At 62.9% G+C, this 226,539-nt stretch carries 204 protein-coding genes, 22 pseudogenes and 1 riboswitch (1 of these 227 cut by a window edge); of the genes and pseudogenes, 119 read left to right on the forward strand and 107 right to left on the reverse strand.

Annotated features, from left to right (window positions below; genetic code table 11):
- Window positions 1-377: 377 nt before the first annotated feature.
- From SS05631_RS20280 to SS05631_RS20290, 4 genes and pseudogenes are all read right to left on the reverse strand, one after another.
- A complete protein-coding gene (locus SS05631_RS20280) occupies window positions 378-1,574 on the reverse strand; it encodes a PHB depolymerase family esterase (protein ID WP_244412301.1) in 1,197 nt (398 codons plus the stop codon).
- 327 nt (window positions 1,575-1,901) lie between these two features.
- Window positions 1,902-2,021, reverse strand: a pseudogene (locus tag SS05631_RS32000) (DNA polymerase IV); the annotation flags it as partial.
- Between the two features lie 136 nt (window positions 2,022-2,157).
- Window positions 2,158-2,364: pseudogene (locus SS05631_RS20285) on the reverse strand (hypothetical protein); the annotation flags it as partial.
- A 189-nt stretch (window positions 2,365-2,553) separates the two neighbouring features.
- Window positions 2,554-2,937: pseudogene (locus tag SS05631_RS20290) on the reverse strand (MucR family transcriptional regulator); the annotation flags it as partial.
- Between the two features lie 235 nt (window positions 2,938-3,172).
- Between SS05631_RS20290 and SS05631_RS20295 the strand changes: the two are divergent.
- The 4 genes from SS05631_RS20295 to SS05631_RS20310 all read left to right on the forward strand — a co-directional run bounded on the left by SS05631_RS20295 (window position 3,173) and on the right by SS05631_RS20310 (window position 6,531).
- Entirely contained in the window at window positions 3,173-4,150 is a 978-nt protein-coding gene (locus tag SS05631_RS20295; protein ID WP_037424541.1) for a 3'-5' exonuclease, read from the forward strand.
- A gap of 108 nt (window positions 4,151-4,258) precedes the next feature.
- On the forward strand, window positions 4,259-4,861 hold the full coding sequence (locus SS05631_RS20300; protein ID WP_083854269.1) for a hypothetical protein: 603 nt from the start codon (window positions 4,259-4,261) through the stop codon (window positions 4,859-4,861).
- 352 nt (window positions 4,862-5,213) lie between these two features.
- A complete protein-coding gene (locus SS05631_RS20305) occupies window positions 5,214-5,675 on the forward strand; it encodes a transposase (protein ID WP_037424545.1) in 462 nt (153 codons plus the stop codon).
- A 244-nt stretch (window positions 5,676-5,919) separates the two neighbouring features.
- On the forward strand, window positions 5,920-6,531 hold the full coding sequence (locus SS05631_RS20310; RefSeq protein WP_037424609.1) for a hypothetical protein: 612 nt from the start codon (window positions 5,920-5,922) through the stop codon (window positions 6,529-6,531).
- Between the two features lie 83 nt (window positions 6,532-6,614).
- Here the strand turns inward: SS05631_RS20310 and SS05631_RS32005 are convergent, their stop codons facing one another.
- The gene (locus SS05631_RS32005; protein WP_244412303.1) at window positions 6,615-6,914 is read right to left on the reverse strand and encodes a substrate-binding domain-containing protein; all 300 of its coding nucleotides are present in this window, start codon (window positions 6,912-6,914) and stop codon (window positions 6,615-6,617) included.
- Between the two features lie 534 nt (window positions 6,915-7,448).
- On the opposite strand from SS05631_RS32005, the gene SS05631_RS20320 reads away from it, so the two are divergent.
- The 4 genes from SS05631_RS20320 (at window position 7,449) to SS05631_RS20335 (ending at window position 9,770) form a co-directional block, all read left to right on the forward strand.
- On the forward strand, window positions 7,449-7,652 hold the full coding sequence (locus tag SS05631_RS20320; RefSeq protein ID WP_037424611.1) for a DUF3606 domain-containing protein: 204 nt from the start codon (window positions 7,449-7,451) through the stop codon (window positions 7,650-7,652).
- 427 nt (window positions 7,653-8,079) lie between these two features.
- The gene (locus tag SS05631_RS32550; protein ID WP_083854275.1) at window positions 8,080-8,196 is read left to right on the forward strand and encodes a DUF3606 domain-containing protein; all 117 of its coding nucleotides are present in this window, start codon (window positions 8,080-8,082) and stop codon (window positions 8,194-8,196) included.
- Window positions 8,197-8,771: 575 nt separating this feature from the next.
- Window positions 8,772-9,302 carry a cytochrome c gene (locus tag SS05631_RS20330; protein ID WP_037424549.1) on the forward strand — a complete coding sequence of 177 codons (531 nt, stop codon included), beginning with the start codon at window positions 8,772-8,774 and terminating at the stop codon, window positions 9,300-9,302.
- 270 nt (window positions 9,303-9,572) lie between these two features.
- A complete protein-coding gene (locus SS05631_RS20335; protein ID WP_037424551.1) occupies window positions 9,573-9,770 on the forward strand; it encodes a hypothetical protein in 198 nt (65 codons plus the stop codon).
- 279 nt (window positions 9,771-10,049) lie between these two features.
- Here the strand turns inward: SS05631_RS20335 and SS05631_RS20340 are convergent, their stop codons facing one another.
- The 3 genes and pseudogenes from SS05631_RS20340 to SS05631_RS32555 all read right to left on the reverse strand — a co-directional run bounded on the left by SS05631_RS20340 (window position 10,050) and on the right by SS05631_RS32555 (window position 12,475).
- Window positions 10,050-10,367, reverse strand: a complete 318-nt coding sequence (locus SS05631_RS20340) for a DUF1476 domain-containing protein (RefSeq protein ID WP_037424553.1) — start codon at window positions 10,365-10,367, stop codon at window positions 10,050-10,052.
- A 165-nt stretch (window positions 10,368-10,532) separates the two neighbouring features.
- The gene (locus SS05631_RS20345; protein ID WP_202947951.1) at window positions 10,533-11,171 is read right to left on the reverse strand and encodes a hypothetical protein; all 639 of its coding nucleotides are present in this window, start codon (window positions 11,169-11,171) and stop codon (window positions 10,533-10,535) included.
- Between the two features lie 479 nt (window positions 11,172-11,650).
- A pseudogene (locus tag SS05631_RS32555) lies at window positions 11,651-12,475 on the reverse strand (ATP-binding protein).
- Window positions 12,476-13,128: 653 nt separating this feature from the next.
- Here SS05631_RS32555 and SS05631_RS20360 point away from each other — a divergent pair.
- Both SS05631_RS20360 and SS05631_RS20365 read left to right on the forward strand, forming a co-directional pair.
- Window positions 13,129-14,226 carry a putative zinc-binding metallopeptidase gene (locus tag SS05631_RS20360; RefSeq protein WP_037424555.1) on the forward strand — a complete coding sequence of 366 codons (1,098 nt, stop codon included), beginning with the start codon at window positions 13,129-13,131 and terminating at the stop codon, window positions 14,224-14,226.
- Window positions 14,219-14,639: pseudogene (locus SS05631_RS20365) on the forward strand (NAD(P)/FAD-dependent oxidoreductase); the annotation flags it as partial. The gene SS05631_RS20360 and the pseudogene SS05631_RS20365, both read left to right, overlap by 8 nt.
- On the opposite strand, the gene SS05631_RS32025 reads toward SS05631_RS20365, so the two are convergent.
- Window positions 14,609-15,091, reverse strand: a complete 483-nt coding sequence (locus SS05631_RS32025; RefSeq protein ID WP_037424558.1) for a hypothetical protein — start codon at window positions 15,089-15,091, stop codon at window positions 14,609-14,611. The pseudogene SS05631_RS20365 and the gene SS05631_RS32025 overlap by 31 nt on opposite strands.
- Here SS05631_RS32025 and SS05631_RS20370 point away from each other — a divergent pair.
- A pseudogene (locus SS05631_RS20370) lies at window positions 15,090-16,033 on the forward strand (nucleotidyltransferase and HEPN domain-containing protein). The gene SS05631_RS32025 and the pseudogene SS05631_RS20370 overlap by 2 nt on opposite strands.
- Before the next feature lie 319 nt (window positions 16,034-16,352).
- Here the strand turns inward: SS05631_RS20370 and SS05631_RS20375 are convergent.
- Window positions 16,353-17,336 carry a L,D-transpeptidase gene (locus tag SS05631_RS20375; RefSeq protein ID WP_037424561.1) on the reverse strand — a complete coding sequence of 328 codons (984 nt, stop codon included), beginning with the start codon at window positions 17,334-17,336 and terminating at the stop codon, window positions 16,353-16,355.
- Between the two features lie 356 nt (window positions 17,337-17,692).
- Here SS05631_RS20375 and SS05631_RS20380 point away from each other — a divergent pair, with 356 nt between their 5' ends.
- Window positions 17,693-18,487, forward strand: coding sequence for a TIM barrel protein (locus tag SS05631_RS20380; RefSeq protein ID WP_037424563.1), 795 nt, complete (start codon window positions 17,693-17,695; stop codon window positions 18,485-18,487).
- A 112-nt stretch (window positions 18,488-18,599) separates the two neighbouring features.
- Here SS05631_RS20380 and SS05631_RS20385 read toward each other — a convergent pair whose 3' ends face one another.
- On the reverse strand, window positions 18,600-19,637 hold the full coding sequence (locus SS05631_RS20385; RefSeq protein WP_037424565.1) for a LacI family DNA-binding transcriptional regulator: 1,038 nt from the start codon (window positions 19,635-19,637) through the stop codon (window positions 18,600-18,602).
- Window positions 19,638-19,803: 166 nt separating this feature from the next.
- Between SS05631_RS20385 and SS05631_RS20390 the strand changes: the two genes are divergently transcribed.
- The 8 genes from SS05631_RS20390 to SS05631_RS20425 all read left to right on the forward strand — a co-directional run bounded on the left by SS05631_RS20390 (window position 19,804) and on the right by SS05631_RS20425 (window position 28,034).
- The gene (locus SS05631_RS20390) at window positions 19,804-20,778 is read left to right on the forward strand and encodes a sugar ABC transporter substrate-binding protein (protein WP_172900194.1); all 975 of its coding nucleotides are present in this window, start codon (window positions 19,804-19,806) and stop codon (window positions 20,776-20,778) included.
- 103 nt (window positions 20,779-20,881) lie between these two features.
- Window positions 20,882-21,931, forward strand: a complete 1,050-nt coding sequence (locus SS05631_RS20395; RefSeq protein ID WP_083854272.1) for an ABC transporter permease — start codon at window positions 20,882-20,884, stop codon at window positions 21,929-21,931.
- A 10-nt stretch (window positions 21,932-21,941) separates the two neighbouring features.
- Complete coding sequence (locus SS05631_RS20400; protein ID WP_037424569.1) at window positions 21,942-22,940, forward strand: ABC transporter permease; 999 nt, start codon at window positions 21,942-21,944, stop codon at window positions 22,938-22,940.
- A gap of 10 nt (window positions 22,941-22,950) precedes the next feature.
- The gene (locus SS05631_RS20405; RefSeq protein ID WP_037424571.1) at window positions 22,951-23,775 is read left to right on the forward strand and encodes an ATP-binding cassette domain-containing protein; all 825 of its coding nucleotides are present in this window, start codon (window positions 22,951-22,953) and stop codon (window positions 23,773-23,775) included.
- 108 nt (window positions 23,776-23,883) lie between these two features.
- Complete coding sequence (locus SS05631_RS20410) at window positions 23,884-24,789, forward strand: sugar phosphate isomerase/epimerase (protein ID WP_037424573.1); 906 nt, start codon at window positions 23,884-23,886, stop codon at window positions 24,787-24,789.
- Window positions 24,786-25,808 (forward strand): Gfo/Idh/MocA family oxidoreductase, encoded by a 1,023-nt coding sequence (locus SS05631_RS20415; RefSeq protein ID WP_037424575.1) that lies wholly within the window; start codon window positions 24,786-24,788, stop codon window positions 25,806-25,808. Before SS05631_RS20410 ends, SS05631_RS20415 begins: the two co-directional genes overlap by 4 nt.
- Before the next feature lie 57 nt (window positions 25,809-25,865).
- Window positions 25,866-27,038: a Gfo/Idh/MocA family oxidoreductase gene (locus tag SS05631_RS20420; protein WP_037424577.1), complete on the forward strand. Its 1,173-nt coding sequence runs from the start codon at window positions 25,866-25,868 to the stop codon at window positions 27,036-27,038.
- Between the two features lie 54 nt (window positions 27,039-27,092).
- The gene (locus SS05631_RS20425; protein ID WP_037424579.1) at window positions 27,093-28,034 is read left to right on the forward strand and encodes a sugar phosphate isomerase/epimerase; all 942 of its coding nucleotides are present in this window, start codon (window positions 27,093-27,095) and stop codon (window positions 28,032-28,034) included.
- 6 nt (window positions 28,035-28,040) lie between these two features.
- On the opposite strand, the gene SS05631_RS20430 is transcribed toward SS05631_RS20425, so the two are convergent.
- From SS05631_RS20430 to SS05631_RS20450, 5 genes are all read right to left on the reverse strand, one after another.
- Window positions 28,041-29,330: a HAMP domain-containing sensor histidine kinase gene (locus tag SS05631_RS20430; protein ID WP_037424581.1), complete on the reverse strand. Its 1,290-nt coding sequence runs from the start codon at window positions 29,328-29,330 to the stop codon at window positions 28,041-28,043.
- Between the two features lie 67 nt (window positions 29,331-29,397).
- On the reverse strand, window positions 29,398-30,096 hold the full coding sequence (locus tag SS05631_RS20435) for a response regulator transcription factor (protein WP_037424583.1): 699 nt from the start codon (window positions 30,094-30,096) through the stop codon (window positions 29,398-29,400).
- A gap of 31 nt (window positions 30,097-30,127) precedes the next feature.
- Window positions 30,128-30,676: a Spy/CpxP family protein refolding chaperone gene (locus SS05631_RS20440; RefSeq protein ID WP_037424585.1), complete on the reverse strand. Its 549-nt coding sequence runs from the start codon at window positions 30,674-30,676 to the stop codon at window positions 30,128-30,130.
- A gap of 152 nt (window positions 30,677-30,828) precedes the next feature.
- Window positions 30,829-31,596 (reverse strand): pyrroline-5-carboxylate reductase, encoded by a 768-nt coding sequence (locus SS05631_RS20445; RefSeq protein WP_037424587.1) that lies wholly within the window; start codon window positions 31,594-31,596, stop codon window positions 30,829-30,831.
- Complete coding sequence (locus tag SS05631_RS20450) at window positions 31,597-32,316, reverse strand: GntR family transcriptional regulator (RefSeq protein WP_037424589.1); 720 nt, start codon at window positions 32,314-32,316, stop codon at window positions 31,597-31,599.
- Window positions 32,317-32,513: 197 nt separating this feature from the next.
- On the opposite strand from SS05631_RS20450, the gene SS05631_RS20455 reads away from it, so the two are divergent.
- The 11 genes and pseudogenes from SS05631_RS20455 to SS05631_RS20505 all read left to right on the forward strand — a co-directional run bounded on the left by SS05631_RS20455 (window position 32,514) and on the right by SS05631_RS20505 (window position 42,916).
- Window positions 32,514-33,347 carry a transporter substrate-binding domain-containing protein gene (locus SS05631_RS20455; RefSeq protein WP_037424591.1) on the forward strand — a complete coding sequence of 278 codons (834 nt, stop codon included), beginning with the start codon at window positions 32,514-32,516 and terminating at the stop codon, window positions 33,345-33,347.
- Between the two features lie 78 nt (window positions 33,348-33,425).
- Window positions 33,426-34,205 (forward strand): amino acid ABC transporter ATP-binding protein, encoded by a 780-nt coding sequence (locus SS05631_RS20460; protein ID WP_037424593.1) that lies wholly within the window; start codon window positions 33,426-33,428, stop codon window positions 34,203-34,205.
- Between the two features lie 9 nt (window positions 34,206-34,214).
- The gene (locus tag SS05631_RS20465) at window positions 34,215-34,877 is read left to right on the forward strand and encodes an amino acid ABC transporter permease (protein WP_037424595.1); all 663 of its coding nucleotides are present in this window, start codon (window positions 34,215-34,217) and stop codon (window positions 34,875-34,877) included.
- Between the two features lie 11 nt (window positions 34,878-34,888).
- On the forward strand, window positions 34,889-35,554 hold the full coding sequence (locus tag SS05631_RS20470; protein WP_037424596.1) for an amino acid ABC transporter permease: 666 nt from the start codon (window positions 34,889-34,891) through the stop codon (window positions 35,552-35,554).
- A 28-nt stretch (window positions 35,555-35,582) separates the two neighbouring features.
- Window positions 35,583-36,461 (forward strand): 4-hydroxy-tetrahydrodipicolinate synthase, encoded by an 879-nt coding sequence (gene dapA / locus SS05631_RS20475; RefSeq protein WP_037424598.1) that lies wholly within the window; start codon window positions 35,583-35,585, stop codon window positions 36,459-36,461.
- A gap of 79 nt (window positions 36,462-36,540) precedes the next feature.
- Window positions 36,541-37,575, forward strand: coding sequence for a proline racemase family protein (locus SS05631_RS20480; protein WP_037424599.1), 1,035 nt, complete (start codon window positions 36,541-36,543; stop codon window positions 37,573-37,575).
- Between the two features lie 31 nt (window positions 37,576-37,606).
- Window positions 37,607-38,830: an FAD-binding oxidoreductase gene (locus SS05631_RS20485; RefSeq protein ID WP_037424601.1), complete on the forward strand. Its 1,224-nt coding sequence runs from the start codon at window positions 37,607-37,609 to the stop codon at window positions 38,828-38,830.
- Window positions 38,831-38,860: 30 nt separating this feature from the next.
- Complete coding sequence (locus tag SS05631_RS20490; RefSeq protein WP_037424602.1) at window positions 38,861-40,336, forward strand: aldehyde dehydrogenase family protein; 1,476 nt, start codon at window positions 38,861-38,863, stop codon at window positions 40,334-40,336.
- On the forward strand, window positions 40,336-41,370 hold the full coding sequence (locus SS05631_RS20495; RefSeq protein WP_037424613.1) for a proline racemase family protein: 1,035 nt from the start codon (window positions 40,336-40,338) through the stop codon (window positions 41,368-41,370). The genes SS05631_RS20490 and SS05631_RS20495 overlap by 1 nt, the downstream gene beginning before the upstream one ends.
- A gap of 10 nt (window positions 41,371-41,380) precedes the next feature.
- Window positions 41,381-42,142 (forward strand): annotated as a pseudogene (locus SS05631_RS20500) (SDR family oxidoreductase).
- Window positions 42,143-42,159: 17 nt separating this feature from the next.
- Window positions 42,160-42,916: pseudogene (locus SS05631_RS20505) on the forward strand (SDR family NAD(P)-dependent oxidoreductase).
- Between the two features lie 120 nt (window positions 42,917-43,036).
- On the opposite strand, the gene SS05631_RS20510 reads toward SS05631_RS20505, so the two are convergent.
- From SS05631_RS20510 to SS05631_RS20530, 5 genes are all read right to left on the reverse strand, one after another.
- A complete protein-coding gene (locus SS05631_RS20510; RefSeq protein WP_037424603.1) occupies window positions 43,037-43,822 on the reverse strand; it encodes an SDR family oxidoreductase in 786 nt (261 codons plus the stop codon).
- Between the two features lie 50 nt (window positions 43,823-43,872).
- Window positions 43,873-44,823, reverse strand: a complete 951-nt coding sequence (locus SS05631_RS20515; protein ID WP_095678056.1) for a sugar-binding transcriptional regulator — start codon at window positions 44,821-44,823, stop codon at window positions 43,873-43,875.
- A 22-nt stretch (window positions 44,824-44,845) separates the two neighbouring features.
- Window positions 44,846-46,315, reverse strand: coding sequence for an FGGY-family carbohydrate kinase (locus SS05631_RS20520; RefSeq protein ID WP_037424698.1), 1,470 nt, complete (start codon window positions 46,313-46,315; stop codon window positions 44,846-44,848).
- A gap of 81 nt (window positions 46,316-46,396) precedes the next feature.
- Window positions 46,397-47,365: a transketolase family protein gene (locus tag SS05631_RS20525; RefSeq protein WP_037424616.1), complete on the reverse strand. Its 969-nt coding sequence runs from the start codon at window positions 47,363-47,365 to the stop codon at window positions 46,397-46,399.
- On the reverse strand, window positions 47,365-48,174 hold the full coding sequence (locus tag SS05631_RS20530; RefSeq protein WP_037424618.1) for a transketolase: 810 nt from the start codon (window positions 48,172-48,174) through the stop codon (window positions 47,365-47,367). Before SS05631_RS20530 ends, SS05631_RS20525 begins: the two co-directional genes overlap by 1 nt.
- A 197-nt stretch (window positions 48,175-48,371) precedes the next feature.
- Here SS05631_RS20530 and SS05631_RS20535 point away from each other — a divergent pair, with 197 nt between their 5' ends.
- The 5 genes from SS05631_RS20535 (at window position 48,372) to ribB (ending at window position 53,683) form a co-directional block, all read left to right on the forward strand.
- The gene (locus SS05631_RS20535) at window positions 48,372-49,346 is read left to right on the forward strand and encodes an ABC transporter permease (RefSeq protein ID WP_037424620.1); all 975 of its coding nucleotides are present in this window, start codon (window positions 48,372-48,374) and stop codon (window positions 49,344-49,346) included.
- 130 nt (window positions 49,347-49,476) lie between these two features.
- Window positions 49,477-50,415: a substrate-binding domain-containing protein gene (locus SS05631_RS20540; RefSeq protein ID WP_037424622.1), complete on the forward strand. Its 939-nt coding sequence runs from the start codon at window positions 49,477-49,479 to the stop codon at window positions 50,413-50,415.
- 28 nt (window positions 50,416-50,443) lie between these two features.
- Window positions 50,444-51,931, forward strand: coding sequence for a sugar ABC transporter ATP-binding protein (locus SS05631_RS20545; protein WP_037424624.1), 1,488 nt, complete (start codon window positions 50,444-50,446; stop codon window positions 51,929-51,931).
- 15 nt (window positions 51,932-51,946) lie between these two features.
- A complete protein-coding gene (locus SS05631_RS20550; RefSeq protein WP_037424626.1) occupies window positions 51,947-52,735 on the forward strand; it encodes an SDR family oxidoreductase in 789 nt (262 codons plus the stop codon).
- 60 nt (window positions 52,736-52,795) lie between these two features.
- A riboswitch (FMN riboswitch) is annotated at window positions 52,796-52,942 on the forward strand.
- Window positions 52,943-53,053: 111 nt separating this feature from the next.
- Window positions 53,054-53,683 (forward strand): 3,4-dihydroxy-2-butanone-4-phosphate synthase, encoded by a 630-nt coding sequence (ribB, locus tag SS05631_RS20555; protein WP_037424632.1) that lies wholly within the window; start codon window positions 53,054-53,056, stop codon window positions 53,681-53,683.
- A 43-nt stretch (window positions 53,684-53,726) separates the two neighbouring features.
- Here the strand turns inward: ribB and SS05631_RS20560 are convergent, their stop codons facing one another.
- Window positions 53,727-55,322 (reverse strand): winged helix-turn-helix domain-containing tetratricopeptide repeat protein, encoded by a 1,596-nt coding sequence (locus tag SS05631_RS20560; protein ID WP_037424701.1) that lies wholly within the window; start codon window positions 55,320-55,322, stop codon window positions 53,727-53,729.
- A gap of 250 nt (window positions 55,323-55,572) precedes the next feature.
- Here SS05631_RS20560 and SS05631_RS20565 point away from each other — a divergent pair, with 250 nt between their 5' ends.
- The 7 genes from SS05631_RS20565 (at window position 55,573) to SS05631_RS20595 (ending at window position 62,580) form a co-directional block, all read left to right on the forward strand.
- Complete coding sequence (locus SS05631_RS20565) at window positions 55,573-56,325, forward strand: SDR family oxidoreductase (protein WP_037424642.1); 753 nt, start codon at window positions 55,573-55,575, stop codon at window positions 56,323-56,325.
- A 73-nt stretch (window positions 56,326-56,398) separates the two neighbouring features.
- The gene (locus tag SS05631_RS20570; RefSeq protein WP_037424650.1) at window positions 56,399-56,812 is read left to right on the forward strand and encodes a cupin domain-containing protein; all 414 of its coding nucleotides are present in this window, start codon (window positions 56,399-56,401) and stop codon (window positions 56,810-56,812) included.
- 89 nt (window positions 56,813-56,901) lie between these two features.
- The gene (locus tag SS05631_RS20575; RefSeq protein ID WP_037424651.1) at window positions 56,902-57,999 is read left to right on the forward strand and encodes an HlyD family secretion protein; all 1,098 of its coding nucleotides are present in this window, start codon (window positions 56,902-56,904) and stop codon (window positions 57,997-57,999) included.
- A complete protein-coding gene (locus tag SS05631_RS20580) occupies window positions 57,996-59,603 on the forward strand; it encodes a DHA2 family efflux MFS transporter permease subunit (RefSeq protein ID WP_037424652.1) in 1,608 nt (535 codons plus the stop codon). The genes SS05631_RS20575 and SS05631_RS20580 overlap by 4 nt, the downstream gene beginning before the upstream one ends.
- Before the next feature lie 168 nt (window positions 59,604-59,771).
- Window positions 59,772-60,797 (forward strand): helix-turn-helix domain-containing protein, encoded by a 1,026-nt coding sequence (locus SS05631_RS20585; protein WP_037424653.1) that lies wholly within the window; start codon window positions 59,772-59,774, stop codon window positions 60,795-60,797.
- A gap of 192 nt (window positions 60,798-60,989) precedes the next feature.
- Entirely contained in the window at window positions 60,990-61,964 is a 975-nt protein-coding gene (locus SS05631_RS20590) for an AraC family transcriptional regulator (protein WP_050988350.1), read from the forward strand.
- 112 nt (window positions 61,965-62,076) lie between these two features.
- The gene (locus SS05631_RS20595) at window positions 62,077-62,580 is read left to right on the forward strand and encodes a cupin (RefSeq protein WP_037424654.1); all 504 of its coding nucleotides are present in this window, start codon (window positions 62,077-62,079) and stop codon (window positions 62,578-62,580) included.
- A gap of 108 nt (window positions 62,581-62,688) precedes the next feature.
- Here SS05631_RS20595 and SS05631_RS20600 read toward each other — a convergent pair whose 3' ends face one another.
- Complete coding sequence (locus tag SS05631_RS20600) at window positions 62,689-63,747, reverse strand: adenylate/guanylate cyclase domain-containing protein (RefSeq protein ID WP_095678105.1); 1,059 nt, start codon at window positions 63,745-63,747, stop codon at window positions 62,689-62,691.
- 237 nt (window positions 63,748-63,984) lie between these two features.
- Between SS05631_RS20600 and SS05631_RS20605 the strand changes: the two genes are divergently transcribed.
- The gene (locus SS05631_RS20605; protein WP_037424655.1) at window positions 63,985-64,440 is read left to right on the forward strand and encodes an SRPBCC family protein; all 456 of its coding nucleotides are present in this window, start codon (window positions 63,985-63,987) and stop codon (window positions 64,438-64,440) included.
- Window positions 64,441-64,476: 36 nt separating this feature from the next.
- Here the strand turns inward: SS05631_RS20605 and SS05631_RS20610 are convergent, their stop codons facing one another.
- Window positions 64,477-65,568, reverse strand: a complete 1,092-nt coding sequence (locus tag SS05631_RS20610; protein WP_037424656.1) for a PHB depolymerase family esterase — start codon at window positions 65,566-65,568, stop codon at window positions 64,477-64,479.
- A gap of 977 nt (window positions 65,569-66,545) precedes the next feature.
- On the opposite strand from SS05631_RS20610, the gene SS05631_RS20620 reads away from it, so the two are divergent.
- The gene (locus SS05631_RS20620) at window positions 66,546-67,019 is read left to right on the forward strand and encodes a hypothetical protein (RefSeq protein WP_037424658.1); all 474 of its coding nucleotides are present in this window, start codon (window positions 66,546-66,548) and stop codon (window positions 67,017-67,019) included.
- Here the strand turns inward: SS05631_RS20620 and SS05631_RS20625 are convergent.
- Together SS05631_RS20625 and SS05631_RS20630 are read right to left on the reverse strand one after the other, a co-directional pair.
- Window positions 67,009-67,662 carry a response regulator transcription factor gene (locus tag SS05631_RS20625; RefSeq protein ID WP_037424659.1) on the reverse strand — a complete coding sequence of 218 codons (654 nt, stop codon included), beginning with the start codon at window positions 67,660-67,662 and terminating at the stop codon, window positions 67,009-67,011. The two genes, SS05631_RS20620 and SS05631_RS20625, sit on opposite strands and share 11 nt — an antisense overlap.
- A complete protein-coding gene (locus tag SS05631_RS20630; protein WP_037424660.1) occupies window positions 67,659-69,101 on the reverse strand; it encodes a sensor histidine kinase in 1,443 nt (480 codons plus the stop codon). Before SS05631_RS20630 ends, SS05631_RS20625 begins: the two co-directional genes overlap by 4 nt.
- 1,013 nt (window positions 69,102-70,114) lie before the next feature.
- On the opposite strand from SS05631_RS20630, the pseudogene SS05631_RS32680 reads away from it, so the two are divergent.
- Both SS05631_RS32680 and SS05631_RS20640 read left to right on the forward strand, forming a co-directional pair.
- A pseudogene (locus SS05631_RS32680) lies at window positions 70,115-70,426 on the forward strand (hypothetical protein); the annotation flags it as partial.
- A 67-nt stretch (window positions 70,427-70,493) separates the two neighbouring features.
- The gene (locus SS05631_RS20640) at window positions 70,494-71,285 is read left to right on the forward strand and encodes an EAL domain-containing protein (RefSeq protein ID WP_037424663.1); all 792 of its coding nucleotides are present in this window, start codon (window positions 70,494-70,496) and stop codon (window positions 71,283-71,285) included.
- Window positions 71,286-71,312: 27 nt separating this feature from the next.
- Here SS05631_RS20640 and SS05631_RS20645 read toward each other — a convergent pair.
- A pseudogene (locus SS05631_RS20645) lies at window positions 71,313-72,259 on the reverse strand (LysR family transcriptional regulator).
- A gap of 45 nt (window positions 72,260-72,304) precedes the next feature.
- Here SS05631_RS20645 and SS05631_RS20650 point away from each other — a divergent pair.
- Window positions 72,305-73,748 (forward strand): annotated as a pseudogene (locus SS05631_RS20650) (MFS transporter).
- Between the two features lie 119 nt (window positions 73,749-73,867).
- Here the strand turns inward: SS05631_RS20650 and SS05631_RS20655 are convergent.
- From SS05631_RS20655 to SS05631_RS20680, 6 genes are all read right to left on the reverse strand, one after another.
- Window positions 73,868-74,776, reverse strand: coding sequence for a homocysteine S-methyltransferase family protein (locus SS05631_RS20655; RefSeq protein ID WP_037424666.1), 909 nt, complete (start codon window positions 74,774-74,776; stop codon window positions 73,868-73,870).
- 103 nt (window positions 74,777-74,879) lie between these two features.
- On the reverse strand, window positions 74,880-76,154 hold the full coding sequence (locus SS05631_RS20660; RefSeq protein WP_037424667.1) for an aminotransferase class V-fold PLP-dependent enzyme: 1,275 nt from the start codon (window positions 76,152-76,154) through the stop codon (window positions 74,880-74,882).
- 139 nt (window positions 76,155-76,293) lie between these two features.
- Entirely contained in the window at window positions 76,294-76,983 is a 690-nt protein-coding gene (locus SS05631_RS20665; protein WP_037424669.1) for an ABC transporter permease, read from the reverse strand.
- Window positions 76,984-76,992: 9 nt separating this feature from the next.
- On the reverse strand, window positions 76,993-77,715 hold the full coding sequence (locus SS05631_RS20670; RefSeq protein ID WP_037424671.1) for an ABC transporter permease: 723 nt from the start codon (window positions 77,713-77,715) through the stop codon (window positions 76,993-76,995).
- Window positions 77,716-77,785: 70 nt separating this feature from the next.
- A complete protein-coding gene (locus SS05631_RS20675) occupies window positions 77,786-78,553 on the reverse strand; it encodes a transporter substrate-binding domain-containing protein (RefSeq protein ID WP_037424673.1) in 768 nt (255 codons plus the stop codon).
- A 38-nt stretch (window positions 78,554-78,591) separates the two neighbouring features.
- Window positions 78,592-79,368, reverse strand: a complete 777-nt coding sequence (locus tag SS05631_RS20680) for an ABC transporter ATP-binding protein (protein WP_037424674.1) — start codon at window positions 79,366-79,368, stop codon at window positions 78,592-78,594.
- Window positions 79,369-79,646: 278 nt separating this feature from the next.
- Here SS05631_RS20680 and SS05631_RS20685 point away from each other — a divergent pair, with 278 nt between their 5' ends.
- From SS05631_RS20685 to SS05631_RS20735, 8 genes and pseudogenes are all read left to right on the forward strand, one after another.
- Entirely contained in the window at window positions 79,647-80,120 is a 474-nt protein-coding gene (locus SS05631_RS20685) for an Lrp/AsnC family transcriptional regulator (RefSeq protein ID WP_018236994.1), read from the forward strand.
- Between the two features lie 282 nt (window positions 80,121-80,402).
- Window positions 80,403-80,906, forward strand: a complete 504-nt coding sequence (locus SS05631_RS20695; RefSeq protein ID WP_037424678.1) for a metallophosphoesterase family protein — start codon at window positions 80,403-80,405, stop codon at window positions 80,904-80,906.
- Between the two features lie 325 nt (window positions 80,907-81,231).
- Complete coding sequence (locus tag SS05631_RS32030; protein ID WP_244412307.1) at window positions 81,232-82,323, forward strand: tripartite tricarboxylate transporter permease; 1,092 nt, start codon at window positions 81,232-81,234, stop codon at window positions 82,321-82,323.
- The gene (locus SS05631_RS20710) at window positions 82,269-83,153 is read left to right on the forward strand and encodes a GntR family transcriptional regulator (RefSeq protein ID WP_037424680.1); all 885 of its coding nucleotides are present in this window, start codon (window positions 82,269-82,271) and stop codon (window positions 83,151-83,153) included. The genes SS05631_RS32030 and SS05631_RS20710 overlap by 55 nt, the downstream gene beginning before the upstream one ends.
- Window positions 83,154-83,642: 489 nt before the next feature.
- Window positions 83,643-84,774: pseudogene (locus SS05631_RS20715) on the forward strand (aconitase family protein); the annotation flags it as partial.
- Between the two features lie 77 nt (window positions 84,775-84,851).
- Complete coding sequence (locus tag SS05631_RS20720) at window positions 84,852-85,112, forward strand: hypothetical protein (protein ID WP_037424681.1); 261 nt, start codon at window positions 84,852-84,854, stop codon at window positions 85,110-85,112.
- Between the two features lie 447 nt (window positions 85,113-85,559).
- Window positions 85,560-85,758: pseudogene (locus tag SS05631_RS32035) on the forward strand (DUF4334 domain-containing protein); the annotation flags it as partial.
- Window positions 85,759-85,763: 5 nt separating this feature from the next.
- Window positions 85,764-86,003: pseudogene (locus SS05631_RS20735) on the forward strand (cysteine hydrolase); the annotation flags it as partial.
- Between the two features lie 350 nt (window positions 86,004-86,353).
- Here the strand turns inward: SS05631_RS20735 and SS05631_RS20745 are convergent.
- The 5 genes from SS05631_RS20745 to SS05631_RS20765 form a co-directional block, all read right to left on the reverse strand.
- Complete coding sequence (locus tag SS05631_RS20745) at window positions 86,354-87,265, reverse strand: SMP-30/gluconolactonase/LRE family protein (RefSeq protein ID WP_037424685.1); 912 nt, start codon at window positions 87,263-87,265, stop codon at window positions 86,354-86,356.
- Between the two features lie 16 nt (window positions 87,266-87,281).
- Complete coding sequence (locus SS05631_RS20750; protein ID WP_037424687.1) at window positions 87,282-88,232, reverse strand: ABC transporter permease; 951 nt, start codon at window positions 88,230-88,232, stop codon at window positions 87,282-87,284.
- The gene (locus SS05631_RS20755) at window positions 88,229-89,176 is read right to left on the reverse strand and encodes an ABC transporter permease (protein WP_037424689.1); all 948 of its coding nucleotides are present in this window, start codon (window positions 89,174-89,176) and stop codon (window positions 88,229-88,231) included. Before SS05631_RS20755 ends, SS05631_RS20750 begins: the two co-directional genes overlap by 4 nt.
- Window positions 89,173-90,615, reverse strand: coding sequence for a sugar ABC transporter ATP-binding protein (locus tag SS05631_RS20760; protein WP_244412309.1), 1,443 nt, complete (start codon window positions 90,613-90,615; stop codon window positions 89,173-89,175). The genes SS05631_RS20755 and SS05631_RS20760 overlap by 4 nt, the downstream gene beginning before the upstream one ends.
- Window positions 90,616-90,712: 97 nt before the next feature.
- Entirely contained in the window at window positions 90,713-91,729 is a 1,017-nt protein-coding gene (locus tag SS05631_RS20765) for an ABC transporter substrate-binding protein (protein WP_037424693.1), read from the reverse strand.
- 281 nt (window positions 91,730-92,010) lie between these two features.
- Here SS05631_RS20765 and SS05631_RS20770 point away from each other — a divergent pair, with 281 nt between their 5' ends.
- From SS05631_RS20770 to SS05631_RS20780, 3 genes and pseudogenes are all read left to right on the forward strand, one after another.
- Window positions 92,011-93,279, forward strand: coding sequence for a sensor histidine kinase (locus SS05631_RS20770; RefSeq protein WP_037424709.1), 1,269 nt, complete (start codon window positions 92,011-92,013; stop codon window positions 93,277-93,279).
- Window positions 93,276-94,001, forward strand: coding sequence for a response regulator transcription factor (locus SS05631_RS20775; protein ID WP_037424695.1), 726 nt, complete (start codon window positions 93,276-93,278; stop codon window positions 93,999-94,001). The genes SS05631_RS20770 and SS05631_RS20775 overlap by 4 nt, the downstream gene beginning before the upstream one ends.
- 156 nt (window positions 94,002-94,157) lie before the next feature.
- Window positions 94,158-94,308, forward strand: a pseudogene (locus tag SS05631_RS20780) (hydrolase); the annotation flags it as partial.
- A 710-nt stretch (window positions 94,309-95,018) separates the two neighbouring features.
- Here SS05631_RS20780 and SS05631_RS20785 read toward each other — a convergent pair.
- The 3 genes from SS05631_RS20785 to SS05631_RS20795 form a co-directional block, all read right to left on the reverse strand.
- Window positions 95,019-95,624, reverse strand: a complete 606-nt coding sequence (locus SS05631_RS20785) for a general stress protein (RefSeq protein WP_095678057.1) — start codon at window positions 95,622-95,624, stop codon at window positions 95,019-95,021.
- Window positions 95,625-95,660: 36 nt separating this feature from the next.
- Complete coding sequence (locus SS05631_RS20790; RefSeq protein ID WP_095678058.1) at window positions 95,661-95,975, reverse strand: PepSY domain-containing protein; 315 nt, start codon at window positions 95,973-95,975, stop codon at window positions 95,661-95,663.
- A gap of 413 nt (window positions 95,976-96,388) precedes the next feature.
- Window positions 96,389-96,661 carry a hypothetical protein gene (locus tag SS05631_RS20795; protein WP_037418625.1) on the reverse strand — a complete coding sequence of 91 codons (273 nt, stop codon included), beginning with the start codon at window positions 96,659-96,661 and terminating at the stop codon, window positions 96,389-96,391.
- A gap of 842 nt (window positions 96,662-97,503) precedes the next feature.
- On the opposite strand from SS05631_RS20795, the pseudogene SS05631_RS32040 reads away from it, so the two are divergent.
- Together SS05631_RS32040 and SS05631_RS20810 are read left to right on the forward strand one after the other, a co-directional pair.
- Window positions 97,504-97,626 (forward strand): annotated as a pseudogene (locus SS05631_RS32040) (short-chain dehydrogenase/reductase); the annotation flags it as partial.
- A 325-nt stretch (window positions 97,627-97,951) separates the two neighbouring features.
- Window positions 97,952-98,155: pseudogene (locus SS05631_RS20810) on the forward strand (AraC family transcriptional regulator); the annotation flags it as partial.
- A gap of 383 nt (window positions 98,156-98,538) precedes the next feature.
- Here the strand turns inward: SS05631_RS20810 and SS05631_RS20815 are convergent.
- Complete coding sequence (locus tag SS05631_RS20815) at window positions 98,539-99,429, reverse strand: transglutaminase domain-containing protein (RefSeq protein WP_037418634.1); 891 nt, start codon at window positions 99,427-99,429, stop codon at window positions 98,539-98,541.
- A 537-nt stretch (window positions 99,430-99,966) separates the two neighbouring features.
- Here SS05631_RS20815 and SS05631_RS20820 point away from each other — a divergent pair.
- Window positions 99,967-100,945, forward strand: a pseudogene (locus SS05631_RS20820) (IS91 family transposase); the annotation flags it as partial.
- Between the two features lie 408 nt (window positions 100,946-101,353).
- Here the strand turns inward: SS05631_RS20820 and SS05631_RS20825 are convergent.
- The gene (locus SS05631_RS20825; RefSeq protein WP_037418637.1) at window positions 101,354-102,205 is read right to left on the reverse strand and encodes a sugar phosphate isomerase/epimerase; all 852 of its coding nucleotides are present in this window, start codon (window positions 102,203-102,205) and stop codon (window positions 101,354-101,356) included.
- 299 nt (window positions 102,206-102,504) lie between these two features.
- Between SS05631_RS20825 and SS05631_RS20830 the strand changes: the two genes are divergently transcribed.
- From SS05631_RS20830 to SS05631_RS20845, 4 genes are read left to right on the forward strand one after another with little or no spacing between them, the layout of a single operon-like run.
- On the forward strand, window positions 102,505-103,392 hold the full coding sequence (locus SS05631_RS20830; RefSeq protein WP_037418639.1) for a sugar phosphate isomerase/epimerase: 888 nt from the start codon (window positions 102,505-102,507) through the stop codon (window positions 103,390-103,392).
- A gap of 55 nt (window positions 103,393-103,447) precedes the next feature.
- A complete protein-coding gene (locus SS05631_RS20835; protein ID WP_037418642.1) occupies window positions 103,448-104,617 on the forward strand; it encodes a mandelate racemase/muconate lactonizing enzyme family protein in 1,170 nt (389 codons plus the stop codon).
- A gap of 2 nt (window positions 104,618-104,619) precedes the next feature.
- Window positions 104,620-105,312 (forward strand): FadR/GntR family transcriptional regulator, encoded by a 693-nt coding sequence (locus SS05631_RS20840; protein WP_037418645.1) that lies wholly within the window; start codon window positions 104,620-104,622, stop codon window positions 105,310-105,312.
- 25 nt (window positions 105,313-105,337) lie between these two features.
- Entirely contained in the window at window positions 105,338-106,312 is a 975-nt protein-coding gene (locus tag SS05631_RS20845; RefSeq protein ID WP_037418648.1) for an NAD(P)-dependent oxidoreductase, read from the forward strand.
- Between the two features lie 118 nt (window positions 106,313-106,430).
- Here SS05631_RS20845 and SS05631_RS20850 read toward each other — a convergent pair whose 3' ends face one another.
- The 7 genes from SS05631_RS20850 to SS05631_RS20880 form a co-directional block, all read right to left on the reverse strand.
- A complete protein-coding gene (locus SS05631_RS20850) occupies window positions 106,431-107,507 on the reverse strand; it encodes an ABC transporter ATP-binding protein (protein WP_037418651.1) in 1,077 nt (358 codons plus the stop codon).
- A complete protein-coding gene (locus tag SS05631_RS20855) occupies window positions 107,507-108,616 on the reverse strand; it encodes an ABC transporter ATP-binding protein (RefSeq protein WP_037418654.1) in 1,110 nt (369 codons plus the stop codon). Before SS05631_RS20855 ends, SS05631_RS20850 begins: the two co-directional genes overlap by 1 nt.
- Window positions 108,613-108,816, reverse strand: coding sequence for a hypothetical protein (locus tag SS05631_RS20860; RefSeq protein WP_037418656.1), 204 nt, complete (start codon window positions 108,814-108,816; stop codon window positions 108,613-108,615). Before SS05631_RS20860 ends, SS05631_RS20855 begins: the two co-directional genes overlap by 4 nt.
- Window positions 108,813-109,772, reverse strand: coding sequence for a carbohydrate ABC transporter permease (locus SS05631_RS20865; RefSeq protein WP_037418660.1), 960 nt, complete (start codon window positions 109,770-109,772; stop codon window positions 108,813-108,815). The genes SS05631_RS20860 and SS05631_RS20865 overlap by 4 nt, the downstream gene beginning before the upstream one ends.
- A gap of 1 nt (window position 109,773) precedes the next feature.
- Entirely contained in the window at window positions 109,774-110,679 is a 906-nt protein-coding gene (locus SS05631_RS20870; protein ID WP_037418663.1) for a sugar ABC transporter permease, read from the reverse strand.
- Between the two features lie 149 nt (window positions 110,680-110,828).
- Window positions 110,829-112,136 carry an extracellular solute-binding protein gene (locus SS05631_RS20875; RefSeq protein WP_037418665.1) on the reverse strand — a complete coding sequence of 436 codons (1,308 nt, stop codon included), beginning with the start codon at window positions 112,134-112,136 and terminating at the stop codon, window positions 110,829-110,831.
- 326 nt (window positions 112,137-112,462) lie between these two features.
- Window positions 112,463-113,104 carry a TetR/AcrR family transcriptional regulator gene (locus SS05631_RS20880; RefSeq protein ID WP_037418667.1) on the reverse strand — a complete coding sequence of 214 codons (642 nt, stop codon included), beginning with the start codon at window positions 113,102-113,104 and terminating at the stop codon, window positions 112,463-112,465.
- A gap of 101 nt (window positions 113,105-113,205) precedes the next feature.
- Between SS05631_RS20880 and SS05631_RS20885 the strand changes: the two genes are divergently transcribed.
- From SS05631_RS20885 to SS05631_RS20900, 4 genes are read left to right on the forward strand one after another with little or no spacing between them, the layout of a single operon-like run.
- Window positions 113,206-114,402 carry a Tm-1-like ATP-binding domain-containing protein gene (locus tag SS05631_RS20885; protein WP_037418670.1) on the forward strand — a complete coding sequence of 399 codons (1,197 nt, stop codon included), beginning with the start codon at window positions 113,206-113,208 and terminating at the stop codon, window positions 114,400-114,402.
- 11 nt (window positions 114,403-114,413) lie between these two features.
- Entirely contained in the window at window positions 114,414-115,256 is an 843-nt protein-coding gene (locus SS05631_RS20890) for a phosphoenolpyruvate hydrolase family protein (protein ID WP_037418672.1), read from the forward strand.
- A 30-nt stretch (window positions 115,257-115,286) separates the two neighbouring features.
- Complete coding sequence (locus tag SS05631_RS20895) at window positions 115,287-115,700, forward strand: cupin domain-containing protein (RefSeq protein ID WP_037418676.1); 414 nt, start codon at window positions 115,287-115,289, stop codon at window positions 115,698-115,700.
- Window positions 115,701-115,731: 31 nt separating this feature from the next.
- A complete protein-coding gene (locus tag SS05631_RS20900) occupies window positions 115,732-116,919 on the forward strand; it encodes a Xaa-Pro peptidase family protein (RefSeq protein ID WP_037418679.1) in 1,188 nt (395 codons plus the stop codon).
- A gap of 62 nt (window positions 116,920-116,981) precedes the next feature.
- On the opposite strand, the gene SS05631_RS20905 is transcribed toward SS05631_RS20900, so the two are convergent.
- A complete protein-coding gene (locus tag SS05631_RS20905) occupies window positions 116,982-117,578 on the reverse strand; it encodes a DJ-1/PfpI family protein (protein WP_037418681.1) in 597 nt (198 codons plus the stop codon).
- A gap of 268 nt (window positions 117,579-117,846) precedes the next feature.
- On the opposite strand from SS05631_RS20905, the pseudogene SS05631_RS20910 reads away from it, so the two are divergent.
- A pseudogene (locus SS05631_RS20910) lies at window positions 117,847-118,807 on the forward strand (3'-5' exonuclease); the annotation flags it as partial.
- Between the two features lie 290 nt (window positions 118,808-119,097).
- Here SS05631_RS20910 and dinB read toward each other — a convergent pair.
- Window positions 119,098-120,195 (reverse strand): DNA polymerase IV, encoded by a 1,098-nt coding sequence (gene dinB, locus SS05631_RS20915; RefSeq protein WP_037418684.1) that lies wholly within the window; start codon window positions 120,193-120,195, stop codon window positions 119,098-119,100.
- 228 nt (window positions 120,196-120,423) lie between these two features.
- Here dinB and ligD (SS05631_RS20920) point away from each other — a divergent pair, with 228 nt between their 5' ends.
- The 4 genes from ligD (SS05631_RS20920) (at window position 120,424) to SS05631_RS20935 (ending at window position 124,909) form a co-directional block, all read left to right on the forward strand.
- Entirely contained in the window at window positions 120,424-123,060 is a 2,637-nt protein-coding gene (gene ligD, locus SS05631_RS20920; RefSeq protein WP_037418686.1) for a DNA ligase D, read from the forward strand.
- Between the two features lie 28 nt (window positions 123,061-123,088).
- Window positions 123,089-123,982 carry a hypothetical protein gene (locus SS05631_RS20925; protein ID WP_037418689.1) on the forward strand — a complete coding sequence of 298 codons (894 nt, stop codon included), beginning with the start codon at window positions 123,089-123,091 and terminating at the stop codon, window positions 123,980-123,982.
- The gene (locus tag SS05631_RS20930) at window positions 123,970-124,488 is read left to right on the forward strand and encodes a DUF4334 domain-containing protein (protein WP_037418693.1); all 519 of its coding nucleotides are present in this window, start codon (window positions 123,970-123,972) and stop codon (window positions 124,486-124,488) included. Before SS05631_RS20925 ends, SS05631_RS20930 begins: the two co-directional genes overlap by 13 nt.
- Window positions 124,489-124,696: 208 nt before the next feature.
- On the forward strand, window positions 124,697-124,909 hold the full coding sequence (locus tag SS05631_RS20935) for a DUF768 domain-containing protein (RefSeq protein WP_037418696.1): 213 nt from the start codon (window positions 124,697-124,699) through the stop codon (window positions 124,907-124,909).
- A gap of 33 nt (window positions 124,910-124,942) precedes the next feature.
- On the opposite strand, the gene ligD (SS05631_RS20940) is transcribed toward SS05631_RS20935, so the two are convergent.
- Together ligD (SS05631_RS20940) and SS05631_RS32045 are read right to left on the reverse strand one after the other, a co-directional pair.
- Entirely contained in the window at window positions 124,943-125,980 is a 1,038-nt protein-coding gene (ligD, locus tag SS05631_RS20940) for a non-homologous end-joining DNA ligase (RefSeq protein ID WP_037418699.1), read from the reverse strand.
- A pseudogene (locus tag SS05631_RS32045) lies at window positions 125,977-126,129 on the reverse strand (Ku protein); the annotation flags it as partial. The gene ligD (SS05631_RS20940) and the pseudogene SS05631_RS32045, both read right to left, overlap by 4 nt.
- Before the next feature lie 269 nt (window positions 126,130-126,398).
- Here SS05631_RS32045 and SS05631_RS20950 point away from each other — a divergent pair.
- Complete coding sequence (locus tag SS05631_RS20950) at window positions 126,399-126,575, forward strand: hypothetical protein (RefSeq protein WP_086022751.1); 177 nt, start codon at window positions 126,399-126,401, stop codon at window positions 126,573-126,575.
- 519 nt (window positions 126,576-127,094) lie between these two features.
- Here SS05631_RS20950 and SS05631_RS32050 read toward each other — a convergent pair.
- The 3 genes from SS05631_RS32050 to otsB all read right to left on the reverse strand — a co-directional run bounded on the left by SS05631_RS32050 (window position 127,095) and on the right by otsB (window position 129,952).
- Entirely contained in the window at window positions 127,095-127,556 is a 462-nt protein-coding gene (locus SS05631_RS32050) for a DUF2267 domain-containing protein (protein ID WP_244412160.1), read from the reverse strand.
- Window positions 127,557-127,734: 178 nt separating this feature from the next.
- Complete coding sequence (gene otsA, locus SS05631_RS20970) at window positions 127,735-129,123, reverse strand: alpha,alpha-trehalose-phosphate synthase (UDP-forming) (RefSeq protein ID WP_037418705.1); 1,389 nt, start codon at window positions 129,121-129,123, stop codon at window positions 127,735-127,737.
- A 46-nt stretch (window positions 129,124-129,169) separates the two neighbouring features.
- The gene (gene otsB, locus SS05631_RS20975) at window positions 129,170-129,952 is read right to left on the reverse strand and encodes a trehalose-phosphatase (protein ID WP_037418708.1); all 783 of its coding nucleotides are present in this window, start codon (window positions 129,950-129,952) and stop codon (window positions 129,170-129,172) included.
- 68 nt (window positions 129,953-130,020) lie between these two features.
- Between otsB and SS05631_RS32055 the strand changes: the two are divergent.
- The 3 genes and pseudogenes from SS05631_RS32055 to SS05631_RS32060 form a co-directional block, all read left to right on the forward strand.
- Window positions 130,021-130,161, forward strand: a pseudogene (locus tag SS05631_RS32055) (recombinase family protein); the annotation flags it as partial.
- 53 nt (window positions 130,162-130,214) lie between these two features.
- Complete coding sequence (locus SS05631_RS20985; protein ID WP_050988250.1) at window positions 130,215-130,517, forward strand: LysE family transporter; 303 nt, start codon at window positions 130,215-130,217, stop codon at window positions 130,515-130,517.
- A 298-nt stretch (window positions 130,518-130,815) separates the two neighbouring features.
- Entirely contained in the window at window positions 130,816-131,109 is a 294-nt protein-coding gene (locus SS05631_RS32060; protein WP_037418711.1) for a hypothetical protein, read from the forward strand.
- A 75-nt stretch (window positions 131,110-131,184) separates the two neighbouring features.
- Here the strand turns inward: SS05631_RS32060 and kdgD are convergent, their stop codons facing one another.
- A complete protein-coding gene (gene kdgD / locus SS05631_RS20995) occupies window positions 131,185-132,090 on the reverse strand; it encodes a 5-dehydro-4-deoxyglucarate dehydratase (protein WP_037418714.1) in 906 nt (301 codons plus the stop codon).
- A 324-nt stretch (window positions 132,091-132,414) separates the two neighbouring features.
- On the opposite strand from kdgD, the gene SS05631_RS21000 reads away from it, so the two are divergent.
- The gene (locus SS05631_RS21000) at window positions 132,415-134,535 is read left to right on the forward strand and encodes a hypothetical protein (RefSeq protein ID WP_037418716.1); all 2,121 of its coding nucleotides are present in this window, start codon (window positions 132,415-132,417) and stop codon (window positions 134,533-134,535) included.
- 232 nt (window positions 134,536-134,767) lie between these two features.
- Window positions 134,768-135,124, forward strand: a complete 357-nt coding sequence (locus tag SS05631_RS21005) for a hypothetical protein (protein WP_083854014.1) — start codon at window positions 134,768-134,770, stop codon at window positions 135,122-135,124.
- A gap of 99 nt (window positions 135,125-135,223) precedes the next feature.
- On the opposite strand, the gene SS05631_RS31450 is transcribed toward SS05631_RS21005, so the two are convergent.
- On the reverse strand, window positions 135,224-135,511 hold the full coding sequence (locus tag SS05631_RS31450) for a hypothetical protein (RefSeq protein WP_162109105.1): 288 nt from the start codon (window positions 135,509-135,511) through the stop codon (window positions 135,224-135,226).
- Window positions 135,512-135,740: 229 nt separating this feature from the next.
- Between SS05631_RS31450 and SS05631_RS21015 the strand changes: the two genes are divergently transcribed.
- Window positions 135,741-136,817 (forward strand): diguanylate cyclase, encoded by a 1,077-nt coding sequence (locus tag SS05631_RS21015; RefSeq protein ID WP_037418720.1) that lies wholly within the window; start codon window positions 135,741-135,743, stop codon window positions 136,815-136,817.
- A gap of 232 nt (window positions 136,818-137,049) precedes the next feature.
- The gene (locus SS05631_RS21020; protein ID WP_037418722.1) at window positions 137,050-137,358 is read left to right on the forward strand and encodes a PilZ domain-containing protein; all 309 of its coding nucleotides are present in this window, start codon (window positions 137,050-137,052) and stop codon (window positions 137,356-137,358) included.
- Between the two features lie 63 nt (window positions 137,359-137,421).
- Here SS05631_RS21020 and SS05631_RS21025 read toward each other — a convergent pair whose 3' ends face one another.
- Window positions 137,422-138,015 carry a TetR/AcrR family transcriptional regulator gene (locus SS05631_RS21025; RefSeq protein ID WP_095678059.1) on the reverse strand — a complete coding sequence of 198 codons (594 nt, stop codon included), beginning with the start codon at window positions 138,013-138,015 and terminating at the stop codon, window positions 137,422-137,424.
- A gap of 117 nt (window positions 138,016-138,132) precedes the next feature.
- Between SS05631_RS21025 and SS05631_RS21030 the strand changes: the two genes are divergently transcribed.
- The 3 genes from SS05631_RS21030 to SS05631_RS21040 all read left to right on the forward strand — a co-directional run bounded on the left by SS05631_RS21030 (window position 138,133) and on the right by SS05631_RS21040 (window position 141,758).
- A complete protein-coding gene (locus tag SS05631_RS21030) occupies window positions 138,133-139,356 on the forward strand; it encodes an MFS transporter (RefSeq protein ID WP_037418740.1) in 1,224 nt (407 codons plus the stop codon).
- A gap of 152 nt (window positions 139,357-139,508) precedes the next feature.
- Window positions 139,509-139,943: an OsmC family protein gene (locus tag SS05631_RS21035; protein WP_037418854.1), complete on the forward strand. Its 435-nt coding sequence runs from the start codon at window positions 139,509-139,511 to the stop codon at window positions 139,941-139,943.
- A gap of 333 nt (window positions 139,944-140,276) precedes the next feature.
- Window positions 140,277-141,758: a trypsin-like peptidase domain-containing protein gene (locus SS05631_RS21040; protein ID WP_037418744.1), complete on the forward strand. Its 1,482-nt coding sequence runs from the start codon at window positions 140,277-140,279 to the stop codon at window positions 141,756-141,758.
- Window positions 141,759-141,840: 82 nt separating this feature from the next.
- Here SS05631_RS21040 and SS05631_RS21045 read toward each other — a convergent pair whose 3' ends face one another.
- The 10 genes and pseudogenes from SS05631_RS21045 to SS05631_RS21090 all read right to left on the reverse strand — a co-directional run bounded on the left by SS05631_RS21045 (window position 141,841) and on the right by SS05631_RS21090 (window position 150,902).
- Entirely contained in the window at window positions 141,841-142,101 is a 261-nt protein-coding gene (locus SS05631_RS21045) for a hypothetical protein (RefSeq protein WP_037418747.1), read from the reverse strand.
- Window positions 142,102-142,160: 59 nt separating this feature from the next.
- Entirely contained in the window at window positions 142,161-142,343 is a 183-nt protein-coding gene (locus SS05631_RS21050; protein ID WP_037418750.1) for a hypothetical protein, read from the reverse strand.
- A gap of 100 nt (window positions 142,344-142,443) precedes the next feature.
- Window positions 142,444-142,700 (reverse strand): annotated as a pseudogene (locus SS05631_RS21055) (type II toxin-antitoxin system ParD family antitoxin).
- A 79-nt stretch (window positions 142,701-142,779) separates the two neighbouring features.
- Window positions 142,780-143,571, reverse strand: a complete 792-nt coding sequence (locus SS05631_RS21060; protein ID WP_037418755.1) for an ATP-dependent Clp protease proteolytic subunit — start codon at window positions 143,569-143,571, stop codon at window positions 142,780-142,782.
- The gene (locus tag SS05631_RS21065) at window positions 143,558-144,865 is read right to left on the reverse strand and encodes a hypothetical protein (RefSeq protein ID WP_037418758.1); all 1,308 of its coding nucleotides are present in this window, start codon (window positions 144,863-144,865) and stop codon (window positions 143,558-143,560) included. The genes SS05631_RS21060 and SS05631_RS21065 overlap by 14 nt, the downstream gene beginning before the upstream one ends.
- Window positions 144,866-144,967: 102 nt before the next feature.
- Window positions 144,968-145,231, reverse strand: a complete 264-nt coding sequence (locus tag SS05631_RS21070; protein WP_037418762.1) for a hypothetical protein — start codon at window positions 145,229-145,231, stop codon at window positions 144,968-144,970.
- Window positions 145,228-146,787 carry a S8 family serine peptidase gene (locus SS05631_RS21075; protein ID WP_037418857.1) on the reverse strand — a complete coding sequence of 520 codons (1,560 nt, stop codon included), beginning with the start codon at window positions 146,785-146,787 and terminating at the stop codon, window positions 145,228-145,230. Before SS05631_RS21075 ends, SS05631_RS21070 begins: the two co-directional genes overlap by 4 nt.
- A gap of 132 nt (window positions 146,788-146,919) precedes the next feature.
- Entirely contained in the window at window positions 146,920-147,993 is a 1,074-nt protein-coding gene (locus tag SS05631_RS21080; RefSeq protein ID WP_037418766.1) for an alcohol dehydrogenase family protein, read from the reverse strand.
- Window positions 147,994-148,005: 12 nt separating this feature from the next.
- Window positions 148,006-149,382 carry an aspartate aminotransferase family protein gene (locus SS05631_RS21085; RefSeq protein ID WP_037418769.1) on the reverse strand — a complete coding sequence of 459 codons (1,377 nt, stop codon included), beginning with the start codon at window positions 149,380-149,382 and terminating at the stop codon, window positions 148,006-148,008.
- A 23-nt stretch (window positions 149,383-149,405) separates the two neighbouring features.
- Complete coding sequence (locus SS05631_RS21090; protein WP_037418772.1) at window positions 149,406-150,902, reverse strand: NAD-dependent succinate-semialdehyde dehydrogenase; 1,497 nt, start codon at window positions 150,900-150,902, stop codon at window positions 149,406-149,408.
- 510 nt (window positions 150,903-151,412) lie between these two features.
- On the opposite strand from SS05631_RS21090, the gene SS05631_RS21095 reads away from it, so the two are divergent.
- The 5 genes from SS05631_RS21095 to SS05631_RS21115 all read left to right on the forward strand — a co-directional run bounded on the left by SS05631_RS21095 (window position 151,413) and on the right by SS05631_RS21115 (window position 155,053).
- Window positions 151,413-152,168, forward strand: a complete 756-nt coding sequence (locus SS05631_RS21095; protein WP_037418773.1) for a GntR family transcriptional regulator — start codon at window positions 151,413-151,415, stop codon at window positions 152,166-152,168.
- A gap of 4 nt (window positions 152,169-152,172) precedes the next feature.
- Window positions 152,173-152,958: a transporter substrate-binding domain-containing protein gene (locus SS05631_RS21100; RefSeq protein ID WP_037418777.1), complete on the forward strand. Its 786-nt coding sequence runs from the start codon at window positions 152,173-152,175 to the stop codon at window positions 152,956-152,958.
- A gap of 64 nt (window positions 152,959-153,022) precedes the next feature.
- Window positions 153,023-153,694 (forward strand): amino acid ABC transporter permease, encoded by a 672-nt coding sequence (locus tag SS05631_RS21105; protein WP_037418780.1) that lies wholly within the window; start codon window positions 153,023-153,025, stop codon window positions 153,692-153,694.
- A complete protein-coding gene (locus SS05631_RS21110) occupies window positions 153,691-154,350 on the forward strand; it encodes an amino acid ABC transporter permease (RefSeq protein WP_037418782.1) in 660 nt (219 codons plus the stop codon). The genes SS05631_RS21105 and SS05631_RS21110 overlap by 4 nt, the downstream gene beginning before the upstream one ends.
- Window positions 154,328-155,053: an amino acid ABC transporter ATP-binding protein gene (locus SS05631_RS21115; RefSeq protein WP_037418785.1), complete on the forward strand. Its 726-nt coding sequence runs from the start codon at window positions 154,328-154,330 to the stop codon at window positions 155,051-155,053. Before SS05631_RS21110 ends, SS05631_RS21115 begins: the two co-directional genes overlap by 23 nt.
- Before the next feature lie 14 nt (window positions 155,054-155,067).
- Here SS05631_RS21115 and SS05631_RS21120 read toward each other — a convergent pair whose 3' ends face one another.
- The 3 genes from SS05631_RS21120 to SS05631_RS21130 all read right to left on the reverse strand — a co-directional run bounded on the left by SS05631_RS21120 (window position 155,068) and on the right by SS05631_RS21130 (window position 156,666).
- Complete coding sequence (locus SS05631_RS21120; protein WP_037418789.1) at window positions 155,068-155,385, reverse strand: cupredoxin family copper-binding protein; 318 nt, start codon at window positions 155,383-155,385, stop codon at window positions 155,068-155,070.
- Window positions 155,382-155,906: a DUF4142 domain-containing protein gene (locus tag SS05631_RS21125; protein ID WP_037418792.1), complete on the reverse strand. Its 525-nt coding sequence runs from the start codon at window positions 155,904-155,906 to the stop codon at window positions 155,382-155,384. The genes SS05631_RS21120 and SS05631_RS21125 overlap by 4 nt, the downstream gene beginning before the upstream one ends.
- A gap of 79 nt (window positions 155,907-155,985) precedes the next feature.
- Window positions 155,986-156,666 carry an RNA polymerase sigma factor gene (locus SS05631_RS21130; protein WP_037418860.1) on the reverse strand — a complete coding sequence of 227 codons (681 nt, stop codon included), beginning with the start codon at window positions 156,664-156,666 and terminating at the stop codon, window positions 155,986-155,988.
- 460 nt (window positions 156,667-157,126) lie between these two features.
- Here SS05631_RS21130 and SS05631_RS21140 point away from each other — a divergent pair, with 460 nt between their 5' ends.
- Complete coding sequence (locus tag SS05631_RS21140; protein ID WP_037418795.1) at window positions 157,127-157,411, forward strand: acylphosphatase; 285 nt, start codon at window positions 157,127-157,129, stop codon at window positions 157,409-157,411.
- A gap of 236 nt (window positions 157,412-157,647) precedes the next feature.
- Here SS05631_RS21140 and pcaF read toward each other — a convergent pair whose 3' ends face one another.
- From pcaF to SS05631_RS21155, 3 genes are read right to left on the reverse strand one after another with little or no spacing between them, the layout of a single operon-like run.
- Entirely contained in the window at window positions 157,648-158,850 is a 1,203-nt protein-coding gene (gene pcaF, locus SS05631_RS21145; protein ID WP_037418798.1) for a 3-oxoadipyl-CoA thiolase, read from the reverse strand.
- Entirely contained in the window at window positions 158,850-159,641 is a 792-nt protein-coding gene (locus SS05631_RS21150) for a CoA-transferase subunit beta (protein WP_037418801.1), read from the reverse strand. Before SS05631_RS21150 ends, pcaF begins: the two co-directional genes overlap by 1 nt.
- Before the next feature lie 10 nt (window positions 159,642-159,651).
- Complete coding sequence (locus SS05631_RS21155) at window positions 159,652-160,512, reverse strand: CoA transferase subunit A (RefSeq protein WP_037418804.1); 861 nt, start codon at window positions 160,510-160,512, stop codon at window positions 159,652-159,654.
- A 181-nt stretch (window positions 160,513-160,693) separates the two neighbouring features.
- Between SS05631_RS21155 and SS05631_RS21160 the strand changes: the two genes are divergently transcribed.
- Entirely contained in the window at window positions 160,694-161,449 is a 756-nt protein-coding gene (locus SS05631_RS21160) for an IclR family transcriptional regulator (protein WP_037418807.1), read from the forward strand.
- A 95-nt stretch (window positions 161,450-161,544) separates the two neighbouring features.
- On the opposite strand, the gene SS05631_RS21165 is transcribed toward SS05631_RS21160, so the two are convergent.
- Entirely contained in the window at window positions 161,545-161,778 is a 234-nt protein-coding gene (locus tag SS05631_RS21165) for a hypothetical protein (protein ID WP_157213172.1), read from the reverse strand.
- A 346-nt stretch (window positions 161,779-162,124) separates the two neighbouring features.
- Here SS05631_RS21165 and SS05631_RS21170 point away from each other — a divergent pair, with 346 nt between their 5' ends.
- Window positions 162,125-163,468 (forward strand): polysaccharide pyruvyl transferase family protein, encoded by a 1,344-nt coding sequence (locus SS05631_RS21170; RefSeq protein WP_037418810.1) that lies wholly within the window; start codon window positions 162,125-162,127, stop codon window positions 163,466-163,468.
- Here the strand turns inward: SS05631_RS21170 and SS05631_RS21175 are convergent.
- From SS05631_RS21175 to SS05631_RS21185, 3 genes are read right to left on the reverse strand one after another with little or no spacing between them, the layout of a single operon-like run.
- A complete protein-coding gene (locus tag SS05631_RS21175; protein ID WP_037418814.1) occupies window positions 163,403-164,866 on the reverse strand; it encodes a lipopolysaccharide biosynthesis protein in 1,464 nt (487 codons plus the stop codon). The genes SS05631_RS21170 and SS05631_RS21175 overlap by 66 nt on opposite strands.
- Window positions 164,863-166,044 (reverse strand): glycosyltransferase, encoded by a 1,182-nt coding sequence (locus SS05631_RS21180; RefSeq protein WP_037418816.1) that lies wholly within the window; start codon window positions 166,042-166,044, stop codon window positions 164,863-164,865. Before SS05631_RS21180 ends, SS05631_RS21175 begins: the two co-directional genes overlap by 4 nt.
- Before the next feature lie 11 nt (window positions 166,045-166,055).
- Window positions 166,056-167,141: a glycosyltransferase gene (locus tag SS05631_RS21185; protein WP_037418819.1), complete on the reverse strand. Its 1,086-nt coding sequence runs from the start codon at window positions 167,139-167,141 to the stop codon at window positions 166,056-166,058.
- Between the two features lie 432 nt (window positions 167,142-167,573).
- On the opposite strand from SS05631_RS21185, the gene SS05631_RS21190 reads away from it, so the two are divergent.
- Window positions 167,574-168,236, forward strand: a complete 663-nt coding sequence (locus tag SS05631_RS21190; protein ID WP_037418822.1) for a sulfite oxidase-like oxidoreductase — start codon at window positions 167,574-167,576, stop codon at window positions 168,234-168,236.
- Window positions 168,237-168,318: 82 nt separating this feature from the next.
- Complete coding sequence (gene ggt / locus SS05631_RS21195) at window positions 168,319-170,061, forward strand: gamma-glutamyltransferase (RefSeq protein ID WP_037418826.1); 1,743 nt, start codon at window positions 168,319-168,321, stop codon at window positions 170,059-170,061.
- A gap of 442 nt (window positions 170,062-170,503) precedes the next feature.
- Here ggt and pcaQ read toward each other — a convergent pair whose 3' ends face one another.
- Window positions 170,504-171,430: a pca operon transcription factor PcaQ gene (gene pcaQ / locus SS05631_RS21200; protein WP_037418829.1), complete on the reverse strand. Its 927-nt coding sequence runs from the start codon at window positions 171,428-171,430 to the stop codon at window positions 170,504-170,506.
- A 91-nt stretch (window positions 171,431-171,521) separates the two neighbouring features.
- Here pcaQ and pcaD point away from each other — a divergent pair, with 91 nt between their 5' ends.
- From pcaD to SS05631_RS21225, 5 genes are all read left to right on the forward strand, one after another.
- Window positions 171,522-172,340: a 3-oxoadipate enol-lactonase gene (gene pcaD, locus SS05631_RS21205; RefSeq protein ID WP_037418832.1), complete on the forward strand. Its 819-nt coding sequence runs from the start codon at window positions 171,522-171,524 to the stop codon at window positions 172,338-172,340.
- Window positions 172,337-172,744 (forward strand): 4-carboxymuconolactone decarboxylase, encoded by a 408-nt coding sequence (pcaC, locus tag SS05631_RS21210; protein WP_037418835.1) that lies wholly within the window; start codon window positions 172,337-172,339, stop codon window positions 172,742-172,744. The genes pcaD and pcaC overlap by 4 nt, the downstream gene beginning before the upstream one ends.
- A gap of 2 nt (window positions 172,745-172,746) precedes the next feature.
- Entirely contained in the window at window positions 172,747-173,496 is a 750-nt protein-coding gene (gene pcaH, locus SS05631_RS21215) for a protocatechuate 3,4-dioxygenase subunit beta (RefSeq protein ID WP_037418837.1), read from the forward strand.
- Window positions 173,497-173,507: 11 nt separating this feature from the next.
- Window positions 173,508-174,122: a protocatechuate 3,4-dioxygenase subunit alpha gene (gene pcaG, locus SS05631_RS21220; protein ID WP_037418840.1), complete on the forward strand. Its 615-nt coding sequence runs from the start codon at window positions 173,508-173,510 to the stop codon at window positions 174,120-174,122.
- Between the two features lie 79 nt (window positions 174,123-174,201).
- Window positions 174,202-175,257 carry a 3-carboxy-cis,cis-muconate cycloisomerase gene (locus SS05631_RS21225; RefSeq protein WP_037418843.1) on the forward strand — a complete coding sequence of 352 codons (1,056 nt, stop codon included), beginning with the start codon at window positions 174,202-174,204 and terminating at the stop codon, window positions 175,255-175,257.
- 74 nt (window positions 175,258-175,331) lie between these two features.
- On the opposite strand, the gene SS05631_RS21230 is transcribed toward SS05631_RS21225, so the two are convergent.
- The 3 genes from SS05631_RS21230 to SS05631_RS21240 form a co-directional block, all read right to left on the reverse strand.
- On the reverse strand, window positions 175,332-175,778 hold the full coding sequence (locus SS05631_RS21230) for a hypothetical protein (protein ID WP_037418846.1): 447 nt from the start codon (window positions 175,776-175,778) through the stop codon (window positions 175,332-175,334).
- A 726-nt stretch (window positions 175,779-176,504) separates the two neighbouring features.
- The gene (locus tag SS05631_RS21235; RefSeq protein ID WP_050988253.1) at window positions 176,505-178,496 is read right to left on the reverse strand and encodes a CHASE2 domain-containing protein; all 1,992 of its coding nucleotides are present in this window, start codon (window positions 178,494-178,496) and stop codon (window positions 176,505-176,507) included.
- Complete coding sequence (locus tag SS05631_RS21240; protein WP_095678060.1) at window positions 178,496-182,125, reverse strand: FecR domain-containing protein; 3,630 nt, start codon at window positions 182,123-182,125, stop codon at window positions 178,496-178,498. Before SS05631_RS21240 ends, SS05631_RS21235 begins: the two co-directional genes overlap by 1 nt.
- 130 nt (window positions 182,126-182,255) lie before the next feature.
- Between SS05631_RS21240 and SS05631_RS21245 the strand changes: the two genes are divergently transcribed.
- On the forward strand, window positions 182,256-182,801 hold the full coding sequence (locus SS05631_RS21245; RefSeq protein WP_095678061.1) for a Pycsar system effector family protein: 546 nt from the start codon (window positions 182,256-182,258) through the stop codon (window positions 182,799-182,801).
- A 62-nt stretch (window positions 182,802-182,863) separates the two neighbouring features.
- Here SS05631_RS21245 and SS05631_RS21250 read toward each other — a convergent pair whose 3' ends face one another.
- The gene (locus tag SS05631_RS21250; RefSeq protein WP_037418890.1) at window positions 182,864-183,550 is read right to left on the reverse strand and encodes a GntR family transcriptional regulator; all 687 of its coding nucleotides are present in this window, start codon (window positions 183,548-183,550) and stop codon (window positions 182,864-182,866) included.
- A 196-nt stretch (window positions 183,551-183,746) separates the two neighbouring features.
- On the opposite strand from SS05631_RS21250, the gene SS05631_RS21255 reads away from it, so the two are divergent.
- The 6 genes from SS05631_RS21255 (at window position 183,747) to SS05631_RS21280 (ending at window position 190,720) form a co-directional block, all read left to right on the forward strand.
- Window positions 183,747-184,793 (forward strand): 4-hydroxythreonine-4-phosphate dehydrogenase PdxA, encoded by a 1,047-nt coding sequence (locus SS05631_RS21255; RefSeq protein WP_037418892.1) that lies wholly within the window; start codon window positions 183,747-183,749, stop codon window positions 184,791-184,793.
- Window positions 184,794-184,866: 73 nt separating this feature from the next.
- On the forward strand, window positions 184,867-185,853 hold the full coding sequence (locus tag SS05631_RS21260; RefSeq protein WP_037418894.1) for a tripartite tricarboxylate transporter substrate binding protein: 987 nt from the start codon (window positions 184,867-184,869) through the stop codon (window positions 185,851-185,853).
- Between the two features lie 77 nt (window positions 185,854-185,930).
- The gene (locus tag SS05631_RS21265; protein ID WP_037418912.1) at window positions 185,931-186,431 is read left to right on the forward strand and encodes a tripartite tricarboxylate transporter TctB family protein; all 501 of its coding nucleotides are present in this window, start codon (window positions 185,931-185,933) and stop codon (window positions 186,429-186,431) included.
- A 34-nt stretch (window positions 186,432-186,465) separates the two neighbouring features.
- Entirely contained in the window at window positions 186,466-188,001 is a 1,536-nt protein-coding gene (locus SS05631_RS21270) for a tripartite tricarboxylate transporter permease (RefSeq protein ID WP_037418897.1), read from the forward strand.
- Between the two features lie 54 nt (window positions 188,002-188,055).
- Window positions 188,056-188,997, forward strand: a complete 942-nt coding sequence (locus SS05631_RS21275) for a sugar phosphate isomerase/epimerase family protein (RefSeq protein ID WP_037418899.1) — start codon at window positions 188,056-188,058, stop codon at window positions 188,995-188,997.
- Window positions 188,998-189,001: 4 nt separating this feature from the next.
- The gene (locus SS05631_RS21280) at window positions 189,002-190,720 is read left to right on the forward strand and encodes a dihydroxyacetone kinase family protein (protein ID WP_095678062.1); all 1,719 of its coding nucleotides are present in this window, start codon (window positions 189,002-189,004) and stop codon (window positions 190,718-190,720) included.
- Window positions 190,721-190,876: 156 nt separating this feature from the next.
- Here SS05631_RS21280 and SS05631_RS21285 read toward each other — a convergent pair whose 3' ends face one another.
- The 7 genes from SS05631_RS21285 to phnG are packed head-to-tail and all read right to left on the reverse strand — an operon-like array spanning window position 190,877 to window position 196,047.
- Window positions 190,877-191,491 (reverse strand): DapH/DapD/GlmU-related protein, encoded by a 615-nt coding sequence (locus tag SS05631_RS21285; RefSeq protein WP_037418903.1) that lies wholly within the window; start codon window positions 191,489-191,491, stop codon window positions 190,877-190,879.
- A complete protein-coding gene (phnL, locus tag SS05631_RS21290; protein ID WP_037418906.1) occupies window positions 191,488-192,195 on the reverse strand; it encodes a phosphonate C-P lyase system protein PhnL in 708 nt (235 codons plus the stop codon). Before phnL ends, SS05631_RS21285 begins: the two co-directional genes overlap by 4 nt.
- A gap of 3 nt (window positions 192,196-192,198) precedes the next feature.
- The gene (gene phnK, locus SS05631_RS21295) at window positions 192,199-192,975 is read right to left on the reverse strand and encodes a phosphonate C-P lyase system protein PhnK (RefSeq protein ID WP_095678063.1); all 777 of its coding nucleotides are present in this window, start codon (window positions 192,973-192,975) and stop codon (window positions 192,199-192,201) included.
- Window positions 192,972-193,865 (reverse strand): alpha-D-ribose 1-methylphosphonate 5-phosphate C-P-lyase PhnJ, encoded by an 894-nt coding sequence (locus tag SS05631_RS21300; protein ID WP_037418919.1) that lies wholly within the window; start codon window positions 193,863-193,865, stop codon window positions 192,972-192,974. The genes phnK and SS05631_RS21300 overlap by 4 nt, the downstream gene beginning before the upstream one ends.
- Window positions 193,862-194,968, reverse strand: a complete 1,107-nt coding sequence (locus tag SS05631_RS21305; RefSeq protein ID WP_037418922.1) for a carbon-phosphorus lyase complex subunit PhnI — start codon at window positions 194,966-194,968, stop codon at window positions 193,862-193,864. Before SS05631_RS21305 ends, SS05631_RS21300 begins: the two co-directional genes overlap by 4 nt.
- A gap of 3 nt (window positions 194,969-194,971) precedes the next feature.
- Window positions 194,972-195,580, reverse strand: coding sequence for a phosphonate C-P lyase system protein PhnH (phnH, locus tag SS05631_RS21310; RefSeq protein ID WP_037418925.1), 609 nt, complete (start codon window positions 195,578-195,580; stop codon window positions 194,972-194,974).
- Window positions 195,580-196,047: a phosphonate C-P lyase system protein PhnG gene (phnG, locus tag SS05631_RS21315; protein ID WP_037418928.1), complete on the reverse strand. Its 468-nt coding sequence runs from the start codon at window positions 196,045-196,047 to the stop codon at window positions 195,580-195,582. The genes phnH and phnG overlap by 1 nt, the downstream gene beginning before the upstream one ends.
- Window positions 196,048-196,132: 85 nt before the next feature.
- Here phnG and phnF point away from each other — a divergent pair, with 85 nt between their 5' ends.
- Window positions 196,133-196,879, forward strand: coding sequence for a phosphonate metabolism transcriptional regulator PhnF (gene phnF / locus SS05631_RS21320; RefSeq protein ID WP_083854026.1), 747 nt, complete (start codon window positions 196,133-196,135; stop codon window positions 196,877-196,879).
- Here phnF and SS05631_RS21325 read toward each other — a convergent pair.
- Window positions 196,863-197,174 carry a DUF1905 domain-containing protein gene (locus tag SS05631_RS21325; RefSeq protein ID WP_037418931.1) on the reverse strand — a complete coding sequence of 104 codons (312 nt, stop codon included), beginning with the start codon at window positions 197,172-197,174 and terminating at the stop codon, window positions 196,863-196,865. The genes phnF and SS05631_RS21325 overlap by 17 nt on opposite strands.
- A 132-nt stretch (window positions 197,175-197,306) precedes the next feature.
- Here SS05631_RS21325 and SS05631_RS21330 point away from each other — a divergent pair, with 132 nt between their 5' ends.
- Window positions 197,307-198,701, forward strand: a complete 1,395-nt coding sequence (locus SS05631_RS21330) for a selenium-binding family protein (protein ID WP_037418934.1) — start codon at window positions 197,307-197,309, stop codon at window positions 198,699-198,701.
- A gap of 29 nt (window positions 198,702-198,730) precedes the next feature.
- Window positions 198,731-199,357: a hypothetical protein gene (locus SS05631_RS21335; protein ID WP_083854019.1), complete on the forward strand. Its 627-nt coding sequence runs from the start codon at window positions 198,731-198,733 to the stop codon at window positions 199,355-199,357.
- A 12-nt stretch (window positions 199,358-199,369) separates the two neighbouring features.
- Here the strand turns inward: SS05631_RS21335 and SS05631_RS21340 are convergent, their stop codons facing one another.
- The 8 genes from SS05631_RS21340 to SS05631_RS21380 form a co-directional block, all read right to left on the reverse strand.
- The gene (locus tag SS05631_RS21340) at window positions 199,370-200,056 is read right to left on the reverse strand and encodes a glutathione S-transferase family protein (RefSeq protein ID WP_037418940.1); all 687 of its coding nucleotides are present in this window, start codon (window positions 200,054-200,056) and stop codon (window positions 199,370-199,372) included.
- 22 nt (window positions 200,057-200,078) lie between these two features.
- On the reverse strand, window positions 200,079-200,669 hold the full coding sequence (locus SS05631_RS21345; RefSeq protein ID WP_037418943.1) for a VOC family protein: 591 nt from the start codon (window positions 200,667-200,669) through the stop codon (window positions 200,079-200,081).
- Between the two features lie 51 nt (window positions 200,670-200,720).
- Window positions 200,721-202,028: an AMP-binding protein gene (locus SS05631_RS21350; RefSeq protein WP_037418946.1), complete on the reverse strand. Its 1,308-nt coding sequence runs from the start codon at window positions 202,026-202,028 to the stop codon at window positions 200,721-200,723.
- Between the two features lie 2 nt (window positions 202,029-202,030).
- Complete coding sequence (locus SS05631_RS21355) at window positions 202,031-202,822, reverse strand: citryl-CoA lyase (protein WP_037418949.1); 792 nt, start codon at window positions 202,820-202,822, stop codon at window positions 202,031-202,033.
- A gap of 171 nt (window positions 202,823-202,993) precedes the next feature.
- Entirely contained in the window at window positions 202,994-205,132 is a 2,139-nt protein-coding gene (gene scpA / locus SS05631_RS21360; protein WP_037418981.1) for a methylmalonyl-CoA mutase, read from the reverse strand.
- 248 nt (window positions 205,133-205,380) lie between these two features.
- Window positions 205,381-207,384 (reverse strand): acetyl/propionyl/methylcrotonyl-CoA carboxylase subunit alpha, encoded by a 2,004-nt coding sequence (locus SS05631_RS21370; protein WP_037418951.1) that lies wholly within the window; start codon window positions 207,382-207,384, stop codon window positions 205,381-205,383.
- 29 nt (window positions 207,385-207,413) lie between these two features.
- Window positions 207,414-207,698, reverse strand: a complete 285-nt coding sequence (locus SS05631_RS21375) for a hypothetical protein (RefSeq protein WP_037418984.1) — start codon at window positions 207,696-207,698, stop codon at window positions 207,414-207,416.
- An 8-nt stretch (window positions 207,699-207,706) separates the two neighbouring features.
- A complete protein-coding gene (locus tag SS05631_RS21380) occupies window positions 207,707-209,239 on the reverse strand; it encodes an acyl-CoA carboxylase subunit beta (RefSeq protein ID WP_037418954.1) in 1,533 nt (510 codons plus the stop codon).
- A 240-nt stretch (window positions 209,240-209,479) separates the two neighbouring features.
- Here SS05631_RS21380 and SS05631_RS21385 point away from each other — a divergent pair, with 240 nt between their 5' ends.
- The 4 genes from SS05631_RS21385 to mmsB all read left to right on the forward strand — a co-directional run bounded on the left by SS05631_RS21385 (window position 209,480) and on the right by mmsB (window position 214,201).
- Window positions 209,480-210,898 (forward strand): XRE family transcriptional regulator, encoded by a 1,419-nt coding sequence (locus SS05631_RS21385; RefSeq protein WP_037418957.1) that lies wholly within the window; start codon window positions 209,480-209,482, stop codon window positions 210,896-210,898.
- 127 nt (window positions 210,899-211,025) lie between these two features.
- A complete protein-coding gene (locus SS05631_RS21390; RefSeq protein WP_037418959.1) occupies window positions 211,026-212,168 on the forward strand; it encodes an isobutyryl-CoA dehydrogenase in 1,143 nt (380 codons plus the stop codon).
- A 12-nt stretch (window positions 212,169-212,180) separates the two neighbouring features.
- A complete protein-coding gene (locus SS05631_RS21395) occupies window positions 212,181-213,248 on the forward strand; it encodes an enoyl-CoA hydratase/isomerase family protein (protein WP_037418962.1) in 1,068 nt (355 codons plus the stop codon).
- A gap of 56 nt (window positions 213,249-213,304) precedes the next feature.
- Window positions 213,305-214,201, forward strand: a complete 897-nt coding sequence (gene mmsB / locus SS05631_RS21400; protein ID WP_037418965.1) for a 3-hydroxyisobutyrate dehydrogenase — start codon at window positions 213,305-213,307, stop codon at window positions 214,199-214,201.
- Window positions 214,202-214,462: 261 nt separating this feature from the next.
- Here mmsB and SS05631_RS21405 read toward each other — a convergent pair whose 3' ends face one another.
- Together SS05631_RS21405 and SS05631_RS21410 are read right to left on the reverse strand one after the other, a co-directional pair.
- A complete protein-coding gene (locus SS05631_RS21405; RefSeq protein ID WP_037418968.1) occupies window positions 214,463-215,212 on the reverse strand; it encodes an SDR family oxidoreductase in 750 nt (249 codons plus the stop codon).
- Window positions 215,213-215,398: 186 nt separating this feature from the next.
- On the reverse strand, window positions 215,399-216,148 hold the full coding sequence (locus SS05631_RS21410; protein ID WP_037418971.1) for a carbonic anhydrase: 750 nt from the start codon (window positions 216,146-216,148) through the stop codon (window positions 215,399-215,401).
- 432 nt (window positions 216,149-216,580) lie between these two features.
- Between SS05631_RS21410 and SS05631_RS21415 the strand changes: the two genes are divergently transcribed.
- From SS05631_RS21415 to SS05631_RS21425, 3 genes are all read left to right on the forward strand, one after another.
- Complete coding sequence (locus tag SS05631_RS21415; RefSeq protein WP_095678064.1) at window positions 216,581-217,663, forward strand: substrate-binding domain-containing protein; 1,083 nt, start codon at window positions 216,581-216,583, stop codon at window positions 217,661-217,663.
- Between the two features lie 243 nt (window positions 217,664-217,906).
- Complete coding sequence (locus tag SS05631_RS21420) at window positions 217,907-220,162, forward strand: sugar ABC transporter permease (RefSeq protein WP_037418999.1); 2,256 nt, start codon at window positions 217,907-217,909, stop codon at window positions 220,160-220,162.
- Window positions 220,155-220,943 (forward strand): ATP-binding cassette domain-containing protein, encoded by a 789-nt coding sequence (locus SS05631_RS21425; protein ID WP_037419001.1) that lies wholly within the window; start codon window positions 220,155-220,157, stop codon window positions 220,941-220,943. Before SS05631_RS21420 ends, SS05631_RS21425 begins: the two co-directional genes overlap by 8 nt.
- A 30-nt stretch (window positions 220,944-220,973) precedes the next feature.
- Here SS05631_RS21425 and SS05631_RS21430 read toward each other — a convergent pair whose 3' ends face one another.
- The 4 genes from SS05631_RS21430 to SS05631_RS21445 all read right to left on the reverse strand — a co-directional run bounded on the left by SS05631_RS21430 (window position 220,974) and on the right by SS05631_RS21445 (window position 225,792).
- A complete protein-coding gene (locus tag SS05631_RS21430; protein WP_037419005.1) occupies window positions 220,974-222,368 on the reverse strand; it encodes a sulfite oxidase in 1,395 nt (464 codons plus the stop codon).
- Window positions 222,369-222,709: 341 nt separating this feature from the next.
- Entirely contained in the window at window positions 222,710-223,264 is a 555-nt protein-coding gene (locus SS05631_RS21435) for an OmpA family protein (RefSeq protein ID WP_083854028.1), read from the reverse strand.
- Window positions 223,261-223,938 (reverse strand): L,D-transpeptidase, encoded by a 678-nt coding sequence (locus SS05631_RS21440; protein ID WP_037419011.1) that lies wholly within the window; start codon window positions 223,936-223,938, stop codon window positions 223,261-223,263. Before SS05631_RS21440 ends, SS05631_RS21435 begins: the two co-directional genes overlap by 4 nt.
- A 393-nt stretch (window positions 223,939-224,331) precedes the next feature.
- Window positions 224,332-225,792 carry a mannitol dehydrogenase family protein gene (locus SS05631_RS21445; RefSeq protein WP_037419015.1) on the reverse strand — a complete coding sequence of 487 codons (1,461 nt, stop codon included), beginning with the start codon at window positions 225,790-225,792 and terminating at the stop codon, window positions 224,332-224,334.
- Window positions 225,793-225,860: 68 nt separating this feature from the next.
- On the opposite strand from SS05631_RS21445, the gene SS05631_RS21450 reads away from it, so the two are divergent.
- Window positions 225,861-226,539 carry the 5' portion of a GntR family transcriptional regulator gene (locus SS05631_RS21450; RefSeq protein WP_037419018.1) on the forward strand. It continues 35 nt past the right edge of the window, so only the first 679 of its 714 coding nucleotides appear in the window; the start codon lies at window positions 225,861-225,863; the stop codon falls past the right edge of the window.

Raw genomic sequence — 226,539 nt, forward strand, 5'->3', positions numbered from 1 at the left:
CATCCGAGGATAGCCGCGCGCAACAGGACCGTTGCGTGGCGTTTTCGAGACTTGGGGCGGATAAACACTCTCGCGGTCCGCTTTTCACGGGTTCGCAGCGGATCTTGTCCATTCGGCCGAGCAGGACTGTCCGAAATGGTATCTCCCGTCTTGCAGCAGAACGGCAGCAACAAAAAAGGCCGGGCAAACCCGACCTTCCTCACATCGCTTCGATTCCAGTGCCAGTACATCCGTGGTCAAAAGTCTCTAGCGACTTGCGGCCACGCGAACATCCTCAGACGCTCACCAGCAAGGCCGATGGGCAGACATATAGAGGTAGATTGTGTTCGCAACAAGTTCATCATGCTCCTTGTGGTGATAATCGCCTAGCTACCGCATCAGACCCGCCGCTCGAGCGCGTCGTTTATGACCTTGGCGATCTTGCCGTCCGAAGCGGTGTCAGCGGCATTCGATCGCGACCGAGCGAAGCGCAATGCCCTTTCTATCGGGGATGACGCCACATCGGTTTCTTGCCCGCGGACATGATTGCCGGCTGACTCAGCCTCCTCGACGTCTGCCGCGGTGGCAAGACCCCATGAACGTGCGATACGCACGGTTGAGGAAATCCCAGCCTCAAGCATATGCGGACCGGCTCTCCCGATCGGAACATCGCTGTTGGTCGCCAGAGGTACGCCGTGGCCCATGCCTTTGACAAAGTAGGTCTCGACGACCTGCCTGCCTTCCGCGTCTAGCCAAACTTTGCGGGTATGGCCGTGCACCAACTCGCTCCGAGTCGCCTCGGTAGCGAGGGCGTGAACACCACTCCATTGCTTCGCGATCTGGTCGGCATTCCTGGGTCGGACCGTCTGGTCATGCGTGCCGTGCCAGATCGAAACCGAAGGCCAGGGCCCGCGGTGGCTTGATGCGCTCTCGAGAATGGATTGGAGCCTGGAGACAGTTGGCGGATTGCGGCCTTGCATACGCTCGAACGCCTCCGCGACCGTGCCGGCCACCCCATAGGGTAGCCCGCTGATGATTGCGCCGCCCGCAAATATCTCAGGATAGGTCGACAGCATAACATTCGCCATCGCACCGCCTGCTGAAAGGCCTGTGACAAAGGTGCGCCTGGGATCGATGCCCTGCGACTGGACGAGATGGCCGATCATCTGCCGGATGGACAATGCCTCTCCCGCATCCCGCCTGATGTCGCCGCGCCCGAACCAGTTGAAGCAGAGATTGCCATTGTTCGATCGCTGTTGCTCGGGATAGAGCACCGCAAATCCGCGCCGCTCCGCGAGCTGTGACCAGCCGGAACCCGCTGCGTAGCCCGCTGCCGTCTGTGTGCAGCCATGCAGCGCAACGACAAGCGGGGTGCCGGGGGCCATGATGGAAGGCAGATACAGCCACGCCTTCAATGATCCGGGATTGGAGCCAAACCCGGCGATTTCGACCAGCCGGTGATTTTGGGGAGGTTTCTCGAGCAATACCGTTTCCTTGGCCGCCGATCGGGCCTGAACTGTTGATGTGGGGACGATTGCTGCGCCGCACAATGGGATTCTCAGATTAATTCGCACGTGCATATTTTTCTTTGGCATTCCAGGCGCTGCAAATTGGAGCGGCGGAGCCGCCAATAAACCCAGGGGCAGGAATGCCCACGTGTTCTACGGATTGTTGCGACGCGTGCATAGCTGCACTGCAACATAGACGCTGGCGGACGGCGCTTGTCGCAGTATGATCATTTTCATCGAAGCGATGCTCCTCCTCCCGCAACGCTTCGAATTTCAGACGGCCCACTCCTCCTCCTAGTAGGACGTCTGTTGGAACAGCGGCACTCCTCCTCCCAAGTCGCTGTTCGGTTCTTTTGGGAAGGCCTGCCGCACCTCCTCCCGCGGCAGGCTTTTTTATTTCGGGGCGATGGCCCGTCAGAGTCGGAGATTAAGTTGGAACCGTACTTGTGCATCGCCGATTTCGGAGGCCGTCAGTGTTGAAAGCGTGACGCCGAGCAGCCGCACCGGCCGCTTGAATGGATAGACGGTCGCCAAGAAGCTCCAACCCTTATAATTGCGTCAGCCGCCTAGCTCGCCAGCCTATGGTCTGAACGAATGGGCAGCCAAGGGCTATCGGCTCGATCAGGTGGTCCGGAGATGACCTACATTGGTTTGATGATCTTCGTCTTGCTTAATTGGTCGGCTTCACACGCGAGATTACCCGCGGCTTTGACGGCGCGTCCAGCCATTCGATCCAAGTGTCTCGTTCCTCGATCGTGTCGAAGAACCGCCAGAGCTTGTACTCTTCTTCGGTAGTATCCAGCATCTCGCCAACGGTCACGAGCTCCTGGGGTAACGTCACCTCGTTGCCGTCGAACCGAACGAAATAGAGTCCTTCTTGATCCGATACTGCATTTCGCTGAGCGAGAGGCTGCTTTTCCCGAGCGCGGCGGCCATCGAGTCGCGAGCAATGTAGGAGAAGCCGGCGATCTCTCATCGCGATCCAGGATGTCGGGACATCAGTTCGATTTTCTGACGAGCCGCAGGTGCTCGCTCTCGCTCTGGTGCCGAAGTTGCCTGCGTACACGCGTGCAAGCTCGGAGCATTGTCGAGCATAGATTGGAGCAATCATGGGGTAGTCGGCCGGGAGCCCCCACTTCTCACGATATTGCTCCGGAGTGAGGCCGTACCTTGCCATCAGGTGGCGTGTCAGAGATTTGTACTTTTCGCCATCCTCAAGGCAGATGATGAAATCGGCTGTCACCGACTTCTTGATCGCCACGGCAGGGCGCTGCTCAACGGCCGGCTCTGTCTGACGTCGCGGAGACGTGCCGCTCAGCGAGGAATACGTCTGCTGGATAAGATAGGTAAGATCGCCGGCAGGAACGACATTGCGACTGAGATAGGCCGCGACGATCCGGCTTGTCAGCTCCAGCTTCCGCTCCTCGTTGCTCGGACGTGATTCGCTCAACATCGCCTCCTTTGTTTTCCTGCCGCTCAGACCGGTTCGATCAACGTGCAGGTATTTCGGCCGGAACGAAGGGGGTGCCGGAGGGTGGGGGTGCTTTTCGGCAGATTTCGGGGCATTTTGGCTTGCGTGTCCCGTTCAGTGACCTCCTTAGCATTGCCAGACTCCAACTCGGTTTCTATCCTGACGCATGATCTGCACTTTACTGGTGCGCCTAAGCCCGAGGACACTGGAGCCGATGGCATCTCAGCTAGATATGTTTCCCTCGCCGCTTGAGCCAGGCGACGATGTCGTTGTGAAGCTGCGGCCGCGCTTGAAGCTGCGCGAGCCGAGGCACCTCGATGCCGAGAGCATGGCCCGGCACCTTGAGAAGAGCGGCAGCTATCGCGTGCTGCGTAAACTTGTTGCCCGCCAGATCGCCGATAAGCCGCGACCGGGATTTCCTCGCCATGGAGTAATCATTGACACCGAGACAACGGGTCTTGACCACAGCAAGGACGAGATCATCGAAATAGGCGCAGTTGCCTTCACCTTTAACGACGAGGGCCATATCGGCGACGTCACCGGTGTCTACGGCGGCCTGCGGCAGCCGAGTGTCCCGATCCCCCCTGAAATCACCCGCCTCACAGGGATTTCCGACAAGATGGTTGCAGGGCAGATGATCGATGTCGGGCTGCTTGGAGCCCTGGTCGACCCGGCCGATCTCGTGATCGCCCACAATGCCGGATTCGATCGGCCGTTCTGCGAGGCATTCTCCAGCATGTTCGCCGGCAAGGCATGGGCCTGTTCCGTCAAGGAAGTCGATTGGGCGACGCGCGGTTTTGAGGGTACCAAGCTCGGCTATCTGATTGGGCAGAGCGGATACTTCCACGACGGTCATCGGGCCGTCGACGATTGTTTTGCTCTGTTCGAGGTGCTCGCCGGCGCCGGCGGGGTAACGGAGCCAAGCGCTTTTGCGGAACTGCTCGAGACAAGCCAACGCTCGCGCGTGCGCATCTTCGCCGAGCACAGCCCCTTCGACATGAAAAATCATCTGAAGGCTCGGGGATACCGCTGGTCGGATGGCAGTGACGGCCGTCCGAAATCCTGGTGGACCGAAATCAATGAGGAGGAGCTCGCCGCGGAGCTCGCTTTCCTGAGGTCGGAGATCTACCGGTGGGAAGAGGCCGACCCACCGATCAAAAGACTGACGGCGTTTGATCGATATAAGGCTTGATGGGGATGGCTTTGCCGCGCAGGCTCGGACGCCGGTTGTTGTTGAAGCCGAACTTCATCATGACGCCAGCGGCGTACCCCAGTCCGGCTTGCTCGAGGTTGGAACACTATGAAAGCACCGTGGAAATTTTTTGCCCAATTGACGTCGCGGCGACCCTCGGCGAAAGCGCAACAGAGTCCGATTGGGAATGACACCGATCCCAAAGCGATTGAGAGCGAAGTGGATCATACGTCTGCAATTCCGCTCAATTCGACGGTTTCTGCCAGCCCACCTGCTCACGGTGAGGAGGTCTCTATTGATCAAGGGCCGGTCGCATCGGATCAGGCGAAAGGCGATGACGATGTCGCGCCGGCACTAACCTCGCCGATCGATGCTGAAGAGGCTCAAACACCTGCGCGCCTTGAAGCTCACAATTCGGGTGCAGAAGCGAGATCGTTGCTGCCGAAAAGCAGGAATACAAAGTCGCTAAGAAAACCGCGAAACAAGCGTGGAGAGCGCGGGAAGAGAGCCAAAGCTCACGTGGCTGTGCAGAGCGCTGCCGCCGAAACGGACCGTCGAAGGGTGCAACCACCGTCTTCACGGGATTTGTTCTTCCGTGACGTGGCAATACTCGACGAAGAAATCAAAACGCTGAGAATCCAACTCGCCCGAAGGCTTCATCTGCAAAACGCTCAGCTTAAAAAGATGCTCGAGCGATTTGAAAGTTCGTGAGCTTGGCGACGCTGCCGACAGGTACGCACTTGCGGCATCCTTGCTCGACGGCAAAACGCTCCCCGCCATCCGATTGAATGAGTTCGAGAGCCTGCTAAGCACGCGACCTCGTCGCAAAGCTGATCATGGCTTATCAAGCAAGGCTTCGCGACGATCTGGGCTGAAGTATTGTCGCTGGGCTGTCCTGAGGCGCAGCGACAATACTCTTGGCGCCTTCGCTTTCACGCGCCAGCCATCTTCACGCTTCAGGCAAGCTCGACATCAACTATCCGTAAAGCAGGATGCTAATGGTCGTGTTGACTCTGTCGTGCACTCAGCAGAAAACAGGCAATGACTAAAGGAGGAATTGTTGATGGCTGACGAGAGCAACACAGGACAAGTTGCTGCGACTATAGCGACGGACGGAGAAGGGAAAGCACCAACGGCTAAGAAGCAGAGGACGGCACGAGGCCCGAGAGCGGCTGCCGAACCGGTGCAAGCTACATCAAAGGCGTCGGCTGCTAAACGCAGGAGGTATAGCGAAGAAGAGCGAAACGACAAGCTCAAGCTGATCGAGACCCAAGTCGTCGGGGGCAGCACGCTTAAGGACGCTATCAAGAGCGCCGGCATATCGGAGCAGACCTACTATCAGTGGAAAGGTGCTGCCAAGCCCGCGGAGCAAAAGCTCACGAAGAGCACCAAGCCCGGTCCGGCCGGCGATGAGTTGGCAGATCTTGTCCAGCTCGAAGAGGAAAACCAGAGGCTCCGCAAACGACTGGCGGAAAAGTTGCGAGCGGAAAATGCCGAGCTGCGCAAGAGGCTCGGTCTGAAGTAACCGGGACCGGGAAGCAGGGCGACGTGCGCCGCCGTGTTACGCCGGATGCTTGAGTTTGCCCACAGTTGAGATTGAGGCGGCAACTAAAGTCCCTGCTGTCCGCCCGCTCGTTCCAGGTGAATGCACGCCAGCTTCGCGTTGGCGATGAGTTGAAGCGCGCGGGGAAGGGCTGTATTGGTGCGCCAGCAAAAATGCAATGGCGCCGATCGGCGTTGCTCTCACAATTTGCTTGGATTGAAAGTAGATGAAGACGCCGCCACGAAGCTTCGTTGTTGAATTTAAATCGGGGCGACGACAGCCAGCGGCGCGGACGAACTCGATCTGGGGAGATACAGATTTAAAGGCTTTGGCCCGCGAAGTTCAACAGAAAGCCCCACATTTGTTCACTGCCCATGAAGCACCCGGAACATCTGACTCGGGTGAAGCACTGCGCTCTGATCCGATCAATGGGTCTGCGGGAGAAACCGCAGACCCTGTCGAAATTGCTCGAGCAGCGACACCATCGACCGGCAGTGCAGGGCTTGAAACGCCGAAGCGGTCTGAGGCCGACCGTCTGGCCGCCAAGGCTGTCGCGTATGTTCAGAAAAGTGATACCGTCTTGAAGACTCGGCCGGCGCCACCGAGCACCGCGCGTGAACACGTCAAGCGTGCCCCCGCTCAGACGATCGCACGCAATTCGACGGGTGAGCACCAGGATCTGAAGGCGCGGACCGAGGCTGCTGACAATCCGATCTCTCTCGACGAGCTTGCCGCCCTTGACGCAGACAACAAACGGCTCAAGAGGTTGCTGGCTGATCAGCTTCGTGCACAGAACCTTCGGCTCATGAAGATGCTTGAGCGATTCGATGCCGAATAGCGCGGTCGAACCATAGCGTCTTTGCGAGGAAATCCGCTGAGGCGCGACTTTCGCCGATAACGGTTCCGAGCGATCGTCCGAGATCACGCGCTCCTCGATCTTGAGATAGGGAAAGTCGGAACGGAGCTGCGGAAACCCATTTCACGCTCTTGTTGGCAGCGGAAGGGCACGCTCATGACGATCAACATATTGTTTCGCTCCTTCGGCAAGGCGTTGCCGATCAGCAGCGCTGCGACGCTGCCGGCGGCATATTGATCGTTGCCGATATAGACACTGCGGCGGGAACTGGGCAGATCCGTCGTCAGGCAAACGACAGGGATATCGATCGACCGAAGCTTTCGTATCGCTCGATTGATCGCCGGGTGCTCGCGCGCGATGATCACTGCGCCGTCTGCGCTGCCGTCCTGCTCAATCTGGCGGGCGAGAGCGATGGGATCGACCTCGCTGGTGGTCACGTAGTGCCCTCGACCTCAACCCCAGCGACGCTTCGATTGACCCCCGGGGCAGCAGCAGCCATCGCGGCATTGAACGTTTCTCCAGAAACGCAAAACAGCCGGATACATCGCCATCGAATGGTGGCGGCGCCGCTTGGGAGGCGACGAGGCGCCGCCACATTCTTGGCGAAGAAGTCGCTGCGTGTAAGCGACCGCGGATAACGGCTTGTCTCTCGCATGGTTCCAAAAACAGAAGTAAGCCTTGATCGCGCTTCCGCACAATATTATTTTAGAAGGCGTAGCGACGTTCGAAGCGGTTCCCTTGGATGGAACGGGCGAGAGCCAGGTAAAGTTGGAAGCGTCGCGATTGGAGCTGCAGGTGGTCGCCCCTCTGCAGCTCTGTCTCTGTTAGGACTTGTCCCCGAGCGCTCTTGACCATTTGCAGCCAATGAGCCTAGCCAGCGATTGATCAGGTTCGGCGCTATAACGGCAGACGATCTAGAGAAGAGGGGGCGAGACAGCGAGTTTGTCTCAACGCAAGAGCACGAAATTGCCTATCTCATGAAGGCCACGAACAAGGCCCGGGAAGAAGTGCTCACGGCCATCCGTGAAGTGGGACCCTTCCGCCAGATGGTGATGGGCTATCTCTCTAAAGGCCCATTTGTGACTCGCTCAAGCGGCAAATGAGAGATAAGCTGGCCATGCTTTCCTTCATGAATAGTCGGTGCTCAGTCGCCCGCCGAACAAGCGGGCGCTTTTCTTTGGTCACCGCGTGGCGTTTGCGCCAGCGTTGCAAGCGCGTTTCGTCCGATGATGAATCGGCGTTCTGGGACCAGCGCTCGGACGACGTCACCTTTGCGGATCTGATCGAGCCGTCCCAACCCCCTTGCAGGTGATAGGGGCGGCTCCTCGAAACTACCGGGCTAATACTTTTGGGCTATCGACCGAGCTAGAAATGGTCCTAGATCGTGCGTTTGCGTTCGAACACCTAATCGTTTCAGAATCGATTTAGAGCGAGGCTCTTGCGAAAAGCTTGGGCCTCGCTTGTTCTGCCACCGCCTCCGGAAGGCAGATAAGTGCCGGCGTCACGTCGATCAGCTGAGCGGCTGATGCTCTGCCGCGCACCGTCCACGCGGGCTCTTTTTTCTCGACGCGACAAAGGGCGCGGGAGGCGATCCGCGCCGTCGGGCCTAGGCGGGAAAAGGTGATGGAATACCTCGGCAAAAAATAGACCCGCAACAAGCGAGTGCCCGCACCGGGGGACAGGACGGGCACTCTTAACAGGTTGGGGACCTGTGCCGCTGAGGGGTGCGGCACCATTATAAATCATCAGGCTGCCTCTTTGTTCCGCCACGTTGTGGTTGCGCCGGAGAGAGCAGGTCATGACGGATCTTTGGGCTGGGTGCCTTTGCTCGGAGCGGAAGAAGAAGAGGCGAGCTGGTCTACCGCGGTCTGCAACTCCTCGGCCTGGTGGATAATTCCGATGAGCTTCCACACGCCTATGACGATGCTCGTCAGCCACATCGAGTGAACTTAGAGCGTGAATGACCGCCTCGTTTGCTTTCTCGATCGGCGTGAGGACCGCAATCCCGGAGAGCAAACCTCCGATGGCTGAGAGCAGCAACACCTGCAGCCCATTGCCGGTTCATCCGTGGTCAACGGCGAGATCGGTATCTCTTAGCGGCCGATCATGACGGAAACTGACGCGAATCGATCAGTTTCCGATAATTCAAAGTGGCTAATATATACAGCAACTCCGTTATGGTATTCAGTTTACTTCAGCAGCGAGCCTCAGGGGAGGTAAGCATGTTTCAGTTAAGCATTGGATTCGCATTTTTCGCCACCTGTGCTTTGGGGCTACAGCCGTTCACGGCAGTTGCTGCCGACGGCACCGAGATTGCGCGGGGGGAATATCTCGTGACAATTGGCGGCTGCAACGACTGCCACACACCGGGCTATTTCTTCGGAAAACCGGACAGCTCACGTTTTCTCGGCGGTTCCGACGTAGGTTTTGAAATCCCCGGCGAGGGCGTCTTCATCGGTCGCAACATCACGCCTGATAAGGAGACCGGCATCGGCAGTTGGACTAGGGAGCAGATAGTGACTGCGATCCAAACCGGTCAACGGCCCGATGGCCGCGTTCTAGCGCCAATTATGCCGTGGCACGCATTTGCGCATTTAACCGAAGAGGATGCCACTGCAATTGCAGCGTTCCTTCAAAGCTTAAAGCCGGTGAGCCATCAGGTGCCAGGACCGTTTAAGCCAGGGGAAAAGGTGTCTACCTTTATGTTCAGGATCTTGCCACCTGGCGAAACTGCAGCCGCAGCGCCAAAATAGCTTCGCTCTTGATCCATTCGCGAGGCGGTATGCCTCTTTTTGTCAGGCATCGGCAGGTAAACGCCTTTAGTCCTTCCCATCAAGCGCAACCCTCAACGTTCTGATGACGTCGGCCGCGTCGATAGGGCCCATATTTCCTCCGGTGGAAGGTCGCCGGCGCGACCCGCCGCCACCTGCAGATCGATCACAACATCGTTCGCGCGGTTACCATTCAGAATTTCAACTGCTGTCGTTGGACGCAACCTCGCCTACTTTAAGAAACTGCGGTATATGGTGGCCGAACTGTCGGCCCCGGCTCTAGCAAGCGAAGAAGTGACCGAATACTCGGATCTCAAACTCGAAGACTTCGTCCCGCTGCCTGTTTCCATGTCGGGAGAGACACTGACTTTACGACTTTACGAGCGCTGTCACAAATTGAACTTGGATGCAGCCATGGCTGCCCGACGGGAAATGGTCGAGTTCATTTAGTCCGCAAAGGCGATCGGGAACGCGGCGTCAAAAGACCGACATGGGCGTTGTGGTTACGAGCTCTATGCCTGGCATGAGGGCAAAGCGGCCAACCACGACTCCGCCTTTTGAGGCTTTGCGTTGTCGAGAGCGGCGCTACCGCCCCAAGGCTTGCGGCGGCAGTAACGTAAACGTTCCCGTTCTGTGCTCGAATCATCGCGAAAGCATAAAGAATCGATCGGAACTGCGCTGCTGCTTTGGCCAGGGGCATTTCTGTCGGGTTAAGCGGTTAAGCGGTGCTCAGTTGTTTTTGATCTGCTCGACTGCAGCCGCTAGCAGCTCATCCATGATGCTGCGAATTTGAGTATCTGAGAGGATTACGCCGGCCGCATCGAAATCGGTTCTCACCTTTCGGAACACATCATCGTCCCCGGCCTCTTCGAAGTCTGCCTGAACCACGTCCTGCGCATAGGCGCCAGCATCCGTACCGGTCTTGCCAAGCTTTTCGGCGGCCCAGAGGCCGAGCAGCTTATTGCGACGGGCCATGGCCTTGAACTTGGTTTCCTCGTCCATCGCGAACTTCTTTTCGAAACCTTCCTGACGATCTCTTATGCTCACGGCTTAGCCTCCAGTTCCTGTATGGTTTCCAACGTGCCCGATATCCGCCAGATCACGGGTTCCTCCAAACCGAGCATGGCGCGGTTGGACGATGCTCGCAAGTCCTGATTATGTCAGCCGGTGGACGCAAGCTCACGGCAATCCGGGTGGGGCGACAGCGAAGTCCTAGCGCCAGTCGTCGAGCACGAAGGCGCCGGCGCGACTGTAACCCGGCTCATTGGGCCTGTGCATTGTGACCCCTTGGATTTCAGTTCGAAAGCCACTCCCGACCAAGTGCCGGTACGCCTCATGGCGGGCCATGTTCACCCCGGCCAGCAGCTTGGGCATCCCCTCTGCTACGGAAAGCGCCTCGCAGGCATGCAGCAAGCTGTCGAAGGTCTCCCCAGCCGCCGATCCTGGGCGCACAGCGCCGAACTCGATGAAGCAAACACCGTCGCCTGCTTCGCTGCGTGGCCCATGGTGGCACACGACAAAACCGTCCAAGCCCGTACCCGCCATATCGCCGACCAGGACCGTCTCCCCAAGCTCCTGCGCCTCTACGGCCTGGATCTCCGCGCCCAGGTCGAGCCCGTCGTAAAGGGCGCCGGTCAGGTCACGGCAAGACTTCAGGCATTCCAGTCTCTGCTCCTCTGTCAGATCGGAATACCGCGACCAGAGCACCGGCTCGGTCTGGTTGTGACGGACCGGCGCCGACATGATGGCCGTGAGGAAACGCGCCCAGTAGCCGTACTTTTGGTACAGTCCCACGTGCTTGGCGCTCTCGGCGAAGGTGAACAGGCCTGCATGCCGGCGTGCCCGATGCATCGAAGCTCGCCGTGACGGCCTCGATGAGCCGCGGGCCGATGCCTCGGTCCCAAAGGTTGGGGCAGATCGTCAACGGTCCGAAGAAGCCGACGTTGCCCCAGCAGGTTGCGAAGTTGGAGCCCACCAGTTCACCTCCACCTCAGCGGCGAAGGCAGTGACATGGGGCGCCTGCCAGCGGCCACGTACGTAGTCGCGGTCGGACCAGAACGACGCAGGTTCAGGTGCTCCCAAGAAGGTGCCAAACGCCAGCAGGAAAATTCTTTCGGCTTCCGGCAGATCGGTTTCGGCCAGCGCGCGATGGCTATGCTCGGTGCAGTCGTTCCCATATCGCGCCTCCTTGGTTCGTTAGGTATGCAGCGCCGATGCGCTGCCCAAGGGCGATGCGGTCGGGCTGTATTCTACTCTTCCCAGAGGAATAGTCACTTCGTGTCAACGCCGCCGCAGATTTCCCCAAAAAGTGCGGAAGTAAAATTCGCCATTTATACCGACGGGGTCGTCATGGAGAGATGGCCATTTTTCGGCGGATGCCCTTGGTTTCGGCGGCGGATTGAAGGCTGGCGGCGTGACCAGCGCCTTCGAGCGGAAATGCTCCGGCATGAGCTCGGCGTGCTGACGCAATCGATAGCTTGAACCCTCGATTTGCACGACGACGGCATGGTGCAGAAGCCTGTCGAGCAGCGCAGTGGTGACGACGGGGTCACCGAAGACATCGCCGCATTCGGCAAAGCCGTGATATGAGGTGAGGATCATTGCGCCGCGGCGATGACTGGCAGATAGCCGATTTCGTCGACGATCAGCAGGCTTGGCCTGCAGGGGAAGCGGATGCGCTCCTGCAGTCTATCTTTTCGTTCGGCTAGTGAGACGTGGCGACCAGATCGGCAAGCGTCGTGAAGTAGACGCTCTTTCTGGCCTTGACCGCCTCGCCGTCGAGAGCGGTAGCCAAGTGGCTTTTGCCCGTTCCCGGTGGGCCGAGGAAATGGACAGCCTCACACCGCTCGATGAAGCCGAGCTGTGCGAGGGTGAAGATCCGATCCTTGTCGAGCGAGGGCTAGAAGGAGAAGTCGAAGCCGGCCAGCGTCTTAATCGTCGCAAGCCGTCCCATCCGCAGCGCGGTCTTGATAACGGCTATTCTCGCGCAAGGTTAGCTCCTCGGAGAGCAGGATGTCGATCGCTTCAGATGCGGAGAGTTCGAGGCGGTGAACAACATGATCGAGAGCCTCGAGCGCGCGGGGCATCTTGAGGCCGACGAGATCGTGGAGAATGCGATCGATCATTGAGGATGCGGTATCGAGGGCGGCACTCATGAGCGATTCTCCCGTGCCATGGCTTTGCCGACGGCGTCATAGAAGGCCAGCGATCGATGAGAGACTCTGTCGCCAGCGCCCTGAAGAACGACGCTGCTGTCAGTGGACGGCGGCCGTGAACGCTGGGAGGCTATGCTTCGACGGTGATCACCGCATCGGGCATTCGAAAGCCGCACTCCTCCGATGGCACCGGGAAAACTGCTTCAAACATTAAGGCTGCAGTGATTTCAGAGCGAGCATCATGGGGTCCGCGGTTCGATTCTCCTCAAGGCGAGGGATAGGAGTCGACCTCCCGGACTGGACGGCTTGTTGCCGCCTCCCAATCGTCTCAGTTGGGTAACCGGCGCGAGGTTCGGAAGGGCGGCTGCGGCGAGGGCCTCCACTCATGGCCCAGCGGGCCAAGGTCGGCCTTGGGGTTGACAGCGGCGGTACTTTTATGAGCTTTTGTATTGGGAATTCTCATTCTGTGCTCAGAAGATCGCATAATGTATCCACTGGAGCGACTTCGCCAGTAGGCTGGCAGGCTACCCCCGCTCTTACGACCTCGACGCAGGCCGGCCACATTCTTTGAATGCCAGAAATGCGTTCATGGCAAAGCAGCCGAAGCATCTTTTCCCTGCCTCGCGCGTTTCGCTGCACCAACGGGGGTTTGCATGCGTCTTTATCAATGCGATGTGAGCGGATTGCCGCTTTATTTCGACAACCATTTCAGCGTCGGCGCGAACAACGCACCGGTTGGATTCGTAGCGGACACCCTGACGCTGCATACCCTCACCAACGCTGGCGAAGGTCTTTGGCGGATCCCGTCGCGCCCAGACCGGCTTTGGAAGTTTTGCGCCAACGCGCCGATTGACGGTAGCAACTGGCTTGTAAATGCTGATGATCCAAACCCGCTGGCTATCCCCGCCCGCTACAACCGCATCATCCCCAGCACGGGCACGGCGCAAGGCCGCGAGCGATTCCACAAGATCGGAGCCGCCCAACGTCATCTCTTTTACTCCATCCTGCGTTTTGACATTCCCTGTCCCGATCGGGGCAGCGACCCCCACGGGGGTCTTGTCTTCGACTTCCTGGAAGACGCGATCGACGATCTTGGTCATTCGGTCCCGGCCATGACCGGACACGAGGATGGCCTCATCAGCATTCGCGCCGCTGAGGCGGACGATGCGGTGCGGGAGACGGTTCGCGTGTCGATGGGAGAGCCTTACCGCACACTGCTCGGCCACTTCAGGCATGAGATCGGTCACTTCTTCTTTCAGCAGCTTGTCGCAGGCACCGACATGCTTGCCGAAGCGCGGCAGCTGTTTGGCGACGAACGGGAAGACTACGACTCCGCCCTTCAGAAGCACCACGGCGAAGGAAGCTTTGTCGATTGGCGGCAGCGCTTCATCTCGGCTTACGCGAGCTGCCATCCGGCCGAGGATTTTGCGGAATGCTGGGCGCACTTCTTCCATATCGTCGATACGCTGGAATCGGCACGCGCTTTCGGTCTTTCGGTCGAGCCCTTCCGGCATCGCGATCTCGACGCCGAGGTAAAGTTCGACCCATACCGCGCCGAGAGCGCCCAGCAGTTGGTCGAAGCCTGGGTTCCGATCAGCTTGGCGTTGAACACGTTTCAGCGCTCGATGGGACAACGCGACATCTATCCCTTTGTCCTGGCGCCGCCCGTGATTGAGAAGCTGGATTTCATAAACAGGCTGATCAAAGCGGCACGGCAAGGCAGTCTTCGTCGGACGCCGCTAGCTGGATGAAAATGGGGCCGACGCCTCCAGCCTGTTCATGAAATATCTGCGTCGCGGCTACCGGGCCTGCGATATCGTAGTCGACGGTGGGCATCAAACTGAAATCCGGATCCGATGTCAGCCACCTCACCGAAGATGCGGTCGTGCTGAAGGACGGCATGGTGCTTCCAGCCGATCTCGTCGCTTATGCGACCGACTATGGATCGATGAACGGCTGGGCCGCCGACCTCATCTCCAAGGACGTCGCCGCCTCGGTCGGCAAGGTCTGGGGTCTCGGTTCCGACAGGCCGAAGGACCCCGGCGCCTGGGACGGCGAGCAACGAAACATGTAGAAACCGACGCAGCAGGAGGCGCTCTGGTTCCATGGCGGCAACCTGCACCAGTTGCGTCACTATTCGCAGTATCTCTCGCTGCAACTAAGGCCCGCGCCGAGGGCGGTTTGCAGGAGCGTCACCGTGATCACCGGCAGGCCTGGCAGGAATGCAAGCAGCGCGCCCCCGGAGAGCAGCGCCACCGAAGGCGGCAGTCCAAGCCTGTGGGCGGCATAATGCAGCGCGATGACGAACATCACGATCACCAGCTGAACAAGTGTGTTGGGTCCATCGGCCTCTGTCCTCATGGCTCGCACTACGGCGAAACCGGACCCCATCGTCACTACGATGAAAGCTTGGCCCCCTCCAGCGTCGGCGAACACCACCTCGACGATCGCCTTCCTCTGGAGCTTGGGCAAATCAGTTGCAATCTTCTCTGCGATTTCATGGTCGCTGCATTTGAAGATAAGGAACACGAGCTCAGCGGCACTGATCGCAGGCGGGCCTTCCTCATAAAATCCCGCGGTAGACGGCGAGTCATGTTTGCCGTATCGGTTGTGCATGAAATCGTCCCTCGAACATCTGCCGGAGAAGAAGCAACGCGAGCTTGCCCGTGTCGTCGAGATCATCCGTGAGGAGTTCTCTGACGCGCTCGAGGGGAGTTCGGCTGCCTTCAAAAAGCGCGGAAGGATTCTGAAGATCATCCTGTTCGGCTCTTATGCCCGAGGCACCTTCGTCGATGAGCCGCACACGATGAAGGGCTACCGTTCCGACTACGACATTCTCGTCATCGTCAACTCAAAGAAGCTTGCCGAACCGGCGTACTGGGACAAGGCGACCGACCCGCTGATGTGGGACAAGGGGATCTCGACGCCGGTCAGCCCGATCGTCCATGGCGCCCGCGAGAATAACTTCCTCGCCGACGGGCACTATTTCTTCGTCGACATCCTTCGTGAGGGAATTATCCTCTACGAACTCGACGACCGGTCGCTGGCGGAGCCGAAGCGCCTGGCTTCCGCCGATGCTTGGAGATTGGCGAGTGAGCATTGCGAGAGGCATATTGCAATGCGAAGGATTTCATCGAAGGCAGCCGCTTTTACGTCGCTAGAGCCAATCTGCCTCTTGCCGCGTTTCTGCTCCATCAAGCGGTCGAGACTACCTATTCCTGCCTACTCTTGACGCTAACGAACTACAGCCCGCCGTCGCACAACCTCAAATTCCTCCGTGGCATTGCTGAAGATAGAGATCGTCGGCTTGTCGATGCATGGCCGCGCGACCAGCACCGCTTTACCGCCTGGTACAACATTCTTAACGAGGCTTACGTCAAGGCGCGCTACTCAAAGCACTTCGAGATCAGCGAGGAGGCGCTCGGCTGGCTTCTCGAGCGGACGGAATATCTCCATGGCCTCGTGGAGATCATCTGCCAAGAGCGGCTGACCGAGTTGGCTGAGGCAGCCCGCGCCGGCTGCGCCGTCGCGGTCCGAAACTCACGTGCCTCAGGGTAGCCAAAAGCAGAAGTCCGCTTCGAGGACGGCTGTTCGGCTGCACGAGGCGCACCTCATGTTTGAGCATCGCGATCTCGCGTGCCCAGCAGTGGGCGCCGCCGCTTGCCTCCATGCCAGATAGACATGGACGCCGCTGCTGGTCATTGTAGCGCAGCAACTTGCTACGCAATTTCCGATAGCACTTGTCTTTGTCAGAGCGGGCCGTTCCACCCCGGCACATCCAAATGTCAGACATAGGTGCATTTTCCATTTGCAAGACCTAGTCGCTGGCGAAGGGATCGAAATGCATGTCAGAGACTGTCTGGAAGCATTTGAGAGTTCAGTCGGTGAACTCGACGATGACCCCCGGCTTGACCATCTCCGCCAATTCCTCGGCGTCCCAGTTCGTCAGGCGGATGCATCCGTGCGACCCCGCCTTGTCGATCAGCGATGGTTCCGGCGTGCCGTGGATCCCGTAGGTCGGCTCCGTCAGGTCGATCCAGACGCTTCCGACGGGGCCATTCGGGCCTTTGGGCAGCGTCAGAGCCTTATTGTTGTTGCCCTGCTGGAAATTGATCTTGGGGTTGTATTCGTAGGGGGGCATGCGAGCGACCCCCTTGACCTTGTGGGTGCCGGAGGGCGAAGGCGATTCTTCGCTGCCGATGGTGGCGGGGTATACGGCCAGCAGCGAGCCGTCCTCGGCGAATGCCAGGACTTGCCCCGCTTGCCGGCGCGCCTCGATGCGTTTGACCTTGCCTTCCATCGCGGCACCGGGAATGGCCACCGACACCGTTTCGCCTGCGGCAAACGCTGTGCCCGGATTGAGCGCCTTCAGGAGGTCGATATCCATGTGAAAGCGTTCGGACAGCCTTTCCGCGACGCTCGTATAGCCGAGGTGCTCCATCCTGGCCTGCTCGGCATAGTCTTCGGGAATGCTCTCAACGAGGTCCTTGGCATCGTCATCGGAGATGACATAGGGCTCGATGACCGGCTTATCGGTCGGAAGCTTTTCGATGACCCTAGGGTCCAGCTTTCCGTCGACGGGAAGACCTTGCAGGGCCTCGAATCCGGCAATCGCTTTGGCGACGTTCTCGCCGTAATAGCCGTCGACCACTCCAGGCGACGAACCGGCGCGATCCAGAAGGACCTGGAGACGAATGATGGCCGGTTGCGGTCGAGGCGGGGCTTCGGGCGGTCGCTCCGGCGGAATGGAGTCGATCGACGCCTTGTTGATGGCGTCGGGCTGGAGTTCCTGGGCGCTGGCGGAGGCGCAGAGCGCCAACGTGAGGGATGCTGCGAACAAGGCGATTTTTTTCATGACCATCAAATGTACGACTACCGAACTTGTTCCGGCGGCTGCTTCCGCAGATTTGGTGAAAGAGGCAGAGCGAGGTGACCGCACCCCCACTCGAACTCCGCGCCATGCCCTTCGGCCCGGCTCCTCTTGCTTCCCGGCCTACGGCAGCGTGCCTCCAGGATGAGCCGCGGGTGCTTGAGCGGCGGGGCACATAGGATATGGAACGAGCGTTCCATTTCAAATTTGACGGAATAAATATTTGCTTTGACCGCGGTCGCGGATAACATCGCCTGAGAGGCTTTCTCGGACCGTTCTGCTGGCTTGCACAAGTCGGCGTCATAGCCACTCTTCCGGACTGCCATCATCGTCAACGGATACGACCAATGAGTGCATCCAAGACCTCTCCCTTCCCGCTGGCGGCCTGCGCGGAAATGCTCTGGCGCGACAAGCCGATCGAGTGGCGCGCCTCGCGCCTGAAAGAAATGGGTTTCGGCGTTGGCCTCTGGAACTGGCCGGAGCACGATCTCAAAAAGCTGGAAGCGACCGGCGCGACCTTCACGATCATGAACGGCTATCTGACGGGCCGTCTGACGGACGACGACGGTGCAGCAGAACTCCTCAGAACGGCGCGCGAGACCGCGCAGGTTGGAAAGCGGCTTGGCGTTCAGCGGCTCAACCTGCATGGTACAGGTTTGGGAGACGGAGGCCTGCCTGTCCAGCCGATCGAAGTCGTCACCGGCGCGATGTGGCTGAGGGCCCGTGACACGCTCTGCCATATCGTGGATATGGCGGAAGAAGAGGGGGCCATCTTCACGCTCGAGAACCTCAACCTGCCGGTCGACCATCCGGGCGTGCCCTTCGGGCGCGCCGAAGAGACGCTGGCGCTGGTCTCAAGCGTCAATCATCCGCGGCTCCGCCTCAATCTCGATCTCTACCATGCCCAGATTGGCGAAGGGAACCTAGTCGAACTCTGCCGCAAGTGTCTGCCTTGGATCGGCGAGATCCAGGTGGCTGATGTCCCCGGCCGCTGCGAACCCGGCACCGGTGAGGTCAACTGGAACGGTATCGCCAAGGCGCTGAATGCCATGGGCTATTCCGGCCCGATTGGCATGGAAGCCTGGGCCGCTGGCGATCCGGAAGCCGCGCTCGAAGCGTTCCGCGCCGCCTTTACCATCTGACTGTTTATTACCCTGTCGGCGCGTCGGTTCTTGCTGCCGTGAGAAACGAGCGCACGCCGCCGTCACGTCCGTCGAGGATGCACAGCAGCGGCCGTATCTGGTCTATTTTCGGCTACACGCTTTCCGGCGTGATAATCTCGAACGGAACGACGCGCTGTAGGATCGTCGTGCTGTTGCGATGTTCCAACGAGTCGACCATAGTTGCGATCAATTCGTCCGACGTCCGCTCAAGGGGATGGCAGAGAGCGGCGGTGATGAGACCCTCGGTCAATCCCTTGCGGGTTTCGGGGCCGATGTCGCGGCAGACGATCCTGACCTTGCTTCGCTTTTCATCCGGGGCTTCGCGCAGCGCGCGGAGAACCCCCGAGATGCCGCCTCCAGCAATATAGATGCCTCTGAGGTCATCGAGCCCCGAGAGCAATTCGGTCACGATCCGGTAGGCTTCCAGCGGCTCCTCGTGCGTGGGGCGGCTGTCGTCCACCCTCAGATGCGGCGCGTGCTCCCGCATATAGGACCGGAAGCTTGCATCTGAAATGTCCTGACACTGATAGCGGTGGTTGCCGATAAACACCGCGACGCGACCGGGGGTAAAGGTCGTCTGTGCAAGAAACCAGGCTGCAGTCCGGCCAAGCTTCCAATTGTCGGTTCCTACATAGCCTGCCCTGTCCGGCGCGGATTGGTCCGTGATATAGGCAATCACGGGTTTGCCTCGGGCTTTGAGCGACTGGATCGTCTGGCTGATCAGGGGGTGGTCGCCGGCGATGATCGCGACCGCATTGCAGCGCCTGCCGAGCACTTCCAGGCGATCGGCGATGTTCTGGGGCTCGAGAAGATCGACGAAATCGACCAGGGGCTCGATCTTCTCATGCTGTCGCCTCGCTGCCGCCTCGACGATCTTGGCGCCGAACAGCCGATAGAGTTCACGGCTCGATTGCTGCAGGAGGAAACCGAAGCGGTAGCTCGGAAGCGCCCGCCTCTTGCGGTCCTCGATGACGCCTATCCCGTAAAATCCGATCTCTTCCGCGGCGTTCTGCACTCTTTCGATCGTATCCGCGCGCACCGAGCCGGAGCCGCCAAGGATCCGGTTGATTGTCGACACGCTGACGCCGGATGCCCCGGCAAGATCGGCAATGGTGGGGCGCTTTTTCATGATATATTTCACACCAAATCGGAATGAGACTAAATGATACAAAAATCTCCACAAGTTGCAACGACTATTCCACAACGGTGAGCCGTTTGGTACAAACATTCCAGCGACAACGGGGGGCGTCTTGGGAGGCGTCGTCGCGATCGCAAGCTCTAGGGAGGAGAATCAGATGAGTAGATTTCGCCGTCTCGCGGCAACCGTGTCGGCTGCAGCGATCATTACTTGCACTGCAACGGCCGTTATGGCTGCCAACATCTTTGTCGTCGGCGGCAAGCCGGATGATCCGTTCTGGTCGATCGTGAAGAAGGGCGCCGAGGATGCAGGCAAGGTCGTGGAGGCGCAGGGCGGGTCGGTAACCTGGCTCGGGCCGCAGAACTATGACAACCTTGGTGTCGACGCGGCGGAACTTATTCGCCAGGCCATCGACCAGGGCGCCGATGCGATCGTCGGCCCGGACTGGGTGCCGGAGGCGATGGATCCCGCATTCAAGGCGGTCACCGATGCCGGCATTCCGCTGGTCATCTATAACGCCGGCGGCGTCGAGGCTGCCGACCGCCTCGGCGCGATGAACTATGTCGGTTCCAACGATTACCTGTCGGGCAAGGCTGCGGGCACCTATTTCGCCACGCATGACCTGAAGAACGCGGTCTGCCTCAACACGCTACCGGGTGCGGCGAACATCGAAGCCTTCTGCAAGGGCATGATCGATGGGGTTACCGAGGGTGGCGGCGTCGGCTCGGCACTGCCGCTACCCGCGACCTCCTTCGGTTCGGCGACGGCCGTGGCGCAGGCCCTCAAGGCGCATCTGCTGCAAAACCCGGACATCAATGCGGTGTTCGCCATCGGCAATGTCGACACCAACTCGGCGGTCAACGGCGTGGCGCAGGCCGGCAAGCAGGGCCAGGTGCAGGTCTGTGGCATGAACATGGACGAAACGATCCTGAACAACATCAAGAGCGGTACGCAGCTTTGCGCGATCGACCAGCAGGGTTACCTGCAGGGCTACCTGGCGGTCTCGATCCTGAACGGCAAGGTCAATTATGGCCTCACGGTTCCGACCCGGGAAATCCTGACCGGTCCCGGCGTCATCGACAAGGCGAATGTCGACGCCACCCTTGCGGGTGTGAAGGCCGGCGCCCGATAAGCCTCGGGCCGCACGTCGCGAAGCCGCCCGCTTGAGAGAGGCGGCTTCCAGTCTTCCAATAGCGTCGATCCTTACCGGTCTTCGGATTCATTGGTGGTGTCAAATGAACACGACAAATAGTCTCCCTGTCTCCTCCGTTCCTTCCGGTGGCGAAAACATCAGGGCGACCATCGGCCAGCTTTCCCGTCGGCCCGAAGCGGGGTCGCTCCTGGGCTTGATCGCGGTGTTCGTCTTCTTCGCCATGATCGGCGGCAGCGTCTTCCTGTCCTCTGCGGGCTATGCAAGCTGGCTCAACATCGCCGCCGAGATAGGTCTCGTCGCGCTGTCGGTAGGCCTGTTGATGATCGCGGGGGAAATGGACCTCTCGATCGGCGCGATTATTCCGGCGGCATCTCTGACGGTCGCCATCATTTCCGGCCACTACGGCCTTCCGGAGAGTGTCGGGATTTCTGCCGGTCTGGGCGTCGGGGTCATCGTCGGGTTTTTCAACGGCTTCATCGTCAATCGCACCGGGGTGCCATCCTTGATTGTCACCATCGGCTCCATGTTCGGCGTCATGGGCCTGACGCTGGGCTTCACCGTGCTCATCGCCGGCAGCACCGGCGTGTCGCTCGTGCCGAGCCCGACCGCCAAGGCGGTCCTCGGCGAGTTCATCGGCGGCATGTTTCAGGTGACGATCTTCTGGTGGATCCTGTTCGTGGCGGGGTTTTTCTACCTTCTGCACATCTCGCCCGTCGGCAACTGGATCTTCGCCTTGGGTGGCGACAAGGTCTCGGCCCGCAATGCCGGCATTCCGACGGCCAGACTGACGATCGCGCTCTACATGCTGTCGGGCTTCTGTGCCGCCTTCGTCGGCGTCAGCCAGGTGTTCGTCTATCAAAGTGCGCAGGTGCTCGCGGGGCAGTCGTTCATCTTCAATTCGATCATGTGCGTGGTCATTGGCGGCGTGCTTCTGACCGGAGGCGCCGGGTCGGTGGTGGGCATTGTCTTCGGTACGCTCACCTTCGCGATCGTGAACCAGGGCGTCTATTTCACCGGGATCGACCCGAACCTCGGCAGCGTCATCATCGGCGCGCTGCTGCTGCTCGCTGTGATGATGAACGACAGGTTCCGGCTGATGGCGATGTCCTACGCAGCGAAGAAGAAGAAATGAGGGCCGGGAGATGAACGCCTTTTCCATAGGACAATTCGTACGCCGCCCGGAGTTCGGGGCCGTGTTGAGCTTCGTCGCGGTGATCGCCTTCTATGTGGCTTTCGGTGGCGTCAGCCTGGGATCGCTCTTCGGCGCTGCAAGCTGGGTCAATTTCGCGGCCAATCTCGGCATCGTCGCCTTGCCGGTCGGCCTTCTGATGATCGCTGGGGAGCTTGACATCTCGATCGGCGCGATGATCCCGGCGGGGTCGATGTCGATCGCCATTCTGTCGGGCTATTACGACCTGCCGATCGTAATCGGCATGCTCGGTGCGCTCGCCTTCGGCGTGCTGGTCGGACTGGCGAACGGTTTCCTGGCGGTGCGCACGAGCGTGCCCTCGCTGATCATCACGCTGGGCACGCTGGTCGCGGTGCAGGGTCTCGTCCTGGCGGGATCGGTCATCCTGACCGGGGCCGCCTCGGTTCCGCTCGATGCGCCGGCCTGGGCCAAGATGGTCTTCGGCCAGCTCATCCTCGGCAAGTTCCAGGTCATCATCCTGTGGTGGCTTGTCGTCACGGTGATCTTCGGCTTCGTGGTGCACGCGACGCGCTACGGCAACTGGATCTTCGCGATGGGAGGAGACGAAGTCAGCGCCCGCAACGCCGGGATCCCGACCAAGCGGCTGAAGATTGCTCTCTTTGTTCTGTCGAGCACGGCGGCTTCCTTCGTCGGCATGTGCGGGGCGATCCTGTTCAACTCCGCGCAGGTCTCGGGCGGCATGAACTATATCTTCAACACGATTGTCTCGATCGTGGTGGGTGGCGTGCTGCTCACCGGCGGCTTCGGTTCGGTCGCCGGCATCTTCCTCGGCGCGCTGACCTTCGCTGTCGTCAACCAGGGCATCTATTTCACCGACATCGACCGCAACTGGTCAAACCTCATCATCGGCGTGATGCTGATGGCCGCGGTTCTGATGAACAACACGTTCCGGCGAATGGCACTCAGCTTCGTGCCGAAGAAAAAGAAGTGAGCGTCCAACCATGTCAGACAATACTCCGATCCTTGAACTTCAAAATGTCGACAAGAGCTTTGGTCCTATCGACGTGCTTCACAACATCTCGCTCAGGGTCCGTGCGGGCGAGGTGCTCTGCCTGCTCGGCGACAATGGCGCCGGCAAGTCGACGCTCATCAAGACGCTTGCGGGGGTGCACAAACCGACGCGCGGCACGATCCTGATGGACGGCAACCCGGTCGAGTTCAGCGGGCCGCGCGATGCGCAGGAAAAGGGCATCTCGACCGTACATCAATTCGGCGGCACCTTTCCGCTGATGTCGATCGGCCGTTCCTTCTTCGTCGGTGTCGAACCGACCAAGGGCTGGGGGCCGTTCAAGGTCTATGACCGCAAGACGGCGAACGAGATTGCCGTCAAGGCCGTGCAGGACTTCGGGATCACCCGCATCGACGATGGCGATCGTCTTGTCGGGGGGCTTTCAGGCGGCGAACGCCAGTCGCTTGCAATTGCCCGTGCCGTGCATTTCGGCGCCCGCGTGCTGATCCTCGACGAACCGACAGCCGCTCTCGGCGTGAAACAGGCGGCTCATGTGCTCAGGATCGTCAACGAGGCGAAGCGGCGGGGCCTGGCAGTGGTTTTTATCACCCACCAAGTCATGCATGCGATGGCGGTGGGCGATCATTTCGCCGTGCTCATCCGCGGGGCAATCGCCGCCGATTTCCGCAGGGGCGAGAAGACCCGTGAGGAGATTACCGACCTGATGGCAGGCGGGGAAACGATGGCGGACCTCGAGGCTCAAATCGAAACCTACATGGCAAGTCATGAGGGACATCAACCGCCGCCAGCCCAGTAATCGCTGACGGCACCACAAACAAACTTGCGCAATACCCGCAGCTTCGACAGCGCCTGAACGGACCGCAGTCGAAGGAGGGAGACTTGCGTCCGAAATCTGGAGGTCAAAATGAAGATAGCAATCGACCCCTTTATGCATCGCCATCTCTCGCTTGAGGAGTTGCCCAGCAAGGTCAAGGAACTCGGTTACGATTGGATCGAGCTTTCGCCTCGCGGCGATTTCCTCGAATGGTTCAAGACGCCGCGCGTCTTCCCTGACCGTTTGAAGTCGTTCAAGAAGGCGCTCTCCGACGCCGAGGTCGGCATTGCCTCGCTGCTGCCCATGTATCGCTGGGCCTCCAATGACGAGACCGAGCGTCAGGCGGCGGTGAAGCATTGGAAGCGGGCCATCGAGATCGCCGTCGAACTCGGCGTGGACACGATGAACTCGGAATTCGGCCGAGGCCCGCATCCCGACAAGGGCTCGTGCTACTGCTGCCACACCGGCTCGATGATCGAAGCCTGCGAAGACGCCTGGTGGCGATCGATGGAAGAGCTCGTCCCGGTCTTCGAGCGCGAGGGCATCATGCTTCACGTCGAGCCCCATCCGGAAGACTGGTGCGAGACGCTGCAGCCCGCTCTCGACATCATTCGCACGGTCAATTCGAAGAACGTCAAATTTCTCTACTGCGCACCGCACACCTTTTACTTCGGCGACGACACCAAGACGATGCTGCGCGAGGCTAGAGACGTGCTCGCGCACGTCCACGTCGGCGACACGTTCAACCACAAGGCCTCTTCGGGCCTGCGCTACATTCTCAACCCTCCGGGCACGCAGGCCCGCGTCCATCAGCACTTGAACATCGGCCAGGGCGAGGTTCCCTGGGACGATTTCTTCGCCACCCTCGCCGAAGTGGGCTTCGACGGCATCATGACCGCCTGCGTCTTTGCCTGGGAAGACAAGGCGGATCATTCCGGCACATTCATGCGCGCCGAAATGCAGCGCTACATCGATAAGTACTGGGGGGCGAAATGACCCTCAAAGTCGGTGTCATCGGCACGGGCATGATCGGTCAGGACCACATCCGCCGCCTGACCCGGGTCCTCTCGGCCGTCGAAGTCGTCGCGGTGAGCGATATCGACGGGGCTCGCGCTGCCGCTGTCGCGCCGGAGGGGGCGGCGGTCTTTGCCATGGCGGGCGACCTCATCCGCTCCGAGACGGTCGAGGCGGTGGTCATCTGCTCCTGGGGCCCCGCCCACGAGGAGCAGCTTCTCGACTGCATCGCCGCCGGCAAGCCCGTCTTCTGCGAAAAGCCGCTGGTCACGACCGTGGCCGCAGCGCTGAGGGTCATGGAGGCCGAGGTGGCGTTCGGCCGACGCCTGGTGCAGGTGGGATTCATGCGCCGCTTCGACGCCGACTATCGCCGCCTCAAGGCGACGCTGGATTCCGGCATTCTCGGCGCGCCGCTGATGTTCCATTCGACCCACCGCAATGCCGCGGTTCCCGAGGGGCTCTATACCTCGGACATGCCGCTTAACGACACGCTCGTCCATGACGCCGACATTTCGCGCTGGCTTCTGAACGACGAGGTGACGGGGGTCGAGGTTCGCGTGCCGCGCCGCTCGCGCCGTGGCAGGGACCTGCGCGATCCGGTGGTGGTGCTTCTGCACATGGGCTCCGGTGTGCTGGTCGATGTCGAGATCTCGGTCAACATCGCCTACGGCTATGACATCCGCGGCGAGGTTAGCTGCGAGGAGGGCACCGCAAGCCTGCCGCTCCGTCCGGCGACCGTCATCCGCGACATCCATGGCGTGCGCCAGTTGGTATCCGCCGATTGGCGCGAGCGGTTCATCGAAGCCTATGACCAGGAGTTCCGCGAGTGGGTTGCCGCTGCGGCGCGGGGGACGGCGACCGGGCCCTCCACCTGGGACGGCTATGCCGCGACGGTGGTCGCCGATGCGGCGCTGAAGGCAGTGGAGAGCGGCGCACTCGAGCCGGTCCGCATGCGCGACCGCCATTCCCTCTATCGCACGACATTGGAGGCGCCCCGGTAACCGACGTTCCGGTCACGCCCGACGGTCAAGAAGACAACATTCCTGAAAGGTTCGAAAATGCTGAATGGCGAAAGACTTATCGAACGGCCGCTCCGCTGGGGTATGGTCGGTGGCGGCCGCACCGGCCAGGTGGGCTACAAGCATCGCACCGGGGCGCTGCGTGACGGCACCTATCGGCTGGTCGCCGGCGCCTTCGATCTCGACGCCGAACGCGGCCGTGATTTCGGCGTGAGACTCGGCGTCGAGGCGGACCGCTGCTATGCCGACTACAAGGAATTGATCGTCAGGGAGACGGCACGCGAAGACGGCGTCGAGGTCGTCTCGATCGCCACGCCGAATTTCACCCATTACGAGATCACCAAGGCCTGCCTCGAGGCCGGCCTTCACGTCATCTGCGAAAAGCCGTTGTTCTTCACCGTGGCCGAATGCGAGGAGGTCGAAAGGCTTGCCGCGGAAAAGGGCCTGATCGTCGGTGTGACCTACGGCTTCACCGGCCACCCGCTGGTTCACCAGATGGCCGCCATGGTCAAGAAGGGCATGCTCGGCGATATCCGCATCGTCGATATGCAATATACCCACGGCTTCAACTCGGGCGACGACGTCGGCGCCGGCGAGGCCGTGAAGTGGCGCACGAACCCGAAGACCGCCGGCCCCACCTTCGTTCTCGGTGACATCGGCACGCATCTCTATTACCTCTCCGAGATCGTCCTGCCGCATCTGAAGATCGACAAGCTGCTCTGCGACCGCAAGGCGTTCATCCCGACCCGTGCGCCGCTCGAAGACCACGCGACCGTTCTCATGCACTATGACAATGGCGCTCGCGGCCATCTCTGGGTTTCGTCGGTCAACGCCGGCAACATGGGGTCGCAGCGCTACCGTTTCGTCGGCTCCAAGGCCTCCGTCGAATGGAGCGACAGCCACCCCGATCAGCTGATCTACGAAGTCCAGGGCGAGCCGAACCGCACGCTCCATCACGGCATGCCTTATCTCGAGGAAGAAAGCCTTGCGGTCGACCGCATGGGGGCGCTGCATACCGAAGGCCTCGGCGACAGCTGGTCGAACATCTACCTGTGGATCGCGCAAGCGATCGACGCGAAGAAGCGCGGCGACGAAGCCTTCCTGAAGACGCACCACTATCCGGGCATCAAGGCCGGCACCGAAGGTGTCCGCTGGCTGGAGAACTGCGTCCGTTCGGCGGATGCAGGTTCGGCCTGGATTGACTTTCACTGATCTCCACCACCTGGGGCGCTTTCCGGCGCCCCCCTTTTTTTGGATAGAGACAAAATGAAACTTTCGATCTGCACCGATGTGATGGGAGAGCTCTCCTTCACCGATATGCTCGACAAATGCGTCAAACTCGGTGTCGAAGGCATCGAGATGACCGGCGGCGGTTGGTCCCGCGCGCCGCATTTCCGGGCCGACGAACTCCTGGCCGACAAGGCGCTCTTGAGGACGAAGCTCAAGGAGATCGAGGCGCGCGGCCTCAAAATCGCGGCCCTCAACTGCTCGGCCAACCCGCTCGATCCGGGTGCCATGGGCAAGCGCCACCGCAAGGAGATGGAGCAGACGATCCGCCTCGCAGGCGAGATCGGCGTCGAGACCGTCGTGACCATGTCCGGCCTGCCGGAAGCGGCGCCCGGCGACGTGGTGCCGAACTGGCTCGTCTACACCAAGAGCTGGCCCGACGAGATGCCGGAGCGCGATCGCTACCAGTGGGAAGAGCGCGCTTTCCCGCTCTGGCACGATCTGGTGAAGCTCGCCAAGGAGACCGGCGTCGAGAAATACGCCCTCGAAAACTTCTCGGCCATGCTGGTCTGGAATCCCGAGACTCTCTTCCGCCTGCGCAACGAGGTCGGCCCGACGGTCGGCATGAACCTCGACCCGTCGCATCTGATGTGGATGGGCGCCGATCCGATCGCATCGGCCCGCGCACTCGGCAACGCCATTCACCATTGCCACGGCAAGGACACCCGTATCGAGCGGGGGCTTGCCGATGTGAACGGCCTTCTGGAATTGAAGGAGGTCACCGACGTCGCCAACCGCAGCTGGAACTACGTCGCCGTCGGCGCCGGCCGTGATCTGCAATGGTGGAAGGAGTTCTTCTCGGTCGTCCGCATGTGCGGCTACAACGGCTGGGTAAGCCTCGAGATGGAGGATTTCACCATGTCCACGGAGGCAGGCATCCGGTCCTCCATCGACGCGCTCCAGGCAACGATCAGCCGCTGAGAGCCTCTACGGCGCGGCGCGTCCGGCGCGCGAAGCACTTCGGGCCCGGGCGTCCCGATGCGCGGGAAGCGTTACGATGAAGCAGGCGCCGCCGCCCGCCGGGGAATCATAGCGGACGGCGCCGCCGTGGCGCTCGGCGATCTGGCGCACAAGCGCCAGCCCCAGGCCCCAGCCGCCCGCGGCCTCACTGCGTCCCGAGGGGCGGTAGAACGGCTCGAAAACGCGGGCGCCCTCGCTATCCGGTATGCCCGGGCCGTGGTCGCGGACCCTGAGCTCCACCTTTCTGTCGGCTTGCGCGACGGTGGCCGAGACTGGCGGGCCGCCGTGGCGGAGCGCGTTCTGCATGAGATTGCGCACCAACCTGCCGAGCAGGCGCGCATCGCCTGTGACGGTCGCGGGCGTGCCGGAGACATCGACGCCGTTGCGCGCCCCTTCTTCCGAGACCAGGGCCAGGAGGTCGACGGGCTCGGGCGCATCGAGTCGCTCGACATGGTCGAGCCTGCTCGCCAGCAGGATCTCCTCGACCAGCGTGTCCAGCTCGGCAAGGTTGCGGACGATCTCCTCCTTGCGGTTGTCGTCCGGTGCCTGCTCGTAGAGGTCGATCGCCACGCGCAGCCGGGCAAGCGGCGACCGCAATTCGTGGCTGGCATTGGCGAGAAGAGCGCGGTGCGACTTGATCAGCCGTTCGACGTGATCGGCGGCTTTATTGAAGCTCTTCGCCACCGCCGCCACTTCGTCGCGGCCATTCGCCGGCACGCGGGCGACAAAATCGCCCCGCCCCCAGGCATCGACGCCTTCGCGCAGCCGCTCAAGCCGTCGCGTCAGGTGACGCACCACCGGATAGGCGGCAAGGCCGATGACGCCAGCGATCAGCGCCAGATAGGCGAGCGGATTGCGGCCGGCCGGCCGGAAAGGCCGTGCCATGCGCGCGGCCACGGTGCGACCGTCGGGCAACTCGGTCACCATGGTGTGAACGTCGCCTCTGTCGTGGCGCCAGCGCCGCTCGAGAATGTCGCGCGGGAGCGGCCGGCCGGCGCCGGCGATCAGCCTGCCGTTTCGATCATAGACCGCAAGGTCGGCGTCGAAAGCCCGGGAAAACCGCTTCAACGTCGCCTCAACCGACTGCCGGTCCATGTCCGACGGGATGAGTGCTGCAACGAAGCGCGCGCGCTGGCTCTGCCAGCTCACATCCTCTTCGCCCTGTCCGAGCCACACGAAGGCGGCGCTGGCGACGGCGACCGCCGCAAGGCTCGCCAGCAACGTCAGGTAAATTTTCAGGAACAGCCGGCTGCGCATCGCTCTAGGTCTCTGTCTGGACGCATGTCGTTATCCCGAACCGCGGCACATTTTTGGGCGACATGCTTTATCTCTCGTCGTCCTGGAAGCGGGCGAAGACATAGCCGGCGCCGCGCACGGTGACGATGCGTCGCGGATGCTTGGGATCGCTCTCGATGGCCGCCCTGATGCGTGAGACATGGACGTCGATGGAACGGTCGAAGGCTTCCAGCTCCTCGCCTTTCACGGCGTCCATCAGTTGCTCGCGCGACAGCGTGCGGCCGGCATTTTCGGCAAGCGCCACAAGCAGGTCGAACTGGTAGCTGGTGAGGCCGCATTCGCGGCCGTCGATCCGGACCGAGCGGGAGCCCGGATCGATCTCCAGCCGCCCGAAGCGCAAGGTCCGCGAAACCGGCGCGCTGCCGTTGCGGCGGCGCAGGATGGCCTTCAACCGGGCGAGCAGCTCGCGGGGGTTGAAGGGCTTGGGCAGATAGTCGTCGGCTCCGAGCTCCAGGCCGACGATACGATCCGTCTCTTCGCCCTTGGCCGTCAGCATGAGGATGGGGACGTCGGAAACCGCGCGCATGCGCCGGCAGGTTTCGAAGCCGTCAAAGTCCGGCAGCATGACGTCGAGGATTACTGCGTCCGGCGCACGGCGGCCAAGGTCGGTCAGTCCCACCGTGGCCGTCGCAGCGGTGTGGACGGTGTAGCCGTTTCCGGAGAGATAGTCGGCAAGCATGGCGGAGAGGCGCGTGTCGTCGTCAACAATCAAGACCCGTTCCGCCATCGCTTCCGTTCCGTTCAATCGCTCGTTGGTCTTACCACGGGCCGCGGCCCCTGCGCTCCTTCAAATGCGCAGCAAGCTTGGCGCGCTGCTCCGGCGTCAGCACTTCGGCGGCTTCGAGGAGCGCAGTCGTCATTTTGCGCGAAGCCGCGTCGATCGCGGCAATGCGCTCGCTGCGCAGTTTCTCGGCGGCGGCGCGGTCGACGGTCGCCGCACCGATGAGTTCGATAACCTGCTCGCGCGTCTCCCGGAAGTCCCGGAAAGTCGGCCTGATCTCGGTCCGGGCATTGTCGATGATGTCCCAGAGCTTGTCTTCCTGCTGGGGTGTCGTGTCGAGTTCGTCGAGCGTGGAGCCGATCCGCTGTTCCATAAAGCCGCCTCCCATATGCGCGTGCATGATGTGGCCGCCCATTCCGAACCGGCCCATGCCGAAACCGAAATCATCGCTGCGTGCGGCAGCAAATCCGACCGCGCCGACAACGCCGAAGGCGGCGAGGCCGCCGATCGCGGCGCGGCGACCCCAGCCTTTCGAAGCGGACGCTCCGGCGGTCGGGCTCGACAGGTTCTTGTCCTCGTTTTCCATAGTCAGTCTCCCTTCACTCCGCAGCACCTGCTGCAATGGAGGAAAGCTAACAGGGCAACGTTTCGAGCCTTCCGGGCGAATGTAAAGAAATGTAAAGCAGAAGCATCGACCGCGGCCTGGCGTCGCGGATCAGGCGGGGACCGACTGACTCGCTATCGTCTTATCCGGCGCAGCACCGCTTCAAGGGCCTCGGTCAAGGCGCGGCTTCCGCCGCCGCGTTCGAAATCGTCGAACACCTGCTCGTTCAAGCCGCCGGGCGTCGAGAACTCGCGCCTCAGCGTGTCGAGGGGCGTCGCCTCGGCCCTGACCGCCGTCTGCGCCAGGCTGGCGAAGAGCGGGGTCAGATAGGCGCGGGCCTTCTCGCGCTCCATGCCTTTCTCGGCAAGCCAGCCGGTCGTTCGATCGAGAATGCCGAAATAGGTGCCCATCAGGGCGCTGGCGGCGGCGAGGAGGTCGTAATCCTCCTTCGTCTCGCATTCGACTGCAGTGCCAAGGGCGGCGAATAGAGCGGCAACGCCCGGGTTCGGCGGATAGATCGCGGTGACGCCGTCGCGTTCGGCGACAAAGGGCAGTGGAACCGCCTGGGTGAGGTCCACCTCTCCGGTGATCCAGCTCAGGAGCCTCGGGCGGTCCGTCGCCGCGATGACGCTGACGACCGCCTGGCCCTTCCGGAAGGTGAGTTCGGCAATCACTTCCTCTGCGATCTGCGGCCGGATTGCCAGGAACAGGATGTCGGCCACATCGACCACCGCCTGGTTATCCTTGGCGATCCGCACGCTGGGAAACCGGCCCGCGAGCCGGGCGGCGATCTCCCGGTTGCGTGGCGAAACGATGATCTCCGCCACGTCGAGTGGGGAGGCGACGATCCCCGTCACCATCGCCTCGGTAATGATGCCTGTGCCGACGAAGCCGATCCGCATCTATTCCGCAGCCTTGCGCCGTCCAAGCGACACGTCCGTCGTGTAGTTCTCGCGCATGAAATTGATGAAGTTCTGCTGGAACTGGCGCGTATGGGCGTGCGCCAGCTCGTCGGCGAGATCGACATTCTTCTCCCGGATCGCCTCGAGCATCTGGTTGTGCTCGTCGGTCAGCAGATAGCCTTCGTGCGTGCGCTCCAGATACTCGAAGTGGAGGTGCAGCATGCGCTGGCCCTGGTTGAGCAGCCGCTCGTAGAAGGAGGCCAGATAGGGATTCCGCCCGGCGTAGGCAATCGACATGTGGAACTGCTTGTTGGCCTCGGACATCTCGAGGTGATTGCCGGTCTTGACCGCCGCTTCGAATTCCTTCTGCCGCCTGGCGATCGTCTTGAGGTCCATCTCCGTCCGCAGTTCCGCGGCAAGCCGCGTGTTCATGCGCTGGGCGATATCCAGCGCCTCGACATATTTCGGGAAGGTCGCGACCTCGATCGGCGCCACAATGGTGCTGCGGTTCGCAAGCGTGACGACCAGATCCTCGCCGGCGAGGCGGATCAGCGCCTCGCGGACCGGCGAGCGGGACATGTCGAACCGTTCGGCAAGCGTGCTCTCGTCGAGAAGTTGGCCGGGAGCGAGCGTCAGCGCCAGGATCTCGTTTCGGAGCGTCTCGTAGACATTTTTCCAGCCGGTGCCCCTGGCGCGCTTGGTTTCAGTTTCGTCAGTCACTGACGTCCCTTTCCGTCGTTCGGACGCATAAGGCCAGAAGAGCCCCGCCGAGACAATGTAAATTCTCCGCTTGACAGTGTCGACACGTTGCCGACATAAATATCGTGTCGACACGTAGACGACAGACGAAGAACAAGATCGGCAATAGCCGACGGGTGGAACCGCGCACCGCGCACATCAAACAGAGGAAATTGAAGATGCTTTCGAAGATGCTTGCGTTCGCAATGCGGGCGATGCCTGCGCTTGCCCTGATCGCTGGACTTTCAACCACCGCCGCATCCGCTGAGACCGCCGAAGGCTATTGGCAGGACGTGCAGAAGGCGGGCGTCCTTCGTTGCGGCGCGGCCGTTGCTCCGCCCTATGTCATGCGCGATCCGGCGAGCGGAGAATATTCCGGCTTCTTCGCCGATCTCTGCCGCGAATTCGCCGAGACGCTGAAGGTCAAGCCGGAATTCGTCGACACCACCTGGGACAATATCGTCGCTGGCCTGCAGGCGGGGAAATGGGACCTTTCGCTGGCGCTGAACAGGACGCCGGCGCGTGCCATGGCCGTGCAGTTCTCCGTTCCCGCGATGGAGTACCAGATCTCGCTCGCCTACAACAAGGAGAACCCGAAGATCCCCGCCGGCGCGGCCTCGGTTGCCGATATCGACAATAAGGACGTGACGCTCGCGGTCATGTCGGGCACCGCCCAGGACAAGGCGATCACCGCCGCGGTCAAGAACGCGACGATCCTGCGCCTGCCGGGTAACGATGAAACGCGCCTCGCCGTCGTCTCGCGCCGCGCCGACATCCTCGTCGATGCCTCGGACACCAACCAGCTCTTCACCCAGTCGAACCCCGGTTGGGCGGTCGCGCTGAATCCGACGCCGGCGCTGGCGAAACAGGGCGTCGCCTTCGGCCTGCCGCATCAGCTGTCGGCTGCCGACGTCGAGGTGGTGAACATCTTCCTCGAGGAAAAAGTCGCGACCGGTCACGTGGACGAACTGATCCGCAAGGCCGTCGATGAGGTGCTGAAGAGCGCGCAGTAACGAAACTGTAGGGGGCGGGGCGCGGCCATGCGCCAGCCCGGCCACTCTCATCCCTTCTTTTGACCATCGAGGTCGGCGATGACCATGTCCTTCAGTGCTCCCCTTGTCAAAATCCAGTCCCTCCACAAGAGTTATGGCCCGCATATCCAGGTGCTCAAGGGCCTCGACATCGAGATGAAGCCCGGCGAACGGGTCGTCGTCATCGGCCCGAGCGGCGGCGGCAAGAGCACGCTGCTGCGCGTCATGATGGGGCTCGAGAAGATCGACAGCGGCTCGATCAGCTTCGGCGGCAAGCCTTATATCTCCTCCGAGAGCGCCGAGAAGAAAACTGAGATCGACACCGAGGTGCGGCGCTCGATAGGCATGGTGTTCCAGCACTACACGCTGTTCCCGCATCTCTCCGTCATCCAGAATCTGACCCTCGCGCCCTGCAAGGTCCGGGGTGAAGCCAAGGCGAGCGCCATCAAGCGGGCCCAGGCGCTGCTCGAGCGCTTCGGCCTCGGCGCCAAGGCCAATGCCTATCCGGCGCAGCTTTCCGGCGGACAGAAGCAGCGCGTCGCAATCGCCCGCGCCCTGATGCTCGATCCGAAGCTGATGCTGTTCGACGAGGTGACCTCGGCGCTCGATCCCGAGCTCGTCGCCGAAGTCGAGCAGGTCATCCTGCAGCTTGCCGCCCAGGACATGCCGATGATGATCGTCACTCACGACATGTGGTTTGCGAAGAACATCGCCTCGCGCGTCATCTTCTGCGCCGGCGGCGTGGTCGTCGAGGACGGCCCGCCGGAGCAGGTGCTCGGCGCGCCCAAGGAAGAGCGCACACGCGACTTCATCGATCGCGTCTTCCATATCCGGCACTAGGAGGGCGAGATGGGTTACTCCTTCGACTTCCAGTCCGTCTCCTTCGGGCCGCTCTGGGAAGGGCTGATCGTCACGCTTGAGCTGACGGTCGCCGCCAATATCATCGGCGTCGTGCTGGGCTTTCCGCTGGCGCTCCTCATCATGAGCCGTTTCGCGCCGGTGCGGCTGCCGGCGATGCTCTTCGTCGAATTCTTCCGCTGCACCCCGGCGATCGTCCAGACCGTCTGGTTCTTCTACTGCGTGCCGATGCTGTTCAACGTCTTCCTCGGTTCGATGACGATGGGCATCCTGGCGCTCGGGCTCAATCTGATGGCCTTCAATGCCGAGGCCTATCGCGCCGCGATCCAGGCGGTTCCGCGCGAGCAGCTCGACGCCGGCATCGCGCTTGGCCTCAACCCGCTGCAGCGCACGATTTACATCTTGCTGCCGACCGCGGTCCGTGCGTCGATCCCGGTCCTGCTCACCAACGGCATCGGTATCTTTCAGCAGACGGCGCTGGTTGCCATCGTCGCCGTGCAGGACCTCATGTACCAGGCGAAGACGCTGGCGACGGAGACGTACAGGCCGATCGAGACCTTCACCATCGTCGCTCTGGTATACTTCGCCGTCTCGTTCCCCGTCTCGCAGATCGTCGGCTATCTCGAACGCCGCCGCCAACTGATGATGAGCTGAGGAGAAGACCCATGGCTCTCGATTTCTCCATCATCCTTCGTTTCCAGGAAGCGCTGCTTCTCGGTCTCTGGATGACCATCAAGCTGACGCTGATCTGCATCGTGCTCGGCTGTAGCCTTGGCTTCTTCATCGGCCTAGCCCGCACATCGCGCAGCGCTCTGCTGCGGGCTGTCTCCAGCGTCTATGTCGAGTTCTTCCGCGGCACGCCGGTGCTCGTCCAGCTCTTCTGGATCTTCTTTTGCCTGCCGCTGATCCTCGGCGTCGAGCTCTCCAACCTCACTTCGGGCGTGATCGCGCTCACGCTCTACATGGGCGCGATCACCAGCGAGACCTTCCGCGCATCGTTGAAATCCATCGGTCCGGAACAGCTCGACGCCTGCGTCGCACTCGGCCTGCCGCGCCGGGTCCAGGTGACGAACGTCATCCTGCCGCAGGCGGTGCTGCGCGCCCTCCCGACACTGCTTTCGAACTGCGTCAGCCTGTTCAAGGAAAGCGCGCTCGTTTCGGCCGTCGGCATGGCCGACCTGATGTTCGTCGGCCAGAACATTTCCAACAATACGGCGCGGCCGATCGAGGTGCTGACGGTGGTCGCGCTCATCTACTTCCTCATCGCCTTCCCGCTTACCCGGGCCGTCACGCTGGTCGAGCGGCGCGTGCTCACCAAGCTCGCGATTTGAACCGAATTCTTTCGAAAGGAGAACCTCCATGAAACTCTCTGGCGTCATGCCCGCCCTCGTCACCCCGTTCGACGCGAACAACAGGGTCGACTTCAAGGCCTTTGAAAAGCTGCTGGCCCATCTGCGCGAGGCCGGCGTCACCGGCTGGGTTCCGAACGGCTCGACCGGTGAGTATTTCAGCCAGTCCACGGAAGAGCGCCGCGACGTGCTGCAATTCGTCAAGGACTTCGCCAAGCCGGGCGAAATTCTGATCGCCGGCACCAATGCCCCCGCCACCCGCGAAGTCATCGAGCAGACGGCGATCGCCAAGGAAATCGGCTATGACACTGTGCTGCTCGCACCGCCCTTCTACACCCGTCCGACGCAAGCCGAACTGATCCGGCACTATGAGACCGTGCTTAATGCCGTGGACGTGAACCTCGTCCTCTATTCCTATCCGGCCAAGGATGGTTCGGACATCAGCTTCGAGCTGATGGACCATTTCGCCGACAATCCGCGCGTCATCGGGATCAAGGAAAGCTCGGGCGTTCTGCAGCGCGCGGTCGACATCGCCAGCCGCTACGAAGGCCGCATCCAGCTGGTGTCCGGCTCGGATGACATCGCGCTCGACTTCATGTTCTGGGGCGCCGATTCCTGGATCTGCGGGCCGTCGAACTGCATGGCCAAGGCCTGCTGCGACCTGGACCGCACCTTCCGTTCCGGCGATCTCGACAAGGCTCGGGCGCAGATGAAGACGCTCTACCGGGCGATGAACATCCTCGAAAGCGGCAAGTTCGTGCAGAAGATCAAGTATGGCTGCGAGCTTCAGGGCTTGCCCGTCGGTGAGTGCCGCGCGCCGCTCGGACCGCTGACCGACGATGAGAAGGCCGAGTTCCGCGCCGCCATGGAGCCGATCCTGAACTGGTAATCGCCAGTCGAAGCGCCGCTTCCCGGCCGTTCGACAATCAGGGAAGCGGCTCCTCGACAACTTTTTTGGAGCTAGAGAGATGCGCTTCAGCAAGGTCCTTTCGGTCGTCGATTGCCATGCCGAAGGCGAAAGCGGCAAGGTGATCGTCGGCGGCGTTGGCCAGGTTCCCGGCGAGACCATGTTCGACAAGCGGGTTCATCTCGAAACCCACATGGACGGCATCCGCAAGATGGTGCTGTTCGAGCCGCGCGGGGCGGTCTGGCACAATGCCAATATCGTGCTCCCCTCCAATCACCCCGAAGCCGACATGGGCTATGTGATCCTGGAGACGACCGAGTATCCGGCGATGTCCGGTTCGAACACGATGTGCGTGGCGACGGTGCTGCTCGAGACCGGAATCCTGCCGATGCAGGAGCCGGTCACTCAATTGACGCTCGAGTCTCCAGCAGGCCTGATCAGGGTGCGCTGCGAATGCAGGGACGGCAAGGTGACGAGCGTCCGGCTCGTGAACCAGCCAGCCTTCTGCTACCATGTCGACGCCAAGATCGAAGTCGCAGGCCTCGGGACCGTTCGGGTCGACATCGTCTATGGCGGCATGACCTACACCATGGTCGACGCCGCCGACCTCGGCATCTCGATCGATCCCTCGGAAGCCCGCGAGCTCTGCGAAATCGGCCAGAAGCTCAAATTCGCGGCCGCCGAGCAGCTCACCGTCGAGCATCCCGAGAACCCGGGCATACCGGGGATCACCAACACCGAGTTCATGGGACCGCTTCGCCGGGAGAATGGCCGGCTTATCGCGAGGAACTGCGTCGTCGTCTCGCCGGGGCGCTGCGACCGCTCGCCCTGCGGCACCGGCTCGTCGGCGCGGCTGGCGCTGTTGCATAAGAAAGGGCTTATCCAACCCGGCGAAACGCTCATTCACGAGTCGATCACCGGCAGCCGCTTCACCTGCACAATCGACGGACTGACGAAAGTCGGGACGTACGACGCGGTGATACCGGCGATTGCCGGTCAGGCCTGGATCACCGGTCTCTACCAGATGGGCATGGACCCGACCGATCCCTATCCGGAGGGCTTCACGGTGGCCGACACCTGGATGACCGCGGTTTGAATGCAGCACCACAATCGAGAAAAGATAAAAGATGAGCAATAACGAAGGTCCTGTCGTTGTCGTCGGCGCCGGCATTATCGGCACCACCATCGCCTACGAGCTGCAACGCCGCGGGAAGGGCGCCGTGCTCGTCGAGCGGGATCCGGACGGCAAGGGCGCCTCCTACGGCAACATGGCATCGATCGCCGTCACCGAATTCATGCCGGCCTCGCGGCCTTCGGTCTGGGCGCAAACGCCGAAATGGCTGGTCGATCCTGAAGGGCCGGTCCGTATCCGCCCCTCCTATCTGCCGAAGCTCACGCCGTGGTTCCTCCGGTTTCTCGAAGCAAGCCGCCCGTCGCGGGTGAAAGAGCTGGAGGCGGCAGGCGCCGTGCTTTGCCGTCGTGTCTACGAAGATCTGATGCCGCTGCTGCAGGCGGCGGAACTGACGGACATGCTGACCGAGGAGGGCTGCCTGAGCCTCTATGCGGACGAGGCCGAGTTCAGGGCTGACCGCGAGCATATCGCGGTTCTCGAGCGCTTCGGCTTCCGCCACGAAGTCCTGGGCGGTAATGCCATCCGTGACCTCGAACCAGCATTAACGACGAAGATTGGGAAGGCGGTGCTGTTTCCCGACAACCGCTCGATCCGCGACCCCTACAAGCTGCTCCTGAAACTGCGCGAAAAGTTTCTCGCTCTCGGAGGCAGGATCGAGCAGGGCGAGGTCGCGGGTTTTGATAGTGGCGATCGCGTCAAAGCCGTCCGCCTGAAGGATGGCCGTTCGGTTGCTGCCTCTCGAGTCGTGCTCGCAGCCGGCGCCTATACTGGCAAGCTGGCGCGGCTTCTCGGCGAGCCGGTCCCGCTCGAGACCGAGCGTGGCTACCACACCCAGATCATGGCGCCGGGAATCTCGATGCGCCACTCGATCATCTGGCCGGCGCGCGCCTTCATGGTGACGCCGACGGCCGGCGGCATTCGCGTCGGCGGCACGGTTGAGATGGCCGGTCTCGAGGCGGCGCCTGACTACCGGCGGGCGAAAGTGCTGGTCAAGCGGGCGCGCGAGAAGGCGACGGAGTGGATGGGCCACCGGCCGGCGCTTCCCGATACGGTGCCGATCATCGGCCCTTCCGCGAAACACCGCGGCATCTTCTACGCCACCGGCCATGGGCATCTGGGCCTTACCTATGCGGCGACGACCGGACGGCTGATCGCCGATCTCGTGACGGGCGCTGAGCCGCCGGTCGATCTCAAACCATACCGCGTCGACCGGTTCTGACGGCGAGCGCGGGAAACAATGGAGCGAACAATGCGCAGCGAACTCTATATCGATGGAAAATGGACGCCGGCCGCCAACGGCAGGACGTTCGACGTCGTCAATCCGGCGACGGAAGAAGTGATTCACCAGATCGCGGCTGCAACGGCGGAAGACGTCGATCTCGCCGTGAAGGCGGCACGCCGCGCCTTCGACAAGGACGGCTGGCCGAAGCTTTCGGGCGCACAGAGAGCAAAATACCTGCGCGCCATCGCCGAGGGCATCCGCGCCCGGCAGGCGGAGATCGCCCGTCTCGAGGTGATCGACAACGGCAAGCCGTTTCCCGAAGCCGATTGGGATGTCGCCGACGCGGCCGGCTGCTTCGACTTCTATGCGGGCCTTGCCGAGCAGCTCGACAACAATCCCGGGGAGCCGATCGCGCTTCCCGACGCCCGGTTCACCTCCAAGGCGGTCAAGGAGCCGATCGGCGTCACCGGCGCGATCATTCCCTGGAATTATCCGCTGCTGATGGCCGCCTGGAAGGTCGCGCCAGCGCTTGCCGCCGGCTGCACGGTGGTGCTGAAGCCGGCGGAGGTCACCTCACTGACGGCGCTCGAACTGGCCGCGCTCGCCGATGACGCGGGCCTGCCGCCGGGCGTCCTCAACATCGTCACCGGCTCCGGATCGGTCGCCGGCCAGGCGATCATCGACCACAGGCAAGTCGACAAGCTTGCCTTTACCGGCTCCGGGCCGGTCGGTTCGAAAATCATGGCGGCGGCGGCCCGCGACATCAAGCGCGTCAGCCTCGAACTCGGCGGCAAGTCGCCCTTCGTCGTCTTCGACGATGCCGATATCGACGAGGCGGTCGAATGGATCATGTTCGGCATCTTCTGGAACCAGGGCCAGGTCTGCTCGGCGACGTCGCGAGTCCTCGTGCAGGAGGGCATCTACGACAAGCTGCTGGCGCGGCTTGTCGAGGAAACGAAGAAGATCAGGATCGGTGACGGTCTCGAAGACGGAGTCCTGCTCGGACCGCTGGTCTCCAAGCGCCAGCACGAACAGGTCGTTGCGGCGATCGAGGCGGCGAAAGCCGCCGGTGCGACCGTCGCCTGCGGTGGCAAGCGGCCGGAAGGCTTCGACACGGGCTACTATCTCGAACCGACGGTGCTGACCGACGTGCCGTTGGAGAGCGATGCCTGGCGCGAGGAGATTTTTGGGCCGGTCGTCTGCATCAAACCGTTCTCGACCGAAGAGGAAGCGATCGAGCTTGCCAATGATTCCCGCTTCGGTCTCGCCGCAGCGGTGATGTCGAAGGACGATGTCCGCGCCGAGCGGGTCGCGAGCGCCTTCCGCGCCGGCATCGTCTGGATCAACTGCTCGCAGCCGACCTTCACCGAGGCGCCCTGGGGCGGCTACAAGGAGTCGGGCATCGGCCGCGAACTCGGTCGCTGGGGCCTCGAAAACTACCTCGAGACGAAGCAGATCACCCGCTTTGCCGCCGGCGAGAAGTGGGGCTGGTACATCAAATGATGAACTGGGATCGTTCGCTTGATCTCCTCGAGGTCCATTGCCAGGGCGAGATCGGCAAGGTGATCGTCGGGGGTGCGCCGGAAATCCCCGGCGCCACCATGCTCGACAAGATGAACCACATCAACCAGGTCGATGACAGCCTCCGCCGCTTCGTCACCTTCGAGCCGCGCGCCAGCGTCGCCATGTCGGTCAACCTGCTCGTCTCACCGACGCGGCCCGATGCGGATGCGGGCTTCATCGTGCTGCAGGCGGACCGCGCCCATCCGATGTCCGGCAGCAATTGCATCTGCGTCGTCACCGCCCTGCTTGAAAGCGGCCGCGTCGCAATGCAGGAGCCGGAGACGATCGTCCGCCTCGACACACCCGCCGGGCTGATCGTCGCCCGCGCCACCTGCCGGGAAGGCCGCTGCCTGTCGGTCAGCCTCGACAATGTGCCGAGTTTCGCCGAGGCGCTGGACCGGGAGATCGAGACGCCGCGTTGGGGCCGTATCAAGGTCGATATCGCTTTCGGCGGCGTCTATTACGCGATCGTCGATGTCGATCAGGTCGGAAGCGCGATTGCGCCGGCCAATGCGCGCTATCTCGCCGAAGCGGGGATCGAGCTGAAATCGCTGATCTCCGAGCAGGTGGCGGTGAAGCATCCGACGCTCACCGGCGTCGACGAGATCGCCTATGTGATGTTTCGCGGGCGCGAGCCGGACGGCGCGGTGCGCACGTGCACGACGCTGAAGCCCGGCCGCGTCGATCGCTCCCCCTGCGGCACCGGCAGTTCGGCGAACCTTGCGACGCTCTGCGCGCGCGGCCAGATCGCGGTGGGGGATCGGCGGACTTCACGGTCCATCATCGGCGGCGAGTTCGTGGCGGAGGCGATCGGTGTCACCGAGGTCGGCGGACGTCCCGCCGTGCTGCCGCGGATCACCGGACGCGGCTGGATCTACGGTCGCGAACAGCTCCGCATTTCGGACGAGGATCCGTTCAGGAGCGGCTTTGCGCTCTCCGACAGCTGGGGTCCGCAGGTCGATCAGCTCGGTTGAGGAGGCTACAATGTCCATCCAGTCCCTATCGGGCCAGGCCGTCCTCGTCACCGGCGCTTCCGGCGGCATCGGCGCGGCCATCGTCGAGCGCCTGGCGGAAAAGGGCGCCCGTCCGATCATCCACTACGGCCGCGACAGAGCGGGAGCGGAAGCGCTGCTGGCGCGTATTTCCGGCGAGGGGTGGATCGTTCAGGCGGACCTTTCGGCGGCCGAGGGGGCATTCGACCTCTGGCGCCGGGCAGAAGAAGCGGCGGGCCGTATCCATGCGCTCGTCAACAATGCCGGGATCCGCACCGAGATTACGATCGACGCCGAGCCCGACGCGTGGCGGCAAGCCTGGCAGAAGGAGTTTCAGGTGAACTTCTTCGCCGCCGCCGATCTCTGCAAGCAGGCGCTTACGCATTTCAAGGCGCAGGGCGGCGGCCGGATCGTCAACATGGCGAGCCGCGCCGGCCAGCGCGGCTATGCGGCCGATGCCATGCCCTAGGGCGCAACGAAGGCGGCGCTCGTCAATCTCACGAAATCGATCGCCCGCAGCTTCGGTGCCGACGGCGTCGTGGCGCTGGCGATCGCGCCCGGCTGGGTGCGGACGGAGATGGCCGAGGACTTCATCGCGAAGTTTGGCAAGCAGGCCGCCGTCGCCGACATACCGATCGGCGAGATGGCTGAGGCCGCCGAAATCGCCGAACTCGTCGCCTTCGCGCTCAGGCCGTCGCAGCGGTCGCTGAACGGCGCGACGCTCGACGTCAATGGCGGCAGTTACATTCGATAGGACTTGAGGAGCGAGAGATGCAAAGATTCGAAGGCCAGGTTGCGGTCGTTACCGGCGGAGGCGGCGGCATCGGTTCGGGCATAGCGCGGCGGCTCGCGGAGGAGGGGGCGCTGGTCGTCATCTCAGACGTGAACGGCGACGCGGCAGGCGCCGTTGCGGCCGAGATCGTGACAGCCGGGGGTTCTGCCATTGCGATCGCCGCCGACATTTCTCAGCGGGAACCGTGCTGCGCTCTGATTGCCGAAGCATTTGACCAGAAGAAGCGCATCGACATTCTCGTCAACAATGCAGGAATCAACCGGCGGGGCAACCTCCTGTCGCTGAGCGACGACGAATGGCACGCGAGCTTCGCGGTCAATCTCGATTCAATGTTCTATCTTTGCCGCGCTGCGATCCCGCACATGATCGAGGCGGGCGGCGGCGTCATCGTCAACACCGCCTCGCAATGGGGTCTCCATCCGGCGCCGAACCACATCGCCTATAACACCTCCAAGGCTGCGGTCGCCGCCTTCACCCAGAACCTCGCCCGCGACTACGCGCCGCACAAGATACGCGTCAACGCCGTCTGCCCCGGCGAAATCCATACGCCGATGCTGGAGGCGGGGGGTGAAGCGGTCGGGACGGACGATCGCCGATCTCGACAAGCTTGTTCCCTTCGGCCGGATCGGAAAGCCGAAGGAGGTCGCCGCCCTGGTCGCCTTCCTTGCCTCCGACGAAGCCGCCTTCATGTGCGGTTCGCTCGTCGAGATCACCGGTGCACAGGCGGTCGCTTAGCATTGTGCATTTAGGTGGAGTCACCCGACACAACATTCGGTAAAACGGACAGGTAGAGGGGTCGCCGAGCGAGATCACGCGGCGGCCGCTGATGCCAAATGGGCTTCTCCAAGCCAACCATCACGACATGATCAATCCGCCGTCGACGTTGATCGTCTGTCCGGTGATGTAAGCCGCATCCTCAGAAGCCAGGAAGGCAACGAGGGCGCCGACTTCGGCAGGCGTTCCCGCCCGGCCCATGGGAATGCCCTCGACCCATTCGGCCATGAGTTCGCCCGGGCCGTATTCGCCGAGCATCTGGCCCCAGACCCTGTCATTGTAGTCCCACATCTCCGTGTGGATGATGCCGGGGCAGATGGCGTTCACGGTAATGCCTTCGCGGGCGAGTTCCTTGGCAAGGCTCTGCGTCAGGCCGACGACGCCGAATTTCGAGGCGGCGTAATGAGGGGTGTAGATGAAGCCCTGCCGCGCCTGGCCGGAGGCTGTGTTGATCAGGCGACCCTTGGTGCCGCTGGCGCGGAAGCGGCGGATCGCCTCCTGGCAGCACAGGAAGACGCCCTTGGTGTTTACGTCGAGGTTCAGGTCCCATTCGCGTTCGGTCAGGTCCTCGACCTTGGCGATGGTGATGACGCCAGCATTCTGCACCGATACGGAAATGGCGCCGAGCTTCGCTTCGGCCGCCGCGTAGGCGTCCTGGACGGCGCGGGCGTCGGTCACGTCCAGTACGATGGCGATCACCTCTGCGCCGGTTTCCTCGGCGAGCGCCTCGGCGGCCACGGCCATGTCCTTCTCGATCGCGGCGATGGCGATCTTGGCCCCCTCATCGGCAAAGCGCTTGGCGATGCCGCGGCCGATCCCCTTGTTGCCTCCGGTGACGAAAACCGTCTGGCCCGCAAAACGTCTCATGGTCTTTCCTCCATAATGCGCGAGCTGCCAAAGGCTGATCTCGGATAGGATCAGGCCGTGAGCCGAGCCGCAGTGAACTTGTCGGTTACAAGCACATCGATGACGCCGAGTTTCAGGGCGCCGGCGATGGCCTGCGTTTTCGATTCTCCGCCTGCCAGCGCCATGACGCGGTCGGCTTTCCTGAGGTCTTCAAGCGAAATGCCGATGACGCGGTCATTGAGCGGCGTTTCGACCGGCTTTCCCTCCCTGTCGTAGAACCGGTAGGAGATCTCGCCGACGGCGCCGGCCTCGTGCAGCATCGCCATTTCCTGGCGGGAGAAGGTGTTACCGGAGCGGGCGAGGAGCTCGGACGGCTCCACCGCACCGATGCCGACGATCGCCAGGCTGAGGCGGCCGAAGAGGTCCATCGTCTCGCGCACGACCGGATCGGCGAGCATGACGAGCTTTGCCTCGCGCGACGAGGTGATGCCCTGGACGAGAAGCAGCCGCGGCTCGCCGCCGGTGAGCCGCGCGAGGCGCGCCGTCAGCTGCGTGGCGTGGGTTTGGACCGACGCGTCCCCCATGCCACCAAGGATCTGCACGATGTATTTGGCTTTGGCGGTCTTGAGCGGGTGGATGTTGTCCACCATGCGCAGGATCGTCTGGCTCCAGCTCGAGACGCCGATGATCTCGTCCTGCTGCAGGGTGACCTCGAAGAAATGGGCGGCCGCCTCGCCGATGCGCGCCATGATCGCGCCGTCCCTGTCCTCGGAACAGTCGATGACGATCGCCTCCGTCAGGCCGTAGCGGTCGCGCAGCGCGGTTTCGAGATCGGCGAAGGTGCCCGGCGGCGGAATAACCGTGGTCCGGACGATGTCTTCCTGCTCGGCCCGCTTCAGCATACGCGACACGGTCGCCTGCGACATGCGCATGACCTCGGCGATCTCTGCCTGCCGCTTGCCTTCGATATGATACATCTGAGCAACTCGGGCGATCAGTCGCAGCTCGTTGAGCCGTCCCATGGAATCCTCCAGGCGTGAATTTTTATTCACTCATAGTGGAAGGGCCCGGAACGGTCGAGCGGTAGATTGCGTCCTGCCAAACCCGGAGGCGATCTGTGGCGTCGGAAACACGCGGCGAGATGGGATCACCGCCACGTGGCAGGGCGGTAATGGCGGCAAGATCGGGCCAGACGCCCAGCGAAAGCCCCGCCAGATAGGCGGCGCCGAGGGCGGAGGCCTCCGGCGCGTCGCATTGGGTGACGGCGTGGTTCAGCGTGTCGGCGACGCACTGCATCAAAAAGGTGTTCTTGCTCGGCCCACCATCCGCATAGAGGCGGCCGAGCGGTGTCGGCGACTGCGCTGACATGGCCTTGAAGACGTCATGGACCTGAAAGGCCATCGAATCGGTCACTGCGCGGGCCATCTGGGCGCGTGTGGTGTTGAAGGTAATGCCGGAAAACAGCGCCCGCGCATCGGACTGCCAGTAGGGCGCGCCGAGGCCTACAAAGGCCGGCACGAAGCCGGGTCCGCGTGGCTCGGCGGTTGCGGCAAGGTCGGTCAGGGCCTGAACGTCGGGCAGGCCGAGCATCTCGACCATCCACGGCAGCGCTGCGGCTGAGACGAGAATATTGCCCTCGAAGGCATAGGTCGGCTGGCCGTCGATCGACCAGGCGATCGTCGTCGTGATGCCCTGCTCGGGCGCGATGAAGCGGGGCAGCGTCGTCATCACGGACGAGCCGGTTCCGAAGGTCACCTTGCCGTCGCCGGGATTGAAGGCGCCGTGTCCGAAGAGCGCCGCATGGCTGTCGCCGATCGCCGCGGCGATCGGGATGCCGTCCCTGAGGCCCGGCACGTTTCGGGTCACGCCGAAGCGCGACGCGCTGTCTCGCACTTCGGGCAAGGCGGATTTCGGCACGCCGAACAGTTCGCAGAGCTCGTCGCTCCAGGCCTGCCGGTTGAGGTCGTAAAGCTGACTGCGGGCGGCATTCGAAGCGTCGCAGGCATGGACCGCGCCATCGGTGAAGCAATGGATCAGCCAGGCGTCGATCGTCCCGAGCCGCACTTCGTGTCCTGCAGACACGCGGTCCAGCAGCCACTTCATCTTCGGGCCGGGGAACATCGGGTCGATGGGCAGGCCGGTGAGCGCCTGCACGCGGGGCGCGTGGCCGGCTGCGACCAATTCGGCGCAGGCCGGTGCGCTGCGGCGGCACTGCCAGCTCACCACCGGCCCGAGCGGCCTGCCCGTTGCTGCATCCCAGATGGTGACGGACTCGCGCTGGTTGGAAATCGCGATACCGAGGATGTCGACGTCAGGACCGGTCTGCAGGCAGGCGGCAATCGCCTCCTTGACCGATTCCCAGATGCGCATTGGGCTCTGCTCCACCCAGCCGGGCTGCGGATGTTCGATGCCGACCAGAGACGAGCCGCGAGACAGGATTTCGCCGGCCGTGGAGACAAGAACGGCCTTTGAATTCGTGGTGCCCTGGTCGATGGCGAGAATGGCGTTCGTCATGGCAACTCCGGCAGGCATGAATTGGGGGCGCGGCTATAGGGAGGGTTTGCCGCGCCCGGCACGGACTCTAGACGCGCAGTATCAAGCGCGGGGAGACTTCCGTGCAATCAAAGCGATGGCCGCCTCAGTGATGGCGACAGGCGACATGCCGAATTCGTCGAGCAGGAACTCGGCCGAGCCGGTCGGGGCGAAGATGCCCGGAACGCCAAGGATCTTCATCGGCACGGGAGCTTCTGCCACGACGACTTCGGCGATGGCCGAGCCGAGGCCGCCGAAGGTGGAATGCTCTTCCGCGGTCAGGATCGCCCCGGTTTGGCGGGCGGCGGCCACCACGGCCTCGACGTCGATCGGGCGGACCGTCGCCATGTTCAGTACGCGGGCCTCGATCCCTCGCTCGGCGAGGAGCTCGGCCGCCTTCAAGATGCGGTGGGTCAGCGTGCCGTTGGCAATCAGCGTTATGGCGTCGCCGTCACGCAGCAGGTTGGCCTTGCCGAGCTCGAACCTGTGTCCGGCCGGCAGCAGGTCCGGAACCCCGACGCGCGACAGGCGCAGGAACACCGGCCCCTGGTAATGGACCGCCCATTCCACCGCCGCGGCGGTCTCGATCGCATCGCAGGGGGCGATGACCGGCAGATTCGGCAGCACCCGCGTCCAGGCGAAGTCCTCGATCGAATGGTGCGTGGGCCCAAGCTCGCCATAGGCCATGCCGGAGGAAATGCCGATGAGCTTCACATTGGCGTTGGAATAGGCGATGTCGGCCTTGATTTGCTCCAGCGACCGGCCGGTCAGGAAGCAGGAGGCGCCGCAGACGAAGGGCAGCAGACCGCCATTGGCAAGACCGGCGCCCACGCCCACCATGTTCTGCTCGGCAATGCCGACATTGACCAGCCGTTCCGGCCATTTGGACTTGAACCCGTTGAGCTTCGACGAGCCGACGGAGTCGTTGCAGACCGCCACGAGCTTGGGGTTGTCCGCGCCGAGGCGCTCCAGCACCGCAACGAAGGCGTCACGGCAATCGTGCAGTTTGGGAGAGGTGATCACGTCTTTCATCACAGGGTCTCCGAAAGCTCGGCCAGGGCGACCCGATATTGCTCGGCATTCGGCACCTTATGGTGCCAGTCGACCTTGTCCTGCATGAAGGAAATGCCGTGGCCCTTGTTGGTATGGGCGACGATTGCGTGCGGCCGGTTGCCGCGGCGCTCCAGTGCCGGAACGATTTCGTCCATGGCGTTGCCGTTGATCTCGGTGACGTCCCAGCCGAAGGCTTCGAGCTTGGCGGGGAAGGGGGCGAGATTGTTGGTCTCCTTCAGCGTGGCGCCCTGCTGGAAGCGGTTGTGGTCGATGATCAGCGTCAGATTGTCGAGGCCGAACTGCGCCGCGGCGGCGATCGCCTCCCAGTTCGATCCCTCCTGCATCTCGCCATCGCCGGTCAGGACATAGGTGTGATACTCGGCGCCGGTCAGCTTGGCGGCCTTGGCCATGCCGACGGCGACCGGCAGGCCGTGGCCGAGCGGTCCGGTATTGGTCTCGACGCCCGGGACCTTGGTGCAGTTCGGGTGCCCGTTCAGCCGTGAATGCGACTTCAGGAAGGTGCCGATCTCTTCTTCGGGCAGGAAGCCGCGCTTGGCGAGCGTCACATAGAGGGCGAGCGCCACATGGCCTTTGGACAGCACGAAACGGTCGCGGCCCGGATGCTTCGGCTGGTCGGGCCAGACGCGCAGCACGCGGAAATAGAGCGCCGTCAGAATGTCGATAGCGGACATTTCCCCGCCGATATGGCCGGCGCCGGCTTCGAAAACCGCCTGCAGATCGCGAAGTCGGATCTGTCGAGCGATGCGGTCGAGATCGTTCGGCTGCATGTATTCCTCGCTCTGAATAAATATACAATCATATATATAATTGCACGCTACCCCCGCATGTCAAGAGCCAGACGCAGGAAAAGCTATGCAGAACGAGGTTGACAGGACGCAGACCGATAATGTACGAATTTGCACACAGCAATGAATAATTATGCCTAGTTACACGTGAGGAAGCCGGGTAGCGAGAGGAGGGCGCCATGCTTGCGACAGCGACGGAGCGGCAAGGGTTCGCGGGCGGGATGTTTGCGTCGATGCGAGGGGCCACAGGTCCGCTGATCGGCCTCATCGTCCTGTGCCTGTTTCTCACCTTCGCCAGCGACAAGTTCCTTTCGATCAGGAACTTCCTGAACGTGCTCGATCAGATCACGGTGCTCGGCATCATGGCCGTCGGCATGACGATGGTCATCCTGATCGGCGGCATCGACCTCGCCGTCGGTTCTGTCATGGCGCTGGCGATGATGGTGCTTGGCTATCTGAACGTCGTTGCCGGCGTGCCGATGTGGATCGCCATTCCGCTCGCCCTGCTGGTCGCCTCGCTGAACGGCCTGATCGCCGGGCTTCTCATAACGCGCTTCAACGTGCCGGCATTCATCGCGACGCTTGCCATGATGTCGATCGCCCGCGGCCTGGCCAACATGATCACCGACGGCCAGCAGATCATCGGTTTTCCGGCTTGGTTCAACATCATGGCCATCGTGCGCTTCGGCGGCTTCCTGACATTGACGGTCGCGGTCATGCTGGTGGTCTTCGTCGTCGGCCTCCTTTACCAGCGCTATCGCCATGGCGGGCGCGTCCTCTACGCCATCGGCGGCAACGCAGAGGTGGCGCGGCTTGCCGGCATCAACGTCCAGCGGGCGACCGTGCTTGTCTATGTGGTCTGCAGCTTCCTGGCGGGATTGTCGGGCATGGTGCTGGCGGCGCGGCTCGACTCGGTCCAGCCCTCGTCCGGTGTCTCCTACGAGCTCGACGCCATTGCGGCAGTCGTCATCGGCGGCACGTCGCTCTCCGGCGGAACGGGCGGCATCGGCGGCACCATAATCGGCGTGCTGATCATCGGAATCCTGCGCAACGGCCTCAACCTGCTGAGCGTATCGCCGTTCATGCAGCAGGTGATCATCGGCGGCGTCATCGTGCTGGCCGTCACCGCCGAGACTTATCGCAAGCGGAAATAGCCACTGTTCACCCCGCTTGCGGAAACGCCTGCGGGGAAGCGAAAACGGTCAGCAATGGTGCGGGCCGGCAAAAGGGAGGTGGAATCCTGTGAAGTCAGGAAATCCACAGAGCAACTCGGAGGAGAACCCCATGAAACTGTCCAACCTGCTGCTGGCGGCAACCACCGCTGCGGTCCTGATGTCCCCGCTCGGTGCATCGGCCGCGGAAGTCAAGAAGATCGGCCTCGCCGTGCCGAACCTTCAGGCGGACTTCTTCAACCAGATCAAGCTCGGCGTCGAAAAATACGCGAAGGAAAAGGGTATCGACGTCGTGGTGGTCGACGCGAAGAACGATACGGCCACCCAGGTCAACCAGGTCCAGGACCTTATGACGCAGGACATCAACGCGTTCATCTATATTCCGGCCGGTGCAGCCGCGGCCGCCGTGCCGACCCGCCTTGCCCGTGAAGCCGGCATTCCGGTGATCAACGTCGACCGTGTTCCGGATGGCGCGCCGGGCGATACCTTCATCGCCGGCGAAAGCGTCGAATCCGCCTATGCCGTCTGCAAGCACATCATCGAAAAGGCCGGCGGCTCGGGCAAGATGGCGATCATCCATGGCCAGAAGGGCACGACGCCGGAAGTCGATCGCTTCACGGGCTGCAAGCGCGCCATCGACGAGGCTCCGGGCGTGGAACTCGTCGCCCAGCAATGGAGCAACATGTGGTCCGCGGACGAAGGCTTCTCGATCGCCCAGAACATGCTGCAGGCAAACCCTGACCTCAAGATCATCTTCGGCCAGGCGGACGGTCTGGCGATGGGTGCGGCGAAAGCCGTGGACGTTGCCAACCTCTCTGACAAGGTGATCATCGGCGGCTATGACGGCGACGTTTCGGCGCTCGAATATCTCGCCAAGTGCAAGGGGCCGTTCGTCGCCACGGCGACGCAGAGCACCCAGAAGATGGGCGTCCTCGCGGTTGAATCGGCACTTGCCGTGGCCGCCGGCCAGAAGGTCGAAGAGCGCCAGACGCCGAATGCCGTGCTGACGACCTGCGAGAATGCTCCGGAGTTCGTGAAGAGCCATCCATAAATTGTCTCGATGCCCGAAAGGCAGCGCCATGACCACCCAGTCTCCCATCCTCTCGCTCCGTGGGATCCAGAAGTCCTTCGGACCGATCAGGGTCCTGCACGGTGTCGACCTCGACATCTATCCGGGTGAGGTCGTGGCGCTGCTTGGCGAAAACGGTGCCGGGAAATCGACCCTGTCGAACATCATTTCCGGCACCGTGCAGCCGTCCGCCGGGGAAATGACCTGGCTTGGGGCAGTCTATGCGCCCGCCAATCCCCGTGCCGCGATGGACGAGGGGGTCGGCATGATCCATCAGGAGCTGAAACTGCTCCCGAAGCTCTCGATCGCCGAGAATGTTTTCGTCGGCCGCTATCCGATGAAGGCGGGTCGCGTCGACCGCTGGGCGATGGAGGAACGGGCGCGCAGCGGCCTCAAGCGGCTGGGTCTCGACATTTCGCCCGACCGCCTCGTCGAAGGGCTCTCGACCGGCAAGCAGCAGCTCATCGAAATTGCCAAGGCGCTGACGCTCAATGCCCGCCTGCTGATCCTGGACGAGCCGACCGCGGCGCTCGGCGGCGAGGAAACCCAACGCCTCTTCCAGCAGATCGAACGGCTGAAGGCGGACGGGGTGGGCATCATCTACATCTCGCACCGTCTCGAGGAAATCCGCCAGATCGCCGACCGCGTCGTCGTCATGCGCGATGGCGCCAAGGTCAAGGAATTCGACAGCGGCGACGTGCCGATCCGCACCATCGTCGAGGCCATGGTCGGGCGCTCGCTCGAGCGCATGTTCCCGGCCCTGCCAGCGCCTCGGGAAGAGGTGACGCTTGAGGTCCGCGATCTCACCTCGCCGACGAATGCATTCCGCAATATCAGCTTTTCAGTCCGAAAGGGCGAGGTGTTCGGCATCGCCGGCCTGATGGGCGCCGGCCGAACCGAACTCGTGCGCGCCATCACCGGCGCCGATCCGATTTCGGGTGGCGAGATTCTCTTGAATGGCAAAGCCGTCACGCCCCGCTCGCCAATCGAGGCGATTCGCAGCGGGATGGTTCTCGTGCCGGAGGACCGCAAGCTCCAGGGCGTCGTGCTCGATCATTCGATCGCGGAGAACATCGGCTATGCCAATCTCGGCGCAATTGCCCGCAACGGCTGGGTTTCCTCCCGCCGTCTGCAACAGTTTACCGACGAGTGCATCAGGAAATTCGGCGTGAAGGGCCGCGGGCACCAGAACGCCGGCGAGCTTTCCGGCGGCAACCAGCAGAAGGTGGTGCTCGCCAAATGGCTGGCGCGCAAGCCGCAGGTCGTCGTGCTCGACGAACCGACGCGCGGCATCGATGTCGGCGCCCGCTCGTCGATCTACGACCTCATCATGGATCTCGCCCACCAGGGGGTCGCGGTCATCGTGGTCAGTTCCGATCTCGAAGAAGTGCTTGGCGTCTCCAACCGGATCATGGTCATGGCCCAGGGCAGACAGACCGGCATTCTTGACCGCGAGGACGCAAACGACGTGTCGGTCATGGAACTCGCGACGATTTGAACAAGGAAGAAATTCATGTCTGAAATCACGCTCAATGCGCCGAGATTGTTCGATCTCTCCGGCAACGTCGCCTTCGTCACGGGGGCGGGCAGCGGCATCGGGCAACGCATCGCCATGGGGCTGGCGCAGTGCGGCGCCGACGTTGCGCTGCTCGATCGCCGCACGGACGACGGACTGGCGAAGACCGCGGAATTCATCGCCGGCACGGGGCGCCGCAGCATCCGGATCGCCGCCGACGTGACCAATGGCGGGGCGCTCAACGAGGCGGTCGCCCGCACCGAAGCGGAACTCGGCCCGCTTGCCCTTGCCGTGAACGCGGCCGGCATCGCCAATGCCAATCCGGCCGAGGAGATGGAGGAAAGCCAATTCCAGACGATGATGGACATCAACCTGAAGGGCGTTTTCCTGTCCTGCCAGGCGGAAGCCCGCGCCATGCTGAAGAACGGCCGCGGCTCGATCGTCAACATCGCCTCGATGTCCGGCGTGATCGTCAACCGCGGCCTCAGCCAGTGCCACTACAATGCCTCGAAGGCCGGCGTCATTCATATGACGAAGTCGATGGCGATGGAATGGGTGGGCCGCGGCGTCCGCGTCAACACGATCAGTCCCGGCTACACGGCCACACCGATGAACACCCGGCCGGAAATGGTGCATCAGACCAAGCTGTTCGAGGAGCAGACCCCGATGCAGCGCATGGCGACGGTGGACGAGATGGTCGGGCCTGCCGTCTTCCTTCTTTCGAATGCGGCAAGCTTCGTGACCGGCGTCGACCTCCTGGTCGATGGCGGCTTCTGCTGCTGGTAAATATCACGGGGCCAGCCTGAGCTGGCCTCTTGCTTTTTGCCGGTGAAATTCCTTATCTACGCTTGTTCTCAGGGCGGGGTGAAAATCCCCACCGGCGGTATTCGGAGCGATCCGGGAGCCCGCGAGCGCTTCCGCCGATGCGGAAGGTCAGCAGACCCGGTGAGAGGCCGGGGCCGACGGTTACAGTCCGGATGGAAGAGGACAATGTCAGCAAACCGCTCGTTGTCGGGCGGCGCGGACTTGTTCGCCCAAGGGATGAATAGCGGCCGAAACGCCGCGGTTTGACGCCAATGCTGGCTACCCTTGAAAGGCAATGGAATGGCAATCTCGAAAATTGAAGACGCAATCGCGGCCCTGGCGCTGGGCGGCATGGTCGTGGTCGTCGACGACGAGGACCGGGAGAATGAAGGCGACATCATCGTCGCCTCGGACGCGGTGACGCCCGAAACGATCGCGTTCATGATGAAGCACGCCCGCGGGCTGATCTGCGTCGCGATGGAAGGAGAGCGTCTCGATGCCCTCGACATCCCGCTCATGGTCCCGCAGAACACCGAGCTCCACAAAACCGCATTCACGGTCTCCGTCGATTACCTACCCGCAACCACCACCGGCATTTCCGCAGCCGACCGGGCCGCGACCATCCAGGCGCTGATGGATCCCGGCGTGCGTCCGGCGGACTTCGCCCGGCCGGGGCATATCTTTCCGCTGCGGGCGCATCCGAACGGCGTACGCGGCCGGCCGGGGCACACCGAGGCGGCGGTTGAGCTGGCACGCCTCGCCGGCAAGTCCCCATCGGGCGTCATCTGCGAAGTTGCCAACGACGACGGAACGATGGCCCGGCTTCCGGAGCTCGTGGTGTTCGCAGAAACGCACCGGCTTCCGCTGATCACCATCAGAGATCTGATCGCATTCGTCGAGCAGCCGGCCGACGCGACACAGGCTGCCTAACTGCCGAGTGAGGCACGCCGCCACGCGCTGCCTCTCGTCGGGCTCACTCGGGCAAGCCCGCCAGCCGCAATCCATCGGCGAACCGCGCCAGGTCTTCCGGGCGGTGGATCGGCAGCCAGGCCTTAAGATTGGAGACGCGTAAGGACGGATCAAGCGCACGCAGGCGCTGCATTGCGTGGCCCGCCTCGTCAAGGCGCCCGGCAAGCGCATGGCTTGCCGCCAGCAAAGCGACCGCGACCAGCAGGCTGGGCAGGTTCCCCAATGCCTTTTCCGCCCAGGCCGAGGCGGGATCAAAGCGCCCGGCGAAGAAATTTGCCAGCGCCATCCCGACCTGCATGCGGAACATTTCCGGATCCAGCGGGCTCAGCCGAACGGCATGGGCGAGGTGCTCCATTGCGGCGTCTGTCTCACCGCGAAGCGCGCGGAGCGCACCGCCGAGGAACCAGGCGGTGGCGAGATTGGGGTTGAGCAGCACGGCCCTGTCGAGCAAGGCGATGCCGCCGTCGAGGTCGCCGGCGAGATGGGCGAACGCATGCCCGCCTCTCGTCAGGGCGACCGCGTCGTCCCGGCCGTGTTCCACTGCCAGCCGCGCCAACCGCACGCCTTCGGCGATCTCGCGGTCCCGCTCGGTCATCCAGCCGTTTAACTTGCGCCAGAAATGGCACCAGGCCGCCGCGGCATAGGCCGAGGCAAATTCGGGGTCGAGCTCGATCGCCCTGTAAAACAAGCGCAGCGCCGCCTCGATTGCTTCGCGGGTTCCGTTGTGCAGCTTCGCCATACCGCGAAGATAGTAGTCGTAGGCGTCCAGGCTCTCCGTCGGCTTGCGCTTGGCGCGCTCGATCTCGGCGCGTTCGAGCTGAGGTGAGATCGCGCCGACGACGGTTTCGGCCATCTGGTCTTGCAGCTCGAAGATGTCGTCGAGCGTGCCTTCGAAGCGCTCCGCCCAGAGATGCGTCCCGCTCGTGGCATCGATGAGCTGCCCGGTGATGCGCACCTTGTTTGCCGCCTTGCGCACGCTGCCCTCCAGCACGTAGCGCACGCCGAGCTCTTGGCCGACGTCCTTCACATCCACCGTCCGGCCCTTGTAGGCAAAACTCGAATTGCGGGCGATGACGAACAGCCATCGGATGCGCGACAGTGCGGCTATGATGTCCTCCACCACGCCGTCGGCGAAATAGTCCTGCTCCGGGTCGCCGCTGAGATTCTGGAAGGGCAGGACGGTGATCGAGGGCTTGTCCGGAAGGACGAGCTTGGAAGGAGGCTCCCGCGCTTCGCCGGCGGAGTGACCGACGATGCTTTGCCCGTCGGGCTCGCTCGGCTTCGCGGCCTCGCCGGTCTCGATCGCGCCTATGAAGCGGAAGCCCTTGCGGGCGACCGTCCGGACCAGGCGCTGCTCCTCGCCGTTGTCGCCGATCGCCTTGCGAACCGCGTTGATGTGGCTGGTGATCGTCGATTCCGAGACGATCCGGCCGCTCCATACCGCCTGCAACAAATCGTCCTTGCTGACGACGCGGTCGCGGTTCGTGACGAGATGCAGCAGCAGGTCGAAGACCTGCGGTCCGACGGTCACCACTTCCGAGCGCAGGGTCAGCTCTCGACGCTCGGGGTCGAGCACATAGTCTCCAAACACGAATTGCACGTCGGCATCCCTCGACCGAGCGGCTCGGCTTGCCAGCCGGAGCAGCGGCGACACTTCTGTCCATTGATAGCACGGCTCGCCGTAACGCGCGCGCACCTCGGCCGCAAGGATGATCGGCAGCCGCCTTGGACGAATAACCAAGCTTCCCTCAAGGTCAATTCAAGCCCGCGGCAAGGACTTCCGGCAAGCTTGCAGGCACTCTCCACCCGGGTCGACGGCAATGGTGCGGTCGGCAGAAACGGAGAGAGCCATGAAGATCGTCGTCATTGGAGGCACCGGCCTCATCGGATCGAAAGTCGTGAAGAACCTCAGGGAGCGCGGCCATGAGGCCCTCGCCGCTGCCCCGAACACCGGCGTCAACACCATCACCCGCGAGGGCCTGGCCGAAGCGCTGGACGGGGCGGAGATCGTCGTCGACGTCGCCAACGCGCCGGTTTGGGAAGACAAGGCAGTCCTCGAATTTTTCGAAACGTCGGGCCGCAACCTGTTGGCCGCGGAAGCTGCCGCCGGCGTCCGCCACCACGTGGCCCTCTCGATCGTCGGCAGCGAACGGCTTCCCGACAACGGCTACTTCCGGGCGAAGGTCGCGCAGGAAAACCTTATCAAGGCGTCCGGCATTCCCTATACCATCCTGCGCGCCACGCAGTTCTTCGAGTTCGTCGGCGGCATTGCCCAGGCGGGGACGGTCGGCGAGGAAATTCGCCTGTCGCCGGCGCTTTTCCAGCCCATGGCCTCCGACGACGTTGCGGCGGCGCTCACCGATGTCGCGCTCGCGCCGCCTGCAAACGGCACGGTCGAAGTCGCCGGTCCGGAGGCGATGCCGCTCGACGAGTTGGTCAGGCGCTTCCTCAAGGCAACCAAGGACACGCGCAAGGTCGTACCGGACGTTCACGCCCGCTACTTCGGCTCCGTCCTCGACGATCAATCGCTGACCCCAGGCAGCAATGCACGCATCGGTGCAATCCGGTTCGAGGATTGGCTCGCCCGGCAAGTCGCCCACTGAGTCTCCGGCGAGCCGCCAAGATGAACGCGGCCCCGCACATCTTTACGACAGCTACCCTCGAAGGAGAAATGCCATGCTTGCACGATTTCTCTCGGCTGCTGCCCTGGCAGCGCTTTCGATCACTGCAGCTTCCGCCGATGACAGGCCGGCGGGCAAGGTGACCGTCGTCTTCGACCACGCGCTTCCCAACGTCCCTGGCAAGAGCATGAAGGGAGTGCTCGTCGAGTACGGGCCGGGCGGCGGGTCGCCGGCCCACACTCATCCGAAGTCCGCCTTTATCTATGCGACGGTGCTCGAGGGCGCGATCCGCAGCAGCGTCAACGGTTCGCCGGAAAAGATCTACAGGGCCGGCGAGAACTTCTACGAGGAGCCGGGCTCCCATCATCAGGTGAGCGCGAATGCCAGCGACACGGAACCTGCCCGACTGCTGGCGGTGTTTGTCGTCGACACCGACGAAACGGAACTGACCACGCCCATCGGACAATAACCACGTCGTTCGAGTGCCCGCAGCCCTGGGAGGCAACCGCCGCAAGGGCTGCTTACCGGGCCATCGGCATTTCAACAGGAACTGAGAAAATGGATACGCTCGAGGACAAGATCGCCATCGTCACCGGCAGGAGCCCCGCGAAAGGTGTCGTCGCGGCGAAGTCCAAAAAGAAAAAGATCGCCGGCTTGGCTCTGTGCGTCGGCGCCGTCGCCGTCATGGCCGGCGGCTGGGCCTGGGCCCGTTCGGGCGGCGGGGCGTCGACCGACAATGCCTATGTCCGCGGCGACGTGACTTCGCTCGCGCCGAAGGTTGCGGGCTATGTCACGGCCGTTGCGGTTCAGGACAACCAGACGGTCCGAGCGGGTGACGTCCTGTTCCGCATCGACGATCGCGACTACCGTGCACGGCTTCAACAGGCCGCCGCCAACGTCGAAGCCGCCCAGGCTCGGCTCATCAACGTCGATGCGGAGACCGAGCTTCAGCATGCCCTCATCCGCCAGGCCGAAGCCCAGAGCCGGTCGGCCGTGGCGGAGCTCAATTTTGCGACCAAGGCCTATGATCGCCGCCGCGAACTGATCCGCAGCAACACGATCAGCCAGGCCCATGTCGACGAAAGCGATGCGGCACGCACGAGAGCCGAGGCGAACGTGTCAGCCGCCGCCGCAGCGGTAGAGGCGCAGCAGCACCGCATCGCCGTCCTTGCCGCTCAGCGCGAAGCGGCCGTTGCTGCCGTGGCGCAGGCGGAGGCGGCGCGCGACCTCGCCCAAATCGATCTCGACAGCACCATCGTACGCGCGCCGGTCGCGGGCGTCATCGGCAACCGCCAGGTCCGCGTCGGTCGGCTTGTCGCGCCCGGCGCCTCCTTGCTCGACATCGTTCCGGTCAATTACGTGTGGGTTGTGGCCAATTTCAAGGAAACCCAGCTCGAACATATCCGGCCCGGCCAGCGCGCCCGCATCACCATCGACGGCTACCCGAACGGGGTGCTTGACGGCGTGGTTGACAGCTTTGCGCCCGGCAGCGGGTCCGCCTTCAGCCTGCTCCCCGCTGACAATGCGACAGGCAACTTCGTTCGCGTCGTCCAACGCGTTCCGGTGAAGATCCGGCTTGCCAAAAATCCGTCCCCCGGCCGCATCGTGCCCGGCCTCTCCGCGCGCGTCGAAATCGCGCAGGGAGGCGGCTCATGACCACAGTTTTCACGGCCACAGAGAGCCGCGACAGATCCGCGGCCGGAACCCTTCTAATTGCCGGCATCGTGCTTGCCACCCTCACCGAGGCGGTCGCCAGCACCGTGCTGTCGCTCGGACGCGGCGACATCATCGGCGACACCTACGCGACGCCGGACGAGTTCGCCTGGCTGGACATCGGATATACGACGTTCAAGCTCATCGGGTTCCTGGCTGCCCCCTGGCTCATGAACCGTGTTCGGCCGCTGAACCTCGTCATCGGCGCCACCCTCGTCATGGGCATCGCCTGCGGCACTGCCGCCATAACCGATCGCCTCGACCTGCTGGTCGCGCTCCGCATCGTTCAGGGCCTTTCCGGCGGCATCCTGCTTGTCGGCGGCCAGGCCATCATCTTCTTCACCTATCCGCGATCCCGCCAGCCTATCCTTCAGGCGCTGTTCGCGATGGGAGCCGTCGTCGCCCCCGCGACGATCGCGCCTGCCCTCCAGGGGTGGTTGCTCGACAGTCAATCCTGGACATGGATTTTCTTTAGCGTCGTTCCGGTCGCGCTCGCCGCTGTCGGGCTGCTGTTGATCGCCGACCCGCCGGAAACCCCCGAGACCGTGCGCCGTCCGTTCGATTGGATCGGCTTCGCGCTGATCTCGCTCTCGCATTTCTGCTTCACCTATGTCTTCAGCCAGGGCAGCCGATGGGATTGGTTCGAGGAACCGCGCATCCTGTGGCTGACTGTGATCGGTCTCGCCGCTCTGCTGGCATTTCTCGGCCAGCAGGTGCTGGCCAAGGGACGGGGCCTCCTCGACTTCACCCTGTTCGGATCGGAAGATTTCACCTTCGCCTTCATCGTCAGCTTCGTCGCCGGCGCCGCCTTGTTCGGAAGCGCGTTCCTGATCCCGTCCTTTGCCGTCTCCATCCTCGCCTTCAGGCCGACGGACGCCGGCCTGCTTCTGTTGCCAAGCGGCGGGCTTTTCATCGCCGCTCTGCTCGTCGCCGCCGTTCTCTTCCAGGTGCGCCGCGTTCCGCCCTTCGCCACGGTGCCATTCGGCATCCTGCTGATCATGATCGCGATGTGGATGCTGTCCGGGTCGACCATCGAGAGCGGCGCCGACGACATGATGGCAGCGATCCTGTTGCGCGGCCTCGGCCTTGGCTTCCTGTTCCTGTCGATCACCCTGATCGCTTTCAGCAACCTCGGCAGCCGAAACCTCGCCTCCGGAATCGGGCTCTTCAATACGGGCCGCCAGCTTGGCGGGCTCGCGGGAGTCGCCGCGCTCCAGACGCTGATCGACCATAACGTCGTCGCCAATCTCGCCGTCCTCGGCGCAAATGTCACCGCCGGCAAGCCCGCGGTCATCGAACGACTGACGGCGACGGCGGCCATGCTGACAGCGAAGGGGATGGACGCGCCCGAAGCCGGCCTGGCGGCGACCAGCCTTCTCGGCCGGGCCGTGACAGGTCAGTCCAGCGTGATCGCCTTCGACACGGCATTCAATGCGGTGGCGCTGCTTTTCGTCGTCGCCGCCCCGCTGTTGGTCGGCATGAAGATCGGGCTGGGCCGATACGCGAAAGCGCGCTCTGCCCGGTTGCTGAAGGCGAAGGCGTCGTAGCGCGGGCAACTGTTGCGCATCGATGTTGCCCCCCCTATGCTTTCGGGCAATTTCGCGCCACGGCTTTCGACGGCATGGGGAAGCATGCGACGCTAGGCGGGAACCTTGCTTTACGCAGAGGGACCGCCTGGTCTGTCGTGCGGGCGTTGCAGATGCAATCGGGGTCGCATGTCGGATAACAACGCTGCACAGGCATCGTTTCAATTTCGCGGTTCGTCATTCGACAGCATGATCGAAACGCTCGGCGGCGCTTTCGGCACATTCGCTGCCGAGCCGATCAGCGAGGCGCAGAATTTCCGTTGGGGGATCGACCTTTCGGCCTGCGACAGTGCCGTGTTGATCACGGGCTATCATCAAAGCGATTTCGAGTTCCACATCGAGCCGACCGCCGATACTGCGGAGTATCTGTCGATCGTCGTGCCTCGAAACGGCGGCATGGGCGTGACCTACGGGCCGCGGATGGCCGAAGCGGGGCCAGGGGGATTGCTCCTCTACAACAATTTCGAACCCAATAGCGTCATCATGCACGGGGAAGACAACCTCGTGGACGAGCTCCTGATCAATTGGTCTGTCGTCCTTCAGACATTGGGTCAGACCTTCGAGGCGCCCTTCGACGGATCCCTGAACCTGCTGCCGCAGGTGAGCTTGTCCACGCCGGCCGGCCAGTTGATCGGCAATCTTGCAGAAACGATCATGGGCGGCATACGCAACGGCGGTCCCTTGCTGCAGTCGCCAATCGCTATGGCGCACTTGACGCAGGCGCTTGCCGACGTGGTGGTGCGCCTGGTCCCCCACCGGCTATCGCACTTGCTGGACAAGAAGCCGTGCCTGATCGCCCCGCGCCATGTCCGCCGGGCGATCGAGTTCATGCAAGCCAATATCAATCAGCCGATCACCATGCCTATGGTTGCCGAAGCTGCCGGCGTTTCCGTCCGAGCTCTGGAAACCGGCTTCCGCGCCTTCCGGGATACGACGCCCGCCGCCTATCTCCTCAGGCTTCGCCTGCGCTCGGCACGCCAGGACCTCCTCGATCCCGAGAACAATCAGACCCTGAGAGCGATCTGCCTGAAATGGGGCTTCTTTCATTTCGGGCGGTTTTCCGCGGTCTACAGGGCGACCTATGGCGAAAACCCCTCCGATACAAGGCGGCGCGTCGGCGGTTCTGTTTTCACGGGCGCGGACGTCCTGCGGTGAATGCGGCGTTCGGCGTGAAAGTATCTGCCGCGGGACACCTGCAACTCGGTGCATCGAATGCAGCCTGTTGCATTACAAGGTCCATTGTATGATGCTGTGCCGCCGCTGCGATGTATTATGGCATACCTTTCAGCGTGACGGCGCCACCCGCGGAATTCTGCTCATAGAATGTAAGCAAGGAGAAGAGTATCGATGGCATTGGGGGATTCGGCGACGCGTCCGGACTGGGTGTCGTTCGAAGGGCGCGACCCGGACCGCCTTGCAGCAACGCTGACGAGTTGGGTCTCCAGTGTCGTTGTCCGGCCACTTGGCAGGGAGAGCATCTATTACAAATGCGCCTGGGCGAACGCCGGCATCGTATCGATCGGCTGCACGCACATTGAGGGACGAGTCCTCTTCGAGAGCGAGGCCGACGGCCAGCTGGTGCTGCTCGTGCCGCTTCGTGGGGGTGTAGACCTTCGCATGGGACGGGAGGCATTTCGCACGTCGCCCGGCCGCGGCGCAGTCATAGAAGGCGATCGCCGCATTGTCGCCCAGTCCTCGAGCGCTCGCGAGCACATGTTCGTCGCTATCGATCGAGCGGCACTTTTGCGCCAGCTCTGCGACATTGTCGAGATGCCGGTCTCCGGTGCCTTAGAGTTCTCGCCGGAACTCGATCTGTTGTCGGGACCCGGAACGGCGATTGCCAGCATGGCCGAGACGCTGAGAGCGGGCCTTACTGGCGATGCACCGTTGCGCAGGTCGCCCCTCGCGCTGACAAACTTAAGTGAGGCCTTGATCCAGCTGCTCCTCGACACGGTGCCTCACCGCTTCTCGGAAAAAATGCGCCGCGCGGTTTCGCCGGTCCCGCGGCATGTGAAGAAGGCGGTCGATTTCATGAGGGCCAACCTGTCGAGGCCGATTACCCTGGTAGAGGTCGCCGCCGCCTGCGGGGTCAGTTCGCGTACCCTCCAGCAGGGGTTTCGCCAATTCAAAATGACCACCCCGATGAGCTACCTCCAGGATCTGCGGTTGAAGGCGCTTCGCGAAGAGCTGACCCAGGCCTGGCCGGGGCAAAGCGTCGCCGACATAGCGCTCAAATGGGGCTTTACGCATATGGGGCGTCTGGCGACCGATTACCGCAACCGTTTCGGAGAGCTTCCATCCCAGACACTCCGCTCCTGTTGAGCGGCCGGCCGGGACGGCTGCACCCCTCGCGCCCAATTGCCGGCGATCGCTCGAATTCGTCGAATCAGGTCCTATAAATAATGGGAACGACATCTAATGGGCGGAGCCGGAGATGCGCGAACCCGAATGCATGAAATTCCAGCCGAGCGAATGGGTGCCGAACCACCCCAGGCTGCCGGTGCTTCTTTATCGTCAGGCTCTGTCCGCCGCGGAGAGCGATGCGGCGGCGTTCGAGCGGCGCTTTGCCGCGGCCGGTTGGCAGGGGCTGTGGCGCAACGGCGTCTTTTCCTATCAGCATTATCATATCGGCGCACATGAAGTCCTCGGCATCGCCGGAGGCAATGCGAAGCTGTTGATCGGCGGTCCGGACGGCGTGGTGCTGAAGGTGGGTGCAGGCGACTGTCTCGTCCTACCGGCGGGGACGGGTCACAGGAACCTCGGGTCGAGCGACGCTTTCCTCGTCGTCGGCGGCTATCCGCCCGGGCAGACGGCCGATATCCAGACGCAGGCCGCCAGCACGAGCGCCCTGCAAACGATCGCCAACCTGCCGCTCCCCGCAACCGACCCGCTCCATGGCGCCGACGGGCCCCTGACGCGTCTTTGGAAAGAGGCCTAGGCTGCGGATTGGGGCGACGTCTTCGCTACGAACTGCGCGTTCGACGCTCGCGCTGCCGTGCCTCGGTGCGCCATCGGTGGCGGGGAGGGCGACGGACGACGTCCCTGATCACCCCTCCGCCAGCGTAAACACGGCGCAGGGCGCGGCGATGCCGCGGAGCTCGTGGTCGCCGAGTGGCAGCAGCGGGCTTGAGGTTTCCTCGGCGACGGCGCCGGAGATCAGGACCGAGCGGCCGAGCGGGCGGCAGAGGCCCTCGAGGCGGCTGACGAGGTTGACGGCGGGGCCGATAGCGGTGAAATCCAGCCGGTCGACGGCGCCGATATTGCCCCAGAGGACGTCGCCGAAATGCAGTGCCGTACCGAAGAGGAGCGGCGGCAGCCCCTGGGCCTGGCGCGCGGCGTCAAGATGCGCCATGCCGGCGCGGGCGGCGACGACGGCGCGAAGGGCCGCCTCGCAGGCCTCGGCTGCCGAACCGGTCACAGGGAAGATCGCCAGCAGGCCATCGCCGATGAACTTCAACACCTCGCCACCGAAGGCGTGGATCGCCCCGGCGACGCGGTCGAACCAGGCGTCGAGCGACGCGATCATCTCGGCGGGCGGGGTTGCCTCGGAGAGCGCGGTGAAATTGCGCAGATCCGCATAGAGCAGTACGGCGCGGATGGTCTCGCCGGTGCCGCGGGTCAGTGCGCCGGCCCGGACCCGTGCGGCACTGCGGCGGCCGAGATAGGCCTCGAGCAGCGCCGACAGCGCAGCCCGCTCGGCAAGCGCCGCCAGTGGCGCCGCGGCAAAGCGGGCCGCCTGCCGCAGCCGGCTCGCTTCGGCCGGGTCGAAGCCGCGTATCCCGGCCCAGGCGAGCACCGGTTTGTCGGGCGCCGCTCCGACCGTGTCCTCCAGAACCGGACCGAGTCCGGCCAGCCAGTCGCGCTCGGCATGGCTCGGCGGGCCGCCGGCGAAGCCTAAAGATTCGATCACCGCCCCCGTCTCCGCGCGCCACAGCCAGGTGCGGCGGGCGATGATCGGATGCGGCACCGCGAGCGTCAGGGCGCCGCCGGCCAAGGGAAGACGTTCGGCCAGGAGCCGGCTGCCGAGCTCTGCGAGGAAACGGTCGGGGCCGGGCGAGGCGCCGGCCTCGTCCAGCAGCCAGCCGAGGGGTGCGGGCAGGTCCATGCGGGAAGCATAGCGCCAGGAGAGGCGGCCTGTCATCCGCGTCTGCGCGTGACCTCTCGAAGCGAAATTGGTGGAAAGAAATCACTTGCAGATCGATACTTACACTCGTCTCGGGCGGGTCTGCTCGCGCGGGGCGTATTGGTGGTTTCGCATCCGGCGCCGAGGGGCTATCATTGGAACGGTCCCGATCCCGCCTGCCGATCCGTCGCCGCAAGGGGGCAACCATGGGGGAGACCGATGCAAGAGTCCCTCGTCGTCCGCCGTGAGACGCATATTGCCGCGCCGCCCGCGGCGGTCTTCGCGCTGCTGACCGACCCCGAGAAGATCCTGCGCTGGATGGGCACCGAGGCGGAGATCGAGCCGCAGCCGGAGGGGCTTTATCTGGTCAACGTCACCGGGGCCCGCTTCGCCCGCGGATCCTTCCGCGAGGTCGTGCCGGTGCACCGGCTCGCCTACAGCTTCGGCTGGGAGGGCAGCGAGGTCGTGCCGCCGGGATCGAGCCTGGTGGAAATCGACCTGATCGAACAGCCGGACGGAACGCTGCTGCGCCTGACCCATTCGGGCCTGCCCAGTGCCGAGCAATGCGCCGGCCATGCGGAAGGCTGGGCCCACTATCTCGACCGGCTGGCCGCGGCCGCAGCCGGGCGCAATCCAGGCCCTGATCCTTGGCACGGCCGCACGGGCAGCGACTGATTTTAGAGTTTTGCCGCCGCGTGCGGTGGATGCCGGCTATCGCTTCAAGCCGGCCGCGCGAAGCGCATAATCGATGACTTTCCGGATCTTGTCGTCCGGTGACGACGAGCGATCCTCAGGCACGAGGCGGTCGGGAGGCGCCTTGGCCACCGATTTGCGCCGCCGGACCGTCGCGGGTTTTCGCGTCAGCCGCCAGGATTGGGCGATGTGTGCGGTGGAAGAGATGCCGACGTCGAGCATATAGGGACCGCTCTTCCCGTAGCCGCTCGCCACGTCGAGCGGCAGCCCATGTCCCATGTCGCGGATGGTGTAGAGCGCGATGCGGTCGCGTCCGTCGGCGTCCCTCCAGACCTTCCGCGTCTGGCCGTCTACGGCTTCGGTGACAGCCAGCGCCGAAGCGACGTCGTGAACGCCGCGCCATTGTTCGACGATCGCCCGCGCATTCGCTTCGGCAACGGTGCTGTCCCCGGTTCCGTGCCACACGGAAAGCGTCGGCCAGGGTCCGCTGTGGGGGGAGGCGGCGCGAAGGCCGGCGCGCAGTTCCCGGATCATCGGGATGCCGTGGCCGTGCATCCGCTCGAATGCCTCCGATACGGTCGACGCGGTTGCATAGGGAAGCCCGGCAATGATCGCGCCGCCGGCAAAGACGTCCGGATAGGTCGCGAGCAGAACATTCGCCATTGCGCCGCCGGCGGAAAGGCCGGTGACGTATATTCGCTCGCTGGCAAGCTTGTGCCTTGAGACCATCGTTTCGATCATTTGCCGGATGGAGAGAGCCTCGCCCTTGTCGCGGCCGATGTCGTCGGGCAGGAACCAGTTGAAGCAGAGATTGCCGTTATTGTCGCGCACCTGCTGCGGGTAGAGAAGCGCGAAACCCTGCTCGTCGGCCATTTGCGACCAGCCGGAGCCTGCATCATAATCGGCCGGAATCTGCGTGCAGCCGTGCAGGACGACGACGAGCGCCGGCTTCCTGGCGAGGCTTTTCGGCAGGTAGTATTTTGCTTTCAGCGCACCGGGGTTCGAACCGAAATTCGTGAGTGTCAAAAGCCTGTTGCGGGAATGAACAGGCTCGGCTTTGTCTGACCTGAGCCGCGTAATCCTTGCAAGCCTATCGGATACTGTTCTCATGAATGGGTATCTCCTTGCCGGGCGCCACCAAGCCATAACGTAGCTGAGCGGAATTTGTTGCTGCACTGCACAATGAATTATCCGTGATAGGTCCTTCAGTACCCGCCCGGAGCGACAAGGGTGACGATCAGACCTTGGTCGGATGCGCTCCCGTCTTTCGAACCAGTCTCGAAACCGCAAAGGTCTGATGACCGCGTCTCGGTGGAACGAAAGGCCGTGGAACCGCATAGCTGCCGATGAGACACCGGCGGACTGACACGTAGTGCGCGGCGTCGGGCAGGTCTGACGCGGGCAGGGTTTACCCCGCGACCAAATGGATGGAGATGCGCGATGCGATACAGAATATCGGCCTATCCGGAACGCGAAGCCCGCAGCGGAATACCCGTCGCATTGATGCTTGTGCTGATCGCCCTCTTAAGCGCCTATCTGTTTGTAGGGGATTTGCTCACGGAGCCCCGACAGCAAACCCGTGTCTATGCACCCGATACCGTTACAATGGTCGAAAGCGCGCACGACGCGCCGTAACGAGCGGGTGCCTGTGGCGATTCGGGACCCCTGGCGCAGCGTGCATCGGCCTTTGGTCTGATCCGCACGCGCAGAGGTCTGAGTGCTGAGGAGAAAAGGAACTTATAGGCGAAAGTGCTGTTCTTGCAGCAATCTTCGCGCAGCGCCGTCCCTTCCTGCGCGGGGGTCGAGCTCGCCGGTCCCATCCGGCGGGCTCTCTTTGTCGCTGCGGCCCGATGGCTAAACCGATCTCTTCAGACCTTGGTCCGAAGTGGGCTGGGCGAATGTCCAGACGCGACGTGAGAAAGGTCCAAGAACACTCGATATGGCAAGCCGCGGGTTGACGATTGATTTGCGCCGTGGGCAAGGTATTCCGAGAAAGGCGAGCACGAAGATCGCCGGATCGGCTCGACTCCAATAAGCCGGCCTTTGCTCGTCATGCTGATAGCCACTGCCAGGCGAATGGTGCGCCAATGATTTTTCTTAGCAGCAATGCCAAGACCAGCGGACGAAAGTTCGTGGCGGTCCTGTGCACCGTGACGATCGGCTTTGTCTTCGCAGGCCTGCCTTATAAGGCAACCCTGTCCGACTCTGCGCTCGAACTCTCGCTTCAATCCGCCCTCGCCAAGAATGGTGGCAATGGCGGTGGTAATGGCGGCGGCAATGGCAATGGTGGCGGCAATGGTGGCGGCAATGGTGGCGGCAATGGCAATGGCGGCGGCAACGGCAATGGAAAGGACTCGAACAGCAGCAGTTCCAGCGGAGCGAGGGCAAAAGGTGCGGCCGTCGGAACCTTCGGCTCGATCTTGAAAATTCGCCACGTCGAAGGAATAAGCGAAGAAATCAAAAACGGCCGCTACATCATGAAAGACGGCCGCGGGCGCACCATCGTGAACCGGCGCGCGACGTCGGCTGACCAGAAGCGGCTGCTATCCCTTATTGACTGAGCGGGCGATCTAAGGCGTCGCGCAGCACCATTGCCGCCTCGGTCCGGTTGGCGACGTCGAGCTTTGCCATGATCTGCGTCATGTGGTGCTTGATCGTCTTCTCGTGCAGATTGAGCTTGCGAGCGACCTGCTTGTTGCTCATTCCTGATGCGACGAGATTGAGAACCTCTCGCTCTCGAGTGGTCAGGTCGTGGATCAGGTCGAACTTGCTTGCCGAGGGGGGTGCGCTGTTGGACAGGAGTTTGGCCGACAGTGTCGGAGCCACGTAGCTTTCGCCGGAGGCGACGGCGCGGATGACATCCGCCAGCGCTCTCGATCCGATCCCCTTGAGGATATAGCCCTTGGCGCCGCCCTGCAGGGCGGCCTTGACGTCGTCGCCTGCCTCCGAAACGGTGAGCATGACGATCTTCTGCGCCGGAGCGATCTGAAGAATAAGCGGCACCGCCTCGAGTCCGCTCCCGGGCATCGAGATATCGAGCAGCATCACGTCGGGCGCCAGGTTCTCGGCAATTCTCAGCGCATCGTCGCGCGAGCCGCCTTCGGCTACAATTTCGAAGCCTTCGAGCTCCGATAGACTCCTCGTCACCCCCTCTCTGAACAGAGGGTGATCGTCGATCACCGCAACGCGAATCGCAGTCGTCATAGCTGCCCCACCTCCTCGATGCCGAGCGACATCCGGACAACCGTGCCCGGAGCGGCGCCGTTCAGTTCAAATGTTCCGCCGAGACTTTCTATCCGCTCTCTCAGACCGGCAAGCCCGAGGCTCGTCGACCTCACTTTGTCGGGATCGAAACCGGGCCCGCCATCGGCTACCTCGATCCGCACCCTGTTGCCGTCCATGCTCTGCACGACACGCTGCCCAACGCCTCCGCCGTGTCGGTAGGCATTGTTCAACGCCTCCTGCACAAAACGGTATATGCATATCTTCGCCGAGGGGGAAAGGTGATCCGGCGGACGGGACAGCGACAAATCCACAGCCGAGCCGGTTCGCTGCCGGTGGGCGTGGACACAGCGCTCGAGTATCTCTCGCAGGCTCGCCGTTTCGATCTGCGGCAGGACCAGCCCGTTGCATATGGTTCGGATCTCACGCATCGCCTCGTCGAGACTTGCCTTGATGGCGGCGACCTCGCGTTCGCGCTTGTCTGTCGGGGTCGCCGTGCTCATCAACGCCTCGCTATCTACCCTCAGCGAGGCATAGGCCAGCAGTTGAGCGGGGCCATCATGCAGGTCCGCACCGATCCGGCGCAGCATCTGTTCGTTGAGAGCCGTGGCCCGCTGCGACGCCTGCTGCAAGCGCCCGCGCAGCATCTCATTCTGCTCAAGCAGCGCGGAAAGTTCCTCGACGCGCTGCTTGAGGGCGAGGCGCTGCTTGTCGATCGTCCTGCTGCCGCGCATCACGATTGCCGAAAGCATGATGAAGAATGCAAGCGTAAAGCCCGCAACGGCCAGCCACGTCTGGATTCTGGCCCGGCCCAGGCTGAGCTCGAAATCATTGGCAATCTCATGAAACTCGGAGACGGCGACCACCTGTCCCGACCAGGGCTGCAGCACGGGATTGTAGATTTCGAGAAGCGGCTTGTTTGCTGCGCGCTCGGTCTCGCCATCGAGATCGTCTACCGGCGTGAACTGAGCCACGACGTCGCCGTCGAATGCCGCCTTCAGTTCAGGACTTAGCTCGAACCGTTTTCCGACCATGCTCTCTTCATTCGCGTAGAGGATGGTGCCGTCCGCCCGCCAAAGTCGAAACGCCAGCAAACGGCCACCGAGCGCGCCCTGGCCAAGTGTCTCGTCGAGCGCACGCGAAACGGTATCGTCGAGAACTTCTGTCGTCTGCATGTCCGGCAGCAGAGGCGCAATCACGCTGTCGACGTAGAGCGCTGTCGTCGCCGCCGAGTTTCGGGTGACGGCGTCCTCGATAAGGCTCGTGACGAACGCGCCCACCACGATCATTGCCGTGGCGGCGACGATCCCGCCGGCCATCAGGAACTGCTTCGCCAGGGGCTGGGCGTTCCATCTTGTGATCAGGTCTTTGGCGCGCACGACAAATCTCGGGCCTGTCCGCTCGATTCGTTGGCGGCACATCGTTCGATTGATGCCGATATAACTACCGTCTCCTATAGGCGGGTCAATGGCACGCCACGTTTGCGCTGGTGGCTCGGACCTTTTGTGGCCCGTTCTGTCAGACCTAGGTCCGAGAAGCCAGCGCAATAGTCCGACAGCCATGGTGGCGCGACCCCGCTCAAGCTACCGTCGCCTTGGTAAGAAATCCGACGCCTCCAAGCATGAGGCAAGTGAAACCAAGGAGGCCGGCTATGGCTATTTCCAAGACAATCGGAAGGAGCGTCCTTGCCCTGGCGATCGCGGTCGCTCCTCTTGCAACCGTGACCTTCGGCGCCTCGGGTGTTGCTTTTGCCAAGGGCGGCAATGGCGGCGGAAACGGCGGTGGCAATGGCGGCGGCAACGGAGGCGGCAACGGAGGCGGTCATGGCGGCGGCCAGAGCAAGTCGCATTCCGGCAGTGGCAAGCAGGACAAGGCGCGGTCTGGCAAGAGCCATGGCGACAAGACCCTGAAGTCGCTCTTTTCGCGCGGGACCAAGTCGAAGAAGACGATCAAGGCAGCCAAGCCAGTGAAGTCTGGACACGTCGCGGCGGGCAAGCCGAAGACGGTTGAACCTGAAAAGGTAAAGCTGGGCTCGGGGTTCAGTTCTCTGAACCGGAACTATCACGCCTATCTCAGCTCCAACGATCCACGCATGGCAGCGATCTCGGCTTATGCGATTGCCTATGCCGAGTTCGAAGCTGAGAACGGCATCGACGCCATCCCCACCGATCCTGCCCTGAGCGACGAGGCGCTCCGCGAAGCACTCGAAAGCTTCGATAAGGACGGCGTCGTGACCGACGACGACCTTCTCGAGGTCAAGGAGATACTCGGCGTCGGGCCAGCAACCGGCAAGATCGACCAGATACGCGAAACGCTGCCTGACACGTCGGATACATTGGACACGTCGGACGCCTCGGATAGTTCAGACCGTTCGGACACGGATCCGTTGGACCCGGATGAGGAACTTGAGAGCGCCGTGCGCGGTTCGGGGTTCAGTTCGCTGAACCGGAATTATCACGCCTATCTCAACTCCAACGACCCGCGGATGGCCGCGATCTCCGACTATGCGATTGCCTATGCGGAGTTCGAGGCTGAGAACGGTTCCGACGCCATCGCGACCGATCCGGCCTTGAGCGACGAAGCGCTTCGCGAGGCACTCGAGAGCTTCAGCAAGGATGGCGTCGTAACCGGCGACGATCTCGCCGAGGCTAAAGAGATACTCGGCGTCGGACCGGAGTTCGGCAAGATCGACGAGATACGTGAAACGCTGCCGGAAACCGCTGACGACCTGGGTGTTGCGGAGTAAACCTGAGTTCGGACGGTGCCGGCAGCAGCCGGCATCCGTCCGCAATCCGTTTGGGGCGGCTTGATCCATGAATTTGCAGACACGCGACGACGCAACTTGCGGTGCTGTGCGGGCGATGCAGCACGGACGGATCGGGTTCTCCCTGCAACAGATAAACGCCGTCGCTGATCCAGGCGAGGTCCTCTATTCGAAATGCCTCGCGAGATTCGTGGAGCCGGACGGTACGGTCAGAACCCGCGGAGAGTTCTCCGCTTTCCCCGGAGCGTCGCAGATCGCTCTGGCTTTCGGGCTCGATCTCCTCGACCTGGCGTTTGAATGGCTCGCTTGCCATCCGTCGGACGTGCTCGGCTGCGACCTCTCGGCCGAGATCATAGCCGATGAGCGAAGCTGCATGGTGTTGCACGACCTCCTCTCGCGGCACAGCGCCTTGGCGACCCGCATGGTTCTTGAGGTAACGCAGCCTCTGAAAACGCCCTTCGCCGCGAACTTGCTCGGCAGCGCCCGCGCGATGGACTATAGAATTGCGATAGACAGGTTCGGGACCGGCAATGCGCTGTCGACCATCCCGGTCGATCTCGTGAAAATCGACGCATGTTTCGCGCAGCACCGCCTGGGTGATGCCGCGCCGATCCTGCGTGACCTGGTCGCTCTGGCCTCCTTTGCGGCATCGATTGTGGTTGTCGAAGGCATCGAAACATACGATCAGCTTGAGGCCGCCAGGTGCGCCGGAGCGACACATGTGCAGGGGTTTCTCCTTTCGGAGCCGACTCTGCCGCCCGTCTATTCGCGCAGCGCACGAGCATTCAAGCGAAGATTTCGCCCAGCCTCGCTCCAGCCGCATCTGCCGCAGTGCTCGTAGCACCGTAGCGATCGAGAGCACATTCGATCAGCAGGCGGTACCTGCGACATTTGCGATCTTCTTTTCCGACCGCGAGTCCGTCGGCCGCTTCGCGCAAATTGCCCGGACGCACGCCCGCAACCAACGATGCCCCGGGTCTGCCTCGAGGCGTGGATGCCAAAGCATCGACACGGTGATCTCCGGAATGGGGATCGGAATGGGAAAACTGAACAGATCGTCACGAAGGTTGCCGGTGTGGCGCTCGGGGACGGTGGCAATCATGTCGGAGTTTTTCGCCAGCGCCAGCGCGGGAGAAAAACCGCCAACGGTTGCGGTAATCTCCCGTTCGAGACCGAGCGCCTCCAGAGCGGCATCGATCGGCCCGTTATCTCTACGGTGGCGGGCGACGAGCACGTGCTGCCCGGCGGCATAGCGGGCGGGCGTGATCTCGCCCTGGCAGAGCGCGTGTCCGACACGCACAATGCCGACGAAGCGATCCTGGAACAAGGCCTGCGTTGCGGATCTCCGGGCTCTGGCTCCCGCCTACGACGCCGGTCTCCAGGTCGACGCTGCCATCCCGTAGCGGCGTGCTGTCCTTGTCGAGCTTCGGGACGAAGCGCAGCGGCACGCCCGGTGCCTCGGCGCCGGCCTTGGCGATCAGGGCCGGCCCGAAATTCTCGACGAAGCCGTCGCTCGTGCGAAGCGTGAAGGTCCGCACGAGCCGGCCGAGATCCAAACGGTCGGCAGGCCTCAGCGCCGCCTCCGCCTCCTCGACCAGGTGGCCGACGCGCTCACGCAATTCGAGCGCGCGGGGTGTCAGGACGAGGCCGCGGCCGGCCCGCACTAACAGGATCGCCGGTCGCAGCGCGCAAGCGCGCAAGCTGCCGGCTCATGGCGGAGGGGCTCAGCCGCAACCTTCGGGCAGCGCCGGCGACGCTTCCTTCGGCAAGCAGCACATCGAGGGTGACGAGAAGATTGAGGTCCGGATGCGACATGCGGGTGACGTTACCTCTCGAGCGACGCCGATGAGAGGAACGACGATGACAAAATACCCGTATGACACGGTTGCTGCTGGCATGGAGCAGCCGATCTCGGCCCGCTGGACACTGACCAGCCTTTCCCTTTCCATGCTGCTGGCCTCCTTGGGCGTGAGCATCGCCAATGTTGGCTTGCCCACCCTGATCCAGGCCTTCTCCGCCTCGTTTCAAGAGGTGCAGTGGGTCGTCCTCGCCTATCTGTTGGTCATCACCACGCTGATCATCAGCGTCGGTCGGTTCGGCGACATCGTCGGCCGCCGCAAACTGCTGCTCGCCGGTATCGCCCTGTTCACGATCGCATCCGGCCTGAGCGGCGCCGCGCCGCGTCTTTCCTGGCTCGTCGCGGCGAGAGCCCTGCAGGGGTTGGGCGCCGCAGCCATGATGGCGCTTGCCCTGGCCCTGGTCGGCGAGGTCGTCCCGAAGGAAAGGACCGGCAGCGCCATGGGGCTGCTCGGCACGATGTCGGCGATCGGGACGGCGCTCGGCCCCTCCCTGGGCGGCGCGTTGATCGCCGGCTTCGGCTGGCGGGCGATCTTCCTGGTCACGGTGCCGATCGGCCTGTTGGCTTTGCTTCTTGCCTGCCACGCACTGCCGACGGATCGTCCGGCATCAAGGGCGTGCCGGCCCGGCTTCGACCTCGTCGGTACGCTGATCCTCGTCTTCACCCTCGGCGCCTACGCGCTCGCCATGACCATCGGGCGCGGCAGCTTCGGGGCGACCAACCTGGCTCTGCTGCTGGCGGCCGTCTTCGGCATGTGTGTCTTTCTATTGGTGGAATTTCGGACGGGGTCACCCTTGGTCGATTTCGCGATGCTGCATCAGCCGTCGTTTCGCTCGGGGCTTGCCACGAGCATGTTGGTCGCTACGGTGATGATGGCGACGCTGGTGGTGGGGCCGTTTTTACCTGTCGCGCGGTCTGGGGCTTGATGCGGCGCTCGTCGGCCTGGTGATGTCGGTCGGACCGGTCGTCTCGGCGCTGACGGGCATTCCGGCGGGGCGGCTCGTCGATCGCTTCGGCGTGTGGCGCATGGCCGCCGCCGGTCTTGGCGCCATGACGGCCGGTTGCCTCGCACTCTCGCTCGTTCCGGAAGCGCTCGGCGTCGCCGGCTATGTCATGCCGCTCGTCATTCTCACCGGCGGCTACGCGCTGTTCCAGGCGGCAAACAATACCGCTGTGATGAAGGACGCGCGGCCCGAGCAGCGGGGCACCGTCTCGGGGCTCTTGAACCTCTCGCGCAATTTCGGGCTGATCACCGGCGCATCGATGATGGGAGCGGTCTTCTCCTTCGCCGCGGCGAGGGAGACTGCGGCCGCCACCGCCACCGGCATGCGCGCCACTTTCGCCGTCGCCACGGTGCTGGTCATTATTGCGATGGCCGTCGCGGCGGCAAGCCGCGCCGGGATGAGGTCAACACCTCAAGAGGCCCGGTCAGCCGGGGCCGGGTAACCCTCTGGTTCAATTGTTGCCGCAATCGGCGGCACCCCCCTTGTGGGGCCTTGTGGGGGAGTTGCCCGGCAGGGCAGAGGGGTATCACCCGCTCTCCCGATTTTCGCCGTTCAATCCCCTTAGCCCTTCAGGCTGCGTGCCAGGTTGTGAATGTGGCGTGCGCCGATGCCGCAGCAGCCGCCGACGATGGAGGCGCCCGCTTCGACCCAGTCGCAGGCAAAGCACGAATAACGGTCGGCGGTGAGGTCGGCGCGGGTGTGATGGAGCGTCTCGTTGGCGGCGCCTTCCGCCTCTTCCGCCTCAAAGGCATTGGCATAGACGCCGATGCCGATATCCGCCTGCCTTTCCCTAAACGTCCGAGCCGCAACGGCGATGGCGCGCGCCATGACTTCCGGACGGCTGCAGTTGAAGAGGAGCGCCTCGGCACCGGAGCTGGCGGCCCAGGCGGCGGCCGCGGCCACGGCCTCTCCCGATCGAAGCTTTGGCTCGTCGCCTGCCAGGGCCTCTGCGTCGTCGGCCAAGGTGAAGGAGACCCAGAACGGCTTGCCGCTCGCGGCAACGGCGGTGCGGACCGCATCCGCTTCGGCAATCAGGCTCAGCGTTTCGCCGAGCCAGACATCGACATGGGGCGCCAATCCTTCGACGAGGACCTTGAGATAGTTCTGCACGCGCGAGGGGTCGAAGCGCTCGGGCTCGTAGGAGCCGAAGATCGGCGGCAATGAGCCGGCAACTGTGACTTTCCGATCGGTCGTGTCATCGGCGGCTTCTCTCGCGAGCTTTCCGGCGAGTGCGATCAGCGAGCGTCCTTCGGAGCGGAAGCGCTCCTCGCCGATGTGGAACGGCACCAGCGCGTAGCTGTTGGTGGTGATCACGTCGGCACCGGCATCGATAAATTCCCTATGGACTCTCCCGACGATCTCCGGCGTCTCCATCAGGGCCAGCGCGGACCATTCCGGCTGCCTGAGTTCGGCGCCGAGACGGATCAGCTCCCGGCTCATGCCGCCGTCGAGAATGCGTATTTGGCTCATTGATGATCGACTCCCATTTGCTGGTTCAGCGCCGGATGACCGCCGACGACCCAATTGCCGTCAGCCGCTCCCGGGTGTTCGGACAAGATCTTGTTGCGCGTCTTCATCGGAGCGCCCGGTCGAGGTCGTCGATGATGTCCTCGACGAACTCCAGGCCGACCGAAAGGCGGAAGACGCCGTCGCCGGCGAAGGCGCGGTAATCGTCGAGCTGCGCCCCTTGCAGGCCGTAGGTCGACTTCATCATTTCATTCGTGTCGAGAAGGACGGCGATGCTGCGCTGGTGGCCGAGCGAGAAGGCGTAGTGCACGACGCGCAGCCGCTCGGCGAACTGGACGGCGATTTTCTGCGGGTCGTCCGTCTGGAATGTGAGGATGCCGCCAAAAACATTCATCTGGCGCTTCGCCAGCGCGTGCTGCGGATGGGCCGCCAACCCGGGATAGATGACCGCTTTGATGGCCGGATGACCGTCAAGGAAACGGGCAAGCCGCAGCGCCGAATCCGAGACCGCCCGCACCCTCGGAAAGAGCGTGTCGATGCCGCGCATGATCAGCCAGGCGCTCTGGGCCGAAAGCGAGGCGCCGAGATAGACGCCGGCGCGCGAGCGGATTTTCTCGACGAGCGCCTTGCGGCCGCAGACGATTCCGCCGAGCGCGTCGCCATGGCCATTGATGAACTTCGTCAGGGAGTGGATGACGAGATCGACGCCCAAGGCGAGCGGCCTTGTCGCGACCGGCGTGGCAAGGGTGGAATCGACCGAAACGAGTGCATCGCGCTGGTGCGCGAGTGCCGCCACGGCGGAAAGATCGGTCAATCGCAGGATCGGATTGCAGGGGCTTTCGCAGTGGACGAGCCGGGTGTTGGGCCGGAAGGCCGCCGCGACTGCGTCGAGGCGCGACATGTTCACGGGGGTCACCTCGATCCCATAGTCGGGCAAAATCCGGCGCGCCAGCTCGCTGGCGCCAGCGTAGCAGACATCGCTGATGATCAGGTGGTCGCCCGCCTTGAGACAGGTCAGGAAGGTGGCGGCAATCGCCGCGAGACCGGTCGCGGTGGCGAGCGCGCCGTCAGCGCCTTCGAGTGCCGCCATGCGCTGCTCGAGCTGCCGCACCGTCGGATTGGTCCAGCGCGCGTAGAGATATGGCAGCGCCGTCAGATCCTCGACGCCGTCGGCCGAAAAGGCGCCGTCGCCCGGGGCAAGCAGATTGTTGACCGACATCGAGATATTGGGGGCGATCGCCTTCGTCGTCGGATCGATGACCAAGCCGCCGTCGAGCGCCAGGGTTTCCCAATGCAGCGGGCGATTGTCGGAATGCGGCCGGGCTCTCGCTTGGCTTCGGCGATCCGTTACGGCCTTGGTGCTCGATCGATTCAGGGACATGGAGGACCTTTCGAGATGCGTTCGACGGCGACTCTAGTGTTCTCCGAGTGTTTTTGGCCGCTCAGCGGCTGCCGATCCGCCGAGAAAAGGCGCGATGAGGACCTCGGGCGCCGCCAAATCGATCAAGCAGCTCATCATGCTAGCGCCGTACCGGCACTTGCGCTTCGACGACCTTGAAGGCGCGGGTGATGATAAGCGTCAGGCAGACATAGAAGACGGTCACGACCATCAGCGGCTCGTAGACCAGCAGCGTGTCCTGCCTCACCTTGTAGGCCACCGCATAGAGGTCCATTACCGTCACGGTGAAAGCGAGAGGCGTTGCCTTCAATTGCAGCACGACTTCGCCGGCGATTGTCGGCAAGGCGATGCGGATGGCGCGCGGCAGCCAGATCCGCCTGAGCAGGGTCGAGAACGACATGCCGAAGGATCGGCCGGCCTCGAGTTCACCCTTGGGAACGGCAAGCAGCGCGCCGCGCAGCACCTCGGCCTCATAGGCCGCATAATTGAGGGTGAAGCTCACCGCCGCAAAGAAGAAACCTTCGCGCAGGATCGGCCAGAGAAGGCTGGCACGCAGGCCGGGGATCATCGGCAGCAGCGAGCCGACGCCGTAATAGAGCAGCCACAGCTGAATCAGCAGCGGCGTGCCGCGCAGGCAGGTGCAGTAGCCGCGAGCGAAGAGCTTGAGCCAGCGCGGGCCGATCACCTGCGCGAGCGCGAGACCGATCGCCAGAATGAAGCCGAAGCCGACCGAAATCACGAGCAGGAGGACGGTCTGGACCGCGCCTGCGGCAAGCAGCGGCCAATAGGAAAAGATCCACGAGAAATCCACGTGCCCCTCCTATGCGGTCGTCGGCTGGCCGCGCCGGAGGCGGCTCTCGAGCGCCGCGAACGCGACGTTAGAGATGAGCGTTATCGCGAGGTAGAGGGCGGCGGAGGCGAGGAAGAACAGGAAGTAGTGCTTGGTGTTGCCGGCGGCGATACGGGTCGCGAGCGCCAGTTCCTGATAGCCGACGACGGCAATCAACGCGCTGTCCTTGGTGACCGACATCCAGAGATTGGCTAGACCCGGCAGCGCATTCGGCATCAGGGCCGGCAGCACGATGCGGCGGAAGCGCAGCCGCGGCCGCATGCCGAAGGCGGCCGCCGCTTCGATCTGCCCGACCGGAATGGCGAGGATCGCCCCGCGAAACACTTCGGTCATATAGGCGCCCTGGACAATGCCCAGCACCGCGACGGCGGCAACGAAGCCGTTGATCTCCACCGCCGGAAGCCCGAGTGCGGAGAGGATGCGGTTCAGCCCGTCGGTTCCCACATAATAGAGGCCGATGATCAGGATCAGTTCCGGGATGGCGCGGACGGCCGTCGTATAGAGATCGAGGACGAAGCGAACCGGGCGATTGCCCTTCAGCTTGCCGATGGCACCGACGAGGCCGATGGCGATGCCGACGAGATAGGCGCCAAGCGAAATCAGCACGGTGGAGAGCGCGCCGGCAAGCAGCACGCCTCCCCAGCCGGGCGGATAAGGGGAGAGCAATTCCAGGAGCGATTGGCTGGACGACATCCGGGGCCTATCTGATCGAGTTCATAGGCAAAGGGCGATTGGCGCCTTCAGGCGCCGATCGCCCTTCCGGTCATTCGCCATAGGGATCGAAGTCGAAGTACTTCTTGGAGATTTCGGCATATTTGCCGCTCGCCCTGACGGCGGCGATCGCCGCGTTAAGCTTGTCGCGCAGTGCCGTGTCGTCCTTGCGCAGCCCGCCGCCGATACCCGTTCCGAGGATAGCCGGGTCGTCCTTGACGTTGCCCTTGTCCTCGCAGCAGTCCTTGCCGAAGTCCGACTTCAGGAACTCTGCCAGCGGAATGGCATCGCCGAAGACATAGTCGATCCGCCCGGCAGCCAGGTCCTGGAAGGCTTCGTCGAGCGTCGCATAGGTCTGTTCCGCTGCCTTGTCGGCGAAATACTTCTTGTAATATTCGGACTGGATCGTCGAGACCTGGATGCCGATCGTCTTGTCGGCGACGTCGTCAGGCGCTGCTCCTAACTTGCCGTCCTTGGCGCCGATCAGCTTGCTCGGGGTGTTGTAATATTTGTCGGTGAAGTCGATCGTCTTCTTGCGCTCGTTGGTGATCGACATCGACGACCAGATGACGTCGAACTTCTTCGCCTCGAGACCCGGGATCAGGCCGTCCCAGGACATGTCGACGATGGAGCAGGTCTCCTTCATCTCGGCGCAGACCGCGTCCATCAGCTCGATTTCCCAACCGATCCATTTGCCGGACGGGTCCTTCGTGAAGAAGGGTGGGTAGGCTTCGTTCATGATGCCGAAGCGCACTTCCGCATTGGCCGCACCTGCAAGTGCGAAGGCCACGCCGGCCATCAGGATGGACATCAACTTCATTCGACTACCCCTTCTGTTTTCGTCGGAATGGAAACGGATCAATGGCCGAGACTGCCGGTGAATTCGCGGCAGCGGGCGCTGAGCGGCGCACCGAAGACCTGGGCGGGCGGCCCCTGTTCCTCGACGCGCCCCCCATCGAGGAACATCACGTGGCTGGAGACGTCGCGGGCGAATTTCATCTCGTGCGTGACGAGAAGCATGGTCCGCCCTTCTTCCGCCAAGTCGCGGATGACCTTCAGCACCTCGCCGACAAGCTCGGGATCGAGTGCCGAGGTGGGCTCGTCGAACAGCATCACCGCCGGGTCGACGCAGAGCGCGCGGGCGATCGCGGCGCGCTGCTGCTGGCCGCCCGACAGGAACGCCGGATAGGCGTGCCGTTTGTCGTAAAGCCCCACCTTGGACAGAAGAGCCTCGGCCCGTTCGGTCGATTCCCTGCGGTTCTGCCGCAGCACATGAATTGGGGCCTCGATGACATTTTCGAGCACGGTCCTATGGGCCCAAAGGTTGAAGCTCTGGAACACCATGCCGAGGCCGGTGCGGATCCTTTCGATCTGCCGCCAATTGGCGGGATGGGCGCGCCCTTCGCGGCCCGGCTTCATCAGGACCTCTTCTCCGCCGAAGACGAAACGGCCGCGGTCGGGGATCTCGAGAAAGTTGATGCAGCGCAGGAAGGTGCTCTTTCCGGAGCCCGAGGATCCGATCAGCGATATGACGTCGCCTTTTTTTGCCGATACCGACACGCCCTTCAGCACCTGGTGCTGCCCATAGCTCTTATGGACGTCTTCCACCAGCAAGGCGGCGGCGCTTCGCATCATTCCTGTTGTTCCCGGCGACTTTGTGATTATTTGGTCCGCGATAATATTGCCTCGCTCGGCGGCTTTGCCGCACACTTGCCGGAGGAATGCGGATTTGCGGCATAAAACACAGAAAAATGCGGACTTGCCGCAGCCGCTGTGTTTGATTTTTGCTTTGGGACAGTGCGTCCGTTTGTACATGAGAGTTTTGGAAGCGGAAAGCCTGCTCACTACAAAGCGACGCGACGCCCCTGCGAATGAGATATAAAGCTGCGGCAAATCACCAACTCGGGGAAGCCATGACGGAGCCAGTGGATCAATTCGATCGGAAGATCCTCGAGATCGTGCAGCGCGACTGTCAGCTCAAGGCGGAGGCGATCGGCGACATCATCGGCCTGTCGGCGTCTGCCGTTCAACGCCGCCTCAAAAGGATGCGCGAGGACGGCATCATTTCCGCCGAGATCGCCCTCGTCGACCGCAAGGTCGCCGGAAATCCGATGACCTTCATCGCCGGCATGGAGATCGAGCGTGAGAACTACGATGCGCTCGCGAAATTCCGCACCTGGGTCGACAAGCAGGATCACATCCAGCAGGTCTATTACGTGACCGGGTCGGTGGATCTCGTGGCGATCATCACCGCCCAGGACGTCACCCAATATGACGAGATCACCGCGCAGATCATGTCGCAGAATCCTCAGATTAAGCGAATTCACACGAATGTCGTGCTGAAGGATGTGAAGCTCGGGATGTTCGTTCCCGTGACTTCCGACTAGGGCCGATCAGAGTGGAGCGCCGAAAATCGGGAGAACGGGTGTGTACCCCCTCTGCCCTGCCAGGCATCTCCCCCACACGGGGGGAGATCGGCAAGAGGCAATGTCCCGCCCATCGAATATCGATGCATGGACTTTGCAGGTGCGTTGACTTCGGCATACGCACGCTGGGGTTGGGGCAGATCGGCGTTTCCAGCCAACCTCCCTCCTTGTGGGGGAGATGCCCGGCAGGGCAGAGGGGGGTGCCTCCGATCGCAGCAACGCTTTAACCGGAAAGCTGCCTAGATGATCTATTTCACGAGTGACACGCATTTCGGCGAGCCGCGGGTGCTCAACATCGATCGCCGGCCCTTCTCCAGCCTGGCGGACCACGACGCTGCGCTGATTGCCAACTGGAACGACACCGTCTCGCCGGAGGACGAGATCTGGCACCTCGGCGACTTCGCATCGAAGAAAAAGGGCTTTGCTGAAGATTTGCTTACGCGGCTGAACGGCAGGAAGCACCTGATCGTCGGCAACAACGATTCGCTGGCGACGGTCGAAGCCAGCGGCTGGCAGAGCATCCAGCATTATGCGGAACTCACCGTCGAGGGGCACTTGCTCATTCTCTGCCACTATCCGTTTCGGACCTGGAATCAGATGGGAAAGCGATCGGTCAACCTGCACGGCCATTCCCACGGCCGTTTGAAACCGCTGCTGCCGCGGCAGTTCGATGTGGGCGTCGATGCCAGAGACCTGCGCCCGGTCAGCCTGCCCGATCTTCTCCCGCGGCTGCGCGTGAAGGCATAGCGCTTGTGAATGTCAGGCGAGCGCGCCGTGGGCGACGTCGCCCTGCGAGGGCGATAGGCGCGCATCGTTACTCGTAGACACCTTCGACGAGCGTGACGCCGCGCTCGACGCGCAGCATCCGGAAATAGGCGGAGATCCGCCCCGCCACTTATCCGGCTAGGTTTTGCCAAAGCTTGCCCGAGGCAATTTCCTCCCTGACTCGTTTTTCCACTATTTCATTTTATAATTATTTAATGCATGTTGTCTCGCAACGGCCAGTAGGCTCGCCGTTCGTTTTTCCATCCAGGAGGAGCAATCGCATGCGTCATCTTCTGAAAACTGTCCTTTGCCTGGCTGCCTTGGCGGCACTGCCTTCTATCCGGCCATTTCGGCTGCCAGCGACCTCGAACTGACCATCACGGCGCCGGCCGGCGCGGGCGGCGGCTGGGATTCGGCGGCGCGCTCGCTGCAAGAGGCGATGATGGCGACGGGTGAGGCCAAGAGCGTCCAGGTCGTCAACGTACCCGGTGCCGACGGCACAGTGGGTCTCGCCCAGTTCGTCGGCAGCGCCAAGGGTGCGGCCGATCAATTGCTCGTCGCCGGCATCACCCTCGTCGGAGCGAGCATCTCCAACAATGCGCCGGTCGACCTTACCCAGGTGACGCCTCTGGCGCGCCTGACGGGTGATCCGCTCGTCTTCGTGGTGCCGAAGGACTCGCCGAACAAGACCATCGACGATCTGCTTGCGACGATCAAGAAGGACGTGGCGACCACTATTTGGGTGGGCGGATCGGCCGGCGGGGCCGACCATATCCTGGCGGCGCTGATCACCAAGTCGGCGGGGGTGCCGATCCGAGCAAGGTCATGTCGCCTATTCCGGCGGCGGGCCGTCGGCGTGCTGCCGGGCATCGGTCCGGCGCTCACCGTCGCGCTCCTGCTGCCGGTGACCTTCAAACTCGATCCGGGCGGCTCGATCATAATGTTCGCCGGCATCTGTATGTATGGCGGCTCGACCACCGCCATCCTGTTGAACATGCCGGGCGAAAGTGCTGCCGTCGTCACAGCGCTTGAAGGCAACAAGATGGCCCGTTCGGGCCGTGTCGCCGTGGTCGGATTGATCCTCGGGCCCCTGGCGTACAACGCGCTGAGGCGCTCGCTGCAGATGAGCCTCGGCGACCCGATGGTCTTCCTTGAGCATCCGAGCTCGGCCATCATGATCGCGGTTGCCACTATCGCGCTGATCGCCCCTTCGTGTTCAAAGGATTGTCGCGGTTCCAGCAGGACGACGATTGAGGCCTGGACAGAAAAACGCCTTTTGCAAACGCGTTGGCGAGTGCATAAATCGACGTTGAACGCGCTAGCGACCGAACCCTACGACGACCCATGGCAAGACAAAGCGTATCCCCGCAGATCACGGCAAGCATCCTCGAATTCGTGAAGACGAACGAGATGCGCGCCGGCGAGCATCTGCCCTGTCAAATGCTCGCCGATGCGTTTCGCGTCTCCCGCGCGCCGGTCAATGCCGCCTTGAAGAAGCTCGAGACGATGGGAATCGTGCGGGCGGAACCGAACCGCGGCTATTTCCTGACGATCGACGCGGCCAAGGTCGAGACAGGGAAACCCGTGGGCGAGCCTCGGCGCGAGGAGGAGGATCCGCTCTATTTCCGCATCGCCGAGGACCGCCTTGCCGGCAAGCTCGAGGAGCGCGTCAGCGAGAAAGAGCTGATGCGCCTCTACGACGTCGCCCGCAGCCGGCTGTTGAAGTCGCTCCACCGGATCGCCGAAGAGGGCTGGATCGAACGCCTGCCGGGCAACGGCTGGGCCTTCCGCGAGACCCTGACATCGCGCAAGAGCTACGAGGAGGGCTACGTCTTCCGCGCGGTCATCGAGCAGCAGGCGATGCTCTTGCCCACGTTCCGCTCGAACGAGGAAGAATTCAGGAAGGCGCGCTCCGTGCAGACCGCCTTGGGAGAAGGCGGCTACGAGACCTGGTCGCGCGCCGAGATCGTCAAGGCGAACAACGAGTTTCACGAAATGCTCGTCGCCTGCTCACAGAACGATTTCTTCCTCGACGCAATCAAGCGCGTCAACCGGCTGCGCCGCCTAATCGAGTACCAGATTAACATCGACCGGAGCCGGCTGCCCCGGCAGACGAGCGAGCACCTGCACATTCTCGACCTCGTCGAGACCGGTCGCCGGACAGAGGCGGCGGCCTTTCTCTACACGCACATCATGGGTGCGATCCGGATCAAGACGCCGCAGGTCTAAGAACGTGTGGCGGAACTGTTCTACAGCGGTGCGCGAGTGAAGACGCGCAAAGCCGTAGCGCACTTCAAAAGCGGCTGCATGCTTCCTTAAATCGGCCATGAATTGAGGAAGCAGGCAGAAGGCTTATGTTCCTCGAAGGCTATTCTGGCTTCCATGATCGGCGGACTGCGCCCGGTGCCGGCAATCGGTTGGCCGATCGGGTGTGAGCCTGCTTATTAGCCCAAGCCAAAGAACGCCAAGATGGCGAGTACGACCACAACCAGTCCGACTAGGTAGATTATCTGATTCATGATTCACTCCTTTCATGAGCAATGAACGGAATTCTTCGCGGGTATGTTCCGAACCGCCTGCCAACATGTCGGCGCCGCTGCAAGAGGTGGACGTTCGTGCTTCTTTCGATGCGCGTGCATATTGCATTTTATAATCGCAATATGTAATTCCGGGCCAAGACCTTAAGAGGCCCCACGTTCTCGAAGCGGTAGACAATCAATGTCCGAGACAAAGCTGGCACATCTCGGCGTTGACCGGGTTGACTATGCGATCGTGGACCTCCCTGCGGAGGCAGGCGAGGCGTTGCAGCGCCTGCCCTATACACATCGAATTCTTCTGGAGAACGTGCTGCGCACCGGAGGTGACAACGCCGCGAGGGCGAAGGAGGCGATCCTGGCCTAGCTCCATACCGGAACGAGCGAGCAGGAAATCCCGCTTCTCCCCAATCGAGTCCTCATGCACGACACCACCTGTGGTCCGGCGCTGGTCGACATTGCCGGCATGCGCTCGGCGCTGGCGGAAGCCGGCGGCGATCCCGCTCTTCTCAATCCCGTCGTACCGGTGGACGTCTCGACGGATCATTCGGTGGGCGTCGATTTCTTCGCACAGGCAGGCTCGCTCGAAAGGAACATGGCGCGCGAGTTCGAGCGCAACGCCGAGCGCTATCGCTTCATGATATGGGCGACAAACACGCTGAGCGGCTTTAGCGTGCACCCGCCCGGTACCGGGATCATGCACACGCTCAATCTCGAGAGGCTCGCCAGCGCCGCGACCGGCAAGCGCATCGAAGGCGCGCTCTTGGCGATGCCCGACACGCTGATCGGCACCGACAGCCATAGCCGATGATCAACGACATCGGCGTGCTTGCCTGGGGCGTCTGCGGGCTCGAGGCGGAGAGCGTGTTCTTCGGCATACCGGTGACGCTCCGCGTCCCGGAGGTCGTCGGGGTGAAACTCACCGGAGCATTCAGAGCGGCGTGATGGCGACCGATCTGGCGCTCACCGTCACCGAAATGCTGCGCAAGCTCGACCTGCAGGACCGCTATGTCGAATTCTTCGGTCCCGGTGTGTCGACGCTGACCGTCGGAGACCGTGCCGTCGTTGCCAATATGACGCCGGAGTTCGGCGGCAACAGCGGTTACTTCCCGATCGACGCCGAGACGCTCAAATACCTCGAAATGACGGGACGCTCGCGCGACCACGTCGCCTTCGTCCAGGCCCACGCGAAGCGCACCGGCCTGTGGTTCGATCCGCATATCGACCCGCGCTACACCGCCACCGTCGAACTCGAACTCTCCACGGTCGAGGTCAGCCTTGCCGGACCGGCGCGGCCGCAGGGCCGTATCCCCGCCGGCGCGACGCTCCGGGCGATGAAGTTGATTTCTCTGCCGTGCGAAGGCCGCAGAATGCCCACGAGGTCCGATTCGCGATGAAGGCAGGGGTGCGCCAGGTCTACATTTCTTCCCTCGATGAGCTGCGCCGGCGATTGGATCTCCATGAAAGGCGAGTTGCTGGCGTGAGCGAGGATGATTTGCAGCAGATCGCGCGTGTTGCGCCTTCTCCAATCGATGAGGATGAACAGCTGTTTGCCGGCCGTGAAGACGCAGGCGCCGCTGTCGACGATGACGATCTGGAAGTCGACCAAGAGAAGCTGGATAGGAACAAATATGCCGGCATTCTCAAGCGCTAAGATCCTGTGCGCGAGAGAATGATTGCGCGCGAGGACGCCCCTCACACGCAAGTCATTCGATCACCGATACTTCGGAGGCAGGAGGTCCGCGAGACGTTTGGCAGTGACATTTCCGCGTTGAATAAGGTGATTTTCGACAGTGTGAATGCGGAGAATGAGATCAACGCGCCCGATCTAAACCAAGATATTGAATTCATGGTTCGAGCGACTTCAGGGAAGATGGCCGACGAGATTTCACGCGTTTGCCTAAGAGAATGGGTGGATCCCTTATCCGAAGACGGGCGGCGGCTGAATGGTAGATGGGAAATGCCTGGGGAAGGGCTGCCAGTGGCAATCAAAAGAAGGACGCCGACCCACTTCTCAGTGCAAATCAACACCCACGACGGTCCGATTCGGCATGAAGGCCGGCGTTCGCCAGATCTACATTACTTCGCTGGATAAGCTAGCGGCATCGAGAGCACGGCCATAGTCTATAACCACCAGCCGATCGTCGACCATTTTCCGGCGGATCAATGCGGAAAGAATCATTGGAGCGATGACCATCAGGAATGTCGACCGGATCTACTTCTTCGAATTCCAGCGCGTCGACGGACCTCGAAATGCGGGCAGCCGGTCATCATTTATCGCTCACCACCCGTATCGATGATCGCCTTGCCGAGCAGCTTGCGCACCGAGCAGTGCTGCTAGACCACCACGCGAGATGCCTCCGATCTCGGCTGGGATGTCGATTTTGTCTCTGAAGCGACGCTGACATTCCCGATGACGCATGCCTCGGGTGAGACCTTCGATGCCGCGGCAATTCGTAAACGCACGGAACTGGTGCTCGCCGGCCGCTTCGCCCGTATCGCGACCGTTGAGGAAGCGCTGGGAAGCAGGGCGCTAGCTGCATGAGCAGGTCTGGCCCGGCAGAGGAACCGCAGGTCATTCCGGTATTCACGCTGGTGCCGCTGGAGGCGCTGCTGATCGATAACGCCGGGCCGCTCGAAGTGCTGCGCTACACCAATCTCGAACAGCAAAGCTCCGGTTCGACCGTCACTACATCGCCTCGACAGCCAGGCAGACGACCTCGATCGGGCTCAGATCAAAATAGGTTGTTGGTCACGTCGCCGGCAGCATCCGAATTGCTGGCGAGGAACGGGAGGACTTGCGCGGCTTATCAACCCGCCATGGCCAGCCCCTCTGTGCCGGCGTCGTTGCCGCCGTTCTGGTTGAAATCATCCGCTACCATGAACTTCCCCTTCTCACGGTACCTGCGCGCCCGTCGCGGTCACATAGATTGCGTAGAGCGACGTCGTCGCAGCGATGAAGAGGCGGTTCCGGCGGGGACCGCCGAAGGTGAGGTTGGCAACAGTTTGCGGCACGAGAATCTTGCCGATGCGCACGCCGTCCGGTGCGAAGCAATGCACACCGTCGCCGGCGCTCGACCAGAGATTTCCTCCCGTGTCCGTGCGGATGCCGTCGGGGATGCCCTTGTCGATCGTTGCGAAGACTCGGCCGTTGGCGAGCTGTCCGTCCAAAACATCGAAGGCGCGAATATGCCGCGGCAGGGCGTCGTCATGGCTTGCGCCGGAGTCGGCGACATAGAGGATGCTCTCGTCGGGCGAGAAGGCGAGGCCGTTCGGCTGGTTGAAGTCGGTGGCGACCGCGGCGAGCTCGCCGTTTTCCGGGTCCAGCCGGTAGACATTGCGGCTCTCCTGTTCCGGCTCCGCCCGATAGCCCTCATAGTCGGAAAGGATGCCGTAGGTCGGGTCGGTGAACCAGATTGTGCCGTCCGATCGCACCACCACGTCGTTCGGCGAATTGAGCCGCCGACCGCCAAAGCTTTCGGCGAGCGTCGTGATCGAGCCGTCGATCTCGGTCCGGGTGACGCGGCGCGTTCCGTGCTCGCAGGAAATCAGGCGTCCCTGCCGGTCTCGGGTGTGGCCATTTGCGAAATTCGACGGCTGCCGGAAGACAGAGACTCCGCCTTCCGGCGTCCAGCGCAGCATCCGCTGGTTCGGGATGTCGCTCCAGACGAGCTGGTTGGCATCGCTGAACCAGACCGGCCCCTCCGACCAGCGGCAGCCGGAATAAAGGTCATCGAGACGGGCGCTGCCGACGATCAGATGGGCGAAGCGCGGATCGTCGATCTCGTAGATTTGTTCCCTTCCCATGTGGTCCGTCCCCGAACTAACGCATGCCCGGCTGTCGGCCGCCTGCGAGCATGATGACGCTGATGATGATAAGCCCGGTCATGATCAGGCGGATGCCGGCGCCGAGGCCGTAGGTGTTGAGCATGGAGACCACCAGAAACATGAAGAGCGAGGCACCCCAGATTCCCGGCACGTTGGAATCGCCGCCGGCGACCGCGGTGCCGCCGAGAACGACGACGGCGATCGACATCAGAAGATATTCCGTGCCCATGTTGAGAGCCGCGCCGCCCGAGAAGCAGGCGAGGAGGTAGCCCGCGAGCGAGGCAAGAACGGCCGAGAGCACGTAGGTGACGAAGCGTGTGCCGTCGACCGGAACGCCCGCCATGCGTGCCGCCGGCATGCTCTGGCCGATCGCGGAGATCCAGCGCCCGTAAACGGTCTTTTCGAGCAGGAACCACGCGGCGAGGGAAATCACCAGCGCCACGAGGGAAACGTTGGGCACGCCGAGCGTGGCCGATGTCGTGAATTCGGCCAGGAAGCTCGGCGGTTTGATGCGCAGGCCGCGATTGGTCCAGATGGCCGCCGACTGGATGATGAAGCTCATCGACAGCGTCGCGATGATCGGCGGGATGCGCAACGCCTTGATGAGCGCGTAGTTCGCGAGGCCGACACCGATGCCGATCAGGGTTGCGGTTATCAGCCCCGGCAGGATCATGGCGTTGTCCACTTCCATAAGCTTCAGCGCCACGGTGCCCGCGAGCGTCATGGTGGCGGGAATCGACAGGTCGATGTTGCCGGGACCGAGCGTGATGACGAACATCTGGCCGATGCCGACGATGATCGAGAAGGCGGCGAAGGTCAGCGCCGCCTGGGAGAGGTCGAGCATGCTTGCGCCGCCCGTCACCATGATCGTCGCGAACCAGACCAGGAAGGCGGCGAACCACGACCAGATCCAAGGCGCGCGCGAAAGACGGTCGACGACCCTCATCGCCGCTTCTCCTGATATTCGAGACGGTTGAGCAGCAGGCGCAAGGCGAGAACGATGATCAGGATCGCGCCCTGCGCGCCGATCTGCCAGTCGGGCGAGATGCGCAGAAAAGACAGGAACGAACCGGCAAGCGTCAGCGTCAGAGCGCCGATCACCGCGCCGATGGGCGAGACGCGCCCGCCAATGAATTCGCCGCCGCCGAGGATCACGCCGGCGATCGAGAGCAGCGTGTATCTGAGCGCTATGTTTGCGTCGGCCGATGTGGTGAGCCCGACGAGCGCGATGCCGGCGAGCACCGCGAACATGCCGGCAAGCCCGTAGGCCGCAGCGCGGGCGGCCAGAACTGACCAGCCCGCCCGCTCCACCGAGCGCTGGTTGCCGCCGATGCCGCGGATGAGCACGCCGAGCGAGGAGCGCGTCACGATCAGATGCGCGACGACGGCAATGACGATGCTGGCGACGATCGCCATCGGAGCGATCGGCGGCTTCATCGTCATCAGGCTTCGGACCCATTCCGGCGCTTGTCCGCCGGGCGCCGGCAGGAGAAGCACGGCAAGCCCCGCCCAGACGAAGCTCATGCCGAGCGAAACCACGATCGACGGCAGGCCACGGAGGTGAATGACGACGCCGAGCATGGCATAGACGGCAACGCCGCCGGCAAGGATCAGAATCCCGACAAGCGGCTCGTCACGCAGGAAGGTCGCCGTCACGCAGCCGACAAAGCTGACGAAGGTGCCCATCGCGAGGTCGAGGTCGTTCACCGACATGATGATCATCTGGGCGATCGTCGCGAGCGCGATCGGAACCGCGAGATTGAAGAGCAGGTTGAGGCCGATATAGCTCATCGCCCGCGGCTGCAGCCAGAAGACGGCTGCAAGAAGCACGGTGAGCGAAAGGGCGGGAATGGCGAGCCGGATCGCATCGGTCGAAAGCCTCAGCCTCATGCTGCCTCCCGCTTGAAGGACGTGGCAAGGATGTTCTCCTCGCTCACGGCGTCGCCGGCGAGTTCCGCAACGATCTCTCCTTCGCGGAAGACATAGACACGATCGCAGAGGCAGACCTCCTCCATCTCGGTCGAATACCAGACGAAGGTGCGGCCGCGCTGAGCCTCCTGCCGGATGATCTCGTATACCTCCTGCTTCGTGCCGACGTCGACGCCGCGCATTGGATCATCCATCAGCACCACCGGCGCCCTGGTCGCGAGCGACCTGGCGAATAGCACCTTCTGCTGGTTACCGCCCGAAAGCGACAGCATGGGGTTGGCCAAGTCCGGCGTGCGGATATCGATGCGGCGCTTCCACTCTCCGGCACGCTCGGCCTCCGCCTCGGCGCTGACGACGCCGCGCAGGGCCAGATCGTGAAGCGTGGCGATGGAGAAGTTTTTCAGGATGCTCCAGAGTTCGAAGACGCCATTCAGGCGGCGATCCCCCGCGACGAAGGTCACCGCAGGCTCGCGGCGCGGCAGCCAGTCGGCGGTGCTCGCTGCATGAAGTTTCATCAGCATTCCCGTCTGGCCGTGTCCGGCGAGACCGGCGAGCCCGACGATCTCGCCGCGTCTGGCCTCAAGGCGCAGGCCGCGACCGGTCCGCGCGAGTACCACGGGCTCATGGGCAAGGTCTCGCAGCGTGCGGCGATGCGCTTCGCCCTTGACGACGCTTCCCATGGCCTCGACGAGGCCGTGCTCGGTCCAGGCATCGGCAGGCCGTTCGGCGACGATGCGCCCGTCCTTCATGACCGCGATCCGGTTCGCCGTGGCGAGGATCTCGTGGAGGATATGGGAAATCAGAATGACCGAACCGCCGCTCGCGACGAACCGCCGGACATGGGCGAGCATCTGCTCCGCGAGGCTCGCGTCGAGCGAGGACGTCGGCTCGTCCAGGATGATGAGCCGGGGCGCAATGCCGGTATCGGAGAAAGCCATGGCGATCTCGACCATCTGCCGTTCGGCGATGGAGAGATCCCCGACCATCCTGTCGCGTTCGATGCCGTGTCCGGGAAATATGGCATCGAGGCTTCGCTCAATCACGAGCCTTGCCCGCCTGCGCCAGCCGAGGCCTCCAAGATGGCGGTGCAGGACGCGGGTATTTTCGACGACGGTGAGGTTCGGGCAGAGCGAAAGCTCCTGGAAGACGCAGCGTATGCCGCGCGCTCTGGCCGCGTTGATGCCGTAGCGCTGAAGAAGCTCGCCGTCGCCTGAAATGTTGCCCTGCTGCGGCGTCAGACCGCCATTGATGACGCTGACGATCGTCGATTTGCCGGCGCCGTTATGGCCGACGAGACCCACGCATTCCCCCGGCCGGATGGCGAGCGTCACGCCGTCGAGCGCCCTGACCGCTCCGAAACTCACCTTGGCGTCGGCAACCTCGATTATCGCCTTCGACATTCTGCCCGTCATTTGCCGCTATCTGTTGTAGTGGGGATCGTTTGGCACGGGGTCTGCCGCGCGGTCCCGAGAGAACCGCGCGACATATGGAAGACCATCATTCCGCGGATTCGATCACCTTGATCGCATCAGCCTGCGAATATTCGACATTGGCAACACCGCCTGCCTGGGTATTGGCGAGGTTCTCTTCCAGATTGTCCTGGTCGATGCGCAGGAAGGGCACGACGAGGTCCTTCTTGACTTCCTTGCCGTCGAGGATCTGCTGGGCGACCCAGAATGCGAGCGTCGAGACGCCGGGCGCGATCGAGACAGACATGGTCTCATAGCCGCTGGCATCCTTCTGTTCCTTCCACCACTTCAGCTCGTCCTCGCGGTTTCCCATGATGATGATCGGCGTCGGCCGGTTGGCAGCCGCGAACGCCTGGGCAGCGCCGTAGCCGTCGCCGCCCTGGGTCACGACGCCGGCGATCTCGGGAAGGCTCGGCAGGATACCCGCGACGGCCTTCTGGGCGACATCCTGCGCCCAGTCGCCATGGACGGACCCGACGATCTTGAACTGCGGGAACTGCTTGACGCCCTCGTGAATGCCCGCCGAGATCTCATCGTCGACGAAGACGCCGGCAAGGCCGCGGATCTCCAGGAGGTTCCCGCCCTCGGGCAGCTTCTTCGACAGATATTCGACCTCACTGCGACCCATTTCCTTGAAATTGACGGCGATCCGCCAGGCGCAAGGCTCGCTCACCACGCCGTCGAACGAGACGACGATGATGCCTGCATCGCATGCTTCCTTGACCGCGCCGTTGAGCGCCGTCGGCGAGGCGGCGTTGAGGACGATCGCGTCATAGCCCTGCAGGATCATGTTCTGAATCTGCGCGGCCTGCTCAGTCGCCTGGTTTTCCGCCGTTGTGAAGGCATCGGCAGCAGCAACCACGCCGGCCTTGACGGCCTCTCCCGTCACCTTGTCCCAGCTCGTGAGCATCGCCTGCCGCCAGGAGTTGCCGGCATAATTGTTGGAAAGCGCAATCTTCTTGCCGGAAGTGTCGGCCAACGCGGAATTCGGCATTGCGGCGCACAGGACGACCGCTGATGCCAGAAGCATCTTGCGAAATGTCATGTTTTCCTCCCTCTGGACCCGGCTTCGACCGGATCGCCTAATCGGCCGCTCTCTACGCGGTCCTTTGCAAATAGGACTTGCACTGAGCTTCCTCCTCTCAGTAATGGCAGGATGAGGGAGAATTTGCCGCCTGTATAGATCGTATACGGCAATGCGTTTGCGGACTTTTGCATTACAGGCTGCGTGTTCGTGCAAGACGAGGACGGCCTGTCGAGCGCTTAATGGAACTGGCGGTCGCAGCGCCCGAAGGGACGGGCGCGATCGCGGGAGGAACTGCGGACATGCCGCTTCTGGCGCCGGCCGCATTGGTCGATCACTATCTTGGCATATCCCGGCTGCTTGCCGGCCAGCTCGACTTCCGCTCGGCGATCCGCGCCGTCGCGGCGGAAGTGGCGCATATCATCCCCCATGATCATCTCGACGTCTGCATCTTGATGGTCGACGGTAACTATCACACCGCCTACGAGACCGGCATGGACACCGCCTGGGGTGATGCCGCCTCGGCGCCGGTCGTCAACAGCCCGATCCGTTCCCTTCTCTGGGGCGAGGTCGACTACCTGCTGACGGATGATGCTATCAATGATGCTCGTTTCCACTTCGAGGGCGCCTTCAAGCGGCCGATCATCGAACAATCGCTGCGCAGCCGTCTGCACGTACCGATGAAGGTGCAGGGCAAGATCATAGCCGCGCTCAGCTGCTCCTCTCAGAACCCCGGCCTATACACGATGGAGGACGTCGGCCGGGCGAGGATCATCGCCGACCTGCTGGCACCCTATTTCTTCGCGCTGAGGGCCGCCGAACAGGCCCAGCAATCCGCCATCGTCGAGGCGGAGGCGCGTGCGCGCGAGGAGGGTTTGCGGCAGGGCGCGTTGAAGCTGACCGAGGCGCTCGAACAGGAGCGCCAGCGCATCGGCATGGACCTTCACGACCAGACGCTTGCCGACCTTACGCGGCTGTCGCGCCGCATCGACCGCCTGGCCCGCGGCTCGGAGCTGAGCAGCGAGGCACTGGAACCCGTTTCCCGCAGTCTCCATCATTGCATGCAGGATCTGCGGCAGATCATCGAGCAGGCAAAGCCGTCCGTTTTGCAGCTCTTCGGTCTTGCCCAGGCGATCGAAAACCACCTCGACCAGTCAGTACGCGACAGTGGGATGCCGATCGAGTGGGCTCTCGTCGACGAGAGCGGGGGCGCTCTAGACGGCCTCGAGCAGACGGTCAGCGTCGCGCTTTTCAGAATTGCGCAGGAGGCGATCAACAATGCCGTCCGCCACGCCCAGCCCACGGCAATCACCGTCGGGCTTCGGCTCGAGGCCGGCGAGCTCGCCATTGAGATTTCGGACGACGGGCGTGGTTTGGCCAGAGCCCGCGGACGCATCGGTGGCGGTATCGACAATATGAAGACGCGGGCACGGCTCATTTCCGCGAAATTCGCGATTGGACTGGGAGACAAGAACCGCGGCACGACGGTCACAGTCCTGCTGCCGCGCGGAGAGCGCCGTGCGGACCTCGAGCCCCAGCCGCAAATAGCCATCAAGGAGGATCAGCGATGAAGGTACTGATCGTGGAGGACGATCCGCTTCACCGTTCGTACCTGCATGAGGCGGTCTGTGCCGCCCTGCCCGAATGCGACACCGTCATCGAGGCGGAGAACGGCGTCGCCGGCGAGCAGCTCGCGCGCGATCACAAGTCGGCGCACATCGTCATGGACCTGCAGATGCAGACCCGCAACGGTATCGAGGCGGCACGCACCATCTGGAAAGAGCGCCCGGAGACGCGCATCCTCTTCTGGTCGAACTACTCCGACGAGGCCTATGTCCGTGGCGTGTCGCGTATCGTTCCGGACGGGGCGGCCTATGGCTATGTGCTGAAATCGGCCTCCGACGAGCGGCTGAAGCTGGCGCTTCGCTCAATTTTCGTGGAGAGCCAGTGCGTGATCGACCGCGAGGTGCGCGGTTTGCAGCAAAGAAGCATCGGCCACGCGAACAGCTTCAGCGATTCGGAATACGAGATCCTCGTCGACATCGCACTCGGTCTGACGGACCGGACGATTGCCAAGCGCCGCAACCTGTCTCTGCGCAGCGTCCAGAACCGTTTGCAGCAGCTCTACGACAAGCTCGACGTCTACCAGGCCGTTGCCGAGGAACATTCTGACAGCCAATTTAACCTGCGCGCCCGCGCCGTGACAGTCGCTTTCCTTCGGAAACTGCTGAACTACAGCGCCCTGGAAAAAGCCGAAGCCGAGCTTCAGGAATGGCTGCAGGAACAGAAGTGAACCGAAGACGAGAAGGGATCCAACTCACCGCCAATTCCGAATCTGGGCGAGACCATCGAAGCAAGACGTAGTGCAGTGCCGCTAGACGTTATGACCGTGGTGTGAGCGGCGGCCGTCTGAAAGCAAACGGGGATTGGCGTACCGAGCCGAGCCCCAAGCATCGCTGGCGAATGGACGCGATTGTGCGCGCACCGAGCATGTCGAGGAGCTGACCGAGATTCTCATCCAGCACTTTGGCGGCAGCGGCATCGCTTTCCTGTGGGAACAGCAACTGCTCAACACGCGCGTGCCGAGCAACGCAGGCTGATCTGAGAGGGGATGACGAGACCTTGACGAGGCGATGCGAACTGTGCATCGCCTCTCCATACTCGTCACCCCCATTCGCTGGTTGCGAGGCTCGATGTCTCGTTTGGGCCGAACCGAGCCATTCCTGTGCCGGATGTCGATGTCCGGATCGGGTGGAGAGCCGAAGTTCAATGCGATGGCGACGAACGATGAGCGCGGCGGATAGGAGGCAGACCCACACGATCCCTGGCAATTACCGACCTCGATCTAAACAGCACTAAGCTCACCCGGATGGATGCTGGTCCAACTACAATAGCAAACAGTTTAGTGGGGTGCGAGTTTGCCAACCGACATCGCATGCACGAGCGCTCCGCTCGATCACCTCAGCTGCTGACTCACAGTCCGAATGAAAGGCAGGTCATTTGTGGGCCTGAATTCGACGTGCAGACCGTTGGGCCGTTGGGAGTGGTGGGTTCCACCGCCTACGGCGTCTAGTCAGCAGAGTACTCCTCTCCTCCAGGCGGCTGCTGTCGGTCGATTTCCCGTTCCCCATAGTCGCAGGAGGGTCGAGGGGAGCCGTTCGTCATGAGCCCTGTGCACGGCTTGATTGCGAGGATGTACACTGTGGACGCAGCGCTACCTCCGTGAAAGTTCGACGCCGTTGTTGAATCACAATCGCCCCTGCGTGATGAGCAGGGGCTTTGCGAGGCGAGTGCCTGCTGAGGCAGGTGCCTATGGCATCATACTGCGATAGCGTTCGCGCTCGCGCCGAACCTGCTCCAAAGTATATGGGTCGGCACTGTCGTCAAACCGCGTCCATCCTTCCCCCGCGTAAACGCTCCTGCGGGCGGCAGGGTCGACGCGATTGCGTTGCTGCAGGATGGCCTCTGCTTTGAGGGCAAGACTGTCATCGACCCTTGCGGTCACCAAGGTGCCGCCGCGGCGAACGCCCTCGGCATAGACATGGGCGTCTTCCTCATCGACGCCGGAATCCGTCAATGCACCGATCAATCCTCCGGCGGCGCCTCCAGCAACAGCCCCGGCTGCCGCCCCGGCCGCGGTAGCCGCCAGCCATCCTGCCGCGACGACAGGGCCAACGCCGGGAATGGCCATCAAGCCAAGTCCCGTAAGCAGACCGACCACCCCGCCTCCTACGGCGCCGAGGCCGGCACCAGTTCCCGCGCCTTCGGCTGCGTCCGAGCCTTCGGTCGAGTAGCGGTCATCAGCATTGTTTGCAACGATGCTGATATCATCTGACGGCACGCCGGCGGCTTCGAGGTCGCTGACGGCGTCGCGGGCATCTTCGTAGTCGTCAAATAGCCCTGTTACGGTTCGCATTATCGTTCTCCTTTTGGTAAAGCCCGTTTCGGGCGATTACTGCGCTGTGACGTTGCCCTGATAATCGAGGGCGACGGCCACGGATTTGCCGTCCTTCATGGCAGTTGCCTGCCACACACCTTTGTCGTCGAGCTTCAAGCCATTGACGTCGGTGTACCCGGCTTCTTCGATCCGCTCCTTCGCCTGAGCTTCGGTAAAGCTGTTGGCGCCTTCAACCGGCGCCGCCGGGTTCTGCGTGTCGGGAGCCGCGATTGCCGGCGTATTGCCCTCCGAAGACGGAGTCGTTTGCGCAAACGCTGCCGTGGCCACAGCGCTCAGCAGCGCTGCCGCAGCAAAAGTCAGATTTTTCATGTGTTTACCTCTTCCGAAGACCTGAATTGATCCCCGCGCAAAGAACTCGTGGACCGGAAATTGGTTCCGGATTGCTCGTTCACAATCAGAGCACGGCCGTGAGCAGGTGCGGTTTTCAGGTGGGGTTGAGCGCCGTTCACGCGCCGTCGATCGTCAGTGTGAGGGTAGGCACGGGGGTGGTTTGGCAGTTGGGTAAAGGCGGGCGTCACGTCTCCCAGCGACCCGTAAGGATCAGCTCGCGAGCTGCTTCCCGGGTCTGGGAGCTTGAAGGGTCGCATAAATCAGATTGCAGGCAAAAATTAGTGACGCCGGCCCCTGGGGTGTGACCGCTACTGACGTCGCCAAAATAGAGCAGCATCTCTCCGAGGGGGCAGAGGATACCGCTCTCTTTTCCAAGTACTCTGCGGCACGGCTTAATAGTGGTAATAACCGTAGATCGGCCGCGCGCGGCCTTTGCACTTGATTTCTTCCTTGTACCCGTCGTCGTCCCACTTGCGCTCGATCTTGCAGCGGCCGCGACGATACTCTTCCTTGTAGGCTCTCCGCTCGTATCGGGGTTCGTCATAATAGCCGCGCCAACGCCAGCGGCCATGACCGCTCTCATCTTTCCAAGGATCGGCCAGTGCGGTCCCCGCACAGGCGGTCAATGCTATGCCGGCGGCGGCTAACATGGTCGCGATTTTCATGTTCAGTCTCCTTGCGCCAGGTGCCGGGTCAACGCTCATGTGTTGAGTTGGTTTCTAAATCAGTCTGCCAACTCACATCCATAGGACCTTAGTCCGACTCCCAGGGGCAAAGGTCCTGCGCCCATTGCGAGTGTTGCTGCTTGTTCCAGATACTGTCAGGAGCAAGGCCGCGAACGACGGCTGTCGATCAACTCGGGTCTATCGGGTCTTCCGCTATGGCATCAAACACCGGATGGAAACAACGCGTTTTAGAAACCGCTTGGCGCGCAATTTCGAGCCCCTTCACAATCGGCGTGTATATGGCGGTTGCGATCTGGATTGCTTTTCTTGCGAGCGCCAAAACGGGTATTCCGGCGTACATATTCATGGCCGCGGCGTTTTTGCTGGTAATATTCCTCGACCCGCCCGAGCGGCTAGCGAGATTTAGAGAACGTCGACGTCGATCAAGCCCGCTGTCTTCAGCAGCCCAGCGGCGGTCTGACGCTGTAACGGTTCGCGGGGGCGAGCACCGGTAGCCGTCGCTACCGCGATGACCCCTTTGAGAGTCCGAGAGCAGCGCCTTTAAGTCCCTTCTGGGGAACTCTGGGACCTCAAGTTCTTGTCCGACTCGCCTTGTAAAAGGATGTCGTGATGTCCGGCAGAGACGATTATCATTATCGGCGTCCAGAGCGAAGTCCCTCCACTGGCTTCCGATATGCACTACCCTCCTCTCTATGGCGTTCATTGCCGTTACTCGTCGCAGGCGCGTCCTTGGGCGACAAAGGCCGTGATCTCGCGGTTCACGATCCCGGCCAGCCGAAGCAATTCCAACTGGCGACTGACGAAAAACAGGCCGCCAATGCCAAAAGCCGAAGCTGCGCTATTCGGCGGGCAAGCAGTCGAGCCAGGTGCGCTCGCTGCGGCGTTTTATGTCGGAGAGGCTGCTCGACAGAATTCTGCGCACGTTCAATGGCCTGCCTGCATAAGCGTGGTCGAACTCTGGAAGTCCGGATAGTCGCGACAAACTCTTTTGCAAAGTCCGCTTCGCTCCCCAATTGCGGTCATTCTATACACCTGCACATTCTGCCGACTTGGCCGGTCTCCGGACAGGCGGCTTCGGCAGCGCCACGAGGATAGCTCTCGGCGGTAGTGATCTTGTCGACTGCCGACGTCGCAGGCCGGCTTTCATCTTGAAACTGAGGTTGCCCGCAAGCGTCCGTTCGTGATCCTCCTTTTCGTGCCAAACCGCAAGATCGGTCGAGCGCAGCATAGCGCGGTCGTCTAATTGGTATGGCCATGGAGGACAGGACGATGAAGATAGCGCTAGGCAACTACCATGCCCGGATGGAGCGGGTGCTAGACCATATAGACCAGCATCTGAACGACGAACTCGACCTGGAAACCATGAGTTATGTCGCGGCCTTCTCGAAATATCATTTCCACCGGCAGTTCATGGCGACCTTCGGACTGTCTGTGCATCGCTATGTCCAACTCGCTCGGATGAAGCGCGCTTCATCGCTGAAGTGCACAACGCAAGCCTGCCAAATGTTGGCCGCTAGTGATGCCTAGCTATGATGACCGCGAAGGCCGGTGATGAGGAAATGGTTAGCGTTGGACCATTACGATGATTGAGGCTGGTGCAGAGGTCATGGGATTCATAGCAATCAAGTCGAAGGCCCCGATCCTTGCTGAATTGTTTCTGCCCCCGAAGCATCTTGGCGTGGGCGTTAGCAAAGCGCTTTATCAAGAAAGGCCGCGATGCATAACGGCCTTACGTCAGTTAGGATGTCACAGAATACGCGCGCGAGACACTTCCACGAACGTTAAGGCTAGTTGCCTTGGGTGACGAACCGCATACCTGCTGCGGACATCCGGCTACCTGCTACGACTGGCATAGCCTAAAGGGCCAAAAAGTTACTGTCGCGAATTTGGGAGTTATGCAACCTAACAGTCATAGGTTCGCCGCGAGGGAAGCTGATAACCTCGTCTGGCAAAGGCCAGTCGGCGATAGTTTCCGGCTCGTCATCCCCATCAACAGCAGCGGTCCTGAGCCGTGAAGCGAGATGGTCTAATGTTGCTCTCGCCTGGGAAGACAACTCGGTTGAATTGGGGGAGAGGTCCTTCGAGAGACCCCAGTAGTCCCATGGTTTCAGCTCTAGCTTACGCAGGGCTGCCACTTCTCGCAGCAGGCTTCCCGCGACGAACCACTCCCCCGCAAGGTTGAGGCTCGATACGCCAAATCGCGAGGCCAACTCCGGATCGCCCATGATCCGAAACCATGCCTCGCTTGCTGTAATGAACCGCTCGCTCGGCACATCCAGGGTGTCGAAAGAAACTCCCCCGATAGCCTCAAACTCCACATCAAGCCGTTTCCAACGCCTGCCGTCGTGCCATTCGCAAAGCCAATGATCTTCCCAATGGTCAGGCACCAGATAGTCCGCAAACCCGACACGAAGGCGAGCCGGGGTGCCGCGCTCCCGAAAACTACTCACCACCATCATGGCAAAATCCCGGCATACGCCGCCCACCTTAGGCTGCGCGGCATCGCTTTCAAGCAGCTTGCGTTCCACGGCGACCGACAGAATTTCGGCCACGGAGCGAAGCTCCAGATCGGCTATTTGTTGAGGTTTGAAGCCTCGTATTTTGGATTCAAACCCGCGAGGATGCTGCATGAATGAGCTAATCCACCCGGCGATCAGGTTCGGTTCGCCACCACCGCCCATCAACGTTTCGCGATACGGGCCGGGTTCCGAATAGATGCTTTGAGAAGCATAAAAGGTTCTGCGCATTGTCGTCCCTTTCCAGTTGAGGATTGAGACACGACAAGAAGGGCAAATTTTCAAAAATTGTCAATCGGTGGGCTCAGGTCGCATTCGCGGGTCGGCGCGGCTGGCCATTGGCCGTCTCGATCGGCGTCAGCGATGTGAGGCTTGCCGGATTGCTGTGTATCGATCTCAAGGATGCATTACGCGCGCCGTAATGGCCCTCGGGGGCCAGAGTGAGTGACGTCTGCTTTCGGAAAGAAGCCACTGCGGCCCCGATGACCGATATAGGGCGCGAAGCGGTCATTCAATCTTGAAGACAGCAAGGTCTCCTCAGGGCCGATTGTGGCCGCTGATCGGGGTCTGGCCGTACGACTGCTGTTGGTCGACTCTTCGCGTTCAACACCGTCGAAGACGGGTGGATTGTCGCCATAGGAGCTTCGGTGCCAGAATGACCAGCATGCCGATGGAACGGACCTTCGCCCTGTCTCCAAATAACGACCGGGTGGCGACTTATGGGGGATCTGACCCTGAGGCGTCGGCTGGAATGAAGCGCGCGGCGGGGTGTCCCGGCAAAAGCTGGAGGTCGCTGACATCTTCCGAGCCTATGGTCCTGCGTGGCGGCGAGCCAATGCCGGGCATGTCAGCCTGACCCAGCTCAAGGTCATGGCGGCGATCGAAGCCTGCCGAACCGAGGCGCTCGGCGGGCATGTGGCTGCTTGCACCAAGTGCGGGCATAACCACATCGCCTATAATTCCTGCAAGAACCGGCACTGCCCGAAGTGCCAAGCACCCGCGGCGCGGGACTGGTTGGCCCGTGCCGAAGACCTGCTGCCGATCGAGTATTTCCACGTGGTTTTCGCCCTGCGGGCCGAGCGCCCAGATCGCTTACTGGAACAAGAAGGCTGTCTATGACCTGCTGCTTCGGGTATCGGCCGAGACGCTGAGCACCATCGCCGCCGATACCCGGCACCTTGGCGCGCGCATCGGCACAACCAGCGTGCTGCACACCTGGGGATCGGCGCTGACCCATCACCCGCATGTGCACATCATCGTGCCCGGCGGCGGGCTGTCGCCGGATGGCAGGCGCTGGATCTCATGCCGCCCCCGGGTTCTTCCTGCCCGTGCGGGTTCTGTCGGCTGCTGCGATCTGATGTTCTACGGTGATCTGGCCGGGCTTGCAGAGATTGACGCCTTCGCCGCCTGGCTGGCCCCCGTCCGCAAATCCGAATGGGTCGTCTACGGCAAGCCCCCTTTCGGCGGTCCCGAGGCCGTACTGGCCTATCTCAGCCGCTATACCCACCGGGTGGCGATCTCCAACAGCCGCTTGATCAGCGCCGATGCCGAGGCGGTCACTTTCCGCTGGAAGGACTACCGGGTCAAGACCGCCGACCGACAAAAGGTCATGCGGCTGGCCACCGACGAGTTCATCCGTCGCTTCCTGCTCCATGTGCTGCCCGACGGTTCCCGCCGCATCCGTCACTACGGCCTGCTGGCTAGTGGGGGGCGCAAGACCAATGTCGCAAAGATCCGCGCTCTGCTTGGAGCGGAAACGGGCAAACAAGATGATCCGCCAGGCGCTGAGGCGATCCCGCTCACTCTGAGAGAGCCATGCCCCGCCCTTTTGCTTCTGACGTCAGCGCCGAAGTCCACAACACACGCCGCGGCCCCTTGCTTTCCCCCTAGGTCCCACCCAGCCTCCGCGGCTTCTCCTTCCAAGGTTTGTCAACGTGGGCCGCCAACGCCAGCGGCAGACGTCAAACTCCGGCCCGCATCGAAAAACCTTCAGGGATGCGAAGCGACCGGACAGCGGCTTTGCTGTGGTAAGTGGCGGCTCAGCTGAATTCGCCCGAATGTCTCCTTTCGCCGTTCCTGATCTCATGCGGGGAGATGCCGCGCAGGGCCATTCCGACTAGAGCCTCTATGATCTCTTCCATCGGCAGGGCGCCCGTCATGCCGCTGCCCGCCATCCGTTGCGAATGTGACGATATCCATCGCGATAGACCGCTTCGGGCGTCTCGGAGAAATCGCGCCAGACCTTCGTTGCGGCCGCAAGGTCCTTTAATGCACGACCGAAAGCCTCGATCGTCAGCCAGCCGTCATAGCCGCTCGCGCGTATCGCCTCGAAAGTCTCGGACCACGGGATGTTCCCGCGGCCCGGCACGCCACGGTCGTTCTCCGAAATATGGACGTGTACGATATGGTCCTTGTTGCGGGTAAAGGCTCCGATGGGATCAGCTTCCTCGATATTGCTGTGAAAAGTGTCGTACATGGCACGAATGTTGGGGTGCCCAATTGCATCGATATGGTCGGCCAGGTCGTCCATCGTATTGACGAGATAGCATTCGAAGCGGTTCAGCGCCTCGAGCGCTACGGTGATGCCGCGTTTGGCAGCATGGTCCCCGACCGTGCGCTGCGAGGAAACCGACCGCTTTAGCTCCGCGGCGGTCGGCCCTGTGCCGGAGAACTGGCCGAGCGTGGAATGTAGCGGGCCGCTTAACGTGTCAGCGCCGAGGGCGGCCGCGCAGTCGATGACCCATTGCATGTAGGTGATGCCGCGCCTGCGCGTCGCCGGATCAGGCGAGATCAGGTTCATGGAAGGGTTGCTCATGGCGGAGACGGCCGTGCGCTCCAGCCCTATCCTATCCAGCAGGGCGCCGAGCCGACGGTAGTCGTCGGGCGTGCCGTCGAAGATTGGAATCTCGACGCCGTCGAATCCCGTCGCCTTGATGTCGCGGAGTAGCGCCTCATGTTTCCGCCCGACGCTCGTCGTCCAGAGAAACATGCACATGCCGACCTTCATCGTCCCCTCCAGATTTTCGCCAGTGTTCGTGCGTCTCCCGTAGCAGTCTGGTCATACCAAAAGTGCAGACTTGGTCAAGCCGACAGTTAATATCCAGGAGGCGCCCATCGACAAAGACACCCGGAATCCGAAGAAACAAGGAGAAACGGCGCGAGGCGGGGCTTTGTGGATCGCTTGCGGGTGACGTTAAATTGCGATAGAGCTTCTTACGGGGAGAAATTGGCCAAACCAGATAGGGCGTACCGCAAGGAAAAGGTCCCCCGTCGGTGCGGGGGCAACGACAATTTGGGAGGACGTTTATGCACCTTTCGACGCACAACTGGATGCGGGCGGAGCCTCTCGCCGTCACGCTGAAACGCATCAAGAAATACGGCTACGAGAGCATCGAGATTTCAGGCGAGCCGGCCCAGTACGACGTCAACGACACTCGCGCGCTGCTCAAGGAACACGGCATTCGCTGCTGGGGTGCGGTGACGCTGACGCTCGGCGAGCGCAACCTCGCAGCCAAGGACGAGGGCCAGCGCGCAAAGTCGGTGGACTACGTGAAGAGCGTCATAACGATGGTGAGCGAACTCGAGGGCCAAATTGTCACCCTCGTACCGGCGACCGTCGGCAAGGTCGTTCCAGATGGCACCCAGGAGGACGAATGGAAGTGGGTCGTGGATGCGACGAAGGAATGCTTCGCCCATGCCCAAAAGAAGGGCGTCCGCTTGGCAATCGAGCCGCTCAACCGGTTCGAGACTTATCTCTTCAACCGTGCAGCCCAAGCGCTTGCGCTGGCCGAGGCGGTCGATCCCGATTGCGGCGTTTGCCTCGATGCCTTTCACCTCAACATCGAAGAAGAGGACATGTATGAGGCGATCAGGCTCGCCGGGAACCGGCTTTTCGATTTCCATGTGGCTGATAACAACCGCTTTGCGGCAGGTCTTGGCCATCTCGACTGGCCGAAGATCGTCGCAACTCTGAAGGAGATCGGTTACGACGGCGCGCTCACCAATGAGTTCGTGGCGCCGGTCGACCGCACACCGGCGGCGAAATATCCCGACATGGTCGAACGCAATCCGGTCGATATCCCGCCGGAGCAGCTGAAGTTCATCCAGGACCACGGATCGAGCCTGCTGACAGAGAGGTTCTACGATGACCAGATGCGGATCACCGCCGAGACCATCCTGCCGCTGATCAAGTGAGGCCCGGTCCGAGCATGCCCTGCGGCCGGCGCGCCGCGAGGTTGGGGAGTTTGAAATGCGTATCAAGACGGTCCAAGCCTGGTGGGTTCGCATACCGATCGAAGCGAGCCGGCAGCACCGCAGCGATTTCGGACGCCTGACAACCTTCGACGCGGCGATCCTGCGCATAGAAACAGATGACGGAATCGTAGGGTGGGGTGAAGGCAAGAATGCTGCAGGCAGCGCCGGTACTTACGGCACGCTGGTGCACATGCTCAACCATGAGGTGGGCCCGCGGCTCGTCGGCCGCGACGCCGCCGACATCTCCGCTACCTGGGAGATGCTTTATAACGGGGTGCGTCACGAAACAGCGGCGATGTCGGGGCATGCGATGCCGGAACTCTCGCGCCGGGGCCTCTCCATTGCCGCGATCAGTGCCGTCGACATCGCATTGTGGGACATTCTCGGCAAGTCGCTGGGCGTGCCGGTGTGGAAGCTTCTCGGCGGGCGCAAGGCGAGCCGGTTGCGTGCCTATGCATCCGGCGGCTGGGAGAACGCCGAAAAGATCGGCGGCCAGCTGCAGTCCTACATCGCCAATGGCGGTTTCAAGGCGGTCAAGATGAGGGTCGGCGCAATGGACCGCGCGCCGCATGTCTCGGCCGCCCGTGTGCGTGCTGCCCGCAAGGCGCTGGGCCCCTCCGTGGATATCATGGTCGATGCGCATGGCACCTATACGGTTGCCGACGCGAAACGCTTCATCCAACTCGTCCAGGATTGCGACCTCGCTTGGTTCGAGGAGCCGGTGATCGCGGATGACAAGGCCGGAATGGCGGAAGTGCGCGCTGCTTCAAGGGTGCCGATCGCGGCGGGCGAGAGCGAGGCCACCCGTTTCGCCTTCCGCGATCTGGCGATGCTGCGCGCGGCTGATATCTTCCAGCCCGACCCGGCATTCTGCGGCGGCATCACGGAGGCAATGCGCATTGGTGTGATCGCCAGTGCCTTCAATCTCCGTTTTGCCCCCCATTTGTGGGCCGGTGCCCCTTGCTTCTTCTCGGGCCTGCACATCTGCGCTGCCTCTCCGGCAAGCTTTGTCATCGAATATTCCGTTGGCGCGAACCCGATGATCCACGATCTCGTCGAGGAGACTGTGGTTGTGAGGGACGGTATGATAGAGATTCCTGATAAACCCGGTTTGGGATTTACGATCAACGAGCGCGTCCTGGAGACTTACGCGCTAAGACTGTAACCATGAAAGAAAACAATCTGCTATCCGATCTAGCTGCCCATCTATTCACGAGTTCGAGCAGCAACGGGCGAACGCCATCGGAGCGAGAGCTCGCCGAGCACTTCGCCGTCAGCCGCGGGCAGCTTCGGGAGGCTTTGGCAATCCTGGAAGCCATGCGCATCGTGGAGCGCCGGGCGAAGTCGGGCATCTACCTGACGACAACGGAGGCGAGCGTCGAGGCGATCGCACTCTTTGCGCGTGCCGGCGTGCCACTGGACCCGATCGTGATCTACGAGACGGTGGAGCTCCGCAAGATCCACGAGATCAAGGCGGCGGAACTCGCCTGCGCGCGAGCGACGGAGGAGAACTACATACGCCTGCGCGAGATTCTCGCCGCCTCCGAGGCGAAGATCGCTGCAGGCGAGGGCCTCGCGCGCGAGGACCGGGATTTTCACCTGGAGATCGTTCGGGCGACGAAGAACAGCGTGTTTCACCGTGTCTGCAGCGTTTACTACACAATGGGCGAACAGCGACTTCCCATCTACTTCGCAGATATCGCCCGCAGCCGCCGCTCGCATCAAGAACATATCCGTATCTACGAGGCGCTGCTCGCACGCGACGGCAATCTCGCCCAGGCTTTGATGAATGCGCATCTACAGGGCGCGGAAAGCTACTGGAAGGGCCTCATCGGCGGACCAGCGACAGCCGCGGAATAGTCCCCGATCGGTAATGAGGAGGCCGATGAGTTTCATTTTCTCGACCCATCCCCTGCACCGCGACGCCGAGGCCATGCTGAAGGCGGCGGCCGATCTTCGCGTCGCGTCCGCTCCCGATCCCGAGACGCTGCTGCGTGAAGGCGAGGGTGCGGCGATCGTCATCGTGCGCGCGCCGATTCCGCCCGCCTTCTTCGAAGAAACAGCGGCCCTGCGCGCGGCAGTCCGGCACGGCGCGGGGCTTGACATGATACCCTATGACGCGGCCACGGCGGCCGGTGTGCTTATCGCCAACGTGCCGGCCGTCAATGCGCCGACTGTGGCGGAGCATGTCTTCATGGTGACGCTGGCGTTGCTGCGCCGGTTCCGTCCCCTGGACCGAGATCTCAGAAGCAGGGGGTGGGGTGCCGGGCGAGTCCACGCGGAGAGAGCACTCGACCTCGCCGGCCGTACCATGGGCATCATCGGCATGGGCAACGTGGGAAAGGCGGTCTTCCGGGTCGCGAAACACGGGTTTGGCCTGGAGATCGTCGCCAACAGCCGCTCGCCCGAAAGCCTGCCTGGCGGTGTGCGGTTTCTTTCGGTCGACGATCTGGTTTCGACGTCGGACATCGTCGTTCTCTGTTGCCCGCTCACGCCCGAGACGACGGGGCTTTTGAGCCGCGAGCGGATTGCGGGCATGAAGCCGGGTGCGATCCTCGTCAACGTGGCGCGCGGTCCGGTCGTGGATGACGCAGCATTGATTGAGGCGCTGGAGTTGGGCCGCATCGGCGGCGCTGCCCTTGACGTGTTCTCTGCTCAGCCCCTGCCGCTCGAGCATCCTTACTTCCGGCTGGACAATGTGATCGTGACGCCTCACCTCGCCGGCATCACTGACGAAAGCATGATGCGCATGGGAACAGGCGCTGCGGCCGAAGCGATCCGCATTTTGAAAGGCGAGTTGCCTGTCAGCCTCCGCAACCCTGAGGTCGTCGAACACTATAGGCGACGGTTTCCGGCGTAAGGCAATGGGATTACGCCCGTTCCAGATGGGACACGCATTCCATGGTCGCGTGAATGACGGGCAAATGGGCGGGAGCCACGAGCAGGATGGAGCCGATCCCGGTGTCGCCGATGACGGGTCAACGGGCGTGGCGCAGGCTCATCCCGCTTCCCCCGTCGAAGAGCACGACCTTTTCCGGATCCCAGGAGAAGCGAACAGGCTCCTCGATCTCGAGGTCGGTCTGAGCAGGCACCGTCGCATGCAAGAAGTGGTTGCCTGTGCGAAGAGTGACGATCTTCTCGACCCCATGATTTTCGACGTCATGCACGCGGGCCTCGCCGGGGGCGCCGCTTTCGAGGAAGAGATCCTCGGGGCGGATGCCGAAGGTGAGGGGCCGTCCGTCAACCGCCGTGTCGAGCGCCGCGTCAAAAGGCAATCGGTAGCCTTGGTCCGCGATGGCCTCATTGCCCGCAAGCCTGCCGGAGATCAGGTTCATCGGCGGCGAGCCAACGGCGCGTGCAACGAAAGTGTTGACCGGATTGCGATAGATCTCCTGCGGCGTGCCGGTCTGAACGAGATGGCCGTTGTTGAGTACGCCGATCTTGTCGCCCATCGACATGGCTTCGATCTGATCGTGGGTCACGAAGAGAAAGGTTGCCCCGAGATTCATCTGGAGGTTCTTGAGCTCGGTGCGGAGCGCCTCGCGAAGTTTGGCATCGAGGGCGGAGAGGGGCTCGTCCATCAGAAAGACGCGCGGCTTGCGCACGATCGCCCGCCCGATGGAAACGCGCTGCATCTCGCCACCCGACAGGCGATCCGTCTTGCGGTCGAGCAGATGCTCAATGCGGAGAGTCTTTGCGACGCGGGCGACACGCTCCTTGATTTCGGCCGGTTCGACACACCGGATGCGAGACTTGAGCGGGAATTCGAGGTTCTCGCGGACCGTGTAGCGGGGGTAAAGCGAATACTGCTGCAGCACAAGCGCCACGTCGCGTTCGGCGGCGCCCCAGTCGGCGACATCCTCGCCGTCGATGAAGATCTGTCCGCCCGTCGGCTTTTCAAGCCCGGCAATCAGCCTGAGGGTCGTCGTCTTGCCGGCGCCCGTCTCGCCGAGCAGCACGAAAAACTCTCCGTCGGCAATTTCGAAACTGAGATCCTTCAGGGCGGTATGGCCTCCGAACGTCTTGGTGATGCCTTTGAGTTCAATGTGCGCCATCAGAGCCTGATCCCAAAAGATGTGCCGGTCGTGCTGTCAAAGAAATGCGCCTGGGTGGGATTAATTCGGGCCCAGACGGCCTCGCCTGGCCTGGCTACGAAGCCGCTTTTCGTCCTTGCCCGCAGCATCTGGGGACCAACCTGCAGGTCTACGATGTCATGCGAGCCGAGCGGTTCGATGATATGGGCCTCCACGGGCACGAAGCCCTCGCGTGCTTCCCGTGAGACGAGAACCCCTTCAGGTCGCACGCCGAGGGTGATATTGCCGTTTTTGACCCCGGCGGCAGCGAGTTGGGCCGTGAGACTGGAGGGAAGATCGAAGGCGGTTGAAGCACCTCCGACCTGGACGCGTGCATGCCCCGCATCCGCGGAAATCGTCACCTCAGCCATGTTCATGACCGGACTCCCGACGAATTGCGCGACAAACATGTTGGCCGGACGAGCGTAAACCTCATGGGGGGTGCCGACTTGCTGCAGGACTCCTTCGTGCATGACAACAATACGATCGGCGAGTGACATGGCTTCGACCTGGTCATGCGTGACGTAGATCGTGGTCGAGCCCTGTTTGATATGGAGCCGCTTGATTTCGGCGCGCATCTCTTCGCGGAGCTTTGCGTCAAGCGCGCCGATCGGCTCATCCATGAGCATCGCCTTGGGACGCCGAACGAGTGCTCGGCCGATCGCCACGCGCTGCATGTCGCCGCCTGAAAGAGCGGAGGGCCTTTTTGCGAGCAGGTGGGTGATCTGCAGTGTTTTTGCAACCGCCCGGACCTCGCGCTCGATATCCGCAGGGTTGCCGCGCGTGGCGCGGAGCGGGAACGCGATATTCTCGAACACCGTCATGTGTGGGTAGAGCGAGAAGGACTGGAATACAAAGGCGATGTCCCGGTGCGATGCCTTCAAGTGCTGCACCGGCCGACCGTCGATGAGGATGTCGCCTTCATCGACCGTTTCGAGCCCGGCGATCGCGCGCAGTGTCGTCGTCTTGCCGCAGCCGGACTGGCCGAGTAGAACGATGAATTCGTTATCGGCTATGGCGAGATTGAGGTTCTTGATGACCTGAACGGCACCAAAGTGCTTTTCGATGCCGCGCAATTCAATCTGCGTCATGGATTCCTGCTCTCGTCAGTTTTCTGTTCCGGCGGGATCTTGGACGTGATCATGAAGGCAATCAGCCCGACTAACGTCATTGTCAGCCCGTAGCGATGGAGGAACAGGTTCCATGGCTGGCACAGCGCGATAATGCCTAATATCATCAGGAACTGTGAGCCTGGCTCAAGATACTTCCGGTTTATGGCACGAAAGGTCATTTGCGGATCGCTCCGAAACTCATGCCGCGCAGGAGATGGTTCCTGAGCAGGAAAGTGAAGATGGCGACCGGTAGCAGAAACAAGAAGGTACCTGCGGCAATGACGGTCCAATCCGGAAGGCCAGAGCCGACCTGGCTCGGGATGAAGGGCGGTGCCGTTTGCGCGCGCCGGTTCGTCATGATCAGCGCGAAAGCATACTCGTTCCACGCTGTGATGAAGCAAAAGACGGCGGTCGCGGCGATGCCTGTGGCAGCCTCAGGCAGCACGATCTTAAAAAACGCTTGCAGACGCGTGTAGCCGTCGACGAGCGCCGCTTCCTCATACTCCTTCGGAATCTCGTCGATGAAGCCTTTCATCAGCCAGACCGAGAAGGAGAGATTGAAAGCGGTGTAGAGGATGATGAGACCCCAATGGGTGTCGTTCAGCCCGACAGCCCGGTACATCAGGAACATTGGGATTGCCACGACCACGGGCGGCAGCATGCGTGTCGATAAGATGAAGAACAACAGGTCCGCTTCGCCCTTCATCTTGAACCGCGAGAAACCGTAAGCTGTGAAGGTACCCATGCTGACGGCGAGCACCGTTGAGGTGATCGCGACGATCAGCGAATTCATGAAGCGGTTGGGGTAACCGGATAGCTGCACCTCTCCGCGCCCCGAGCGCACCACCTTTTCACCCCCGTCGAAGACCAGCCGTTCCCACCATGGTGCGACGGCATAGTCTTCTGGCTCCGGTGCTGCACGCAGTTGAGAGCGCTTGGTGAAGAGCTTGACGAAGGGCGAGATCTCCGGCTCGAAAATGACCGTCGGCGGGATCGTCGTCGCGAGGTTGCGCGGTTTGAAGGCAGTAGACGTGATCCAGTAGATCGGGGCGAGGAAGAGCAGCGTGATGACAAGTACGGCGCCAATCGCCAGCCGATTTAGCGCGCGCTCGGAGCGAGTTTGGACGGCCGCCATCTCAGCGCTCCTTCACCCTATTGAGATACTTGACATAAATGTTGGTGATCGCGAGCACCATGATCAGCACTATGTAGGCGAGCGCGCAGGACCGGCCGGTCTGCCATTCCTGAAACGCCATCTTGTAGAGGCGAATCGAGATCACTTCCGTGGTCGGCTGGCTCGTGAGGATATAGGCGAGGTCGAAAGTCTTGAACGCCTCCATCGTGCGGAAGATGACCGCGATCATGAGGATCGGTGCCACGAGCGGCAGGGTAATGTGGAAGAAGGTGTAGAACGGTCCCGCCCGATCAATCGCCGCCGCCTCGTAAAGGTGCCTCGGCACGGCCGAGAGACCGGCGAGCGAGAGCAGCATCACGAAGGGGGACCACATCCAGATGTCGGTGATGGCGACGGCGTAGAGTGCCATGTCGGGATTCGCCAGCCATTCGAAAGAGCCGAGGCCGAGCGCGTAGTTGATGATGCCGAAGGATGGATCATAGAGCAGCTTCCAGAAGAGCCCGACCACCGCCATTGACAGCATCATCGGCAGCAGAAGCAGTGTTGTGATCAGACCCTTGCACGGAATCTCGCGGTTGAGCAGCATCGCCGTGCCGAAACCGACGACAACCTGACCGGTAACCGACACGATCACGTATTTCGCCGTAATGGCGAAATTCGCCCAGATGAATGGGTCGTTCAGCAGTTCCCGGTAGTTCTGCAGGCCGACGAAGGCGGCCGGAGCGTTCGTCGAAGCACGAAAGTCGGTGAAAGAGTAGCCGAGAGAGTAGATCAACGGGAAGATGTTGAAGACGATCAGGAACAGGATCGTCGGAATGATGAAGAGATTGCGAATCTTGATGTCGCTCAAGCCCCGCGAAGCCGCGCGCGACTTCGAATCCAGCGATGTCATAACCACGGTGGCCAATGTGCTCCTCCTCCGAGAGCCCAGCGCCGGGCGCACTTGCGCCATTCTGTTGCGCATTTCAGGAGCGCGACGCCGCGTCCGCGCGAGTATCGTTCGGTGCCGTTGAAGAAGGGGGAGGGAGCCAGGCCCCTCCCGCGATGTCTTACCCGTTAGTGGCGGCCGTACTTTTTGAAGGTCGCGTTCCAGTCCTTGGCGAGAGCGTCGAGCGCCTCCTTTGCCGTGCCCTGGCCCGCCGTCACATAAGGATAGATGCGTTGATTCATCTGGATCAGCAGCTCGGCATATTCGGGCGTTGCCCAGAAGTCCTTCACCTTGAACATGGTCTCATAGAAGGCCTTGTTATAGGGCGTCGCGTTTTGGAACTCTTCCGACTCCAGCACCTTGGCGCTTGCCGTGTAACCACCGAGTTCGGCCCAGCGCTTCTGCGTCTCGTCCTTGATGAACCACTCGAGGAATTTCATCGCCTCTTCCTTGTTTTCGGAATAGGAGACGATGGAAATGCCCTGGCCGCCGAGCGCGGCATACTGGTCGCCATTCGGGCCGGCCGGGTTGGCGAAGAAGCCGGTGACCTTCGCGTTCGGGTTCGATGCTTCATTGACCAGCGCCGGGAAGAAGGCGAAGTAGTTCATGCTCATCGCTGCCAGGTTTTCGGTGATCGCCTGGTTGTTCTCGACGAAGAAGGACTTGGCCCAGCCAGGAGGGGTGAAGCCGTAAAGCTCGCGGTAGGTTTCCAGAGCCTTGACGTTCTTTTCCGAGTTGATGATCCCGTCGACCTTGTAGGTGCTGTAGTCGCCGAGTTCTCCGCCGAAAGAGAAGATGGCGTTCTCTACGCCCATTACGAGACCGTCATAGGAGTTGTCGGTATAGATCGCGATGCCGTAGCGCTTCTGGTCCGGACGATGGAAGAACTCGGCGATGTCGCGCAACTGCTTCCAATCCTTCGGCGGGGCGAGGTCATAGCCATACTTCGCCTTGAAGGCTTCCATCTCCTTCGGGTCTTCGAACCAGTCCTTGCGATAGGACCAACCGACCGCGTCGCCCTCAGCCGGAATCGACCAGTACTTGCCGGAGTTCGCAGGATACTCCGAGTAGTACTTCACCGTGGCAGGAGCCATCACCTCGTTCAGCTTGTGCTTATTGAAGAACTCGGTGAGGTCGACGTAGTGGCCGGCCTCCGATGCGGCGCCGATCCACTGCGAGTCGCCGACGACCATGTCATAGGCCGAGCCCTTGGCGTTGAATTCGGTGAACGCCTTCGTCTGGAAATCCGCCCAAGGGGTCGTTTCGACCGTGACCTTCACGCCCGTCTCGGCCTCGTATTCGTTGACGAGCTCCTGGAGATAATTGGCCGGATCCCATTCGGCCCAGAAAATCGTCAGTTCTTGCGATTGCGCGGATGTCCCGCTGGCAAACATTAAACTGATACTGGCCAACAAGCCGGCCACTGTCTTGCGCATGATACTTCCTCCCCTTTTGTACACGCCGCCGCCTTCCCGCGGCGGTCCGTCTGTCAAATCCTCCTGATTGGCGCTTCTGCGGGCGGGGTCCTCCTCGACCCAACGTGCGTCGTGCCAGATTTCACGCCTAACGGGCCGCAGCACCAATCTGGTATTACCAAAGCTAGCGAGCGTCAAGGTCCCTGTCTCGTTGTCTAGATCTCAATTCGACGGTGCGCAGCCTGCCATGCCTGCCAAGCAGTTCAATTTACCCATCTTCTCCATCAGCAGCCATACATGTGTATAAGCTAAATTGGTTAAACCAGTTGCGAGGAGAGTGCGCGGTGTCATGCCGCGGTTTGCGCCTCCTGAATCGCCGCCTCGACCAAGGCCGCCGCCGCCCATTCGGCAACGGCTTGCGCGCGTTCGGCTGAGAGCCCCCAGATGTCCTTCAGCACGACCAGCACCTCGACACCGAACACCAGCGAGAGCGCCTGAGCGAGGTGCTCGCGGGCTTCGGAGGACACCTTGCCCTCGAGAGGGGCGGTGACCTGTCGCAGGAGTTCGACGCGGTGGCCGCGCGTCAGCTGCGGTTCGTTACCAAGCGTGCCGGCCTGGCGCTGCGCCCATTGGTCAAGCGTAAGCTTCAGTGCCGCCTTGAAGGTTGCCTCGAACTCGTCGATGCGCGGCATGGCGGTCGCGAGAAGATCGGCAATGCGAGTCCGCGCATCGGGCGCTTCGGAGCGCCAGTCGAGGATCGGGCCGAGCGCCTCGTCCACCACCGCATGAACCAGCGCCGCCTGGCTCGGAAAATAACGATACGCGGTGGCGCGCGAAACTTCGGCGGCTTCCGCGACCTCGCTCACCGAGGGCGTGATGCCGGACTGCATCAGCCGCGTCGCGGTCTCCAGCATGAGTTTGCGTGTGCGGGCCCGGGGACCGCGCTCGCTGCGCAAGGGGGATTCACTCTGTTGACGTGAGATATCCATGTCTTTATGATACGCGCATCTCATAAATTTGCAAGCGCCGGCGAACCGGCCGGCATGAGGCGGCAAGTGCTAGGGAGGGCCAGGGCCGCCGGGGAGGAGAGATGAAGCAAATCTACGTCGTCGGCACGGCCGATACGAAGGGGGAGGAGCTCGGTTATCTTGCTTCCTGCATCGAGGCGGCGGGCGGGCGGCCTGTTCTGGTCGATGTCGGCACGCGTCGTCCCACGATTGCGGTCGATATCTCCGCCGAAACCGTGGCGTCCGTGCATCCGGACGGTCCCGCTGCGGTGCTTTCGGGCGACGACCGCGGGACCGCGGTCGCCGCGATGAGCGAGGCGTTCGCGCGTTTTCTTCCCACGCGGGGCGACGTCGCCGGCGTGGTGGGGATCGGTGGCGGCGGCGGGACGTCGATCATTGCTGCCGGCATGCGCAGGTTGCCGCTCGGGCTGCCGAAGGTCATGGTTTCGACGCTCGCTTCCGGCAACGTGGCACCTTATGTCGACGTCTCTGACATCATCATGATGCCGTCGATTACCGATATGGCTGGGCTCAACCGTGTGAGCCGCACGATCCTGCACAACGCGGCCGAAGCGATTACCGCCATGGCTAACCGGCCAGCGAAGGAAACGGCCTCGAAGCCAGCTCTCGGCCTTACCATGTTCGGTGTGACGACGCCCTGTGTGACTGCCATGGTCGAACGACTGAAGGCCGACCATGACTGTGTTGTCTTTCACGCCACTGGCACCGGCGGACGCGCGATGGAGAAGCTTGCAGACAGCGGTCTTCTTTCGGGTGTGCTCGACATCACCACCACGGAGGTCTCCGATCTTCTCTTCGGTGGCGTGCTGCCGGCGACGGAGGATCGTTTCGGCGCAATTGCGCGCACCGAATTGCCCTATGTCGGTTCGGTCGGAGCATTGGATATGGTGAATTTCTGGGCACCCGACACGGTGCCGAAGCGTTATGCCGGCCGGATCTTCTACCGCCACAACCCCAACGTCACGCTCATGCGCACAACGGCGGAGGAGTGCGCCGCGATCGGAAGGTGGATTGGCGCAAAGCTGAACCTCTGCAAGGGCCCACTCCGGTTCCTGATCCCGGAGAGAGGCGTGTCGGCGCTCGATATTGAGGGCGGCGCCTTCTTCGATCCTGCGGCGGATGCGGCGCTTTTCGAGGCACTGGAAGCCACCGTCGAAACAACCGACGCGCGCCGCATCGAATGGCTTCCGCTCCACATCAACGATCCGCAGTTCGCCGAGGCCGCAGTCGCCGCCTACCGAGACATCGCCAACCCCTGAAAGAGACGCCGATGCCAGTAATCCCCCGCAAGACCATTCTTGAAAAGTTCCACGGCATGATCGCCGCCGGCAAGCCGATCATCGGCGGCGGGGCCGGCACAGGGATTTCGGCCAAGGCCGAGGAGGCGGGCGGCATCGACCTCATCATCATCTATAACTCCGGCCGTTACCGCATGGCGGGCCGCGGTTCGGCGGCCGGTCTGCTCGCCTATGGAAACGCCAATGAGATCGTCAAGGATATGGCCCTGGAGGTGCTGCCGGTCGTGAAGGCGACACCGGTACTCGCCGGCGTAAATGGCACCGACCCATTCGTGTTCATGCCGCAGTTTCTCGCGAACCTAAAAGCTATGGGCTTTTCCGGCGTACAGAATTTCCCGACCATTGGCCTCTTCGACGGGCGGATCCGGCAGAGCTTCGAGGAGACCGGCATGGGCTACGGTCTCGAGGTGGACATGATCGCCGAAGCCCACCGGCTCGACCTGCTGACGACGCCCTATGTCTTCAACGAGGAAGAAGCGATTGCGATGACCAAGGCCGGTGCAGACATCATCGTCGCTCATATGGGCGTTACTACGGGAGGCGCGATCGGCGCCACGTCCGCGGTGTCGCTCGACGACTGCGTGAGCGAAATCGACGCGATAGCGGCGGCCGCACGTTCGGTACGGAAGGACGTCATCGTGCTTTGCCACGGGGGACCGATTTCGATGCCGGAGGATGCACGCTACATCCTGGATCGTTGCCCAGCCTGCAATGGCTTTTATGGCGCAAGTTCCATGGAACGCCTGCCAGCCGAGGTGGCGATCCGCAAGCAGACGGAAGACTTCAAGGCGCTTGCCATCAGTACGGTGGTCTGAAGCGAGCAAGATGCGGGAGGAGGCCGCGGCATGGCGAAGGACAAATATTTTCTCTATCCGAAGGATGTCGACAGCTTCGGCTTCGACTGGGGCCGCCTCGCACTGACGGTCGCGCCGGAGGTGAACGGGGCCGAGCGCTTCTCGGGTGGTGTGGTGGACTTGCCGAGCGGTGAGGGGCATGCGCGTCACAATCATCCCGGCTCTGAGGAGATCATCTTCGTCATCTCGGGCGAGGGCGAACAAATGGTGGAGGACGAGAACGGCAATCCGGTGACGCAGAAGGTCGGGCCGGGTTGCACGGTCTATGTACCGGAAAGCCGGTTCCACTCGACGAAGAACACGGGACCCGGGCCGATGCAACTGTTTGTCGTCTATTCGCCGGCCGGCCCCGAGCGTGCGCTTCGCGGCCTGCCGGATTTCCGATTAATCCCGGCAGGTGCCTGAGGCGCGCGGCAACGGCTTTTAGGAGAAAACCGTGAACATCAGTCCAAGCGAAGCGCGGGCGGTGGAACCGCCTTTCGATGCGGCTAAACTCGACAGGCTTATGGAGGAGGCGGGCATCGACGTGCTGCTCGCCACCTCCAAGCACAATACGCAGTACCTGCTCGGTGGCTACAAGTTCATCTTCTTCGCCGCAATGGATGCGATCGGCCACAGCCGTTATCTGCCGATCGTCGTTTATGAGAAGGGCTCACCCGACCACTCAGCCTATGTTGGCAACCGCATGGAAGGGGGAGAACACCAGAACAAGCCCTTCTGGACACCCAACGTGCTTACGGCGACCTGGGGCACGCTCGATGCGGCAGAACTTGCCGTCGAGCACCTGGAGAAGATCGGCAAGGCGGGTGCTCGCATCGGCATCGAGCCGCCGTTCCTGCCTTCCGATGCGCGGGACCTGTTGGCTTCTCGCCTAGAAGAAGCGCGCTTCGTGGATGCGACGTATACGCTGGAGCGACTACGCGCAATCAAGACACCGCAGGAGCTTCAAAAACTCAAGCTTGCCTCCGAACTGATAACCGATTCCATGCTCGCTACCATCGCGGCGGCACGGGAGGGATCCACGAAGGGCGAGATCATCGAACGCCTCAGGCGGGAGGAGACCAATCGCGGGCTCCACTTCGAATATTGCCTGCTGACCCTCGGCGCCAGTCACAACCGCGCCGCCTCGCCGCAGGCGTGGGCGAAGGGCGAGGTGCTTTCAATCGATTCCGGTGGCAACTATCACGGCTATATCGGTGACCTTTGCCGCATGGGCGTTCTCGGCGAGCCCGATTTAGAGCTTGAGGACCTGCTGGCTGAAGTGGAGGCGATCCAGCAGGCGGCCTTCGCCAGGATCAGGGCCGGCGCTTTCGGCCGCGAGATGATCGCTGCGGCCGAAGCGGTTTTGAAAAGCTTGCCTTCGGCCTCTTTTACCGACTTCTTCTGCCACGGCATGGGTCTCATCAGCCACGAAGCACCCTTCCTGATGACCAACCACCCGGTCGCCTATGAAGGCGTGGACGCGGATCGGCCTCTGGAGGCAGGCATGGTCATTTCCGTCGAGACGACGATGCTTCACCCGAAGCGCGGTTTCATCAAGCTCGAGGATACGCTCGCCGTCACGAGTGACGGATACGAGATGTTCGGCAACAGAGGGCGCGCCTGGAATCGCGGGGCGGCATAGCGGGCGGGCAACCTCCCGCGCCAAGACGAAGCCCGGCACGATCGTGTGCCGGGCTCGCAGTCTTATTTATTGTGGTAGATTTCGGTGCCGAGAACCTTAAGGCACTCCCGCATGAAGGCAGCAAGGGCCGTCCAGCCGTTTGCCGATACCATCGTGCCGTCGACATAGGCTTCGGTGGGGGAGAGGTCGATATAGGTGCCGCCGGCCAGCGTAACTTCCGGCTCGCAGGCGCCGAGAGCGCCGACCTTCCTGCCGCGCACGACACCGTCGACGGCAATCAGAATTTGCACGCCGTGGCAGATCGTAAAGATCGGCTTCTGCTTTTCGTGGAAGTGCCGCACGATCGCCTGCACGCGTTTGTCTGTGCGGATGTATTCCGGACCACGGCCGCCGGCGCAGTAAACGGCGTGATACTCGTCGAGTTGAGTTTCTGCTTCCGCGAATGTTTTGTTAATGACGACATTATGGCCGAGTTTCTCGGTGTAGGTCTGGTCGCCTTCGAAGTCGTGCAGGGACGTGCGCAGGATGTCGCCGGCCTTCTTGTCCGGGCAGACGATATGGACGGTATGACCGACGGCCTCCATGGCCTGCTGGAAGACGAAGATTTCGTATTCTTCGGTGAAATCACCGGTAAGCATGAGAATTTTCTTGCCTGGCATGTTTTCTCCTCCTCTGCCGCGGACGAACTTCTCATTCGACTGGATGGGTTGGTCTCTTGTTTCAGAGCGGCGTTAACCGCTTCTCTCCAGCTATCGGGGACCCCTCCCTCTGGGCTTCTTTGCCCTCTGCGTATATCATGGAGACATCAGAAGAGTCCTATGCGTTTCCGATCTAGAGTGCTGGATTGGATTCGGCGCTGTCGAGCTGAACATGACTTGAGTGCGCGTGCGTGATACGTCCGTACCTTTCGGCGCTCAAGACTGCAGGATGACTGCACAAATCGATATGTTTTCCGACGATGTTGTCGCTCGACCCGAGAAGGCTGCGCGGGCGCTGCATCATAAGCGATCCACACCGCCGGCAGCGGTTGAAGAGGCAATGGCAGCCCATTTGATCTCTACAGGGCGGTATCGCATTCTGAGGAACTCGAACCCCGCCCGGTCATCACAAGCGTTCGGCCTGAATTTCCGCTGAAGGGCGTCATCCTCGACACCGAAACAACCCGGCTCAACCATCGCAAGGATGAGATCATCGAAATAGGGGCAATTGCCTTCACGTTTGACGAGCGTGGCAACATCGGCGACGTCACTGGCCTCTATGGTGGTTTGCGGCAGCCGAGCATTTCCATTCCTGGCGAAATCACCAAGCTGACAGGCATCACCGATGAGATGGTGGCCGGACAGCTCATCGACATGAGGGCATTGGGAACGCTAATCGACCCCGCCGACCTGGTCATCGCTCATAACGCGGGTTTGACCGCCCGTTTTGCGATGCTTTTTCGTTGACTTTTTCAGGCAAGGCATAGGCCTGTTCCAACTCCGAGATCGACTGGTCCTCACGTGGATTCGAGGGAACGAAACTCGGCTAACTGCTTGGCCAGGCTCGCTTCTTTCATGATGGCCATGGAGCGGTCGACGACTGCTTTGCTCCGCTGGAAGCACTCGCTCGGGAAACAGCTTCCCACTCCACGACAGCATTTGCGGAGCTCTACAGCACAAGTCAGCGCTCACGGGTGCGCATTTTTGCCGAGAACAGCCCCTTCGACATGAAGGATCACCTCAAGACCCGCGGTTACCGGTGGTCGGACGGGAGCGACGTGCGCCCGAAATCCTGGTGGATCGAGGTCAATGAACCGGAACTGGAAGGCGAACTGCGGTATCTCAGGTCCGAAATCTATCGATACCCTGAGGCAGACCCACCAACCAAGTACCTCACTGCTTTCGATCGGTTAGGGCCTGATGGCTGTAACGCATGTGTCCCAAAGACTGTTGCGGCTGATGCATACCTGCAGTGCAGCATAAACTCTGGCGGACGGCGCTTGTCGCACTATGATCATTTTCACCGAAGCGATGCTCCTCCTCCCGCAACGCTTCGAATTTCAGACGGCCCACTCCTCCTCCCAGTAGGACGTCTGTTGGAACAGCGGCACTCCTCCTCCCAAGTCGCTGTTCGGTTCTTTTAGGAAAGCCTGCCGCACCTCCTCCCGCGGCAGGCTTTTTTATTTCGGGGCGATGCCCGTCAGAGTCCGAGGTCAAGTTGGGACTGTGATTGCGCATCACTGATTTCGGAGGCCGTCAGCGTTGAAAGCGCGACACCGAGCAGCCTCACAGGTCGCTTGAATGGATAGACGGTTGCCAAGAGGTCCGACGCCGCAGCAAGGATTTCAGGAATGCCCGCAAACGCTGCTGACCCGGTCCGGCTCCGCGTCGCCAAGGTGAAGTCCGAGTATTTGATTTTCACGGTGACCGTCTTGCCGCTGATGCCTTGCGCCTCGCAATAGCGCCAGACCTTCTCTGCGAGCGGTTTCAGTTCCGCGGTCGCCAGATCGAGATCATTGATGTCCTCGACGAAGGTATCCTCCGCGCCCACGGACTTGCGGATCCGGTTGGGCTTCACCTGGCGCTCATCGATGCCGCGGGCGATGCCATAGAAATACGGACCCGACTTCCCGAAATGCTCCACCAGGAATTCAAGCGTCTTCTCCTTGAGATCGAGTCCGGTCTCGATGCCATATTTCCGCATGCGCTCCGCAGTCGCCGGCCCGACCCCATGGAATTTCTTGACGGGGAGGGCCTCGACGAAGGCCGGTCCGTTCTTCGGCGTGATCACTGCCTGGCCGTTGGGTTTGTTGAGGTCGCTTGCCATCTTGGCGAGGAACTTGTTGTAGGAGATGCCGGCCGACGCGTTGAGGCCGGTGACGGCCTTGATCTTGGCACGGATCTCCAGCGCGATCTCGGTGGCGATGTCCATGCCTTTCAGGTTCTCGGTAACATCAAGATAAGCCTCGTCAAGCGATAGCGGCTCGATCATCGGCGTGTATTCCGCAAAGATCTCCCGTATCTGCTGGGACACCGCCTTGTAGACGTCGAAGCGCGGCGGCACGAAAATCAGGTCCGGGCACTTTCGCTTGGCGGTGACCGACGGCATTGCCGAATGAACGCCATAGGCGCGCGCCTCGTAGCTCGCCGCAGCGACCACGCCACGCGCGGCGGAGCCTCCGACGGCTATAGGCTTTCCGCGTAAATCGGGGTTATCGCGCTGCTCGACCGACGCATAAAAAGCATCCATGTCCACATGGACGATTTTGCGAATGGGGGTGGGGCTTATGTCGTTCATGACGGCTTCAGCGATGGCGAGGGGATCGGCGCATTACCGGAGGATCTGCGCCGAAACAAATAGGGAACATACCAGCCTTTACCGCGATATCAACTGTTCGACCGACCTGACCCACGCGCGCCCCGCGAAACTACGGACCGCCGGCCGCGTTGTCATCTGTGAACATCGACGATCGGGAGGCAGACGCCGGCGCCGCTCCTCGTACGACTGGAAGGGTCCGCGAAACTAATGGCTGACAATCTTTCGAAATACCGCGCCAAACGCGATTTCAAGAAGACCAGCGAACCGAGCGGTAAGGCGCAGGTCAAGCCATCGAACCGCCGCCGCTTCGTGATCCAGAAGCACGACGCCACGCGGCTTCACTATGACCTCAGGCTCGAGCTCGACGGCGTGTTCAAATCCTGGGCAGTGACCAGGGGGCCATCGCTCGATCCTAGTGACAAGCGGCTCGCTGTCGAGGTCGAGGATCACCCGCTCGACTACGGCGACTTCGAAGGCACGATCCCCAAGGGTCAATATGGCGGCGGCACGGTCATGCTATGGGATCGCGGCTACTGGGAGCCGGAGGGTAGGAAGTCACCTGAAGAGGCCCTGAGGAAGGGCGACTTCAAGTTCACGCTTCTTGGCAAGCGGCTGCATGGCAGCTTCGTCCTAGTTCGGATGCGCAACGATCGCGATGGCGGCAAACGGACCAACTGGCTGCTGATCAAGCATCGTGACGAACATTCGGTTGAGGAGAACGGCGCGGCGATCCTCGAGGAGAACGCGACTTCCGTCGCCTCCGGCCGCGGCATGGAGCAGATCGCGGAAGGCAAGGGCCGCAAGCCACGACCGTTCATGATGGCGAATGCGGATGTAGAAGCGGATGCCGTCTGGGACAGCAAGCACGGTCTGGCGGCTGACGAGCGCAAGAAGAGATCGCGCAAGAATATCGCGACTTCCACGACAGTCGACCTGCCGGGCTTCGTCGCGCCGCAGCTCTGCGAGACGCTTGCGCGGCCGCCGGCCGGCGACGACTGGCTGCATGAGATCAAGTTCGACGGTTATCGGATCCAGATGCGCGTCGCCCAGGGCAAGGTGACGCTGAAGACGCGCAAGGGTCTCGACTGGACCGCGAAATATCCAGAGATCGCCGATGCTGCATCCGAATTGCCCGATTGCATCATCGATGGCGAAATCTGCGCCCTGGACGACAATGGTGCACCCGATTTCGCAGCACTCCAGGCCGCGCTCTCGGAAGGCAAGACCGCTAACCTTGTCTACTTCGCCTTCGACCTGCTCTTCGGTGGCGGCGAGGACTTGAGGTCGATGCGATTGATCGAGCGGAAGAAGCGGCTCGAAGACTTCCTCGCTGCCGGGAGCGATGATCCGCATATCCGCTACGTCGAACACTTCGAATCCGGCGGTGACGCGGTGCTGCGCTCCGCCTGCAAGCTGTCGCTCGAAGGTATCGTCTCCAAGCAGATGGATGCGCCCTATCAGTCGGGCCGCACCGATACCTGGGCAAAGTCGAAATGCCGGGCTGGTCATGAGGTGGTGATCGGTGGCTATGCCAGGACCAACGGCAAGTTTCGATCTCTTCTGGTCGGCGTTCACCGCGGCGATCACTTCGTCTACGTCGGCCGGGTCGGCACGGGCTTCGGCGCCGAGAAGGTCGAGCGGTTCGTCCCCAAGCTGAAGGCGTTGGAAACATCGAAGTCACCCTTCACCGGGATCGGTGCGCCGAAAAAGGAGAAGGAAGTCACCTGGCTGAAACCGGAGCTCGTTGCCGAGATCGAGTTCGCCGACTGGACGGCCGACGGCCTAGTTCGTCAGGCAGCCTTCAAGGGTCTGCGCGAAGACAAGCCAGCCGCGGAGGTCGAGACTGAACGGCCGGCAACACCCACCAAGACAGACACACCCGAGCCGGCGCCGAGCGCAAAGACGAGGGCTGTCCGCCGCAAAGGCGCGAAGGCAGAGGTGATGGGCGTCCTCATCTCCAGTCCCGACAAGGCGCTCTGGCCGGACGCCGGCGATGGCGAACCGGTCACAAAGGAGGACCTTGCCCGCTATCATGAAGCTGTCGGCACCTGGCTCATCGAGCATGTCAGGGGCAGGCCCTGCTCGATCATTCGGGCGCCGGACGGCATTGGCGGCGAGCAATTTTTTCAGCGACATGCGATGCCCGGCACGTCCAACCTGCTCGAGCTGGTGAAAGTCTTCGGCGACAAGAAGCCCTACCTTCAGATCGACCGGATCGAGGGGCTCGCGGCGATCGCCCAGATCGGCGGTATCGAATTGCATCCGTGGAACTGCGAGCCCGGCAAGCCGGAAGTGCCTGGTCGTCTGGTGTTCGATCTCGATCCTGGTCCTGACGTGCCGTTTGCTGCTGTGACCGCGGCCGCGCGCGAGATGCGGGATCGCCTCGACGCGCTCGGCCTCGTCAGCTTCTGCAAAACCACAGGCGGCAAGGGATTGCATGTCGTCACGCCATTCACTGTGAATAAGCGCAAGCCTCTGTCGTGGACGGAGGCCAAGGGTTTCGCGCATGACGTTTGCGAGCAAATGGCGCGCGATAATCCCGATCTTTATCTCATCAAGATGAGCAAGAGCCTCAGGAGTGGGAGGATCTTTCTCGACTATCTCCGCAACGATCGCATGGCGACCGCCGTGGCGCCGCTGTCGCCGCGCGCGCGGCCCGGCGCCACTGTCTCGATGCCGCTCAACTGGACACAGGTGAAGTCCGATCTCGACCCGAAGCGCTTTACCCTTCGCACCGTGCCTGCGCTGCTTGCGAAAACCACTGCCTGGCAGGACTATTGTGATGGCGAGCGGCCGCTCGAACAGGCGATCAAGCGCCTTGGAAAATCCGGACGGGCCGCGTGAGCACTAGGTGCCGCCCGGGTCATGACCGATGGATGAAGAAACGAAAGACCAGGCTTCCAGGCCCGCCCGTGTGGGTGCGACGACCGACCTGCCGCATGACCGAATAACGGTGGCACGGTTTCGGGAGGCGTTCCCGCGGGCGCGCTGGAGCGACAGGCTGAATGCCTGGTTCGTTCCGGGCCGCACCGCCGAAAAGCGCATCAGCCGCTGGCTGGCCGAGATGGAGGCGGAGGCCGATAGATTCGCTGATGAGAAGGGCAGGGACGCGTTCGCCTTCGATCCGATCGAAAGCCGCTATCTCGAGGCGACGACCGCCACGTTACAGATCCAGACGCCCTATTCACGGACGGTCGTCAACGAGATCCGGGAAATTCCGTATGCACGCTGGGACGCCGATCGCCGGCTATGGACCGTCCCTTACCGCTCGTTCAATGAACTCCGGAAGCGATGGCCCACGATCGAGGCGGCGGCGGAGCGCAGTGAGCCGGAAGCACGGCAGGCACGGCGCGAAGCGATCAAGGGAACGCAAGAAGACGAGGCATCCAAGGCGAGGATGAAGGAGCGCCGTCGGAAACGCTATCCCGTTCCTGCCGATTATGCTCCGCCCTTTGACCGCGCCGTCGGCACGCATGTCGGCGTCGTTTTCTTCATCGGCACTGACGGCGAGCTGGCCGACCCGGCGACGATCAGCACATTCTACTTCCCCGCCGAAGATGGCGAGGAATATGTGTGGACGTCGTGGCGATCGGGCTCGCTCGAAGAACTGGTGACGACCTGGCCCGCACGAACGCCGCCGAACGAGCGCGAGCTCGAACGGGGTTGGTGGATGCCTGATCTGGAGGAACTGCGCGTGGCGCGGCGCAACGCCAAATCAAGGCGACGGGCCAGAGAGCGCAACGACAAGAAGGAATGCTCCCGGTGAAAAATCAGCAAACCGCGCTTGAGGTCTTCCGGAGCCTGCCTCCCGTCGAGACGCGCGAACTGGCCGGGCTTTGGAAAGGACACGGCATCCCGACGGGGCATCCATTCGACGGTGTGCTCGAAAATCTCGGCTGGTTCGGCAAACGGTTCACGCCGGACATGCGCGCCGATGCCTTGCTGTTTCGATCGGGAGACCGGCGACTGGTCGCGATTGATCCGAAATGGATCCCGCTTCGGCTGGCGTTACGTTTTCACGAGGTCGGCAGAATGCGCGTGGCAAGCAGCCTGTTTTCCTATCTCCAGCGCCGGCTGCGGGCGAGGGCCCCGGTCGCCTCCTTGAAGACGATGGTGTTTGGCGGCGTCGAGAGCGCGGCAATGGTCTATGACCATCAACCCATTGTCGATCATTTCCGACGGATAGATGCGGACAGGATCATTGGCGCGATGACGATCAATGGTGACGATCGGATCTACTTCTTCGAACTCCAGCGCGTCAACGGACCTTGAAATGCGGGCAGCCGGTCGCTCACCACCCGAATCGATGACCGCTTTTGCGAGCAACTGTTCTACCGCGCGGTCGTCCGGGTCCGACAGGGCGCTCCCCGAAAGGGTCGAGCGCCCTGTTCTTTCATCGGTCCGCTTTTCAAATCTCGATGACGTCATACGTAGAACCATTTTCCTCCGTAAGGGTTCGCTTCGTCAGGAGGTCCAAGCTATGAAGCCTGAACAATTCCTTGAACGCTGGAAATCGGAGCATATCGACAGCGGCACGCAGCAGAGCGACGCGTCGAGGCTGGTCGAGGATCTTCTCGCTGATGCGGAGAAGGAGGGCATCAGTCGCGACATGCTGGTGGAAGCGGCCGGCGGCGGGCTCGTCAATTATATCGTCGGCGCTATCAAAGAGGCGGTCGAGGAGGAGCTCTGGTAGCGGTCATCCGCGGTCGGCTCGCCACCCTGCCTTTCAGACTCGCTCGCTCATGTCAAACACCGCGGCATTGTCCTGAACCTCGCGAAGGCCCTTGTAGGATGCGTGGCGCAGGCTCCCGCCATGGGTCCAGCCGCGAAACTCGATCTCCGCGATCAAGGTCGGCTGCGCGAAGATCAGGTTCTTGCCCTTGAGCGGCACCGCCGGCCGTTTGGTCTTGAGCCTGTCGAGAGTGGCGCGCAGGTATGCTGCGTTCTTCGTATTAAACCCGGTTGCGACCGAGCCGACATAAACCCAGTCATGACCTTTGCGGCCGGCGAGAAGAAGGCTGCCAAGCCCGCCGCGGGCAGTCAGCGACTGCTCGTAGCCGACGATCATGAAGCTTTCGCTCTGGACGCATTTGATCTTCAACCAGTCGCCGGTGCGACCGGAGCGATAGGGCCGATCCCGATGCTTGGCGATGATGCCCTCGAGGCCCATGGAGCAAGCCTTCTCGAGAAGTGCGGCGCCATCCCCGAACACTTCCTCGGACAACTGGATCGCGCCGGCGGAGCCGTCAAGAAAGTCTTCGAGCAGATGCCGGCGCACGGAGAGTTCTGTTCCTGTCAGGTCGTGGCCATCGAAATAGAGAAGGTCGAAAGCAAAACACACCGACACCGTCGATGAACGCTTGCCGCCGCGTCCGCCGAGCGAGCGCTGCAGCGCCCCGAAATCGGACCGTCCTTCCTCATCGAGCACGACGGCCTCGCCATCGAGGATGGCGGTCCCGACACCGAGCTTGCTGGCGGCCCCGGCGATTGCCGGGAAACGATGCGTCCAGTCGTGGCCGCCGCGAGTGATGATCCTGACACCTTTCGGCTCGATATGGATTGCCAGGCGATAGCCGTCCCACTTCACCTCGAACACCCAATCCGGGCCTTTCGGCGGCGCCGGCTTCAGGAGCGCCAGGCAGGGCTCGATGCGCTCGGGCATCGGGTCGAACGGAAGATCGGGCTGTGCCGGATTGCGCGGCCGGGCCGGTTTGGACTTAGCGACGGAATCGTCCTGCAGCAAAGGTTTGGCACCACGGCTCATTTGGTCACCCGTTTCTCAGTCGCGACTGACTTCCGCAAAGCGTCCATGATGTTGACGACATTGCTCGGCGACGACGAAGGTGCCACCTTGCTCTTGCCCTTCTGCGGCTTCGACGCCTTCTTCTCGGCCGCGATTATCTCCAGCAGGCGCGCATGCGGCCGTATAAAGCGCCACCGGACAGGTCACTTCTCCGAACTTGATATAGCCTTTCCAATTCGCTCTTGGACCAACCATGACCCTGATAATCCCGACGCAACTCAAGCGATTCAAGCGAATCAGCGGCGAATCGTTCCGAGTCGAAACGAACTTGGCTGCGATCGCGTGCTCGTTTTGCGAGTCCCACTAGAGTCCTGATTCGGTGCATCTTTTCGGGGCCACGCGCGTTTTCTTGGAGGAACAACCGCAAGGGAGTCTCGTCGTGAGCAAGCGCGAACTGATCGATACCGGAACCGACAAACGCTATGTCCGTCGCGACAAGGAGGGCAAGTTCAAGGAGAGCGACGACGTCTCGCGGTCGATGTCGGCCGACGCCCGGCACGATGCCAAACATGAAACCAAACCGGGCCAGGGTGACAAAGGCGATCGCAAGCATTGAGCCCAGGTGAAGCCTCTCGGCTGGCCATCGGCTACTTTGTCGTGCCGTGCTTGTTCGCGCGCTCCTGAATGAGCGCGCATCGCTCGATCAGTTGCTCAATCTATTCAGAATCTCCCAGCAGAAGGCCGTCATCGACCATTTTTGCGGAGTCCTCACTGAGCGCGCGGAGACCATCTTCGGACGGTGTCAGAACCAGATTGCCATTGACGGCGGCCGCATAGTCGATCGGTGACCGGTCGGCCGCCAGGGCCGATCGAAACCAGCATAATCGATGCAGCGATGGTGATGGCGTTCGTGCGAGCAGCGGATGTCGGGCTCAGCGGCACGAAACTCAAGCCGGAAATCGATGGCAATGCCGCCGTCCTTGCTCGACTGGAGGCGGTCCGCGGCGCGGTCGCGGTCAAACTCGGACTCTGTGTAGATCCGGCAGAGGCGGCTTCACGTACGCCGGCCTTACCGAAAATCGCTTTCGTCAGTACGCCTCGAAATCATCGTGTGGCGGATGGGCAAAAAATCGCTTCAACACAGATTGATCTGATCGCGCGAGGTGTGTCGATGGGTCGTCTCCACCATGCCTGCATAGTTGAAACGCTCCGAGGCCCTGCCCTGTTCTCCTCGCAGGTGACCTACATGCCCAAACCGAGGCCCTTCTTCAGCCCACGTGTGACTTCGAATTTGCAGCTGAGCTCTGCCCGCCCACAACAAGGCCATCGCCGCCACATTCTCGACCCAACGCTGGTGCGTCGGCCGTTTGGAAGGCTCGCATTGATCGTAATAGGCACCCCGTACCAGTGACGGCAACTGTGCCGAAAGACGGGCTGCAAGGTCGGCGGGCAGGCGATCGCGCACCCTGTGAAGAACGGCACTCAAGATATGCCATGCACGCTGACGGTCCGGCCCCTGATGTTCCATGATTTCATAGAGCCGGACATTGTTGATCTGAAGCGTCTTATCGAAGACGGCAACGCCGGAAGCGCTCATGGTCCCCTCCTGCTTTCATGTGATGATCGCCGAACCACAAGAATAGCATCGACGTTCCGGCCGCTATCTTCCGCCGCTTCAGGTGGACTGCCGCGGTATGCACGGGCGAGATCACATAGCCGGTCGCCGGATCCACCTGACACCATGGGGCGCATCGATGGTGTTTGGCAAAGGAGCCTCAACCGGACTGATCCAGGGTGGTCAGATCATTGAGAAAATCCCGGCACCAGCGCGAGACGTCGTGCTCCAGCAGGTGATCCATCATCGTCTTCCAGCGCTCCTTCCGCTCTTCTAGCGGCATGCTGAGCGCGCGCGCGATGGCGTTGGCGGTGCCCTCTATGTCGTATGGGTTGACGAGCAACGCTCCCCTTAGCTCGCGGGCAGCTCCGGCGAAACGCGAAAGTACAAGGACGCCAGGATCGTCGAGATCCTGCGCGGCCACATATTCCTTGGCAACGAGGTTCATCCCGTCCCGAAGGGGCGTCACCAGCCCGACTTTGCCAAGCCGGTAAAGTCCGGCCAGAATATGCCGGCCCACCGAGCGGTTGATATAGCGTATGGGCACCCAATCAACGGCGCCGAGAGCACCGTTCACCCTGCCGGCCTGTTCGGCAACAGTACGCTGCATGGCTTCATACTCGGGAACTTCGGAGCGGGACTTCGGCGTGATCTGTAGATAGGTGACACGACCCTGCTGTGCCGGATTGGCCAGGATGAACCGCTCAAACGCGTCGATGCGCTGCGTGATCCCCTTGGAATAATCGAGGCGATCGACACCGATGATCAGGCTGCGGTGTTCGATGCTTTCACGCGCTTTCCTGACGGTCTTGTTGGTCGATGCCTTTTCGGCCAACTCGGCAAAGGCCGCGGTCTCGATGCCGATTGCATAAGTGCCGCCCTTGAATAAGCGGCCATAGGCAGTGAAGCGGCCTCCGCCAAGTTCGTCGCCACTGCCTTCCCGCCTAAGACAGCCGGCGAAGTTCTCAAGGTCATGATCGGTCTGAAAGCCGACGACATCATAGTGCGACAGGCCACGCATGATCTCCTCGTGAACAGGCATGGTGAAGAGCACGTCCGCGGGCGGCCAAGGGATGTGAAGGAAGAAACCGATGCGGTTCTTCAGGCCCATCTGCCGCAGTTCCGCTGCCAGAGGGATCAAGTGATAGTCGTGCACCCAGATGACGTCATCGGGTTTGACAAGGGGCGCCAACCGCCGTGCGAAGAAGCGGTTGACGCGGAAATATCCGGCCATTTCCTTGCGGCCATATTCGGCAAGATCAAGCCGGTAGTGGCAGATCGGCCAAAGAACCCGGTTGGCGAAGCCGTGGTAGTATTCCTCGACATCGGTGTCGGTCAGATCCGTCAGAGCATAGTTGATATTGCCCTCCTGCAGTTGCGCAAGCGGCTCCGGCTCTTGCTCGCCGCCCGATTTTCCCGACCAGCCCATCCATATGCCGCCTTGCTCTTCGAGGGCGGCTTTCAGCGCGACCGCCAGCCCGCCCGCCGGGGCAATGCCGCCTTTGTCCGGAACGGGCACGCGATTGGACACAATGACGAGACGGCTCATGCCGGATTCCTTTCATGCATGAAAATATGTCAGGTGCTTAAATATTTTAGGAGGCCAATTCGGCGATGATGTCGCGCAGGGTATTGGCAGAGCGAATGGAGCCAAGGGCTTCGCTTGCGGGCAAATGCGATCCGATGCGGATCGAATAGCCGCCGAGCCGATTGGCCGTTCGAAACATCGCTTCGTCTGTCACATCATCCCCGATCGCCAGCGCGCGTCTGCCGGCGAAGGCTCGCTGCGCGAGAAACGCCGCGACCGCGCGGCCCTTATCGGCGCGGGCCGGGCGGATCTCCATCTTGCCATGCTGGATCGTCCAGTTTGGCCCTGCCCGGATCAACGCCCGCTCCATCAGCAGTTCAACTTCGAGTTTTCTGGCCGGCGCCAGCCGGTAATGGGCCGCGACTGCCGCTCCCTTGTCCTCGATTAGAACTCCCGCCCAGTTGGCAGTCCCGGCGACAAGATCGGCCTTCAGCCGCTCGAACTCCGCCGTCGCTGCGGCCTTATGTACGAAGCCGTCCGGATCGCGGCGCTCGGCACCGTGAAGCCCGGCGACGGGAAAATGGGACAGTGAGAAAAGCTGGTCGACATAATCAAGAGCGCGACCGGTCACGAGCGCCAAGGCACCGCCGAGTTTTCTTGACAAGGCATCCAGATTCGTTGGCAGCGAAGGCGGAACGATCACGGCATCCGGCGTTGCGGCGAGGTCCAGCAAAGTGCCATCGATATCGAGGAACAGAGCCCAGTTGTCCAGATCCGTCGAGAGAGCGGAGAGAAAGTCCTCCCCTAAGGCGGCCTCCGAGGCGCTGAGAAGCTGCGTCTGGCATGACATGACGCTATGTCTACCTCAGATCGCTATTGCCGGCCAACCCCAACTTTCATCAATGACCGGCGATACTTGCGACTGCCGGCGAGCTCGTTTTCCTTGTCTTTGGCGCAATCGCCCGATTTGACCGACGACTGACCTCGAAGGACGGCATTGTCGCTGCAAGCGCACAAGGGCTCTGCCGACAGCCTCTAGACCTGAAGAAGGTCGAGGCTGTTAGCAGTCATTGCGCTCCGGATATCGCCTGGCCGGCTGGATGACGGCCCGCATGGTGATAGGCGACATCATCTATCTGGCAGCGGCGCTCGCTGGCCTTGCTTGCATCGCTGAAACGTTTACGACCCTATTAATCGTTATCAAGTGGGCCGGGGTTGCCTACCTAAGCTGGCTTGCCGTGCAGTTCTGGCGCGCCAATCCCACGACAAAGCGGCCGGAGCGCGTTCATGTCCGGCATTCTCATCACGCTGGGCAATCCAAAGTCCGTCCTATTTATGTGTCCATTTTGCCCACGGTGATCGATGTTTCGACGGTGAACATGGCGGACGCCTTGCTGCTTTTAGCTGTCACCTGAATAATCTTGTCGGTGCGCAATACCCCTTCGCGATGGCCGGTGCGCGGGCCCGGCACGCGCTGAGCTCTCCGCGCGGTGAAGTTGATGAACCGCGTATTCGATATAGCCGCTCTTGCCTCTCCGCCGCTGGTCGTCGCCTTCGCGCGCGCCGGTACGGTGAAGCTCGATATTCTGACCGATCCGATCGGAACGACCGCCGACGGCCGGAAGATCACCCTCTCCATGCTTTGGCCGACCGGCGCCGAGATCGACGAGCCCTGGCGCAGGCTTCAAGTCCGCGCGACTCAACCTGATCGGCATGGGCATCCTGCCGTTGCGATTGCCCGCGGAGTTCTGTCCCGACCGGCTGAAGCTCCAGCTGGGAGACGTTGTCGAAGTTGCGGCGGATCCGGCGACGATTTCTCCGCGCTGCCCGGTGCCGGTGACGATCTTGAGGAAAGACGGCAGCAGTTTCTCGTTCGGGGCAGACGCGGCGGTAGAAACCAATGTCGAACTCCGGACGCTCAAGGCCGGCGGTCTCCTGCCTTTCATCCTCGATGAAGTGCTGAGATCGCCCGGTAACGCAAAGTCTGCGAAAACTTCGCTTCAGTGACGGTTGCCCACCCGAACGGAGTCGGGCGGGACACGCCGGCGGTGCATGTCGCCGGCTGCGGAGGACCCGTGGCTTCTACGCTGCAGCCCTTTCGATCAGCGTCCAGAGCAGTTCCTTTTCCTTCGGCTTCAGATCGGTCAGCGGCGGACGCACCGGGCCCGGTGTCCGGCCGATAAGTTCGACGCCCGCCTTGATGATCGATACCGGATAGCCCTGCTCGCGGTCGCGCAAGGCCGCGAAGGGGAAGAAGAAGCTGTGCAGGATCTCTTCCATCGTCGCGCGATCGCCGGCACGCATGGCCTTGTAGAAGCGCTGTGCCAGTTTGGGCACGAAGTTGAAAACGGCCGAGGAATAGGTCGTCACCCCGACGCCGTTGAAGCCTTCGGCAAAGAGCTCGTGCGTCGGCATGCCGCCGATATAGCAGAGCCTATTGCCGAGCTTGGCGGTAACGTGGCGGACGAGATCGACCTTGCCGGTGCCGTCCTTAAAGCCGATGAGATTGGGGCATGCCTCGGCGAGACGGGCGACGGTTTCGGCATTGGCCACCGAGTTCGCCCGGTTGTAGATGATCACCCCCAGCCCGGTCGATTCGCAGACCGCCTTCACATGCCGGTAGATACCCTCCTGCGGCGCTTCCATGAGATAGTGGGGCAGCAGCAGAAGGCCGTCGGCTCCCGCCGCTTCGGCACGGCGGGCCGTCTCCCTGGCAAGCGCCGTGCCGTAGCCGCAGCCGGTAATGATCGGCACGTTTCCCGAGGCCTCCTTCGCCGCGTGTGTGACATCGCCGACCTCTTCCGGCGAGAGGGAAAAGAACTCGCCGGTGCCGCCGGCGGCGAAGAGGGCCGCCGCGCCGAAGCCAGCAAGCCACTCGACGTGGCCGCGATAGCTTTCGAGATTGAGGCTGAAGTCTTCTCGGAAGTGGGTGACTGGAAACGACAATAGCCCCGAAGCGATGCGAGACTTGATCTCATCTGGCGACAAAGGACCTTCTCCATGAATTGATATTATGTCATTGGCAGTCATATGATGACAGCGAGAGGGAGTCAACCGCCCAACCCTAACCGTCGATCGGCGCCAGCCCCGCCCGTACCCGACGGTGCAGGATAGCGTCGAATCCAGAGCGGCGGTCTTTCACATCGGTCGCTGAAGGGACTTTTTGCGAAGGTCATAATATGTATTTCCGGGGCGCGAAATGCTGCCGATAGAAGAAACTGGTGAATATAACTACCGTAAAACTTGCGAAGCCATCGCCGGCTGTCTACTCAGCGGAGTCGATCAGATTGCGTCGGGAAAGGACGAAGAACCGTGGAGCAGGCAGGGAAGGAAACCGGCCGCCGGAGGGCGCTTTGGGCGGCGGTTGCGATTGTCGCAGTCGTTGCGGCGGGTGCAATCGGCGGCAAGATCGCGCTTGAGAGGAAGGTCAACGAACTGGTCGCAGCGCGCGGCGGCACGGCGGCCTCCGTCGATGTGGATCTCCTGGGACGCATTCATCTGCGCGACGTGACGCTGCCGCTCACCAACGGCGTGAATGTCCGTGTCACGGCGATCGACGGACGACCCAAGATCCTCTTCCTGAACGGGATGCTCGAGGTAAGCGACCTCAGCGTCCAGTCGTCAACGGGCAAGATCTCCGTGCCGCATGCAAGCCTCGAGGACGCCAATCTCGATCCTGGATTGCTGGCCGAACTCGTCAGCGGGAAAAGCACTGCCCCGCTGTCGAGGCGCATCGAAGGCCTTGCGGTGAGACGCGTTTCGGCGCCCGAGGTCACCGTCAGCCAGGCGATTGCCGGCAGCGAGCAGAAGACGGTCTACAGGAACGTGGCCCTCGCCGACATCGCAAATGGCCGGGTCGCGCGCTACTTAGCCGACGGCGCCAGCTTTGAATTTGCCATGGAGATCCCCGACGGGCTTGGAGGTACGAAGCAGGAGCGCATGACCGGTTCGATCGGTGCAATGGCGGGACAGGACTTCGACGCGGCCTATATGGCGCGCCTCTATACGGAAAAGGCGGGGCCAGAGGACAAGGAGGCAAAGCCGCTCTACGGTCCCCTTTCGGTCAAGGCCATCGCCTTCTCGAACAGCCAGACGCGTTTCGCCTATGACGAAATGCGCAGCAACGGATTCAGCATGCGCATGCCGGCCGAGCCGCTTCTTGAATTGCTGGAGAAGTTGTCATCGGTCTCAAAGCCCGATGAGGTTGCTCCGGAGGAGCGGCGAGCCTTCTTTGCCCGGCTCCTGTCGCTGGCCGACGTGGTCGGCAAGGGCGACATGGAGATGCTTGGACTCAAGATCGACGCGCCGGAAGAGAACGCCGAAACCAAGGGCGAGAGAATCAAGCTTGCAATCGATCGCCTGGCAGTCCGGCTCGACGGCCGGACGTTCGATGCGGCGCTTAACGGCCTGTCGATGGGCGAGGGCGGCGACTACGTCAAGTTCTCCGAAGCGAGCATTACCGGCTTTTCGTGGGATTCGACGCTCAAAGCGCTGCAGAAGATGGCTGCGCTGGACGAGCAACAGCTCGATACCTTCCCCTTCACCACGCTCTTGCCGGAGTTCGGCACGTTCCGCGTCGCAGGAATTGACGTCGACCTGCCCAACCCCGAGACGAGCACGGACAACGCCGATGCGGAAGGCCACGCCGAAACCGATGACCCGGACGCGCTTGCCGAAGAGGGGCTCGTGCCTGATACGGAGCAGGCCGACGGGGCGGATCAGCAGACGAATAAGCCTGCCGCCGCCGTTCTCGAACGCATCCGCTTCACGCTGAAGAATTATGAGCTAGCGCTCACCAAGCCCTATAACGGCATTCCGACCAATGTCCGCGTCAGCTACGAGGATCTGAGCGTGCCGCTCTCGGAGGACGCGAAGGACGAGACCTTAGCGGAACTCCGCAAATTGGGTTTCGAAGAACTGGTCCTCTCCTCGAACATACAAGCGGCCTGGGATGAGCCCAATCAGGCGCTGGTGATCGAAGACATTTCGGTCAGCGGCAAGGATGTGGGCAGCCTCTCCCTTTCCGGCCTGATGGGGGGCTTCACCAAGGACTTCTTCTCTGGCAATCCGGCCATGGCCCAGGTGGCGCTCTTCGGCCTCACGGCGCGGGAAGTGAAGCTCAAGCTCGAGGACAAGGGCGGCATGGCCAAAGGCATCAAATTTTATGCCGGGCAAAACGGCATGACAGAGGACCAGGCGCGCGGCATGTTCACGATGATGGCAGCGGCGGTGTTGCAGCAGTTCGCTGCCGACCAGCCGAAGCTCAAGGGCACCGTCGACGCGCTGTCGCGCTTCATCGCCAAGCCCGGGATCTTCAGCCTGACGGTCAGGTCCAAGGCCGAAAACGGCGTTGGCGCGTTCGATCTCGTCGCGGCTTCCGAGAACCCGCTGCTTCTTCTCGACAAGGTCGAGCTCGAGGCGGCCGCGCAATAGGCCGCCTCTCCGGGCCCCGCCGCCGCGCAGGGCCCGCAGGTCAAGGCGCATAGTTCCCGATAAGAAGCGCCGCTCCTCGGGCTGCAGTGCCCTGGAGCCCCACTTGGAGAGCGTGCTCGGAAATGCATGGCTGCCTAAAGGCTGAAAGAGTGGTAAATTAGGCATTGCTTATGGAATTCCTGCCCATGCTCGCCGCTGTAGGCCGAGCAGCTTCGTGGAAGGGGCGGCGTCGATGCCTTTCACGTCAGTATCAGTGCCGGTCATCGCCATTGCTCTTTTATCGGTGGTTCTTGTCTTGCCGAGCGACGCCCATCAGGCGGGCGGCGGCTGGGCCTATCCTCCGGCCTGTTGCAAGGCCAACGATCTCGGAGGAGACTGCGCCGCCATACCGGCTTCCGATGTAAGCAAGGGCAGACGCGGATTCTCCGTCACGCTCCGTCCTGGAGACCACCCCCTCGCCACCAGAAGCCACTGGTTCTTCATCCCCTATGGAGATGAAATCCCGTCAGGAGACGGCGACTATCACATCTGTCTTCATCCGACCGAAGACGACTTAAACTGCTTCTTCGCGCCACCGGACACCGTTTGACGAGGTACTGCATCAGCTGCACCAGAGCCAAGAACTGGACTGGCTGAAATTAAATCAGCGTTCAACTTTCGGAGTTATTCGTGCGGGTATTGTCGATTTCTACCCGAGTTGATTTTGATGAGCGAATTTCAAAACAAAGCTGTTCGGCTGATGGCTGCCTTTGGAGAAGACTCGCTGAGTGATCTCGAAGAGCGCCAGAGAATACTCCTGCTTACGTCCCTGGAACTCTACCGCGCCCTCGGCGGGTCCTTTGATCAGCTCGAGGCGCTCATCATGGGCGATGAGCAGGAAACGCCTCGGCGCGTCGATTTGGTCATAGGCGATCTGATGGGCGAACTCGCGGCCATCGGTCACCTGTATGACCTGGACATCATGCAAGCCGCCCATAACACGCTCGACAGGAGACTCCGAGAGGGCCTGTCTTTCACGGATTCTTAATCGGCTAATATTACTCTGAGTTGTCCGACCGGGTGCACTGGCGCCAAATACAACCGCATGCATGCGAGGTCGGACACGACAATTCTGCCGCCGAAATTTCTAAGGTCCTGACCTCACGCCTCACTATTCGACGTCGTCACGGGCGCATCGCCTGCGACGTTTCTTTGAAAGGCGCTGCATGATGGCAATTGTGAGTTCGTCCAAACAGCTTGCACTACAAAATCGCAAGGAACTTTTCTACAATGTATTTGCGACCCTGAACCGCCTGGAGATCGACGCATCTCCGGTGAACTACGAGCTCATGTACGAGATCGTCAGCGGCAACAACCCGGAACTTCGCGAAAAATTTGCGCGGCTTGCAAAGCCGATCTCAGAAGAGGAGCTCGATGCGCTGGCACGGACCTACCTGCCGCATCACTTCGGCACGTCGATCCATGACCAGTCCGCAAATCGCCTGCAGGGCGAATTGACGACGCTGAAGGAGTCGCTGCTGTCTGGTCAGAACTCGCTGTCCAACTACACCAGCATGCTTGGCCAGGCGACCGGCAAGATATCCTCGGCCGATCCGCGCGACATGAACACGATCCGGTCGCAGCAGCTTCGGGCGATCCGCCAGATGACGGAAGTGCAGCACTCGGCGAGCACGCAGATTCTCGAGCGCGTATCGGACCAGTTATCGTCCGTCGCGGCGATTACCGGCGACGTGGAGGCGTTCGAGCGGACAAAGTTCACGCACCTCGTCACCAATCTCGCCAACCGGCGCGGCTTCAACAAGAGGCTGGCTGAACTCTATGGCGGCGAAACCTGTCCTGATGGCGTGTCGCTTCTTCTCTGTAACCTGCTGGTCCTCGACCCGTTCGAAGCCAAGGAACTCATCAAGATCAAGGAAGCCATTCTGGAGCGCCTCGGCCTTGCCGTAACGCGGGCCGTCCAGGCGACCGACTTTGCCGCCTGGCTGGAGCGGCCGCAGATCGGCATGCTCGTTTGGACGACGGCGGAGGCGGAGATCCAGAAGATGGCTGACCAGCTTCGAAAGAGCTGCCTTGCGGCCTTCGACAGCCGCCAGGCGAAGATGCCTGCCGTCGTCGCCCGGTTCGGCTGCAGCACCACCTATGATGCAAGCACGGCCGCGGAACTTGTGGGGCAGGCGGAAAAAGCGCTGCAGGCTGCCACAGACACGACAGGCGAGAAGGTCGTTTTCTTTTCAACGGGCGGCACCAGCGCCCGCAAGGATTGGATGCTCTATCGCCGCTGACCAGCAGGCTATGTTGCCGCTATATTGCAAAAGCGCCGAGGGCGAGAGGATTGGCGAGGGTAGAGGGACGTCTCCGAGCCAGGAGTGGACGTAGACGGAAGTATATACTGACAAATTCCTGGTGTTGTATAGGATGATGCTATCCAACGTATACAGTACCTTGCTGTAATTATAAGTTGATTCATGTTTTTCAGGTACAGATAAACAGTCAAGACAACGTCGCGAGGAAGCTATGCCGTACAAGGACAGTGTTCAGCGTGTTTCTGCGAGAACGCAGACCCAGATAACTGGAAACGTCAGCTGCAAGACAGGATCGAGCAACGGGGTCGTCAAGGATCTTTCCGAAGAGGGGATATGCTTTCAGCTCTTTTTCGACATCGGCGCGCGCACCGGACAGGAGGTTACGATCCGCAGCCAAGAGCTTGGTCTCCTGACCGGCATTGTCCGGTGGAGCCGGGGAGACCGCATCGGCATCAAGCTCAAGCTCTCATCCAACACGGCCGCCCAGATCGCCTCATACTACAAGTTCTTCCAGGGCTGAGCGCCTGCCAGTGCCGCATCTTAGCAGACGCGCAGAGGTCGCGTGGCACTGCCGCCGGTCCGCTCACGGCCTGGTCACCCGTAGCCCCTCGAGCAGCGCCCGGAAGCCGTCCACAGCTCTTTGAGATGTTTCCTCGGGCGCATCGGAATTCGCGATCCACAGGGCCGCATGGCTGCTGGCGCCATTGATCAGGCGTGCCGCCACCTCCTCGTCGATGTTGATGATGGCGCCCTCTGCCTTGAGTTGGCGCAGGCTTTCGCTGAGAGCGGCGATGCAGCCGTTGTTGCTTGGCCATTGCGAGATGTCTCCGAGGACCGCCGGTCCGTCGCGGAACATGATGCGTTGGATTTCCGGCTCGAGCGCCATCTGGATATACGCGACACACTCGTCCATGAACCCCTGCCAGCGGCTCGCCGCGGCAGCCGAGATGCTATTCAGCCGGGCGGTCATCTCGGCGTCGATTTCCTCGATGACGGCTTGCAGCAGCCCCTTCTTGTCGCCGAAATGGTGATAGAGGGCGCCTCGCGTCAGCCCCGCCCCGGCGGTGAAATCGTCCATGGAGGCCTCGGCATATCCGACCGTCCCAAAGGCCTGTCGGGCGGCCGCAATCAGCTTCGCCCGGGTTTCGGCAATCATGTCGTGGCGCGGTCTGCGCATGCGCTCTCCTATTTACATACGTCTCGTATTTTATTTGACATACGATGCGTATGCAACTAATTAAGGACGTACGCCACGTATGTAAGTGGTGAACCGGGTCCTTACAAGGAACGTCTCATGTCCAATCCTTATGCAGAGATATTCAGAGCGCCGGGAGCCAAAGGCTTTTCAGCCGCCGGCTTCCTCGCCCGCCTGCCGATCGCCATGGCGCCGATCGGCATCGTCGCGATGCTGTCGCAGACGCACGGAGAATACTGGTTGGCGGGCGCGGTGTCGGCCACTTTCGCGCTGACCAACGCGCTGATCTCTCCCCATATTTCCCGGATGGTGGATCGCTACGGCCAGACAGCCGTCGTCATCCCGACCGCGACGATTTCGGTCTTTGCCTTCCTCGCCCTCATTGCGGCGTCCAATCAGAATTGGCCCGATTGGGCGCTCTTCGTCTCGGCCTTCCTGGCTGCCGCCATGCCCAGCATGCCGGCATTGCTGCGCGCACGTTGGACCGAGATCTTCCGTAACCGGCCCGAGCTGAACACTGCTTTTGCCTTTGAATCATCGGCGGACGAACTCGTCTATATCGCCGGAGCGTCGCTCTCGGTTGGCTTGGGCGTGGCTCTCTTCCCGGAGGCGGGAATGCTGGCGAGCACGATTTTCCTTGCTCTCGGAACGCTGGCATTCATCATGCAGCGCTCGACCGAACCGAGGCTGCGCCGTACGGATGTCGAAGCATCGCAAGGTTCGGCGATCCGCCTGCGTGCCGTTCAGATCATCACGCTCGCCCTCGTATTCGTGGGCTCCACCTTCGCGACGGCGGAAGTGAGCGCCGTTGCAATCACCGAGGAACTCGGCCAGCCGAATGCGGCAACGGTCGTCATCGGCGTCTATGCAATCGGGTCCTTCGTGCTCGGCCTGATCCTCGGCGCCCTCAACCCGACGATGCCGTTGCACCGACAGCTCCTGATCGCCGTTAGCGCGCTGGCCGTCACCTCCTGGCCTCTGCTGATGGCCGGCACTGTCCCCCTCCTGGCGCTCGCCGTCTTTGTCAGCGGCATCGCTATCTCGCCGACCTTCATCACGGCCTTCGGCCTGATCGAGCGCCGCGTGCCCGCCTCGATGCTGACGGAAGGGGTGACGTGGGTGACGACCGGCATCGGTATCGGCATGGCGCTCGGTGCCTTCGTCGCAGGCTGGGTGGTCGACAGTTTCGGGGCTGAGAACGGCTTCTGGGTGTCCGTTGTCGCAAGCGCGGCGACCGTGGCGATCATCGGTCTGGGCCAGCGGAGCCTCGCCGGACCCGCGGCGGAATGCCCCCTGGGCCCGCTTGCCCAACCGGCCGAATAGCCAAGTCGGAGCTTGCACGCACGCCCTTTTCGAATCGAATTGGCGAATTTAGTGGGAACATGCCGCGCTCATCTCGGGGCGGCATGTTCTTGTGCGATCATTCACGTTATCAACATCGTAGGAAGAGCGACATATTGCGACAGGAGGCGATCATGAAGGCGCGCATCAAATGGGTCGAAGGGCGGACCTTCGTCGGGCAGTCCGGCAGCGGCCACAGTGTCGTGCTCGGTACGGCTTTGGGGCCGGAGGGGAGCACGCCCGGGCCGAGCCCGATGGAACTGGTGCTGATCGGCACCGGCGGATGCTCGGCCTTCGACGTCGTCCATATTCTCGAAAAGGGCCGCCAGCCGGTCGAGGATTGTATCGTCGAGCTCAGCGCCGAGCGGGCGGACCAGGATCCGCGCGTGTTTACCCGCATCCACATGCATTTCGTGGTCAAGGGGCGCGGGCTTGCGGAAAACAAGGTCGAACGCGCCATTGCGCTGTCGATCGAGAAATACTGCTCCGCATCGGCAATGCTTGCCAAGACGGCCACGATCACCCACGACTTCGAGATCGTCGATACTGCTGCCGCCTCGCCGGAGTGATGTGCAGGGCCTGGCCGGTCGGATCCGAGCGCTGCAGCCCGGACCGGAGTCCCCAGGACCATTTCCTAAAATCTCCAGAGATATTCTTCGGGAACAACTGTTTATCTCAGCTACGACTTGGCATTTGCCATTCGCGTGCAGATGAACATAATTTCATGAATGAAATTTAATCTGAAGAATGAGGCGAATATCACATTTTGACTGTTGTCGTGGCGTTATCTGGTGGCGACGGCGCGGTGGATCGGCCGGAAGACCAGTATTTGTTCTGGGAAAGCTGATGTAAATCCACCGTCGCCGCGTATCAAACCTCCGGATTTTAGAAGGAGACACGCCATGGCCAACTCTTCAGAACAAAAGGGCTCGCGCGCGGGCCGCTTGACCGCCGTGCTGGCGGCTCTGTCCTCCGTTTCCGCGCTCAGCCTCGCCGCTCTCGTCGCGGAACCTGTTGCCATGCACGCAACGCACAACCAGAGCTCGACCGTGCGGGCGGCTCCGAATGCCGTGCAGCGGCCATCGGCGGCGGAGCCCGGCGACTTTGCCGACATCGTCGCCCAGGTGAAGCCGGCGGTCATCTCGGTGCGCGTCGAGATCGACGCGGCGCAGCAACAGGCCGCAGCGCAGGATGACGATGGCACTGCCGATCCCGATGACGGGCAGGGTCCCCTCATGGGCGAGGGCTCGGGCTTCTTCATCTCCGCCGACGGCTATGCAGTGACCAACAATCACGTCGTCGACCATGCCCATTCCCTCGAGGTGATGACCAGCGACGGCCGCAGCTACGAGGCGAAAGTCGTCGGCACCGATCCGAAGACCGACCTTGCCTTGATCAAGGTCGACGGCCGCGATCTCCCGCATGTGCGCTTTGCCGATCAGCGGCCGCGTGTCGGCAACTGGGTGATCGCGATCGGCAATCCCTATGGCCTCGGCGGCACGGTTACCGCCGGGATCGTTTCGGCCGAAGGCCGCGACATCGGCGCCGGTCCCTATGACGACTTCATCCAGATCGATGCGCCGATCAATCGGGGCAATTCCGGCGGGCCGGCCTTCGACGTCAACGGCGATGTGATCGGCGTCAACACGGCGATCTTCTCGCCCTCCGGCGGCTCAGTCGGCATCGGCTTCGACATCCCGGCCGACACGGCAAAAGCCGTCATCGCCGAGTTGAAGGACAAGGGCCATGTGACGCGCGGCTGGCTCGGCATCAAGGAGCAGCAGGTCACTCCCGATATCGCCGAAGGCCTCGGCCTGAAGGAGGCTAAGGGCGCGCTCGTCGACGAGGCGGATCCGGCCGGTCCGGCCGGCAGGGCTGGTATCCGGTCCGGCGATCTCATCATGGCGGTCGGCGGGGCGACGATCAATGACCCGCGTGAACTGGCTCAGAAAGTGGGCGCGATGGCTCCGGGCACCTCCGTCACGGTGAGCATCCTTCGCGATGGCGCGGCAAAGGACGTCACCTTGACACTCGCCACAATGCCGGAGGACCGGCCGGCGCCGGTGGAGGCGGCAAGCGGCGGCGGTGCTGCCCCTAGCAGCGAGCAGGACTTCGGGCTGCTGCTTGCGCCGGCAAGCAAGGTGGTCAGTGCCTCGGAAACAGGCATGGTCGTCGTCGCCATCGATCCGAAGGGAGCGGCGGCGCAACATGGGCTTGAGGCGGGCGACGTCATTCTCGACGTCGGCGGCAAGGCGGTTTCGAACGCAAGCGACTTCCGCCGCGATCTCGTGTCGCTCCGCAAGGAAGGCAAAGTTGCCGCGCTGCTCCGCATCCAGTCGGGCGGCGTGACGCGCTTCGTCGCCTTGCCGCTCGGCCACGCATGACGAAGCAGGTGGCGAAGGCTTTGCCGGATAGGATCGGGAGTGGGGAGACGAGCATACTCGTCTCTCACGTCAACGGGTCAGGTTAGCTTATCAATGTGCCCCAGCTGGGATCCCATTGAACGTCCTCGACAAGCTCCACATAGATCGGCGCCTCACCCTCGCTATGGGTCCTTGCAAGCCGGAAGGCGGCTTCCGGCTCCATTTCCTCGCCTGGGAAGATGACGTCGTCCTCCGACGGGTCGACGGCCTGACGTACATAACCCCTGATCTCGTCGCGGTAGCGGTAGAGCTTGACGATGATTGCGCCCGGCACCGGCTTTTCAGGCAACCGTCGGATCAGCATGCGGATCTCTCCTCTCAAGGAGGCATCTATATCTCCCGCAACCGGATCGGCGGCATCAGCTAGGCCATTCCGGCCGGGTCGCCGATCGGCAGAAGCGCCGGGTCGGTCGGGTCTTTGGTGTCCTCCGGCTTCTTGACCGGCGGATCGGGGGACTTCTCAAGGCCGCGATCCGGCCGGCCGGGGATTCCTTGCGGCTCTCTCGGCGTTTCGGCGGGTGCGGGTATAGGATCTTGCTTCGGCATGGCGGTCTCCTTTCGAAGAGACAACGACCATGGGAGACGATGGTTCCTGACCTTGCTTTCCTCGAATGACACGGGAAACACTGGTCGGCGACCAAGCGAATTACTTAGGGTCGCGCGGAATTTCAGCCCGCGCTAGCGCCGCCGAGAAAAGCTCGTCCTGTGTGAGCAATTTCCTGCGCCGCTTTTCAGCCCGTCATCGACTAAGCGCTGCATGGCGGCCATCTTGTCATTCCGCTCTTGATCCCTACGGATGAGATCGCGCACATCGTCACTGGCGTTCGCATAGCGGCCAGTCCGCGTTTGTACTTCCACCCAGTCCTCCATGGCGTCGGGCAAAGATACGTTCATCGTGGCCATGTCAGTCTCCATACTACGGCCAGGATGACGCTCTTTGGCAAAACTTTGTCAAATCCGTATTCCCTCGGGAAAAGGCAGGTTATCCTGCCCCGTCCTTCTTCCTGGCGGTGGCGAGCGGCTGCGATGTCAGCTTGAACTTGGCCATTTCCGCGGATGTCAGATAGTAGAGCCGGTCCGGCGGGGTTTCGAGCGCGGTGATCCAAAGGCCGGCGCCGATCCCCATCGTGTCGAGATGGCGGCTCACCCGGGCCGTGGTGGATTGTGCCGCAGACATCGCTTCATCCGCCGTTTGCCGGCCGCTGCCGCCATTGAAGACCTGGTGCACGCCGACGATGGCATCCTTGTCGGCGATGCGGCTGACGCCGCCAGCAAAGATGATGGGACAGGAGGAGGCGCAGAGCGCTCTCGACGCCACCCTGGTCCCAAGCTTCCTTTCGCGGATCAGGCTCGAAATCGCCAAGGCGTCGTCCACCGAACCGCCGGGAGAATTGAGCGCTACCGTCTTTACATATTCGCAGCGCACCGCAATCTCCTCGGCGAAACGTCCGCTTGCGCCGGGATCAATCGTGCCCTCGGCGAGCAGGACGCCGCCGGATGCGAGTTCGAATGTCATCGGTCGTCGCAGCACGTCCTCCGGGCTTGCGGGCTGTACGTGCGGAGTCGGCCCGCCTTCGGTCAGCGCCGGCGGCAGGATGGGCCGGTTCTCATGGAACGGATCGAAGGCCGGCAGCTCGGCATTCATCGCCGTAAGGTCACGCACGTCGATCAGCAGAAAGATTGCCGCAGCCGAGAGCAGTGCGTAGAAAGCGCCGCGCATCAGCACGCCGTCGTCGAGCTGCATCAGCGCCTTGAAAGTGTCATCGATCCTCATGCGAGCGATCCTTTGGACGCGTTCTCGGGTCGAGATTGGTGATGTTGTGCGCTTCCTCCGCTTTGCTTTCGGCGTCCGCGTGCCTGACTATTTCCCCGAGATTGGTGCCGTTCGTCGTTGCCGCTCGCTGCACGTCCAGCGCCTGCAGAAGCTCGGCCGCCGTGATGCGCTCGGCAAAGGGCAGCTTCTCCTCCTGTTTGCGGATCGCCCCGTGCACGGCAGCGAGAATGAACACCAGCACGCCCGGCAGCAGGTCGATGGAAATCGCTCCGGCCCAGGCCGGAATGAAATCGGCCGCATAGCGCAACACGGCTTCGGCGGAGGAGAGCGGGACGAAGCGCCGCTCCGCCACCGGCGCCCGGGCGAGGATTTCGTCGGCCGCCTCGGAGAGCACCTTGGACTGCGCCGCCACCGAAGCCCGCACCGTCTCCATCACCTGGTCCTGACGGTTGACGAGATCGGCGTCGCCGCCATCGGCCACCGGGGCGATGAAGCCGAGCGACAGGTCGTCAGCCGCGCGGCGGATCGACGGCGCGATCGAGGTCTGGCCCAGCGAGGCTATGACGCCTGTGAGTGCCACCACTTCCGAGGAGAACTGGTCGGCACGCGGTTCGATCGCGCCCGGCGCGGAGACTAGCATGCGCATCGTCTCGAGCCGCTTCTGCCCCTCGTTGAACAGCGTCGTCACCTGTTCGCGCGAGGCGTTGATGCCGTTTTCGAGTTCCTTCATCTGCGCCGACATTTGCGACAGAAGCTGCACGACGCTTCCCGAGCCCGTCGTGCCGGTGAGCGCGCCCGTCTGCCGCTCCGAGGCGGCAAGCTGGGCGAAGCGTTCGGAGGCACGCTGGATGTCGGGCAGCAGGCTCTGGGCGGCAAGGGCGTTCTGGTGCGCCTGGTCGAGGTCGGCCGTATAGTCCTCCACCGTTTGCGCCAGATGCTGTTCGAGCGCGGCCGATCCGGCCAGTGCCGCCGCATTGAGCCAGCTCGACATGGCGATGATCATGGCCGCGCCCAAAGCCATGACGCCAAGCATCGCGGCCCGGCCCGTATGGGTGATCACATGCGGATAGAAGCGGGCCATATAGGTCCAGAAGGCGTAGATTCCGACGGACACCGAAGCCGAATAGATCATCGCCGCGAAGAAGACAGCGGTCGCCGAGCCGTCGAGAATGCTGCGCACGCCGAGATAGGTATAGACGCCGGAGGCGAGCGCCAGCACCGCAAGCGCAAAGCGCGTCATGGTTTCGACAGCCACGACGCCGTCGTGCAAACGTTGGGATGCGCCGACTGCCATGGGCAAGATCTCCGCGAAGGAATGTATTCCTTAACAGAGAATTAAGAAGCGGGCGGAATAAAGGCCGCCGCCTACCACCAATGGCGTAACGGGAGCGGGACCTTACGCTCCGTTGGCGCCACCTCGCCGGGCGGGTATGCTCGCGTCCTCCACCTCCGGCATGTCTCGGATGGCCGACAAGCAGTCGGTCGCTTCGGAATGTCTTCTCAAACGAGCGAAATGAATCCGCCGCAAGGCCTCGCTGCGGCTGTCTCGTTTGACGGGGGCCGCGAGCTCGACACCCGGAATGGCTTGGATCCTGATCAACAGGCGTTCGCGCTCTTCGACGCTAACGCCGGCGCGGATCGTGAACATGATGTCAGTCATTGCCCGAAATCCCTGGTGCCTATGCTGCCAATGAGCTGCTCCAAGTTCAGACGACCATAGCCGAAATCGGGCGTGAAGTCTTGGCCGCTCATGGCCGGCACCTTGTCGGCGCTCGAAGCCAATGCGCCGCGGATCGCCGCGGGATCCCTTGCGCCACCATTTGCAATATAAAGCGCCGCGGCGGCAGCGACATGCGGAGATGCCATCGACGTTCCGGGCCATGCATCATAATCCGTCTCGCGTATATCCGGCTTTCCCTGCGTCCAGCGCCCGTCGGGCCCTCGTTCCGCTTTCCAACGCATCTGACCGGGATAGGTCGGCAGCGTCGACCAGATCGCGTCGCCGGGGGCCGTGATCGTTATGTGGTTGCCGCGATTGGAAAAGCTGGTGATCCGGTCCTGAAGATTTGTTGCGCCCACGGCGATGACGCCCGGTATCGCCGCAGGATAGGAGATCGGACTACCGTCGCGCCGTTCGTTCCCCATCGCAGCAACGACGGTCGTTCCATTGGCAAGCAGCGCCTCGAAGGCTGCACTCTCCGTCGGGTCGGGCGCGCCGCCGCCGCCGATCGAGAGGTTGACGACGTCAATGCCGGCATCGGCGCAGTCGAGCAGCGCCCGCAGATACATCACCGGGTCGACGAAATAGGCGAACTCCGCCGTGCCGTCAGGATAGGTCAGCAGGTCGGGGCGATCGTCGAAAATCTTCCAGGCGTGGATCTGGGCTCGCGATATTCCGTTGATCCCGAGATCGTTGTTGATGGTTGCCGCGATCGTCCCTGCCACATGCGTGCCGTGGCCGACCAGATCCTGGGCCGAGCTCGCCGCCGGAAGATCGGGGTGCTCGTATACATATCCACCAATCTGGTCTTTAAGGTCCGGGTGATCCGCGTCGATACCGGTATCGAGCACTGCGACCTTGATCCTGCTTGCGTCGTCGAAGCCGCTTAGATTGCGGGCCTCGTCCCATCGGACTTTGCGGAGATTCCACATCGTATGGGCAGGCGGCGGTTCCGTCGCAATGCGCCCGCGAGCCCCGGGTTGAGCTGCCTTGGAGGCGCGCCGAGCGGGTTTTCGCGGCGATTTTGCCACCAGATAGCGCAGCGGCACCCGCGCCACGGATGCAACGGTCGGATCTCCCGCGAGCGCCAACTGAAGTTGCCGCAAGTCGACGTCACTCACCAACTCGACCAGGCTGGCGGCCCCGCCCGGTGTTCGCAAATCGATGGCGGCGTTCAGGTTCAGGGCAGGTGCCGACCACCCGTCCCCCTCGTTTTCGGGTACCCCGAGCAGTTCCGGCTTGGCGCTGCCGTCACGGCTTGGCCGCACCAGCATCCGGCTGGCGTAATGGGGAGACTCCCGTGATACGGGCGTAACGCGTTTCACCAGTCCCGCTCGCTCGTAAAAGGACAAGGCCTGAAGCCCGCTGCCGAATGATGCGCGTGCCGCCTCGAAGGTCGCTTCGAAGCTTGGCTGGCGCGGCTGAGGCTTCATGCGGACGAACAGCATTGCTTCATGGTAGGCCGGGAGCCCGGCGTTCCTGAACAATGGTCCGATCATTGCCTCGCACTTACTTAGGATGGCGCCGCCTATTTTTGACGCAATGCAGGGTGGATTTCAACGGCACCGGAAGTGTGGCGCGGGACCTGACAGGCAATATCTGGGCGTGGGTCGACCGGCAGGTGTCCGTCAATCCGGAACGACCACCAGCTTGCCGACGAATTTCTTCGCCATGAAGTCCCTCTGCGCCCGATGAAATTCCGACAGCGGATAGACGCCGCCGACAAGAGGGCGGATCTTCTTCTCTTCTATGTAGCCGACCAGCCTCCGGAAATCGGCGCGGCTGCCCTGGCTCGAACCGTGCAGCTCCAGTTGCTTCAGATACATGGTTCTCAGATCAAGCTGGACGACCGGACCGGCGATCGCGCCCGCCGTCGTGTAGCGGCCCTCCGGACGCAGGATTTTCAACAGATCGTTGAAGAGGGGACCGCCGACGAGATCCGCGACGACGTCGATCGGCGCGCCGTGCACGGCTTCGTTGACGGCTTCGAAGAGATCGCCCCTGCCGCGGGTGACGACCGCCTCGGCGCCGATGTCGAGCATGGCGGCTTCCTTGCCCGGACCGGCAACCGCGATCGGAACGGCGCCGCGGGCGCGGGCGAGCTGGATGATCGCCGAGCCGACGCCGCCGGAGGCGCCGGTGACCAGGACGCGTTCGCCGGCCGCAAGCCGCGCCCGTTCCAGCATGCGTTCGCCGGTCAGATAGGCGCAGCAGAAGGTGGCGAGTTCGACATCCGTCAGGTCGGTTGCCAGCACATGAGCGTTCTCGGCCGGCAGCGCCATGTACTCGGCATAGCCGCCGTCACGGCCGTGGCCCATATAGTCGATGTCGGCCAGACTATCGTCGTCGCGGTTGTAGATCGAGAAATCGACCATGACGCGTTGGCCAATGCGGGCCTTGTCGACGCCCTCACCGACGGCGACGATATGCCCGACCGTGTCGGTGCCCTGGATGCGCGGGAAGGTGAGCGTGTTGCCGTGCCGCCTCCAGGTGGAGACGGCGCCGGGATCCTCCTCGGTGCCATAGGCGCCCTCGCGCACCCAGACGTCGGTGTTGTTCATGCCGCAGGCCCTGACCTTGATCAGCACCTCTCCAGGAGCTGGAGCCGGGACTGGGACGTCCCGGCTATAAACGAGCTTGTCCAACCCGCCGTGGCCGGTGAGCAGCACTGCCGCCATGGTCTTCGGAACGGAATGCATCATGGGCCTTCTCCTTCAGCGGCCGAGCACGGATTGGATCGCGTCGGCCGCCGCCTTGACGACGATGTCGGCCTCCTCGCGCGTCAGGCAGAGCGGCGGGGCAATGCCGAGAATGTCGCCCTGCGGCATGGCGCGGCCAATGACGCCGCGTTCGAGGAGCGCTGCCGCCACCTGCGGCCCGATCTTGCGGCCCGGATCGAAGAACTTGCGGTCGTCCCGGTCCTCGACGAATTCGATCGCCGCCATCAGCCCGTCGCCGCGCACCTCGCCGACATGGCGATGATCGCCGACCGCCTTCTGCAGCTCGACTCGGAAATAGGCGCCCGTCGAACCGGCATTCTCGACGATGCCGAGCTCGTCGATCAGCTCGAGATTGGCGATGCCGGCGGCAGCACAAATCGGGTGAGCCGAATAGGTCCAGCCGTGACCGATGGCGCCGAGCTCGTCCGAACCCTTCACCAGCACCTGCCAGACCTTGTCGGAGACGATCGTGCCGGAAAGCGGCGCATAGGCCGAGGTCAGGCCTTTGGCGATGGTGATCAGGTCCGGCTTGATGCCGTAGTGATCGGAACCGAACATGGTGCCGAGACGGCCGAAACCGGTCACGACCTCGTCGGCAACGAGCAGGATGTCGTATTTCTCAAGCACCGCCTGAATCTTCTGCCAATAGCCCTTCGGCGGCGGCACGATGCCGCCGGTGCCGAGAATCGGTTCGCCGATGAAGGCAGCAACGGTGTCGGGCCCTTCGGCGAGGATCATCTCCTCCAGCTTCTCTGCGCAATAGTCCGAGAACTGTTCCTCGCTCATGGAGCGGTCGGGGCGGCGGAAGTAGTAGGGCGCCTCGGTGTGCAGGATCGGCGCACGCGGCAGGTCGAAGGCATTGTGGAAGAGATGCAGACCGGTCAGAGAGCCGGTCATCACACCCGAGCCGTGATAGCCGCGCCAGCGCGAGATGATCTTCTTCTTCTCCGTCCGGCCGAGAATGTTGTTGTAGTACCAGATTAGTTTGATGTTGGTTTCGTTGGCATCCGAACCCGAGAGGCCAAAATAGACGCGGCTCATGCCTTCCGGCGCGCGATCGATGATCATCTTCGAAAGCCTTATCGACGCTTCCGTGCCGTGGCCGACATAGGCGTGGTAATAGGCGAGGTTCTTTGCTTGGCTCGCGATCGCCTCGGCGATCTTCTGGCGGCCGTAGCCGACATTGACGCAATAAAGTCCGGCGAAGGCATCGAGGCTGCGCTTGCCGCCGATATCGGTGATGTAAACTCCTTCGCCGCCGCCGATGACGCGCGTCGGGCTCTCGCCGCGCGCATGCGTTCCCATGTGGGTCGAGGGATGGAAGAAGTGGTCGCGGTCCCAGGCGCTGAGTTCGTTGCTTCTTTCGAGCATGGTCGTTCCTTTCGTCAATCCGATCAGGCGGCGGTGTCGATGCAGAAATATTTGAGCTCGGTGAAGGCCTCCATCCCGTGGCGAGAGCCCTCGCGGCCAAGACCGGACTGTTTCCAGCCGCCGAAGGGGATCGGCCCGCCGGTGATCTTCACTCGGTTGATCGCCACCATGCCGTATTCGAGCGCGCGGGCGAGCCGCATCTGGCGGGCGCCGTTTTCGGTGACGACATAGGCGACGAGGCCGTATTCCGTGTCGTTCGCCCGGGCGATTACCTCGTCCTCGCTATCGAAGGCGGTGACGGCGGCGACCGGGCCGAAGGTTTCCTCGCGCATGATCAGCGCCTCGTCCGGCACATTGGTGAGCAGCGTCGGTTCGAAGAACAGCGGCCCCGCCGGGTGGCGCTTGCCGCCGGCGGCAAGCCCGGCGCCGCGTCTTAGCGCGTCGGCGACCTGCTCCTCGACCTTGGCGACGGCGCGCTCATGCATCAGCGGGCCGATCTCGGCGCCCGGCTCGAGCCCGGCTCCAACCTTCAGGCGCGCCATGCGGGCGGCGAAAGCCTCCTGGAAGGCTTTGAGGATCGGCCGCTCGACATAGAGGCGGTTGGCGGCAAGGCAGTCCTGTCCTGAGGTCGCGAACTTCGCGGCGATGGCGATATCCGCCGCCTTCTCCACATTCGCATCGGCAAAGACGATCAGCGGCGCATGACCGCCGAGCTCCATCACCAGTCGCTTCATCGTCGGCGCGCATTGGCCCGCGATCAGCCGGCCGATCTCGGTCGAGCCGGTGAAGCTCACGGCACGGACGCGTGCGTCTTCGCACAGGCGCCCGACAACCGTCGCCGCATTGCCGGTGACGACGTTGAAGACACCGGCGGGCAGGCCGGCGCGTTCGCCGAGTTCGGCGAGGGCAAGAGCGGAAAGCGGGGTCTCGGAAGAGGGATGCGCCACGACGGTGCAGCCGGCCGCGAGCGCTGCAGCCGCCTTGCGGGTGATCATGGCGGAAGGAAAGTTCCAGGGCGTGACGATGCCGACGACACCGAGTGCCTCACGGCGGACGATCATCTCGGCGCCGGCGAGATGGCTCGTCACGCTTTCGGCATTGAGACGCTTGCCCTCCTCGGCATACCACTCGAGGAAGGAAGCGGCGTAGTCGATCTCGCCGCGCGACTCGGCAAGCGGCTTGCCCTGCTCGAGCGTCATCAACAGGGCCAGGTCTTCGCGGGCCGCGAGCATCAGTTCGTGCCACCTGCGCAGGATCGTGGCGCGTTGCTGCGGGAGCATGTCGCGCCACGACTTGGACGCCTTCTCCGCCGCAGCGACCGCTTCGGAGGCCTGCGTCGCATCCAAGGAAGCGACGAAGGCGAGAGCGGCACCACTCGCGGGATCGCTCACTTCGAGGCACTTGCCGTTGCGCGCGGCCACCCAGCGCCCGCCGACATAGGCGAGCTCCCGCAGCAACTGCCGGTCGCTCAGGTGTTTCAAGGCTTCGTGGAAGGCGGTGCGCGCAAAAATAGCGGTCATGTGCAAATCTCCTCGTCGTTACGAAGAGATTGACACCGTTAGCGCGAGAGATTGTCCATTCCCCCGCTCTCCGGTAGAGACTTTGGCCAAAGGAGCGTCCCCCGCGAGAGAGACTGTCTAACCCCAGCGACCGAGGCACCCCCTCTGCCCTGCCGAACATCTTCCTCATAAGGGGGAGATTGGGCTCCGCATCAACTGCTAAACTTGTGGCTTCGGCGTTCGCAAGTTGCCTTTTGGGGCAGGTCCATCCTCCAGCCGAAATCTCCCTAGGGTTTGCTTGCGGGGAGACGACTCGCGGTAGCCGCTCCTTTCATGAAGCTGACCCAGTCGGAACTCCCATAGGCACCGAACGCGCCGCTAGCTTTCGCGGCACTATCGAGAACACCAAAGCTTTGATGAAAAAATGAGCACGTGGCGATTTTGATCGCCATTGAGACCAGCGGCAGCTACGCAAGCCATTGATAAAGAACACGTGACGCTCTTGGCACAAGGCTTGCAAGCCTGTCTTGTATGCAAGATTTGTCGCCACAACAGAACGATCAAAACGAGATAGGCGAAGCCATCGTCTCCGGTATTCTTTCGGCCCGCATTCGCCCCGGAACGCGGCTCGGTGAGAGCGAGGTCGCGAGCCTTTTCAGTGTTTCCCGCACCAGGGTGCGCGAAGCGATGATGCGGCTCGAGCAGCGCGGCATCGTCAAGGTCAGCCCGCGGCGCGGCTGGTTCGTCGTCGAACCCTCGGCCGAGGAGGCGATGATGGTCTATGCGGCGCGGCGGGTCATCGAGGCGGGGCTGCTGCGCAGCATGGAGGCGCTGACGCAAAGCGGCCGCGACAAGCTTCGTGCGCATCTGGCCGAGGAAAAGCTGGCAATTGCCGCCGGCGACCGGCAGCGTCTCACCTGCCTGATGGGCGACTTCCACATCCGCATCGCCGAACTTGCCGGCAATACTATCCTTGTCGAGATCCTGCGGGACCTGACGGCGCGCACCATCCTGATCTCCTTGCTCTATCAATCCGATTTCCACGCCATGCAGTCGCATCTCGGCCATTGCCGCATCGTCGCGGCGATGGAGGAGGGGAATTTTTCCAAGGCGGCGGAGCTCTCCGTCGAGCATCTGGACGAGGTGGAAACGGGGCTCGACCTCACTCGTCGCCCCGATCCGCTCGCCGATCTTCGGCACTCCCTTTCGCTGCCGCCGCAGAATGCGGCCGCGTCGTCAAATGCACACCCCGAAAAGCCAAACCATGACATCAACAGAGGAGAATGACCCAATGCTTTCAAGAAGAGTTTTCGTCGCCATGGCGGCAATGGTCGCCGCGATCGGCTTCGGCTCCATGGCGCAGGCCGATGCACTCGGCGACATCACCGCCCGCGGCACGATCCGCGTCGCCGTGCCGCAGGATTTTCCGCCCTTCGGCAGCGTCGGCCCGGAAATGGCGCCGGTCGGCTACGATATCGACATGGCCAATCTGATTGCCGAGAAACTCGGCGTGGAGGTCGAGCTGGTGCCGGTGACCAGCGCCAACCGCATCCCCTATCTGCAGACCAACAAGGTCGATCTCGTCATTTCGAGCCTCGGCAAGAACCCGGACCGCGAAAAGGTCATCGACTTCACGGCGGCGTACGCGCCTTTCTATAACGGCGTCTTCGCCCCGGCCGATTTTGCCGCCACGAAGCCAGAAGAGCTTGCCGGCAAGACCATCGGCGTCACCCGCGGCGCCGTCGAGGATCTGGAACTGACCAAGGTCGCGCCGTCCGATACCGTCATCAAGCGTTACGAGGACAATAACGGCACGATTTCGGCCTTCCTTTCGGGCCAGGTCGAGGCTGTCGCGACCGGCAACGTCGTCGCCGCGGCGATCCTTGCCAAGAACCCGCCGAAGCGCCCGGAACTCAAATTTCTGATCAAGAACTCGCCCTGCTATATCGGACTTTCCAAGGAACAGCCGGCGCTGCTCGAAAAGGTCAACGGCATCATCGCCGCCGCCAAGACCGACGGCAGCCTGAACGCCATTGCGCAGAAGTGGCTCGGCGCCGACCTGCCGGCCGAACTCTGACTACCCCCAAGCCACTCCGCGCGAGCGGGGTGGCGTCACCGCCGTTTGCAAACAGGGGTGCGCCTTGAACTATCACTTCGAATTCGGCTGGCTCTTCGAATACTACCCGCAGATCGTAAAGGGGATCGCAATCACGATCCAACTGATCGCCGTCGGCGCCGTCGCGGGCATTTCGCTCGGCATCGTCTGCGCCTGGGTGCGGGCGCTCGGACCCCTGTGGCTGAAGCCGGTGGTCGCCGCCTATGTGGAGCTGATCCGCAACACGCCGTTCCTGATCCAGCTCTTCTTCATCTTCTTCGGCCTGCCGTCACTGGGGCTGCAGCTCAGCGAACTGCTGGCGGCAAATATCGCCATGGTCGTCAATCTCGGCGCCTATAGCTCAGAAATCATTCGGGCCGGCATCCAGGCGACGCCGAAGGGCCAGTTCGAGGCGGGCGCCAGCCTTGCCATGACCCCCTTCGAGACCTTCCGGCATGTGGTGCTCATCCCGTCGCTTCAGCGCATCTGGCCGGCGCTGTCGTCGCAGGTCGTGATCGTCATGCTCGGCTCCGCCGTCGTCTCGCAAATCGCCGCCGAGGACCTGACCTTCGCCGCCAACTTCATCCAGTCGCGCACCTTCCGCGCTTTCGAGGCCTATTTCGTCTCGACCGCCGTCTACCTGCTGCTAGCCATCCTGCTCCGCCAGGTCCTCGGCATGGTCGGCCGGCTCATCTTCCCGAGGAGGGCGGCCAGATGATCGAGTTCACCATCTGGGACATCCTGCGCAACCTGTTGCTTGCCACCCGCTGGACGCTCCTGCTCTCGCTCGTCTCCTTCGTCGGCGGCGGCATGGTCGGGCTGTTGCTGCTCTTCCTGCGGATCAGCCGGCGCAAGTGGGCGCGGGCGGTGGCGAAATACTATATCGAGCTGTTCCAGGGGACGCCGCTCCTGATGCAGCTCTTCATCGCCTTCTTCGGGCTCGGCCTGTTCGGTATCGACGTGCCGGCCTGGCTGGCGGCGGGCGTCGCGCTGATCCTCTGGAGCGCCGCTTTCCTCGGCGAGATCTGGCGCGGCTGCGTCGAGGCGATCGCCAAGGGACAATGGGAGGCCTCGGCCAGCCTCGGCATGGGCCGGCTGCAGCAGATGCGCTACGTCATCCTGCCGCAGGCGATGCGGATCGCCGTGCCGCCGACCGTCGGATTCTCGGTGCAGGTGATCAAGGGAACGGCCCTGACCTCAATCATCGGCTTCGTCGAACTGTCGAAGGCCGGCACCGTCGTCACCAATGCCACCTTCCAGCCCTTCACCGTCTACGGTCTCGTGGCGCTCATTTATTTCGCGCTCTGCTGGCCCCTGTCCAAGAGCAGCCAGATCCTCGAAAGGAAGCTCAATGTCGCTCATCGAAATCACTGACGTCCGCAAGAGCTTCGGTGACAACGAGGTGCTGAGGGGCATTGATCTCGATGTCGCGCCGGGCGAGGTGATCGCCATCATTGGCAAGAGCGGCTCGGGCAAGTCGACGCTGTTGCGCTGCATCAACGGGCTCGAGACGATCAGCGACGGATCGATCTCGGTCGGCGGCACCCAGCTTCTCGACGACGAGGCGCATCTGAAGGCGCTGCGGCTGAAGGTCGGGATGATTTTCCAGCAGTTTAACCTCTTTCCGCATCTGACGGTCGGCGGCAATGTCATGCTGTCGCAGATGGTCGTGAAAAAGACGCCGAAGCCGGAGGCGGAGGCGATGGCTCGCAAGATGTTGGACCGGGTCGGCCTCAGCCAGAAATTCGACGCCTATCCGGACGAGCTCTCCGGCGGCCAGCAGCAGCGTGTTGCGATCGCTCGCGCGCTTGCGATGCAGCCGATCGCATTGCTCTGCGACGAGATCACCTCGGCGCTCGATCCGGAATTGGTGGCGGAGGTGCTGGCGGTGGTGCGCGAGCTTGCCGCCGAAGGCATGACGCTGCTGATGGTCACCCACGAGATGAAGTTCGCCCGCGACGTCTGTTCGCGGGTCGTCTTCATGCATCAGGGCCGCGTCCACGAGATCGGTCGGCCGGAGGAGGTTTTTGCCAATCCGCGGACGCCGGAGTTAAAGCAGTTCCTCGGGGCCCACTGAGGAGCCGCCGCGGATCAGGGCCGCACGGTGATGCGGCCCTTCATGTTCGGGTGGTAGCGGCAGATATAGTCGAAACTGCCTGACTCCTTTAGCAGGAGCCGGCCCGATCGCTTTGCCGGAATGAGCACGTCGGCGCCGCCCTTCACCGTGGCGGTGTGGACGAGCGCATCCTTGTTGATCCACTCGATCTCGTCGCCAGGCTTCGCCTCGATTTCCGTCGGCACGTAGACGAGACGGTCGATCATCACCTTTATGGTTTCTGCCTGCGAAGGAGCGGCGGTCGCTCCCAGCAACAGAGTTAAAAGGGCCGCTCGCACTCGCACCGCACTCATTTCAGCTCCGTCGCGACATGTTCGGCGTGCTGCTGATGACCCTGGAAGAGCTTCAGCCCGGTTTCGAGCAGGCTCTTGAGCTCGCCGTTCTGGGCCGCCGGAATCAGCATTGTTTCGAGCGCGCCATTGACCTGCTTGTGGTAGGCGACCTCGTGCTCGACATAGGCCTTGTCGAACTCGGCGCCCGTCAGCTTTGCCAGTTCCTGGCGCTTCGCTTCGGCCGCCTGCGACAGTGCCTTGCTGGTGTCGTTGTCTTCCGGCGTGACGTTCAATTTCTTGACGAGGTCGAGGGCTTGGCTGTTCACCGCCTCGTGGTCGCGCACCATCGTCTCGGCGAATTTGACGACGGCCTTGTTCTTGGAGGTGGCGATCGCCTGTTTCGCCGCTTCGATGTCGAGCACGCCGGCCGTATAGGCGATATGGGCGATCTGCGGATCGGTCGGCTTGTCGGCGCCGAGCGCGCCGTTGGCGGCGAAGATGAGCGCGATTGCCGCTGCCGCGGTCGTCAGTCGGATGGTCATGGGATGTTCCTTTCCTCGAAGATCAAAAGGCGTTTTCGTTGACGCGTTTTGGATGCTTCGGCGGGCGAAACGTTCCCGCTTATTCGTCGGCTTCTATCGTTTGGCCGGAGATGCGGGCGAGGACGGCCTCGGTCAGGCGCTCGCAGCGTTTCCCGGCGAAGGGGAAGGCATCGAGCAGGACTGGGCCAATCTGCTTTTCTAGTTGCTGCTTCAGCAGCTGGCGCGCCCGATGCAGCCGCGTGCGGACGGTCTCGGGGCGGAGCCCGAGCAGGGCGGCAGTTTCCTCGTTGTTGAGGCCTTCGATGACGCGCAGCACGAAAACGGTCCGGTAGGCGTCCGGAAGGTGATCCGTCAGCCGTTCAACAAGGTCGAGAATCTCTCGCTGGGCCATGGTCTTTTCCGGGTCGCTCGTGTTTGTGTTCAGCGGGAAGGCGATGATCTCCGCCTGATGCAATTGCCGCATGCTCTCGACGAGCGCCATCTGGCGCCGGCTCTTGCGCAGGCGGCCGAGCGCCTCGTTGATGACGATGCGGGCAAGCCAGGTCGTGATTGCGGCGTCGCCGCGGAATTCGGCAAAATGCGTGAAGGCGCGTACATAGGCCTCCTGCAGCACGTCTTCCGCGTCATTGTTGTTGCGAACGATGCTCCGCGCGATCCGATAGAGCTTGCGGTTATGCGCCTGCATGACGGCGCGAAAGCTTTCGATATCCTCCGCACTGGGCGGGCTTTTCAGGCGATGGCGGATCTCAACGCTGGGCATGATCGGCTCCCCATGGTCATGTTGTTGCGCATTGGATGCCGCATCGCGCGAAACGTTCCCAAATCCGATGGCGGCATCACCGAATATAGCGCGGCGATGCCCCAATTCGAGCATCGCCGCGCGGGCCGTCTTCGAACATGCTGTGTGGAAAGGGCGATCAAAAAGAGAAAGCCCGGCGCGGGAGGAGGTGCGCCGGGCTTTCGATCCTGATCGGCAACTGGGAGGAGGAGGGTCGCCGATCCCTCAATAGAGCTGGGAGGAGGAATGCTCTATCGATAAGTCATACAATAATGTTGCATCGCAGCAATTGCAAGCCCAAAATGCAAATTATTTTGTCTGACCGGTAAAAAATGATCTGTAACTGCGACGCCGATAGGGCAAGCGGCAGGCGATCCGTTTCAGCAGCTTGCCTTCGGGGCAAGCTGCGCCAGATTCGGACAGAACGAACGAGGAGGCGGCCATGGCGGACGAACGCAAGGCGGCTTTGGTGCGGATCACCGGCAGGGTGCAAGGGGTGTGCTTCCGTGTCTGGACGCGCGACGAGGCCGAACGCCTCGGACTTGCCGGCTGGGTGCGCAACGAAAGCGACGGTTCGGTGACCGCCCTGATCGCTGGTACTGGTCCGGCGGTCGACACGATGCTCGGTCGGTTCTGGAAGGGACCCCCGGGTGCCGCCGTCGCCAGCGTTGCGAGCGAGGATGCATCTTCCACTGAAGCGCCGGCGGGGTTTCGCATTACCCGCTAGCTGCGATAACCTTGGGTTGGGGCAGAGGGAGGCCGTGGGCAAGTCCCCTCCCCACAGGTGGGAGGGGCTTACCGCGGCGCGCCCGCTCCGCCTATCTCGACCTTTGCCCCAGAAGCTGTCAGTTCAGTCTATCGAGCCTTGCACTGACTGGGAAAAGTGGCGCGACATTGCGGCCAGAAAAGCCCCCCCTTTGTGGGGAGGGGTCGGGGAGGGTGAAAGCGGAGGGCGCTAAAGTGCTAAACCCGTTCCAGCGCTACCGCGATGCCCTGGCCGACGCCGATGCACATGGTGGAGAGCGAATAGCGTCCGCCCGTTTCGGCGAGCTCCAGCGCCGCGGTGCCGGTGATGCGGGCGCCCGACATGCCGAGGGGGTGGCCGAGCGCGATCGCGCCGCCGTTGCGGTTGACGCGCGGGTCGTCGTCGGCGATTCCGAGTTCACGCAGCACGGCAAGCCCCTGGCTGGCGAAGGCCTCGTTGAGTTCGATAACGTCGAACTGGTCCTGCGTCATGCCGAGCCGCGCCATCAGCTTCTGCGAGGCGGGCAAAGGACCGATGCCCATGATGCGTGGCGGCACGCCGGCCGTGGCGCCGCCGAGAATGCGGGCGATGGGCTTCAGGCCGTGTTTTCTTGCCGCCGCCTCTGAGGCGATGATCAGTGCCGCCGCGCCGTCATTGACGCCGGAGGCATTGCCGGCGGTGACGGAGCCGCCGGCGCGGAACGGCGCCTTCAGCTTGGCAAGCGTTTCGATCGTCGTGGCGCGCGGATGCTCGTCCCTGTCGACGACGAGCGGCTCGCCCTTCTTCTGAGGTATGGTGACGGCGACGATCTCCCGGGTGAGCCGGCCGTTCGCCTGGGCGGCCGCAGCCTTTGCCTGGCTGCGCACGGCAAAGGCGTCCTGGTCCTCGCGCGAGATTTTAAAATCTTCGGCAACGTTCTCGCCGGTCTCCGGCATCGAATCGACGCCGTATTGCGCCTTCATCAGCGGGTTGACGAAGCGCCAGCCGATGGTCGTGTCGTGGATTTCGGCGTGACGCGAAAATGCGCTGTCGGCCTTTGGCAGGACGAAGGGCGCCCGCGACATGGATTCGACGCCGCCGGCGATCATCAGTTCGGCCTCGCCGGCCTTGATGGCGCGGGCGGCTGCGATCACCGCATCCATGCCGGAGCCGCAGAGCCGGTTGATCGTCGTGCCGGGGACGGCGACCGGCAGTCCGGCGAGAAGCGACGACATGCGCGCGACATTGCGGTTGTCTTCGCCCGCCTGGTTGGCGCAGCCGAAGATCACGTCATCGACCGCCTCCCAGTCGACCGAAGCATTGCGCTCGGCAAGCGCCTTCAGCGGGATGGCGCCGAGGTCGTCGGGGCGCACAGAGGAGAGCGAACCGCCGAAGCGGCCGATCGGGGTGCGAATGTAATCGCAGATATAAGTGTCGCGCATCAGGCGGCCTCCTTGCCCGGCCCGGTGCCCTCATGGGCCTTCTTGGTGCGGGCGTTGATGTCGCGCAGCACCGAGAGCTCCGTCTCGGTCGGCGCAGGGGTTTCGATAACGGTCTCGGCGAATTTAATCGGCCAGGTGCAATTCTCGACGATCCGCTCGCGGCTGACGCCCGGATGGATCGAGACGACGGTCAGTTCCTTCGTCTCCGAATCCGGCTCGAGGATGCACAGATCAGTGATGACGCGCGTTGGCCCCTTGGTCTTCAGGCCGAGTTTTTCGCGGGTGTTGCCGCCCTCGCCATGGCCCATCGAGGTGACGAAGGGGAGCTTCTCGACGAAGCCGCGCTTCGAAAGCGCCATGGTGATGAAGATGCGGCCGCAATTGGAGGCGATCTCCGGCGCGCCGCCGCCGCCCGGCAGGCGGACCTTTGGGTGGTCGTAGGGGCCGACGACGGTGGTGTTGAGATTGGCGAAGCGGTCGATCTGCGCACCGCCGAGGAAGCCGGTCGTGATGCGGCCACCCTGTAGCCAATAGCGGAACATTTCCGGAACCGAGACGGTGAAGAGCGCGGTATCGCAGAGCTCGCCGTCGCCGATCGACAGCGGCAGCACGTCCGGCTTTGTGCCGACGGTGCCGCTCTCGTAGATCAGCGTGATGCCCGGCGCATGCGTCAGCCGGGCGACGTTGCAGGCGGCCGAAGGCGCGCCGATGCCGACGAAGCAGACGTCGTCGTTGGAAAGTTCGCGCGCCGCGGCGATGGTCATCATTTCAGTGGGGGTGAAATCCGTCATCCTTGCCTCCTCAAGCGACCTTGGCCGCAGTCTTCGCGGCATGGCGGGCGTAGTCTTCGGGCCGAGCGTCGAGCACGTTTTCCTTAATCCAGGCCGTGAACGTCTCCCGGTCTCGTGCGATCTCGTCCCAGCGTATGTAAAAGGCGTTCGACCGCGGATAGTAGCCATGCGCGTAGGAGGGGAAGGCGCCGCCCGGCACATGGGTGACGGCCGTCACCGCCCAGGTCGGCAGTACGACGGAATTGGGAGAGGGCGGCGAGAGTTCGTCGACGATCTCCTCGACGGTGACGATCGAGCGCCTGGCGGCAAGCACCGCCTCCTTCTGAACGCCGACGATGCCTTCGAGCAGTACGTTGCCCTTGCGGTCGGCGCGCTGCGCGTGAATGATCGTGACGTCCGGCCGGATCGCCGGCACTGCAGCCAAGACTTCGCCGGTGAAGGGGCAGGTGACGCTTTTGATGTTCGGATTCACCTTCGGGAGGTCGGCGCCGATATAGCCGCGCAGCATGGCGAAGGGCAGGTTTGCGGCGCCCGCCTCATAGGCGTTCGCCATCGCCGCATGCGAGTGCTCCTCGATCTCGAGTGGCCGCGGCCATTGGTTCTCGACCGCATCGCGGAATCGGTGCAGCGAGCCGACGCCCGGATTGCCGCCCCAGGAGAACTTCATGCCCCGCGCGGCACCGACACCGATGAGCTGGTCATAAAGAATGTCCGGGGTCATGCGGACGAGGAACAGATCCTTTCTACCCTGGCGGATCACCTCGTGCCCGGCGGCATAGGGGATCAAGTGTGTGAATCCCTCCATGGCGACGGTATCACCGTCGCGGACATTCTCCGCCACCGCCTCGGCGAGCGACATTATGCGAGCCATGCAACTCCTCCTCTCTTAGCTGCCGGCGATACCTCTTGCGAGTGGCAAGCTCCGTTGCCCGGCAGCGGCGACTGCCGGGGAATAAGCGCCTCTTTCCGCCAACCGTCAAATATTTTGTGCGATATTTGACATTTGTTCGCATATCGCACAAACTACGGCTGATCTGAATGAGGGAAGAATTATGCGGGAAACGGATTTCGTCAGCGGTTTTGCGCGCGGCTTGAAGGTGATCGAGGCCTTCGGCGAGACGCAGCCGCGACTGTCGATCGCCGAGGCATCGAAGCTCACCGGCCTCGACCGCGCCACGGTCCGGCGCTCGCTGCTGACGCTATCGGAACTCGGCTATGCGGATTACGACGGCAAATTCTTTAGTCTCACGCCGAGGGTCCTAAGGCTCGGCCACGCCTATCTCTCGGCGACGCCGCTGCCGGCGATCGTCCAGCCTCATCTCGACCAGCTTTCGGAAAAGGCGGGGCAGAGCGCCTCGGCCTCCGTCCTCGACGGCACCGAGGTGGTCTACATCGCCCGCGCCTCGCAGCGCCGGGTAATGTCGATCAACCTGATGCCCGGCTCACGGCTGCCCGCCTATTGCGCCTCGATGGGAAGGGTGCTGCTTGCTGCCCTCCCTGAGAGCGAGGCACGCGAAATCCTGGCGCGCACGGAACTCAAAGCCAACACGCCGCGCACGAAAACTGATCCGGAGGAATTGATGGCGGAGCTCCGCAGGGTTCGCGAGCAGGGCTATGCGATCATCGATCAGGAACTGGAGCTCGGGCTGTGTTCGATCGCGGTTCCGCTGATGAACGCGCGTGGGCAGGTGGTTGCCGCGCTCAATATCGGCGCGCCTGCCGCCCATGTGGCGGTGGCTGAACTCGCGGAACGGTATTTGCCTCTGCTCAAGGAGACGCAGTCGGCACTCCGGCCGCTGGTGCAATAGATCGCATCGCGTCGCGTCCATTTAGTGGGACCGGAGGCGAGCGGCCATCATGGATGCGGGTCTGGAAACCTTTGTTCGCGAGGCGTCGGCTGAGATTATCGACGGCGTTGCTTTCTAAGTCTTTCCATTCTTTCCGGCGGGTCGACGAATAACACCAGCACAACCGCCGCTGCTACCAGGATGTAGGGCGGAACACCGGTCGTTGCGCTGACAAAGGCAGCAATCAGCATGGCGGCCGCAATATAGATCCCGATCGAGAGAGGACTGGATAGCACGTTCCAAGTGGAATCGGACATACGATCGTTCCAACTGCCGTCGAACGCTGCCATGACTGAAGATCCCCATCGAATGGACTGCCGCTATACGTGTGGAACGAACCACACGGCAAACGACGTCGCAGCGGATCAGACCTTGGCGGCGGAAGCGCCTCCCGGAGCCGGACCAAAGTCCCTGTATTGCCGGCGAAATGTGCGCTCCGATGCCGCCTCATCGTCAATCATTTGCGTCGATGCTGCAGTGCGGCAAAAATCCCCCGCGCGGCCATGAATTCACCAAAACTTCGCTACAGAACGCTATTGCGGGTTGTCCGTGGGATGCGGACGACACCTCTTGCAAGCGGCAAGTCGGCGACATTTCTCCCATGTCTGCCGGCTTTACACACGGGGATGACGGACCATGAAAGTTGTAGTCGAGAATACCGTCTGCTTGAACACCGGCGACGCGGCCATTCTTCTGGCGATCAGGCACATCCTGAAATCGGTGACGGACGAGGACCTGGAATTCCTGGTGTTCGACAGCCAGCCGGAAGTCGCGGCGCGGCTTTATCCGAAGGAGCAATATCCAGACATCGAGCTCAGGAAGCTGCCGTCGGAATCGATCTTCAAGTACAAATACGACGACAACACCGTCAAGAATGCCTTGAAGCAGGTCTATAACCAGGCGGTGTTTCAGGCGCTGCGCCATCTCGGCAGCGGCAACTATCTCGACCGGCGTTTCTTCAGCGATGCGGACCGCAAGAGCCTGGCGCTCTACAAGGATGCCGATATGGTGATCACCACCGGCGGCACCTATCTCGTCGAAAACTATTCGCTCGAACGGCGCATCAACCAGTTCAAGCTTGCCGAGATGCTCGGCAAGAAGACGATCTTCTTCACCCAGTCGCTCGGCCCCTTTTCCAAGCCCTATAACCGCCGCAACCTGCCGCCGGTTTTCAACCGCAGCCCGCTGATCCTGTTGCGCGACGTCCGTTCGCGCGATCACATCCTCGATCTCGTCGACGATCCGTCGAAGTGCCATGTGGTGGCCGATTCCGTCTTTGCGCTCGCCGACGTGGAGCGGATCAAGGCGCTCTTGACGATCGGCCGACCGGCACCGACCGGCCGCGTCGGCATATCCGTGCGGCACTGGCACTACGTGCAGGGCGGTGGCGGCGGCATGGACCGCTATATCCAGTCGATCCGCGAGATCGCGACGAGGCTCGTGCGCGACCACGGCAAGCAAGTCACTTTCATTTCCACCTGCCAGGGCGTGCCGGAATATGCCCATGACGATTCGAAGACGGCGAAGCTGATCGTCTCCGGCCTCGCGCCCGAGATTGCCGAGCACGTCACGGTCGACGCGGCGTTCCACACGCCGGAACAGCTGATGGCGACCGCCAGGGAGTTCGATTTCGTCGTGGCGACGCGCATGCACATGATGATCATGTCGCTTTGCGTCGGCACCCCGGTGCTGCCGATCGCCTACGAGTTCAAGACCAAGGAAGTCGCCAAGCGGATTGGCGTCGAGGATGTCCTGCTCGATATCGACACGGTGACCCCGGAGGAGGCACTCGGCAAGCTCGACCGCTTCGCCGGCGACCTCGACCGCTATCGCGCGGTCAGCCTCAAGGCAGTACTCGAGGAGAACGCCTCGGCGATGTCGGCGGCGGACCTCATCCGTCCGCTGGTGGCAGGTTCATCGGCGAACGGCGTTCAGGCCCTTCGCCAGGATCTCGAAGAGGACTTGGCGCGGCGCGCGTAGGGCAAGCGCGAAGAGCAGCGCCAGCCCGTAGTTGAGGCAGATCGCCAGAGCCAGCGCGACGACGTTCGAGGAACCGGTCAGGGCTGTCGGCAGCAGCCGGTAGCCGAACCAGGCGATAAGCGCCGAAAGAACGAAGAGGCCCTGGACGTAAAGGAAATCCCGCGCCGAGACAGGCCCGACCCGCTGCAAGAGCCAGGCAAGCACCGGGACCCGCAGAAGGTAGCCGCTGATCGCATAGGCGGCTGCCACCCCGATCGCACCCCATTGCAGACCGACGACGAAAGAAAGAACGGTCGTCAGCGACGAATAGATCCCCCAGCGGAACATCGTCTTCGTCTCGCCCTGGCAGATGAAGATCCAGCCGGTGGTGCTCGAAACCGGCTGCATCAGGCTGGCGACCCCGAGCCAGGCGAAGATCGGCGCGACCGGCAGCCATTGCGCACCGAAGAGGAGGCTGACGGTCGGCCCGGCGGCGCAGGTCAGCGCCGCAATGCCCGGCATGGTCACTGCAGCCAGCAGCCAGTTTGTCCGCATATAGATGTCGCGGAACTGCGGCTTGTCCTCCTGTATACGGCTCATCAGCGGGATCATCACCCGCGACAGGGGCTGGGTGATGTTTTGCAGCGGAAAGAGCAGAAGCTTGTAGGCGCGGTCGTAATAGCCGAGCTCGACCGGTCCGGAGAACTTGCCGATCAGGATGTTGTCGAGATTGCGCGAGAAGAAATTGACGAGGTTGAAGCCGGTGAGATTGGCGCCGAAGGAGATGATCTCACGGTCGATCCGGAAGGCCGGCCGGGCGGGCATCCATCGCGTCGCCCCCCACGCGGCGAGAAGTGCCACGGCGGCCGAGGCCGCCGGGCCGATCACCAGCGACCAGTAGCCCATGCCGAAATAGGCCGCAGCGGCGGTGACGAGGAGGCCGACGACCGCCGCGTAGACATCGTTGAGCGCCAGTTGCCCGAACTTCAAATGCCGGTTCATCAAGGCGAGCGGCAGGGCCGCGAGGCTGCCGAGCAGCAGCGGCAGCGCCGCGGCAATCGCGATCGCCGTCATCCGCTGGTCGCCATAAAAGGCGGCAATGGCGGGGGAAAGGGCAACGACCACAAGGGTGCAGAGAAGGCCGACGAGGGTGCTGATCCAGAAGACCTGGTTGAGCTCTTTCTCGCCGATCTCCTTGCGCTGGATGACGGCCTGCTGCAGGCCGAGATTCTGGAACAGCCCGACGAAGGCGACAATCGGGCTCACGGAAGCGACGAGACCGAAATCCTCCGGCGCCAGCAGCCGGGCGAGCACCACGACTGAGACGAACTGGATGACCATGCGCAGAATTTGAGCGCCGCCCGTCACCAACCCGCCGCGAAGGGCGACGCGGCCGACCTGAAGGTTTTCCTTGTTCAAGCGACAAGCCTCGTTTGGGGGAACCGGCTGACAATCCGCGCAAAATCATCGTCGAGCGCCTGCATGTCGAACTCGGCTTCGACCTTCCTGCGGGCGTCCCGGGCAATGATCTCGCATTCGTCCGGGTGCTCGGCGATGAAGCGCAGCCGGTCCGCCAGCGTCTCGACATCCCTTTCGGCGGCGAGAAAGCCGGTCTTCCCGTCCTCGATCAGTTCGGGGATACCCGAATGGGTGGAGCTGACCACCGTCAGCCCGGCCGCCATCGCCTCCATCAGTGCCACCGGTATCCCCTCGACATCGCCGTTTTCGGCGGTGACGCTCGGCAGCACGAAGGCATGCGATCGCCGCAGCCATTGCTTGACGTCCTGATGGGGGAGACTGCCGAGGAAGGAAACCCGGCTGGCAATTCCGAGTTCGGCGGCGAGCGCCTCGAGTTCCGGCCGCAGCGGACCATCGCCGATGATCGTATAGCGCCAGTCGAGTGCGGGGGCGGTGCTGCGCAGCCTGCCGAGCGCCCGGAGCGCGAATTCGATGCCCTTCTTCTCGGCCAGCCGGCAGACCGAAATCAATTGCACCGTCGCGCCGCACCAGGATTTCCATTCATAGGGGATCTTCTTGAGGTCGATGCCCATATGGTGGACGGCGACCTTGGCCTCCGGCGCCCCCGCCTCGATCAGCACGCGGCGAAAATAGTCGTTTACCGTCAGGTTGAGCGCGCCGTGCTGAAACAGGTCGTCATAGCGGCCGAGGCCCCGCTCCTTGAGAGGAACGCCGACGTCATAACCGTGGAAAATCGTCACGATCGGCGGCGTTAGCCGCTTCCATTTCTTAAGCCGCGCGGCGCGGGCGCCGTTGTGGCCGAAATGGGCGACGATCACGTCGCATGCGTTCAATCGGGCGACCGAGGACATGTCGAGCGCGGTGGAGGCCTTGTCGCGGAGCTTCGGCGGCAGTCGCCCGATGGCCGGACGGAGGCGCGACGCCGCACCCCACCAGTCGCGCGTGCGAGCCAAGAGCGTCGCAAGCGGCTCCTGCCGGCGATCCGCAAAATTGTAATCCGAAATACCGTTGCAGACGACCTCGACCTGAAAGCCGCGCCGCAACAGGCCGGCCATTTGGCCGATGACAAACGTTTCCGAAAGCATCGGAAACTGACCGACGACGAATCCGACGCGCATGCCGGGCGGTCTCAGGAGGCCTTGAGCTGGGCAGGGCGGCTCGCGGCGGCGCGTTCGAGCAGTTCCAGGAAGGCCGCGAATTGCCTGTCTGGCTGCATCAGCGGCCGCTTGGCGAAGGCGGATGCGGCCTGCGACAGGCGCTGATATTCTTTGTCGTCGCTCCAGAGCCTGCGGATGGCGCCGGTCCAATCCTCGAGCGGCGCGTCATAGTCGAGCACGATGCCGCCTTCGCCGATCGCCTCCGGCAAGCCGCCGCGCCGCGATCCGACCACCGGAATGCCGCTGCAATGGGCCTCGGACGCAACCCGTCCCCAGGCCTCTTCCCACTTGCTCGGCGCAAGCAGGATTTTCGTCCGGCCATAGACGGTCTTCATGTCGCTGGTGCGGCTTTCTAGCCGGACATTCTTCAGGGGCGCGATGATCTTCTCGATTTCCGCCCGATGATCATCGGAAAGCTTCCAGCTTTCGACGAACAGGAAGGGAATGTCCGGGCAGTGCTCGGCGATTCGGACCGCCAGCTCGAAGCCCTTCTCCTTATAGGGATTGATGAAGGTCACATATTCGCCGGTCGTGCGGGTCGTGTAGGTTTCGGGATTGATCGTCGGCGGAATAACCACCGAATCGATGCCGAATTTCTGCTTATAGGCCCGGGCGGTGAATTCCGAATTGGCGATGTAATAGGCGGAGGTCAGTTCGCGCAGATCGCCGGCGAGCTCGTGGAACTCGACGTTTCTAAGATAGATCACCAGCGGCACGTTGTGCGCCTGCAGCGCCTTGCCGATGGGCACGGATTTGTGGCACTGCACAACGGCGACGTCGGGCTGCAGCTTCTTCACCGCAAAGGCCGCCGCTTCCCAGGGGTGCCAGGCACGCACGACCGGATAGCCGGGAAAGCTGTCCATGACGCCGCGTTCGCCGGACAACTTAAGCTTGACGCGCTGTTTGAAGCCAAACATGCCGTCGCCGAACAAGGCGGCGAGCACGCCGGCCTCATGGCCGCGCTCGCGCAATTGCTGAACCAGGTGGTGGGTGCTCGACTGAACGCCGCCGCTGAATTCGGGATAGTAACCGTTTCCGCCGGCAAACAGAACCTTCATACGCTGTTCTCCTTCATAGAGACGTTTCGTCGTGACCGATTGGCGCGTCACCCGATCGGGTGAGGGTGAACGCATCAACTCCAGAATGACGGCAATTGTTGGGTCGGCCGTCCATGGGCCGGCGCAACCTGCGATTTAGAGCGCATGAGGCTGGCCCAAGCGGCTGGGCAGACCGGAAGAGGCAGCCCGAATCCGTGTTCATCCAGCCGCAAGAGCGTGATCCTCCGCCGAGCAGGGTGACCGTGTGAAAGCGCGCAGCATTGCTGCACTGCAACAAAGACTGTCATGGCGCGATCTGATAGTCAACTGAGCCTCATACTTCTGGGCTAGTCCGAAAGACGTACGCCCTGTTTTGGTCGGATCCGCTCGCTTGACGCGCCGGCTGTCCGGGCCTCAAATCAGTTTCCAAGACCAAAACGAGACGGGTGAATCATGGTGGACGACGAACCGGTACCGGAGACGAAGTTGACATCCACCAAGCGGCGCTGGGCGGCGGACGGCAAGTTCCTGACTGGCCGGATTGCTCGACCCGGGGCCGATCGCCTCCCGCCCGGTCAGCATCTCGTCAAGGAATGGCCCGTCCTGGACCTTGGGCAGCAGCCGCATATCGCGCTGGAAAACTGGCGACTCGACGTGACGGGTGCGGTGGAAAATCCGGTTTCGCTCGACTGGGCGGACTTCCAGTCGATGCCTCAAAGCGAGAGTCTCTCCGACATCCATTGTGTGACGACGTGGTCGCGCTACGACAATCGCTGGCAGGGTGTCGCGACGCGCGACCTGCTCGACCGGGTGATGCCCAAGCCGGAGGCGGAGTATGTAATGCTGACGAGCTTCGACGGCTATTCAACCAACCTGCCGCTCGCCGATTTCGCCGCCGAAGATGCTATTCTTGCGACGACCTGGCAAGGCGCGCCGATCACGCGCCCGCATGGCGGGCCGATGCGTCTCGTCGTTCCCCATCTCTATCTCTGGAAAAGCGCCAAATGGCTGTCGCGCATCGATTTTCGCAGCCGCGACACAGCCGGCTTCTGGGAGAAGAACGGCTATCACATGCGCGGCGACCCATGGCGCGAGGAGCGCTATTCCGGCGATTGAGGCGAGAATCCCCGACTATCCGTCTTTATCCTTGATGCTACAGTCCACGGTTCGAGAAGCGAATTCCGCCCAGGAGGAAAGCATGCGCAATTCCGCCTTGACGAGCCTGTCCTTCGCCTTGTTCATCGCATGCAGTACGGCCTTGCCGCAGATGGCTGGCGCCGCCTCGCCCGAGCCCGTCAAGGCCGAGCACGGCATGGTAGTGACCGCCCAGCATCTTGCCTCCGACATCGGCGTCGAGGTCCTGAAGAAGGGCGGCAATGCCGTCGATGCGGCGGTCGCTGTCGGCTATGCGCTCGCCGTCGTCTATCCGACCGCCGGCAATATCGGCGGCGGCGGCTTTATGACGATCCGCTTCAAGGACGGCAGGACGACGTTTCTGGATTTCCGCGAGCGCGCGCCGCTCGCCGCCACCAAGACCATGTACCAGGATGACAAGGGCGAGCTTGTCAAAGGCCTGAGCACCGACGGCTATCTCGCCGTCGGCGTGCCGGGTCCGGTGGCCGGCTTCGAATTCGCCCGCAGCCGCTACGGCACGCGGCCGCTGAAGGAGCTGATCGAGCCGGCGATTACGCTGGCGCGCGAAGGTTTTCAGCTCGAGCAGGGCGATGTCGATACTTTCGACGGCAGGACCGAAAGGCTGGCCAAGGATCCGGCAGCCGCGGCGATCTTTCTGAAAGCGGGAAAACCGTTCGAGGTGGGCGACAAGCTCATCCAGACTGATCTTGCTACTTCGCTTACAAGCATTGCCGAGAAAGGGCCGGACGCCTTCTACAAGGGTGCGATCGCCGACGCGATCGTCAAGGCGAGCGCGGAAAGGGGCGGCATCCTCGCCAAGAAGGATTTCGAGCAATATCAGGTGCGCGAGCTCGAGCCGGTGAAGTGCAATTACCGCGGTTACGACATCGTCTCCTCGCCGCCGCCTTCCTCCGGCGGTCTTATCATCTGCGAGATCCTCAACATCCTCGAAGGCTACCCACTCTCCTATCTCGGCTATGGCTCGGCCGAGACGGTGCATGCGATGATCGAGGCGATGCGCCATGCCTATGTCGACCGCAACACCGCGCTCGGCGATCCGGACTTCGTCGAAAACCCGGTCGCCAAGCTGACCGACAAGGCCTATGCGAAGGAGATCCGAGAAAAGATCGATCCGTTCAAGGCCGGTACCTCAGAGGCGTTGATGCCCGAGGGCTTCGGCGAGAGCAAGGAGACGACCCACTATTCGATCATCGACGTCGAGGGCAATGCGGTTGCCGTCACCTACACGCTGAACGGCTCGTTCGGCGCAGGCGTCGTCGCGCCCGGAACCGGCATCCTGCTCAACAACGAGATGGACGACTTCACCGCCAAGCCCGGCGCGCCGAATCTCTACGGTCTCGTGCAGGGCGAGGCGAACGCCATCGCTCCCGGCAAGACGCCGCTCTCCTCGATGAGTCCGACGATCATCTCCAAGGATGGCAAGCCCTTCATGGTGATCGGCAGCCCCGGCGGCGCACGCATCATCACCATCACGCTCGAGGCGATCCTCAATGTCATCGACCACGGCATGAACATCCAGGAGGCAGTCGACGCGCCGCGTCTCCACCACCAATGGCTGCCTGACAAGGTGTTCATGGAGCCCTACGCGCTTTCGCCCGACACGCTGAAGCTGCTCTCGGCGATGGGCCATGACGTCGAGATCGACAAGAATTGGACCATCTGGGGCCAGGCGACCGGCATCCTCGTCGGCGGCGAGAGTCTCGCCGAGATCGCCGCTGGCGGCGGCGCGCGCTACAACGGCGCCGCCGACAGCCGCATCGGCGCCGGCGCGGCGAAGGGGTATTAGGGCCTGCTCTCATTGAGGCTGGACCCCTCTGGCCGCCATGCTCGCCACAACGGGAAGACGACCCGCGGCTCCCTCCGTGTTTCGCGGGAGCGCTCCGCCACGAGAGAAATCATGAGTGACCAAAAGATTCGAGGAACAAGGGCGCCACCTCGCGATAACGGCTTGTTCCTAAGCGCGATTGACAAGATGGATCCTGGCGAGAACAACAAGTTCAAATGCAAGGCATTCTGCTTTTCCAAGCGCAATCGAACCGCCGCGGCAGGCGCGGTGCAAAAGTCGCGGTTTATCGTATGACGGAAGACGAGGATCCCGCGATTGAGGCCCGACTAAGTGCAGTAGACGAGAAGGCCAAACGTCCGACGCACCAAATCACCAGACATTTCTCTGAGTGAGGGACTGGAGATTGCGAGAAGCACCGTTGATTGTGGTGCCCCATAGTGCGTTACATCCTCGGGGCCACCGCCTCGGCGGCCTCGCGGATCGTCTGCATCAGGATCGACAGCGGCAGCGACGGGATCGCGTCGGTGCGCATGGTGAGGCCCACCGGTCCCTTCGTCTCGCTGGTGTCGATCGGCAGCGCCGTCAGCAGCCCGTCGTCGATGTCGGTGGCGACGACGCCGTTCGAAATGATCCAGATCGCGTCGCTCGAACGCACGAAGGCACGGCCGAAGGAATCGGAGACGGTTTCGATCTGGTTCGGCAGGCCGGCAATGCCATTGGCGATCAGGAAGCGCTCGACGAACGGCCGGATGATCGAGGCGCGGGTCGGCATTAGCACTGGATAGTCGCCGAGATGCGCGAAGAGGGACTGCTTGCCAGACAGCAGCGGATGGCCGGCGCGCACGGCGAAGACCACCTGCTCGGAATAAAGATGCTCGAAGGAGAAGCCGGTCATTCGGTCGGGTGCGGCGAGCCGGCCGACGACGAGGTCGAGATCGCCGACGCGGAGCTGCTCCAGGAGCACGGCATTCTCGCCGGTGACGATCTTGAGCCGGGCGTTGGTCTTCTCTTCGAGGAAGAGCGCGATCGCTCGCGGCATGATGCGCGTCGACACCGTCGGCAGCGCCCCGACGCGGATCGGCGGTCCGTCGCCGGAGCGCTCCTGCGAAACGGAATCGAGGCCCTGCCGAAGCGCTGTCAGAGCCGCGCCGGCGTGGCGCAGGAATACCTCGCCGTAACGGGTGATCTTGATGCCGCGTCCGTCGCGCTCGAAGACCGAGACGCCGAGCACCTCCTCCAGCTCGCGGATCGTCTTGGTGACCGCCGGCTGCGTGACGTTCAAGAGATCGGCGGCCTTCACGACGCTCTTCTGGCGCGCGACCTCGACAAAAGTCTGCAGATGACGAAACTTGATGCGCGCGTCGATCATCGAAACATAACTCAGGAGTTAATGGTTCGGCGCAAAATATCATTTTACCTAACCAGATGAAATCGCCAATTTGGTGGGGAGGAGACTTATCGTGCAATTCACCCGGATTAACGACATTGCCATCCATTATCGGTTGATTGGCGCGGTTGCCGAGAAGCCGGTGCTTGTCTTCGTCAATTCGCTCGGCACGGATTTTCGCATCTGGGACGACCTCGTGCCGCGCCTCTCCGATGCGTTTGCCATCGTCCTCTACGACAAGCGCGGCCATGGCCTCTCGGATATCGGCCAGGTGCCCTATGCGATCGAGGATCATGCGACCGACCTTGCGGGTCTGCTCGACCGCCTCCAAGTCAAGCGCGCCATCATCTGCGGTCTCTCGGTCGGCGGCCTGATCGCGCAATCGCTCTACCAGCGCCGGCCGGATCTGGTGCGGGCGCTCGTGCTTGCCGATACGGCGCACAAGATCGGCACGACCGAGATGTGGGACGCCCGCATCGCGGCGATCGAGGCGCATGGCATCGAGGCGGTCGCCGACGCGGTGCTCGAGCGCTGGTTCACGCCGGCCTTCCGCCGGCCTGAAAACGTCTCCTTTGCCTGTTACCGCAACATGCTGATCCGCCAGCCGGCGCCGGGATACGTCGGCACCTGCGCGGCAATCCGCGATGCCGACTACACCGAAGCGGCCGGAAAGATTTCCGTGCCCGTGCTCTGCGTCGTCGGCGATCAGGACGGTTCGACGCCGCCCGATCTGGTGCGCTCGACGGCCGGGCTCATCCCCGGGGCGCGTTTCGAGGTGATCGGCGATGCCGGGCATATACCATGCATCGAGCAGCCCGAGGCGCTGGCCGCGATCCTCCGTGAATTTTTCATCTCCCTGCCAGGAGACAAACCGATGAGTAAAGCCCGATGATCGACGGCTCCGCCTCCGACCGTTATCGCCAGGGCATGGCGACGCGCCGCGCCGTTCTCGGCGACAGCCATGTCGACCGCGCCCAATCGGCGACGACGGAATTCGACCAGCCGTTCCAGGACCTGATCACCGAGGCGGCCTGGGGCCATGTCTGGTCGCGCCCGGCCCTGACCAAGCGCGAGCGGTCGATCGTCACCATCGCGCTGCTCGCCGCGCTCGGCCAGGACGAGGAGGTGGCGATGCATGTCCGCGCCACGGCCAATACCGGGGCGACCCGCGAGGACATCCGCGAGGCGCTGCTGCATGTGGCGATCTATGCGGGCGTCCCGGCCGCCAACCACGCCATCAAGATCGCCAAGCGGGTGTTCGCCGAGATGGATGCCGCAAGGGCGAGGGGGGAGTGACGATGTCCGAGACAGAAAACCGCAGGCCGGAAACCGGCGCTTTCTTCCAGCGCGACCGGGATTGGCACCCGCCGGCCTTCGCCCCCGGCTACAAAACCTCGGTGCTGCGGTCGCCGCGCAAGGCGCTGCTTTCAATGGACAACACGATCTCCGAGATCACCGGTCCGGTCTTCGGCCATTCGACGCTCGGTGAACTCGACAACGACTTGATCCACAATTTCGCCAAGCCCGGCGAAAGCGCCATCGGCGAACGGATCATCGTGCACGGAAGGGTGCTGGACGAGCGCGGCCGGGCGGTTCCCGGCGCGCTGCTCGAATTCTGGCAGGCCAATGCCGGCGGGCGCTACCGGCACAAGAAGGAAAGCTATCTTGCGCCCCTCGACCCGAATTTCGGCGGCTGCGGCCGGGCGATCACCGACGAGAACGGCTATTATTGCTTCCGCACAATCAGGCCGGGAGCCTATCCCTGGCCGAACGGCGTCAACGACTGGCGTCCGGCCCATATCCATTTTTCGGTCTTCGGCCACGGCTTTGCCCAGCGGCTGATCACCCAGATGTACTTTGAAGGTGATCCGATGATCTGGAAATGTCCGATCGTCGGCACGATCCCCGACCGGCGGGCGATCGAGCAATTGATCGCGCCGCTCGATTGGGCGAATACCATCCCGATGGATGCACGGGCCTATAAATTCGACATCGTGCTGCGCGGTCGCCGCTCGACGTTCTTCGAGAACCGGCCGGAAGGCAATTGAGGGAGGGAACGATGGTTCAGAATCTGGGCTACCTGAAGGAAACCGCCTCGCAAACGGCCGGGCCTTACGTCCACATCGGCCTCACGCCCAATTTCGGCGGCATTTCCGGTGTGTTCGAAAGCGACCTTGGATCGGTAATGGTCAATGACAAGACGCTTGGGCAACGCATCGCCGTGACCGGGCGGGTAATCGACGGCGCCGGCGCGCCGCTCAAGGACGCGCTGATCGAAATCTGGCAGGCGGATGCTGCGGGGCTCTACAATTCGCCTTCGGAAACGCGCGGCGCCGCCGACCCGAATTTCACCGGCTGGGGCCGCTCTCCGACGAGCGCCGAGGACGGCACCTTCCTTTTCGAGACCGTCAAGCCCGGCCGCGTCCCGTTCAGGGACGGCCGCCTGATGGCGCCGCACATGAGCGTCTGGATCGTGGCGCGCGGCATCAATATCGGGCTGCACACGCGGATGTATTTCCCGGACGAGGCGGCGGCGAACGCCGAGGATCCGCTGCTTCAGCGGATCGAGCATCGCCATCGCGCTGAAACGCTTGTCGCCGGCGGCCAGGCGCCTAATTATGTTTTCGACATTCATCTCCAGGGGGAGAAGGAGACGGTCTTCCTGGATATCTGATCATTGGCGACTCATCCCGCGTTGCCGCGCGCTTGTCGGCTCCCCTGGTTCAGGGGAAGCCAGATCCAGGAGACGTGGAATGACCTACTCGGCCTTTGATCACCCCTATCTGTCCGGCCTGCTTGGTGACGAAGCGGTAGCGGCTGAGTTTTCCGCGGCCGCGGATATCCGCGCCATGCTCGCCTTCGAGGCGGCTCTGGCGCGGGCCGAAGCGCAGCACGGAGTGATCCCGCATGCGGCCGCCGACCGGATAACCGAGGCATGCCGCGCCTTCTCCCCGGATGTTGCGGCCTTGCGGCGCGGAATGGCTACCGACGGCGTCGCCGTGCCGGAGCTGGTCCGTCAATTGCGGCGCGCCGTCGGCGAAGAGACAGCGGAATATGTGCACTATGGCGCCACCAGCCAGGATGTCGTCGACACCAGCCTGATGCTACGCCTGAAGGCGATCGGCGAGCTCTTCTCCGGCCGCCTCGGCGAGATTGTCACGATACTGGAGGAGGGCGTCCAGCAATGGGGCGAGCGTCCGCTGATGGGCCGCACCCGCATGCAGGCGGCCATTCCAATCACCGTAACGGACCGGATGCGGAGCTGGATCGAGCCGCTGCTCGACCACCAGGACCGGCTCGACGCGATGGATATCGACCTGTTCGCCGTGCAATTCGGCGGTGCCGCCGGCACGCTCGACAAACTCAAGGACAAGGCGGATGCGGTCCGCGCGACGCTGGCGGAGGAACTGGCGCTGATCGACTGTCCGCAATGGCACAGCCAGCGCGCTGCGATCGCCGATTTCGCCCACCTTCTTTCGCTGATCACCGGCAGTCTCGGCAAGTTCGGCCAGGACATCGCCCTGATGGCGCAAACGGGCGACGAGATCGTGCTGGCCGGCGGCGGCTCGTCCTCTGCCATGTCGCACAAGCAGAACCCGGTCGCCGCCGAAGTGCTGGTCACGCTGGCGCGCTTCAATGCCACGCAAATCTCGGGCATCCACCAGGCGATGGTGCATGAGCAGGAGCGTTCCGGTTCCGCCTGGACGCTCGAATGGCTGCTCCTGCCGCAGATCGTCGGGGCGACCGCGGCGGCACTGAGGCTTGCTGCGGAACTTGCCGGCAATATCAAGCGCCTCGGTGCCGCTTGACTGACGAAAGGTCCGGGCCGCTTCCTGCGAAGCGGCCCGGCAATCAGTGGCGAGACTTGAGCGGTGTCGGACAGTCACGCCGACCGGGCAATTTGCCAGTCGAGCCGGCGTACGTCCCTCTGCAATTGGGCATAGGACGGGCCCGGAATCCTGCCGTTATGCATCGCCGCTACGTGCGTTGCGTCGGCGCGGATGTTTCCCTCCTCGCGACGCAACCTGTGGAAGGCGACGGAACTCAGCTTGCCGGAGGCGCGCTCCGCATCCATGCGATGATTGGCGGCGCGAAGTTCGTGGAGGATCGCGGCAAGCCGCGGCTGCTGAACGACGATGGCGGAGGTCATCGGGCGGGCGTCCGAGGCGGGCGGGGCTACGTCGTCGTTGCCGAATATGCCCCGGTAATAGTCGCCGTTCTCGGGAACGGTTGAGTTTGGACCTTCCTGCCGCCCGGCAGCGAAGGCGCCGCCTATGGCGAGCGAGAGAGTGAGGGCAGCGATTGCGGATGTCTTGATGAGCGAGCGCATCTTTGCGTCTCCTTGAACTTGAGGAAGCGGAGCGCTTCCGACCGGGGCTGTCTCATACCGTCGTGTCGCGACCCTTTCGATCGCCGGCAGTATTCAGCCTCGAGTAAAGGAATAGGCCAGGAGACGGCGTAAGTCACATTAACAATAAATAAAGTTCTGCTAGCATTCTTTGACATAGTTTTGTCCAATTTCGGACGGGTGCAGCGTAAAATGGGGAGAAACTATTAAGGGAATAAATGTTTTTTGGGTCGATATCCCCCCCCAGTAACTATGGTGCCGACAGGCGTTCATGAACTATCTGTAATATTTCAGGCGTGCCGTCCGTTCAAGGCGTTGCCCGCCGGCCAAAATTCTTAGAGCAAACGCCGATCCGGTTGAATCGTTGCTGCGGTCGCAGACACCCCCTCTGCCCTCCCCGGCATCTCCCCACAAGGGGGAGATTGGCTGGAAACGGCGTTCTGCCCCACGCCATCCTACGTTTGCCGAAATCAAGGCACCTGCAAATTTCCATGCATGGATATTCGATGGGCGGGACATTCGTTTTGGCCGATCTCCCCCCTTGTGGGGGGCCCGGCAGGGCAGAGCGGGGTATCACGCCGTTCCAATCGGATTGAATTCCGCCTCTAGAGCGCCGCGCGTTCATTCGAACGCGCAAAGGACGCTCTAGCACTTTGAATCTAGAGCATCTTTTCTGCTTTCGGTGGTTCCACTTGAAAGCAGGATGCTCTAGGCGGAGCGGAGCCGCTCGCGTTCGCGTTCGTAATAGCGCTCGAGCGAGGGCAGCGCCGATTTGAGCTCGTCGAACTCAGCCGCGTCGATGCCGCCGGGGTCGCGGTACTTCGCTTCGATATAGGCTAGATGTCGGCCGAGTGCTGCCTCGGAGGCACCCTCGGCCAGCGTGAAGACCGGCGAGACCGTGTTCCGTCCCTTAACGGTGATGCGGTCGATCTCGACCACCGGGAAGCTGGCGGCGGCGAGTGCAGCCGTCCGTTCGCCAAGCAGAAGCGGGATGCCGTAGTCCTTCGAGGCACCTTCGAGGCGCGAGGCGAGGTTGACCGCATCCCCCAGCGCCGAATAGTCGAAGCGGCGGGCGGAGCCCATGTTGCCGACGACGCATTCGCCGGTATTGATGCCGATGCCGATGCGCAGCATCTTCGGCTGCCGCCCGGCCGCGACCGCCTCGGCATCGAGCTCGGCATTGATGCGGGTGAGCGCGGCGAGCATGTCGCGGGCCGCAGCGACGGCGTGAAGGGCGTGGTCGGGATCGTCGAGCGGCGCATTCCAGAAGGCCATCAGGCAGTCGCCGATGTATTTGTCGATCGTGCCGCCCTGATTCAGCACCGCTTCCGAGAGCGGCGTCAGCAGCCGATTGACGAGCGTCGTCAGCCCCTCCGGGTCGTCCTTCATGTCTTCCGCGATCGTCGTGAAGCCGCGAACGTCGCAGAAGAGGATCGTCAGCGTCCGTCTTTCGCCACCGAGCTTCAGTTGCGACGGGTCCTGCGCCAGCCGTTCGACGAGCGCCGGCGAGAGATACTGCGAGAAGGCGCGGGTGATCTCGCGGCGGCGGCGGCGCTCCTCGGCATAGTCGATGCCCGCCTGGCCGACGGCAACGCCGAGGAAGGCAAGGCCAGGTCCGAGCGGCGAGACGAAGACATGGCCGAAACGCATCAGGCCGTAGCTTGCGAGAAGGATCAGCGCGAGTGCGAAGGCGCCGTAGCCGAAGGTCCTCCAACTCGTCGATTTTAGCACGACAAGCGCTGCGGCTAGCGCGGCCAGCAGGATTGCCGGCGTGGAAGCAGGCGCACCCGCTAACTTGATGGCGAGCCGGTGAACGAGATTGTCATAAATGGTCGCCTGGATCTCCGCGCCGGCGACGAGGCCGCGCGAAAAGACGGTGTCGGAGGTGGCGAAGGCATCGGCGCCGCCGTCGGCGATCGACGGGGCGTTCTGCAAGCTCAGGCCGACGATGACGACGCGGTCGCGGAACGTACCTTCCGGCAGGAAATTTTCCGGATCGAGCGCCTGGTAATAGGAAACGGTCGGATAGGTGCGCGCCGGGCCGAAGGTCTGGATCAAGGTCCGCCGCTCAGGCGGCTGTGGATCTGTGCCGGCCACCGTCGCGAGCGCCACGGCGAAGCCGTCCGGATAAGGGGGGATCTGCCTCAGCGTGCCGTCGCCGCTGAGATTGACCGAGGCGATGCCCACTTTTGCGCCTCTCGCGGTGAAGAGCGGCAGCGGTTCAGTGCGGACGAACTGTTCCGCCTGCGGCGTCTGGATCAAAGTCTGGTCGCCGGCAAGCACCACGTCCGGCCTGAGCGCCTCGGCCAGTGCACTGTCGTTTTCCGGATCGGCGGCCGGTTCGGCGAAGATGACGTCGAGGGCAATCGCCCGCGCGCCGGCCCTTCTCAGCGCCTCGATCAGCCGGGCGTGCAGCGCGCGAGGCCACGGCCATTGGCTGCCGATCTCAGCCATCGACGGCTCGTCGATCGCGACGATGATAGGCCCACCCTCGGGAAGCGCAGGGCGGCCGATGACCGAGAGGTAGTCGTAGGCGCGCAGGTCGGCGAGCGACCAACTGCCGGTCAGCGAGACAAGCGAGACGAGGGCGGCGACAAACACGGTCAGAGCGGCAAGCTTCGCTCGGCGTGGCGAATGACGAATTCGATCGATTGCTGCGGAGACGCTTTGACGGGCGGGCGCGAAGCGAGGGACGTGCATTAAAACCGCACTTTGACGGTGCCCTTGACGGTGGGCCCCCAGCCGGGCACGCCGTTGCGCAGCTCAAATTCCTGGTCGAGAAGGTTGAAACCGGCGAGTTCGACTTCGAAGCGCTTGTCAAACGGCTCCCATTGGAGAGATGCGTCGAGTGTCCAGAAGTCGTCGTGCGTTATAGAACCTTCCGAGCGCTCGCCAATATAGTTTCCCGCTACCGTCGTCTTGACGTTTGCAGTGTTGACCCAGGTCAGCGCGACCTGACCGGAATTTTCCGGCAGAAATGGAAGATCGCCGCTGCCGCCTGATGAGAGGTCCTCGCTTTCGGTGCGGGCCACAGTCGCGGAAAGGCCGAGGCCATGGCCGAGCGCCAGGTTGGCGGTCAATGCGACGCGGTCAATCCTGGCTTTGTCGAAATCAAAGTCCGCCGTCGAGAATGGCAGATCGATCGAGCCGTCGCGGATTTCCTGGTGCTGATAGTCAACCGCTGTAAACAGCCGGTCGTTCCATTCGGCATCCCATCGGAGAGCAAGCGTGTCGGCATAGCCCTCAGTCCCGATGAGGAACTGGTTGGGCTGCAGCCCTACGATGCCGACCGGGGCAAGCGTGGCCGCGCCGAAGCTATAGCCTTCGCGCTGGACGGCGGCGCGCAGCCAATGGCCCTCGGAGGGTGCCCAAGCGATACCGAGCTTCGGTTCTAGACGAATATGGTTGTCGTTCACGTCCTCGATGTAGCGGGCAACCAATGCGCCTTCGGCCTTCAGATCAGGCGTAATCTCATAGAGTCCGTCGACGTAAGCCTTCATGACTCCTACAGTGGCGGATGAGCTAGCGGAGGTGAATGGTACTGAATCGATGAGATCGTAACGTTCGGCCTTCTCTTTCGATGTTACGGCGCCGCCTTCGATGCCGTAGCGCCAAGTGAAGTTCCCGTCTCCGTAAAGGTGGTTCAGAGCTCCGATATAGCTCGTCTCATGTTGCTCACTTCGGAAGTATCTGAGATCGATGAAGGGGATGTCCGAGAAAACGGTTCGCGAGGTCTCATCGATCTTCCTGTCGTTGAAGAAGAAGGCGGCGTTCGCAACGTTTTGATATCCGAATGTGTGGCTCCAGGCGACGCCGGAGGTGAGACTCGAGGCGGAGTACTCATTCAGAATGTCGCCAAAAAACGGAAAAAGATCCGGGTCCGGAATGTCGAAGATATTTCGGCTGTCGTCGACCTCTGCCATGTTCATGAACGCAACGACTCGGTCGTCTGGAGATGGCGTCGCGGTGAGATAGCCGTTACCGCCGATCAAGCGCCACTCACGGTCCAGCTGCAGCCCGTTGCCCAAGTCGACCGTATCGCGCGGCTCTTCCCATTGGAAGGTGCCGGAGAAGCTGATCGGAAACGGAGAAACGGTAAATCCCCCAACGGCCGCTTCGCCGATCCAGCCCACTTGGCCCTGACTTGCCGTAAACCCGCCGCCAAGCTCCGCTTCAAAGAACGGCGAGTGCAGCAAATTGACCGTGCGTTCGCGGCTGGCGAGCATGTGCGGTTCGATCAGCAGCCCTTGGATCAGAGCGGAGAAGCTCGTGGTATTGACAGTGTTGGTGATCGCGTTGGCGGCGAAATCGTAGGTGTTGAAAAAGGGATTGACGCTGCCGCGCACAGCCTGGTCCACATAGCTCGCCCCAGTAAAGGGGTCGAACACAGCATCGCCGTAATATTGCCCCCAGGCGTCTAGCCCCTGCAGCCGGAACGCATCGTTGAGCGTCGAGCCGGCCTCCTGGTTGGCGCCAAGCGCCGCCGTATCGCCGCCGCGCGCCCGCGTGCGGCGCATTGCTTCCTGGGCGTTGCGGATGGCGGCGTCCGCGTCATAGGCGTCGATGGCGATGGCAGTTCTAACCGTTGCCACGACAGCATCGTTCGGGTCCAGCCTGTCGGCATTGTCGAGTGCCTGGGCGCCGGGAATGCGGTCGCCCTTTTCATAATGCGCGGCCGCGAGCAGGAGCTGTGCGTTGGAATAGGCGGGATTGGCCGTTGAGCCGGCGAGCAGATCTTCAACTGCCTTGTCGACCTCCCCGTTCTGCAGGTGATAACGGCCGCGCGCCACCAGGGCGATGTCGAAGGAAGGATCGACGGAAAGGGCCGTGTCGATTTCGCGCTTCGCCTCGGCCATCCGCATCTCGTCCATGTACTGGATGGCAAGATTCCCATGGGCGACGGGGTCCAGCGGGTCCAGCGCAATTGCCTCTTTGAACGCTGCCTCAGCGGCACGGTTGTCGCCGCGGTCACCCTGAACGAGCCCCAAGAAATTCCATATGGAGGACGAACCAGGGGCCGTCTTCAAGGCCTTGTTGAGATCGGCAAGCGCGCCCTCGAGATCATTTTCGAGATGGTAGCGATAGTGCGCGCGGGCCTCCAACGCGGTCGGATCTTCAGGATCGATCGAAAGCGCCCGCTCGGCAGCATCTCGAAGCTCGTCACGATCGTCGAGCAAGAGCGCGAGTTGGGCACGCGCCGCGGGTAGGGTCGGGTCGTCGGGATACTTCTGTTCGGCCCTCCTGATCGCTGCGATGGCAGCGGGAATATCTTCTCGGAAACCGGCGGTCCAAGCCTGTGCGATACCGGCATAGCGGCCGGTAGCCGCTCGCGGCGGCTCCTCGACCCGGTTGGGATCGGCAAGGCCGCGGGCAAAATAGCCGCCATAGGACGCAATCGTACGGCGGCTGGCGTCGAGCCCGCGCTCGGCCTTCGAGAAAAGCCGGGCCGCTTCTTCAAACTGGTTCGAAGAGCCGGCGATCAATGCACGAATGAGGTCGGCGCGCGGGCGTAGTGAGCCGGAAAGCCCGCGCCGGCTCGCCTCCGCTAGTGCCGCCTGAGCTTTGACGCGGCCATTGAGGGAGAGATAGATTTCGGCAAGTGTCAGCCAGTCCTCGGCCGAGCGGGAGGCTTCCGGCCGGGCCTCGATCCCCGCGCGTTGACGGCGCATCTCCGGGGCGCTGAGGTGTGTTGCCGGCATCCAGGCGAAGGCGTCTCGCAGCGACAGATGGAACAGCATCTGTTCGCGGTCTTTCGGCGTGACGATGACGATCTTGGTCGGCGCGCTGCCGATTGCGGCCACCGCACCCTCGCCCTGCTTCACTGTAACGCTGCCATAGGCGTTCTTGAGCTCGACGACACCTTCGAGGACGGTGAGCGACGTCTTGCCGTCGCCGCCGACGGTCATCGTCCAGTCGGTGCCGCGGATTGCGGCGGCAGCCGCCGGCGTGTCGATCACCAGCCCTTCGCCGCCGCGTTCGGCGCGGGCCCAGATCGAGCCCGATTCGAGTTCGAGGTTCGTGTCGCCCCCGCCGATCTGCTTTACGCGCAAGGCGGTGTTACGCCCGAGCCGAATTTGCGTGTGGTCCCGGAAGAGTACGGCCAGTGAACCGGTGGCGTTGGTGCGCAGCACGTCGCCGGCAATCAGGTCCTGGGCGAGGTCGACGAACCGCCAATTAGATACATCGACGAAGCGCACCTCCTCGCCGGACTTGCGGGCAATAACCGATCCTGCCGCGGGCTGATGCCGCGGCACCGGCTCGGCAAACGCGAGCCATGGCGCAAAGAGCGCCATTGCGATCAGCAATGCAACCGTTCTTCTTCGCCGCATTCCTGCAACTGCCCCTCGTTACACGGAATCCAGTGGATTTTCGGGCTGGAAAAGTCAAGCGCCCAGTTTTGGGCATATATTGTTACCGGCCCGGTGTAATAAAGAGGAGACACGGAGCAAGGGGACACACATGGATCTCGGGGGAAATCTGTACAAGCTCGAAGCCTCAAGTGAAGGAGAGGGCCGGGAGATCGCGCCGGCCGCCTATTACGATCACATCCAGAAGATCAATGATATCTTCTCCGATCAGATCAAGATGTCCGATCAGAAGGCGGCTTATATCTTTACCTTCATGTTTGCCTTCTTGGTCTCGTCCGAAGAAGGGCGGAGCGTGTTTACTTGGCAGCGATATACGGAAGGGGAGATGCTGCCGATGATACTCTCGGCTGCCATGGCGCTGGCCTCGATATTCTCGTTGCTTGCCGCCATTCTCGTTGTCCTGCCGAGAAAGGGCGCCACGTCCACGACGCTCTTCTGGGGTGCGTGGCGCGCCCACCGCGACGAGTTCATCGATGCGGCAGGCCGTGGTGATTCGACCTATCTGTTTCGGCAGTATGTGGACAACGCCGACGTGCTTTCGGCGATTGCCTGCAGCAAATATCGCTTCGTCATCGCCGCTTTCCGCGGCCTGCTGATCACGGTACTCGCCTATGTCTGCCTGCTGGCAATCCCCTGAACCTGGCTGAGCCGTCACTGACTTCCGCCACGGAGAAAGCGGCAGGCGCTACCTCGCCGCGCCTACACCGAGTCGCGCACCCGCTCCCAGGCCTTCGTTAGGTGCCGCCCCAGCACCTCCGACAGCTTGCCCTTGTCGCGGGCCTCGAGCGCCGCGATCATCTCCTCGTGCTCGGCGACGGCGGCAGCCCATTTTTCCGGGCCTTCGTGGCCGATGAAGCGGATGCGCTTCAGCCGCGTCTGCAGCATGGCGTGCATGTCGGCGAGCGCCGCGTTGCCGGAAAGCTGGGCGATCGCCGTGTGGATCTGCTGGTTGAGCTTGTAATATTGCAGCCGGTCGCCTGCCTTGTAGCGCGCGACCATTTCGTCGTGCATCGCCCTGATTTCCGCAATCCCCGCGTCGCTTGCGGCTTCGCAGGCAAGCCGGCCGGCAAGCTCCTCGAGCGACTGCAAGACGGTCAGCATGTCCTTGACGTCCTTGGCGCTGAAGCGCTTGACGACGGCGCCGCGGCTCGGCACGAGCTCGACCAGGCCCTCACTCGCCAGATATTTGATCGCCTCGCGCAGCGGCGTACGCGACACGCCGAGTTGTTCGCCGAGCTGACCTTCGTGCAGCCGGGTCCCAGGCGCAAGATCGCCCTCGATGATCATGTCGCGCAGATGGCTGACCAGCGTGTCGTGCAGTGCGGTGCGCCGGATCGGCCCCGGCCCCCCCTCGGGGCGCCGCTCCAATGATGTGATCTCGTTCATTTTTCCGTTCTGCGCTGCGACCGTAACGGTCTCTGTTCCCTGACCGCCCGATTGAATCAGCGGTGCCTCATTCAAGCATGGAGACAGGCCCCGCCAGCGTCAATAGAAAATGCTGCATACAGAATACAAAAGACTTGATGCAGAATATTGGATGACGTATGACGGGGGCCAAGGCATGAAAACGGAGGAGCATCGAATGACGAGCAACGGAGCGGCCGAAGCGGTGGACAGTCGGCCTGTCATCGCCCTTGCCATGGGCGACCCGGCAGGGATCAGTCCGGAACTGACGGCGCGGCTGCTGGCGCTCGGGGATGTCCGCGAAGCGGCGCATGTCATTGCCATCGGTGATCGCCGCATTCTTGACGAAGGCGTCAAGGTGGCCGGCGTAACGCTCGATCTCGAAGCGGCCTCGCTCGAGACGCTCGACCGGGCCGGCACCGCGCGTCACGTCTTCGTCGATCTCAGGCATCTCGATCCGGCCGATGTGGTGCGCGGCGAGGCGACGCTTGCCGGCGGCACCTTCGCCACCCGGAATTTTCGCGCGGCGCTGGAGCTGGCGCATGCCGGCAAGGCCGACGCGGTCTGCTTCACGCCCTTCAACAAGAAGGCAATGCGCTTTGCCTATCCGGGCTATGACGACGAGATACGCTTCGTCGCCGACGTGCTTTCCTTCACAGGCAAGGTCCGCGAGTTCAATGTGCTTGAAAACGTATGGAACGCCCGCGTCACCTCGCACATTCCGCTCAAGGACGTGGCGCGAAGCCTTTCGGTGGAAGGAATTGTTGCCGAACTCGAGCTCACCCGGGCCTGCCTCACGAACGCCGGCCATGACGAGGCGCGGATCGCGGTCGCGGGGCTGAACCCGCATGCCGGCGACGGCGGCAGCTTCGGCATGGAGGAGATCGACATCATCGAGCCGGCCGTCGCGAAGGCGAAGGCGCTCGGCTTCAACGTCGAGGGGCCGTTTCCGGCCGACACGGTGTTCGTGCGGGCGCTGAAGGAAGGCTTCCACGCGGTGCTGACCATGTATCACGACCAGGGCCAGATCGCCATGAAGCTGATGGGCTTCGACAAGGGCGTGACGATGATGGGCGGCCTGCCTTTCCCGCTCTGCACGCCGGCGCATGGCACGGCCTACGACATTGCCGGCAAGGGCATCGCCGATGTCGGCGCCAGCCGCGAAGCGATCCTGCTTGCGGCGCGCATGGCGAAGAAAAACCGGGGGCTCTCCGCCGCCGCCTGAATTCGCACGCTTTCAAACATACCGGCGCGAGGGGAGGTCTTGCGCCGGATCCAACTCAACGGGAGGACCAGACATGAAGAAATCCGTTTCTATCGCATGCATGATCGCCGCCGCGCTCGGCGTGGCCGCGCCGGCCGCGGCCTTCGAGCCGAACCGCCCGGTGGAATTCGTCGTCACCGCCGGTCCCGGCGGCGGCACAGACATTTTCGCGCGCACGATCCAGGCGATCATCGCCAAATACGAACTGATGAAGTCGCCGGTGGTCGTCACCAACAAGGGCAGCGCCGGCGGAGCGGAGGGCTTCGTCTACACGGCCGGCTACAAGGGCGACGCCCACAAGCTCGCCTTCGGCACCAACAACGCCTATCTGCTGCCCGTTCGCGCCAAGGTGCCCTACAAGGCCGAGGACCTGACGCCGGTCGCAGCTCTTGCATCCGATGAATTCGTCCTCTGGGTCAACGGCAAGGCGGATTATGCCACTGCCGCAGATTTCGTCGCGAAGGCGAAGGAGGGCGGCTTAAAGATCGGTGGCAGCCAGTCGAAGGACGTCGACCAGATCCTGACCTCGATGATCAACGACGCGACCGGCGCCAAGATCAACTACATCCCGTTCAAGAGCGGCGGCGAGGCGGCGGTGCAGCTTGCCGGCGAGCATATCGACGCCAATGTCAACAATCCGAGCGAGAATCTCGGCCAGTGGCAGGCCGGCATGGTGAAGCCGCTCTGCGTCTTCAAGAGCGTGAAGCTTTCGAGCGACACGAAGGTCGCCGGCGACAAGGGCTGGGGCGATATCCCGACCTGCAAGGAGGCCGGCATTCCGATCGACAACTATTCCATGCCGCGCACCGTCTGGCTGCCGGGCGGCGTCGAGCCGGATGTCGTCCAGTTCTATGCGGATGTGATGCGCAAGGTTTCCGAGACGCCGGAATGGGCGAAGTATCTCGCCGATACGTCGCAGTCGCCCGTCTATCTGAGCGGTGACGAACTCAAGTCCGCGGTCGAGGTGGACGGCGCCGCCGTCAGCGAAGTGCTGAAGCGCGAAGGCTGGCTTGCCAACTAAGACTCAGGCGGGCGCCGGGAGCGGACATGCTCTCCGGCGCTTTCGGCGCCTGCCACCGCTTTCGAAAGGTTACGGTCATGAGTGAGAACAGTGCGAATGGGGTCTCCCGCTTCGCGGTCGAGCTTGGCGTCGCGGCGCTGACCGCCGCCTTTGGCGCCGCCGTCTGCTACGGTTCGCTCGATATCGGCGCCGGCTGGACCGAGATGGGGCCGGATGCGGGCTATTTCCCCTTCTATATCGGCCTTCTCATCGTCTTCGGCAGCCTCGTCAATATCGCCCACGCGTTCCTCAAGCACCGCGGCACCGGAGAGATCTTCCTCGATGCCGGGCGCGCCAAGGTTGTTGCTTCCTTCCTGCTGCCGCTCGTTGCCTTCGGCGCAGTCTCTGCCTGGCTCGGGCTCTATGTCGGGACCGCGCTCTACATCGCCGCGACGATGCTTTTCCAGGGGCGCTACAGATGGTGGATCGCCCTGCCGGCAGGGCTCGGCGTCTCGCTCGTCTTCTTCGTCGTCTTCGAAATCGGCTTCCAGGTTCCGCTGCTGAAGGGACCGGTCGAGGCCTGGTTCGGGATCTATTGACCCGGGCGAATGCATTGCCTGCGGGAGGAATGACATGGAAAATATCGGTCTTCTGATCGACGGCTTCGGCCACATCCTGAGCTGGAACCACATTCTGTTGATGATGGTGGGCGTGACGCTCGGCATTCTTGTCGGCGTGCTGCCGGGGCTCGGGGCACCGAACGGCGTGTCGCTGCTCTTGCCGCTCACCTTCTCGATGGAACCGATCTCGGCGATCATCCTGCTCTCCTGCATGTATTGGGGCGCGCTCTTCGGCGGCTCGACGACGTCGATCCTCTTCAACATCCCGGGCGAACCCTCCTCCGTCGCCACCACCTTCGACGGCTATCCGATGGCCAAGGCCGGACAGGCAAGCCGGGCGCTGACGCTCGCCTTCGTCTCGGCCGGCCTCGGGGCGCTGGCCGGCGTCGTGATGATCACGCTGCTTTCCGGCTGGGTCGCGAATTTCGCCCTCCGGTTTTCGTCGCCCGAATATTTCGCAGTTTATTTCCTCGCCTTTGCGAGCTTCATCTCGATGGGCGCGCAGTCGCCCTTCAATACCCTCGTTTCGATGATGCTCGGCTTCGCGCTCGCCTCGATCGGCATGGACACGATCTCCGGCAATCTGCGGCTGACCTTCGACATTCCCGAACTCATAAAAGGCGTGAGCTTCCTGATCGCCGTCATGGGCCTCTTCGGCATCGGCGAACTGCTGCTGACGACCGAGGAAGGCCTGCGCTTCGAAGGCATCAAGGCGCGCGTCAAGCTCGCCGAGATCGGCCGCACGCTGATCGAGATCCCGCGCTACTGGCTGACCATCGCCCGCTCGACGATCATTGGCATCTGGATGGGCATCACGCCGGCCGGCCCGACCGCCGCGTCCTTCATGAGCTATGGCATCGCCCGCCGCTCGGCACGCGACAAGTCCCTGTTCGGCAAGGGCGATCCGCGCGGCGTCGTGGCGCCGGAAACCGCCGACCATTCGGCCGGCACCTCGGCGCTGCTGCCGATGCTGGCGCTTGGCGTGCCCGGTTCGGCGACCGCCGCGGTGATGATGGGCGGCCTGATGATATGGGGCCTGACGCCCGGCCCGATGCTCTTCACCGACCGGCCGGATTTCGTCTGGGGCCTGATCGCCTCGATGTATCTCGGCAATGTCGTCGCCGTGTTCCTGGTGATCGCGACCGTGCCGCTCTACGCTTCGATCCTGCGCGTGCCCTTCTCGATCATCGGTCCGATCATCGTCGCGGTGATCTTCTCGGGGGCCTATCAGGTCGCAAATTCCGTCTCCGACATTTTCCTGGTTATTGGTTTCGGCCTGCTCGGCTACGTTTTCAAGAAGCTCGATTATCCGCTGGCGCCGCTGGTTCTCGCCATGGTGCTTGGCGACAAGGCCGAGGATGCATTCCGCCAATCGATGCTGATGTCCGGCGGCAGCCTCAACATTTTCTGGTCGAACGGGCTCGTTTCCGCGCTGATGGCGCTCGGCCTGGTGCTCCTTCTTTCCCCGCTTGCCTTCTGGCTGATAGGCAGCCTGCGCAAGCGCCGGCACGACGTCGCTCCGCATGGCGACGGCAACGCGGCAGCCTGAATGGGCCGCCGCAGAAACACCTGATCAAATCTCTCCAATCTCGAGGAGTTCGCCATGGCGCCACGCAAATGGAACCGTGACAACTGGCCGATCGCGGCCGCGATGATCCAGTACCCGAACATTTTGCCGGACGGCCGATCCGTGCAGGAGCAGTCGGTGGAGGAATGGGCCGCAACGCTTCACGATGTGGTCGACGCCGGCTTTACCGAGCTCGACCCGACCGACAGCTGGATCCGGCTCGCGGATCTGTCGCGTGATCGGCTGGAAGAATTCGTCGGTTTGACTCAATCCCTCGGCCTCGCGATCCCGGCGATCTCGACCTCGCGGCGCAGCCTGATCGATCCCGAGCATGGCGAGGAATATCTCGCCTATGGACACCGGGTCATCGAGACTGCGGCGGCAGTCGGCGCGGGCTCTGTTTCCTTCGGCTTCTTCGGTCCGCTGACGGAGGCGCAGAGACAAGTGCTGTGGTTCTGGACCGTCGATGGACTGAAGAACCCGGACGACGCGGCGACGTGGAAGACGGCGGTTTCGCGGGTCCGCGAGCTCGGCCGGCATGCGGAAGAGCTCGGCGTCGAGGTGTCCTTGGAAATGTACGAGGACACCTATCTCGGCACGGCCGGCAGTTCGGTGCGCTTCGTCGAGGAGGTCGGGCTCCAAAATGTCGGCATCAACGCCGATCTCGGCAACCTCATCCGCCTGCATCGGCCGGTCGAGCATTGGCAGGAGATGATGGCAAAGGTTGCGCCCTTTGCTAAATATTGGCACGTCAAGAACTACAACCGCACGGAGGATGCGGCTTCGGGGCTCATCGTCACCCATCCGGCCCCGCTCGAATTCGGCGTCATCAATTACCGCTCGGCGATCCGCATGGCCCTGGCGCACGGCTTCGAAAGCCCCTTCCTCTGCGAGCATTATGGCGGCGACGGGCTTTCCGTCAGCGCCGCCAACCGCGATTATCTGAGGCGCATCCTGCCTCGCGAACAGGGACATTAAAGCGATGACGACGATCTTTGACGCTCCGGAAGATTTTGCCACGACTGCGCTTGCCGGTTTCGCAGCGATCTATGCCCGTAATGTCCGCCTGGTGAAGGGCGGCGTGGTGCGCTCCACCAAAGTGCCTAAGGGCAAGGTGGCCGTGGTGATCGGCGGCGGCTCCGGCCACTATCCGGCCTTTGCCGGCTATGTCGGTCCGGGCCTCGCGGATGCGGCGGTTGCCGGCGACGTTTTCGCCTCCCCGTCGACGGCCGCCGTCGCCCGGGTCTGCCGCCATGCGAACCAGGGCGGCGGGGTGCTGCTCGGCTTCGGCAACTATGCCGGCGACGTGTTGAACTTCGGGGTTGCGGCCGAGCGCCTGCGCGCTGAAGGCATCGACGTGCGCTTCGTGCCGGTGACCGACGACGTGGCGAGCGCTTCGGTGGAAACGCCGGCCAAGCGCCGCGGCATTGCTGGCGACCTCGTCGTCTTCAAGATCGCCGGCGCCGCCGCCGAGGCGGGAAAATCGCTCGACGAGGTGGAACGGCTGGCGCGCCTTGCCAATGAACGGACCGTGTCGTTCGGCGTCGCCTTCGGCGGCTGCACCCTGCCGGGCGCCGCCGGACCGCTCTTCACCGTCCCTAAGGGACAGATGGCGCTTGGCCTCGGCATTCACGGCGAGCCCGGCATCAGCGAGGAGACGATCTCCTCCGCCAGCGACCTCGCGAAATTGCTGATCGGGAAGCTGCTGGCCGAGCGGCCGGCCGGCACCCGCAAGGTCGCCGCGGTGCTGAACGGCCTCGGTTCGACCAAGTACGAGGAGCTCTTCGTGTTGTGGACGGCGATTGCCAAGGAACTGGCCGGGGCGGGGCTGGAAATCGTCGACCCGGAATGCGGCGAATTCGTCACCAGCCTCGACATGCAGGGCTGCTCGCTGACGCTTCTCTGGCTCGACGAGGAGCTGGAAGTGCTGTGGCGCGCGCCCGCAGATGCGCCAGTGCTGCGCAAGGGCACGATCATCGCTGCCGAACCTGCGACGGACGACATCGTCGATGCGGAAGGGCCGCAGTCGTTCGGCGCCGCCTCGGAAGCTTCGAAGGAGAGCGGCAGGTGTATCGCCCGGCTGATCGGCAGTGTCGCTGAAGCGCTGAAGGCGGCGGAAGACGAACTCGGCCGGATCGACGCCATTGCCGGCGACGGCGACCATGGCCAGGGCATGCGGCGCGGCTCGGCCGCCGCGCTAGATGCTGCCAATGCAGCGGTTGCGGCGGGCGCCGGCGCGGCGAGCGTGCTGGCTGCCGCGGGCGACGCCTGGGCGGACCGCGCCGGCGGCACGTCCGGCGCGATCTGGGGGCTGGCGCTCAGGTCCTGGAGCAATGCCTTCTGCGATGACGAGAAGATCGGCGAAGCGGCGGTCGTCAAGGGTGCGCGTCTCGCTCTCGACGGCGTCACCCGGCTCGGTCGCGCCCGCGTCGGCGACAAGACGCTTGTCGATGCGCTTGTGCCTTTCGTCGACAGGCTAGAAAGGGAAGCTGCAGCCGGCAAGCCTCTCGTCGAGGCCTGGAAGGCGGCGGCAAAGGCCGCGCAGGACGCGGCCGAGGGAACATCCAGCCTGACGCCAAAGCTCGGGCGGGCGCGGCCGCTGGCGGAGAAGAGCATAGGTCATCCGGATGCCGGCGCGACCTCGCTGGCGCTGGTGGCGAGGGTTACGGGTGAGTTCTTGGGAGGCGTTGGCGACGTATGATTTCGATCGCCTCGCGCACCGGACGGCGGATTTGCCCCTCACCCTAACCCTCTCCTCGCAGGCGGGGCGAGGGGACTTAGCAGAGCGGTACCGCGAGTCCCCTTTGCCCCGATTGCGGGGAGAAGGTGGCGGCAGGCCGGATGAGGGGGGTCTGCATCATCCGTACCGCACCAGAAACTCATCCGCCGTCAGTTCGCGAAAATCATCCAACGCCCGGCGCAGCTTGGCGTGGTCCCAATCCCACCAGGCGAGGCGGTCCATGGCCTCGCCGATCTCGGCGGTGAAGCGCTGGCGGATCAGCTTGGCGGGGACGCCGCCGACGATCGTGTAGGGCGCAACGTCTTTCGAGACGACGGCGCCGGCGCCGATGACGGCGCCGTTGCCGACCTTGACGCCTGGCAGGATCGTGGCGCCATGGCCGATCCAGACGTCGTGGCCGATCGTCACCCGGTTCTGCCGGCGCCAGGCGAAGAGGTCGTGATCCGGCTCGGCGTCGTCCCAGTACATCGGCGCGCGATAGGTGAAATGATGCAGCGTCGCCCGCCAGGTCGGGTGGTTGGTGGCATTGATGCGCACGGCGGCGGCGATGTTGACGAACTTGCCGACCGTCGCGCACCAGATAGAGCCGTCCTGCATGACGTAGGAATAGTCGCCGAACTCGACCTCGTCGAGACGCGAACGCTCCTGGATCTCCGTGTAGCACCCAAGCTTCGAATTTGTGACGCTGGCGGTCGTATGGATGAAGGGTTCGAGACCAAGCTTATGGCTCATGCGGCGTGCTTCCTCGGCGAGAATTCGGAGACGTCGATGATGCGGTCGGCGACCGCGTCGCGGACTTCGGCGTCGTGGAAGATGCCGACCAGCGCCGTGCCTTGCGCCTTCTTCTCGGCGATCATCTCGACCACAACGGCGCGGTTCTTCGCATCGAGCGAGGCCGTTGGCTCGTCGAGCAGCAGGATTTTGTGATCGGTGATGAAGCCGCGGGCGATGTTGACGCGCTGCTGCTCGCCGCCGGAGAAAGTGGCGGGTGGTAGAGCCCACAGCTCCTGAGGCAGGTTGAGCTTCGAAAGCAGTTCTGCAGCGCGCTCCCTCGCCTCGGCGGCCGCACCCCCGCGCGCCTGCAAAGGTTCGGCGACGATGTCGAGGGCGGAGACGCGCGGCACGACGCGCAGGAACTGGCTGACATAGCCGAGCGTGGTGCGGCGCACTTCGAGCACGGTGCGCGGTTCGGCATTCGCGAGGTTCACGAGCCGGCCGTCATGCTCCATCAGGATCTGGCCACCGTCGACGCCGTAATTGCCGTAGAGCATCTTGAGGATCGAGCTCTTGCCGACGCCGGAAGGGCCGCCGAGCACGACGCATTCGCCGGTCTTCACCGAGAAGGAGACGTTGGCGACGACCGGCAGGCGTACGCCGTCGCGCAGGTGCATGGTGAAGCTCTTGGCGACTTCTGAAACGACTAGGGGAGTAGCCATGGATCACACCTGCAGGATCGAAGAGACGAGAAGCTGCGTATAGGGCTCGCGCGGGTCGTCGAGCACGCGGTCGGTCAGCCCCTGTTCGATGACCGTGCCGTCCTTCATCACCATCATCCGGTGCGAGAGGAGGCGGGCCACCGCGAGGTCGTGGGTGACGATGATCGCGGCCAGCCCGAGGTCGTGGACGAGGCCGCGCACCAGATCGAGGAGGCGCGCCTGAACCGAGACGTCGAGGCCGCCGGTTGGCTCGTCCATGAAGACGAGGCGGGGCGAGGTGACTAGATTGCGGGCGATCTGCAGGCGCTGGCGCATGCCGCCGGAAAAGGCGCGCGGCTGGTCGTCGATCCGGTCCTCGCCGATCTCGACGCGCCGTAGCCAGTCGCTGGCGCTGGCGCGGATATTGCCGTAGTGCCGGTCGCCGACCGCCATCAGCCGCTCGCCGACATTGGCGCCGGCCGAAACCGTCATCCTCAGCCCATCGGCAGGGTTCTGGTGCACGAAACCCCAATCGGTGCGCATCAGGAAGCGCCGCTCGGCCTCGCCCATATGGGCCAGATCGCGGTACTGGCCGTCGCGCATGTGGTATTCGATGATGCCGGAGCTCGGCATTAGCCGAGTCGAGAGGCAGGAAAGCAGCGTCGTCTTGCCAGAACCGGACTCGCCGACGACGGCGAGCACCTCGCCGGGATAGAGCTCGAAGGAGACATTGCGGCAGCCGATACGGCTTCCGTAGAACTTCGAGACGTCCTTGACCTTGAGAAGCGGCAGGGCGCTCATTCTGCGGGCTCCTTGCGTTCGTTCTGGGGGCGACCGAGCATGGCGCCGGCATGCCCATTCGCTTGCCGCTCCTCGCAATGGTCGGTGTCGGAGCAGACGAACATGCGCCCACCCTTGTCGTCGAGCACCACCTCGTCAAGATAGACGTTCTCCGCACCGCAGAGCGCGCAGGGCTTGTCGAATTTCTGGATCTCGAAAGGGTGGTCCTCGAAATCGAGGCTGACGACCTCGGTGAAGGGCGGCACCGCATAGATGCGTTTCTCGCGGCCGGCGCCGAAGAGCTGCAGCGCCTCCGACATGTGCATCTTCGGATTGTCGAATTTCGGCGTCGGCGAGGGGTCCATGACGTAGCGGCCCTCGACCTTGACCGGATAGGCATAGGTCGTGGCGATGTGGCCGTTGCGGGCGATGTCCTCGTAGAGCTTCACATGCATGAGGCCGTATTCTTCGAGCGCATGCATCTTGCGCGTCTCGGTCTCGCGTGGCTCCAGGAAGCGCAACGGTTCCGGGATCGGCACCTGGTAGACGAGCGTCTGGCCTTCTCGAAGCGGCTCCTCGGGAATGCGGTGGCGCGTTTGGATGATCGTCGCATCCGTCGTCTTGGTGGTGACGGCGATGTTAGCGACCTTCTGGAAGAAGCCGCGGATCGAGACGGCATTGGTGGTGTCGTCGGCGCCCTGGTCGATGACCTTCAAAACGTCATCGGGGCCAAGGATTGAGGCGGTGACCTGCACGCCGCCGGTGCCCCAGCCATAGGGCATCGGCATTTCGCGGGAGGCGAAGGGCACCTGGTAGCCGGGAATGGCGAGCGCCTTGAGAATCGCCCGCCGGATCATCCGCTTCGTCTGTTCGTCGAGATAGGCGAAATTGTAGGTGGCAAGGTCGTTCATTCGGCGGCCTCCTTCATGCCGTCCGCTTGGCCGGCGTGGGCGGCCTTGTAGTCGCGGCGCATGCGCCGCACCAGGTCGAGCTCGGCCTGGAAATCGACGTAGTGCGGCAGCTTCAGATGCTCGACGAAGCCGGTCGCCTGGACGTTGTCGGCATGCGAGATGACGAATTCCTGGTCCTGGGCCGGGGCGACGATGTCCTCACTGAACTCGTCGGTCCGGAGCGCCCGGTCGACGAGCGACATCGACATGGCCTTCCGCTCGCTCTGGCCGAAAACGAGACCGTAGCCACGGGTGAATTGCGGCGGCTGCTTGGCCGAGCCCTTGAACTGGTTGACCATTTGGCATTCGGTTACGCGGATGGTGCCGAGCGAGACGGCGAAGCCGAGCTCCGGCAGATCAAGCTCGACCTCCACCTCGCCGATCCGGACCTCGCCGACGAAGGGATGGGTGCGGCCGTAGCCGCGCTGGGTGGAATAGGCGAGCGCCAAGAGAAAGCCTTCGTCGCCGCGGGCAAGGGCCTGCAGGCGCAGGTCGCGGGCCATCGGGAATTCCATCGGCTCTCGCGTCAGGTCGCCCGCCACATGACCATCGGGCATCTGGCCGTCGACTTCGATCAGGCCCTCGCCGTCGAGAATGTCCGAGACGCGCATGACCTGTTCGCCCGATGACTTCATCGCCGGCGCCGCGACCGGTTCGTCGCCGATGAGCGACGGGTCGAGCAGGCGGTGGGTGTAGTCGAAAGTGGGGCCGAGAAGCTGACCGCCGGGCAGGTCCTTGTAGGTGGCGGACACGCGCCGTTCGACCAGCATTCCGGCAGTGTCGATCGGCTCGGAATAGCCGAAGCGGGGGAGCGTGGTGCGATAGGCGCGCAGGATGAAGATCGCCTCTATCATGTCGCCGCGCGCTTGGCGCACGGCAAGTGCGGCGAGCGAGCGGTCGTAAAGCGAGGCCTCGGCCATGACGCGATCGACGGCCAGACCGAGCTGCTCGACCACCTGCTCGATGGTGATCGAGGGCAGCGAGCGGTCGCCGCGCCGGCGGTCGGCAAGCAGGCGATGCGCATTGGCGATGGCGGCTTCCCCGCCCTTCACGGCAACATACATGGATCAGAACTCCTTCGCCGAGAGCTTCGTCGTGCGCGGCAGGCAGAGCACCGCGTCGCCCGACGTCAGCACCAGATCGATGCCGCGCGGGAAGACCGCCCAGTTGGCCGCCCAGAAGTCGAGAAAGACGTCCGGCAGGCCCTTCGGTGCGACGCCGATCTCAGTTTTGATGCCCGGCCCGCGAGCGACGAGCGCCTCACCGCCGGTCAGTGCCTCGATCTCGACCACCAGCGTCGTCGAGCGGTCGGGATATTCCTGGGTGCCGAGGGCGAACTGATCGAAGCCCGGCACCGCGGCCCCCTTCTCGACGAAGGCGAAACGCGCCTCGTCCTTGGCTTCGGTCAGGGCGGCGCCGGTATGGAAGGCGATCCATTGCGGCACCGAAGATTTGGCGAGCGCCGGTGAGAGCCAGACGGGGGTGTCGTGATCGCAGAGCGTCAGTGCCACGGCGCCGCTGGCGTTACCAAGAGGCGAGGGTGGTGACGATTGAGCCGAGAGGCGGCCGATGGTGCCCGGGCGGGCAAAACTGTCCATCAGGGTGCGGAACACGGATTGCGCCGCGAAGACGGGATCGGCGAAGGCGCCGGCATAGATCTGCGACTGCGTGCCCATCAATCCTCTCCCCGGACCATGGTGAAGAAATCGACGCGGGTCGCCGCCGTCTCCTCGGCTTTCCGCTGGTCTTGCCTATCGAGGCGGGCGGCGATCAGCCGGTGCAGCGCTTCGACCGCCGGACGGTGCGCATCGTGCTGGGTAAGGGCGTCGAAGATCGCCGCGTAGCGGGCGCGCTCCTTGTCGGTGCCGAGCATCTGCCCGTGGCCGACCTCGCCGGTCGAGAGCCGGACGGTGGCACGTGACACTGTCGCCTCGCCCAGGTTGAAAGGATCGCCGCCGCCGCCGATGCGGCCGCGCACCATGACGAGTCCGGTCTCCGGACCGCGGACCGGCGCCACGTCCGGCTTGTCGGCTATGGCTTCCCAGGCGGCCGTCAGTTCCGCAAGGGTGGCGCGGGCCAGAAGCCGCATGCCTTCCTTGCGATCCCACGCCTCTGGGGCTTCAAATCTCTGCTTCGCGTCCATTTGCTTCATCCCAAATGTCTATTGATCTAGACAACTATACATCTTATACCATTCTCTAACGTTCGGAAATGACAGGCTTGTGACGGTGGCAAAAACGGCAGTGAGAAAAACGGTCGAGCGGCAGACCGGTGTGGCGCTCTGGCGGCAGATTGCCGACCGCATACGGCTGGCGATCAGCAATGGCGACTACGACACGACCGGAATGGTGCCGCCCGAGACGGCGCTGGCGCACGACTTCGGCGTCAACCGCCATACGGTCCGCAGCGCGCTGGCGGCCCTTGCCGACGAAGGACTGGTGCGCGCCGTGCAGGGGCGCGGCACGCTGATCGAGCGCAAGGAGCGGGTCACCTATCCGATCTCGCGGCGTACCCGCTTCTCGCAGGGGCTCGGCCGACAGGTGAGGGAAATCGGCACCCGGCTGCTGGCGCACGGCCAAGTGCCGGCGAGCGGCGAGATTGCCACGGCACTAGGTCTTGCTCCGAGTGCGCTGCTCGTCGAGCTCCACACCGTCAGCAGTGGCGACGGCCGGCCGCTCTCCACGTCGCTCAGCTATTTTCCCGCCGACCGCTTTCCGCGGATGGCGGAGGAATATGCCCGTCTCGGCTCCGTGACCAAGGCCTTCGCCGCCCAGGGCGTCTACGATTATGTCCGCGCTTCCACCGAGATCGTCGCGCGACATGCGGAAGCGGAGGAGCTGACGCTGCTCCAGCTTTCACCCGGGGCGATCGTGCTAGAGGCCCAATCGGTCAATGCCGACCTCGAAGGCCGGCCGGTCGAATACTCGCGGACGCGTTTTGCAGCCGACCGGATGAAGCTCAGGGTCGAGACTTAGCGCCGTCCAACGACAGCTTGATGCGCATCGTTTGACCGGCAGCCAGTTTTTCTCGCTGCCGAACCTCCGCCTTCACCGGCAGCAGGAACGAACCCGAGGCCTTGTCGGGGAAGATCGACGTGGTCCAATCCGTCTTGCCCGTGCGTGCGATCACAGCCTCGCTACCCCAGCCGCGTTTTCCCGGTTCGGCCAGGAACTTGATCTGCCGTGCAATCTCCGCTGGCAGGGTGACGAAGTGCCAGCCGCCCTTGCCGGGATAGAGCCAGAGCTCGCCGTCGAATTCGAATTCGCCCATCTGTCTCAGTTACTCTCGCTTGCCGCCATTCCGTTAAATAAGGCCAAAACGCCGCATTTCCGACGCGTTTTTGCCGCATCACCTAAGCTTGCATCAGGATCCACGCATTGTCTTCTCTGCGGGAGAAACGAAATGGCGACGTGGCGACCCGATCCTTCCTTCTATCCATCCCCACGCATGGCCGCCAAGGCGCCGAAAGAGACGCTTGCCTATGTGGCGGCCTTCGACCCGGACCGGCAGCGGCCGGACGCAATCGCCGTCGTCGACCTCGACCCGGCATCCGCAAGCTATTCTCAGATCGTCGGGCAGGTCGACATGCCGAATGTCGGCGACGAGCTTCACCATTTCGGCTGGAACGCCTGCTCATCCTGCCTGTGCCCCAATGCGCCGCATCCGCATGTCGAGCGCCGCTACCTCGTCGTGCCCGGCTTGAGATCATCGCGGCTGCATATCATCGACACGAAGCCCGATCTACGCAAGCCTGAGATCGTCCGCGTCATCGAGCCCGAGGAAGTCGCCGAACGGGCCAACTATTCGCGGCTGCACACGATCCATTGCGGACCGGAGGGCATCTACGTCAACGCGCTCGCCGACCGTGACGGCAAGGCGCCAGGCGGCATCTTCCTGCTCGACCACGACAGTTTCGACGTGCTCGGCCAATGGGAAATGGACCGCGGCCCGCAGAAGCTCGCCTATGACTTCTGGTGGCATCTCGGCCACGACACGATGATCACCAGCGAATGGGGAACGCCCGATACGTTCGAAAACGGCCTCGTTCCGGAAGTGCTGCTCGGCTCCCAGTATGGCCGCCGGCTGCATTTCTGGGATCTGCATACGCGCAAGCACCTGCAGGAGATCGACTTCGGCGAGGAACATCAGCTCGTCTTCGAATTGCGCCCGGCCCATGATCCGACCAAGGCCCATGGTTTCGTCGGCTGCGTCATCAGCCTTAAGGACCTCTCCGCATCGATCTGGACCTGGTATCGCGAAGGCAACCAGTGGGCGGTGAAGAAGGTGATCGAGATACCCGCAGAGCCGGCCGATCCGGACCTCTTGCCGCCCTTGCTCAAGGGCTTCCAGGCCGTGCCGCCGCTCGTCACCGATATCGACCTCTCGATGGATGATCGCTTCCTCTACGTCTCCTGCTGGGGCACCGGAGACATGATCCAATACGACGTTTCTGATCCGCTTGCGCCGAAGGAGGCCGGACGGGTGCGGATCGGCGGAATCGTCGCGCGCGCGACGCATCCGAAGGCATCGAATGGCCGCTTGAACGGCGGGCCGCAGATGGTGGAGATCAGCCGCGACGGCAAGCGGGTCTACTTCACCAATTCGCTTTATGGCGCCATCGACCCGCAACTCTATCCGGAGGGTCTCGACGGCTGGATGGTGAAGCTCGATGTCGGCGACAATGGCGGGATTTCCTTCGACGGAAAATTCTTCGTCGACTGGCCGAAGGGCCACCGGCCGCATCAGGTTCGGCTCGAGGGTGGCGACTGTTCGTCGGATTCCTATTGCTATTCTTGAAGTGAGCAGAACGATGCTCGCCGGAGCGGATAATGGATTTCTGGCCCTGGCTCTCGCTTGCCGGTCTCGGCGCCTTTCACGGCGCCAATCCGGCGATGGGCTGGCTTTTCGCCGTGGCGCTCGGGCTGCATCGGCAAAGCGCCCGCACCGTCTGGCTCTCGCTTGTCCCGATCGCCCTCGGGCATGCCGTTTCCATTGGGACCGTGCTCGCCGCGATGGTCGCCTTCGGGGCGGTCATGGACCTGCGCGGCCTGCAGCTCGTTACCGCCGTCTTCATCCTGGGCTTTACCGGCTATCTTGCCATCTACGGACACCGTCATCGCGTCAGGGTCGGCATGCAAGCCGGCATGGCGGGGCTTGCGGCCTGGTCCTTCCTGATGGCCACGAGCCATGGCGCCGGACTGATGCTCGTGCCCGCGGTGCTTAGCCTCTGCCTTTCCGATCAGGCGGGGGTGGCCGGCACCACCGACTCGCTCTCGGTTTCCCTTGCTGCAATTGCCGTCCATACCGGCGCGATGCTCGCGGTGATCGCCGCGATTGCCCTGATGGTCTTTACCTGGCTTGGCCTTGCCGGATTGCGATCCGCATGGATCAATTTCGATCGGCTCTGGATCGCCGCACTCGGCGCAACCGGCATCATCCTCCTCGTCTGGTAAAGCGCATTCTGCCTACAACGACTTCACATAATCGATGTAGCCGCGGACATCGGCGGCCGGCTCGTTATAGGCGTCGCCAAGCGACGTCTCCATGGCCGCGACATAGGTCTTGGCCCAGTCCGGCAGGGAATAGTCGATCGCCGCTAGGAATTCGAGTGTCGCGGCAAGCCTGATATCCGCGATCGACGGGCTGTCGCCGCCGATGAACGGCTTGTCGCCTATGTAGAAAAGGCGGAAGACCTCGAGCGGTTCGGCAAGCGCCTCAGCGGCGGCCTGGCGGGCCCGCTCCTTGGTTTCCGCATCCGCCTCGCTGAAGCCGACTTCGCCCGGATATTGCGGGAAATTGAGAGCCGGGTAGGTGGCGCGGGCCAGATAAGGATAGAAGGTGCCGATCAGGTAGAACATGGCGCTATCGATCATTGCGCGCGCTTCCGGGTCCTTCGGATAGAACCGATCGAGTCCATGCTTGTTGCAGAGATACTGCATGATCGCGCAGCTTTCCCAGAGCGCGCCCCTGGGCAGGTCCGCCGTTTCGATCATCGGCGTCAGATGCGACGGGGCGCGAGCCAGATATTCGGCGGAGCGGGTTTGTCCGTAGACGTCATGCTCGGCAAAATCGAGATTTGCCGCCCTTAGAAACACGCGCACCGTCATGTTGTTGACGCTGGGCTTGATCACGTTGAGCTTTATCGTTGCCATCTGCCTTCCTCCCTCTGCTTCCCTAAATTGATCCATATGGGTCCTTCGGCGCGCGGTCAGCCGAGAGCGTCGGCCGTACACTTTCGATCAGTGCCTCGATCGCATCGGCGAGATGCACCTCGGCGATGGCGTAGTCGCCGCGCGCCAGCCGGATGTTGTGCGCCTCCATCAGCACGTCGGCATGGGTGTGGCCGGCCGGCGGCTCGAAGCGGTAGGAGGCGAGCTCGACCAGGAGGCCGAGCGGGTCTTCGAAATAGATCGAGTCCATGAAGCCGCGATCCTTGACGCCGCTGTGGCGGATGTTGCGCTCATCGAGGCGCTCGACCGCCTGCTGGAATGTCGCCCGCGAGACGGCGAAGGCGATGTGATGCACGCAGCCGATATCCGTCGACGTCCGTTTCGGATCGGGCTTGCGGGTCTCGTCGGTGAAGACGGTGATCAGCCGCCCGTCGCCGGGATCGAAATAGAGATGGCTTTCCGAGGCCCGGTCGAGATTCGGCTGCTCGAAGATGAAGGGCATGCCGAGAATGCCCTCCCAGAAGTCGATCGACGTCTGCCGGTCGGCTCCGACCAGCGTTATGTGATGGACCCCCTGCGATTGAAGCTTCCGCATTGCCGTCCTCCCTAATCTTCTTCCGCGGGTGAGCGCGGAAAGCCGCTTTCCTCATGCCGTTTGATGCACCAGTTTCGACTTGTATTCGCTGCGCTGGAGAGTGCCCCAGGGCACCATTTTTATTCTTGTTGAAACGACGAGCACCTCACGAATACGCTTCTGGATCCTCTCGGCCAGATTCGCGATGCCTTCGCTGTCCCTGGCGAGTTCCACCGAAACCGGCAAGGGCGGCTGCTGCCGGGCACCCGCGGCCACCGGTGTTATCAGGATGGCGCCGCTGACGGCCGGGGCAAATTCGTTCACGACGTCGCGGATAGCCGAGGGAAACACGTTGACGCCGCGGACGATCAAAAGGTCGTCTGTCCGGCCGATGCAGCGCAGCCGCGGCGCCGTCCGTCCGCAGCGGCAGGGAGACGTCCACATCTCCACATGGTCACGCGTGCGGAACCTCAGCATCGGTGCCGCCTGATGGCGAAGATGGGTGAGCACCAGCTCGCCTTTCGCGCCGTCGGCAAGGGCTATCGGCGCTGCCGAATCGGGATCGATCAGCTCGGCGTGGACGAAGCCGCGGGCACCGAGATGCATACCGCATTGTTCCTCGCATTCGCCCCACAGCGACACGCCGATGTCACCGATGCCCATGGCCTCGGTGACCTTTGCGCCCCAGGCCTCCTCAAGGCGCGCCCTAAATTTAGGTTCGCCGCCCCCCGGTTCGCCGGCGACGAGCAACCGGCGGACGCTGGAGCCTTTGAGATCGAAGCCGCGGTCGGCGGCCCATTCGCTAAGGTGGGCCGCGTAGGACGGCGTCATCACCGCCGCCGAGGGCCTTAAAAGGCGAATGGCGGCCATCAGGCGTTCGGTGTTGCCGGTGCCGACCGGGATGTGGCACATGCCTAGCCGGTCGAAGGCGCCGAGTGCGGCGCCAGCAGCGAAGGGTCCGGCGTTGTAGGTCGAAACGATCGCCTCGCCTTGCCTGATCCCCGAGGCGGAATAGCTGCGCGCCGACGCCGTCACCCAATTGTCAAGATCCTGCGCCGTCAGCGGAATATAGCTCGGCGTCCCGGTCGTCCCACTGGTGGAATAGATGCGGACAATCTGGTCCATAGGTGCGGCGACATGCGCACCCATCGGCTCTGCATCACTGCAACTCGCCCGGATATCGCTCTTCTCGGTCAGCGGCAGATCGGCGATCGCATCGAGCCCGCCGATCATTTCGGCTGTGTCGAAACCCGCCTCGCCGAGCTTGCGCTGATAAAAACGCGAACGCGCCAGCAGGTATGCGATCTGCTTTCGGTAGAGCGCGTCATCCAACCGGATCTGGTCGCGCCAGGGCAGCGTCTCGACATCGGGCTCGAACATGATCAGCCGTCGCCCTTGTCGTTCTGGTAGGTGACAGCCGCTTCCGCATGCGCTGCTAAGGTGAAACCGATCGGGCGTTGCTGCTCCTCGGCGAGATGGGCAAGCAGGCCGCCGGCGCGGGCCAGCAGCGGCACCGCCTTGATCATCGCAACCGGAAAATCGAGATCGAGAAGCACGGCGGCGATCGGCATGGAAACGTTCATCACCAGGGGCTTGCCCCAGGCCTCGGCCGCAGCGGCGCGGAAGTTTCGCGCCATGCGGACATGCGGTCCGCTGACGCCGCGCGCGTCCGCGAGTTCGAGGATCCGTTCGGCGCGGGGATCGGTCGGGCGATGCACCGGGTGGCCGAATCCCGGCAGCTTTCCGCCGGCCCTACGGACGTCCTGCAGCATTGCGACGGCGACCAGCTTCGCCTCCTCGCCGGCTGCGACGCGGGCCTGCGCCTCGGCCAGAAGCTTGCCGCATCGCTCCGCTGTTCCGACCAGCACAGGGCCGCAGCCGAGAAGACCCGCCGCCAAGGCGCCCTGTAGGGAATCCGGGTCGGCGGCGAGCGTCATGCGCGCCGCCTGTACCGTCGGCATCATGCCGTGCTCGGCGATGCCAATGAGCAGCAGGTCGAGAAAGTAGCGCTGGTTATCCGTCGGCTCCCGCCCGGTCAGCAGCAGGTAGAAATACTCGGTAAAGCTCAGCCGTCCCATGAGGTCGCGGCAGAGATCGCGGCCGCGCACCTCAACGCTGTCCGCACTTGCCTGGCAAATGCGGGTGATCGCCTCGTGAGGTTTGCCGATCTGCATGCGGTTCCCTCTGGCGGTGTCTGCGGACGCTGTTGTCCGCGGGGCGCGCTACAGCGATGATAGTAGTTCAAAAAAAGCCGAGGTAAAGCGGCGCACGTTGCGCGCTCGGCGCGTGCAAAGGACGGCTCGCCTCGCGAGCCATCCTCGGAATGGCATCCTTGCCGATGGTCTTCAGACGTTGCGCCGCTTGCCTTCGATCAGGTCGAGCACCGCGCGCGCCGCATCGAGCACATGCGTGCCTGGCCCGAAGACGGCGGAGACGCCGTTCTCAATCAGATACTGATAGTCCTGTCGCGGGATGACGCCGCCGCAGACGACGATGATGTCCTTTCCGCCGCGCTTCTTCAGCGCTTCGGCGAGTTGCGGCATCAGCGTCCTGTGGCCGGCGGCGAGCGAGGAAACGCCGACGACGGTGACCTCCTCGGCAAGCGCCAGTTCGGCCGCCTCGTCCGGCGTCTGGAACAAGGGGCCGGCGACGACATCGAAGCCGATGTCGCCGAAGGCCGAGGCGATCACCTTGGCGCCGCGGTCGTGGCCGTCCTGGCCGAGCTTGGCGACCATGATCTTCGGCTTATGGCCAAGCCGTTTTGTGACCTCCCCGAGCCGTCCGGACAGCACGCCGAGCTCCGGGTCGCCCTCATAGGCCTTGCCGTAGATGTCGGTGACGACCTCGGGAATGGCTGCATGGTCGCCGAAGGCCTGCCGCATCGCGTCGGAGATTTCGCCGACGGTGGCGCGCGCCCGTGCCGCCTCGACCGCAGCGCCAAGCAGATTGCCCTTGCCGCTTCTTGCCACTTCGGCCAGCGTTTCCAGCATCTGCTTCACCTTCTGCGAGTCGCGGCGCCGCCTGGTTTCCTCGATCCGTTTGATCTGGGCCGTCCGGACGGCGGCGTTGTCGATCTGGAGAATGTCGATCGGTTCTTCGTTCTCGAGTCGATATTTGTTGACGCCGACGATGACCTCGTCGCCCCGGTCGACCGCCGCCTGGCGGCGGGTTGCCGCCTCTTCGATCAGCCGCTTCGGCAGGCCCGCATTGACCGCCTTGGTCATGCCGCCGAGCGCTTCCACTTCCTCGATCAGCGCCCAGGCCTTTTCGGCAAGCTCGTTCGTGAGACTCTCGACGTAGTAGGAGCCGGCGAGCGGGTCGACGACTTTCGTCACGCCCGTCTCGTGCTGCAGGATCAGTTGCGTGTTGCGGGCGATACGGGCGGAAAACTCGGTCGGCAGCGCAATCGCCTCGTCGAAGGAATTGGTATGCAGCGACTGCGTGCCGCCAAGCACGGCCGACATCGCCTCGAAGGCCGTGCGGATGATGTTGTTATAGGGATCCTGCTCGGCGAGCGAGACGCCGGAGGTCTGGCAATGGGTCCGGAGCATCAGCGAAGATGCCTTCGTCGGCTCGAACTCCTTCATGATCCGCGTCCAGAGAAGGCGCGCGGCGCGCAGCTTCGCGGCCTCCATGAAGAAGTTCATACCGATCGCGAAGAAGAAGGAGAGCCGGCCGGCGAAGTCGTCGACGTTCAGCCCCTTCGCGAGAGCCGCGCGCACATATTCGCGCCCGTCGGCCAGCGTGAAGGCAAGCTCCTGCACCAGCGTCGCGCCGGCCTCCTGCATATGATAGCCGGAGATCGAGATCGAGTTGAATTTCGGCATCTCCTTCGCCGTATATTCGATGATGTCGGCGACGATCCGCATCGAGGGTTCCGGCGGGTAGATGTAAGTGTTGCGAACCATGAACTCCTTGAGAATGTCGTTCTGGATGGTCCCGGAGAGGTTCTCACGCAACACGCCCTGTTCCTCGCCGGCAACGATGAAGGAGGCGAGGATCGGGATCACCGCGCCGTTCATGGTCATCGAGACTGAGATTTTCTCGAGCGGGATGCCGTCGAACAGGATCTTCATGTCCTCGACCGAGTCGATTGCCACCCCCGCCTTGCCGACGTCGCCGACGACGCGGGGGTGGTCGCTGTCATAGCCACGATGGGTGGCGAGGTCGAAGGCGACCGAGACGCCCTGCTGGCCGGCGGCAAGCGCCTTGCGATAGAAGGCGTTCGAGGCTTCCGCCGTGGAGAAGCCGGCATATTGCCGGATCGTCCAGGGGCGGCCGGCATACATGGTGGCACGCGGGCCGCGCAGGAAGGGCTCGAAGCCTGGGAGCGAGTCGAGCACGCCGATGTCCGCGAGGTCGTCGCGCGTGTAGAGCGGTTTGACCTCGATGCCCTCCGGCGTATGCCAAGTGAGGCTTTCGGGGGAGGCCTTCAGCTCCTTCTCGGCGAGGGCTTCCCAGTCTTTGAGGTTTTTGTCAGGCATCGACGCCACTCCGTGCATATGCGTATTTCGCCGCATTTGAGGACACCCCCCTCTGCCCTGCCGGGCATCTCCCCCTCAAGGGGGAAGATAGAGGAGGGACCGTTGCGCGCCACTCCAACTGGTGATGCGCAGTTAAGGCCATCGAAGAGGTGAGTGGCGAGCTCGCGTCTTGCCGATCTCCCCCCCTTGAGGGGGAGATGCCCGGCAGGGCAGAGGGGGTACCTGTACCCACGTCGCGACGATCCCCATCACTCGAACTCCATGATCAGCTCATCCACCGCCAGGCTAGCGCCGGCGGCGATCGCAACGCGCTTCACCGTCGCGCGCTTTTCGGCCCGCAGGATGTTTTCCATCTTCATCGCCTCGACGACGGCGAGCGATTGGCCGGCCTCGACCGCATCGCCGGCCTTCACTGCAATCGAGGTGACGACGCCGGGCATCGGGCAGAGCAGCATCTTCGAGGTGTCCGGCGGCGGCTTCTTCGGCATCAGCCGGGCGAGTTCGGCGACGCGCGGGCTTCTGACCCGGGCGACGACATCGATGCCGCGCCAGCGCAGTCTTAAGCCGGTGCCGGCGAGGTCGACCTTCACATTGATCGGCCGATTGTCGAGCTCGAAGGTGGCGAGCGTGCGGCCGGGAAGCCAGTCGCTGGCGACCGAAATGGCCGGTCCATCGGCGAAACGGATGCAGCCGCCGTCGGCCGAAAGATCCGCAGTCGCCTGGAATTCGCGCTCGGCAAGGTTCACCATCCACTCATGGCCGACGACCCGGCGGGGGTTGCCGATCGTCCCGGAAACCCGGCTGGCGCGCTCCTGCAGCGCCTGATTGATGGTGACGGCGATGGCGGCGAGTTTCATCGCCGATGCCTCGTCCGGCACGACGCCGTGGAAGCCATCGGCAAATTCCTCGGCGATATAGGCGGTCGTCAGCCGTCCCTCGCGGAAGCGGTCCTGCTGCATCACGGCGGAAAGGAACGGCAGGTTGTGGCCGATGCCTTCGACCTCGAAGGCGTCGAGCGCCTCCGCCATCGCCGCGACTGACGCTGCACGATCCGGCCCCCAGGTGCAGAGCTTGGCGATCATAGGGTCGTAGTACATCGAGATCTCGCCGCCCTCGAAGACGCCGGTGTCGTTGCGGATGACCGTGCCATCGTCCTGCCGGCCCTCTGCCGGCGGCCGGTAGCGCGTCAGCCGGCCGATCGAGGGCAGGAAGTTGCGATAGGGGTCCTCGGCATAGAGCCGGCTCTCGATCGCCCAGCCTTCGAGCTTCACGTCGCCTTGGCCGAAGGCGAGCTTCTCGCCGGCGGCGACGCGGATCATCTGCTCGACGAGATCGAGGCCGGTGACGAGCTCCGTCACCGGATGCTCGACCTGCAGGCGGGTGTTCATCTCGAGGAAATAGAAGTTGCGCTCGCCGTCGACGATGAATTCGACCGTGCCGGCCGAGTGATAGCCGACGGCCCTGGCGAGCGCCACCGCCTGCTCGCCCATGGCACGGCGGGTCGTTTCGTCAAGGAATGGCGAGGGGGCCTCCTCGATGACCTTCTGGTTCCGCCGCTGGATCGAGCATTCCCGCTCGCCGAGATAGAGCGTGTTGCCGTGCTTGTCGCCGAGCACCTGGATCTCGATGTGGCGCGGTTCGGTCACGAATTTCTCGATGAAGATGCGGTCGTCGCCAAACGAGCTTTTCGCCTCGTTCTTCGACGACTGGAAGCCTTCGCGCGCCTCGCGCTCGTTCCAGGCAATGCGCATCCCCTTGCCGCCGCCGCCGGCCGAGGCCTTGATCATCACCGGAAAGCCGATCGACGAAGCAATCCGCGCCGCCTCGTCGGCGTCCTCGATCAGGCCCATATGGCCGGGAACGGTGGAAACGCCGGCCTTGGCCGCGATCTTCTTCGAGGTGATCTTGTCGCCCATCGCCTCGATCGCCTTGACCGGCGGGCCGATGAAGGCGACGCCCTCCTTTTCCAACGCCTCGGCGAAGGCGGCGTTTTCGGACAGGAAGCCGTAGCCTGGATGGACGGCGTCGGCACCGGTCTTGCGGATCGCCTCAAGGATCTTGTCGATGACGATGTAGGACTGGCTCGACGGGGACGGGCCGATATGGACGGCCTCGTCCGCCAGGCGCACATGCATGGCGTCGCGGTCGGCGTCGGAATAGACGGCGACGGTCGCAATCCCGAGCTTCCTGGCGGTCTTGATGACGCGGCAGGCGATTTCGCCGCGATTGGCGATGAGGATTTTCTTGAACATCCGTTTCCCTTTGAACTCTTTCGGTCGCGTCATCGCCTGAATTTTCTGAAATAGGGCAGCAAGCCGATCGCGGCACCCGCGGCGGCGCCGACAAGGGCGAAGGGCGCAAGCACCGTCGCTGCGGCAAGCAACGGGTCGGTGGAGCGCGCCACCAGCGTGCCGATCGAGCCGATGTCGAGCATCATCAGCGTGCCGACAGCGACCGCCCCGGCGACGAGCCCGGAGAGGGTGCTCATCGCCAGATGCCGCAGCAAGCGGCGGTGACCGCGGCCGGCGGCGTTGGGCGTCATCCGAACCTGCAGTTTCTGCCCCATGGTGTCCATCAAAGCGGAATCGTATCGTGCTTGCGCCAGCGGGTCTCCACCTGCTTGTTGCGAAGCGAGGCGAAGGCGCGGGCGATGCGGCGGCGCGAGGAGTGCGGCATGATCACCTCGTCGATAAAGCCGCGCTCTGCGGCGACAAAGGGATTGGCGAAGCGCTCCTCGTACTCCTTCGTGCGCGCCGCGATCTTCTCCGAATCGCCGAGTTCGGAGCGATAGAGGATCTCGGTCGCGCCCTTGGCGCCCATCACGGCGATCTCGGCCGTCGGCCAGGCATAGTTGACGTCGGCGCCGATATGCTTCGAGGCCATGACGTCATAGGCGCCGCCATAGGCCTTGCGAGTGATCAGCGTCACCATCGGCACCGTCGCCTGGCTGTAGGCGAACAGGAGCTTGGCGCCGTGCTTGATGACGCCGCCATATTCCTGGGCGGTGCCGGGCAGGAAGCCGGGCACGTCGACGAGCGTCAGGATCGGGATGGAGAAGGCGTCGCAGAAGCGCACGAAGCGCGCGGCTTTCCGCGAGGAATCGATGTCGAGGCAGCCGGCGAGCACCATCGGCTGGTTGGCGACGACACCGACTGTCTGGCCTTCCAGGCGGATGAAGCCGGTGATGATGTTGCGGGCGAAATCCGCCTGCAGCTCGAAGAAGTCACCCTCGTCGGCAACGGCGAGGATCAGCTCCTTCATGTCGTAGGGCTTGGCGGCGCTTTCCGGAATGAGGCTGTCGAGCCGCATCTCGAGGCGTGCAGGGTCGTCATGGAAGGGCCGCACCGGCGGCTTCTCGCGGTTGTTCAATGGCAGGAAATCGAACAGCAGCCGTACCTGTTCGAGCGCCTCGATGTCGTTCTCATAGGCGCCGTCGGCGACCGAGGATTTGGTCGTGTGGGTACGGGCACCGCCGAGTTCCTCCGCCGTGACGATCTCGTTCGTCACCGTCTTCACCACATCCGGCCCGGTCACGAACATGTAGGATGAGTCGCGCACCATGAAGATGAAGTCGGTCATCGCCGGCGAATAGACGGCGCCGCCGGCGCAGGGCCCCATGATCACCGAGATCTGCGGGACGACGCCGGAGACCTCGGCATTTCGGCGGAACACCTCGGCATAGCCGGCGAGCGAGGAGACGCCTTCCTGGATGCGGGCGCCGCCGCTGTCGTTGAGACCGATCACCGGGGCGCCGTTGCGGGCTGCCATGTCCATGATCTTGCAGATCTTCTGCGCATGCGTCTCGGAGAGCGAGCCGCCGAGCACGGTGAAGTCCTGAGAAAACACATAGACCTGGCGACCGTTGATCGTGCCCCAGCCGGTGACGACGCCGTCGCCGGCGACCTTCTGGTTGGCCATTCCGAAATCGACGCAGCGATGCGTCACATACATGTCGTATTCTTCGAAGGAGTCTTCGTCGAGCAGCACGTCGATGCGCTCGCGCGCCGTCAGCTTGCCCTTGCCGTGCTGAGCGGCAATGCGCTTCTCGCCGCCGCCGGCGCGTGCCTCGGCCCGCCGGGCCTCGACCTGTTCAAGTATGGCGCGCATCGCTCTCCTCCTGTTTTTTGCTGATTGTGCAGAGGCTTCGCTCCTGCATATCAACTCAAATCCTAGCGGATTTAAAGAAACATGCAGCAATTCAAAAGTGCTACGGCGACCCTTGCGTCTGATAGGACGCGCGGCGCTGCAGGGATGGCAATAGCGCCGAAGGTCGGATGGCAACACGGTCGATGATGTGCAAAGGTGGAATATAGAACATAGTGAAATGCAAATTGCAAAGTTGCGAACATGGCGATCGGCAAGCTCTTTATCGGCCGCAAGGTCAGGGAACTCAGGGAAGCAAACCGCACCACGCAGGGCCAGTTCGCCGAGCGGATCGGCATCTCGACGAGCTACCTCAACCAGATCGAGAACAATCAGCGCCCGGTCTCGGCGGCGGTGCTCTTGGCGCTGGCGGAGAAATTCCAGATCGATATCGCCGAACTCTCCACCGGCGAGGGTGACCGGCTGCTATCGGCGCTTACGGAAGCGCTCAGCGACCCGCTGTTCGAGACCTATGCGCCGAGCCTCCAGGAACTCAAGCTGATCAGCCAGAACGCGCCGGGACTAGCGCATGCGCTGATCAAGTGCCACCAGGCCTATCGCCGCAACAGCGAACAGCTCGCCAGCATCGACGACACGATCGGCCGCAACGCTTCCTTCGTCGAGACCACCCCCTACGAGGAAGTGCGCGACTTCTTCCATTTCGTCGACAACTACATCCACGAGATCGACACTCTGGCCGAGCGCCTAGCGGGCGAACTCCGCCTGGGAGAGGGCGACAATCACGCCGCGCTCACAAGCTATCTCGAACAGCGGCACGGCGTGCGCGTCGTGCGGGGCGCCGCCGGCGACGAGGCGATCCGCCGCTTCGATCCGCGCGCCCGTATTCTGACCTTGAATCCCTACGCCCCGCCGCCGACGCGCGACTTCCAGCTGGCGCTGCAGATCGCCCAGCTTCACGCCCGCGAGGAGATCGATCGGGTGGCGGGAAGCGCCGGCTTCCGCACCGAGGAGGCCCATGAAATCTGTCGCATCGGCCTGCATAATTATTTCGCAGGCGCGCTGATCCTGCCCTACCAGACATTCCTCAAGGCGGCGCGCGAGCTGCGCCATGATATCGAACTCATCGCCGCCCGGTTCGGCGCCTCGCTGGAACAGGTCTGCCACCGGCTGTCGACCTTGCAGCGGCCGGGCCAGAAGGGCATTCCGATCTTCTTCGCCCGCATCGACCGGGCCGGCAACATCACCAAGCGCCACAGCGCCGCCAAGCTGCAATTCGCCCGTTTCGGTGCGGCCTGCCCGCTCTGGAACGTCCATCAGGCCTTCGAGGCGCCCGGCCGGATCATCCGCCAGCTCGCCGAGACGCCCGACGGCGTGCGCTACCTGTGTCTCGCCACCCAGATCACCAAGGGCGGCGGCGGCTACCGCGCCGCCCATCCGCGCTATGCGCTGGCGCTCGGCTGCGAGATCTCCTATGCCGACGCCTTCGTCTATGCGGACGACCTCGATCTCGGCAACCGTGCCGCCTTCGATCCGATCGGCATCTCCTGCCGCATCTGCGACCGCACCAAATGCGCGAGCCGCGCCGTCCCTCCGCTGAAGCGCAAGTTGATCGTTGACCATGACATGCGCGGCTCTCTGCCGTATCGTTTGAGTGAGAGCTGATCTGCCTCGTCTCGCAGGTCTGTTCGATTTTGAACAGATGCTGTGAGAATTTGCGTCTGTGCCTGTGCGAGATTTGATGTAACTACAGCGCCATATCGTCAATATGCCGGTCAGGGAGGACATGCATATGGATTTTCGCCTGTCGGAGGAGCAGGAAGCCATCCGCGCGATGGCGCTCGATTTCGCCTGCGACGAGCTCGCGCCCCACGCGATCGACTGGGACCAGCAGAAGCATTTTCCGGTGGAGACGCTGCGCGCCGCCGCCGCCCTCGGCATGGCGAGCATCTATGTCCGCGACGACGTCGGCGGCACGGGGCTCACGCGCCTCGACGCCGCGATGATCATTGAGGCGCTGGCGACCGGCTGCCCGGCGATCGCCTCCTTCGTATCGATCCACAATATGTGCGCCGGCATGATTGATCGCTACGGGACCGAGGAGCAGCGTCAGCGGCTGCTGCCGCGGCTGCTCACCATGGAAATCCTGGCGAGCTATTGCCTGACCGAGCCCGGTTCCGGCTCGGACGCGGCGGCGCTGAAGACCAAGGCCGTGCGTGACGGCGACGCCTACCTGCTCACCGGGCAGAAGCAGTTCATTTCCGGGGCCGGCGATTCCGGCCTCTACATCGTCATGGCGCGCACCGGCGAAGAGGGGCCGAAGGGCATTTCCGCCTTCGTCGTCGACAAGGAGACGCCCGGTCTGACCTTTGGCGCCAACGAGAAGAAGATGGGCTGGCACGCCCAGCCGACGCGGGCGGTGATGCTCGACAACGTCCGCGTTCCGGCCGAGAACCGCCTGGGCGCCGAGGGCCAGGGCTTCAGGATCGCCATGGCAGGGCTCGATGGCGGTCGCCTCAACATCGCCGCCGCCTCGCTCGGAGGTGCACAGGCCGCCTTCGACAAGGCGCTCGCCTATGTCCAGGAGCGCCGCGCCTTCGGAAGAGCGATCGGCGAATTCCAGGCGCTGCAGTTTCGCCTCGCCGACATGGCGACCGATCTGGAAATCGCCCGCACCTTCCTCTGGCGTGCGGCCTCGGCCCTCGATTCGGGTGACCCGGAGGCGACCAAGCTCTGCGCCATGGCCAAACGTTTCGTCACGGATCGCTGCTTTGCTGTCGCCAACGAAGCGCTGCAGCTGCACGGCGGCTACGGCTATCTCGCCGATTACGGCGTCGAGAAGATTGTCAGGGACCTAAGGGTGCACCAGATACTCGAAGGAACGAACGAGATCATGCGGCTGATCGTGTCGCGCGCCGTCATGGGACGGAAATAGGAAGGACACTTCATGGAGATGCAGACCGCTCAACCGGAGGTCATCGTCGAACGTCAAGGCGCGATCGGCAGGCTCCGGCTCAACCGGCCGCGCGCGCTGAACAGCCTCAACCTGGCGATGATCCGGGCGATCGACGCGGCGCTCACCGAATTCGAGGATGATCCGGCCATCGCCGCCGTTCTCGTCACCGGCGAGGGCGAGCGCGGGCTTTGTGCTGGCGGCGATATCCGCATGATCTACGAGAGCGGCCGCGAACGCCCGCAGGAGGGAGCGCAATTCTGGCGCGAGGAGTTCATCGTCAACAGCCGCATTGCCGCCTATGGCAAGCCCTATGTCGCCATCATGGACGGCATCGTCATGGGCGGCGGGGTCGGCATCTCCTCCCATGGCAGCCACCGCATCGTCACCGAGAAAACGCGCTTCGCCATGCCCGAGACCGGCATCGGCTATTTCACCGATGTCGGGGCGACATGGCTCCTGCCGCGGGCGCCGGGCGAATTCGGCACCTATCTCGGTCTCACCGGCCGCGACGTTGGGGCTGCGGCGGCGATCTACGCGCGGCTTGCCGACAGTTTCGTTTCGTCGGAGAAGCTCGATCAGCTGATTGGCTCTCTCGTCGGGCTTTCGCCGTCCGCCACTGCCGAGGATGTTTCGGCCGCGATCCGCGCCGTGTCAAACGAGGCGCCAGCCTCGGCGCTGCTCGCGCACATTGCCCTCATCGACCGCTGCTTCGCCTTTGACACGGTCGAGGAAATCTTGGCGGCACTGGAAAAGGACGGTTCGGACTTCGCCCGCGAGACGCTTGCCCTCCTGAAGACGCGCTCGGCGATCAGCCTGAAACTCACCCTTTCGCTGCTGCGGGCCGGCCGCGAGAGCGTGACGCTGAACGACTGCCTCGAGCGGGAATATGCGGGCTGTGTCGCCATGCTGTCGAACCCGGATTTCTACGAAGGCGTGCGCGCCGCGGTGATCGACAAGGACCGCAATCCGAAGTGGTCGGTCGGGCTCAAGGAGGCCACGCCGCAGATGCTTGCGCGCTTCGGGAACTATAACGGCGCGCCGCTTTTTGCCGGTGGCTGACCGGCCGCGCCAATCGCTGGGCCATGGGACGTGAGTTGAGGAGGAGGAGAGACAAGATGACCAAGATCGCCTTTATCGGGCTTGGCAATATGGGCGGCCCGATGGCCGCCAACCTGGTGAAGGCGGGACACGCCGTCACCGGCTTCGACCTGTCGGAGGCCTCGCGCAACGCGGCCGCCAAGTCGGGCGTTTCCGTGGGCGGATCGATCTCCCAGGCGGTGCGCGAAACCGAATGCGTCATCACCATGCTGCCGGCCGGATCGCATGTCATCTATGTCTGGGACGAGCTGCTCGGCTTCGTCGATCCGGGCACGCTGATCATCGACAGTTCGACGATCGACGTCGAAAGCGCCCGCAAGGTCCACGGTTTTGCCGACAAGGCCGGTTGCCCATCGCTCGATGCGCCGGTTTCCGGCGGCACCGCCGGTGCGGCCGCCGGAACGCTGACGTTCATGGTCGGCGGCAGCGACGGCGCCTTTTCCCGCGGCAAGCACCTTCTCGAAGCGATGGGCAAGAAGATCGTCCATTGCGGCGATGCCGGTGCCGGCCAGGCCGCCAAGATCTGCAACAACATGATCCTCGGCGTCTCGATGGCGGCGGTCTGCGAAGCCTTCGTGCTCGCCGAGCGGCTCGGCCTGTCGCACCAGGCGCTCTTCGACGTCGCCTCCACCTCCTCCGGCCAGTGCTGGTCCCTGACCAGCTATTGCCCGGTGCCCGGACCCGTGCCGGCCTCGCCGGCCAACAACGACTATAAGCCCGGCTTCATGGCGAGCCTGATGCTGAAAGACCTGATGCTGGCCCAGCAGGCGGCGAGCGCGAGCGGCGCGACGACGCCGTTGGGCGCCCAGGCGGCGCAGCTCTACAGCCTGTTCGAGAAGCTCGGCCATGGGGCCGAGGATTTCTCCGGGCTGATCCGCATGTTGCGTGGGACGGAGGAGGCGAAGAGCGGGTAGTAATGCTCACGCATTTAGGAGCACACAGGTGGCTGTTGCCCCCTCTGCACTGCCGGGCATTAGCGTGGAGAGAGGCGGCACTTTAAGCCCTTGCCCAATCTGCGGAGTGGCCGACGGGCGAAAGCGCAGATCCTTGCCGATCTCCACCCTTTTGGGGGAGATGCCCGGCAGGGCAGAGGGGTATCGCCCTCGACTCAGAGCTTTACTTCGCGGGGAGAATCCCCAGTGGATCCAGTCAAGGTCGCTGTCGCTTCGCCGGCTTTACATCTGCACCGTCATGCCGCCGTCGACCGTCAGCGTGATGCCGTTGACGAAGCTTGCTGCGGGCGAGGCGAGGAAGACGGCGGCGGGCGCAATTTCTTCCGGCCGGCCCCAGCGTTTCAACGGAATGCGCACTTCGACAAAGGCCTGAAGCGCCGGATCGGCGGCGAGATGGGCATTGGTCTCGGTCGAGAACCAGCCCGGCGCGATCGCATTGACGGTGAGATTGTCGGGACCGTGCTCGACCGCAAGTGATCGGGTGAGCGCCGAAAGCCCGCCCTTTGCCGCCGTATAGGCCGGGTCGCCGGCGCGGGCGGCAAAGGCGGCGATCGAGGTGACGAAGATCAGCCGGCCGGCCGTGGAACGCTTGAGGAGCGGAAGGGCTGCTCTTGCGACGGCATAGGCCGCAGTGAGGTCGGTGTTCAGGAGCTGCGCAAAGTCCTCCGGCTCCATTGCCTCGGTGCCGCGCCTGTCGCGCTCGCCGACCGCATGAATGAGGATATCAAGCTGGCCGGTCTTGGCGATCGCCTGGGCGAGGATGGGTCCGACATCGCGCGTGATATCGCCTGGCGCGATACCGATCGCAATGCCTTCGCCGGCAAGCCGCTCGCACACCTCTTCGAGGTTTTGCCGGCTGCGGCCGTTGATCACCGTCCAGGCGCCCGCCCTTGCCAGCGCTTTCGCCATTTCCAGCCCGAGCCCGCGGCCGCCGCCTGTGACAAGCGCTGTCTTGCCGGTGAGATCGAACATCGCTTGCCCTCGTCGCTCGTGGAGCCATCGATCCATGGGGTGGCTCCTTCGTCCCGAGGGACATTTGCAGCGAAGGGTTCTTTACGCAAGTGTTGCCGTGAACGCGTCGCGACACACATCCGGCAAGGCGATGCCTTGCCGGATGTGTCAGCCCTCAGGAGAAGCAAACGCTGCCGAAAGCACCAATCAGCTGGAGCCCAGAACATAGCGGCGGTTGCCGGCAACCGCCGGCCGCGCATTCATCGAGTAGAGCGCCGTGAACTTCTTGATGTCGGCCGAATCGACCTCGATCGGTTCCATCGCCACCATCCAGTCGACGATCTCGCTGCAGGGCGGGGTGGTGAGCGATCCCTCATAGGCCCAGTATTTGAGCGAGGTGGGCAGTAAGCCCTTCGGGTCGACGGCGTCGAGCGCTACCTCTTCGCCGGCCTTCTGCGGGAATTTGGCGGCGACGCTGGCGAAGGTCTCGTTGCGGGCGCCGGGAACCATGAACACGCCTAGGACACCGAGTTCGCCGGTCTCGGCGTGCTTGTGGACGAAATGCACTTCCATCGGGAAGCCCTTGCCGTCGACGAGATGCTCGCTCGGCGCGTGGAAGTGGTACTGCACCAGATCGTAGGTCTTGTCGCCGCGCTTGAGCGTGCCGCCGGCCGCCTTCACCTGGATCGTATGGCCGTTGTTGAGGATCGTGCCGCCGCTCTTCCAGTCGGTCGCGAGGTCCGGGATATCGGCCTTGATCGCGCCCGTGATGTCGATCGGCGATTGCTGCGAGCCGGCCGAGCAGGCACTGTTCTCCTTGCCCAGGGAGCCCCAATGCTCCGGGCCCTCTTCGCCTTCATAGCCCCAATGTACGCCTTCGGCGGCGTAGGCCGTCTTGACGCAGAGCGGGCAAGCGGCAAGCAAGGCCAGGCCCCGGAGGAATTCACGCCTTTCCATTCTTATTCCCTTTCGAATATTCGCGAGCGGATGCGCCCGCGGGGACGGGATGTTGTGCTTGCAAACCTGTCCAACAACTGTCCGAAACGCCGCAGCTCAAAATGGCTGCGCGAAACGGATATCGCCTGCGGGATTCGCCTGTTCGGGGAGGAGGATCTGGCATTCCGCCGGCGGCCGCCCAGGCCGACACTCTTCGAAAAGTTCGCCATTTACTTGTGCTCCAACTGCGCAGAAAATAGGCGGATGGGAGGGAGCCTTCGACGCGCCTCTCGCAAACCGCGCCCGAACCGCTTTCGCCCGCTGACACATGGAGGGGGAGGGGGCAAAATGTACGCGGTTTTCCACCTGTATCCCGCTCTAGCCACTGGGAAATGATCACGCAGGCTTCGGTTGCGAAGACCGGCCCGAGGCGTGATCCAAGGGAGGAAAGCCATGAGGCGAGTTTTGCTCTGCGCGGTCTCGGCCGCGGCGTTATCAGTTGGCGTCACGTCTGCATTCGCGCAATCGGGCAGCGTGGAAAAGGCCGTCGGCGGCTACAATTTCGATGACGCCGCCAAGGAAGCACCGGAAACTAAGAACTTCCATTCCGCGGACGGTCGTCTGACCTTTGCGATCGTCACGCACACGGCCGGCAACGGCTTTTTCGATCCGGTCTATGTCGGTGCAAAGGTGGCCGGCAACATGATCGGCGCCGATATCCTGCTGCTCGGCTCCGAATCGCCGGTGGACGACCCGGCCCGCGAAATCGAGATTCTTAATCAGATCGTCCGTGATCCGAAAATCGACGGCATTATTATGACGACGCCGCAGGTCGGCGCCTATAACGACATCGTCAAGGCGGCCGAGGCGGCCGGCATTCCGGTCGCCACCACCAATTCGTTCGATGGAACGCTCCTCAACCGCAGCGGCATCAGCCACACCGGCCAGGATGCCTCGGCGGCGGCGATCGGCGGCGAGGCGCTTGCCAAATGCGTGCTCGACAGCGGCAAGACCAGCGGCTCGATCCTGCTGCCGTCATCGACCGCCATGGGCAATATCGAGGTGAACAACCGCGTCACCGCCGCCTTCAACGCGATCGTCAAGACGCTGAAGGACGCCGGCAAGCTCGAGGCCTTCAAGGTCGATGCCGGGCCGGAGAACGTCGGCATCGACACGAACCCGAACGATCCGGTCAATGCACTGGTGACGCTCTTCGAATCCCGCGGCGACGTCGTCGGCGCCTTCACAGCCAACAACGTCTTCACGCCGCCGCTCGTCAAGGCGGTGGAGCAGATGGGCTGGACGAGCAAGTTTTGCGCCTTCGGCTTCGACCTCGGCCCGGCACAGCAGGAAGGCATCGCCGCCGGCAACCTGACCGGCTCGCTCGGCCAGCAGCCCTTCCTCCAGGGCTTCTGGCCGGTCATGCAGCTCTATCTGCAGATCGACCGCGGCATCTCGGCCGCCAATCTCGACACGCGCGCCCAGCTCGTGACGAAGGAGAATGTCGCCAAGGTCGGCAAGCGATTCGAGAACTGAGCGCGAAGTCCGGCGCGATGAAGAGCGGATGATGGCGGCGCTGCACCCCCCTCTCACCTGCCGGCCATCTCCCCCACAAGGGGTGAGAACGCCTGAGGCACGCCCGGTGCCGCCATCAGAGGGCCGTCCATGCCGCACCGTGCCGTTTGTGCGGCTGACTCGCCGCGAGTCGATCTCCCCCCTTGGGGACCGTCGGTTGCGGCGGCCTGACCCGCATGCGAGGAGCACGCGGAAGAAGCCGCCATGATACCGACCGCAACGACATCGCTCGGCCGCGCACCCTCCCAACTCGCGGGTAGCTGGGAGGGTGGGCTGCTGATCTTCATCGCACTGCTCTATCTTGCCGGAGCGGCCGTCAACCCCGCATTTTTCGGTTCGACCGAGGGCCTCCATGCGCTTCTTCGCGACACCTCCCGCGTCGGGATCATCGCCGTCGGGATGACCTTCGTCATCGTCAACAAGGATCTCGACCTCTCCGTCGGCTCGATCTACGGGCTGATCGCCGTCGTCTTCGCGAGGCTCTTCGCGTCGAGCTTTCTCGATCTCGGCATCGTCGCGGCCATCGTCCTCTGCCTGCTCCTTGGCGCCGCGATCGGCCTTCTCAACGGCGTGCTCGTCACACTCCTCAAAGTCCCGGCCTTCATCGCCACGCTGACGATGCTGTTCATCGGCCGCGGCTTCGTGCTGGCGCTGACGCATGGCCAGGCGATTTACTATTCGGGCAAGGCGAGGGAATATCCGACTTTCTTTCATCTGGGCGAGACGAATGGTTTTGGCTTCAACAACCAGATCGCCATCTTCGCCATCGCCGCAACGGTGGGGGCGATCGTGCTTGGCAAAACGCGGTGGGGATACGAGACCTTCGCCACCGGCGGCAACGAACAGGCTGCCGTCTATGCCGGTATCCCGGCGAATTGGGTGCGGATTCGCGCCTATCTGATCTCGTCGCTCTCGGCGACCGTCGCCGCTCTGTTGGCGGCCGCGCAGGACAAGGGCGTCACGCCGCTCTATGGCGTCAGCTGGGAACTGACCGTGATCGCCTCGGTGATCATCGGCGGCGCCTCGATCCTCGGCGGCCGCGGCCGGGTCGTCGGCTCCTGCCTCGGCGCTGCCCTCGTCGTGCTCATCGACAAGGTGCTACGCGAAGGCTGGCCGATCACCCGTACCGTTGTCATCGACGGCGAAAGCATTGCGGTCAGCGCCCGCTATACGCTGCCAGCGGGCGCGGTGCTGGTCTTTCTCGGCCTGCTACTCGTCGCCGCCGTGCTCATCGAACCCTATCTCATTCGCCGCCAGGTGCTTGCCCGCTTCTGGGCCTGGCTGCGCCGACGGCCGCCGCCCGCGGCCATGGAGATTGGCGGCGTCGCGCTCGAAGGCGTACAGACCAAGGGAGCGATGGCGGCGGACATGGCGCTGTCGGCGATCGGGTTCGGCAAGTTCCTGGCGCGTCGCGATGCGCTCGCCATCATACTTGCAGCTGTCTTGTGGCTGACGGGGCTGGCGCTCCGGCCCGACTATTGGTGGAATCTCTCCAACACATTCGCCATCCTGCTCAATTATACGGAGCTGGCGCTGATCACCATCGGGCTCACCTATGTGATCGCCGCCGGGGACATCGACCTCTCGGTCGGCGCGGTCCTCGCCCTTGCCGGCAGTACGGCCGCCTATTTCCTGAAGGTGCTCGGCGCCGATCCAATGACGGCGATCGCCATGGGGCTCGTCGCCGGCATGGCCGCCGGGCTCGTCAACGCCACCTTGACCGTCGGTCTCAAACTGCCCTCCTTCATCGCCACGCTTGGCATGTTCTACATCGCCCGTGGTCTCGCCGCCTGGTTCGTCGCTGGGCAGCAATTGACCGGCTGGACGGAGGCCTACAATCTGATCGGCCGCAAGGTTAGCGACGTGCTCCTCTACTTCGGCGTCTCGCTGCAACCGGGCATCATCCGGACCGTCGCGGAGGTCGTCAGCGTCCAGACCGTCTGGATGTTCCTCGTCGCTATCGTCGCCGGCATCGTGCTCGCCTATACACCGTTTGGCCTGAAGGTCTGCGCGACCGGCGGCAATCAGCGGGCCGCCGCCTACGCCGGCATCAACACCAACCGCATACGCTTCCTCTCGTTGATGCTGGCTGCGCTCTGCGCGACCATGGCCGGGCAGATCAACGTCGCCTATTTCCGCAGTTTCAATCCGGTCGCCGGGCAGTTCCGCGAGCTCGACGCCATCGCTTCGGTGATCATCGGCGGCGGGTCGATCTTCGGCGGCCACGGGACGATGATCGGCGCGCTCGCCGGGGCGGCCGTCATCACGCTGATTCGGGCGCTGCTGCAGCTGAACGTCCAGGGCTTTACGATGCCGCAGCACTGGATCAACGTCTTCATCGGCGTCATCCTGATCGTCGCGGTGCTGATCGACATATGGGTGCGTCAGGCCAACATTCTCGGAACGCTGCGGGCGCGCTTCGCGAGGCGAGCGCCAACAGGAGCGGGCAGTCATGGTTGATACGCAATCGCCCCGGCCGATCGTCGAGATGCGCGGCATCGAAAAGGCCTTCGGCGCCGTACAGGCGCTTCGCAAGGTCGATCTCGTCCTCTATCCCGGAGAAATTCTCGGCCTCGTCGGCGACAACTCGGCCGGCAAGTCGACGTTGATGAAAATCCTCACCGGGGCCTATCAGCGCGATGCCGGCGAAATCCTCGTTGCCGGTCAGCCGGTGCAGTTCAGGAGCCCGCACGAGAGCCGCGACGCCGGCATCGAGATGATCTACCAGGACTTCGCGCTCTGCGGAAACATGGATGTCGGCCAGAACATCTTTCTCGGCCGGTGGCCGCTGAAAGGTCCCTTCGTCGACCGGCGGGCGATGTATGCGGAAGCCGATCGCGTTCTGAAGCGGCTCAAGGTCGACGTCAACTCGGTCTACCAGAAGGTCGAAAGCCTCTCGGGCGGTCGTCAGCAATCGGTGGCGATCGCCCGCGCCATCTCCTTCGAGCCGCGGGTAGTGATCCTCGACGAACCGACCGCCAATCTGTCGGTGATGGCGACTGAGCGGCTGCTCGAGACCATGCTCGAACTGAAGAGGCAAGGCGTTGCCCAGATCATCATCTCGCACCGGCTCATCGACATCTTCGCCGTCGGCGATCGCGTCATGGTGCTGAAGCGCGGCGAATATGTCGGCGACCGCTTTATCAGGAACACTGACGAGCACGAGGTGCTGGAGATCATCGTGTCCGGCACCCAGGACACGGCGCTGACGGCAGACCAGGCAAGAGACCGCCGGTCATAGCATGGACCACAACGGAAACCGCTCCAGGCTTCAGATCAATTGTGCGGTCACGCAGTGGATCGAGTTGTTGCCGTAGCCCAGGCGGTTCCACTCGGCGTGCTCAGGCTGGGTCCGGCCCGCCATGTCGGTGGCGCGCGCCCGCACGATGAGCGGCCCCGTCTCGTCGAGGCGGGTGATCAGTTCCCACCATTGCCACGCAGAGCGCCGCCGTTCGCCGACGAGCCGCGCCTCGCGCCACGGCCCACCGTCCAGGCTGACGTCGACCCTCGCTATGCTGCCGGCGCCCGACCATGCGACACCGCGGATCGCCGTCTCGCCACGCGGCAGGCTCTCGCCTTGAGCGGGCGTTGCGATCAGCGCCCTCACATTCATCAGCGTCACCGGCGCGCGCTCGTCGTGGCCGTTGCATTTCCACTCGTACCAGTACTTTTCCACCTGATAGTGTGCCTCGCAGGGCTTGTCGGTGACGATGATCTCGGTCAGCCATTTCACGGACGCCACAGCGTACCAGCCGGGCACGAGCAGCCGCAACGGGTAGCCGTGCGGCGGCGGCAGCGGCTCGCCGTTCATCTCGTAGGCGAGCAGCGCGCCCGCTTCGCGGATCTGGTCGACGGTAAGGCCCCGCTCGAAACTGATCGGCGCATCGTGACCCTCGACGAGCCCGCCGTCGGCGCCGCGGAAGGTGAGTTGCGTTGCGCCGGGTTGCAGCCCGGCCCGTTCGACCACCTCGACCAGGGGCACGCCGGTCCATTCGGCGGTGCTGACGGCGCCCATGCCCCAGGCCTCGCCGGGCACCGCCGGATCGAACAGGCTGCGGCCGTTACCGGCACATTCGAGGGTGACCACAAGGCTCTCGGCATGAAGATTGCGAAGGTCCCGCATGCTCAGGCTCAGGGGTTTTTCGACCAACCCGCCGACCGAGAGGCGGTAGCGCTCGCCATCGAGGTGCGGGATATCGAAATGGTTGCGCAGGTAGAACCGACCGTTGGGCATGACGGCCCCGCCGGCGAGGTCCGGCACCGACGTCTCGCCGTTCAACGGGTAGGCCCGGTGGACGAGAAGTCCCGCCTCGATGGCTTCCTGGCAAGCGTCGGCCGGAGCGAGCAGCGCCGCCGAAATGTCTGCCGGGGGCGCATCGCAGCCGCCACTCGCGACTACCTCCGCGCAGGTCGACGCGGCCATCACTTCCACCTCGCCGACTTGCCGGAACGGCGTCAAGAACGCCTGGAGGGCGGCCTCATCCGCCGCTTCGGCGATGAAGAACAGCGTGTGAGCACCGCGAACGACGGCCTCGCCCTTGATAACGACCCCGTGGCGCGCGGCGCTTGGCCTGCTCAGATGGTTCAGCAACATCCCGCCCATGGCCGGATCGCGCGCGGGGCAGGCTTCGGGCGAGTGCTGATGTCGCACAATGAACAGAGGCATCGGGACCCCCACGCCTTTCGGCAAGACCGGACGAGCATTCGCGGCAATATATCATGCGGCATCTTCGCTTTCGCCGGGTATCGCTGAAAAGCTCCTTTTGGAGGAAGCCTGTCCGCAGCCGGGGCACGCAGTTCCACGCCGGTCACGGGCTATATCGACAATTCCATTCAGTCGCGCACCGGATGTCGAGCTGTTGAACGCCTACTCTCGGACGGTGGCCGATGCGGCCGACCTCATCGGCCCGGCGGGCAGGGATCCGTCTTCGCGATCTCTCCCGACGGGCCGAGTCGTCTGCTGTCTTGACTGGACGCAGGACGGACCTATCCGCAAGTCATCCTGGATCAAAGGGAGTCGCGCTCGGTGCGCAAGTTGGAGACGACGCGCCGGTTCTGCACCTTGCAGGAGCGGTCCGTGCAGTCACGGACCTCGCGCTCGTTGCCGTAACCCTTGGCCCACATGCGGTTGGCATCTACGCCCTTCGAGACGAGATAGGCCATCGCCGCGTCGGCGCGTCTCTGCGACAGCGTTGCCATATTTGCCCCGGACCCGGAATCGTCTGCAAATCCCTGCAGCTTGACCAGCCAACGCGGATTGCTGTTGAGCCAGATCGCCTGCTTGTCCAACGTTGCCATGGCGACGGAGTCGAGCGTGGCCGAGTCCTCCGTGAAGTAGGTCCGTCGGCCGACATTCAGGATGAAGTCCTCTTCGCTGCCGGTCACGACATTCTCGAAGCCGGGCGCCGGATCATTGGTCTGTCCGATCATCGGTGACGCAGTCGGCTCTTCCAACGCCGCGATTTCAATCGTGTTGCAGGCGGCGAGCGTCAGCAGCATGGCCACGCCAACAAGCAGCCTCGTATATCCGGTCAAAGCAGACATCAGGGTGATATTCCTCATTCGACCGGGCTTGCTTGGCTGACCTGAGCGGCGGCACTTTCAGCCTGGTCGGCAATATGCGGCAGGACTTGCACCGCGGTGCCGATGGGGCAACGCTGATAAAGATCGATTGCGTCTTCGTTGAACATGCGGATGCAGCCGCTGGAGGCATCCTTGCCGATGCTGCCCGGCTCCAGCGTACCGTGCAAACGATAGCCGGTATCGACCCCATCGCGAAGCAGGTACATGGCGCGCGGGCCGAGCGGGTTCTTTGGCGAACCTCCCTCGACCGATTCAGGCAGTTCGGGGTGGCGCTCACGCATTTCCGGCGGCGGCGTCCAGCGTGGCCAGTGCGATTTCCGGTCGATCGTGGCGCGACCATACCATTTGAAGCCCTCTCGGCCGACACCGACGCCATAGCGAATGGCAGTCTTGTTCTCCATGATCAGGTAGAGAAAATGGTGCCTTGTATCGACAACGACGGTGCCAATCGGCTCGCTGCTGAAATATCTGACAACCTGGCGGCGCCACTTCTTGTCGATCTTGGCAAAGTTGGTGCTTCGGAATGTCACACCATCGTCGACGGCGGTGCCGGAAAAATAGGAAGTCGCCGCTGCCAATGTGGGTTTCTGTACCGCCACGGTGCCAAATGACGCTAAACCGCCAAGCACAATATCCCTGCGCGTCCACCCCATCGGCAATATCCCCCGTAAAGCCAAGTAGCGAAGTGGCAGTAAATCAGATTTTTCACCTGCCACAACATAAAACTTCGCCGGATTTCCAAGTAGAACGGCGTTTTGGTCTCTCGTGGGTTCCGATGCGCTCCCGCCCAACCCTCGCGCGCCTCCATGTTCGCGAACCTATGGCGCGGATTTCCTCATTTGCGCCGCGCCGAGCGCCTCTTGCCGTGTCGGGCGAGTGCGATCTTCACGACGACTCGGCGAGAGATGAAGGTCGACGACTACACTTCGCAACCATGTATCAGGTTCCCTCTGTCACCATATATAGGCTGGACGGAGAGTGCGGTATCATCCGTTCCCTCTGTCTGTCAGGGAGAAGGTGCAGCAGCCGATGAGGGGCGTATCGACTCACGCATGGGCGCGCAGCGTTGCCGCCGAGCCCTCTACGAAGAGCCTCGTCAAAGCCTTGACAAGGGCAAGGCGGAACGGAACACTCCCGGCGAGATACGCATCGAACACATCCCGCATCGTCAGATAGGCGTCGACGATCTGCTCAGGCTCGACTATGTCGCGGACGAGTGCGGCAATCCGGGCGGCATGCGGGTCGCGGACGTCGATCTCCCGGCCATGTTCGTCGAGCCCACGCGCGTAGCGCATCCAGGCAGCGACGCCGAGCGCCAGGCGCTCGTAGCCGGCTCCGGCTTGCAGGCGGTCGCGGATGGTGCCGAGCAGCCGTTGCGGCAGTTTCTGCGAGCCGTCCATGGCGATCTGCCAGGTCCGGTGCCGGAGCCGTGGATTACGGAACCGCCGGAGGAGGTCGGCGCGATAGGCGGAGAGGTCGAATCCGGGGAGCGGCGGCAAGGTCGGCGTCGCTTCTTCGCGCATTAAGCCCTCGATGAGCACCTCCATCCCGGGAAGGGCCATGGCCTCGGCCACCGTTTCGGCGCCCGCCAGATAGCCGAGATAGGCAAGGGTCGAATGGCTGCCGTTGAGCAGCCGGAGCTTCATCATCTCGAACACGGCGACATCGTCGACGAAGACGGCGCCCGCATCCTCCCAGGCCGGACGGCCGAGCGGAAAGTCGTCCTCGATCACCCATTGCTGGAAGGGTTCGGTCATGATCGGCCAGGCGTCCTCGAGCCCCAGCGCCGTCGCGATGGCCTCCCGATCGCTGTCCGTGGTGGCCGGCACGATCCGGTCGACCATGGTGGAAGGGCAGGAGAGACGGCGCGCGAGAGCCGCAAGGACCGGATCGCGGAGTTCCGCAAAGCGTGTGACCACGCGTTTCAGCACATGGCCGTTGGACGGAAGGTTGTCGCAGCAAAGCAGGGTGAACGGAGCAATGCCGGCCGCCTCCCGTCTGGCAAGCGCCTCGACGATGAAGCCGATTGCGGAGCGTGGCCGCTGCGAATTTGCAAGATCGTGGACGACATCGGGGTGGGCTTCGTCCAGCGTCCCGGTCGCGGGGTTGTGGCAATAGCCCTTCTCGGTAATCGTCAGCGAAACGATCCGGGTGTCGGGACCGGCCATCCGGCGGAGAACGGCTTCCGGATCCTCCGGTGCGCAGAGTAGCTCGACGACGCTGCCGACGACCTGCAGCCGCTCGCCTTCGCCGTCCTGTATCCTGAGCGTGTAAAGCCCGTCCTGAGGCTCAAGGGCGTCCCGCGTATCGGGGCTGCGGAGCGAGACGCCAGAGATGCCCCAGGAAGGATCCTCCGCCAGGATTGCGTCGGTAAAGGCCGCCTGGTGGGCGCGGTGAAAGGCGCCGATGCCGAGATGGACGATGCCTACGGAAATATTTGCCGGATCGTAGCCCGGCTTCTTCACGGCTTCCGGCAGACGGTCGAGCGTCATTCTTGAAAGCCGCATGGCCTTCCTCCCGCGTTGATTGGCAGTGCACGGAAATTGATATACTAGTATTACAAACACTGTCAAACATGGCGGCACGGGTCTTGCGGCATCAACCTTCAGATCGGACGAGCGGCATAAGGCTGCGCCGGGTGACGACGGCGGCTGCTATTTACCAGCAGCTCCATGCTGCAATCCTGTCGCTTGACTTGCCGCCGGGAATGCCGCTGCAGGAAAAGGTCCTTGCCGAGGAATTCGGCGTCAGCCGGACGCCGGTGCGCGAGGCGCTCCTGCGGCTTGCCGAAGCAGGCCTCGTCGAGATTTTCCCGCAATCAGGCACCTTCGTCTCGCGCATTCCGCTGTCGGCCATCCCCGAGGCGGTGATCATACGCAAATCCTTGGAGCGCACGACCGTCGAGCGTGCGGTGCAGGTCGCCGCGGCCGACGATATCGCACGCCTCGATGCGATTATTGCCCGCCAGCAGGCTCATGCAATGCTCAACGACGCTTCACTCTTCTACGCAGAGGACGAGGCTTTCCACGAGGCGATTTCCGCAATCGCCGGCTATCCCGGCATCTGGACTCTCATCAAAACGGTCAAGCTGCAGATCGATCGCGCCCGCCGGCTGACATTGCCCGTGCCCGGTCGCATGAAGACGGCCATTGAGGAACATGCGGCCATCCGCGACGCGATCGCGGCGCATGACGTTGAATGCGCCTGCGAGGCGATGATGCGCCACCTCGGCGCCGTCATTCCCGACGTCACGG

The organism is Sinorhizobium sp. CCBAU 05631, assembly GCF_002288505.1.
Taxonomy (GTDB): domain Bacteria; phylum Pseudomonadota; class Alphaproteobacteria; order Rhizobiales; family Rhizobiaceae; genus Sinorhizobium; species Sinorhizobium fredii_C.

Coding starts and splice junctions, on each gene's coding strand:
- pcaC (WP_037418835.1), top strand. CDS start 172,337: ATGATCGACGGCTCCGCCTCCGACCGTTATCGCCAGGGCATGGCGACG.
- SS05631_RS21125 (WP_037418792.1), bottom strand. CDS start 155,906: ATGACCATCCGACTGACGACCGCGGCAGCGGCAATCGCGCTCATCTTC.
- SS05631_RS20535 (WP_037424620.1), top strand. CDS start 48,372: ATGCTTGCGACAGCGACGGAGCGGCAAGGGTTCGCGGGCGGGATGTTT.
- SS05631_RS20895 (WP_037418676.1), top strand. CDS start 115,287: ATGGCGAAGGACAAATATTTTCTCTATCCGAAGGATGTCGACAGCTTC.
- SS05631_RS21230 (WP_037418846.1), bottom strand. CDS start 175,778: ATGCGCTCGCTCATCAAGACATCCGCAATCGCTGCCCTCACTCTCTCG.
- SS05631_RS20770 (WP_037424709.1), top strand. CDS start 92,011: ATGCCGCTTCTGGCGCCGGCCGCATTGGTCGATCACTATCTTGGCATA.
- SS05631_RS20305 (WP_037424545.1), top strand. CDS start 5,214: ATGGCTGACGAGAGCAACACAGGACAAGTTGCTGCGACTATAGCGACG.
- SS05631_RS20565 (WP_037424642.1), top strand. CDS start 55,573: ATGAAGATCGTCGTCATTGGAGGCACCGGCCTCATCGGATCGAAAGTC.
- SS05631_RS20380 (WP_037424563.1), top strand. CDS start 17,693: ATGAGTGCATCCAAGACCTCTCCCTTCCCGCTGGCGGCCTGCGCGGAA.
- ribB (WP_037424632.1), top strand. CDS start 53,054: ATGGCAATCTCGAAAATTGAAGACGCAATCGCGGCCCTGGCGCTGGGC.
- SS05631_RS20625 (WP_037424659.1), bottom strand. CDS start 67,662: ATGACGACTGCGATTCGCGTTGCGGTGATCGACGATCACCCTCTGTTC.
- SS05631_RS20785 (WP_095678057.1), bottom strand. CDS start 95,624: ATGCGAACCGTAACAGGGCTATTTGACGACTACGAAGATGCCCGCGAC.
- SS05631_RS20905 (WP_037418681.1), bottom strand. CDS start 117,578: ATGCCAGGCAAGAAAATTCTCATGCTTACCGGTGATTTCACCGAAGAA.
- SS05631_RS20515 (WP_095678056.1), bottom strand. CDS start 44,823: ATGGGACGGCTCAACGAGCTGCGACTGATCGCCCGAGTTGCTCAGATG.
- SS05631_RS20840 (WP_037418645.1), top strand. CDS start 104,620: ATGAAAGAAAACAATCTGCTATCCGATCTAGCTGCCCATCTATTCACG.
- SS05631_RS20745 (WP_037424685.1), bottom strand. CDS start 87,265: ATGGGAAGGGAACAAATCTACGAGATCGACGATCCGCGCTTCGCCCAT.
- SS05631_RS20280 (WP_244412301.1), bottom strand. CDS start 1,574: ATGCCAAAGAAAAATATGCACGTGCGAATTAATCTGAGAATCCCATTG.
- SS05631_RS20405 (WP_037424571.1), top strand. CDS start 22,951: ATGTCAGACAATACTCCGATCCTTGAACTTCAAAATGTCGACAAGAGC.
- SS05631_RS21035 (WP_037418854.1), top strand. CDS start 139,509: ATGAAGGCGCGCATCAAATGGGTCGAAGGGCGGACCTTCGTCGGGCAG.
- SS05631_RS20440 (WP_037424585.1), bottom strand. CDS start 30,676: ATGGAAAACGAGGACAAGAACCTGTCGAGCCCGACCGCCGGAGCGTCC.
- SS05631_RS20545 (WP_037424624.1), top strand. CDS start 50,444: ATGACCACCCAGTCTCCCATCCTCTCGCTCCGTGGGATCCAGAAGTCC.
- SS05631_RS21165 (WP_157213172.1), bottom strand. CDS start 161,778: ATGGCAGCGTTCGACGGCAGTTGGAACGATCGTATGTCCGATTCCACT.
- SS05631_RS21395 (WP_037418962.1), top strand. CDS start 212,181: ATGGAGATGCAGACCGCTCAACCGGAGGTCATCGTCGAACGTCAAGGC.
- SS05631_RS20295 (WP_037424541.1), top strand. CDS start 3,173: ATGGCATCTCAGCTAGATATGTTTCCCTCGCCGCTTGAGCCAGGCGAC.
- SS05631_RS20360 (WP_037424555.1), top strand. CDS start 13,129: ATGCGTCTTTATCAATGCGATGTGAGCGGATTGCCGCTTTATTTCGAC.
- SS05631_RS21050 (WP_037418750.1), bottom strand. CDS start 142,343: ATGCCGAAGCAAGATCCTATACCCGCACCCGCCGAAACGCCGAGAGAG.
- SS05631_RS20935 (WP_037418696.1), top strand. CDS start 124,697: ATGAAGCCTGAACAATTCCTTGAACGCTGGAAATCGGAGCATATCGAC.
- SS05631_RS20795 (WP_037418625.1), bottom strand. CDS start 96,661: ATGAAAATCGCGACCATGTTAGCCGCCGCCGGCATAGCATTGACCGCC.
- SS05631_RS21420 (WP_037418999.1), top strand. CDS start 217,907: ATGATACCGACCGCAACGACATCGCTCGGCCGCGCACCCTCCCAACTC.
- otsB (WP_037418708.1), bottom strand. CDS start 129,952: ATGTCATGCCAGACGCAGCTTCTCAGCGCCTCGGAGGCCGCCTTAGGG.
- SS05631_RS20630 (WP_037424660.1), bottom strand. CDS start 69,101: ATGTGCCGCCAACGAATCGAGCGGACAGGCCCGAGATTTGTCGTGCGC.
- SS05631_RS21305 (WP_037418922.1), bottom strand. CDS start 194,968: ATGTATGTTGCCGTGAAGGGCGGGGAAGCCGCCATCGCCAATGCGCAT.
- SS05631_RS21415 (WP_095678064.1), top strand. CDS start 216,581: ATGAGGCGAGTTTTGCTCTGCGCGGTCTCGGCCGCGGCGTTATCAGTT.
- dinB (WP_037418684.1), bottom strand. CDS start 120,195: ATGAACGACATAAGCCCCACCCCCATTCGCAAAATCGTCCATGTGGAC.
- SS05631_RS20335 (WP_037424551.1), top strand. CDS start 9,573: ATGGTGGCCGAACTGTCGGCCCCGGCTCTAGCAAGCGAAGAAGTGACC.
- SS05631_RS21030 (WP_037418740.1), top strand. CDS start 138,133: ATGTCCAATCCTTATGCAGAGATATTCAGAGCGCCGGGAGCCAAAGGC.
- scpA (WP_037418981.1), bottom strand. CDS start 205,132: ATGCCTGACAAAAACCTCAAAGACTGGGAAGCCCTCGCCGAGAAGGAG.
- SS05631_RS21260 (WP_037418894.1), top strand. CDS start 184,867: ATGAAGAAATCCGTTTCTATCGCATGCATGATCGCCGCCGCGCTCGGC.
- SS05631_RS20865 (WP_037418660.1), bottom strand. CDS start 109,772: ATGGCGGCCGTCCAAACTCGCTCCGAGCGCGCGCTAAATCGGCTGGCG.
- SS05631_RS20430 (WP_037424581.1), bottom strand. CDS start 29,330: ATGCGCAGCCGGCTGTTCCTGAAAATTTACCTGACGTTGCTGGCGAGC.
- SS05631_RS20600 (WP_095678105.1), bottom strand. CDS start 63,747: ATGGACCTGCCCGCACCCCTCGGCTGGCTGCTGGACGAGGCCGGCGCC.
- SS05631_RS20580 (WP_037424652.1), top strand. CDS start 57,996: ATGACCACAGTTTTCACGGCCACAGAGAGCCGCGACAGATCCGCGGCC.
- SS05631_RS20985 (WP_050988250.1), top strand. CDS start 130,215: ATGGTGATAGGCGACATCATCTATCTGGCAGCGGCGCTCGCTGGCCTT.
- SS05631_RS20570 (WP_037424650.1), top strand. CDS start 56,399: ATGCTTGCACGATTTCTCTCGGCTGCTGCCCTGGCAGCGCTTTCGATC.
- SS05631_RS21255 (WP_037418892.1), top strand. CDS start 183,747: ATGACGAGCAACGGAGCGGCCGAAGCGGTGGACAGTCGGCCTGTCATC.
- SS05631_RS21385 (WP_037418957.1), top strand. CDS start 209,480: ATGGCGATCGGCAAGCTCTTTATCGGCCGCAAGGTCAGGGAACTCAGG.
- SS05631_RS21015 (WP_037418720.1), top strand. CDS start 135,741: ATGATGGCAATTGTGAGTTCGTCCAAACAGCTTGCACTACAAAATCGC.
- SS05631_RS21270 (WP_037418897.1), top strand. CDS start 186,466: ATGGAAAATATCGGTCTTCTGATCGACGGCTTCGGCCACATCCTGAGC.
- pcaF (WP_037418798.1), bottom strand. CDS start 158,850: ATGCGCGACACTTATATCTGCGATTACATTCGCACCCCGATCGGCCGC.
- SS05631_RS31450 (WP_162109105.1), bottom strand. CDS start 135,511: ATGGGCGGCTTGCATGATGTCCAGGTCATACAGGTGACCGATGGCCGC.
- SS05631_RS20420 (WP_037424577.1), top strand. CDS start 25,866: ATGCTGAATGGCGAAAGACTTATCGAACGGCCGCTCCGCTGGGGTATG.
- SS05631_RS20790 (WP_095678058.1), bottom strand. CDS start 95,975: ATGAAAAATCTGACTTTTGCTGCGGCAGCGCTGCTGAGCGCTGTGGCC.
- dapA (WP_037424598.1), top strand. CDS start 35,583: ATGAAACTCTCTGGCGTCATGCCCGCCCTCGTCACCCCGTTCGACGCG.
- SS05631_RS32060 (WP_037418711.1), top strand. CDS start 130,816: ATGGGCATCCTGCCGTTGCGATTGCCCGCGGAGTTCTGTCCCGACCGG.
- SS05631_RS20685 (WP_018236994.1), top strand. CDS start 79,647: ATGACGGAGCCAGTGGATCAATTCGATCGGAAGATCCTCGAGATCGTG.
- ggt (WP_037418826.1), top strand. CDS start 168,319: ATGCGCAATTCCGCCTTGACGAGCCTGTCCTTCGCCTTGTTCATCGCA.
- SS05631_RS21375 (WP_037418984.1), bottom strand. CDS start 207,698: ATGGGGCAGAAACTGCAGGTTCGGATGACGCCCAACGCCGCCGGCCGC.
- SS05631_RS32050 (WP_244412160.1), bottom strand. CDS start 127,556: ATGAGCGCTTCCGGCGTTGCCGTCTTCGATAAGACGCTTCAGATCAAC.
- SS05631_RS20750 (WP_037424687.1), bottom strand. CDS start 88,232: ATGAGGGTCGTCGACCGTCTTTCGCGCGCGCCTTGGATCTGGTCGTGG.
- SS05631_RS20445 (WP_037424587.1), bottom strand. CDS start 31,596: ATGCGGATCGGCTTCGTCGGCACAGGCATCATTACCGAGGCGATGGTG.
- SS05631_RS20385 (WP_037424565.1), bottom strand. CDS start 19,637: ATGAAAAAGCGCCCCACCATTGCCGATCTTGCCGGGGCATCCGGCGTC.
- SS05631_RS20435 (WP_037424583.1), bottom strand. CDS start 30,096: ATGGCGGAACGGGTCTTGATTGTTGACGACGACACGCGCCTCTCCGCC.
- SS05631_RS20675 (WP_037424673.1), bottom strand. CDS start 78,553: ATGAAGTTGATGTCCATCCTGATGGCCGGCGTGGCCTTCGCACTTGCA.
- SS05631_RS20860 (WP_037418656.1), bottom strand. CDS start 108,816: ATGACCTTTCGTGCCATAAACCGGAAGTATCTTGAGCCAGGCTCACAG.
- SS05631_RS21005 (WP_083854014.1), top strand. CDS start 134,768: ATGCCTTTCACGTCAGTATCAGTGCCGGTCATCGCCATTGCTCTTTTA.
- SS05631_RS20695 (WP_037424678.1), top strand. CDS start 80,403: ATGATCTATTTCACGAGTGACACGCATTTCGGCGAGCCGCGGGTGCTC.
- SS05631_RS20460 (WP_037424593.1), top strand. CDS start 33,426: ATGACCATGTCCTTCAGTGCTCCCCTTGTCAAAATCCAGTCCCTCCAC.
- SS05631_RS20680 (WP_037424674.1), bottom strand. CDS start 79,368: ATGATGCGAAGCGCCGCCGCCTTGCTGGTGGAAGACGTCCATAAGAGC.
- SS05631_RS21340 (WP_037418940.1), bottom strand. CDS start 200,056: ATGGCAACGATAAAGCTCAACGTGATCAAGCCCAGCGTCAACAACATG.
- SS05631_RS20480 (WP_037424599.1), top strand. CDS start 36,541: ATGCGCTTCAGCAAGGTCCTTTCGGTCGTCGATTGCCATGCCGAAGGC.
- SS05631_RS32025 (WP_037424558.1), bottom strand. CDS start 15,091: ATGCACAACCGATACGGCAAACATGACTCGCCGTCTACCGCGGGATTT.
- SS05631_RS20425 (WP_037424579.1), top strand. CDS start 27,093: ATGAAACTTTCGATCTGCACCGATGTGATGGGAGAGCTCTCCTTCACC.
- SS05631_RS21405 (WP_037418968.1), bottom strand. CDS start 215,212: ATGTTCGATCTCACCGGCAAGACAGCGCTTGTCACAGGCGGCGGCCGC.
- SS05631_RS20510 (WP_037424603.1), bottom strand. CDS start 43,822: ATGAGACGTTTTGCGGGCCAGACGGTTTTCGTCACCGGAGGCAACAAG.
- SS05631_RS20525 (WP_037424616.1), bottom strand. CDS start 47,365: ATGAAAGACGTGATCACCTCTCCCAAACTGCACGATTGCCGTGACGCC.
- SS05631_RS20755 (WP_037424689.1), bottom strand. CDS start 89,176: ATGAGGCTGAGGCTTTCGACCGATGCGATCCGGCTCGCCATTCCCGCC.
- SS05631_RS21285 (WP_037418903.1), bottom strand. CDS start 191,491: ATGAGCCATAAGCTTGGTCTCGAACCCTTCATCCATACGACCGCCAGC.
- SS05631_RS20485 (WP_037424601.1), top strand. CDS start 37,607: ATGAGCAATAACGAAGGTCCTGTCGTTGTCGTCGGCGCCGGCATTATC.
- ligD (WP_037418686.1), top strand. CDS start 120,424: ATGGCTGACAATCTTTCGAAATACCGCGCCAAACGCGATTTCAAGAAG.
- SS05631_RS20595 (WP_037424654.1), top strand. CDS start 62,077: ATGCGCGAACCCGAATGCATGAAATTCCAGCCGAGCGAATGGGTGCCG.
- SS05631_RS20830 (WP_037418639.1), top strand. CDS start 102,505: ATGCACCTTTCGACGCACAACTGGATGCGGGCGGAGCCTCTCGCCGTC.
- SS05631_RS20520 (WP_037424698.1), bottom strand. CDS start 46,315: ATGACGAACGCCATTCTCGCCATCGACCAGGGCACCACGAATTCAAAG.
- SS05631_RS20585 (WP_037424653.1), top strand. CDS start 59,772: ATGTCGGATAACAACGCTGCACAGGCATCGTTTCAATTTCGCGGTTCG.
- SS05631_RS21085 (WP_037418769.1), bottom strand. CDS start 149,382: ATGCTCGAAAGAAGCAACGAACTCAGCGCCTGGGACCGCGACCACTTC.
- SS05631_RS21330 (WP_037418934.1), top strand. CDS start 197,307: ATGGCGACGTGGCGACCCGATCCTTCCTTCTATCCATCCCCACGCATG.
- SS05631_RS21065 (WP_037418758.1), bottom strand. CDS start 144,865: ATGGCAGTCGGCGCATCCCAACGTTTGCACGACGGCGTCGTGGCTGTC.
- phnL (WP_037418906.1), bottom strand. CDS start 192,195: ATGGCTACTCCCCTAGTCGTTTCAGAAGTCGCCAAGAGCTTCACCATG.
- otsA (WP_037418705.1), bottom strand. CDS start 129,123: ATGAGCCGTCTCGTCATTGTGTCCAATCGCGTGCCCGTTCCGGACAAA.
- SS05631_RS20605 (WP_037424655.1), top strand. CDS start 63,985: ATGCAAGAGTCCCTCGTCGTCCGCCGTGAGACGCATATTGCCGCGCCG.
- SS05631_RS21430 (WP_037419005.1), bottom strand. CDS start 222,368: ATGCCTCTGTTCATTGTGCGACATCAGCACTCGCCCGAAGCCTGCCCC.
- SS05631_RS20930 (WP_037418693.1), top strand. CDS start 123,970: ATGCTCCCGGTGAAAAATCAGCAAACCGCGCTTGAGGTCTTCCGGAGC.
- SS05631_RS21115 (WP_037418785.1), top strand. CDS start 154,328: ATGTCGCTCATCGAAATCACTGACGTCCGCAAGAGCTTCGGTGACAAC.
- SS05631_RS20815 (WP_037418634.1), bottom strand. CDS start 99,429: ATGCGCAGAACCTTTTATGCTTCTCAAAGCATCTATTCGGAACCCGGC.
- SS05631_RS21275 (WP_037418899.1), top strand. CDS start 188,056: ATGGCGCCACGCAAATGGAACCGTGACAACTGGCCGATCGCGGCCGCG.
- SS05631_RS21245 (WP_095678061.1), top strand. CDS start 182,256: ATGGATCTCGGGGGAAATCTGTACAAGCTCGAAGCCTCAAGTGAAGGA.
- SS05631_RS20765 (WP_037424693.1), bottom strand. CDS start 91,729: ATGACATTTCGCAAGATGCTTCTGGCATCAGCGGTCGTCCTGTGCGCC.
- SS05631_RS21325 (WP_037418931.1), bottom strand. CDS start 197,174: ATGGGCGAATTCGAATTCGACGGCGAGCTCTGGCTCTATCCCGGCAAG.
- SS05631_RS21160 (WP_037418807.1), top strand. CDS start 160,694: ATGCGGGAAACGGATTTCGTCAGCGGTTTTGCGCGCGGCTTGAAGGTG.
- SS05631_RS21080 (WP_037418766.1), bottom strand. CDS start 147,993: ATGATGCATTCCGTTCCGAAGACCATGGCGGCAGTGCTGCTCACCGGC.
- SS05631_RS20540 (WP_037424622.1), top strand. CDS start 49,477: ATGAAACTGTCCAACCTGCTGCTGGCGGCAACCACCGCTGCGGTCCTG.
- SS05631_RS20925 (WP_037418689.1), top strand. CDS start 123,089: ATGGATGAAGAAACGAAAGACCAGGCTTCCAGGCCCGCCCGTGTGGGT.
- SS05631_RS20310 (WP_037424609.1), top strand. CDS start 5,920: ATGAAGACGCCGCCACGAAGCTTCGTTGTTGAATTTAAATCGGGGCGA.
- SS05631_RS21445 (WP_037419015.1), bottom strand. CDS start 225,792: ATGCGGCTTTCAAGAATGACGCTCGACCGTCTGCCGGAAGCCGTGAAG.
- SS05631_RS21070 (WP_037418762.1), bottom strand. CDS start 145,231: ATGACTGACATCATGTTCACGATCCGCGCCGGCGTTAGCGTCGAAGAG.
- pcaQ (WP_037418829.1), bottom strand. CDS start 171,430: ATGATCGACGCGCGCATCAAGTTTCGTCATCTGCAGACTTTTGTCGAG.
- SS05631_RS20390 (WP_172900194.1), top strand. CDS start 19,804: ATGAGTAGATTTCGCCGTCTCGCGGCAACCGTGTCGGCTGCAGCGATC.
- SS05631_RS20660 (WP_037424667.1), bottom strand. CDS start 76,154: ATGTCCCTGAATCGATCGAGCACCAAGGCCGTAACGGATCGCCGAAGC.
- SS05631_RS20415 (WP_037424575.1), top strand. CDS start 24,786: ATGACCCTCAAAGTCGGTGTCATCGGCACGGGCATGATCGGTCAGGAC.
- SS05631_RS20655 (WP_037424666.1), bottom strand. CDS start 74,776: ATGAGCCAAATACGCATTCTCGACGGCGGCATGAGCCGGGAGCTGATC.
- SS05631_RS21440 (WP_037419011.1), bottom strand. CDS start 223,938: ATGGGGTGGACGCGCAGGGATATTGTGCTTGGCGGTTTAGCGTCATTT.
- SS05631_RS21240 (WP_095678060.1), bottom strand. CDS start 182,125: ATGCGGCGAAGAAGAACGGTTGCATTGCTGATCGCAATGGCGCTCTTT.
- phnG (WP_037418928.1), bottom strand. CDS start 196,047: ATGGACGCGAAGCAGAGATTTGAAGCCCCAGAGGCGTGGGATCGCAAG.
- SS05631_RS20880 (WP_037418667.1), bottom strand. CDS start 113,104: ATGGATATCTCACGTCAACAGAGTGAATCCCCCTTGCGCAGCGAGCGC.
- SS05631_RS20455 (WP_037424591.1), top strand. CDS start 32,514: ATGCTTTCGAAGATGCTTGCGTTCGCAATGCGGGCGATGCCTGCGCTT.
- SS05631_RS20850 (WP_037418651.1), bottom strand. CDS start 107,507: ATGGCGCACATTGAACTCAAAGGCATCACCAAGACGTTCGGAGGCCAT.
- SS05631_RS21040 (WP_037418744.1), top strand. CDS start 140,277: ATGGCCAACTCTTCAGAACAAAAGGGCTCGCGCGCGGGCCGCTTGACC.
- SS05631_RS21025 (WP_095678059.1), bottom strand. CDS start 138,015: ATGCGCAGACCGCGCCACGACATGATTGCCGAAACCCGGGCGAAGCTG.
- SS05631_RS20835 (WP_037418642.1), top strand. CDS start 103,448: ATGCGTATCAAGACGGTCCAAGCCTGGTGGGTTCGCATACCGATCGAA.
- SS05631_RS21265 (WP_037418912.1), top strand. CDS start 185,931: ATGAGTGAGAACAGTGCGAATGGGGTCTCCCGCTTCGCGGTCGAGCTT.
- SS05631_RS21410 (WP_037418971.1), bottom strand. CDS start 216,148: ATGGAAAGGCGTGAATTCCTCCGGGGCCTGGCCTTGCTTGCCGCTTGC.
- SS05631_RS21120 (WP_037418789.1), bottom strand. CDS start 155,385: ATGAGTGCGGTGCGAGTGCGAGCGGCCCTTTTAACTCTGTTGCTGGGA.
- SS05631_RS21235 (WP_050988253.1), bottom strand. CDS start 178,496: ATGCACGTCCCTCGCTTCGCGCCCGCCCGTCAAAGCGTCTCCGCAGCA.
- SS05631_RS21155 (WP_037418804.1), bottom strand. CDS start 160,512: ATGGCTCGCATAATGTCGCTCGCCGAGGCGGTGGCGGAGAATGTCCGC.
- SS05631_RS20575 (WP_037424651.1), top strand. CDS start 56,902: ATGGATACGCTCGAGGACAAGATCGCCATCGTCACCGGCAGGAGCCCC.
- SS05631_RS20825 (WP_037418637.1), bottom strand. CDS start 102,205: ATGAAGGTCGGCATGTGCATGTTTCTCTGGACGACGAGCGTCGGGCGG.
- pcaH (WP_037418837.1), top strand. CDS start 172,747: ATGTCCGAGACAGAAAACCGCAGGCCGGAAACCGGCGCTTTCTTCCAG.
- SS05631_RS21185 (WP_037418819.1), bottom strand. CDS start 167,141: ATGAAGGTTCTGTTTGCCGGCGGAAACGGTTACTATCCCGAATTCAGC.
- SS05631_RS20875 (WP_037418665.1), bottom strand. CDS start 112,136: ATGCGCAAGACAGTGGCCGGCTTGTTGGCCAGTATCAGTTTAATGTTT.
- SS05631_RS20640 (WP_037424663.1), top strand. CDS start 70,494: ATGAATTTGCAGACACGCGACGACGCAACTTGCGGTGCTGTGCGGGCG.
- SS05631_RS21425 (WP_037419001.1), top strand. CDS start 220,155: ATGGTTGATACGCAATCGCCCCGGCCGATCGTCGAGATGCGCGGCATC.
- SS05631_RS21350 (WP_037418946.1), bottom strand. CDS start 202,028: ATGTTCGAGCCCGATGTCGAGACGCTGCCCTGGCGCGACCAGATCCGG.
- SS05631_RS20890 (WP_037418672.1), top strand. CDS start 114,414: ATGCCAGTAATCCCCCGCAAGACCATTCTTGAAAAGTTCCACGGCATG.
- SS05631_RS21060 (WP_037418755.1), bottom strand. CDS start 143,571: ATGAGGATCGATGACACTTTCAAGGCGCTGATGCAGCTCGACGACGGC.
- SS05631_RS20885 (WP_037418670.1), top strand. CDS start 113,206: ATGAAGCAAATCTACGTCGTCGGCACGGCCGATACGAAGGGGGAGGAG.
- SS05631_RS21225 (WP_037418843.1), top strand. CDS start 174,202: ATGACCTACTCGGCCTTTGATCACCCCTATCTGTCCGGCCTGCTTGGT.
- phnK (WP_095678063.1), bottom strand. CDS start 192,975: ATGAGCGCCCTGCCGCTTCTCAAGGTCAAGGACGTCTCGAAGTTCTAC.
- SS05631_RS21190 (WP_037418822.1), top strand. CDS start 167,574: ATGGTGGACGACGAACCGGTACCGGAGACGAAGTTGACATCCACCAAG.
- SS05631_RS21090 (WP_037418772.1), bottom strand. CDS start 150,902: ATGACCGCTATTTTTGCGCGCACCGCCTTCCACGAAGCCTTGAAACAC.
- SS05631_RS21390 (WP_037418959.1), top strand. CDS start 211,026: ATGGATTTTCGCCTGTCGGAGGAGCAGGAAGCCATCCGCGCGATGGCG.
- mmsB (WP_037418965.1), top strand. CDS start 213,305: ATGACCAAGATCGCCTTTATCGGGCTTGGCAATATGGGCGGCCCGATG.
- SS05631_RS21250 (WP_037418890.1), bottom strand. CDS start 183,550: ATGAACGAGATCACATCATTGGAGCGGCGCCCCGAGGGGGGGCCGGGG.
- SS05631_RS21170 (WP_037418810.1), top strand. CDS start 162,125: ATGAAAGTTGTAGTCGAGAATACCGTCTGCTTGAACACCGGCGACGCG.
- SS05631_RS21435 (WP_083854028.1), bottom strand. CDS start 223,264: ATGAGGAATATCACCCTGATGTCTGCTTTGACCGGATATACGAGGCTG.
- SS05631_RS21020 (WP_037418722.1), top strand. CDS start 137,050: ATGCCGTACAAGGACAGTGTTCAGCGTGTTTCTGCGAGAACGCAGACC.
- SS05631_RS21300 (WP_037418919.1), bottom strand. CDS start 193,865: ATGAACGACCTTGCCACCTACAATTTCGCCTATCTCGACGAACAGACG.
- SS05631_RS20530 (WP_037424618.1), bottom strand. CDS start 48,174: ATGCAGCCGAACGATCTCGACCGCATCGCTCGACAGATCCGACTTCGC.
- ligD (WP_037418699.1), bottom strand. CDS start 125,980: ATGAGCCGTGGTGCCAAACCTTTGCTGCAGGACGATTCCGTCGCTAAG.
- SS05631_RS20330 (WP_037424549.1), top strand. CDS start 8,772: ATGTTTCAGTTAAGCATTGGATTCGCATTTTTCGCCACCTGTGCTTTG.
- SS05631_RS21140 (WP_037418795.1), top strand. CDS start 157,127: ATGGCGGACGAACGCAAGGCGGCTTTGGTGCGGATCACCGGCAGGGTG.
- SS05631_RS20775 (WP_037424695.1), top strand. CDS start 93,276: ATGAAGGTACTGATCGTGGAGGACGATCCGCTTCACCGTTCGTACCTG.
- SS05631_RS20845 (WP_037418648.1), top strand. CDS start 105,338: ATGAGTTTCATTTTCTCGACCCATCCCCTGCACCGCGACGCCGAGGCC.
- SS05631_RS21380 (WP_037418954.1), bottom strand. CDS start 209,239: ATGCGCGCCATACTTGAACAGGTCGAGGCCCGGCGGGCCGAGGCACGC.
- SS05631_RS21045 (WP_037418747.1), bottom strand. CDS start 142,101: ATGCTGATCCGACGGTTGCCTGAAAAGCCGGTGCCGGGCGCAATCATC.
- pcaG (WP_037418840.1), top strand. CDS start 173,508: ATGGTTCAGAATCTGGGCTACCTGAAGGAAACCGCCTCGCAAACGGCC.
- SS05631_RS21095 (WP_037418773.1), top strand. CDS start 151,413: ATGCAAGATTTGTCGCCACAACAGAACGATCAAAACGAGATAGGCGAA.
- SS05631_RS20550 (WP_037424626.1), top strand. CDS start 51,947: ATGTCTGAAATCACGCTCAATGCGCCGAGATTGTTCGATCTCTCCGGC.
- SS05631_RS21355 (WP_037418949.1), bottom strand. CDS start 202,822: ATGCAGATCGGCAAACCTCACGAGGCGATCACCCGCATTTGCCAGGCA.
- SS05631_RS20495 (WP_037424613.1), top strand. CDS start 40,336: ATGAACTGGGATCGTTCGCTTGATCTCCTCGAGGTCCATTGCCAGGGC.
- SS05631_RS20375 (WP_037424561.1), bottom strand. CDS start 17,336: ATGGTCATGAAAAAAATCGCCTTGTTCGCAGCATCCCTCACGTTGGCG.
- SS05631_RS20345 (WP_202947951.1), bottom strand. CDS start 11,171: ATGCATCGGGCACGCCGGCATGCAGGCCTGTTCACCTTCGCCGAGAGC.
- SS05631_RS20395 (WP_083854272.1), top strand. CDS start 20,882: ATGAACACGACAAATAGTCTCCCTGTCTCCTCCGTTCCTTCCGGTGGC.
- SS05631_RS21150 (WP_037418801.1), bottom strand. CDS start 159,641: ATGACGGATTTCACCCCCACTGAAATGATGACCATCGCCGCGGCGCGC.
- SS05631_RS20760 (WP_244412309.1), bottom strand. CDS start 90,615: ATGTCGAAGGCGATAATCGAGGTTGCCGACGCCAAGGTGAGTTTCGGA.
- SS05631_RS21180 (WP_037418816.1), bottom strand. CDS start 166,044: ATGCGCGTCGGATTCGTCGTCGGTCAGTTTCCGATGCTTTCGGAAACG.
- SS05631_RS20410 (WP_037424573.1), top strand. CDS start 23,884: ATGAAGATAGCAATCGACCCCTTTATGCATCGCCATCTCTCGCTTGAG.
- SS05631_RS20610 (WP_037424656.1), bottom strand. CDS start 65,568: ATGAGAACAGTATCCGATAGGCTTGCAAGGATTACGCGGCTCAGGTCA.
- SS05631_RS20470 (WP_037424596.1), top strand. CDS start 34,889: ATGGCTCTCGATTTCTCCATCATCCTTCGTTTCCAGGAAGCGCTGCTT.
- SS05631_RS20720 (WP_037424681.1), top strand. CDS start 84,852: ATGAAGGCAGGGGTGCGCCAGGTCTACATTTCTTCCCTCGATGAGCTG.
- SS05631_RS21345 (WP_037418943.1), bottom strand. CDS start 200,669: ATGCGGAAGCTTCAATCGCAGGGGGTCCATCACATAACGCTGGTCGGA.
- SS05631_RS20465 (WP_037424595.1), top strand. CDS start 34,215: ATGGGTTACTCCTTCGACTTCCAGTCCGTCTCCTTCGGGCCGCTCTGG.
- SS05631_RS21130 (WP_037418860.1), bottom strand. CDS start 156,666: ATGCCCAGCGTTGAGATCCGCCATCGCCTGAAAAGCCCGCCCAGTGCG.
- SS05631_RS20670 (WP_037424671.1), bottom strand. CDS start 77,715: ATGTCGTCCAGCCAATCGCTCCTGGAATTGCTCTCCCCTTATCCGCCC.
- phnH (WP_037418925.1), bottom strand. CDS start 195,580: ATGGGCACGCAGTCGCAGATCTATGCCGGCGCCTTCGCCGATCCCGTC.
- SS05631_RS20710 (WP_037424680.1), top strand. CDS start 82,269: ATGGCAAGACAAAGCGTATCCCCGCAGATCACGGCAAGCATCCTCGAA.
- SS05631_RS20300 (WP_083854269.1), top strand. CDS start 4,259: ATGAAAGCACCGTGGAAATTTTTTGCCCAATTGACGTCGCGGCGACCC.
- SS05631_RS20590 (WP_050988350.1), top strand. CDS start 60,990: ATGGCATTGGGGGATTCGGCGACGCGTCCGGACTGGGTGTCGTTCGAA.
- SS05631_RS21100 (WP_037418777.1), top strand. CDS start 152,173: ATGCTTTCAAGAAGAGTTTTCGTCGCCATGGCGGCAATGGTCGCCGCG.
- SS05631_RS20400 (WP_037424569.1), top strand. CDS start 21,942: ATGAACGCCTTTTCCATAGGACAATTCGTACGCCGCCCGGAGTTCGGG.
- SS05631_RS21280 (WP_095678062.1), top strand. CDS start 189,002: ATGACGACGATCTTTGACGCTCCGGAAGATTTTGCCACGACTGCGCTT.
- SS05631_RS20855 (WP_037418654.1), bottom strand. CDS start 108,616: ATGACGCAGATTGAATTGCGCGGCATCGAAAAGCACTTTGGTGCCGTT.
- SS05631_RS21370 (WP_037418951.1), bottom strand. CDS start 207,384: ATGTTCAAGAAAATCCTCATCGCCAATCGCGGCGAAATCGCCTGCCGC.
- SS05631_RS21110 (WP_037418782.1), top strand. CDS start 153,691: ATGATCGAGTTCACCATCTGGGACATCCTGCGCAACCTGTTGCTTGCC.
- SS05631_RS20620 (WP_037424658.1), top strand. CDS start 66,546: ATGATTTTTCTTAGCAGCAATGCCAAGACCAGCGGACGAAAGTTCGTG.
- SS05631_RS20490 (WP_037424602.1), top strand. CDS start 38,861: ATGCGCAGCGAACTCTATATCGATGGAAAATGGACGCCGGCCGCCAAC.